Source organism: Thioclava sp. F36-7, from assembly GCF_002020075.1.
GTDB lineage: Bacteria > Pseudomonadota > Alphaproteobacteria > Rhodobacterales > Rhodobacteraceae > Thioclava > Thioclava sediminum.
The window spans coordinates 1-218,188 of sequence record NZ_MPZR01000002.1; the positions used below are offsets into that span (position 1 = coordinate 1).

Consider the following 218,188-nt stretch of genomic DNA (forward strand, 5'->3'; position numbering starts at 1 on the left):
AAGAATGGCACGCTTGCCGTCGCATGACTATTGCAAAGCGGACTTTGGTGCACATGCCGCGAATAAGCGCTTTGTCCCGCCTAGCTGACATCGCGCACCCGCCCGCTGCCAAAGAAAAAGGGGCCCAACCGGGCCCCTCCGTTCAATCCATTTGAGCGCCCTTTCAGGCCACTTTCTCCAGCACCGTATCGGGCGTCACACCCAGCGCGTGGCAGACGTCGCGGGTCAGGCCGGGGCGGTTGAGCGTGTAGAAATGCAGGTCTTCCACGCCGCCCTCGATCAGCTTGTCGCACAGTTCGGTGCACAGCGCGGTCGCCAGAAGATGCTCGCGCCCGTCGCGGATCGCGGCCTCGAAGGCTTCCTCGACCCATGCGGGGATGGAGGTGCCGCAGCTTTGCGCGAATTTCTTGGCACCTTTCCACGACTGGATCGGCAGGATGCCGGGGATGATCTTCGCGTCGATCCCTTCGCGCTCGCAGGCATCGCGGAAGCGGAAGAAGGTCTCGGGCTCGAAGAAGAACTGGGTGATCGCCGAGGTCGCACCCGCCTCGACCTTGCGCTTGAGCCAACGCACATCGGCCATATTGTCGGCGGCGTCGGGATGCGGCTCGGGATAGGCGCCCGCGCGGATCGTGAAGCGGCCATCCTCGGCCAGCGCCTCGATCAGCTCGACCGAAGAGGCGAAGCCCTCGGGATGCGGCGTGAAATGCTTGGCGCCCTGCGGCGGATCGCCCCGCAGCGCCACGATCTCGGTGACGCCGACCTCGGCATAGGCGTCCACGATCTCCATCGTCTCGGCCTTGGTCGCTTCCACGCAGGTCAGGTGGGCGGCGACATTGAGGCCGTAATTCTTGTGGATCGTGCCGACCGCCTCATGGGTCAGCTTGCGCGTCGTGCCACCCGCCCCGTAGGTCACGGAGGTGAACTCGGGTTTCAGCGGTGCCAGAACCTGCGCGGTTTCCCACAGCCGGAACGACGCATCGAGCGTCTTCGGCGGGAAAAATTCGAAGCTGACCTTGGGCGTCGTCATGGGAATCTGTCCTTTCGTTCGCTCTCTTGTGCCAGATCGGGCTTTGTGAGACAAACTCATAATCTTCAAAATCGTTATGAGTGTAACAACAAGATGCATCTCGAGTTCCGTCACCTGCGCACAATCAAGGCGATTCACGATGCCGGGGGGCTCGCGAAGGCAGCGGACGTGCTGCACATAACACAATCCGCGCTGTCGCACCAAATCAAAGGGCTGGAAGATCAGACCGGGGTGGAGCTGTTCGTTCGTCGCTCGAAGCCGCTGAAGCTGTCGGCGGCGGGGCAGAAGCTGCTGCGGCTGGCCGAACGCATCCTGCCCGAGATCGCCGCGACAGAGGCCGAGTTCGACGCGTTGCGGTCGGGTCGCGCGGGCCGTCTGCATATCGCGATCGAGTGCCATGCCTGTTTCGACTGGCTGTTCCCGGTATTGGAGCGCTTCCGCCATGCCTGGCCCGATATCGACGTGGATATCCGGCCCGGTCTGGCCTTCAACGCCTTGCCCGCGCTGAGCCGCGAAGAGGTCGATCTGGTGATCTCGTCGGATCCGGAGAAGATCGACGGCGTCACCTTCAACCCGCTTTTCGATTACGCGCCGACCTTCATCGCCGCCGCGAATTCGCCGCTGGCCGCGAAACCCTATATCGAGGCGCAGGATTTCGCGGATCAGACGCTGATCACCTATCCGATCGACCGGGGCCGCTCGGACATCTTCACGCAGCTGCTCACCCCCGCCCGGGTCGAACCGAAAGCCGTGCGGCAGGTGGAGCTGACCGCAGTGATCCTGATGCTGGTCGCCTCGAATCGCGGCGTGGCGGTGCTGCCCGACTGGGTGCTGCGCGAGGTGAAATACCAGCCCGACTACATCACCAAGCCAGTGACAGAACACGGGCTGACCAAGCGGCTTTATGCCGCGACGCGCTCCGAGGATGCGACGCAGCCCTTCATGGCGCATTTCCTGCGGCTTGCGCGCACCGAGCCGGTGAAGCTGCAACGCGCCTGAGCCTTCTTCTCGACCGAAATATCCCGGGGGGTGAGGCGGAAAATGGCAGCCTTCCAGTGGAAGGACGCCCCGCCGAACGCCCGGAGCGCAAGCGAAGGGCTGGCAGCGAGCGGGGCAGAGCCCCTCCTCAGTTTGCCTGACGCGCCAAAGGTCTTGGATTTTCCACGCAACCCCTGTAAGGCGACCGCTTGAAACGCGAAGGAGCCCAGAGATGCAAGGCAGCGCAAACCTCAACCTGATGATCAAGGCCGCCCGCAAGGCAGGCCGCTCGCTGGTCAAGGATTTCCGCGAGGTCGAGAACCTTCAGGTCTCCTCGAAGGGCCCGGGCGATTTCGTCTCGAAGGCCGACCGCGAATCCGAGAAGATCATCAAGGACGAGCTGCGCGGGGCGCGCCCCTCCTATGGCTGGATCGGCGAGGAAACCGGCGAAGAGGCGGGCGACGACCCGACGCGCCGCTGGATCGTCGACCCGCTCGACGGCACCACGAACTTCCTGCACGGCTTGCCGCATTGGGCGATCTCGATCGCGCTGGAGCATAAGGGCGAAATCATCGCAGCCGTGGTCTTCGACGCGGCGAAAGACGAGATGTATTTCGCCGAGAAGGGCCTCGGCGCTTTCATGAACGACACCCGTCTGCGGGTTTCGGGCCGTCACAAGATGATCGAATCGGTCTTCGCGACCGGCGTGCCCTTCGGTGGCAAATCGACGCTTCCGGCGACGCTGAAGGACCTTGCCAAGCTGATGCCGCAATGCGCGGGCGTCCGGCGCTGGGGCGCGGCCTCGCTCGATCTGGCCTATGTCGCGGCGGGTCGCTACGAAGGCTATTGGGAGCGCGGGCTGAACGCGTGGGACGTGGCTGCGGGCATGCTCCTCGTGAAGGAAGCGGGCGGTTTCGTGGAAGCCGTGCGCGAAGGTCGCGGCGTTCTCGAATCGGGCTCGGTGATCGCGTCGAATGCCGAAGTGTTCCCGGCTCTCACGAAAGCGCTTCGGTCAAACGACTGAGAAATCACTGAAATTTAGATGTGGCGGCGAAAGGCGGACGAAGGTTCACCTTTCGTTCATTCCGTTGTGCCAGCCTGATGCGGTTACCAGAAAGGGATGCCGCCATGGTTGGACAGGAATACGGAGCTACGTCGATCGCGCTTGAACAGCGTGCGTTGACTGCGCTGCACGGGCCGGGCGATTGCGCCGTCGACCGCGCGTTGGAAGAGTTGCGGCAGGCGGTCTCCGATCTCGCCTTTGCCGAGGCGGCCGACCTGATCGCGCGTCACCGGGTCTCGGTCTTGGACGAGATGATTTCGGGGTGCTTTGAGGATGCGGAGGCGGCCGAGCCGGACACGGCAGCGGCCCTGCGCGCAGCGGCCGAAGGGCTGCAGGAAGAGCGGGTGGCTCTGGCAGAGACATTGCCGCTCGAGCTTTCCCTGCGCGCCGATCAGCGCGATGCGGCCTGCGAGCGCATCCGCGCCGCACAACGCCGCCTGCGCAATATTTCTCAGATGCCCGATCATTTCGGCTGTGCCTGGGCGTGTAGCCGCGTCGGGGCAGGGCCGTGCGAGGACGCGGCAGATCAGATCCAGCAGGCGCTGCGTTTCGATGCGGAAGCCATCGCCGATATCGCCCGGCAGGAGGCGCGCGCCCGTCTCAGCGACGGCTTTGCGGCCTTGCCGGTCGCATCGCCTCTCTCGCCCCGTCGCGGCGGTGATACGGGGACCACGGCGGCACAGGTCGCCCGCCGCCTTGTCGAAGACGCGCGCCGGAGACTTTGCTGAGCCGTGATCCCGTCTTGATACGGCCCGCTAGGCCCTGCGTTGGAGACTATGCAGACCCGAAGATCGTGCTAGCCTGTTGCGGCGCAAAAGGCGCATCGGAAAGAGGGTCTGAAATGATTCAGGAATTCAAGGATTTCATCGCCAAGGGCAATGTCATGGACATGGCGGTTGGCATCATCATCGGCGCGGCCTTCACCGCGATCGTCACGTCGCTGGTCGGCGACATCATAAACCCGATCATCGGCCTGTTCACGGGCGGGGTCGACTTCACCAATAATTATGCCGTGCTCTCCGGCGAGGTTCCCGCAGGGGCAAGCCTCGAAGAGGCGCGCAAATCGGGTGCGTCGATCTTCGCCTATGGTGCCTTCGTGATGGCAGTGATCAACTTCCTCATCATTGCCTTCGTCGTCTTCATGCTGGTGAAAATGGTCAACCGCGTGAAGGCCGCGGCGGAGAAGCCCGACGATGTCGCGCCCGCGGTGGAAACCGGGCCGAGCCAGCTCGACGTGCTCCTCGAGATCCGCGACGCGCTTCGAAAGTGACGGCGCGGGACGCCTCAGGCAGACGTTGCCGGCAAATATGAGAACGGCCCGGGCAAAGCTCCGGGCCGTTTCGTTCGTGGGGCAGGGCGGCCCTTATTCGGCTGCGTGCTTCACCGCATCCGGCGCATCGAGCGGCAGGTCGAGCGCTTCGGCCACAGCCTTGTAAGTCACCTTGCCTGCATGGACATTGAGGCCCGCGGCCAGGTGGGGATCCTCGGCGCAGGCGCGTTCCCATCCCTTGTCGGCCAGCGCCAGCAGGAAGGGCTGCGTCGCGTTCGACAGGGCGAGGGTCGCGGTGCGCGCGACTGCGCCGGGCATATTGGCCACGCAGTAATGCATCACGCCTTCGACCTCGTAGATCGGGTCGTCATGGGTCGTGGGATGCGAGGTCTCGACGCAGCCGCCCTGATCGATCGCGACGTCGACGATCGCAGCGCCCGGCTTCATCGTCTTCAGCATCTCGCGGGTGACCAGTTTCGGAGCAGCGGCCCCGGGGATCAGCACCGCGCCAATCACCAGATCGGAGGCTGCGACCAGCGCCTCCGTCTCGGCTTTCGAGGCATAGGCGGTACGGAAGGTGCCGCCGAACGTGTCATCGAGATAGCGCAGACGCGGCAGCGACTTGTCGAGCACGGTCACGTCCGCGCCCATCCCGGCAGCTACGCGCGCGGCGTTGGTGCCCACGACGCCGCCGCCGATCACGACGACCTTCGCGGGCGAAACGCCCGGCACGCCGCCCATCAGCACACCGCGACCGCCATTGGCTTTCTGCAGCGTCCAGGCGCCCATCTGCGGGGCGAGGCGACCCGCCACTTCGGACATCGGCGCGAGCAGCGGCAGGGTGCCGTCCTTCGCAGTGACCGTCTCGTAGGCGATGCAGGTCGCGCCCGATTTCATCAGGTCATGCGTCTGCGCCGGGTCTGCGGCCAGATGCAGATAGGTGAAGAGAAGCTGGCCCTCGCGCAGCATCGCGCGCTCGGAGGCCTGCGGCTCTTTCACTTTCACGATCATCTCGGCCTGGGCGAACACATCCGCCGCATCGCCGAGGATTTTCGCGCCGGCCGCCTCGTAATCGCTGTCGGTGAAGCCCGCGCCCTGACCTGCCCCGGTCTCGACCAGCACCTCGTGGCCATGGGCGACCGCCTCTTGTGCCGCAGCCGGGGTCAGCCCGACGCGGAATTCCTGCGCCTTGATCTCGCGCACCGTTCCGATTTTCATCGCGTGTCCTCCTCCAAAAAATGGAAACGTCCTGCCCCCAGTATGCGCTCCGTCACAAGCAAGTGCTTTGCCAATTTGCCGGTTGTGGGCGGGGTGGGTCGCTCGTATCTTCGATGAAATACGCAAAGATCGGCAGGATATTGCATGAGCGACAAGCTGGACGCGACAGATCGTCGGCTGCTGGAGGTTTTGCAGCGGCAGGGGCGAATCTCCAATGCCGAGCTGAGCGAGCGGGTGAACCTGTCGGCCTCGGCCTGCCACCGTCGGGTGCAGCGGCTGGAGGAGGAGGGCTACATCCGCGATTACGTCGCCCTGCTGAACCCGCGCAAGCTGGGGCGGACCACGACGGTCTATGTCGAGATCAAGCTGTCGAGTCAGGCCGATGAGGTTCTGGACGCGTTCGAGAAGGGCGTGCAGCAGGTGCCGGAAGTGCTCGAATGTCACCTGATGGCGGGGGCTGCGGATTACCTGCTGAAAGTGGTGGCCGCCGATGCCGAGGACTTCGCGCGGCTGCACCGGGCGAAGCTCGCCAACATTCCGGGCGTGGCGCAGATCCAGTCGAGCTTTTCGCTCAAATGCGTGGTCTCGACCACGGCGATGCCGGTTTAAGCGCGCCAGAAGCGCGGCAGGAACACGACGAGGATCGCGAGCATCCCGATCCGGCCCAGCAGCATCGCGAGCGTCAGCAGCCAGGTCGCGGCATCGCTGAAATCGATCATGGTGCCGGTGCGATCGGTCAGCGGGCCGACCCCGTAGCCGATATTGCCAAGCGCCCCCCATGTCGCGAAGAGCGCCGAGACGAAATCGGCCCCGGTCATCGAGATCCCGACCGAGACCAGGCCGAGCGTCAGCATGTAGCCGGTGAAGTAGAGGATCAGGGAGGAGAGCACGTCCTCCTCCAGCAGCTTGTCGCCGAGGCGCGGTTGCAGGACTCGGTGCGGCATCTGAAGACGGCGCACGGCGGCGCGGATCACCGCGCCGAGCGCCTGCCAGCGGAAGACCGACAGCGCGCCGGAACTGGACCCGGTGCAGCCGCCGATCAGTCCGACCCAATAGGCCAGCACCATCGCGAAGCTCCCCCAATTCGCGACATTGGCGGTGCCGAAGCCGGTGCCGGTCATGATCGAGGACAGGTTGAAGGCGGCGGAGCGGAAGGTGGGTTCGATCCCGTCGGGCGCGTGAGTGTAGAGCCAGATCAGGAGCGCCGCGAGCGCTAGCGCGAACCAGCGCAGGAAGGCGTGGATTTGCGGGTCGTCCCAGAACGGGCGCAAGTCGCCCCGGCCAAGCTGGACATAGCGGATGAAGGGCAGGGCCGAGCCCAGCATGAAGATGACGCCTGCATATTGCGCACCCGGCGAGAAGCTCGCGAAGGAGCTGTCATGCGTGCCGAAGCCGCCCGTCGCGATTGTCGCCATCGCGTAGCAGATCGCGTCGAACGAGCTCATGCCGGCGGCGGCATAGCTGATCGCGCAGGCCAGCGTCAGCGAGACATAGACCCAGAGCAGCGAGCGCGCGATGTTATGGGCGCGGGGCATGACCTTGCCCAGCGTGTCGAATCCTTCGGCCTGGAAATAGCGCATCCCGCCGATCCGCAGCACCGGCAGGAAGATCATCGCGACGAAGGCGATCCCGAGCCCGCCGAACCAGTTCAGCATCCCGCGCCACAGCACTACGCCGCGCGGCAGCGTGTCGAGATGTTCGAAGACGGTGTAGCCGGTGGTGGTGATGCCCGAGGCGGCCTCGAAATAGGCGTTGGTCCATGTCGCGTGCGGCGCACCTTCGATGAAGGGCAGGGCTGCGAAGATCGGCAGACCGAGCCAGATCGCCGCCGTGAGCAGATAAGCTTGCCGCGTGTTGAGCCCGTTCGCGCTTTTGGTTCGGGTCGCGAGCGAGAGAACCATCCCGATCAGCGCGGTCTCGACCGCTGCCTCGAGGAATTCCTGCCAGTTCGGATTGAGATCGCTGAAGTCCATGGCTGCCGGGAACAGCATGGTTGTCCCGAGGACTGTAAGGATCAGGCCGAAAAGATGCAGGACTGGCCGGATATCGGACATGTGAAAGCGGTTCCCGCCAGAACGAAGTGCTGGCGCTAGGGTAGGGGGCGCGGCGCTTTAGGCAAGATCAAAGCGGCGTCGGTTGCGCTTTCTTGCGAAGGTGTCTTCCAGAAACCAAAAACCCCCGCGGCCAAGCCTCGGGGGTCATCGGTGCGGGCAAGCCCGCCAGCATTTTCAGGCGCCTTTTCAGACGCGGAGCGGTGCGCTTAGAGCGCGCCTTCGCGCTGAGCCTTCTTACGTGCCAGTTTACGGGCACGGCGGACGGCTTCGGCTTTCTCGCGCGCTTTTTTGACCGAGGGTTTCTCGAAATGCTGCTTGAGCTTCATTTCGCGGAACACACCCTCGCGCTGAAGCTTTTTCTTCAGAGCACGGAGCGCCTGTTCGACGTTGTTGTCGCGAACGCTGACCTGCATGTGGTGTCACCACCTTCCTAAGTTAGAGTTGCAGTTGCTTGCAGGAGCGCTCCATATAGTCACCAAAAGGCGGTTTGTCTACCGCCAAAGCTGAGAGAGGAAACGCGATGAAAAACGACCATCTCGATATGGACCGAACGCGATCCGAGCTGTTGGCGGCGATCAAGCCGCATGTGCCTTTCGACGGCTGGTCCGAGCCTGCCTTCAAGCTCGCGGTCTCCGATCTGGGGCTCGATCCGGGGCTGGCGCGGGTCGTGTGTCCGCGCGGCGCCGTCGATCTGGCGGTGGCCTATCACCGCGAGGGCGATGCCGCGATGCTCAAGCGTCTGGAGGAGGCCGATCTGTCGGGGATGAAGTTCCGTGACCGGATCGCGACCGCCGTGCGCTTCCGTCTGGAAGAGGCCGATCCGGAGCTGGTGCGCCGCGGGGCCGCGATCTTCGCGCTGCCGCAGAATGCCACGACCGGCTCGAAGCTGATCTGGGAGACCTCGGACAAAATCTGGCGTGCGCTGGGCGACGTCAGCGAAGACTACAACTGGTACACCAAGCGGATGACCCTTTCCGGGGTCTATAGCTCGACCGTGCTCTACTGGATGGGCGATGAGAGCGAGGGCAAGGGCGACACCTGGGCCTTCCTCGATCGTCGCATCGAGGATGTGATGCAGTTCGAAAAGGTAAAGGGCGCGGCGATGAAGCTGCCTTTCCTGCCGAAGCTTCTCGGCGGCATCCGTGCGCCGAAAGGCACTGACGACATGCCGGGCCGGGAGGCGCATTGATGAAACCTGTCGAGATGCCGACCGAGATGCGCTGCGTCGAGATTTCCGAACATGGCGCGCCGGAGGTTCTGAAGGAAGTCACCCGTGCCGTGCCGGTCGCGGGTCATGGGGAGATTTTGATCGAGGTGGCCTATGCCGGGGTGAACCGCCCCGATGCGCTGCAACGCGCGGGCGCCTACAACCCGCCGCCCGGCGCGTCGGATCTGCCGGGGCTGGAATGCTCGGGACGGGTCGCGGCGATCGGGCCGGGCGTCACCGATTGGGACGTGGGCGACGCGGTCTGCGCGCTGCTGCCCGGTGGCGGTTACGCCGAGTATGTGACCTGTCCGGCCGAACATGCGCTGCCCGTGCCTGCGGGGCTTGACCTGAAATCGGCGGCCTGCCTGCCCGAGACCTGCTTCACCGTCTGGTCGACCATGGTGATGCACGGCGGCTTGCAGGCGGGCGAGCGCTTCTTGGTGCATGGCGGTTCTTCCGGGATCGGCACGACCGCGATCCAGATCGCGACGGCGCTGGGCGCGCGGGTCTTCACCACCGCAGGCAGCCCCGAGAAATGCGCGGTCTGCGAAGAGCTTGGCGCGACGGCGATCAACTACAAGACGGGCGATTTCGTCGATGTGCTGAAGGCCGAAGGCGGCGCGAACCTCGTGCTCGACATGGTGGGCGGCGACTATATCGCGCGCAATATCAAGGCGATGGCCAATGATGCGCGCCTCGTCTTCATCGCCTTCCTCGGCGGGCCCAAGGCCGAGATCAACTTCGCGCAGGTCATGGTGAAGCGTCTCACGATCACCGGGGCCACGCTGCGCCCGCAATCGGATGCGGCCAAGGCAGAGATTGCGCGGCAGTTGCGCGCCAATGTCTGGCCGATGATCAATTCGGGCAAGCTGCGCGTGATCCATGACAACACTTTCCCGCTGGCCGAGGCCGCAAAAGCCCATGAGCGGATGGAGACCAGCCAGCATATTGGCAAGATCGTGTTGGAAGTTGCGGGCGGCTGAACTTTCGTCACGCGTGCGCCGGGTGTATCATTGCGGCGCGCGCGAACCAACGAGGGGAGGCGGTCATGAGCGAAGGACGCTTTGAATTTCTGGATGGGTATCCGGCCGATGTGCTGGCATTCGAGGCTAAGGGCACGATCGGCGCGGAGGCTTACGAACAACACCTGATCCCGGCGGTGGAGGCCAAGATCGCCGCGGAGGGCAAGGTTAAGCTGCTCTATATCATCGGCGACGCATTCGACGGCTACACCGCGAAAGCGGCGTGGGACGACACCAAGCTGGGCCTGTCGCATCTGGGCGATTTCGCCGCGGTGGCGCTGGTCAGCGATGTCGACTGGATCCGTTGGGGCGTGCAGGCCTTCGCGCCGATGATCCCCGGCACGGTCAAGCTGTTCCACCTGAGCGAACTGGATCAGGCCAAGGCGTGGATTTGCGCGGCGGGCAAGGCTGAGGAAGACCACAGCCACGACGTCGCCGCGACGCATAAGCTGCCGACGCTGGAAGATCGCCAGCCGCCGCTCGAGGACTGATCCCTCAGCGCACCTTTTCCATCAGCGCATCCGACAGGCTGCAATCGCGGATCGTATCGGAGCCGCATTTGCGCGGCTCGAGATCCTTGGTCAGGCAGATGCGGGCCTCCTGAATGCGGCCCGATTTGCAGGTGATGGTGATCTCGTCGGCATCGAGGCCGGGATTGGCCTCCAGAAAGGCCTGCTCGACCACCTTTGCGGGCAGTCGCACGTCGCGATCGAGATTGGCCAACACCTCCGGGATTTCGATGCTCGCATAGGCTTCGCGTTCCAGCGCGAAATAGTCCGTGGCCGACAGGCCCGAGCAGCGCCCGTGTTTTTTCCACTCGTACCAGGCCAGTCCCGGCGCGCCGGTCAGATCCTCCATTGCGGCGGTCTGCTGGCGCGAGGGATCGCGATGCGGCGTGCGGCAAAAGCTGGGCCAGCCGCGCTCGTATTGCGGCCAAAGCCCGTGCAGCACGAAAGAATGATCGTGCTTCGGATCGCATTGCGGCGAGTTGCGCGCATCGCCCGTCAGCGCGCACCAGGTGGGCGACCAGCTGAGCGATAGGACGTAATAGTCGAAATCGCCCGCGCGCTCGCCTTCGGCATGGGCGGGCAGTACGGCGGTCGAAAGCGCAAGCAGGGCTGCGGCCAGAAGGCCCAAACGAGTCATTTTCTCTTTTCTCCCGACGCGCGATTGACTATATGAGGCGGCAATTCCCCTTCCAGAAATGGACCGCGGCAGGGAATTCCCGCGCCGCAGCCGATTTCTCGGCCCGGGAGAGATATGTAAAGGATGGCTGCAATGACGAACAAGCCCCTGATGGCAAAGGCCACCGCCGTGTGGCTGGTGGACAATACGACGCTCAGCTTCAAGCAGATCGCGGATTTCTGTGGCCTGCACGAACTCGAAGTGCAGGGCATCGCCGATGGTGACGTCGCAACCGGCGTGAAGGGCTTCGATCCGGTCGCCTCGAGCCAGCTCGATCAGGAAGAGATCGACAAGGCCGAGAAAGACCCGATGCACAAGCTCAAGCTGAAGTTCAACAAAGCTGCCGTCGGCGAGGACAAGCGTCGCGGCCCGCGCTACACGCCGCTGTCGAAGCGTCAGGACCGTCCGAACGCGATCCTGTGGCTGGTGAAATTCCACCCGGAGCTGGCCGATGCGCAGATCGCGCGTCTCGTCGGCACCACCAAGCCCACGATCCAGTCGATCCGCGAGCGCACGCACTGGAACATCCAGAACATGACCCCGATCGATCCGGTCGCGCTGGGTCTGTGCCGCCAGTCGGAACTGGATATCGAAGTGCAGAAGGCCGCGAAGAAAGCCGCTGCCGAAGGCGTGATGAGCGATGACGAGCGTCGCAAGCTGGTCTCGACCGAGCAGTCGCTGGGCATGCCCGACGAGCCGCGCCTGCCCTCCGGCATCGCCGGTCTGGAGAACTTCTCCTCTTCCGATCTCAAGCAGGAGACCGAGGAAGAGGACGACGCCGCGGATAACGCCGATTACTCGGACGCCGACAGCTTCTTCAACCTGCCCGAGGATGATGACGACGAGGATGAGGACGACAACCGCAAGTAAGTTGTCGCCATCGCGAAAGTTCAGGGCCGCTCCATAGGGGGCGGCCTTTTTCGTTGCGGTGCGACGCTTCGTGTCGTTGAGGCTTTAATGGGAACACGGGCGACGGATGAACCGCCGCCCGTGTCTCAAAGGTTGGTGTGAGTTGCCTGAGAACCGGCGATCTCCCACGACAGGCGCGGCTTACTGCTTCAGCACCACGGGTTGGAACGAGAACACGCCATCGGATTTCGGATCGACCGTCATCTCGACCCAGCTGTTGTCGCTGCTGCCGAAGACCTCGACGCGGGTGAAGTTCGCGGTGCTGCGGCTATCGGGCTGGAGCATGGGTTTGTCGACCTTGAAGTAATGCGAGTCGCCGTGGACCAGCAGGACCTGACCGTCGAAGTTATGCGTCTCCTCGACGAGGGTCTTGTAGAAATCGGTGAAGCCGTTCTTGTCGTCGAGCGTCGGCAGGAAGTCGTCTTCGTAGCCGCCGTCGCTCAGTTCGAACGGGAAGAAGATGTCGGCCTGAATGTCGATCAGGATGCCCGCGTCGTTATTCTCGCGCGCCTTCGCGAAGGACGCCTTGAGCCATTCCACGTTCTTCGGGTTGCGCGCCTCGTATTCCGCGGTCGCGGCATCGCAGTCGGCCTGCGTGCGGTCGGACTTCTTGGTGCATTGCTTGTCGGTCGCGACAAGGTTGTTGTTGCTGCCCGGCACGTTGAGGGCGACGAACATCACGTTGTTGCGCTCGAAACGGCTGTTCTCGCTGTAGGCTTCGCCCGGGGCGCCCTGACGTTCGACGTCGATCGGGTTCGAACCCTGCGACTTCGCGGCATCGAAGAAGGTCTTGCGCAGGTAAGAGAGCCGCTCGACCGGGTCGTAGCTGCCATTGTTGGTGCGGTGGCAGTCGACCCATTCATTGTCGCCGAGGGCGTAGAGCGTCGGCATGTCGAGGCGGTTGAAGATCGCCTGCACGTCCGCCCCGATCGCCTGATCGGTGCATTCGCTGCTGCCGCTCTTGGTGTCGCCGGCGAAGATCGTGAAGTCGAGGTCGTGATCGTTCATCGAGGCGACGGTCTGGTCGATCCAGTTCGCCTTCTCCTCGGGATCCTTGCTGTAGAATTCGTCGCCCCAGAGCGCGACCTTCAGAACGCCCGCATCGGAGGCGGATTGCGCATGGGCCGGAGCCACCAGCGCGGTCGAGAGAAGGGCAGCGGTGAGCGCTGCGGACAGCGTGAACGAACGGGAAAGGCGTGGCATTTATACCCCCAAAAGTGACTTGATGTGACGAAGGCCCTGAGGGCGAGGTGCCGCGTCGGACGGCGGGTCGTCGGCTCGGGGCTTCGGGCGTCATAATACCCCGGGCTGTGACAGCCCGCTGACGCCGGGGCGAAGGATTTGTGACGCAGGCCCCGTCGCCGCCGTCTGGACAGTCGTGGCGTCGGGCGCGATGCTCGCCGCGAAAAGAGGAGGAGCAGATGCCGGAATTCGCGAACTATCCAAGCCTGAAGGGCAAATCCGTGATCGTGACCGGGGGCGCCTCGGGGATCGGGGCGCTGATCGTCGAAGGCTTCGCCGCGCAGGGGGCGAAGGTCGGGTTTCTCGACCGCGATGCGGAGGGCAGCGCGGCGATCGCGAAACGGTTCGGCGTCGATTACGAGCTGTGCGACCTGCGCGACATTGCCGCGATGAAAGAGGCGCTGGGTCGGCTGCGCGAGAAGATCGGCCCGGCGGATGTGCTGGTGAACAATGCCGCGCGCGACGACCGCCACGACTGGCGCGAGATCGATGCCGAGTATTGGGACGAGCGCCAGCACACCAACCTGCGCCACATGTTCTTCGCGATCCAGACGGTTGCGCCGGACATGATCTCGAAAGGCGCGGGGTCGATCATCAATATGGGGTCGAATTCTTGGTGGGAGGCCGGCAGCGGCTTTCCGGCCTATGCGACGGCGAAAGCGGCGGTGCACGGGTTGACCCGCACGATGGCACGCGAATTGGGCGGGCATCGCATCCGGGTCAACACGGTCGTGCCGGGCTGGATCATGACGGATCGGCAGAAAACGCTCTGGGCCACGCCCGAGGCGCTGGAGGATCATCGTCGCAACCAATGCCTGCCCGATCTGATCCAGCCGGAATATGTCGCGCGGATGGTGCTGTTCCTCGCCTCGGACGATGCGGCGATGTGTACCGCGAACAACTACATGGTCGAGGCGGGCTCGATCTAATCGTGTTGCGGCGCGCTGCCGGGCGGCGCGTCGCTTTGCCCATTCTCCACCGGCCCGGTTTCTTCTGGCTCGATCTCGATCTGCGCCAGTTCAGCTTCGAGGAATTTCTCGAACGCGTCGAAATCCAGCGGCTCGAACTGACCGAATCCTTGGATCCATGTCGTGGCGGCGGACATCGCGAGCGGCTCCAGCTTGCACCATTTCACCCGGCCGCGTTTCTCCTGAGAGATCAGCCCGGCATTGGTCAGGATCGCGAGGTGCTTGGACACGGCCGCCAGCGACATCTCGAAGGGCTCGGCTACGTCGGTCACCGCCATGTCGTCTTCGAGCAACATCGTCAGGATCGTCCGCCGGGTCGGATCGGCGAGCGCGGCGAAGATCGCATCGAGAGATGGGGTGGGCGGCGGTAGCATCGCTCCTTGATGGGGCGCCCCGCGATAAACGTCAACCGATCGGTTGAATATACGATTGCTCGCATTTGCGTGAGCTTGGCGCGGCGCGAATTTGATGCCTATTTTCAAAATCGTTACGGATCAATGGGTTGTGGGGTGCTTTCAGGGGCCTATCCGGAATTGACTCAGGCGGGGGGCGCGGCTATCACGGCTGAGACCTGAGTGGGGGCCGAACCATGCCTGATCACCGCTCCGACGAGCCCGATCCCGAGCGCCTCGCAGCGCTTGAGAAGAAGCTTGCGGCAGTGAGGAAGACGCAAGAGCCGCCTCCGCAACGTGCCGATCATCATCTGTCCCAGGCGAATATGGCCTGGCGTATGGTGATCGAAATGGTTTCGGGGCTGGGGATCGGCTTCGGCATCGGATACGGGCTGGATGTGCTTATGGGCACGATGCCTTGGATGATGGTGCTGTTCACGCTTCTCGGGCTCGCGGCCGGGGTGAAGGTGATGCTTCGCTCGGCCAAGGAAATGAACGAAGAGCGTGCGGCCGACATGGCCGATGAAGAGGAAGACGACCGTGGCAACTCTTGAACAGGAAATGCGCAGTGAACTGACCTTTCACCCGATGGATCAGTTTATCGTTAAGCCCCTCTTCGGCGATGGCCCGGTTCACTGGTACACGCCGACCAATGCGACGCTGTGGATGGCGATCGCCGTTCTGGCGATCTTCTTCATGCTCGTGATCGGCACCCGCGGCCGCGCTGTGGTGCCCTCGCGCGCCCAGTCGATCGCGGAGCTGTCCTACGGCTTCATTCACAAGATGGTCGAAGACGTGGCGGGCAAGGACGCTCTGAAGTTCTTCCCCTATATCTTCACGGTCTTCCTGTTCATCGTCTTCTCGAACTTCCTCGGCCTGCTGCCGCGCGGCTTCACCACGACCTCGCATATCGCTGTGACCGGTCTGCTGGCGATCGCCGTGTTCGTTGCGGTGACCGTGATCGGTTTCGTCAAGAACGGCGCGGGCTTCCTGAGCCTGTTCTGGGTGGCCTCGGCGCCGCTGGCGCTGCGCCCGATCCTCGCGATCATCGAGATCATCTCCTACTTCGTGCGCCCCGTCAGCCACTCCATTCGTCTTGCGGGCAACATGATGGCTGGCCACGCGGTTATGAAAGTGTTCGCCGCCTTCGCGCCGCTGATCCTGTTCTCGGGCGTCGGCATCGCCGTCACCCCGCTGTCGATCCTCGCGATCACCGCGATGTACGGGCTCGAAGTTCTCGTGGCCTTCATTCAGGCCTATGTCTTCACGATCCTGACCTGCGTCTATCTGCGCGACGCGCTTCACCCGGCACACTGACCGGATAACGGATCGAACCAGTTCACCAAATTTCTGCCACTTCCAACCTCAAGGAGTTACGACAATGGAAGGCAATATCGTTCAAATGGGTGCTTACATCGGCGCTGGTCTGGCCTGCATGGGCATGGGCGGCTCGGCTATCGGTGTGGGCAACGTTGCCGGCAACTTCCTGTCGGGCGCACTGCGCAACCCCTCGGCGGCCGCTGGCCAGACCGCGACCCTCTTCATCGGCATCGCCTTCGCAGAAGCGCTCGGGATCTTCTCGTTCCTCGTCGCGCTGCTGCTGATGTTCGCCGTCTGATCCAGCACGCTTTTCCTTGAGGGCGGGTGGGCTCATTCGGAGCCCATCCCGTGACCCGCAAGGGGATTTGTGATCAGGGTCGAGGGACGACATGGCAAGCGAAACGCAAAATACAGCGCACGCAGCCGCTGATGCGGCCCAAGGCGCGGCACATGCCGCGCAAAAGGCCGGTATGCCGCAGCTCGACTTCTCGAGCTACCCGAACCAGATCTTCTGGCTCGTGGTCGCTCTGGTCGCGATCTACTGGCTGCTGACGCGCATCGCACTGCCCCGGATCGAGGCAGTTCTCGCCGATCGTCAGGGCACGATCGCGGGTGACATCGCCGCGGCCGAAGACTTCAAGCGCAAGGCCGAAGAGGCCGAAGCCGCTTACGAGAAGGCTCTGGCCGAAGCACGCGCTCAGGCGCAGAAGATCGCAGGCGAAACCAAGGCCGAGATCCAAAAGGACCTCGACGCGGCTATCGCCAAGGCAGATGCCGAGATCGCGGCACGCTCCGCGGAATCGGAAGCCCGCATCGCGGAAATCCGTGACGGCGCGCTTGCAGCGGTCGATCAGGTCGCCAAGGACACCGCCGGCGAGATCGTCGCGGCTCTGGGTGGCAATTCGGACGCATCGGCTGTCAACGCGGCTGTCGAACAACGGCTGAAAGGGTAAGACGATGAAGAAACTCTCGCTTCTCCTTCCGTTCGTGGCGGCACAGCCCGCCTTCGCAGCGACGGGCCCGTTCTTCTCGCTTTGGAACACGAACTTCATCGTGACCATCGCCTTCATCATCTTCGTGGGCATCGTGCTCTACGCGAAGGTGCCGGGCATGCTGGGCAAGATGCTCGACAAGCGCGCGACGAACATCCGCTCGGATCTCGACGAAGCGCGTAAGCTTCGTGACGAGGCGCAGGCGGTTCTGGCCAGCTACGAGCGCAAGTCGCGCGAAGTGCAGGGGCAGGCCGACCAGATCGTCGCCGCCGCCAAGCGTGACGCCGAAGCCGCTGCCGAGAAGGCCAAGGAAGACCTGAAGGTCTCGATCGAGCGCCGCCTGAAGGCCGCTGACGAGCAGATCGCCTCGGCCGAGGCGCAGGCTCTGAAAGAGGTCAAGGACCGCGCCGTGTCGGTTGCCGTGGCCGCCGCTGGTGACGTGCTCGCCAAGCAGCTGAGCGCGTCGGACCGTGCCGCGATGATCGACAGCTCGCTTTCGGAAGTCGAACAGCGCCTGAACTGATCTCCCCCTAACGGGTGACATTGAGAACCCCGGTCCGATGGGCCGGGGTTTTTCTTTGTCTTGGGCTCAGAAGTGATGTGGGCTCAGCGGTTATGTTCGAGACGTAAGCGCGCGGTGGCCTCGTTGCGCTCGGCCCGGCGCATCGCCGCCATCTCGACTTCGACGAATTCCATATGGGCCGCGATGGCCTTGCGCGCGGCAGAGGCATCGCGGCGCTGGATCGCCTCGTTGATCGCCCGGTGCTGGTCGAGCAGCTTGCTGCGCGTGCCGCGGTTCCGGAACATCATGGAGCGATTGTAGAACACGCCCTCGGCGAGCAGGTCGAACATCGCGCGCATCATGTGGATCATGATGACGTTGTGGCTCGCCTCGATGATCGCCATGTGGAACTGCGCATCGAGCTGCGCCTCCTGCGTGGGATTGCGCTTGGAATGGGCCGCTTCCATCTGCGAGAACAGCGTCTGGATTACCGCGAGATCGGTATCCGAGCCACATTGCGCCGCGCGTTCGGCGGCCAGCCCCTCCATGTCGCGGCGGAACGAGATGTAATCGAACAGCGCCTGATCGTTGCGCGCAAACAGCCGGATCAGGGCGGGCGAGAAGGCGGAATCGAGCACTTCGGCGACATAGATCCCGGCCCCGGCGCGTGTGGTCAGAAGACCCGACTCTTGCAGCTCCGCGACCGCTTCGCGCAGGCTCGGACGCGAGACGCCAAGGCGTTCGGACAGCTCTCGCTCGGAGGGGAGGCGCTCACCGGGGCGCAGAATGCCCTGCAGGATGAGCTGCTCGATCTGGCGCACGACAGCATTCGCGAGCTTCTCGGATTCGATCTTCTGAAATGGCATGCACCCCTCCATGTGGTAAAGATGTATGACCAGATCGGGTCGTCGGCAATGAAAAAAGGCCGGGTTTCCCCGGCCCTTTTCCCACTCTGACGAGCGATTTAGTTGTTCGGACGAATGATGAATTCGACCCGGCGGTTGGCCTGACGACCCTCGGGGGTCAGGTTGCTCGCGATAGGTTGATCCTCGCCGCGACCGGTCGGGATCACGCGGTAGCTCGGGACGCCGCCATTGATCAGGACATTGGCCACCGACTGCGCGCGCTGACGCGACAGGCGCATGTTGTAGGCCGCATCGCCGGTGTTGTCGGTATGGCCGACGACTTCGACGGTGGTGTCCGGATAGCGGTTGAGGCTGCCTGCGAGCGTGTACAGATCGCGCTGCAGATCGGGGCGCACGGCCGCGCTGTCGGTCGCGAAGAGCACGTCTTGCGGCATCGTCACGATCAGCTGGTTGCCCTGACGCACGACGCTGACGCCGTTGGTGGTCAGGTCGCGACGCAGTTCCTGCGCCTGACGGTCGAGCTGCGAACCGATCGCGCCGCCGATCACGCCGCCGACGATCGCGCCGGCTGCGGCTTTGGTCAGCTTTTCGTCGCCTTTGCTTTTCGCGCCGAGGGCGCCGCCGATCAGCGCACCGGTGATCGCACCGGCATTGCGGTTTGCGTTCGGGCTTTGGTCGGGGTTGTTCGCCCCGGTGTAGCCGCCCGGCACACAAGCGGTAAGCGCCATCGCAGCGGCGGCGCTCAGAAGAATGGTTTTGGTCTTGAGAACGGTGGTCATGTTCTGTCTCTGCCTTCTCTGGTCGCCCCATGTCTCGAGGCTTGCCGGAAGATACGCGTAAAATTCGCGCAGGTTCCATGCCCTTTTCGTGAAGCGCGGAAATCCGCGCATCATCTGGCGGTAGAAGCGGCGGAGGGACGCTCAATCGGCCTCTGCGCGGGCGCCTTCCCAGCCCAGAATCGCGCGTTTGACGCCCAGACCCCAGTGATAGCCGCCCAATCCGCCCGATTTGCGCAGGGCGCGGTGGCAGGGAATCAGGAAGGAGATCGGGTTGCGACCGACGGCGGTGCCCACGGCGCGCACGGCCTTGGGGTTGCCGATCGCCTCGGCGATGTCGGAATAGGTGGTGACCTGCCCCGAGGGGATCGAGAGCAGCGCCTCCCAGACCTTGATCTGGAAGGGCGCGCCGATCAGCGTCAGCTTCGCCTCGCCGTGGCGGCTGAACGCGGCCTCGACCCAAGGACGCAGCGGCTCGGGGTCTTCGGTGAAGCGGGCGTCCGGCCAGCGGCGGGCGAGATCGTCAAAGGTTTCGCGTTCGCCCATCTCGGCGGTGAAGCCCATGCCGCAGAGCCCCTGATCGGTGCCCATCGCGATCACCGGGCCAAAGGGGCTGTCGAACCGTCCCCAGCGGATCGTGACGCCTTCGCCGCCGCGGGCAAACGCCCCGGGCGTCATCGCCTCCCAGCGCAGCACCAGATCGTGCAACCGGCCCGTGCCGGACAGTCCCGATCGGTCGGCCACCTCGTCGAGCGGCAGGCGCTGGCTCAGCAACTCACGCACGAAGTCGAGCGTCAGATATTGCTGGTAGCGTTTCGGAGAGACCCCGACCCAGGCCGAAAACAGCCGCTGGAAATGCGCGGGGCTCATCGACAGCCGCGCCGAGATCGCTTCGAGCGTCAGCAATTCACCCGCCGCTTGTGCTGCGTCGATCTCGGCCAGCGCGCGGGCGATGACCTGATAGTGGTAGCTCTCGGCAATGTCGCTGTGGTCGTTCATCACGCACCTCTTGGTTCTCGTCGATCCTAGGGCGCGGGCGTCAGGCGCGCGACCCGAAAGCTGCGGTTTGCGCGCGGCCTTGCCCTTCGCGCGCGTGGCGGGCATTAGGAAAGCATGGCCAAGCAATTCGATTATGCCACGATGAAAGAGGTCTTCGCGCGGTTCGAAGCCTCGGAACCCCATCCCAAGGGGGAGCTCGAGCACGTCAACGCCTATACGCTGGTGGTGGCCGTGGCGCTGTCTGCGCAGGCGACCGATGCGGGGGTCAACAAGGCGACGCGGAAACTTTTCGCCGTGGCCGACACGCCCGAGAAGATGTTGGAGCTGGGTCTGGAAGGCGTGACCGAACATATCAAGACGATCGGTCTGTTCCGGCAGAAGGCGAAGAACGTCATCAAGCTGAGCCAGATCCTCGTCGATCAGTATAACGGTGAGGTGCCGTCCTCGCGTGCCGCGCTGCAATCGCTGCCGGGCGTGGGGCGCAAGACCGCGAATGTCGTGCTGAACATGTGGTTCGGCCATCCCGCGCAGGCGGTCGACACGCATATCTTCCGCGTCGGAAACCGCAGCGGCATCTGTCCGGGCAAGGATGTGGACGCGGTCGAGCGCGCCATCGAAGACAACGTGCCCGTCGAATACCAGCGCCACGCCCATCACTGGCTGATCCTGCACGGTCGCTATATCTGCGTGGCGCGCAAACCCAAATGTCAGGCCTGTCCGATCAAGGATCTGTGCCAGTTTGAGGAGAAAAACCTTTGAAACAGTATCAGGTCGTCGGCATCGGCAATGCCGTCGTGGACGTGATCGCGCAATGCGACGACAGCTTTCTCGAGCATATGGGCATCGAGAAAGGCATCATGCAGCTGATCGAGCGTGAACGCGGCGAGACGCTCTACGGTGCCATGAAAGAGCGCACGCAGGCGCCGGGTGGCTCGGTCGGCAACACGATCGCGGGGCTGGGCAATCTCGGGCTCACGACGGCCTTTATCGGCCGGGTGCGCGACGACACGCTGGGGCGTTTCTACGAGGCGGCTCTGCATGGCGAGGGCACGGATTTCCCGAACCCGCCGGTGAAGGATGGCGAGCTGCCGACCTCGCGCTCGATGATTTTCGTGACGCCGGACGGTGAGCGCTCGATGAACACCTATCTCGGGATCTCGGCGGAGGTCTCGACCGAGGATGTCAGCCTCGAAGTGGTGGAGAACACGCAGATCCTGTTCCTCGAAGGCTATCTCTTCGACAAGGATCACGGGAAGGCCGCGTTCCTGAAGGCGGCGCAGGGATGTCACCGTGGCGGCGGCAAGGCGGGGATCGCGCTGTCGGACCCGTTCTGCGTCGATCGTCACCGCGACGATTTCCGGCGTCTGGTACGCGACCAGATGGATTACGTGATCGGCAACCAGCACGAATGGGAATCGCTCTACCAGACCGATCTGGATGCGGCGCTGGAGCAAGCGGCTAAGGAATGCGAGCTGGTGGTCTGCACCCGCTCGGGCGACGACGTGATCCTGATCCGTGGTGAAGAGCGTGCGACGGTCCCGGTCAAGCGCGTCGTGCCGGTCGATGCGACGGGCGCGGGCGATCAGTTCGCGGCAGGCTTCCTCTACGGCTACGCGACGGGGCAGAGCCTCGAGACGGCGGGCAAGATGGGCTGCGCTGCGGCGGCCGAGGTGATCGGCCATTACGGCGCACGGCCCGAGATCGATGTGAAGGCGCTGTTTGCAGAGCGCGGCCTCATCTGAGCCTCTTAGGCGCGCCCATGCCTAGGGCGCGCCGCCAGACTTAGCGCATCAGCAGCATCGGCCCGAGCGGGCGACCTGCGAGAATGTGCAGGTGGTAATGCGGCACTTCCTGCACGCCATTCTCGCCCGCATTGGTGATGCCGCGATAACCCTCGCCGCCTTCGCCCGGGCTCGCGCCGGTCATCTTGCAGACCTCGGCCACGGTGCGGTGGAAATCGACGATTTCGGCATCGCTGGCTTCAGCGCAGAAATGATCGAGCGCGACATAGGCGCCTTTCGGAATCACCAGCACATGCTCGGGCGCTTTCGGGGCGATGTCGCGAAAGGCCAGCGTGTGCTCGGTCTCCAGAACGGTGTCGTTCGGGATCTCGCCGCGCAGGATCTTGGCGAAGATGTTCTGATCGTCATAGGTATAGGCCATGGCCTCTCTCCTCAGTCGCGGAAGATGTAGTCGAGTTCGGCCAATTCCTGCGCCATATCGGAAGGGATGTCGAGCGCATGGGCCAGCGCGCGGGCGTTGTCCTCGATCTCGCCACCCTCGCGCATGAGCGCGTAATTCTCGAACTCGGCATCGCGGAGCCGTTCGGACTCGTGGTGCAGATCGGCGCGGATCGTCGGCAGCATCTGCTCCACCACCTGCGGCGGCGTATGCTGCCCGGCAAGGCCGACGCGCTGCGCGTGCCCCTTGAGATAGTCGTCGGAGAACTGACACTCGATCTCGAGGATGCGGGTCTGGCATTTGTCGCGGGTGAAATCCTCGATCACGTCCAGTTCGGCGGGATCGACGCAGATCACCATGCGGTCGGCGTTCTCGTGGTCGAAGACCATCCGCATCAGCGCGCGGCGGTGACGGTTGCGCTTTTCCGGGCTGGTCTCGATGCCGCCGAGATCGGGCAGGGGGCCCATCTCGTTGAAGACGTAATCGAGCGCCGGGATCGAGGAGCGTTTGCGGAACTCGGCCACCAGCCGTTTCGCGACATGCCATTTCTTGCACAGGATCAGGGTCAGCGTGCGCTCGCGGCCCAAGGTCGCCTCCGCCTCCCAGAACCGCGGTGCGAAGCGACGGCCAATGCGGCCGCGCCCGGTGAGGAAGCGATGCAGCGCGCGGCCCTCGTTCGAGACGGCGAACTCGACGCCCTCGTGGGTCCACAACTCGCCCAGACGCTGCTTCAGTTCACGCGCCTCGGGGCTGATCTTGCGCGCGAAGAGGTAATCCTGCGCCAGAAGCAGATCGTAATGGTCGTTGTAGAAATTCGCGGGCATCCCGTAATCGGTGAACATCAGGAAGGTCAGCGTCCGGGTGCGGATCTCTGTCTCGGGGATCAGGTGATGGACGATGGTCTGAAAGAAGGTCTCGTCGGGGATCCAGGTCGTGCGGAAGAACCGCATCACATCGGGCCGCGCCTTGATGAAATCGAGCACCTGCTCCATCGTGCGCCTGCGCAGGCACCACCATTGCGAGCCGATCATCATCTGCAGATCGCCGGGCACCTCTCGCGACAGCTTCAGCTGCTTTTGCAGGTTGTAGGCGAGGTAGAACCGCTTGGGCTGATTGCGCTCGTTGAACCAGTGGCGATAGACCAGCCGGTCTTCCTTCATCCCCGTCTTGATCCAGCCCGACGAAAAGAAGTCGAAGCTTTCGATATAATCGACCTCTTCCGCATCGAGGAAGTTATGCGCGTATTCGGCCGATTTGATCTGCATGCAATCGCCCGAGAGCATGTAGAAATGCGTGGCGCGCGGGAAATCGGCGACGGCGGCTTTTACCGCCTCCAGGGTCGCGGCGACGAGGCTCCATTCGCCCCAGCCGCATTTGACGCGCTTTTTCGCGAAGGTGACATTGGGATTGGCATCGAGCGCGCTGCGCAGCTTGCGGTAATGTTCGGGCTTGGCGCGCGCGTCGAAATGGATCGCCACATAATCGCCCGTCTGCGTCAGCCGTTCCGCCTGCGCGATGATCCCATCGGGATCCTTATGGGTCAGAAGAATAAAGGCGATTCGGGCCATACGGGAAACGATGCGATGTCACTTGCTGGTATTATCCGACTTGTTAGCCGGAATGAGCGTTGAAAAGACAGGACTTCTTTGCTCTTTACTCGATATTTATTATGTCTGCGTTACCCGGTCACGGGTATGCGACCTTCTGGAGGGCTTTGAATGGGATTTCCCGGAACCTGGATGACCGAGAGCGAAAGCATGGTGTATCGCGTCGTGCCGAAATGCGCCTGCTCTTCCATCGGGCAGATCATGTTCTATTCCGATCACGGGAAATTCTTCGACGGCGACATCCACGATTCCAAGACCGGGCTGCATAAGTGGTCGCAGGACGAAAGCCAGACGCCGATCACCGATAACGTACTGGCGCATAAAAGCTATGCCTTCACCTGCGTGCGCAATCCCTATCAGCGCATCCTGTCGTCCTTCTTCGACAAGATCGCGGGCATCCAGCGCAACGGCAAACGCTATCGCGGCAAGCTGGTGCCGCAGCTGATCCAGAAATACGGGATCGAAGTCGGCTCGCCGGAGGACAATTTCGATTTCGATCAGGTCGCCTCGTTCCGCCGCTTCCTGCTGTTCGCGCGCGACACGATCCGCTGGCGCCGCCCGATGGAGCCGGACATTCACTGGTCAGCGATGTCGGGTCACATCTCGACCTTCATCGTCAATGGCGGGCGCTACGATAACATCTTCTTCACCGAGAAGTTCAACGAGGGGATGCAGTCGGTGCTCGACGCGGTCGAGACGCCGGTGAAGGTTGATCTGGCCAAGGTGCCGCGGTTCAACGAATCCGAAGGGCACGGGCCGAAGCGCGCGCATAAGGTGAGCGATTATTTCGATGACCTGTCGCGGCACCTAATCTGGGAAATCTACAAGAAGGATTTCCAGCTGTTCCAATACGATTTCGACGATCCGGACAACAAGATGCCGGTGGGCGAGGTCGATCTGGACGAGGTGCACGCCAAGCTGGGCGACTGATCACCAGCGTTTCAGCGCGTCCTCGTCTTCATCCTTCGCGGCGACCCAGGAGGTGCCCTCGGGGCCGTGTTCCTTCTTCCAGAAGGGCGCGCGGGATTTCAGGTAATCCATCAGGAACTCGGCGGCTTCAAACGCCGCGACGCGGTGGCGTGCGGCGGTGGCGACCATCATGATCTGCTCGCCCACGCCCAGCCGTCCGTGGCGGTGGATGACGGTCACGTCCGACAGGTTCCAGCGCTCGACCGCCTGATCCACGATACCCGCGATCGCGCGGTCGGTCATGCCGGGGTAATGCTCCAGCTCCAGCGCCTCCATCGTGCCGGTGTCGTCGCGCACGATTCCGGTGAAGCTGACGACGGCGCCCACATCCGCGCGGCCCGTGCCGAAATTGGCAAGCTCTGCGCCCAGATCGAAGGGCTCGGCCTGAACGGAGACTTTCATCTCAGCCCCCCGTCATCGGCGGGAAGAAAGCCACCTCGCGCACGCCAGCTAGGGGCGCATCGAACTCCGCCAGATCCTGATCGAGCGCGACGCGCAGGGCGGAAATGTCGGCAAAAGCCGCCTCGTAGCGCGGCTCGCGTGCCTTCAGCTCTTCGACGAGATCGGCCACGGTCTTGGCCTGCGTCTCGACCTTTTCGCGCGGAACGCCGATCCGCTCGCGGACCCAGGCGAAATAGAGCACGTCAATCATGGCTCGGCTCCTTCAGATAGGGCAGGGCCTTGCGGAAATAGTCCCAGCCGGTGATCGCGGTCAGAACGGCGGCGATCCAGATCAGCGCGAGGCCGACATGGGTCGCGAAATCGGCAGGCGTGGCGCCCAAGCGGATATCGCCTTCACCGGCGCGCGGGGCCTGACCCTGTTCGAGATAGGCGAGCCCGGTGCCGAGGAACAGCACGGCGATCGCCACCATCTGCGCGGTGGTCTTCCATTTGGCGAGCTTCGTGACCCGCAGCCGCCCGGCATCCGCGCCGAGGAATTCGCGCAGCCCCGAGACGAAGACTTCGCGGAACAGGATCACGGTGGCGGGCAGGATCAGCCACGGGTTCATGCCCGAATAGCCGGTCAGCACCACCAGCGCGATCACCACCATCGCCTTGTCGGCGATCGGATCGAGCATCGCGCCGAAGCGGCTCTCCTGTTTCCACGCCCGTGCGAGGTAGCCATCGAACCAGTCGGTGACCGCCGCGCTGATGAACAGCGCAAGCGCGAGCCAGTCGGCCCAGGGGCGAGAAAAATAAAGGAACAAGACCGCCACACCGGGGGCAGCCAAGAGCCTGAGCACGGTCAGGATATTGGGAAGGGTCCATTTCATGGGAGGCAACCTAGCTGCGTGGTTCGCAAAGCGGAAGAGGGCGCGTTAACGGGTCGCGGGATCGCGATATGCATGCACCGTCCCATTGCGGTCGGTAACGCGCCAGTCTCCGGGGCCGTCGCCCGGTGTGAAGTGGTCCGAGGTGATCGGGACCTTGCCGTGGCCGCCGGGGATATCGAGCACGTAGCGGGGCAGCATCGTCCCCGAGCAGCGGCGGCGCAGCTCGGCCATCAGCGCGCGCCCTTCCGCGATGGTGGTGCGGAAATGCGAGGTGCCGCGCGCGAGGTCGCAATGGTGCAGGTAATAAGGTTTGACGCGCAGCTTGGTGAGGGCGCGGAACAGTACCTCCAGCGCGTCGGCACTCGCGTTGACGCCCCGCAGCAGCACGGTTTGCGACAGCATCGGGATGCCGCGATCCACCAGCCGCGCGATGGCATCGCGGGCGGCGGGCGTCAGTTCCTGCGCGTGGTTGGTGTGCAGCACGATCCAGGCGGTCGGGGCGGCGCGCAGGAGGGCGCAAAGCTGTTCGGTGATCCGCTCGGGGGCGACGACCGGCACGCGGGTATGCAGCCGGATCTGGTCGATGTGCTGGATCGCGGAGAGGCACTCCAGCACCGCGCCAAGCCTGCGCGTCGAGAGCGTCAGCGGATCGCCTCCGGTCAGGATCACCTCGCGAATGGCCGGGGTCGCCGCGATATAATCGAGCGCCTGCGTCAATTGGTCTTCCGGCAGCGGCCCGGTTTCGCCCACCGTCTCGCGGCGGAAGCAGAAGCGGCAATAGACGTCGCAGGTCTTCGTGATGTGCAGGATCACCCGGTCGGGATAGCGATGCGTCAGCCCCGGAGCGGGGGAGTGCGCGTCGTCGCCGATCGGATCTTCGAGCTCTTCGGGACGGGTGAGCAGTTCGCCAGCGGAGGGCACGAATTGCGCGGCCACCGGATCGGTCGGATCGGCAATCGCCTCGCGCATCTCGGGTGTGACGCGGATGCGGAATTCCTCGGCCACCCGCTCCAGATCTGCGCGCGCTTCCGTGGAGGTTAGCCCGTCGCGTTCGAGATCGGCCACGCGGGTCAGCGCGCGGGGGTGGCGGCTGTGATCGGTCATCTCAGCCCTTCTCGTTGAAGAAATTGTGGATCGTCTCGGCCATCGCCTCGGAGATACCGTCGACCTCCATAAGATCGATTGGTGCCGCGCGGCTGACCGCCTTGGCGGAGCCGAAATGCGCGAGCAGCGCGCGCTTGCGGGCCGCCCCGATGCCCGGGACCTCATCCAGCGGGTTCGCCATCTGCGCCTTGGCGCGTTTCGCGCGGTGGGTGCCGATGGCCCAGCGGTGCGCCTCGTCGCGCAGGCGCTGGATGTAATAAAGAACCGGCGATTGCCGGGGCAGGGCGATGGGGCGCTGACCCGTGCGGTGGAATTCTTCCTTGCCGTGGTCGCGGTCCACGCCTTTCGCGACACCGACCATTGCGACGTCGCTCACGCCCATCTCGTCCATGATCTCGCGCACCGCCGAGACCTGCCCGGCGCCCCCGTCGATCAGCAGCAGATCAGGCCACGCCTCGGATTTCCGCTCTGGGTCTTCCTTCAGCAAACGGGTGAAGCGGCGCGTCAGCACCTCCTTCATCATCCCGAAATCGTCGCCCGGCGTCAGGTCCGCGTTCTTGATGTTGAACTTGCGATACTGGCTTTTGATGAAGCCCTCAGGCCCCGCGACGATCATCCCGCCCACGGCATGCGCGCCCTGAATGTGCGAGTTGTCGTAGACCTCGATCCGCTGTGGCGGCTTCTCCAGCCCGAAGGCCTCGGCGACGCCCGCCAGCAGTTTCGCCTGCGCAGCACTTTCGGACATCTTCCGACCGAGGCTCTCGCGGGCATTGCGCGCGGCATTCTCGACCAGCTCGGCCTTTTCGCCCCGCTGCGGGACCGTGATCTCGACCTTGCGCTCGGCGCGTTCGGAGAGGAATTCGCTCACCAGTTCCTCATCCTCGACCGGGTGCGACAGCAGGATCAGCTTCGGCGGCGGGCGGTTCGTGTAGAACTGCGCGATGAAGGCCTGCAGGATTTCAGGCGCCTCGGCGCCGGAGCCGGTCTTGGGATAGAAGTCGTGATTTCCCCAGCTCTGGTTCGCGCGGATGAAGAAGACCTGCACGCAGGCCTGCCCGCCCTCCTGATGGAGCGCGATGACGTCGGCCTCGGCGGTGCTGCGCGGGTTGATCCCCTGGCTTTGCTGCACGTTGGTCAGCGCCTTGATCCGGTCGCGGAGCGCGGCGGCGCGCTCGAATTCCATATCGTCGGAGGCTTGCTGCATCTGCTCCGCCAGCTCGCGCTGGATCGTGGTGGACTTGCCTTGCAGGAACCGCTTCGCGTCGTCGACCAGCGCTGCGTAATCCTCCTCGGAGATCTTGCCGACGCAGGGGCCCGAGCAGCGCTTGATCTGATATTGCAGGCAGGGGCGCGTGCGGGTCTCGAACATCGAGTCCGAGCAGTTGCGCAGCAGGAAGACCCGCTCCAGCTGGTTGAGCGTGCGGTTCACCGCGCTCGCGCTCGCGAAGGGACCGAAGTAATGGCCCTTCTCTTTGCGCGCGCCGCGATGCTTCTTGATCATCGGATAGGGGTGGTCCGTCGCGATCAGGATATTGGGGAAGCTTTTGTCGTCCCGCGCGAGCACGTTGTAGCGCGGCTTGAGCTGCTTGATCAGGTTCTGCTCGAGCAGCAGCGCCTCGGTCTCGGTCCGCGTCGTGAGGAACATCATCGAGGCGGTCTCATGGATCATCCGGGCGATCCGCGCCGAGTGTCCCGAGGGGCGTGCATAGTTCGAAACGCGCGCCTTCAGGTTGCGCGCCTTGCCGACATAGAGCACCTCGCCCTTCGCGTTCAGCATCCGATAGACGCCGGGCGATCCGTCGAGACGCTTGAGGTAATCCGCGATCAGCGCATGGCCCGTCATCCCGTGTTGCGGGCGCGTGGCCGCCGGGGGATCGAGGGCGTCGTTGCTGTTTACATCGTCATTCATGAGCAGGCTTCGATTCTCCCCTCTGGCTGCAACCTCGCGAAGACGTTTTCAAGGAAAAACATGTCCACGAAATCTGGGGATAACTCTGTTGGCAAACATGTGGGACCGTGGGTTCCGACCTTAATATAAGGGTTGATAGAGTGTTTGCTCATTTTTTGAGCAAGTTACGAGTGCTTTGATTTCATTGAGAAATTTTTCGCAAACTCGCCAAGCTATTGAAAGGATTACTACTTTTGTGACGGTACTGTTACAAGCCGTCGCGCAGTGCACAACTTTGGCCTGCGATTCGTTTTCAGGCTCATTCCGGACCTAATACATCGGGGGTCCGCCAGCCCAAATGTTGGCCTCCATCGACGCAGAGCAACTGACCTGTGACGGCCGGTGCGTCCATGAAATATCCCAGCGCCGCGACGATATCTGCGGGGTCTGCGCCGCGTTCGAGGATCGTCGCCGCGCGCTGCCGGTTGAAGTGGTCTTCAGACTGGCGCGCGCCTTGCAGGGTCGGGCCGGGGCCGATCGCGTTCACACGTATGGCGGGAGCCAGCGCCTGCGCACTCGTCTGCGTGAGGGTCCACAGACCCATCTTCGCGAGCGTGTAGGTCATGAATTCCGGCGTCAGCTTGCGCATCCGCTGGTCGACCATGTTGATCACCAGCGCGCGGGCCTTGGGCTCCGCGCCCGAGCGGTCGGCTTCCGGGGCCTGCGCCGCGAAATGCTGGATCAGCACGAAGGGTGCGCGCAGGTTCGACCCGATATGCCGGTCCCAGCTTTCGCGCGTGGCCGAGCGGATCGTGTCGTATTCGAAGATCGAGGCGTTATTGATCAGCAGATCGAGCGGCCCGTCGAGCAGTTGCGCCGCGCGGGGCACCAGTTCCGCCGTCGCGGCCTCGTCCAGCAGATCGGCCTGCACGATCTCGGCGCGCACGCCTTTCGAACGGGCCTCCGCCGCTGTTGCCTCCGCGTCCTCTGCGGAGCCGTGATAATGGATTGCGACGTCCACGCCGCGCTCGGCCAGATAAAGCGCCATCGCGCGTCCCAGCCGTTTCGCGCCACCTGTCACCAATGCTCGTTTCATGCGCTGCCTCCAATGAAGAGGGCCACCATATAGGCCAGGTACGCGGCGGTGAAAGCGATGCCGATGCCGCGGGTGATCACGCGGTTGCCGAAGATGAAGGGGGCAAGCGCGATCGAGGCCGCGGCCATCACCCAAAGGTCGACATGCAGCATCTGGCTCGGCACCGGAATGTCGCCGAACAGGCCCGCGACGCCGATGATGCAGAGCAGGTTGAAGATGTTCGAGCCCACGACATTGCCGAGCGCGAGGTCCGACCGGCCCTTCATCGCCGCGGTGATCGAGGTCGCCAGTTCCGGCAGCGAGGTGCCGAGCGCGACCAACGTCAGGCCGATCACCGCATCCGAGACGCCCATCGCGCTTGCGATCTCGGAGGCCCCGCTGACCAGCCAGCTCGCCCCCAGAGGCAGCCCGATGAGCCCCGCGAGAACATAGAGCCCGATGCGCCAGAGCGGCATTTTCGGATCGACGCTTTCGACCTCTTCATCGGCTTCGGTCTCGGGACCGGCGCCCGCGCCGCGATTGGCGCGATGGGCGCGCGCCTCGCGAATCTGCCGGAACAGGATGATGCCAAGCGCGAAGAGCAGGAGCAGCGCCTGCGCCCAGCCGATCGGGCCCATAAAGCAGACGAGGATGAAGAGGATCGTCGCGCCCATCATCAGCACGAAGCTCTCGCGCGTGTCGTGCAGATCGGTGCGGATCGCGGAGATCATCGCGGGCAGGCCCAGCACCAGAAGGATATTGGCGATGTTCGAGCCCACGACATTGCCGAGCGCCATGCTGGGTGCCTTGTCGAGCACGGCGGCGACCGAGACCATCAGCTCGGGTGCGGAGGTGCCGAAGGCCACCACGGTGAGCCCGACGATCAGTGCAGGAATGCCAAGGCGCAGCGACATCGCCACTGCGCCTTTCACCAGCAGGTCACCCGCCACGACCAGCAGCACCAGCCCGGCAATGATCTCGCCGAAATCCCAGATCATTTACGGCGCTCCGTCGTCTTCGCACTCTTGCTATTGGAGGTCGTCTTGCAGGGGCAGGGGCCCCGGCCGATTTTCGGACGTCCGCAGTCGGGGCAACGGGCCGATAGCCTGCCGGGTCCGCGCGGGCCCTTGAGTTTCGGCATCCGCAGTTTGCCGAACATGGCGAGCACCGCCATGACGACGAGGAAGAGTGTCATGCCCTTGATGAGCATCCGGTTACAGCCCGTAGCGCGCCCAGAGCGCGCGTTCCTCGGCGGTATCGATCAGAGCGCCTGCGGTGGCCGCAGCCATCTCGCCCCCGATCTGCGCGCCGAAGCGCCGGAAGATCGAGCGTTTGGGCGCGTAAGGCACGATGCGGGTCTTCTCGCCATAGATCTCTTTCAGCTTCGGCACCGCATGGCCGAGCCCGTCGATCAGCCCGGTATTCTCGGCCAGCGCCTGCCGCCCGGTCCAGATGTCGCCGGTGAAGAGGTCGCGATCCTCGGGCAGTTTCGCGCCGCGCCGGGACTGCACATGCTCCTTGAACGAGACATGCATGTCGTCGAGCAGCTTGTTGAGCCGCGCGACGTCTTCGTCCTTCTCGGGGCGGAACGGGTCCATGAAACTTTTAGAGCCGCCTGCCGTATGAACGCGGCGCTGGATGCCGTGGCGGTTAATGAACTCGTCGAGGCCGAAGCCTGCCGAGATCACCCCGATCGAGCCCACGACCGAAGTCGGATCGGCCCAGATCTGGTCTGCGGCGCAGGCGAGCCAGTAACCACCCGAGGCTGCGACGTCTTCGACGAAGGCATGGACTGGAATGTCTTTTTCATCCGCAAGCCTGCGGATGCGTCCCGCGATCAGCGCCGATTGCACGGGCGATCCGCCGGGCGAATTGATCAGCAGAGCGACCGCGGCCGGTTTGCCGCGCGCGAAGGCGCGCTCGATGATCGGGGCCATGGCGGCATCCGACAGGCCGGGCGCACCGGGGCGCGAGACGCCGATGGCGCCGTGCAAACGGATAACCGCGACGAAGGGCGATTTCTTGACGAAAGGGAGGCGTTGGATCAGGCTCATGTGAGGGATGTAGAGGCTCACCCCTGCCCGCGCAAGCGCAGCGATGACGGTTCCTGTCCGCGCCTGTTCGCGATTGAACCAGTCGTGACTTGCTGGCCGGGGCATGCTCGCCCCATCATCGGGGCCGGGAGGATGGATATGACCGAAGACGACAGGCTCGCCGCGATTCTGGCGGATCATGCGGGGCGCGAAGGTGCGCTGCTGCCCATTCTTCACGATGTGCAGGCCGCGTTTGGCTGCGTGCCCGCCGATTGCTACCAGCCGATTGCCGATGCGCAGCGTCTGAGCCGGGCCGAGGTGGCGGGCGTCGTCTCCTTCTATCACGACTTCCGCGATGCGCCCGCGGGCAAGCATGTGATCAAGCTGTGCCGCGCCGAGGCGTGCCAGTCGATGGGCGGGACCGAGATGATCGCGCGGCTGGAGCGGGCGCTGGGCATGAAAGTCGGGGAAACGAAGGGCGATGTGACCCTTGAGGCGGTCTATTGCCTCGGGCTCTGTGCCTGCGCGCCCGCCGCGATGGTGGGCGATCAACTGGTCGGGCGGGCGACGCCCGAGCGGATCGAGGCTCTGGTCGCGGAGGTCTCGGCATGAAGATCTGGGTTCCCTGCGATGCCGCCGCCGTAGCCTGTGGGGCCGATGAGGTCGCCGCCGCTCTCGCGTCGGCGGCGGGACTGCGTGGCGAAGAGGTCGAGATCGTCCGCAACGGCACGCGCGGAATGATCTGGCTGGAGCCGCTGGTCGAGATCGAGCGCGACGGTGTGCGCCACGGCTTCGGCCCGATGGAGCCCGAGGACGTGCCTGCGCTGTTCGAAGGTGGCGATCACCCGAAGGCGCTCGGCCCCATCGAGGAAATCCCCTTCTTCGCAAAACAGACCCGTCTGACCTTCGCGCGCTGCGGGCGCACCGATCCGCTCTCGCTGGCCGATTACGAGGCGGATGAGGGCTGGCAGGGTCTCAAACGCGCGCTGGAACTGGGCGGTGCGCAGACCATCGAAGAGGTCACCACCTCGGGTCTGCGTGGTCGTGGCGGCGCGGGCTTCCCGACGGGTATCAAGTGGAAGACCGTCGCCGGGGCCGAGGCGCCGCAGAAATACATCGTGTGCAACGCGGATGAGGGCGATAGCGGCTCCTTCGCCGACCGGATGTTGATGGAGGGCGATCCCTACTGCCTGATCGAGGGCATGGCGATTGCCGGGCTCGCAGTCGGCGCGACCAAGGGCTTCATCTACGTGCGCTCGGAATATCCCCACGCGATCCGCACGCTGAACGCGGCGATTGCCGCTGCGAAGGGCGCGGGCATCATCGGCGACAGCCTGATGGGGCAGGGACCGGCCTTCGATCTCGAAGTCCGCGTCGGCGCGGGCGCCTATATCTGCGGCGAGGAAACGTCGCTTCTCAATTCGCTCGAAGGCAAGCGCGGCATGGTCCGCGCCAAGCCGCCGTTGCCCGCGCTCGAAGGGGCGTTCGGCAAGCCTACCGTGGTGAACAACGTGCTCTCGCTCGCGGCGGTGCCGTGGATCTTGGTCCATGGTGGCGCAGCCTATGCGGAGTTCGGGCTGGGTCGCTCGCGCGGGACGATCCCGATCCAGATCGCGGGCAATGTCAAACATGGCGGGCTGTTCGAGACCGGCTTCGGGATGTCGCTCGGCACGCTGGTCAACGAGATCGGCGGCGGGACCGCCTCGGGGCGTCCGTTCAAGGCGGTACAGGTCGGCGGGCCGCTGGGTGCCTATCACGGGCCGGACGATTTCGATCTGCCGGTCTGCTACGAAGCCTTTGCCGATCAGGGCGGGCTGGTGGGCCATGCCGGCTTCGTGGTGCATGACGACAGCGCCGACATGCTCGCGCTCGCCCGCTACGCGATGGAGTTCTGCGCCATCGAGAGCTGCGGGAAATGCACGCCCTGCCGGATCGGCGCGGTGCGCGGCATCGAGACGCTCGACCGCGTGGCGGCGGGCGACCCGGCGGCGATCGAGTTGCTGCACGAGCTATGCGAAGTGATGGAGAAGGGCTCGCTCTGCGCGATGGGGGGCTTCACGCCTTACCCGGTGCGCTCGGCGATCCGGCTTTTCCCGCAAGAATTCTCGCTCTCACAGGAGGCTGCGGAATGAAGGATTTCATCATCCCCGACGGAGTGCACGGGCCGAAACTCTCCGATATGGGCACGCCTGAAAAATCGGGCCCGCCTGTGACGCTGGTGATCGACGGCATGGATGTGAGCGTGCCCGAGGGCACCTCCGTGATGCGCGCCGCCGCCGAAGCCGGGATCACCGTGCCGAAGCTGTGTGCGACCGATATGCTGGATGCCTACGGCTCGTGCCGCCTGTGCGTGGTCGAGATCGAAGGGATGCGCGGCACGCCCGCGTCCTGCACCACCCCCGTGCGCGAAGGCATGGTCGTGAAGACCCAGACCGATCAGCTGGCGCGGCTGCGGCGCGGCGTGATGGAGCTTTATATCTCCGATCACCCGCTGGACTGCCTGACCTGCGCGGCGAATGGCGATTGCGAATTGCAGGACATGGCGGGGGCCGTGGGCCTGCGCGACGTGCGCTATGCGCCGGGCCAGAACCATGTCGAGACGCGCGCGGCGGAAGGGGCCAATCCGCTCTATATCCCGCGCGACGCCTCCAATCCGTATTTCTTCTACGACCCTTCGAAATGCATCGTCTGCATGCGCTGCGTGCGCGCCTGCGAAGAGGTGCAGGGCACTTTCGCGCTGACCGTGGACGGGCGCGGCTTCGACGCCCGCATCTCGACCGGGACGGAGGATTTTCTGAACTCCGATTGCGTCAGCTGCGGTGCCTGCGTGCAGGCCTGCCCGACCGCGACCCTGCAGGAGAAGACCGTCGACGAGATCGGCGTGCCGGAGCATTCGGTGGTCACGACCTGCGCCTATTGCGGCGTGGGTTGCTCCTTCGAGGCGCAGATGCGTGGCGACCAGCTGGTGCGCATGGTGCCGTGGAAAGAGGGCAAGGCGAACCGCGGCCATAGCTGCGTGAAGGGCCGTTTCGCCTGGGGTTATGCCAACCACGGCGACCGCATCCTGAACCCGATGATCCGCGACAGCATCACCGATGCGTGGCGCGAAGTGTCGTGGGAAGAGGCGCTGGAGTTTGCCGCGAACGGCATCAAGCGTGCGCAGGCCAAACACGGCAAGGATTCCGTCGGCGTCATCACCTCCTCGCGCTGCACGAACGAGGAAACCTTCCTCGTGCAGAAACTCGCCCGCGCGGTGATGGGGACGAACAACACCGACACCTGTGCCCGCGTCTGCCATTCGCCGACCGGCTACGGGCTGAAGCAGACCTTCGGGACCTCGGCTGGCACGCAGGATTTCGACTCTGTGGAGCAGGTGGATTGCGCCGTCGTGATCGGGGCGAACCCGACCGACGGGCACCCGGTCTTCGGCTCGCGGCTGCGCAAGCGGCTGCGGCAGGGGGCGAAGCTGATCGTGGTCGACCCGCGCCGGATCGACCTGCTGGAAACCCCGCATATGGGCGAGGGGCATCACCTGCCGCTGCGTCCGGGCACCAATGTCGCGGTGCTGACCGCGATGGCCCATGTGATCGTGACGGAAGGGCTGTTCGACGAGGCGTTCATCCGCGAGCGCTGCGATTGGGACGAATGGACGGACTATGCCGAATTCGCCGCCGATCCGGCCCATTCGCCGGAAGCCGTCGAAGAGTTGACAGGTGTCGCGCCCGAGGCGCTGCGTCAGGCCGCGCGCACCTATGCCGCCGCGCCCAACGGGGCAATCTATTACGGGCTGGGCGTGACCGAGCATAGTCAGGGCTCGACCACCGTGATTGCGATTGCCAACCTCGCGATGATGACCGGCAATATCGGGCGACCCGGTGTGGGCGTGAACCCGCTGCGCGGCCAGAACAACGTGCAGGGCTCCTGCGACATGGGGTCGTTCCCGCATGAACTGCCGGGCTACCGCCATGTGTCGGACGATACCGCGCGCCACGGGTTCGAGGTGGAATGGGGCGTCACGCTCGACCCCGAGCCTGGGCTGCGCATCCCCAACATGCTCGACGCCGCCGTCGCGGGGGATTTCAAGGCGATCTACATTCAGGGCGAAGACATCCTGCAATCCGATCCCGATACTCATCACGTGGCCGCGGGCCTCGCGGCGATGGACTGCGTGATCGTGCATGACCTGTTCCTGAACGAGACCGCGCGCTACGCCCATGTCTTCCTGCCGGGCTCGACCTTCCTCGAGAAGGATGGGACCTTCACCAATGCCGAGCGCCGGATCAATCCGGTGCGCAAGGTGATGGCACCCAAGGCCGGGCTGGCCGATTGGGAGGCGACGCAGGCGCTGGCCAATGCGCTGGGCGCGGGGTGGAGCTATACCCACCCGTCCGAGATCATGGACGAGATCGCGCGTACGACGCCGGCCTTCGCGGGCGTCACCTACGATCTGATCGACCAGATGGGTTCGGTGCAGTGGCCCTGTGATGACACGCACCCGCAAGGCTCGCCGGTGATGCATGAGGATGGCTTCGTGCGTGGCTCGGGGCGTTTCATCCGCACCGCCTATGTCGCGACCGAGGAACGCACCGGGCCGCGCTTCCCGCTGCTGCTGACGACGGGGCGCATCCTGTCGCAATATAACGTGGGCGCGCAGACGCGGCGGACCGAGAACTCCGTCTGGCATGCCGAGGACCGGCTCGAAATCCATCCGCATGACGCCGAGACTCGCGGTATCCGCGACGGCGATTGGGTGCGTCTGGCGAGCCGGGCGGGCGAGACGAGCCTGCGCGCGACGATCACGGATCGGGTCTCTCCCGGCGTCGTCTACACGACCTTCCACCACCCCGACACGCAGGCGAATGTCGTGACCACCGACAATTCCGACTGGGCGACGAACTGCCCGGAATACAAGGTGACGGCGGTGCAGGTGGGGCTGTCGAACGGGCCCTCGGACTGGCAGGAGCTTTACACGGCGCAGACCAAGCTGACCCGCCGCGTCGAGGCGGCTGAATGACAGCGACCGATTGGGACATGCCCAGCGGCGCGGTGCAGCGCCTCGCCGAGGAAGTGCCGGTGGCGCTGTCCTTCGACGGGGTGACGCAGGCGGTGATGATGGCCAGTCCCGCCGATCTGGAGGATTTCGCACTGGGCTTTGCGCTCTCCGAAGGGCTGATCGCGGACGCGTCCGAGATCACCCGGCAGGAGGTGGAAGTGACCGAGGCCGGGATCGAGGCGCGCAACTGGCTGGCCGCGCCTGCGGGCGCGCGCTTTGCCGAACGCCGCCGCGCCACGATGGGGCCGGTGGGCTGCGGGCTCTGCGGGATCGAGCAGTTGGAAGAGGCGCGGCGCAAGCTTCCGCCGGTCGCACCGCCGCGTTTCACGATGACGCCGGAGCAGGCCACGGAGGCGCTCGAGACCCTGCGCGACCACCAGCCGCTGCAGGACGAGACCCGCGCCGCCCATGCGTCGAGCTTCTGGCAGCCGGGCAAGGGGATCGTGCTGACGCGCGAGGATGTCGGGCGGCACAACGCGCTCGACAAGCTGATCGGGGCGTTGATCCGGCAAGGGATCGACCCGGCGAGCGGCGCACTGGTGATGACCTCGCGGCTCTCGGTCGATCTGATCCAGAAGGTGGCGACGCTACGTATCCCGGTGATCGTCGGCCCCTCCGCCCCGACCGCGCTTGCGGTGAGCGAGGCACGGGACGCGGGCCTTACCGTTATCGCACGCGCAGGCCGAGGCCTCGCGCTTTACACCGCGCCGCAGGAGGCCACCGCATGAAGCCTGAGAAACTCGCCGGGATGGCCAATCAGATCGCACAGTTCTTCGAGAGCCAGCCCGGCGATCAGGCGCATGCCGTCGCCGATCACATCAATGCCAATTGGGCGCCCACGATGCGCGACACGTTCCTCGCGGCGGCCGACAAGCTGGACCTGCATCCGCTGGTGAAGGCGGCCCTGCCGGAGATCCGCGCCCCTCAGCGGGGCTGATCGCCGGGCTTCACGACCGGCGCGAAGGAGAGGGTGAAGTTTTTCCCGTCCGCGAAGGGGTAGGGGCCCGCGAGTTGCTGCACCTCTCCGGTCGTCCAGTCGGGATGATCGGGGTAAGTGGCGCGCAGAAGGTCCGCGCCGGTTGCCGCATTCGTGCCGTCCCAGATCACGAAGGCCGGGCCGTCGGGCAGAGGTTTCGTAAAGTCCGAACTGGCATTCAGCACCGTCATTCGGGGCGCGCGATAGAGGATATTCGCGCCTTCCCATTGCGGCGCGATCAGGGTCGCATCCGCGCCAACGGCGGCCACCAGCTGCGGCACCAGCGTCTCGAAGGGGGCGGCATTGCGGCTCTTGCCCTGGAAGAAATGGATCGGCAGCGCGATCATCACCAGCGCGAGCAGCACCGCATAGACCTGCTGCAGCCGCCGCAACCCGGTCGCGCTGAGCCGGGGCAGGAGCCAAAGGCCAAGCGCGGGGCCTGCGAGGAACAGCAGCGGTTGCAGCCAGCGATCCTTGATCTGCCCCGCTCCGACCGCAAGCGCACCGATCAGCAGCAGTACAAGCCCGATCACCATCACGCGCAGCATCAGCCGCAACAGCCGTTGCGGAGCTTCGGGTTTTCTCTCCCGGTAGCGCCAGTAGAGCAGCCCGCCGACCAGCAGCGGCAAAGCGAGGAAATTCAGAACACCCTGACCGGTTGCAAGAACCGGACCGACAAGCCGCGCGCCCAGTGAGACGTCTTCGGCGGCGTCGAATTTCTTTGCCGAGGCGAAGGCGATCTCGGGATGGTTCAGGATCCAGACATAGGGCGGCAGCGCGATTGCGGCGGCGATCAGCAGCGACAGAAACAGGCGGCGATCACGGAAGGACGCGCGGAACTCGGGAAAACCGATCAGCGCGAGGGTCGTCGAGATCGGCAGCAGCACAAAGTTGTATTTCGACAGCAGCCCCAAGCCCAGCACCAGTCCGAGCGTCACGAAGCCCGCGAGGCTGGGGCGGCGCGCGATCCACCAGATCGTCGCGAAGCATAACGCCGCCGAAAAGGTCGCAAGCACCGAATGGGTCAGGGCGCGCTGGCTCTCCCATGCGATCTGCGGCAGCAGCATGAGGCCCAGCGTCGCGACCCATGCCCGCCGCGGATCGAGCCGCGTGCGCATCAGCCCGTAGCAGGTCAGGACGGTGCCGCAGAGCAGGGTGTTTTTCAAAAGCGCGAGGCCGAACATCGTCGGCCCGGTCACCATGAAGACCAGATGTTGCAGCCATGCGAAGAGCGGCAATTGCGGGCCGTAGCCCCACGCGAAGCTGCGCGCATCGAAGATCATCTGCGCATCGTCGAGCCCGAGCGCGCCGCCCAAGGCAGTGCGGTACAAAGTCTGGAGGACGAAATAGGCGACGATGCTCAGGGGCCAGATCGCATCGGGAAGGGCGCGGCCTGCGGCTCGGGGCATCGGGTCGGCGCTCATGCGGGTGTGCCTGTGGGGACGCGCATCACGGGAAGGGTCTGGAGCATGGCGCACCTATTGGCTGGCAGGATTGCCGCGCATGGCGGACAGAGAGGGCGATACCACTTTCGACAGGTGGGCCAAAGCGTGAGATGTCTGAGTTTCGCCGGGCGTGGCCACGATGCCGCGCCCTCGGTGAGCGCGGCGATGGCTCAGGCCTCTTTCGAGCGCTCGATATAGGCGCGCAGTTCCTCGGCCTCGTGCCGGGCGTCTCGCAGACCATCCATCGCCGCGCGCAGTTCCGCCTCGGTCTGGCTGAGCTGATTGGCCAGTTCCGCCTCGCGCTGCTCGACATAGACGAGCGCCTGATCGCGGGTCTCTTCGGCTTCATGCAACGCCTGCGCCATCTGCTCCAGCTCGCCCATATCGGCTTGGCTCACGCGGGTGAGGCGGTGGATCAACCAGCTCGCGAACCAGCCGAGAGCGAAAGCCACGAAAAGGATGATCGCTGTGGCGATGATGAATTCGGTTCTGTTCATATGACGTCCCTTCAGCCCTTCGACAGGTCCTCCGGCCGGGATTGCGGGCGCGGCGTTTGATCGCCGGGCGTCTCGACCGGAATTTCTTCTTCTTGCGGGGTGTTTTCCCCCGGTTCTGCGGCGGTGTCCCCATCGCCGTTTTCGCTTTGCGCGCCGTCCTCGGTGGCGGGCGCACCGTCGTCGGTCACGGCGCCGTTCCAATGCGGCTCGCCGTCTTCTGCGGCGCCTGTCGCATCTGCGGTGGCATCGGGCAGCGCGTCGTCGCCCACCGGTGCCTCGTCCAGCAGCACAAACTCGATCCGACGGTTCTTCTCGCGGCCTGCCTCGGTGTCGTTCGAGGCGATCGGTTGCGCTTCGCCGTAACCTTTCGCTTCCAGATTGCCGATCAGCACGCCACGGTCCAGAAGCCCGCGGATCACCGCCTGCGCCCGTTGTTGCGACAGCTGCAGGTTCATTTCCTCGCGGCCCTGATTGTCGGTGTAGCCGGCGACTTCCATCTTGAAGTCCGTGCAGTTCTTCATCGATTTCGCCAAAGCGTCGAGCGCGTCCAGGCTTTCCGAAGCGACCTGCGCCGAACCCGGATCGAAATCGACCTTCTTCTTCTGCAGCGTCTCGTTGAGGCGCGCCACGCATTCCTTGCCGGTGGGCAGGGCCAGCTGCTCATCGAGGCGCTTGTCGTATTTCACGCTAAGGTCGATCTGCGCGTCTTCGCCAAGCTGGCTCGTGAGGATGCGCGAGATCGTGTCGGAAGCCTGCGGATCGCCCGAGATGCCGCTGACCGAGATGCCGTCGCGGGTCACGGTGACCTTGCCGTCATGGAGCACCGACAGCGCGTCGAGCGCGGCCAGCGTGCGCACCGGCCAACCGGCGGGAAGCTCCTTGTCGACGCGGGTCGCGCCGTGGACATTTCCGTGGCCGAGCTTGGCGCGGGCGTAGCTTTCGATGGTCTGACGTTCGCGCGCATCGGTCACGCGGCCCTTGAGCTCGACATGCCCGTCGCCATCGCGGGTCGCGGTGAAGCTGGCCTCGGCGGCTTTCGCATCGGGGGCCGGTTCGCGCTTGGCCTTGAGCGAGAACACTCCAGGCAAGTTCGATTCCAGCTCGCCCACGACATCGTCGAACTTCTGCTGATCGACGGTCGAGGGGGCATCGAGTGCGATATCGGCATCGGAGAAGGTCACCGAACCCGCGCCGAGATCGCCGACCGCCTTGATCGCCATCTGCGCGGCCTTGGACCAATCAGGCGACGGGGTGCCCATGCCGATGGTGCAGGTCAGCGTGCCTTTCGCGCCTGTCGCGCGGGCGGCGGTCAGGATGCGGTCGCGCGCGCGCTCGTTGTCGGCAGAGCAGGCGTCGAAATGCGGACCTTCCTCCTCGTCGATGAGGAAGCGCAGGGTGAAGGGGGTGATCACGGGGCGCGGCGCGGAGATGTCGAAGCTGAGCTTGAGATCGGTGGGGCGGCGGCGTGCGAGCGACGTCTCCACCCGGCCTTTTTCGGAGGGGCTGTCGGTGATCGCCTGCACCGAGACCTTGCCGGCGGTGACCGAAATCTTAGAGCGCGGCAGCGTCTCGATCGTGGTCATCGCGAACTGCATCGCCTTGTCCCAGCCGCCGGGCACCGGGTAGTCGGCGCTCTCCAGCATGTCGGTGACGCCATCCTCGCCCGCGACTTTCGAGAGCTTCTCGACGATCGCATCGCGGTCGACCGAAGCGGGCACCAGCCCGATCAGCGAGATGCCGTTCTCGTTGCGCAGCATCTCCAGCGAGAAGGCGGGGGGCGTGATCGGCTTGGTGATCTGCGTGTCGGTATTGTCGACGACCCGCGAGCTGTCGACGTATTTGTCGACCTCGGAAACCGCGCGGAAGCGCTCGGCCTCGGTCGGGGCGGTTCCGGAGAGGAGGACTTGCAGTCCGTCGGTATGGATCCGCATCCAGCCGTAGCCTTGCGCCTCCATCGCGACGCGCACTTCTTGTTTCGTGGATTTCTCGACAACGGTCGCAGCGCCGCCCGCAATGACTGCGGACACGACGAGTGCGAGGACAAAGGCGGCGATCGTCAACAAGGTGGCGCGGCTGCGCATCGGTCTCAGGCCCTCCCCCGGGGAATCTTTATCCCGTTTCCTTAAGGCGCAGGGGCGCGGGGATCAATCGAAACGCCGTTACACGATTGCGCCAACGGCGAGAAACAGCGCAGCGATGAGGCCCGTATCGCGGTTCGCGCGGAACAGTTTCAGGCAGGTGTCCGGGTCGTCGATATCGAGCTGGCGCATCTGCCAGAGCATGTGCCAACCCATCGCCCAGGGCGCGAGCAGCGAGATCGCGAGGCGCAGCGGCGGCGCGCCGGGCAGCAGCGCACCCATCACCGCGATGGTCATCAGCGCGACGGAAGTCATTAGGAAACCGCCGAGCCATTTCGCGCTATCATCCCCAAAGAGCCGCGCGGTGGATTTCACCCCGATGAGCGCATCGTCTTCCTTGTCCTGATGCGCATAGATCGTGTCGTAGAATAGCGTCCAGGCCATGCCCGCGAAATAGAGCACGACGGGCGGCCAGCTCAGGCTGCCGGTATGCGCGACCCACAAAAGCAGCGCGCCCCAGTTAAACGCGATCCCGAGGAAGATCTGCGGCCACCAGGTGAAGCGCTTGGCGAAAGGATAGATCGCGACCGGACCCAGCGAGACGATCCCGAGAATGATTGCGGGCGTGTTGAAGGTCAGCAGGATCGCAAAGGAGATCAGCGACTGGATCACCGCCCAGGCCAGCGCCTGTTTCGTCGAGACCTGCCCCGAGGGGATCGGCCGCGACCGGGTGCGCGCCACGCCTGCGTCGATGTCGCGGTCGGTGATGTCGTTCCATGTGCAGCCCGCGCCGCGCATCAGGAAAGCCCCGATGGAAGCGCCGACGGCAAGCCACAGGTCCCACCAGATGAAGCCGCCCGTCGAGGATGCCGCCAGCGCGATCGACCAGTAGCAGGGCAGCAGCAGCAGCCATGTCCCGATCGGTCGGTCGGCGCGGCTGAGCCGCAGATAGGGCCGCGTCCATGCCGGAGCCAGCCGGTCGACCCAGTTGCCGCGATAGGCATCCGCGACCGTGCCGTTCGCGTCGTTCGGGGTCTCGCCCTTGCTCGCGTTTGCCGCCTCTGGCGTTTCGGTTTTTCCGCTCATACAGTCCGCCTCATGGAACGTGCCAAGATCAGGCTCTGTGTAGAGCACCCGTTGGGCGCGGGGCAAGCCGTGCCTCTGACACAGGACGAAGCGCATTACCTCTTTGCGGTAATGCGGCTGGCCGTGGGCGCCCGTGTCGCGCTGTTCAACGGGCGCGATGGCGAGTGGACGGCTGAGGTCGTCGAGGCCCACAAGAAGCGCGGTATTCTGGCCTGTGTCGAACAGGCCGCGCCGCAGCTCGCGCCGCCCGATCTCTGGCTGATCTTCGCGCCGATCAAGAAAGAGCGCACCGATTTCATCGTCGAGAAAGCGACCGAGCTGGGCTGCGCCAAGGTGTTGCCGGTGCAGACCGAGTTCACCAATTCCGCGCGCATCCGGCAGGACCGCTTGCAGGCCCATGCCAAGGAAGCGGCGGAGCAATGTCTGGGCACCTATGTGCCCCCGGTCGAGGATTTGCAGGGGCTAAAGAAGCTGCTGGATGGCTGGGATCCGAGCCGTCGCATCCTCTGGGCCGACGAGGCTTTGGTTGGGCCCGCAGAGACGCTCGCGGGGTTGCAGCCCGGCCCTTGGGCGATCCTGATCGGTCCCGAAGGCGGGTTCTCGGAGGCCGAGCGCGAGATGCTCCGTGCCCGCGATTTCGTCACTCCGGTCAGCCTTGGTCCGCGCATTCTGCGCGCCGATACGGCGGTCTGCGCGGCGATCACATTGTGGCAATCGGCGCTGGGAGACTGGCGGTGATCCGTCCCGAGGTCGCAGAAGGCTTCAAGCGCTGGGGCGAGGTGATCGCCGCGGGCGTCGTCGTGGCGTTCGGTGCGTGGCTGATCTGGCTCGGCGGATTGATCCTGATGCCGCTGGGACTGGTCGCGGTGGCGCTCGGGCTTGGCTGGGCGCTGATCGGCTGGCGTCGGTTGCGCTTTGCGCGTGAAACAAATGCGCCGGGTCTGGTCGAGATCGACGAGGGCCGTATCTCCTACTTCGCGGCCAGCCGGGCGCGCGCCATTGCAGGGCCGGGCAGCAATGTCTCGGCCCTCGGGATGGGCGGCGAATTGCCGCTGCGCGAACTGGCGGAAATCCGACTGCTGACGCTGCAGGGCCAGCAATATTGGCGGCTGCGCAGCCTCTCGGGCGAGGCGCTTCTGATCCCGCTCGACGCGGCGGGGGCGGATGCGCTCTACGACGCTTTCGCGAGCCTGCCGGGGATCGATATGGGGAAGATTTCCAGCGCGCTTGACCAAAAGACTGCCGCACAGAGCCTCTGGACCCGCAAACAGGTTTCACGCTTGACTTGAGCCAACCCCCGCGCCACCTGTGGCGCTCCATAAAGCGACGCGAGAAAAGACATGTCCATTCCGCAGCAGGGCGGTGGCCCGATCGAGCGCTTCGAGCAACTGGCTGAATATCTGGCCGAAGGTGAGAAGCCGCGCGACGACTGGCGCATCGGCACCGAGCATGAAAAATTCGGCTATTGCGCGGACAAGCAGTTGCCGCTGCCCTATGACGGCCCGCGGTCGATCAAGGCGATGCTGGAAGGTCTGCGCGACCGCTTCGGCTGGAAGCCGGTGGAAGAGCAGGGCAAGATCATCGGGCTGGAACTGAACGGCGCGAATGTCAGCCTCGAGCCGGGCGGTCAGTTGGAACTGTCGGGCGCGCCGCTCGAGACGATCCACCAGACCTGCGACGAGGTGAACGAGCATCTGCGCGAAGTGCAGTCGGTCGCCGACGATATCGGTGTGAAGTTCATCGGTCTGGGCGCGGCCCCGATCTGGACGCAGGACCAGATGCACATGATGCCCAAGGGGCGCTACCGGCTGATGACCGATTACATGGGCCGCGTGGGCGAGCTGGGCACGCAGATGATGTATCGCACCTGCACCGTGCAGGTGAATCTCGACTTCGGTTCGGAAGCCGACATGGTGCAGAAGATGCGCGTGGCGCTGGCGCTGCAGCCGGTTGCGACCGCTCTCTTCGCCAATTCGCCCTTCCTCGATGGCAAGCCCAACGGCATGAAATCGTGGCGCAGCCATATCTGGCAGAACCTCGACGATGCGCGCACGGGCATGCTGCCCTTCATGTTCGAAGAGGGTGCGGGCTACGAGGCTTACGTGAACTACGTCCTCGATGTGCCGATGTATTTCGTCTATCGCGACGGCAAATATATCGACGCGCTGGGCCAGTCCTTCCGCGACTTCCTGAAGGGCGAGCTGCCCGCGCTACCCGGCGAGAAGCCGACGCTGAGCGACTGGGCCGATCACCTGACCACCGTCTTCCCCGAAGCGCGCGCGAAGAAATTCATCGAGATGCGCGGTGCCGATGGCGGGCCGTGGCGGCGTCTGTGTGCGCTGCCCGCGCTCTGGGTCGGTCTGCTTTACGACCAGACAGCGCTGGATGCGGCATGGGATCTGGTGAAAGGCTTCGATCACGAGACCCGCGAAGGTCTGCGCCGCGCGGCGGCGGTCGATGCGCTGCAGGGCGAGTTCAATGGTGTGAAGCTGCATGACCTCGCACGCGAGACGGTGGCGATCGCGAAATCCGGTCTGGCGGCGCGGGCGAAGCCCGGCGCGGGCGGGATGATCCCCGACGAGACCCATTTCCTCAATGCGCTGGAAGAGAGCGTCGAGACAGGCCGGGTGCCTGCCGACGAGCTTCTCGAGAAGTATCACGGCGAGTGGAATGGCGATCTGAGCAAGATCTACGCCGAATACAGCTACTGAGCAGAGGGCAGGGCGGTCTGCCGCCCCGCCGTTCCCCTCACCGCGACCCCAGCCGCTCGCGCACCCATTGAGGGACCAGCACGCTCGCCGGGCCCTGGCGCGATGTGTCGAACATCTCGCTGCCTGCCGAGCGGTCGAGGTTCAGTTCCAGCGTCTCCACCCCGCACATCGCGGCGTCCTGCACGAAGCCTGCCGCCGGGTAGACATTGCCGCTGGTGCCGATCGAAACGAAGAGGTCCGCGGCTTCCAGCTCACGGATGATCCGATCCATCTGATAGGGCATCTCGTTGAACCAGACGATGTCGGGCCGCGTGGCCTTGCGCCCGCAGCCGGGGCAGGTGTCTCGCGGCTGCATTGCCTCGGGCGCGGGCCAGCGATGGTCGCAGGCGTGGCACAGCGCGCCGAAGAGCGAGCCGTGCATGTGGATCACGTTCTGAGACCCGGCGCGCTCGTGCAGGTCATCGACATTCTGCGTCACCACCAGAACCTCGTGGCCCGGATCGGCCTCCAGCTCGGCCAGCGCGAGATGGGCGGGGTTCGGCTGGGCCGTCCGCGCTGCTGCCCGGCGCGCGTTGTAGAAGCGATGCACCAGCGCGGGGTCGCGCGCGAAGCCCTCGGGCGTTGCCACGTCCATGATGCGGTGTTCTTCCCACAGGCCGTCGCTTGCGCGAAACGTGCGGGTGCCGCTTTCGGCAGAAATTCCCGCGCCCGTCAGAATCACGACCTTGGCCATCGCTGCGCCCTCCGTTATCACTTCACCCTATGCGTATCCTCTTTCTCTGCCTTGGCAACATCTGCCGCTCGCCCGCCGCCGAAGCGGTGACCCGTCACAAGGCCGCCGCAGCGGGGCTCGATATCGAGTTCGACAGTGCAGGCACCGGCACCTGGCATCTGGGCGAGCCGCCCTACGATCCGATGATCGCGGCGGCGGAAGCGCGCGGCTACGACATGCGCAGCCTGCGCGCACGGCAAATCCAGCCCGCCGATTACGACGGGTTCGATGTGATCCTGGCGATGGATGAGAATAACCTGCGCGATGCGCTTGACGGGGCGCCGCGCGAGATGCGCGCTCAGGTGCAGATGTTCATCGACGGGCCGGACGGGCCGCGCGATGTGCCCGATCCTTATTTCACCCGCAATTTCGATGGAGCCCTCGATCTGATCGAGGCGGGCGCGGATCAACTGATTGCCGACCTGCTGGCCGATGAGGAAGAAAAGCGGCGCGGGCAGTAGACCGCGCGCCGCCGATCAAGCGCTTACTTGCAGAAGCCTTCCGCCGTCGCGGCGAAATTCTTGTAGCGGTCCCAGAAGTCCGAATCCGACTGGCGGTCGGACATGCGCACTTCCTGCGCGCGGTCGGGATCGTGGAAGAAGCTGGCGGCGCGGCGCTGGTCGCGATGGCTCAACGTCATGTCCGCGACTTGCTGGATGCAGCCGCAGGTGCCGGGATTGCTGGCGCGGCCCGCTTTCTGACACGCGTTGTCGATCGGCCCGGCCGAAGCCATCGAAGCAAGCGCCATGGCGCCCGAGAATGCACAGAGTCCGAGTGTGGTCTTGAAAATCATCTACTGCCCCTTTGTCGTTGCGGCCGGCATGTGTTTGCCGATCCTGCCTGCTCATTTGTCCGCGATTCTAACTCAAATTCAAAAAGCGGGCAACAAAACAGGCAGAATTCCGCCGGTTCGGGGCAGGGGAGGGAACCCGTTTTCTAGCCGTCGCGTTGCGCACGCACGGGCCCACTACATCTGGATGGCGTCCGCTCTCCAGATCACTCTTCGACCGGGGTAGCCTCGTAGCCTGCGCCTTTTAGAGCGCTGATCACGGTGGATTCGGGCAGCCCTTCCACCTCGACCTCGCGGTCTTCCAGATAGACATCGGCCTTGCCGCCGACCTCTTCGATCGCAGCTTCGACCGAGGCTTTGCAGTGCCCGCAGGTCATGTTCGGAACGGAATAGATCATCTTGCGTCTCCCGTGTTTCGTGTCTCAGGGATATGTCGGACGCGACCGGGCCGAGGTCAATGGCAGATGGCGTTCAATCCCTCTTCCCGGCCCGCTTTTTCCCCTGTATACGCGCGCCCATGACTGATCTTGATCGCATCCGCAATTTCTCCATCGTGGCGCATATCGACCACGGTAAATCCACGCTCGCCGACCGGCTGATTCAGCTGACCGGTACCGTGGCCGAACGCGATATGAAGGACCAACTCCTCGACGCGATGGATATCGAGCGAGAGCGCGGCATCACGATCAAGGCCAACTCGGTGCGGATCGACTATCCCGCCAAGGACGGCAAAACCTATGTGCTGAACCTGATCGACACCCCCGGCCACGTCGACTTCGCCTATGAAGTCTCGCGCTCGATGCAGGCGGTCGAAGGCTCGCTGCTGGTCGTCGATGCCTCGCAAGGCGTCGAGGCGCAGACGCTGGCCAATGTCTATCAGGCGATCGACGCGGACCACGAGATCGTCCCGGTCCTGAACAAGATCGACCTGCCCGCGGCAGAGCCCGAGCGCGTGAAGGAGCAGATCGAGGACGTGATCGGGATCGACGCCTCGGACGCCGTCGAGATTTCCGCGAAGACTGGTCTGGGTATCCCGGACGTTCTGGAAGCCATCGTGCAGCGTCTACCCGCCCCGCAGGGCGACCGCGACGCGCCGCTCAAAGCGATGCTCGTGGATTCGTGGTATGACCCCTATCTGGGGGTCGTCGTTCTGATCCGCGTCATGGATGGCGTGATCAAGAAGGGCGACCAGATCAAGATGATGAAGACGGGGGCGACGTATAAGCTCGACCGTCTCGCCGTTCTGAAACCCGCAATGGTCAATATCGACGAGCTGGGCCCCGGCGAAATCGGCGTCTTCACCGCTTCGATCAAGCAGGTGCGCGACACGAAGGTTGGCGACACGATCACCCACGAGAAGAAGCCCTGCGCCAAGGCGCTGCCGGGCTTCAAACCCTCGATTCCGGTGGTGTTCTGCGGCCTCTTCCCGGTCGATGCGAACGATTTCGAGGCGCTGCGCGACGCGATCGAGAAACTGCAGCTGAATGATGCGAGCTTCTCGGCCGAGATGGAAACTTCGGCAGCGCTCGGCTTCGGCTTCCGTTGCGGCTTCCTTGGGCTGTTGCACCTCGAAGTGGTGCGCGACCGTCTGGAGCGGGAATACGATCTGGATCTGATCACCACCGCGCCCTCGGTCGTGTTCAAGATCCACATGAAGGACGGGGAGGTGATCGAGCTTCACAACCCCGCCGACATGCCCGACCTGACCTATGTCGACCATATCGAGGAGCCGCGCATCAAGGCGACGATCCTCGTGCCGGACGAATATCTGGGCGATGTGCTCAAGCTCTGTCAGGACCGCCGCGGCATCCAGCAGGACCTGACCTATGTCGGTGGCCGCGCGATGGTGGTCTATGACCTGCCGCTTGCCGAGGTCGTGTTCGACTTCTACGACCGCCTGAAATCGGTCACCAAGGGCTATGCCAGCTTCGATTACCAGATCACCGAATATCGCGAGGACTACCTCGTGAAGATGTCGATTCTGGTGAATGACGAGCCGGTCGACGCGCTCTCGATCATGGTCCACCGCGACCGCGCCGAGGCCCGCGGCCGCGCGATGTGCGAAAAGCTGAAAGACCTGATTCCGCGCCACATGTTCAAGATCCCGATCCAAGCCGCCATCGGTGGCCGCGTGATCGCGCGCGAGACGCTGTCTGCGATGCGCAAGGACGTGACCGCGAAATGTTATGGCGGCGACGCGAGCCGGAAGAAGAAGCTGCTGGAAAAGCAGAAGGCCGGTAAGAAGAAGATGCGCCAGTTCGGGAAGGTCGAAATCCCGCAGAGCGCGTTTATTGCGGCGCTGAAGATGGATGAGTGAAGGGCGTGAAGTCGATCTTCACCCCAGCTTCCATTAACATTTTTCTAGATGCCTCCATTGAGGCATAGAATCTCTTCTCGGAATCTGGCTGTCGATAGGTAACCAGTCGGATGAGGCCACTTTGAATAATGGCGCGCGCGCAATCGGCGCACGGAAAAAGTGTCGTATATATTGTGCAGCCTGCGGTCGCGGTGCCGACGTTCGCGGCGTTGTAAATCGCGTTTCGTTCTGCGTGTTCGATCCAGAGGTATTTCTCGCCGCTTTCTTGAGCAAAAAGTATCGCCGGATCATGTGCTATCCGCCGAGGAAAACCATTGTATCCGGTTGAAATAATTGCATTCGATGGATTGACAATCACGGCGCCGACTTTGCGACTTGGGTCTTCGCTCCAACTTGAAATGTTTTGCGCTATCTCAATGAAGCGGGTATCCCACTTGCGCATCGCATCAAGTTTTTTTTTCGTTAATGTCATTTGAGGCGCCACCGATGTTGATCGTCGAAAAGCGGATACATGACCGCAAACTTGTCACTCCACAAGTCAGCAATGACCTAAAGAACTCAACCCTAGATTTGAAGGTGGGAGAGATCTTTCCCCATGGGAATGGTAAGGCATTCGTAGGTTCCAACCCCGAAAGTTTTTTACTTGAGGCAGGTCACATGGTTACGGTGATGAGTGCGCAGAGACTCACCCTTCCAAGCAACGTGACCGGGATCGCCACGCTGGTTACAAGCTTAACAAGTGAAGGAATCTTATGCTTAAATGTTGGTGTGGTTGATCCGGGTTACAGCGGCCACCTGAGCGCAACGCTTGTGAACTTTTCTTCTTCGGCTCACAAAATTCGCAGGAATGATCGACTGTTTCGTGTCGTGTTTATTGAGCACGAAGAAATTGAAAATCTTCAAGAGAACAACGTTGGCAAGAATGAATATCGAGCGAAGCTGAAAGCCAACACGCAGCAGTGCTTTCCCGAAACGTTTATGAATACCGAAGAAATCGTCCAACTAGCTCGAAAGAATGCGTGGGAAGTTGTTAAGGCGTCATTGCTAAACAATTGGTTTCCTTTGCTTCTATCCGCACTCGCGCTCTTGTTCACTGTCCTGCAGTACGTCTCCAGTGACTAACGGCTTTCCACTCGATATCTCTGCGACCTCGTGTAGTCCCTGCGCCGGAACTCGCTGCGGCACCCTCACGTTCTCCTCCCAGACCTATTTCAGGAGGAAACGACATGACCGACCAAGCCAAGATCGAGAAAGATTTCTGGGATGCGCTCGCATCGGATCGCACCGTGATGCTGGCGCGAGCGGGCGTCGAGACGGCAGCGCCACGCCCGATGACGGCGATCGTCGAGGAGAAGCCTGGCCCCGTCTGGTTCTTCACCGCGCGCGACACGGAATTGATGGATGGGCTCGCGCCCGGTGCGGGGGCGATGTTCACCTTCGCGGATAAGGGCCACAAGGTTTTCGCGACCGTCACGGGGCGTCTGACCGAACATACCGACCCCGAGTCCGTGGAGCGGCTTTGGAACCCCTTCATCGGCGCCTGGTATGAGGGCAAGGACGACCCCAAACTGGTGCTGCTGCGCTTCGATCCGGATCAGGCCGAGATCTGGGACAGCGGCAACGCGCTGGTCGCGGGCGCGAAGATCCTGCTGTCGTCGGACCCGGGCGAGTCGATGAAGGACCGTGTCGCTCATGTGAATTACTGAGCCGGGCGCGTCCCTGACGTTAGAGGTAAGAAAAAGGCCCCGGAAATCTCCGGGGCCTTTGACTTTTTCGCTTAGCTATCAGGCTTGGAATTTAGCGCGCCTGACGCGCTTCGCCCGCGATCGTGTTGCCTGCAACGGACAGGTCCTGACCTGCGCCTTGCACGGTGTTGCAGGCCGCGAGGCCCAGAAGGATCACGGTCATTGCCGCCATTTGAACCGATTTCGTCATCTCTTACGCTCTCCTATTAAGCCATCACCGGCCAACGTACGAAAAAATTTACGGTTCCGTGGAACTGGAGGCAAGGAGCGGCGTTTTGCCCTCGAACACATAAGGGAGAGCCCGAATGAAGAAGCCTCTGCGCTTATTCCTCGCCGCCCTCTCGGCCCTCGTCGTGACCTGGGTCGTGGTGATCGCAGCTCTGACTTTCGGCTTTGTCGGATGGCAGGAATTCGCGTTCGCCGTGATCGTCGGGATTGTCTTGGGAATTCCCGCAGGTCTCTGGACCGAGCGGCGCATAAAAAGGAATGACCCGTTCTGGCCGCCCCGCCAGGCATGATCCCTGTCAGAACGGTCTTGCGGCCCCTGCTTTGTCCCTCGCGGGGGCCGCACACTCCGCCCGAGCTGGTTAACTTCTTGTTAATTAAGCTCTGAAAGGCTCCGGGTTGTCCCTCCCCGGAGCCTTTCAATGTCTAAAGCCCCGTTTTTCCTTGTCCTTTGCCTCCTCGCAGCCTGCGCCTCCCCAGCGCCGCAGTTTCTCGGCGCGTCGCGGCATGACCTCACGCTCGACGGCATCGACTTCGTCGTCTTCCTCAAGGGAGACCGGGCGGAGGTGGTGCGCATGGGCTATCTACGCCGGGCAGAGCGGGGGCGCGTGCCGCCCCTGATGATCCGCGCGGCAGAGCAGGTTTCGGGCTGCACGGTGGCGGGACCGGCGGGAGGGCTCTACCGATCGCCCTCGCTGCCCGGCGATACGGGGGAGGCGCGCTTCCAGCTCGATTGCTGATGCGACGCCCTGCCGCAGCGGCGACCGCGCGGACTTGATGCGGATCAAGGTCACATCCGCGTGATCGGAGTCAGTCTGACCACCGAAATGCGCCGCTCAATGGAGATCAGACATGCGCCTCTTCGGTATCATCTACGCCCTCGTCGGACCGACCCTCGCGGGTATCCTCATCACTGCCGCGCTGACGATGAACATGTTCACGACCAACGCGATGATCGTCTCCGCGGTAATCGGGTTCCTCGTCGCCGTGCCCGTTGCATGGTATATCGCCAAAATGATCCGCGAAAACGCCTGACGGCGCGGCGCGGCACAGGCGTCGGGAAAATCCCAACTTCGTGAAGGGCGGAACCTCTGCGCCTTCGCCGCGCTAGTCCGGCGAGGCGCGGCGGCGTTTCGTCAATTCAAAGAGGTAATATGTCCTACGCTCCCGGCTATTCGAAAACCCAGATTTGGCTCCACTGGGCCGTCGTCCTGCTGCTCATCGTCCAGTATCTGTTCAATGACGCGATGGGCCATACCTTCCACGATCTGATGGAGAGCGGATCGGCTGACGCCGGTGTCCTGACCTATGGCCACATCGTCTTGGGTGTCGCGGTGCTCGTGCTTGCGATCTGGCGTCTGATACTGCGCGCGAGCCACGGCGCACCCGAGCCGCCGGAGAACGATCCCGCCATTTTCCGGCGCGGCGCGGCCGCAGTCCACTGGCTGCTCTACGCGCTGCTGTTCCTTATCCCGATTGCGGGGCTCGTGGCCTATTACGGGCAGCTGGAATGGGCGGCCGAGACTCACTCGATCCTGACCACGGTGTTGCTGTGGCTGGCCGGGCTGCATGTGGCAGCCGCGCTCTATCACCAATACGTCAAGCGCGATCACCTGATCCGTCGGATGATGAAGCCGGGGGCGTGATCGAAGCGGCGCGGTTTCCTCAGCTCGTCGAGTCGAGGAAACGCGCCACGTCCGCTTCGAACTCGCGGGGCTTCTCGGCATGCAGCCAGTGCCCGGCGTTGTCGATTTCCTCGAAACGCGCCTGCGGGAAGAAACCGCAGATACGGTCGTGCATTTCGGGCCGCACGTAATGCGAGTCCGCGCCCGACAGGAATAGCGTCGGGCCGTCGTACTGCTTGCCCTCCAGCGCCTCGGGCCAGCCGAGGATGTCGTCCATATTCGCCTTCAATGCGGCAAGGTTGAACTTCCAGCGCGGCGGGCCGTCGCGCAGAACCAGTGATTGCAGCAGGAAGGCGCGGGTGCCCGGATCGAAGACCTGCTCTCCCAGCCGCTCATCCGCGGCGGAGCGCGAGGTGAGGTCGGCGATATCCATCCCCTGCATCGCCTCGATCAGCGCGCTGTGGTTGTCGCCATGATCATAGTTCTCGGGCGCGATATCCGCGACGATGAGATGCGCCACGAGTTGCGGTCGCGTCAGGGCGAGCGTCATCGCCGCCTTGCCGCCCATCGAATGGCCCAGCACATCCGCGACCCCGCCATTCGCCTCGATCACCTCGGCGATATCGCCTGCCATCGCCTGATAGCTGTGATCGTCGTCCCAGAAGCTGTCGCCGTGATTGCGCATATCGAGTGCGATGACGGGGCGGTCCGCGCTCAGCCGCTTGGCAATCGCGTTCCAGTTCCGGGCCGATCCGAAAAGACCGGGCGCGATGATCAGCGGTCGCGCGCCGGGATTGCTGTCGGAGGTGTAGGGGGTCGTGTTCAACATGGCGCCTAAGCTAGATCGCCTCCCGGGGCGCTTCCAGAGCGGATGCGAAAAAATCTGCGTCCATGCGCGCAGTTGCGCTGATCTCGCGCGGCGGGTAGCGTCCGGTGCGGAATTGCTGAACGCTGCGTAAGGGAGAGGGCCGGATGGGGCCGGAGAAGATCAATCAGATGGCGGGGCAGGTCTCAAGGCTTCTGGCGCAGCGGCTGGGCGCGAAGGGGCCGACGCTCGAGGCGCGGGTCGCCTCGCGGGCCCGGGCGCTGCCGCGCAAGGTGCGTAAGGCGGCGCTGGTGCTGGTCGATGCCGAGCGCAAAGCGCACGCGCCCAAAATCGCCCGGCAATTGGATGCCCGCAGGGTGGAGGGCGCCTTCGCGACCTGTCGCGATTACCTCGAACCGCTGGGCGCGGCGGAGCGGCTGCGCGCCGCGGCGCTTGGCCTCGCCAGTTCGATCGCCGTGATTGTGGTGATCGTGGGCGGCGCCTTGCTGGCCGCGATGGTCTGGACCGGAGCGATCTGATCGCCCCCCCCCAGACGTGAAAAAGGCCCCCGGATCGCGGGGGCCTTCAATTCAATCTCGGAACCGGATCACAGTTCGGGGTAGATCGGGAAGCCGCTGAGCAGGGTCGCGACCTTGGCTTTCACGGCCTCTTCGACCTCGCCATTGCCCTCTTCGCCATTCGCGGCGAGCCCGTCGACCACTTCGACGATCAGGCGCGCGATCTCGCGGAACTCTTCCTCGCCGAAGCCACGGGTGGTGCCCGCCGGGGTGCCCAGACGGATGCCCGAGGTGACCATCGGCTTTTCCGGGTCGAACGGGATGCCGTTCTTGTTGCAGGTGATATGCGCGCGGCCCAGAGCCTTCTCGGTCGCGTTGCCCTTCACGCCTTTCGGACGCAGGTCGACCAGCATCACGTGGGTGTCGGTGCCACCGGTGACGATGTCGAGGCCACCTTTCATCAGCTCGTCCGCTAGCGCCTGAGCGTTCTTCACGACCTGCTCGGCATAGCCCTTGAACTCGGGGCGCAGCGCCTCGCCGAAGGCCACGGCCTTGCCGGCGATGACATGCATCAGCGGACCGCCCTGGATGCCCGGGAAGATCGCCGAGTTCACCTTCTTCGCAATCTCCTCGTTATTGGTGAGGATCATGCCGCCGCGCGGACCGCGCAGGGTCTTGTGCGTCGTGGTGGTCGCGACATCGGCATAGGGGAAGGGCGAGGGGTGCTGACCACCGGCCACGAGACCGGCGAAGTGGGCCATGTCGACCATCAGATACGCGCCGATCTCATCCGCGATCTCGCGGAACTTGGCGAAGTCGATCTGACGCGGAATGGCCGAGCCGCCCGCGATGATCAGCTTCGGCTTGTGTGCGAGCGCCAGTTCGCGGACCTGATCGTAGTCCAGCAGGCTGTCTTGCTTGCGCACGCCGTATTGCACCGCGTTGAACCACTTGCCCGACTGGTTCGGCTTGGCGCCGTGGGTCAGGTGGCCGCCCGCATCGAGGCTCATGCCGAGAATGGTGTCGCCCGGCTTCACGAGCGCGGTGAACACGCCCTGGTTCGCCTGCGAGCCCGAGTTCGGCTGGACGTTGGCGAATTCGCAGCCAAAGAGTTCCTTGGCGCGGTCGATCGCGAGGTTCTCCGCGACGTCGACATATTGGCAGCCGCCATAGTAGCGCTTGCCCGGGTACCCTTCGGCGTATTTGTTCGTCATCACCGAACCCTGCGCCTCCATCACCGCCTTCGAGACGATGTTTTCCGAGGCGATCAGTTCGATCTCGTCGCGCTGGCGACCGAGTTCATCGGTGATCGACTTGAAGAGTTCGGGGTCACGGCTGGAGAGGCTTTCGGTGAAGAAGCCCGCATCGCGTTGGTCTTTCATGGCCATTCCTCGCAAAGATCCGGTCGCCGACCGTTTAGCGCAGATTTCACAGGGCTGAAAGCAGACAAACGACCAAATCGGTCATTTCCGCGCCGGATTGACGCTTGTCTTTCGTCCAAGCCCTTGCAACACCTTGGACAAGCAGGAGGACCGCGCGGTGGCGAACCAGTATACCCATATCCATTTCGCGGCCTCCCACGCCGAGACGGCGCAGGCGGCGCAGGCCGATCTGGTCGCGCGCTACGGGCAGGTGCCGCGCTATGCGGCCGATGTGATCGTGGCGCTTGGCGGTGACGGGTTCATGCTGCAGTGCCTGCACGAGGGCACGGGGCTGCCGGTTTACGGGATGAACCGCGGCTCGGTCGGCTTCCTGATGAACGACTATGTCGCCGACGATCTGCCGGCGCGGCTCGAGGCGGCGGAGCAGGCGGTGATCAATCCGCTGTCGATGAAGGCCGAGACCCAGGACGGGATGCTGCATGAGGCGCTCGCCATCAACGAGGTCTCGCTGCTGCGCGCAGGCCCGCAGGCGGCGAAGCTGAAGATCTCGATCAACGACAAAGTGCGGATGGAGGAGCTGGTCTGCGACGGCGCGATCGTCTCCACCCCCGCCGGATCGACCGCCTATAACTTCTCCGCCCACGGGCCGATCCTGCCGATCGGCTCGGACGTGCTGGCGCTGACCGGGATCGCGAGCTTCCGGCCGCGGCGGTGGCAGGGCGCGATCCTGCCATCCTCAGCACTGGTGCGTTTCGATATTCTCGAGCCCGACAAGCGCCCGGTCATGGCCGATGCGGACAGCCGCTCGGTCAAGCCGGTCAAATGGGTCGAGGTGCGCTCCGAGCCGGAGATCGAGCATTGCATCCTCTTCGACCCCGGTCACGGGCTCGAAGAGCGGTTGATGCGCGAACAGTTCGCCTGAAGCTCAGCCCTTCGACAGCCACGCGTCGCGCTTGCGATAGATCGTAGAGGGCGCGACCCCCAGTTCCAGCGCAGCGCGCGGGATCGATCCGTCATGCCGGGTGATCGCAGCCTCTATCGCCGCACGTTCGATCTCGGCCAGGGTGCGGTCCGCGAAAGGATCGACCGCCGGGGCGGTGGTGGGCGCGGCACGGCTCGTCGTCGGATCGAATTCCGGCAGCATATGAGCGCGCAGCACCGGCCCGTCATGCATCACGATCGCCGCGCGGATGACGTTCATCAGCTGGCGGACGTTGCCGGGCCACGGCCGGTCCTCCAAGCGGGTGATGGCCTCAGGTTCGATCTCGCTGAAGTCGCGCTGCTCCTCGGAGGCGAACCGCTCCAGCGCCATCCGCGCCAGAGGGCCGATATCCTCGCGGTGCATCCGCAGCGGCGGCATCTCGATCGTGAGCACCATCAGCCGGTAATAGAGGTCCTCACGGAGCACAGCGTTTTGCAGCATGACGCTAGGCGAGCTCTTGGCCGCGCAGACGATCCGCACATTGACATCGACCGGTTGGCTGGCGCCGAGCGGTTTGACTTGGCCGCTCTGCAGGAACCGCAGCAGCTTGATCTGCGCGGTGGGAGAGAGTTCGCAGATATTGTCGAGCAGAAGCGTGCCACCATCGGCGGCGAGGAGAGCGCCGTCCTTGTCCTCCAAAGCGCCCGGGAAGGCTCCGCGGTTATGGCCGAAGAGTTCGCTGTCGACGCGTTCGGCGGCCAGTGCGCCGCAATCGAGCGCAATGAAAGGTCCATCGGCGCGGGGGCTCGTGGCGTGAACCGCCTGGGCGCAAAGCTCCTTCCCGGTGCCGCTCTCGCCCCAGATATAGACAGGCGCGGTCGAGCGGGCGGCAGCTCGGGTCCGGGCGTAGAGCGCCCGCATCTGCGGCGCGTTGCCGACGAAGTCCCCGACCGTCTCCTCGCTGGCGCTCGCGTCGTCGAAGTCCGAACGCAGCGACAGGCTGCGCGCGCTCTCAATGGCGCTTCTGAGGCGAGGTTCGTCGATCGGTTTGACGAGGAAGTCGATCGCGCCCTCCTGCATCGCCCGCACCGCGCGATCGATCGAGCGGTCGGCAGTGACCGCGATGATCGCCGCATAGGGGCGCAGGGCCAGCATTTCGGCGATCAGCGTGTCGCCGTCGCGATCGGGCAGCATCAGGTCCAACAGCACCATGCGGATCGGGTTGTCGCGGAAGATGCGCATCCCTTCCTCGGCGCTTGCCGCGAGATGGGTGATGAAGCCAGCGCTGCGCAGATAGGCGTCGTAGATCGCGCGTAGCGACCCGACATCTTCGATCAATAGAAAATGCTCGGTCTCGGTGTCGACGCTGTTCCGCCCGTTTCGACTGAGGCCGTATTGCGGACTATCCGTCTTGGAGCTGGTATCCCTGTCCGGGGTGGTCGTATCGGAGTCACTAGTTCTCATGCTGTAAATCAGTCTTCGCGTTCAAATTATTTCGGGTGGTGGCTATCAGCCGGTCGATAAAAATGAGGGCGACCCGGCCAAGATCTTGAATATCTTCATAAGTCCCATGTCGGGTTGCACTGTCAAGCGCGCGTGCATGCCGCGAGAGGGGGTGATCACCCGCCACTCCGGCCACCGCACTGAGCTTATGGCTCAGCAATTGCAGGGCGCAGAGGTCGAAAGGGGGCAGTGCGAGCGACAGCCCGTGACGTACCGTCTCGAGATCGGCGATCAGTTCCTGTCCGAGCCCCGCTGGCAATGCCTTCTCGGCCAGACGCAGATGGGCGAGCAAACCGCGCGGCGGCGTAGTTACGCGTGGCACGGTCGTCATGCAACCAGCCTCTTCCAAGGCGCGCAGGATCGGCTGCAGGCCCAGCACCGGCTTGATCAGGCAGGCATCGGCCGCGCCTTTCTCGACGTCGCGATAGCCGCTGCACTGGATGATCGGCAGGTCCGCCCAAGGCAGGCCGGAGCGGCGAATGCTGGCGATCACTTCGGGGCCGCGGCAGCCGGGCATCTCGACATCCAGCACCGCGAGGTCGAAGCGTTCGGCCTTCAGTTGCGCGGCCGCACTGTCGCCACGACGCAGCCCGGTCACCTGCGCGCCCATCGCGCTAAGGAACTGCTCAAGCACGGCGCGGCTCATCTCGCTGTCATCGGCGACGAGCACGTTCCACCCGCTCAGATCGGGCAGGGGGGCATCGCGCACCGTGGAGCCGATATCGACGGGATGGGCCGGGAGCGAGACACGGATTTCGGCCCCGCCTTCGGGCGCGTTGGCGAGGTCTATCTTGCCGCCGGCCTCTGCAACCAGCGCGTGACAGATCGCGAGGCCCAGACCTTGCCCCTCGGGGTTGCGGAACGTGGCGGGCTCGCTGCGCTGCCCGGCACAGGCGGGCGCGCGCAGACGTTCCTCTGGGAAGCCATCGCCCTCGTCGCGCACGGTCAGCAGCAGTCCCTCGGCCGGGTCGAAGTCGAGCGACAGATGGATCGTGCCGCGCTGGGCATAGCATAGCGCGTTGCGCATCAGATTGGCGAAGATGCGGATGAGCGGCACGCGATCGATCGCCAGAACGGGCGGCAGATCGGGGGCCATGTGGATCGCGAGCGACATGCCCCGAACATGGGCCGCGCTTGTCCAGCGGCGGCGCACCCGTTCAAGCGCATCGGCAATGACCAAATGCGGCGGGGCGGGGCTTGAATCGGACGCGTCGGAAAGCTCGCTTGCCGCTTCATGGCTCGACGCGGCGGGCGCAGTTTTCTTCGCTCCGTCCAGATCGAGAAGCTGTGCCAGATCGCTCGCCGCTTCGCGCGCGCGCTCCAATTGTCCATGCGTGCTTTGCCCGCCCGGATCGGCGAGCGCCGCATCCAGACCGCACATCACATCTGCAAGCGCGGCGCGCAGATCGTGCTGCCATAAAGGACCGAGATCGCATCGCAACGATGCGAATGGCTCCTGCGCAGCGGGATCGGGCAACTTTCGGTTCGTCAAAATAACCCCTCGATGGATGGTTCCGGGGTACGGTTCTCAAATTAACCTTCGATAGCATAAACAATAGCATAAAGCCGCACCCATTGTGGATGCGGCTTCTTAACTCGGGCGTAAACTTTTGATGTGGTGCCTATCTGCGTCGCTCAAAATGAGTGCGCTTATGATAAGCTCGGCTTATTTCTTCGGATAGCCAAGCCCCTTAAGCGCCTCGGTGATTTCGTCGAGGATTGCCGGGTCGTCGATCGTCGCGGGCATTTTCCAGTCCTGCCCATCCGCGATCTTCACCATTGTGGCCCGCAAGATCTTGCCCGAGCGGGTCTTCGGCAGGCGGTCCACCACGGTGGCGAGCTTGAAGGCCGCGACCGGGCCGATCTGTTCGCGCACGCGGCTCACGCATTCCTTGACCACCTCGCCATGCGGGCGGTTGCAGCCCGAATTGAGGCACAGGAAGCCCATCGGCGTCTGCCCCTTCAGGTCGTCAGCCACACCGATCACCGCGCATTCGGCGACGTCGCTATGCCCGGCAAGCACCTCTTCCATCGCCCCGGTCGAGAGGCGGTGACCCGCGACGTTGATGACGTCATCGGTGCGCGCCATGATGTAGAGATAGCCGTCCTCGTCGACATAGCCCGCGTCGCCCGTCTCGTAATAGCCGGGGAATTGCTCGAGGTAGCTTTTCTTGAAGCGCGCCTCGGCGTTCCACAGCGTCGGCAGCGTGCCCGGAGGCAGCGGCAGCTTGATCGCGATGGCGCCAAGCTGGCCCGCCTCGACCGGGTGGCCGCCCTCGTCGAGCACCTGAATGTCGTAGCCCGGCATCGGCACCGAGGGGCTGCCTACCTTGGTCGGCAGCTCTTCGATCCCGATCGGGTTCGCGGCGATGGCCCAGCCGGTCTCGGTCTGCCACCAGTGGTCGACCACCGGCACGCCGAGATGTTTCTGCGCCCATTCGACGGTCGCGGGATCGGCCCGCTCGCCTGCGAGGAACAGCGCCTGCAGATCGTGCAGCGCGTAGCGCTTGATCCATTCACCATTCGGGTCTTCGCGCTTGATCGCGCGCAGCGCGGTGGGGGCGGTGAAGAAGCTCTTGATGCGGTTGTTCTGAATGATCCGCCAGAACACGCCCGGATGCGGGGTGCCGATCGGCTTGCCCTCGAACACCACCGTGGTCGCGCCCGCGATCAGCGGGCCGTAGCAGATGTAGGAGTGGCCCACGACCCAGCCGACATCGGACGCCGCCCAGAAGCGGTCGCCCGCCTCGATATTGTAGATGTTTTTCATCGACCATTGCAGCGCGACGAGATGGCCGCCGGTATGGCGCACGACGCCCTTGGGCTGGCCGGTCGTGCCGGAGGTGTAGAGGATGTAGACCGGGTGGTTGCCCTCGACCGGAACGCACTCCGCGGGCTTCACGCCATATTGGAAGCCGTGCCACGAGAAGTCGCGCCCCTCGATCAGCTTCGCCACTTCCTGTTCGCGCTGGAAGATGACGCAGAACTCCGGCTTGTGCTCGGCCTGTTCGATGGCCTCGTCCAGAAGCGGTTTGTAATGCACGGTGCGCCCCGGCTCGAGGCCGCAGCTTGCCGCGATGATCGCTTTGGGGGTGCAGTCGTCGATCCGCACCGCGAGCTCGTGCGCCGCGAAGCCGCCGAACACGACCGAATGGACCGCGCCGATCCGGGCGCAGGCGAGCATCGCTTCCAGCGCCTCGGGGATCATCGGCATGTAGATGATGACGCGGTCGCCCTTTTCGACGCCGCGCATCTTCAGCGCGCCGGCGAGCGAGGCCACACGGGTCTGCAGTTCCTTGTAGGTGATGCCCTTGGTCGAGTGGGTGATCGGGCTTTCATGCATGATCGCGATCTGATCGCCGCGCCCTTGCTCGACATGGCGGTCGACCGCGTTCCAGCAGGTGTTGACCATCCCGTCCGAGAACCACTCGTAGAGCGGGGCGTTTCCGTCAAACAGGGCCTTCGAGGGCTTCTCGTCCCAGTCGATCTTCTCGGCGGCGTCCATCCAGAATTTCTCGGGATCGGCCTGCCAGGCGGAATAGACCTCTTTGTAGCCCATGCGAACATCTCCTCCTCAGGAATTTGGAGATGTGTTACGAAGCGCAACGCGTTGGCGCAAGAATGTTACCGCGCACAATAGGGTGCGACGCGAAAAAATTTGCAGAAAGCGCGAAAAAACGCCCGCAAACTTTTGCAAACTGCGGGCGAGTATTCAGCTTCTTTGCAGCCCGGGAGGGGTTTGCAAATTTCGCAGGTGCACGCGACTCAGCTGTAGTGTGCGACCGGCGTGCCCGCGATGGCTGACATGTTCAGCAACCCGCGCGAAGTGATCGAGGGCGTCACGATATGCGCCTTGTTGCCCATCCCCATCAGGATCGGCCCGACTTCGAGGCCGCCTGCTTTCATCTTGAGAATGTTGCGCACGCCCGAGGCCGCGTCGGTATTGGCGAAGACCAGCACGTTCGCCGCCCCCTCGAAGCGCGAATTCGGCATCAGCCGGGCGCGGGTCTCGGGATCGAGGGCCGCATCGACATGCATCTCGCCCTCGAAGTCGAAATTGACCTCACGCTGGATCAGCAGGTTCATCGCGGCGCGCATCCGCTCGCCCGAGTCGCTGTCGAGATTGCCGAACTGGCTATGCGAGCACAGCGCGATCTTCGGCTTCAGGCCGAAGCGCGAGACGTGGCGCGCGGCGCCGCAGACCGTCTCCATGATCTGCTCGGGCGTGGGCGCGTGATGGACATGGGTGTCGGCCACGAAAAGCGGGCCGTCTTCGAGGATCATCAGGCTCAGCGCGCCTTGGGCATGCAGCCCGTCGCGGGCGAGGATTTCGCGCACGTATTTCAGGTGCCAGAGATATTGCCCGAACGTGCCGCAGATCATCGAATCCGCTTCCTCGCGATGGACCATGACCCCGGCGATGGCGGTGGAGTTGGTGCGCATGATCGCGCGCGCCAGATCGGGGGTGACGCCGCGCCGGGCCATCAGCTCGTGATAGGTGCCCCAGTAGTCGCGATAGCGCGGGTCGTTTTCCGGGTTCACGATCTCGACCGCGCCCAGATCGAGCGGCAGCCCCGCCCGTTCGCAGCGCATCTCGATCACGTCGGGACGACCGATCAGGATCGGCGTGTCGGTGGTCTCTTCGATCATCGCGTTGGCGGCGCGCAGCACGCGCTCATCCTCGCCCTCGGCGAAGACGATACGACGTCTTGCGGTCGCGGCGGCATCGAAGACCGGGCGCATCAGCAGCGCGGATTTGAACACTGAGCCGTCGAGCTGAACCTTGTAGCTGTCGAGATTTTCCAGCGGGCGGGTCGCCACGCCGGTCTCCATCGCGGCTTTCGCCACGGCAGAGGCGACGATGCCGATCAGCCGCGGATCGAAGGGCTTCGGGATCAGGTAATCCGCCCCGAAGGTGAGCTTCTCGCCGCGATAGGCGGCAGCGGCCTCGGCGGAGGTCGTTTGCCGCGCGAGCTTGGCGATCCCCTCGACGCAGGCGATCTGCATCTCGTCATTGATCGTGGTCGCGCCCACGTCCAGTGCGCCCCGGAAGATGAAGGGGAAGCACAGCACGTTGTTGACCTGGTTCGGGAAATCGCTGCGCCCGGTCGCGATGATCGCATCGGGTGCGACCTCGCGGGCCACGTCGGGCAGGATTTCCGGGTTCGGGTTCGCCAGCGCGAAGATGATCGGCTGCTTGGCCATCTTCTGCACCATCTCGGGCTTCAGCACGCCGGGGCCGGAGAGGCCGAGGAACATATCCGCGCCCTCGATCACCTCGTCGAGCGTGCGAAGATCGCTGTCCTGCGCATAGTCCGCCTTTTGCGGCGTCATGTCAGCTTCGCGGCCCTTGTAGACCAGCCCTTCGATGTCGCAGAGCCAGACATTCTCGCGCTTCACGCCCAGCTTCAGCAGCATGTTGAGGCAGGCGATGCCCGCCGCGCCGCCGCCGGTCGAGACGATCTTGATGTCCTCGAAGTTTTTCTTCGCGATGCGCAGCGCGTTGGTCGCTGCGGCCCCCACCACGATCGCAGTGCCGTGCTGGTCGTCGTGGAAGACCGGGATATTCATCTTCTCGCGGCAGATTTTCTCCACGATGAAGCAGTCGGGGGCCTTGATGTCTTCGAGGTTGATCGCGCCGAAGGAGGGCTCGAGCGCGCAGACGATCTCAGCGAGCTTCTCGGGGTCGTTCTCGGCGACTTCGATATCGAAACAGTCGATATCGGCGAATTTCTTGAACAGAACCGCCTTGCCTTCCATCACCGGCTTCGCGGCGAGCGGGCCGATATTGCCAAGGCCCAGCACGGCCGAGCCGTTGGTGACGACGGCGACCAGATTGCCCCGCGCGGTGTAGTCGCGTGCGGTGTCGGGATCTTCCTTGATCGCAAGGCTGGCCTCCGCCACGCCGGGGGAATAGGCGCGGGCCAGATCGCGCCCGTTGGCGAGCGGCTTCGTCGCGCGGATTTCCAGTTTTCCGGGTTTCGGCTTGGCGTGATAGTCCAGTGCCGACTGACGCAGGTTGTCCTGACGCAGCTCTTCCATGAGATCCTCCCGAAACTGGTTTAGCGCTAAACTAATTTTTCGCGCGCGACTCTCCCGTCGTTCTAGATAGCACGAAGGGGGTGATTGCAACCCCTCCGAATTACGTTGCGGCATGAACTCCACGCGAGGCGGCGGGGTGGCGCGAGGTGAGCGCTTGCATCCGACGCAGGCGCGGCGCAGGATCGGGAGAACTCAACCGGCTGGACAAATTTTACGCTCCGGCCATGGCCCGGAGACCGCCGATGTCGTTGCTCGATTCTGCCCGTCAGGTGCGTGAAAACGCCTATGCGCCCTATTCGAAATTCAAGGTCGGTGCGGCGGTGCGCGGGGCGTCCGGCACCATCTATAGCGGCGTGAATGTCGAAAACGTGGCCTATCCCGAAGGCACCTGTGCCGAGGCTGGCGCGATCGCCGCGATGGTGGCGGCAGGCGAGACCGAGATCACCGAGGTCGCCGTGATCGCCGACAGCCCGACACCCGTGCCGCCCTGTGGCGGCTGCCGTCAGAAGCTGGCGGAATTCGCGCGCCACGACACGCCGGTGACACTGGCCACGACCGAGGGCGAGCGGCTCGACACGACGGTGGGCGATCTGCTGCCCGGTCGCTTCGACATGAGCCATATGGAAAACACCTGATGGACGCCCGCAGCATTATCCAATCGGTGCGCGACGGCAAAAGCCTGAGCGCAGATCAAGCCCAATGGTTCGCGCGCGGTCTGGCCGATGGCTCGGTCTCGGACGCGCAGGCGGGGGCCTTCGCGATGGCCGTTCTGCTTAAAGGCATCGGCACCGAGGGGCGCGTCGCGCTGACGCAAGCGATGCGCGATTCCGGCGAGGTTCTGCGCTGGGACATGCCCGGCCCGGTCATCGACAAACATTCGACCGGCGGGGTGGGGGATTCCGTCTCGCTGCTGCTTGCGCCCGCGCTGGCAGCCTGTGGCTGCTACGTTCCGATGATCTCGGGGCGGGGTCTGGGCCATACCGGCGGCACGCTCGACAAGATGGAAGCGATCCCCGGCTATGATGCCACCCCCGGCATCGGCGCTTTGCGCAAGGTGGTGGGCGAGGTCGGCTGCGCCATCGTCGGTGCGACGGGCGAGATTGCCCCCGCCGACAAGCGGCTCTACGGGATTCGCGACATCTCCGGCACGGTTGAGAGCATCGATCTGATCACCGCGTCTATCCTGTCGAAGAAGCTCGCCGCCGGGCTGGAAGGGCTGATCCTCGACGTGAAGGTCGGCTCGGGCGCGTTCATGGCGCGGCCCGAGGATGCGAAGGCGCTCGCGCAGAGCCTTGTCGCCACCGCGAACGGTGCGGGCTGCAAGACCTCGGCGCTGATCACCGACATGGACCAGCCGCTGGGCCATTCGGCGGGCAATGCGTTGGAAGTGATCGAAGTGATGGAGACGCTGACCGGCACTGGCGTGAACGAGGCACTGTGGGACGTGACCGCGGCGCTGGGCGGCGAGGCGCTGGTGCTCGCGGGGTTGGCCAAGGACGCGGTCGAGGGCACGGCACGGATCGACGAGGTGCTCAGCAACGGGCGCGCGGTCGAGGTGTTCGGCAAGATGATCGCAGCTTTGGGCGGCCCGAGCGATTTCGTCGAACGCTTCCCCGACCGTCTGCCGTCGGCCCCGGTGATCCGGGCGGTGGAGGCCCCGCGTGCGGGCTTCGTCAGCCGCATCGACACCCGCGCGGTGGGCGAGGCGGTGGTGCATCTGGGCGGCGGCCGTCTGGTCGGCACCGACAAGATCAACCCCTCGGTCGGTCTGTGGGAGATCGTGGCTCTGGGCGAGAACATGGCCGCGGGCGAGCCGCTGGTGACGATCCATGCCGCGAATGACCGCGACGCCGATGCCGCCGAAGCCGCCCTGCTGGCCGCGATCGAATTGAGCGACGAGGCCCCCGAAGAGCCGCCCCTGATCCACGAACGGATCGGCCCGGAGGATGTGCAATGAGCCGTGCCTTTCTGATCGTGATGGACAGCGTCGGGATCGGCGGCGCGCCCGATGCGGATCGTTTCTTCAACGACGGCGCGCCGGATACGGGCGCGAATACCGTGGGGCATATCGCGCAGGCCTGTGCGGATGGGCGCGCTGAGGAAGGCCGTTCCGGTCCGCTGAATATGCCGACGCTGGCCGGTCTGGGTCTGGGCGCGGGCGTGAAGCTCGCCTCGGGCGAGGAGGCGCCGGGGCTGATGGTCGAACCTGTCGGGCTCTGGGGCGCGGCCACCGAGATCTCTCCCGGCAAGGACACGCCCTCGGGGCACTGGGAGCTGGCCGGTGTGCCGGTGCCGTGGGAATGGCATTATTTCCCCGATCAGAAGAACAGCTTCCCGCCCGATCTGGTCGCCAAAGCCTGCGAAATCGCGGGCACGGACGGCATTCTGGGCAATTGCCACGCCTCGGGCACCAATATCATCGAAGACTTGGGCGACGAGCATATCCGCACCGGCTGGCCGATCTGCTACACCTCCGCCGATAGCGTGTTCCAGATCGCAGCCCATGAGGAGCATTTCGGCCTCGACCGCCTTCTGAAGCTCTGCGAGGGACTCGCGCCGACGCTGCATGCGATGAAGGTGGGGCGCGTGATCGCGCGGCCGTTCATCGGCGAGAACGGGCAGTTCACCCGCACGCCGAACCGCCGCGACTATGCAATCCCGGCACCGTCGCCGACGCTGCTGGACTGGGCCTATGATGCGGGCCGCGTGACCCATGCGATCGGCAAGATCGGGGATATTTTCTCGCATCGCGGCATCACCCATCTGCACAAGGGCAAGGGCGATGCCGATCTGGCCGATCACCTGATCCGGCTGGCGGATGAGGCCGAGGACGGCTCGCTCACCTTCGCCAATTTCGTGGAATTCGACAGCCTCTACGGCCATCGGCGCGACATCTCGGGCTATGCCCGCGCGCTGGAATGGTTCGATACGGTGGCGGCGAAATTTCTCGACCGTCTGCAACCGGGCGATCTGGCGATCTTCACCGCCGATCACGGCAACGATCCAAGCTGGCGCGGCACCGATCACACCCGCGAACGCGTGCCGGTTCTGGGCGCGGGCCCCGGTATCGGGTCGCGCAGCGTGGGCAATGTGGGCTATGTGGATCTCGCGGCTTCGCTCGCCACGCATCTGAACATTCCGGCGCAAGGGCCGGGCAAAAGCTTTCTGTGAGGGACAACACAATGAGTGACCATCTGACCGTCGTCAAACATCCGCTGGTGCAGCACAAACTGACCCTGATGCGCGAGAAGGACACGTCGACCGCGTCCTTCCGTCGTCTGCTGCGCGAGATCAGCCTGCTGCTGGCCTATGAGATCACCTCGGAGCTTGAACTGACCTCGAAGAATATCGAGACGCCGCTTCAGGAGATGGACGCGCCGATCCTCGCAGGCAAGAAACTCGCGCTGGTCTCGATCCTGCGGGCGGGCAACGGTCTGCTGGATGGCGTGCTGGAGCTGATCCCGGCGGCGCGCGTGGGCTTCGTCGGCCTCTACCGCGACCCCGAGACGCTGAAGCCGGTCGAATACTATTGCAAGCTGCCGAGCGAGCTCGAAGATCGTCTGACCATCGTGGTCGATCCGATGCTGGCCACCGGCAATTCCTCGGTCGCGGCAATCGACCTGATCAAGGAAAAGGGCGCGAAGAATATCCGCTTCATGTGCCTGTTGGCTGCCCCCGAAGGCGTCGCGCGCATGAAAGAGGCGCATCCGGATGTGCCGATCGTGACTGCAGCCCTTGATGAGCGGCTCGACGATCACGCCTATATCGTGCCGGGTCTGGGCGATGCGGGCGACCGGATGTTCGGCACGAAGTAAGGCCAACACCCTTTACTCAAAGGCAAACCCGTCTATCCTCCCCTTGGAAACATCAGGGGGTGGATATGCGACTGAAAGCAGGAGCGGCGGCCGGTCTGGGCGCGATTCTCACGCTGGGGCTGGGAGGCTTCGCATCGGAGTCGCAGGCGCAGCAATATGTGCCCGCCGAAATGCCCCCGGCGAGCTATACCGATCCGCAATATGTCGACAGTCAGGGCTGCGTGTTCGTGCGCGCGGATTATGGCGGGGCCGTGCGCTGGGTGCCGCAGATGAATAGCGACCGCGGTATCGTCTGCGGCCATACGCCCAGCTTGGCGGCTACCGTGCCGGTTGCGTCGGTAACCGTGGCTCCGAACCCTGCGTCCCGGGCCACTGCCGCGATGCGCACGCCCTATTCGCCGACCCCGACCTCTCCACCTGTGCCGCGCGATCCGTCGCGCGTGTCTCACAGCGTGAGCGTCGGTGGGCTTGCCCCGGTGGTGACCCGCGCGCCCAAGCCGCAGAACGGCTGGACGAATGCCTTCGACGACGGGCGGCTGAACCCCTATCGCGGTCCGCGCACTGTCCAGGGCAACGCACAGATGCGCGCGCGCTGGACCGAGGAGACGCCGATGCAGCTTCGCCCCACCGCGACGCCGGATCAGGTCTATGTCGAGGGTTCTCATCCGCCGGTGCCGAAGTCCCGGATCGTGGTGGTTCCGACCGTCACCGTGTCGAGCAAATCGGTCGCGCCGGTCGGCTCGAACGGCAAGCAATATGTGCAGGTCGGCAGCTTCGGCAATGTCGCGAATGTCGCCGCTGCAACGAAGCGTCTGCAGGCGCTGGGACTGCCGGTCGCGACCTCCAAGACGCAGGAGCTGACGGTGGTCTATGCCGGGCCGTTTTACGATACCGCGAAGCTGAAGTCGGCGCTGGCCTCGGCGCGGCGGGCGGGCTTCCCGGATGCGCTCGTGCGCTGACGCGGCGTGAAATTTCGGGAGAGATCAAACGGCCCTTCGGGGCCGTTTTTCATTGCGCCGAGCAGATGTCCTGCAGCGCCACCCATTGCGCATCTTCCAGAACCGGCTTCGGCGCAGGCTGGCCCTTGAACGGGTCGGCCTCGACCAGGCCCAGCACCGACTCTCCGGTCGGGTCGAGCGCGTAGGCATAGGGCGTCGCGCTGACCCCGGCGTCGCGGAAGGCGCGCAGCAGCGTGTCGCCATCGGCCCGCGCCGGGGGGTGCTGCAGCAGGTCCTGCGCATATTCGGCAAGCCCGCTCTCGGGCAGGTCGCCCGTCGTCAGCAGCCGCAGCGCTGCCGCGGGGCCCAGACGGTCGAGCATCCGATGCAACGGGCGCCCTCCGGCGGCGCTGTTCTGCGCGGCGATGATGTAGCCCGCGACGACCTCGGGCGTGTCGGGCCCGTCGATCGTGTCGCGTCCGACGACCGTCATCCCGCCCGGCAGCAGCCGCGCCCCTTCGAGCGCCTGCGGCAGGACCGCGATGACCGATTGTCCGGGCAGCCGCTCCGCCAGCGCGGAGAGGGCGCGATCGCCGCCGGGGCTGTGACAGGCCGAGCCGGTCATCTTCACCATCTCGGAGAGCAGCTTGCGGCCGATCTCGACGCGTTTGGCCTGGGGGGCGACGCGCGCGGCATGATCGACCAGCGCCGAGGGCAGCCAGAACAGCGCCACGGCGCCGACTGCCAGCAGCACCGCCCCGATGAGCACACCGCGCAGCCGCCCCGGGTGCGGGCGCTTTGCCGCGATGATCGCATGGACCTTCTCGATCGCGGCGATCATCGTCTCGTCTTCGATCTCGAGCTCTTCGCCCGGCTCCTCGGAAGGGGCGAAGATCGCGGGGCGTTTGCCGGGATTGCGGCGATGCATGGCAGGCAGCGACCAATGCGCGAGCGCCGTGCCGGAGCGCGCCTCCGACAGCACAAGCGTCGCGTCGCCCAGCGAGAGGATCACCTCGCGGCGCTGCGCGTCCGCATCGGGACGCCATATACCGATCGCCTCGAGGCGTTCATATTCGGAGAGGGCGGTCATGCGGGCCCGTTTCTGCTCTTGTTTGTCAAGAGGATAGCCGATCCTGCCGGGGGGTCAATCAAACAGCCCTGCCTGTAACGTAAACCGCCCCGCGCGGAAAGCCGAGCGGGGCGAGATGGGTCGCGATTCAGATTTAAGCGCGCGGAAAGCGAAGGGCCGCCCGCGCGATCGTCCGTCAGGGCCGCAGATAGGCGTAGCCATCACGTTGCAGGTCGACGAGATAGGCCGCGCCGGAGGGAACGATTTCCGCCTCTTCGACCATCGGAGGCTCCTTCCCGAGCTTCTTGGTCATCGCCGCGAGCGTATTGGCGCAGGCGCGGAAATGGATCGGCTGACCCAGCATCGCCATTTCCTCGACGCGGGCTTTCACCGGCGAGGTGTCGGCGCGCAGCATGTTGAGCCCCGGCCCGTAGGTGACCATTTCGATCTGGACCTCTTCGCCTTTGTCTTTGTAATATTTGATCATGTTGAGCGCGTTGTTCAGCGCCATGTTCATCACTTGCGGATCGGCGCTGTTGACCTGAATGGCGATTTTCTCATTCGCCATAGCGGGCAATGCCCAAACCATCGCCGCGAGCGCAAGCCCGAGGCGGAGTCCTCCCTTTACCATCGTGATCTCCCTTTCACTTCATGGACGACCAGCGTCAACGTGCCGCACCTGAAAAGCAAGTGGTTGCACGGACTGCTCCCGAAATTTCACGGCCTCGTGATGCGAGGGGGCGCTTCTTGGCTGAAGAACAGACGCCCGTGATGCCTGCGCGGGGCGATTGACCGCGCGCAGGCGAGTGTCTATCTGCTGCCTTGCGCGGATGGCTGGATGGCCGCGAGTTCCCGTAGCCCCGTGAATGCGGGTAGCCGGGGGCCCGAGGAAAGTCCGGACTCCATGAAGCAACGGTGCCGGGTAACGCCCGGGCGGGGAAACCCGACGGAAAGCGCCACAGAAAACAAACCGCCTCGGTTTCGGCCGGGGTCAGGGTGAAACGGTGGGGTAAGAGCCCACCGCGGGACTGGTAACAGGACCGGCACGGCAAGCCCCACCGGGAGCAACGCCGAATAGGGATCGCGCGCTGCGCCGCTTGCGGTGACGGCAGGGGAGCTTCGCCCCGAGCGGTCCGGGTTGGCAGCTAGACCCTGTGAGCAATCGCAGGGCGAGAGGAATGGTCATCCATGGGGGTGCAAGCCCCCGGGACAAAATCCGGCTTACAGGCCATCCGCGCAAATTCCTCTTTCGCTTCAAGATCGAGGGCAAGGAACAAGCCCCCGCCCGCACGGGTTCCCGCCACTGCGGCACAGTGAGCGCGCATTGAAGCACAGGCCTCTCCATGATCGTGACTTGCGTTTCGCATCGAATTGGCCACGCTCGACGCAAAGGCGCAAACAGCCGAGACCAACTAGGGGAGAGAGATTGCCATGGGCTATACGATCGACAAGGTGATGACCGGGGCATTCGACGAGGTCGAGGCGAAAGTGCGCGAGGCGCTGGCCGAGGCGGGCTTCGGCGTGCTGACCGAGATCAATGTGTCCGCCACGATGAAGGCCAAGCTCGACAAGGACATGCCGCGCTACAAGATCCTCGGCGCCTGCAACCCGAAGCTTGCCTATGAGGCGATCGGTGTCGCGCCGCGGATCGGGGCGATGCTGCCCTGTAACGTGGTGCTGCGCGAGGTGGAGGACGGGATCGAAGTCTGCGCCGTCGATCCCGTGGCCTCGATGCTTGCGGTCGAGAATGACGACCTCACCGAAGTCGCGAGCCAGGTGCGCCAGATGCTCGCCGATGTGGTGGCCAAGCTGTAAATTGCGTGAGTTTTTTCTAGCCAAGCGCGTCCCTGCGCGCGAAGCTGTCGCAACAGGAATCCGCATTTCGGGGGAATGATATGAGCTTCGTGAAGACATTGGCCACGCTCGCGGTAGGCTTCGCCGCCGCCAAGGGCGTGGAGCGTTTCAACAAGATGGGCGGCCTCGACGGCATGAAGGACGCGCTCGGCAAAGCGGGCGAGCCCGGCGGTATGGGCGACCAGATGGGCGAGTGGGCCGAGAGGATGGGCATGCCCGGCGGCAAGGAGACCGTGCGCGGTCTCTTCGGCCAGTTCGGCTCTCAGGCAGCCTCCGCGACGGCGGCGACCGAGGCGGGGCTTGGCGCGCTGATTGGCGCCATGACCGGCGCTGCGAAAACGGGTGCGGGCAATATCTCGGAGATGCTTGGCGCCGTGACCTCCGGCACGCCGGTCAACGCGATGATGGAAGATCAGGCCAAGCTGATGATCCGCGCGATGATCCAGGCCTCGAAGGCCGATGGCGAGATCGACGAGACCGAGCGCCAGACCATCCTCGATCACCTGTCCGACGCCTCCGACGAAGAGATCGCCTTCGTGAAATCCGAACTCGACGGTCCGATCGACATCACCGCTCTGGCCAATGCCACCTCGGATCACATGAAGTCGCAGGTCTATTCGTCTGCGCTTCTGCCGATCACCGTCGATACCGAGGCGGAGAAACAATATCTGGCGAATCTGGCCGCGGCGCTGGGCCTCGAGACGGAGAAAGTCGCCCAGATTCACGAGACGATGGGCAAGCCGCTGATCTGAGCGGAAAGGGCGTCACCGCTTTCTGAGCCGCGGGCGAAGAATTTTCAGCCTGCGGCCCGGTTTGCCGGTTGACTCCGCATCGCGCATCGCTAAAAGGCGGGCTTCAAGGATTCCGCGGGTGCGTAGTTTTTTCGATGCCCGGAGCTAGGAGATAAACAATGGCGAAGCCGACGACGATCAAGATCCGTCTGAACTCGACGGCGGGCACCGGGCACTTCTATGTGACCAAGAAGAACGCCCGCACCATGACCGAAAAAATGACCGTGAACAAATACGATCCGGTCGTGCGCAAGCACGTCGAATACAAGGAAGGCAAGATCAAGTAAGATCGCCTGACCTTGACGGTTAGAAGGCCGTGCCTCCGGGCACGGCCTTTTTCTTTGTCGGTTGTGAGGCCCCTATGCCCGGATCAGCCGCGAAGCGGCCCGGGCCGCGCCCGACCTCCCCCGGGGAGGGCGCATTGGCGATGTCGTCGCGGGTATAGGTGTCCTGCGGGCTTGCGAGATTAAGCACCCAGCCACAGGCGGAGCAAAGCGCCCACCCGAGGTCGGGCGTGGCCCTCTGGAGGCCTAGGGCGGAGTTAGTGGGCGTCCCCGGCGGCATTGCTTGCGCAATCCGCGTTCGCCGCTTCGGTGGCTCCACTGGGGCCCCCGATCTACGCTTTCAGCAATCGCGCCCCGGCGCCTCCACGGTCGGCGCGTTCGCCGCTGAGGGCTTCCACTGGAAGCCCTCCGAGGCGCGGCTCACCCCACCAGCCACAAGGACAGGTAAAGCGCGGCGAGCCCGCTGAGAATCGCCCACAGCGTGTTGCGCGTCGCGATCCCCACCCCCAGCGTCGCGAAGGCCGCGATCATCCGTGCAGGGTCGGTCTCACCGCCCGTGGCCGCAGGCCACAGCACCAGCGGCGCCACCAGCCCGGGCAGAACCGCGACCGGCGTGTAGCGCAGGTAGCGCAGCGCCCATTCCGGCAATTGTCGGTCGCCGAGGAAGCCCATGAAAGAGAAACGCAGGAAGAACGTGCCGATCCCCAGCGCAATGATGATTCCCCAGATCAGGGCGTCCGAATACCCGTTCATTCCCGCACCGCCTTTCTGCGCGCGACCCATAGCTCGACCTGCGCGCCCGTCACCATCGCTGCGACCGCGGCGATCATCAGCCCCACGCCCGAAGGCAGGAAGCTCAGCGCCAGCGCACCCACGACCGAGACCGCCGCCGCTGCGACATGAGCGAGCGTGCGCAGGGCAGGTCCAATCATCGCGAGGAAGGTGATCGGTACCGCGAAATCGAGTGCGAATTCCGGCGGGATTTTCGCCCCCACCAGCGCGCCGAGCAGCGTCGCCACATACCAGTTCGGGCAGATCGGCGTGCAGACGCCCGCGTAATAGGCCAGCTTCTCGGCGCGGCTCATCGCTGGCTCGGCCTCGTATTCATTGGCCGCCATCGCATAGGACTGATCGACCATGAAATAGGCCACCAGCGCCTTCTGCCATGTCTTCGCCTTGCCGAAATGCGGCGTCAGCGCCGCCGAATACATGGCCATGCGCAGGTTGACAGCAAGCGAGGCCGCGAGGATCAGCAGGACCGGCGCGTGATCGCCCATCAACTGCAGCGCGGTGAATTGCGCAGCGCCCGCGATGACCATCACCGAGAAGCCCATGACCTGCGCCAGATCGAGCCCCGCACTGGTCGCCGCCACCCCGAACAACAGCCCGAAGGGCATGATTACCAGAAGGAACGGCAGGCCATGCCGAAATCCGCGCCAATAGGCGGCTCGGATCGCGCCTTTCGGGGTCGTCCCGTTCGCGGTCATGTCCGACATGATGCTTGTCTCCCGTTCTCAGTTGCGGGACAGATAGGGAAGGATGCGGGCAAAGGCAAAGCGCGCGATTGTATTGGAGGCAATCATCTTGACCGCTGGCGAAGATGTCGGGCCGCGTGTGGTCGCGGTGATCCTTGCGGGCGGGCAGGGGCGGCGCATGGGCGGCGTCGACAAGGCGACGGTGATGCTCGCCGGGCGTCCGCTATTCGCCCATGTCGCAGCCCGGATCGGCCCGCAGGTGGCCAGACTCGCGATCTCCGCCAATGGCGCGGCGCTGCGATTCGCCCCGATCCCTGTGCTGCCCGATCCGCCCCAGCGGCGCGGCGAGGGGCCTTTGGCGGGGCTCCTGAGCGCGCTCGACTGGGCGGCAGCGCAGGGCGCGCAGAGGCTGCTCTGCGTGCCGGTCGATACGCCCTTTCTACCCCACGATCTGGTCGCGCGACTAAGCGCCCCCGGCTCTGCTGCCTATGCCGCATCGGGTGGCCGCGATCATCCAAGCGTGGCGCTGTGCCCGGTCGACGACCGCGCGCGCATCGCAGAGCTGTTCGCCTCGGGCGAGCGGCGCTTGCGCGCGGCCTTCCCGGATGCGGCGCGGGTGGAATTCGAGGGCAGCCCCGACCCGTTCACCAATCTCAACACGCCCGAGGATCTCGCCGCGGCGGCCGCGCATCTGGCGGAGGCGACACGGTGACTCAGGTGTCGATCCGGCACGGGCTCGCACGCGAGCATCGCACGGCGGCTGCGGGGCTCTACTGGCAGGCCTTCGGCGGCAAGCTGGGGCGGGTGATGGGCCCCGAGCCGCGCGCCCTGGGCTTCATCGCCGACGTGATCGATCCCAGCCACGCGCTCTCGGCGCTCGATGGCAACGGCACTCTTGTCGGGGTGGTCGGGTTTCGCACCCATCGCGGCTCTTTCGTCGGCGGAAGCTGGTCCGATCTGCGCAGCCATTACGGGCGCAGCGGCGGGCTCTGGCGTGGCGCCTGCCTGCATCTTCTCGCGCATGACCTGCCCGCGGGCGGGATGATGGTCGACGGGATCGCGGTGCGCCCCGAGCTGCGCGGGGCGGGCATCGGGCGCGCGCTGATCGAGGCGCTGTCCCATGAGGCGCGCAGGCGCGGCTATGCGGCGCTCTGCCTCGACGTAATCGACGAGAACCTGCGCGCACGCGCCCTGTACCAGCGGCTGGGCTTCGAGGTCACGGGGCGGCGCACGTCACGGCTGACGCGGCTGGTCTTTGACTTCCGGTCGGTGCAACTGATGCGCCGCGCGCTGTGAAGCCTCTGCCTCCGCTGCTCCCATTCGTATTGGCAAAAATATCCCGGGGGTGAGGGCGAAGCCCGAGGGGGCTGGCCCCCTCAGTCGAAACTTCCGGTGACGCGCCCCAGCAGCATGAAGGCGCGCGCGGTGCGGGTCTCGGCCATCTCGGCGATGTCCTGATCCGACGCGTTCTTTTCGAACTCCGCGAAGGTGCGGTCGAACTGGCGCAGGAAATGATGCGCCACGTCGCGGAAGATCGTGTCGCCGCGCATCCGCCCCGCGCTGAGCGCCAGCGACGAGCGGTCGCGGATGCCGCCCAAACTGGTGATCTCGCGGCCACGCTCGCCTTGGGCAAAGCGGCGCCACAGCTCGGGCCGGGCGCGGTCGGGTTTGAGGTCGTCCATGTAGATGCCGTCCTGCGCGAGCAGATTCAGCACGTCCTGCGCCGAGCGCAGCAGCTTCGCCGTGGACCGGTCTTCGAGCGCACGGCGCAGCGCGCGGAAGCCTTCCGTGTCGTCGGGCGAATCCGGGAAGTTCAGCGCGCGGACGAAATCGGCGACCGAGAGCGGCGCGCGCAACTCCTCGGCAGGGGTGCCGAGCGCCAGCATCGGTTCGCTGTCATCGGGCCGCGGCGGGGGCGGGGCCACCAGCGCCGCCTTACGATCGACCGAAGGCTGGCTCGCCTGCACGTCGCGGCGCGAGGCGAAGGTCGCGATGGTGGTTTCGGCCTGCCGGGCGACGGCGGCGATCTCGTCGAGCTTCTTCTCGACATTCTGATCGGTGCGCAGCGCCTGCTGATTGAGCCAGGCCGTGCGCATCGCCTCGATGGATTGCTTGAGGGCGGCGGTCTCGGCGCGCATCTCGCGGGTGGCGCGGGCTGTTACGGCCGCGACCCAGATCATAACGATCGGCACCGCCATCCCGACGACGAGGCTGACGGTGGCGAACAGCGATGCGGCGCGCGCGATCCCCGGGGCGAAGAACCAGAAGGCCACGACCATGAAGACCCACAGGAGGCTCAGCCCCAGCGCGATCCATTCCGGCGCGCCGGGATATCGCGTCTTGAGGCGTGGACGACCGGCAGGCGATTGCGGTCCGCCGGGCATGGCGAACCGGTCCTTGTCCTGCTCTGCGGGTCCTTCCATTCAGGCTCTCCGTCAGTGGCGCGCGGTCAGATGCTCACCGCGCAGGGGACGACCGCGTCAGGCGAAAACGATCTTGAGGATTTCGTAAGCCTTGTCGCCACCCGGCGTGCGAACCTCGACCGAGTCGCCCTCGTCCTTGCCGATCAGCGCACGCGCCAGCGGCGATTTCATGTTGAGCTTGCCCTTCTCCAGATCGGCCTCGGGCTCGCCGACGATCTGGTAGGTCTTCTCTTCGTCGGTGTCCTCGTCGACGATGGTGACGGTCGCGCCGAATTTCACAGCGCCCGTCATCTTCGACGGGTCGATCACCTCGGCCCGGCCCAGAAGCCCTTCGAGCTCCTTGATCCGGCCTTCGATAAAGCCCTGCTTCTCGCGTGCCGAATGGTATTCGGCATTCTCCGAGAGGTCGCCCAATTCCCGCGCTTCCGCGATCGCAGCAATGATCGCGGGCCGCTCTTCGGACTTGAGCTTTTTCAATTCTGTATTGAGCGCGTCGAAACCCGCGCGCGTCATAGGTTGTTTGTCCATGGAAGGCTCCCGAATTCGGAACTGTCCCCAATTCAGGGCATCTAAATCTTCTCTGCCCCCCGGAAGTCAAGTGGACAGCGCGATTTTCGCGGCGAATTGCCGATCTCCTCAGTCTGGGAAGGGATTGTAATTTGGCGCAAGATTGTTGCGCGGCATCGCAGCGTAACAATTGCCTCGTTACGCGAGGTAGGCTAGGCAGGACGCCAGCTAGGACGACCAGCAAGGGGTTCGACAGACATGACCGACGTGACGCGCGAGTCGATGGAATATGATGTGGTGATCGTGGGCGCGGGGCCTGCAGGGCTTTCGGCGGCGATCCGTCTCAAGCAGATCGACCCGGAGCTCGAGGTCGTCGTGCTCGAGAAGGGCTCGGAAGTGGGCGCGCATATCCTGTCGGGCGCGGTGCTCGACACCAGCGGGTTGGATCGGCTGATCCCCGACTGGAAGGACAAGGGCGCGCCGATCACTGTGCCGGTCAAGAAAGACAATTTCTACATGCTGGGCGAGGCCGGGGCGATGCGCATCCCGAACTGGCCGATGCCGCCGCTGATGTCGAACCACGGCAAATACATCGTCTCGATGGGCAATGTCTGCCGCTGGATGGCCGAGCAGGCCGAAGGTCTGGGCGTCGAGATCTTCCCCGGTATGGCCGCCTCGGAAATCGTTTGGGACGGTGACCGCGTCGCCGGTGTCGTCGCGGGCGAATTCGGCAAGAACCCCGATGGCACGGAAGGCCCGGGCTACGAGCCGGGTATGGAGCTGCGCGGCAAATACGTGATGATTGCCGAGGGCGTGCGCGGCTCGCTCGCCAAGGTGATGATGGAGAAGCACAACCTCTCCGACGGTCACTGCCCGCAGAAATTCGGCCTCGGCATGAAGGAAATCTGGGAGATCGACCCGGAGAAGCACCGCGAAGGCACCGTGACCCACACGATGGGCTGGCCGCTGGGCGGTAACGCTGGCGGCGGGTCGTTCATCTACCACCTCGAGAACAATCAGGTCTATGTCGGATTCGTGGTGCACCTGAATTACGAGAACCCGCATCTCTATCCCTACATGGAATTTCAGCGCTTCAAGCATCACCCGATGGTCGCGGAACTGCTCGAAGGCGGCAAGCGCGTGGCTTACGGCGCGCGGGCGATCTCGGAAGGCGGCTGGCAGTCTATCCCGAAACTGACCGTGCCGGGGGCGGTACTGCTGGGCTGTTCGGCGGGGCTCGTGAACGTGCCGCGCATCAAGGGCAACCACAACGCGATGCTGTCGGGCATCGCGGCGGCGGAAGCTGCGGCAGAGGCGATCAAAGGTGGTCGCGCGGGCGATGAACTGACCGAATACGAGGCCGATCTGCGTTCGGGTCCGATCGCAAACGACCTCAAGAAGGTCCGCAACGTGAAGCCGATGTGGTCGAAATGGGGGATGATCCCCTCGCTGATCTTCGGTGGGCTCGACATGTGGACCAACGACCTCTTCGGCTTCTCGCTGTTCGGCACGCTCAAGCATGGCAAATCGGATGCGAAAGCGACCGGCGAGGCGAAGAACTTCAAGCCGATCGACTACCCCAAACCCGATGGCAAGCTGAGCTTCGACCGCCTGACCAATGTCAGCTTCTCGAACACCAACCATGAAGAGAGCCAGCCCTGCCACCTGAAGCTGAAGGATCCGTCGATCCCGATCTCGGTGAACCTGCCGAAATATGACGAGCCCGCGCAGCGCTACTGCCCGGCAGGCGTCTACGAGGTGGTCGGCGAGGGCGACGACGCAAAGTTCCAGATCAACTTCCAGAACTGCGTCCATTGCAAGACCTGCGACATCAAGGACCCGAGCCAGAACATCAACTGGACCACCCCTCAGGGCGGCGACGGGCCGAACTACCCGAACATGTGATCGCGAAGGGGGCCTGAGGGCCCCTTTTTCGTTTTCCCCCTCTCTTTGTGCCCATCACAACGCCGTGTCTGCGCAGGCGGCTTCCCGCGTGCGGTGGTACGGCTCATTGTAATGCCCGCATCGCGCCGTTACGCTCGATTTCAACCCGAATGAGAGGACCGTTTCGTGTCGAGTTTGAAGACCCCGCTGCGCCTTGCGCTCTTCGCCCTCTTGATGGGCTCCACCGCGCCTATGCCCCTGCTGGCACAGGATGCGCCCAAGGCGGGCAGTGCCGAAGATGCGGCGCAGGCCGCCGATGACGCCGCCGCGAAAGGCGATGCCGCCGACACCGCGAATGACCCGAGCCCGGCAGAGGCGGGGGCTTATCTCGCCGCGCGCATCGCGTCGCAGCAGTTCGATTTCGCCGAGGCCGCGCATTACTACCGTCAGCTGATGGCCAGCGGCGACACCAGCGGCGCGACCGCGGAAGCGACGCTCGTCTCCGAGATTGCGATCGCCGATTTCGACCGCGCCACGCCGCTTGCGCAGCAGATGGTGGAGGCCGGGACCGGCAGCCAGATCGCGGCGCTCACCGCGTTGGCGGCCGATGCGCATGACAAGAACTGGACCGGGGCGCTCGCGCTTCTCGACAGCGGCGCCGATCCCGGGCCGCTCGTGGGCGGTCTGACCAAGGCTTGGGCGTTGGCGGGCGACGGCAAGATGTCCGACGCCTCCGCGGCCTTCGACGAAGTCGGCAAGCAGCAGGGCCTCGCCGCCTTCGCGGGCTTCCACAAGGCGCTCGCGCTGGCGCTGGTCGGCGATTACGAAGGCGCCGATGCGATCCTGAGCGGCGAACACGGCGAGAAGATCACCTCGACCCGCCGCGGCGTGCTGGCCCATGTCGAAGTGCTCTCGCAGCTCGAGAAGAACAAAGAGGCGCTGAAGCTGATCGAGGATCGCTTCGGCAAGGATCTCGACCCGCAGCTGAAGGACATTCGCACCAAGCTGGAGGCGGGCGACACGCTGCCCTTCGACGTCGTGCGCAACGCGTCCGACGGCGTGGCGGAGGTCTATTACTCGGTCGCACAGGCGCTGATCGGGGATGCGCCCGACACGTTCACGCTGGTGCATTCGCGGCTGGCAAACATGATCCGGCCCGACATGGATGATGCGACGCTGCTGACCGCGTCGATGCTCGACCAGCAGGGCCAATACGATCTGGCCATCGAAGCCTATGCCGACATCAAGCCCGACAGCCCGATCTACCACGCCGCCGAGATCGGGCGCGCGGAATCGATGGTGCGCGCGGGTCGCAACGATGCCGCGATCGAAGTGCTCGAGAACCTGTCGCGGAGCCGTCCCAAGCTCGTGGGCGTCTGGACCGCGCTCGGCGACACGCTGCGCCGCGAGAGCCGCTTTGCCGAGGCCGCGAAAGCCTATGACAAGGCGATCGACCTGCTCGGCCAGCCCGAGCCGAAGGACTGGTTCGTCTGGTATTCGCGCGCCATCGCGCAGGAACGCTCGGGCAATTGGGACGAGGCCGAGAAGGGCTTCCGCGAGGCGCTGCGCCTCTCGCCCGATCAGCCCTCGGTGCTGAACTATCTGGGCTATTCCTACGTGGACAAGGGCGAGAATCTCGACGAGGCGCTCGACATGATCCGCAAGGCCGCCGCCGAGCGTCCCGATGCCGGCTTCATCATCGACAGCCTCGGCTGGGCGCTGTTCAAGCTTGGCCATTATCAGGAGGCGGCCGAGAAGATGGAGCGCGCCGTGGAGCTCGAGCCGCGCGATCCGCTGCTCAACGACCACCTGGGCGATGTGCTCTGGGCCGTGGGCCGTCAGCGCGAGGCGAAATTCCAGTGGCGCCGCGCGTTGTCCTTCGCGACCGACGATGCGGAGACCACCGAGGAGCTCGATCCCGACGCGATCCGCCGCAAGATCGAGGTGGGTCTGGACCAGCTGCGCAAGGAGCAGGGTCTGCCGCCGCTCGAGGATAAGGGCCCGAGCAAGGATACTGCTCAGGCTGCCCCCGAAACTCCCGCGAGCGATGCGAATAATTGACGCCTTCGCGCCAGCGAAGATCAACCTGACGCTCCATGTCATCGGCCAGCGGGCTGATGGCTATCACCTGCTCGACAGCCTCGTGGCCTTCGGGCCGATGGGCGACCGGCTGGTGCTGCGCGAGAGTGACACGCTGTCGCTCAGCGTCGCGGGGCCCGAGGCTGCGGGCGTGCCCGCCGACCCGTCGAACCTCGTGCTGAAGGCCGCGTCCCTCCTGTCGCGCCCGACAGGGCAGGGAGCCGAGATCCATCTCGACAAACATCTGCCGCCCGCCTCGGGCATCGGCGGAGGATCGTCAGACGCGGCGGCTGCGCTGCGCGGGCTGGCTGCGCTTTGGGGCCAGCCGCTTCCGGCAGAGACCGCGCAGCTTGGGGCAGACGTGCCGATGTGCCTGACGCCGCGTCCGCAGCGCGTGCGCGGTATCGGCGAGACGCTCGACCCCGTGCCGCTGCCGCCGCTGCCCGCGCTACTGGTCAACCCGCGCGTCGAGGTGCCGACGCCTGCGATCTTCAAAGGGCTCGATTCGAAGGACAATCCCCCGATGCCGGAGGCGCTTCCGACCTTCAGCGGCGCGCCCGATTGCATTGACTGGCTCGCGACCCAGCGCAATGATCTGCAAGCCCCCGCCATCGCCTCCGCCCCGGTGATCGGGGAGGTTCTGGACGCTCTCATGATGCTGCCCGGCTGCCGCCTCGCGCGCATGTCGGGCTCGGGGGCCACCTGTTTCGCGCTGTTCGAGACGCTGGACGGGGCGCAGGCCGCCGAGGCGATGCTGGCCCAACGTCGCCCCGACTGGTGGCGCGCCTCGGGCATGCTCGGCGATCAGATGCAAAAGGCGCAGCCTCAAAGCCGCGCCTCTTCCTCTTGACCTAAATATCCCCGGGGGAGCCCGCAGGGCGGGGGGCAGAGCCCCCCTCAGCGCAGCCGCGCCACCACGTAATCCGCCAGATCGTCCAGCATCTGCCGCAACTCGCTCTCGGGCAGCACCTTGAGCCGCTCGCGCCCGCGATCGGCCCATTCAAGGGCAGCGGCGCGGGTCTCTTCCAGCGCGCCGGTCGCGTGCAGCAGCTCCATCGCATGCTCCAGATCGCCGTCGCGCTGGTCGCCCTTGTCGATGGTGCGGGTCCAGAAGGCGCGGGCGTCCGCGTCGGCCTTGGTCAGCGCCTTGATCAGCGGCAGGGTCAGCTTGCGCTCGCGGAAATCGTCACCCACGTTCTTGCCCATCGTCTTGGCATCGCTGAGATAATCCAGCAGATCGTCGACCACCTGGAACGCGATCCCGAGGCTTTCGCCGTAATCGTGCAGCGCGGCGATCTGGTCCTCCGGCGCACCGGCCAGAACCGCGCCCGCCTCGGTCGCCGCCGAGAACAGCGCCGCGGTCTTGCCGCGCACCACCTTGTAATAGGTGTCCTCGGTCGTGTTCAGGTCTTCCGCGGCCGAGAGCTGCAGCACCTCGCCCTCGGTGATGACGGCGGAGGCGTTCGACAGGATCGACAGAACCCGCAGGTTGTCGGTGTCGGTCATCAGCTGGAACGACCGCGCAAAGAGGTAATCACCAACGAGCACGCTCGACTTGTTGTCCCAGAGCAGGTTCGCGGTCGGGCGGCCCCGGCGCTGCTTGCTCTCGTCGACCACGTCGTCATGCAGCAGCGTCGCGGTATGGATGAACTCGACCGCCGCCGCGAGGTTGTGATGCAGATTGCCCTCGTAGCCGCAGAGCCGCGCCGCTGCGACGGTCAGCATCGGCCGCAGCCGTTTGCCGCCCGCGCCGACCAGATGCGCGGTCACTTCGGGGATGCGCGGCGCGTTTTCCGAGGCCATGCGCTCGGCGATCAGCGCATCCACCGCCGCCATGTCGCTGGCCAAGGCTTCCGCGAGCCGGTCATGCGGTTTCGCCGTGTTGTCGGGCTTGTCGTCGAGGCTCATGTTCATCCCTTCGCTCTGCCTCATCTCGACAGCCCTCGCAAGGGGCCGTAAGTGAGGGATATGAAAGAGCTACTGCGCAGCACGGACCCGGTGAAACTGGCCATGGCGACCGCCCTTCTCGAGGGCGAGGGTATAAGCACGTTTCAACTCGACGTCCATACGAGCGTGCTGGAAGGCTCGCTCGGAATCCTTCCGCGCCGCCTGATGGTGCGCGACAGCGACATGTTCATGGCGCAGGCGGTTCTGCGCGATAATGAGATAAAATCGGATTGACGCCCATGGATCGGTTCGGGCCCGAGGATCTGACAGTCGATGGCTTTCTCGGCGGGCGGTTGCGCATCGCCCAGCCGCGCGCGGGCTACCGCGCGGCGATGGACCCGGTCCTGCTCGCGGCGGCCTGTCCGGCGCAGGCGGGCCAGTCGGTTCTGGAACTCGGCTGCGGGGCCGGGGTGGCGAGCCTGTGCCTTGGCTGGCGGATGTCGGGGCTTGCACAAAGCGGGGTGGAACTGCAGCCCGCCTATGCCGATCTGGCCCGGCGCAACGCGGCGGAGAACGGGATCGCGCTCGAGGTTATCGAAGGCGATCTGGCGCAGATGCCCGCCGATCTGCGCGCGCGCAGCTTCGATCACGTCATCGCCAACCCGCCCTATTTCGGGCCCGAGGATGGCACGCCCGCCGCCGATCCCGGCCGTGAGCGTGCCCAGCGCGAGGCGACGCCGATCAGCGCATGGCTCGACGCGGGACTGCGGCGGCTCAAGCCCGAGGGGCGGATCACGCTGATCCAGCAGGCCGACCGTCTGGCGGACCTGTTGGCGGGGCTGCATGAGCGGACCGGCGCGATCACCGTTCTACCGATTGCGCCCCGGGTCGGCCGCGCAGCGCGGCGGGTGATCGTCACAGCGCGCAAAGGTGCGCGGACCCCGCTGCAGCTTCTTGCGCCGCTGATCTTGCACTCGGCGCCGATGCATTCACGCGATGCAGAGGATTTGACGGAAATTGCGCGCGAAATCCTGCGCGAAGGTCAAAAATTGCCGATTCCGCGTTAACGCTTTCGCAAGATTTCGCGAAAATGCTGGGGATAACCCGTCGCTATACGACATTTCCGTGACACGACTCAAAACCTGTGCTGCAATCGACGGGCTGACAACTGGAGAGGAGACTGCCATGTCGCTTGGTTCGCATATCACCGAACTTCGCAAAAAACATGAGGCTCTGTCGATGGAGGTCGAGCGCGCTTCGCGCAGACCCGGCATCGACGATCTCGAAATCGCTCAGATGAAAAGGCAAAAACTTAGGCTGAAAGAGGAAATCCACCGCCTCGAAACGGCCTGAGGGCCCTCCCACGAGTTTAATCGGGCCGTCCTTTGGGGCGGCCCGTGTCGTTTGAGGGGCCTGTTAGCGCGCGGCGACTCAGGCCGAACCCTTCCGCGGTATTTCCTGCCCGGTCATATCCGGCGGCGGGGGCGCGGCGCGCCGACGCCGACCGCCCAGCGCCGCCAGCCCGGCGCCCCCGGCGATCATAGCCGCCGCTATCAGCAGGGTAGGCCGCGCGTCCGCAATCCCGACTGCGACCAACACCAGAGTCGAGACCAGAGGGGCCGCGTAGGAGGCGGTCCCCAGAAGCTGGATGTCGCCGCGCTTCACGCCAAGATCCCATGTGTAGAAGGCAAGCCCGACCGGCCCCAACCCCAAGCCGATCACCGAGGCCCAGCCGATCGCGCCCTGCGGCCAGATCGTCGGCTCCAGCGCCAGATGGGCGACGGCCGACAGGGCCGCGCTCGCCAGACAGTAGACCGCGACTGCCGCCGTCGGCACCGCACCGAAGCGCCGCGACAGCAGCGAATAGCTCGACCATGTCAGCGCGCAAATCAACGCCAGCCCATAGCCGGGCAGCGCCGCGGGATCGGCGGAAATCCCGCCCCCGAGGATCAGCGCCGCGCCCGCGAAGGCGAGCATCGCCCCCGCGACATGCCAAAGTGTCAGCCGCTCGCCCGGCAGCAACCCGGAAAACAGCACGATCAGCAACGGCCAAAGATAGGCGATCAGTCCTGCCTCGGCCGGGGGCGCGAGGCGCAGCGCCGAGAAATAGAGGAAATGATAGCCGAACAGCCCCGCGGTCCCTGCGAGATAGACCTTCCACGACACGTGCCGCAGCTGCCCCAGCGCACCGGTCGCCACCAGCCAGATCACGCCCACCGCGCCGCCCAAAGCGAAACACAGCGCGTTCAGCATCAGGGGTGGCACCGGGGCCGATCCCACGGTGAACAGCGCCAGAAGCGCCCACAGCAATACCGCTGTGAACCCGATCGAAGTGGCCTTGCCGCGTGTCATGCTGTCCCCGCCAAAACTAAAGAGGCCCGCAAAATGCGGGCCCCCGTCGAGAATGCCAAGAGGCGAAATCAGATGAAGTACTGACCGCCATTCGCGGTGATCGTCGAGCCGGTGATGAAGCCCGCATCGTCGGAGGCGAGGAACACCACGCAGCGCGCGATTTCTTCGGGCTCGCCCAGACGCCCGACCGGGATCTGGCCGATGATCGACTCGCGCACCTTCTCCGGCACCGCCATGACCATCTCGGTCGCGATATAGCCGGGGCAGATCGCGTTGACCGTGATGCCTGCGCGCGCGCCTTCCTGCGCCAGCGCCTTGGTGAAGCCCAGATCGCCCGCCTTCGCCGCCGAGTAGTTCGCCTGAGCGAACTGACCCTTCTGGCCGTTGATCGAGGAGATGTTCACGACCCGGCCGAACTTGCGCTCGCGCATCTTCGTCCAGAGCGGGTGGGTCATGTTGAAGATGCCGCTGAGATTGGTGTCGATCACCTGGTTCCACTGCTCGCGGGTCATCTTGTGGAAGGGCGCGTCGCGGGTAATGCCCGCGTTGTTCACCAGAACGTCGATCGGGCCGACTTCGGATTCGATCTGCTCGATCCCCGCCGCGCAGGCGTCGTAATCGGCGACCGACCATTTGTAGGTCTTGATTCCCGTCTCCTCGGTGAACTTGGCCGCAGCCTCGTCATTGCCGGCATAGTTCGCGACGACCGTGTAGCCCGCCGCCTGCAGCGCCTTCGAGATCGCCGCGCCAATGCCGCGCGATCCGCCGGTGACCAATGCAACTCTCGCCATGATTCCTCCTCCAAATGGAATGCCCTTGAAATGCTGTTACCGAAAATGACAAGAGCGCGCAACAAAGTTGCGCGCTCTTTTTGCAGATGCAGCATTTTTTTGCCGTTAGAGGCCTTCAATGCACATTGCGACGCCCATACCGCCACCGATGCAGAGCGTGGCGAGGCCTTTTTTCGCGCCCTGACGCTTCATCTCGAACAGAAGGGTGTTGAGGATTCGCGCGCCGCTGGCGCCGATCGGGTGGCCGATGGCGATGGCGCCGCCATTGACGTTCACCTTGCTGACGTCCCAACCCATGTCCTTGTTCACCGCGCAGGCCTGAGCCGCGAAGGCTTCGTTGGCTTCGATCAGGTCGAGATCGGAGGCTTTCCAGCCCGCCTTCTCAAGCGCCTTGCGCGAGGACGGGATCGGGCCGCAGCCCATGATCGATGGGTCGAGCCCGGCGGTCGCATAGGAGGCGATGCGTGCCAGCGGCGTGAGCCCGCGCTTCTCGGCCTCTTCCTCCGACATCAGCAGCACCGCGGCCGCACCGTCATTGATGCCGCTGGCGTTGCCCGCGGTCACCGAGCCGTCCTTGGCGAAGGCCGGGCGCAGCTTTTGCATGTTCTCGATCGTCGCGCCGTGGCGGATATATTCGTCCTGATCCACGACCGTGTCGCCCTTGCGCGTCTTAACGGTGAAGGCGGCGATCTCGTCGGCAAACTTGCCGGCCTTCTGCGCGGCCTCGGCCTTGTTTTGCGACGCCAGCGCGAATTCGTCCTGCATCTCGCGCGAAATCTGCCACTGGGTCGCGACATTCTCGGCGGTCTGGCCCATGTGATAGCCGTTGAACGCGTCCCACAGACCGTCCTTGATCATCGAGTCGATCATCTTCATGTCGCCCATCTTCTGACCCGCGCGCAGATGCGCGACATGGGGGCTGAGCGACATGCTTTCCTGGCCGCCCGCAACCACGATATCGGCATCGCCGCACATGATGTGCTGGGCGCCGAGCGCAACCGTGCGCAGGCCCGAGCCGCAGACCTGGTTGATCGACCAGGCGGCGCTTTCGATCGGCAGGCCCGCGTTGATATGGGCTTGGCGGGCGGGGTTCTGGCCCTGGCCCGCGGTCAGCACCTGACCGAGGATCGTCTCGGACACATCGGACTTCTCGATCCCGGCGCGGGCGACGACGGCCTCGATCACGGCGGCGCCGAGGTCATGTGCGGGCGTATTGGCAAACGCGCCCAAAAACGAGCCGACGGGCGTACGCGCGGCCGAGACGATGACGACATTGGTCATGGGATCCTCCTCATCACTTAAGCGGGCGCGACAGCGCGTCCGTTCTGCTGCTGCGCAGCATGGCGGAAGGGAACGAGAGGTCAAGCTTAATCCCGTCGCTCTGGAAATTGTTAACGCAACTTTATTGCGCTCTGGCTGGGGTCATGCACGTCTCCGTCGCGGTTCGTGAGACTGGCTCCACGGGGGGTGGATCGTCGGCGCGCCGAAGTAATAGCCCTGCATGCAATCGACGCCGAGGCTTGCCACATATTCGGCATCCTCCAGCGACTCTACCGCTTCGGCGATCGTGAACATCTCGAAATGGCGCGCCACGTCGAGCAGCGATTTCGTCAACGCCTGATTGTCCGGATCGTGCGAGATGCCGCGGATGAACTGCCCATCGACCTTGATGATGTCGAAGTAGAAATCTCGCAGATAGCGGAAAGACGTGTAACCCGCCCCGAAATCGTCGAGCGCGAAACTGACGCCGCGCGCCTGCAAATCCTCCATGAAGACGCTGACCAGTTCGGGAATTTCCATCGCCGAGCTTTCGGTAATCTCCAGTATGAGACGCTCGCCGGCGGTCTCATCGACCGCGAGGCCGCGATTGAGAACCTTGGTCCAGGGCGCATAGCCGATCGAGCGCGCCGACATATTGATCGCCAGGCGCAGATCCGGCTGCCCAAGAAGCGCTTTCAGACCCAGTTCGAGCGAGAGGCAATCGAGTTTCCGCCCGACCTCCGTACGTTCGATCGCGTTGATGAACTCCTTCGCGGGGATGATGCGCCCGCGATCGTCGAGAACCCGGATCAGGCCCTCGTAAAACGCGGGTCGGTCGGGGCGACAGGTCTGGATCACGGGCTGATAGGCCAGCATGACGTCTTGCCGGTCGATCGCCGCGCGCACCATGGCCAAGGCCTGCCGGCTTTGCTCGGCAGCCGCAAAGCTCAGCGGGCTATCTTCGTCACGATGCACCGGCATGGCCCTCGCGTCTCGATTCGTCATCTGCCCCTCCTTCGCCTTCGAGCCAAGTATCCGCGCAAGCGCCTAAGAAGGGGTAAAGACCGGGAAATAGGCCGGACACGTGGTTAACGGGAAATTCGCATCTGGCGTTAAGTCGATGGTAACCGGCAGGTGCCTAGGGTGGACCTTGATGCAACAGAATGGGCGATGACGAAAATGGGGCAGCCGGCACTGCGCGGCACCAACGAGGTGCCTTTCGCGCTGGAAGAATTGTTCTACTCGCGCACCGATACGCGTGGGGTGATCCAATCGGGCAACGAGATTTTTCGGCGCACCGCGGGGTTCGAGTGGTCCGAGATGATCGGGGCGCCGCATAAGATCGTGCGTCATCCCGATACGCCGCGGGCGGTGTTCAGGGTGCTCTGGGATGCGCTGAAAAAAGGCTATCCCATGGGCGCCTATGTGAAGAACAAGGCGAAAGGCGGCGGGTGGTATTGGGTCTTCGCGGTCGTCATGCCGATCGAGGGGGGCTACCTCTCGGTCCGGCTGAAACCGACGAGCGAGCTGTCCGATGAAATCCACCAGCTCTACCGTGATCTCTCTGCGCGCGAGCGGGCGGAGTCGCTCGACCCGGAGGAGAGTGCGACGCTGCTGCGTGATTTCGCGGAGCGTGGCGGCTATTCCAGCTACACCGCCTTCATGGCCTATGCGCTGGCGCTTGAGCTTACCGAACGGGATCGCCGCCTCAATCGAAATGCCGATGAGAATACGCGGATGCTGGCCGAATTGAACACCGCGATGGGCCGGCTCACGAAGGAGCAATTCGGACTTCTACGCAGTTTCGAAGCATTGCAATCCGTGCCGAACAACATGCGGATCGTCGCCTCGCGGCTAGAGCCGTCCGGGGGGCCGGTGTCCGCGATCTCGGAGAATTACAAAGCCTCGTCTGCTGTAATCTCGGAGCGGCTGCGCAAATTCGTTGCCGGTCGCGGCAATCTCTGTGGTCAGATGGCCTTTCAGGTCGCGCGCGCCGTGTTCCAACTGGGCTGCGCGCGCGTCCTCAACGAAATGAGCACCAATTTTATGGGCGAAGAGGCGCAGAATGATCAGCCCCGAGAGGAAGAACGCGCTTTGCTGCAGTCGCTCGTCACCAAAGGCACTGCCGATGCGAATGCCGCGATGCGTCAAGCGGCCGAACTCGCCGACGACATGATGAACCAGAGCCGAGACATTCGTCGCCAGCTGCTCGGGCTCGACACGATCCGCGTCCTTGGGCGCGTCGAGTGTGGGCGCATGCGGGATGCGAATGGCGGGCTCGCGGCTACGATCGACCAGCTCGACAGTTTCCATGACGATATCAAAGGGCGACTGGAGGCCATCCTGGCCCTGTCGGAAGAGATTGAACATTGGCTAGGGCGCTATCTGCGCGCGGGGAGAAGCGCGGCGTGAGTCTCGGCAGACCCGAGCGCAAAGGAAAACATTCGGCGTAGAACATGGCTCGCGGGGGCAGAGGCGTGGCTGGCAGTTCAGATGCAGCCCAGACGCCGGGCTCTGCAGAATGTTGCGACACGCGGACCGGGTTGCGCGGGATGCGATCGAAAATCGGGCCGCAACGGAAGACCGGTCCGGCGACAAAGCGCCTGCCGCCGCCACACCACCCTGCGCTTACTTCTCGTCGATCAGCGCCTCGATGACCTTCTTCGCCTCGGGCGAATCCCATTCCGCGCCGCCGATCATCCGGCCAACCTCATGGCCGTTCTTGTCGACCAGCACCGAGACCGGCAGTCCGAGAACGCCCATCGCGCGGGCGGCGAAATTGGCGTCGTCGTGGAAGCGGGGCAGGGCGTCGATGCCTTCCTTGTCGAAGAAGGCGGCCACTTTCTCGGGCGAGTTCGAACCGCCCGTGGCAATCGTCATCACCTGAAACCCATTCTCGCCGAACTCTTTTTGCAGTGCATTCAGCGAGGGCATTTCCTCGCGGCAGGGCGGGCACCACGTCGCCCAGAAATTGATCAGGACCACCTTGCCTTCGAAATCTTTCATCGAATGCTCGTCGCCGCTTTCGTCGGTCACCGTAAAGGGCGGCAGCGGCAGCGGTTCGTCATAGGTGACGAGGGATTCCATCTGCCCCGATTTCACCGCATCTAGATCCGCGGCCTGCGCAACATTTGCACCCAGCGCCAGCGCCGTATAAAGGACGAGAAACCGTAACATATAGCCTCCTAGCAAGGGCCTCAGACCATGACCGATCAGACCGACGAGAACAAGTCCTCCAACGCGATGTGGGGCGGGCGTTTCGCCGCGGGACCTGACGCGATCATGGAGGCGATCAACGCCTCGATCGGGTATGATCAGCGGCTCTACGCGCAGGATATCCGCGGCAGCCGGGCCCACGCCGTGATGCTCGCCGCGCAAGGCATCATTAGTGATAAGGACGCCGAGGCGATCGGAGAAGGTTTGCTCACGGTTTTGTCAGAAATCGAAGCGGGCGGTTTTCCCTTCTCGACCGCGCTCGAGGACATCCACATGAATGTCGAGGCGCGGCTGAAGGAGGTCATCGGCGAACCGGCGGGGCGGCTGCACACGGCGCGGTCGCGCAACGATCAGGTCGCGACCGATTTCCGCCTTTGGGTGCGCGAGCAGTGCGATGCCGCGATCACGGGGCTCGACACGTTGATCCGCGCTGCGCTGACACGCGCCGAGGACGGCGCCGATTGGGTCATGCCCGGCTTCACCCATCTGCAGACCGCGCAGCCGGTGACCTTCGGCCATCACATGATGGCCTATGTCGAGATGTTCGCGCGCGACAAATCCCGCTTTGAAGATGCGCGCAAACGGATGAACGAATGCCCGCTGGGGGCGGCGGCGCTTGCCGGCACCGGCTTCCCGATCGACCGCCATGCGACGGCCGAGGCGCTGGGCTTCGACCGGCCGATGGCGAACTCGCTCGACGCGGTGTCGGATCGCGATTTCGCGCTGGAATTCCTGTCGGCCTCGTCGATCTGCGCGGTCCACATGTCGCGCCTCGCCGAAGAGCTGGTGATCTGGTCCTCCGCGCAGTTCCGCTTCGTCGCGATGTCGGACAAGTGGTCGACGGGCTCTTCGATCATGCCGCAGAAGCGCAACCCGGACGCGGCCGAGCTGATCCGCGCCAAGATCGGGCGCATCCTCGGGGCCTCGGTCGCGCTGTTCACGGTGATGAAGGGGCTGCCGCTCGCCTATTCCAAGGATATGCAGGAAGACAAGGAACAGGTCTTCGACGCCGCCGACAACCTGATGCTCGCGCTTGCCGCGATGGCGGGGATGATCGGCGACATGACGGTGAACGCGGACAAGCTGGAGGCCGCGGCCTCGGGTGGGTTCTCCACCGCGACCGATCTGGCCGACTGGCTGGTGCGCGAGGCGGGGCTGCCCTTCCGCGACGCCCACCACGTCACCGGCTCGCTGGTGGCCATGGCTGAGGAAAAAGGCTGCGATCTACCCGATCTGAGCCTCGAACAGATGCAGTCGATCAACCCGGCGATCACCGAGAGCGTCTTCGACGTCCTCGGGGTTCACAACTCGGTCGCCTCGCGCCAGTCTTACGGCGGAACCGCGCCCGATCAGGTGCGCGCGCAGATCGCTCGCTGGAAGGAACGGCTTGGATGAAATTCGCGGCTCCGTTCGTGCTGATCGGTCTGCTTGGCGCCTGTGCCGCCGATCCGGAGCTGCACACACATGTCGGCATCAACCGTGACGGCATCAAAGTTTATCCCGCCGCGACGGCGCGCGTTGGCATCATGACCCTTTCGGTGACCCCATGACCAAGACCCTGACCCTCGCCCTGACGCTTCTTCTTTCGCTCGCCGCCTGCGGTGTCGACGGTCCGCCCGTCCCGCCGTCCGAGGCGGACAGCACGCAATCCCAGCAGGCTTCGGCCCAGTAATCGAGACCTCTCATGGATCATTTCCTCTATCGCGACGGCGTCCTTCATGCAGAGGATGTGCCGATCCCCGAGATCGCGGCCGCTGTCGGCACGCCTTTCTACGTCTATTCGACCGCCACGCTGGAGCGCCATTTCAAGCTGTTTGAAGAGGCGCTCGGCTGGACGGATCACCTGATCTGCTTCGCGATCAAATCGAACTCGAACCTCGCGGTCTTGAAGGTTCTGGGCGATCTGGCGGCTGGCATGGATGTGGTCTCGGGCGGCGAATATCGCCGGGCGCGGGCGGCTGGCGTGCCGGGCGACCGGGTGGTGTTCTCGGGCGTGGGCAAGACCCGCGAGGAGATCGCCTACGTTCTTGAGAACGGCATTCGTCAGTTCAATGTCGAATCCGAGCCCGAGCTGCTCGCGATATCCGAGATTGCCGCGTCTATGGGCGTCACCGCGCCGATCGCACTGCGGGTGAACCCGGATGTCGACGCGAAGACCCATGAGAAAATCGCGACCGGCAAATCCGAGAACAAGTTCGGCATTCCGATCGCCAAGTCCCGCGCGGTCTATGCCGAGGCCGCCAAGCTGCCCGGCATCGAGGTCGTGGGCATCGACGTGCATATCGGCTCGCAGCTGACCGATCTGGAGCCGTTCGAGGCGGCCTTCCTCAAGGTCCGCGAATTGACCGAGGCGCTGCGCGCAGACGGCCACGATATCCGCCGTCTCGACCTCGGCGGCGGTCTGGGCATTCCCTATGAGCGGTCGAATTCCGCCCCGCCTCTGCCCATCGAATACGGGCAGGTGATCCAGCGCACCGTGGGCGATCTGGGCTGCGAGATCGAGATCGAACCGGGCCGCCTGATTTCGGGCAATGCCGGGCTGCTGGTCTCCTCGGTGATCTGGCTGAAAGAGGGCGAGGGGCGCGATTTCCTCATTCTCGACGCGGCGATGAACGACCTCGTGCGGCCCTCGATGTATGGCGCCTATCACGACATCGTCCCGGTGATCGAAGCCGATCCGGGCACCGAATCCGCGCCTTTCGATATCGTCGGCCCGGTGTGCGAGACCGGCGACACTTTCGCAAAGGCGCGCAATCTGACGCCGCTCGGCCCGGGCGATCTGGTCGCCTTCCGTTCGGCGGGGGCTTACGGCGCGGTCATGTCGTCGGAATACAATTCGCGTCCGCTGATCCCCGAGGTTCTGGTCCGCGGCGGCGAATTCGCTCTCATTCGGGCAAGACCGAGCTTTGAGGAAATGCTCTCCCGCGATACCATCCCGGAGTGGCTCTGATCCGTAGGAAGGGAATCGGGGCCGACGGATAGGGAGAGTATGCCGGTCAGGAACTGGTTCAGCAAAGCTTCGCGCGACGCGGCGACGAAGGAGGACGGGCAGGCCGCTCTGGCCCCGCTCGCCCGGCCTATTGCGCTCACCCATGCCGGGATGATCGTCGAGCGGGGGCTGCGCGCGTTCTGGCCGCTTCTTTCGGTTCTTGCGTTGATCGCCACCGCCATCGCCTTCGCGCTGCCTGCCTATCTGGGGCCGGGCGGGCGTTGGTTTTGGTTGGTCGCGCTGATCGCGTCGCTCGTCGCGCTGGCATGGGGCGCATGGCGGATGCGCTGGCCGCGCCACACGGATGCGATTGCGCGGCTCGATGCGACGCTGCCGGGCCGCCCGCTTTCCGCGCTGACCGACGAGATGGCGCTTGGGCAGGACGATCCCGCCGCCCGCGCGCTTTGGATGGCGCATCTGCGGCGCATGGCCAAGGCCGCGCAGGCCGCCCGTGCGCCGCGCCCGAAACCCGATCTTGCCCGCCGCGATCCCTATGCGCTGCGTCTGACCGCGCTGACGGCCTTGGTCGTCGCGGTGATCTTCGGCGTGCCGCAGCGGCTTTTGCATCCGACCGAGGGGCTGCCGACGCCTGCGGGCTCTGCCGAGGCCGCGATGGGGCCAAGCTGGGAAGGCTGGGCCGCGCCGCCGCGCTATACCGGCAAGCCGGGGCTCTATCTGAACAAGGTCGAGGGCGACGAGCTGATCGTGCCCGAAGGCACCCGCTTCTCGATCCGGCTGTATGGCGCGTCCGGCGCGATTGGCTTTTCCGAGAGCGTCTCGAACCCGGCCGCGCTGCCGGAACAGGGTGCGGCGCAAACCGCCAGCGGCATCGAGACCCACGAATTCGAAGCGGTCCGCGACGGGCTTCTGGAGTTCAAAGGCCCCGCTGCGCGCCGCTTCAATGTGGTGGTGCGCCCCGACGAGGCGCCCTCTGTCGCGCTGGCCGGGACGCCGGATCGCCGCGCCGACGGCAAGCTGAGCCTGCCCTTCACCGCGCAGGACGATTACGCCGTGACCAAGGGCCATGCGGTGATCTCGCTCGATCTGGCGAAGGTCGATCGCCGCTACGGTTTGCAGATTCCGCCCGAGCCACGCGACGATCTGATCTATGATCTGCCGCTGCCGATCTCCGGCTCGCGGGCCGATTTCACCGAGAGCCTCGTCGAGGATGCCGCGAAGCATCCTTGGGCGAACCTGCCGGTGAAACTGACGCTCGATGTCGAGGACGGGCGCGGCCAGACCGGCACTTCCGGCACGCAGGAGATCATCCTGCCCGGCAAGCGCTTCTTCGATCCGCTCGCCTCCGCCTTGATCGAAGTGCGCCGCGATCTGCTGTGGTCGCGCGACAACCGCTCCTATGCCGATCAACTGCTGCGGGCGATCTCGAACCGGCACGAGGGCTTCATCAAGCGCGAGGAGGTCTACCTGATGATCCGCCTCGTGGTCGGGCGGCTCGACGATCCAGACCTGTCCCCCGAGGCCCGCGACGAGATCGCAGAGGCGCTGTGGAAAATGGCGGAGCTGGTCGAGGATGGCGGCCTCGCCGATGCGCTGGCCGCGATGCAGAAGGCGCAGGAAAAGCTCTCCGAGGCGATCCGCAACGGGGCCTCGAAAGATGAGATCGCCAAGCTCATGCAGGAGCTGAAAGAGGCGACCGACAATTACATCCGGATGCTTGCCGAGCGCTCGCAGCAGCAGGAACAGGGGCCGCAATTCGGTCAGCAGCAACAGCAGGGCCAACAGATCACCGGCGACCAGATCCAGCAGATGATGGACCAGATCCAGAAGCTGATGGAGGAAGGCCGGATGGCCGAGGCGCAGGAGCTGCTCGACCAGCTCGCGCGGATGATGGAGAACCTCAAGGTCCAGCAAGGGCAGGGTGGTCAGGGCGACATGCCCGGCGGTCAGGCGATGCGCGACATGCAGGACACGCTTCGCAAGCAGCAGGAGCTGTCCGACGATGCGTTCCGCGACCTGCAGGACCAGTTCATGACTCCGGAGGAGCGCCAGCAGCAGGCCGAGAACGGTCAGCAAGGTCAACAAGGTCAGCAAGGGCAACAGGGTCAGCAGCAAGGTCAGCAGGGTCAACAAGGCCAGCAGGGAGAGCAAGGCCAACAAGGTCAGGGCCAGCAGCCCGGCGACCAGCCCGGTCAGGGCCAAGGCCAGGACGGGCAAGCGCAGCGCGACGGTCAGGGGCAGGGCGATCAGCCCGGCATGAACGGCGGGCAGGGCGGTGTCGATGGTCAAAGCCTCGCGGATCGCCAGCGCGCATTGCGGCGCGAACTCGACCGCCAGCGCGGGCTGCTGCCGGGCTTCGGCAACGAGGCGGGCCAGCAGGCCGAGAAGCGTTTCGACGATGCCGGGCGCGCGATGGATCAGGCCGAGGAGGCCCTGCGCGAGGGGGACAATTCGGCGGCGATTGACCGTCAGGCCGACGCGATCGAGGCGCTGCGCGAAGGGATGCGCGCGTTGGGCGAGGCGATGCGCAACGAACAGGCGCGCCGCGATGGCCAGCAGCCCGGCCAGCAGGGCAATCAGCAGGCGGGCCAACCCGGACAGCAGGGTGGGCGCGAGATGCCGCGCGATCCGCTGGGTCGGGCGCAGGGCGAGGGCAACCAGCTTGGCACCGACCGTCAGATGCTCAACGGCGAAGATGTCTATCGCCGGGCGCAGGATCTGCTCGACGAGATCCGCCGCCGCTCGGCCGATCGTCTGCGCCCCGAGGAAGAGCTGGACTACCTCAAGCGGCTGCTCGACCAGTTCTCGAACGCGGGCTGACGCCGCGCGCCCATAAGTTCAACTTATGCGCGGCGGCAGATTATTAGGAAAACTTATTCGGTGAAGCCGTCCGAGGTCGCCTCGGGCGAGAGGCGATGCGTCAGGATCTGCAACTGGTCGTCGAGCCAGATGCGCCCCTCGTCCACCGCCACGACATATTGCGTCAGCGGCGATTTGAGCGCCGGGACCTTCGCGGCGATGTCCGGCGCGAAGGCATAGAGCAGCGCCAGTATCGCGGTGATCGCCATCACGAAGATGAAGCCGCGGCTGAAGCCCGAGCGGCGGCGGCGCGCCATCTCCGGCGAGAATTCGGCCACGCTGTCGCCCTCGCGATCCGAGGTCGCGGTGAGGGTCGAATTAATCTCGTCGATGTCGGGCAGCCGTTCGCGTCCGCGGATCGCGCGCATGTCTTCGTCGTCCTCGCCGAGCAGGTCGGCCACGCGATCCTCTTCGGACTCGTTGAGATCGGAAAAGTCCTGCGCAGTTTTGCGGCGGCGCGCCAGATCTGCGGCGGCGGCCTCGGCGGCGCGTTCCGCATCTTCGCTGGTCTCGCGCTCTTCGAGGTTCAATTCGTCTTGCGTCTCAAGCTCGCTCGAGCCTTCGGCGCGGCGCTGCGCGGCTTCGCGCTCGGCCTCTTCGCGCAAGATCGACAGCAGCCCGTCATCGAGCGGTTTGCGCGGGGTCGCGCCCACACGCGGGGCGGGGCCGAGGTCCGGCTCGTCCTCCTCATCGTCGTCGTCCTGATCCTCGGGCTCCGGCGTCGAGACCATCGCCGCAATGGCGGCATCCGTGTCGTCCGTGCTTTGCGTCGTCACGACTGGCTCAGGCTCGGGCAGGGGCGTTGCGGCCTCGGGCTCGGGTTGTTGTTCGGGTTCGGGAAGCGGCTCGGGCTCGGAAGTTTGCTCGGGTTCGGCGGGTTGCTCGGATTCGAAAACGGGCTCAGATTCGGCGGGCGTCTCCGCCGTCACCTCAGCCTCAGTTTCCTCGGATGCAGCCTCCGCCTCTGCCTCCATCTCGGCGTCGAGATCCCAACCTTCGGGCGGGGGTGCAGCGGTGGTGGTGTCGGGCTCGGCGGAGAGCATATCCTTGCTCGGCTGGAACCAGCCGTGCCCGCAATTGGAGCATTGCACATCCCGTCCGCCATCTGGGATGACAGCGTCATCCACTTCGTATTGCGCACCGCAATTGGGGCAAACCAACCGCATATTGTCCCATCCCTGCCCGTGTTGGCGTTTTGCCGTTCTGGCCAACCACTTTCTTATGTTGTAGCAAGCGCGGGCGGAATGTCCAAATGATTTGGGCCACTTAATTCGCGAAACGCGCACCAAATAAAGGGGCTGGCAGTGATCGAGCTGCAAAATGTGGCGATGAGCTATAGCGGGGCGGAGCTGTTAAGCGATATGTCCCTGACGCTTGCCCCAGGGTCATTCCATTTTCTGACCGGGCCGTCGGGGGCCGGGAAGACCACATTTCTCAAATTATGCTACGCGGAATTGCTGCCGACGGCGGGGCATTTGTCCTTGTTCGGCAAGGATGTGCGCGGGATGGACCGGGACGAAATCGCCGGGCTGCGCCAGCGTATCGGCGTCGTGCATCAGGACTGCCAGTTCCTCGACCACCTCTCGGTGGAAGAGAACGTGGCGCTGCCGATGACGGTCAATCGCCGCACGCCCGACATGACCCAGCTGCGCGAATTACTGGCCTGGGTCGGGCTGAAGCGGCAGGCGAACGCGCTGCCGCCGCAACTGTCGGGCGGTGAGCGGCAACGCGTCGCTCTGGCCCGCGCGGTCATCATGTCGCCCGATGTGATCCTCGCCGACGAGCCGACGGGCAACCTCGATTGGGAGATGTCGCTGCGGTTGCTGTCGCTGCTGGTCGAGCTGAACAAGATGGGCAAGACGGTGGTGATCGCGACCCACGATCTGAACCTGATCCGGCAGGCGAAGCCGCAGGTCTCGGCGCGGGTTCTGCGCATCGCGAAGCGCCATCTGCATACGGCGGGGGCCGATCTGTGAAGCTGACCTTGCTGACATTCGCCTCCGAGACGACCGGGCCGGATCGGGTCGTGCCGCCGACCGGGTTCACCGCGCGGCTGACGCTGTTCACCGCGGCCGCGATGGCCTTCCTTGCGGTCTTTGCGCTGGCGCTGTCGCTGGCGACGGGGCGGCTTGCGGATCGCTGGGCCGACAGCCTCGCGCGCTCGGCCACGATCCGCATCTCTGCCCCGCCCGAGCAGATGGATGCGCAGGTCGCCGCCGTGCAGGAGGTGCTGAAGACGACGCCGGGCGTCGCCTCGTCGCGGGTGATGGGCGATGACGAGATGAAGGGGCTGCTGAAGCCGTGGTTCGGTCCCGATCTGCCGGTGGATGCGCTGCCGCTGCCGAAGCTGATTGCAGTGACCGAGACCGGCGCGGGCGTCGATGCCGAGGGGCTGCGGCTGCGGCTGCAGGCCGAAGCGCCTGGCGCGATCTTCGACGACCATACCCGCTGGCGGCGTCCGCTGGTCGCGGCGGCGGAGCGTATCCGCACGCTGGGCTTGCTGTCGCTGCTGCTGATCTTCGGCGCGATGGCGGGGATGATCACGCTGGCCGCACAAGCCGCGCTGGCCGCCAACGGTCAGGTAATCGCGACGCTGCGGCTGGTGGGCGCGAAAGACGCCTTCATCGCGCGGGCCTTCGTTCGCCGCTTCACAACGCGCGGCCTGATCGGTGCGGTGGTGGGCACGGTGCTTGGGATGCTTGCGGTGGCGCTGCTGCCTTCGACCGAGGCTGCGGGCGGCTTCCTCACCGGTTTGGGCTTTTCCGGGGCCGCATGGCTCTGGCCATTGATCATTCCGCCGATCGCCGCGATCGTGGCCTTTGCCGCCACCCGCTTCGCCGCGCTGCGTATGCTCAGGAGACTTCGCTGATGTCCGACCCTTCGCGCCGCCCCGGAAAGGTCACGCCGCTGACCCATGTGATGACCGGGCTTTACTACGTTCACATCTCGATCGCGACGGTGCTGATCGGGGCCTGGGGCCTTGTGTTTCAGGTGCTGCCCAAGGGGCGGGCCGGTGTGCATCGCACCGCCGGTATCTGGACGCAGCATCTGCTGGATATGGCGCGGGTCTATCTGGGGCTGCGCTATGAGCTGCGCGGCACGCCGCCCGAGGGCGACTGCATCGTCGCGGCCAAGCATCAGAGCTTTTTCGACATTCTGATCCTCGCCAATCACCTGCCGCGCCGGGCTTTCGTGATGAAGAAGGCGCTGCTGAACGTGCCGGTGATGGGGTGGTTTGCGCATAAGGCGGGCTGCATTCCGATCGACCGCTCCAAGGGGTCGGAGGCGATGAAGGTGATGCTGGGCGCGGTCGAAGAGGCGCGCGCGACGCATGGGTTGGGGCAGCTGATCATCTATCCCGAGGGCACGCGCGTGCCGCCGGGCGAGAGGCGCCGCTACAAGCAGGGCGTGGGTGTCGTGGCCGAGGCCACGAAGCTGTCGGTGGTTCCCGCCGCGACCAATGCGGGCCTGTTCTGGAGCAAGCGCGGCTGGCCAATCCGGTCGGGCGTGGCGGTGACCGAGTTCCTGCCGGCGATCGAAGCTGCGGGCTCTGCGCCGCAGACGCTGGCGGCGGTCGAGGCGGTGGTCGAGCCGCGCTCGGATGCGCTGATGCTGGAGGCCGGGTTCGCGCTGCCGAAGCCCTGAGCGGGTGGCAGCGGAGGGAGCCTCCGGCGGGGATATTTCTGCCAAGTGGAAGAGGTTCCGCGGCGCTGCAAGTGGCATGCGCCGAACACGTTGGCGTGATCAACTCTCGCGCAGATCGGCGTCGAGGATTGGGTCGATCAGGCCGGGGAAGCGCGCCTCAAGGTCGTCCCGGCGCAGGGTGAGCAGGCGGCCGCGCCCGTTCGGGTTCGGTTCGTTCCGGATCACGCCGGATTCCCGCAAGACCTTGAGAATGTGAGATTTCGTCGACTTCGGGACATCCGCTGCCACGGCGCTGCAGGCCGCCGCTTCGAGCGGGCCGTCGCGCAGATTGCGGGCGATTTCGCGCCGCGCCGGGTCGCTGAGCGCGAAGAGCACCTGCGACAGTGACAGCGAGTCAGCGGGGGGATGCGGGAGTTCGGGGGGCGTGCTCATGGTTCGATAATACTTGAACCATGCGTCCTGTCGAGTATGTGGAGGTTCGACAATTTTCGAACCAATAGCATCAGGAGACAGCGATGACCGACGAGACGGATTCTGGCCCGAACGGCGCCTCTCCAAGTCTGCCGACGCGGAGCCGCGCAGGCTTCGCGCTGGCAATCACGGGGCTCGTTCTGATGTTGGCCGGTGCGAGCGCACCGTCGCCCTTCTACCCGGTCCTGCAGGCGCAGATCGGCTTTTCCTCGGCGATGATGACGGGGATCTTCGCGATCTATGCTGGGGCGCTTCTGGTGACCCTGCTGGTCTTCGGTCGGCTCTCCGATCATCTCGGGCGGCGGCCCATCCTGTCGGTGGGCTTCGTGCTGCTTGCACTTGGAATGCTCGAATTCCTCTGGGCGGATACGGCGATGGCGCTGCTGCTGGCGCGGGTGTTGCAGGGGATGGCGAGCGGTCTGCTGATTTCGACGCTGAGTGCGAGTTCGACTGATCATGAGCCGTCTGCGCGGCCCGGTCTCGCGGCGGTCTGGAACGCGGTGGCGCCCTTGGCGGGGCTGGCGGTCGGTGCGCTCGCGGGCGGGGCGTTGCTGGCTTACGCGCCTGCGCCGCGTCTGGTGACCTTCCTCGGGCTCGCGCTGATCTATGGCCTGTTGGCGGTGCTGGTATGGCTGCCGCCGGAGACCGCGCCGCGCCATGAGGGGATGCTGGCCTCGCTGCGCCCGCAGGTCTCTGTGCCGCCCCATATCCGTACGGCCTTCCGGCGCGGTGCGCCTGCGGTACTGGCGGGGTGGGGAACTGGCTCGCTGTTCCTGTCGCTGGGGGCGCCGATCGTGGCGCAGGTCTTCGAGGTTCACACCGCGCTGGCGCAGGGCGCGATCGTGGCGCTGCTATCGGGGACCGGAGCGGCCTCGTGCTATGCGACGCGGAATCTGGCCCCGCGCCGTATCGCGCTTCTGGGGACGGACGGGCTGGTGCTGGGCACGGTGTTGTCGCTCGCGGCGCTCACGACGGGGAGTTTCGCGCTCTATCTCGCGAGCGTCTTCATTGCGGGGATCGGTTTCGGCACCTGCTTTGCGGGGGTGTTGCGTTCGCTCGCGCCGCTGGCCGCACCGGATGAGCGTGGCGGGCTGTTCGCGGCGCTGTTCACGCTGGCTTACTCGGCCTTCGGGGTCCCTGCGGTGCTGGCAGGTCTGGCGGTGCCGGAGCTGGGGCTGCGGCTGACCACCGAGATCTACGGCGCGGTCATCATCGCGCTTGCACTGGGGGCGGGGTTGATGCGCAGGCAGGCGGAGCCGGCGTGAGGCCGGGACCGGTTATCGCGTTTCGGGAGGGGGCTTCGGTTTAGGCCGAAAGCCCCTTCGTGCCCATGTCGAGGAACTTCTTGCGCCGTGCCTTGATCAGATCGGCGGGCTTCTTGCCCTCCAGCTCTGCCAGCATCAGCGAGATTTCCGAGCCGACAGAGGCGATGGTCGCCGTGGCGTCGCGCTGTGCGCCGCCCATCGGTTCGGAGATGATGCGATCGATCACGCCGAGCTTCTTGAGGTCCTGCGCGGTCAGGCGCAGCGCCTCGGCGGCTTCGCGCATCTTCTCGGAATCCTTCCACAGGATCGAGGCGCAGCCTTCGGGCGAGATCACCGAATAGACGGAATGTTCCAGCATCGCGACGCGGTCGCCGGTGGCGAAGGCCACGGCACCGCCCGATCCGCCTTCGCCGATGATGACCGAGATCAGCGGCACGCCGATCTGCAGGCATTTCTCGGTCGAGCGGGCGATGGCCTCGGACTGGCCGCGCTCTTCCGCGCCCTTGCCGGGATAGGCGCCGGGGGTGTCGATCAGAGCGACGACCGGCAGGCCGAAGCGGGCGGCCATGTCCATCAGACGGATCGCCTTGCGATAGCCCTCGGGGCGGGCCATGCCGAAGTTGCGCTCGATGCGGCTTGCGGTGTCGTTGCCCTTCTCATGGCCGATCACCATCACCGGCTTGTCGCCGAGACGTGCGAGGCCGCCCATCACCGCGTGATCGTCGGCGAAGTTGCGATCGCCCGCGAGCGGCGTGTACTCGGTGAAGAGCTGGTCGATATAGTCCTTGCAATGCGGACGGTCGGGATGACGCGCGACCTGACATTTGCGCCAGGGCGACAGGTCTTTGTAGAGGTCGCGCAGCATCGCCTCGGCCTTCTTGTCGAGGGCTGACGCTTCCTTGTCGACATCCATCTCTTCGTTTTGCCGGGCCAGCGCGCGCAGCTCTTCGGCTTTGCCTTCGATCTCTGCCAGCGGCTTTTCGAATTCGAGATAGGTCATGGATCACTCCGCATCCGGAAACTCGCGCCCTTAATGTCTTCAACGCTCGGGAATTGCAACTGGGTGGCGCATGGCGGGCGCGTCGTGATCGCGGGAGCGGCGGCGGCTTGCCTCATAGGCGCGGCGGATGGGAGGTGATAGACTACTTGAGGAAACGCGCGCTTTAACCGGATGAGGGTTAATTTGGCGTATGAAGTCGAGATCAAAGAGATGCCAGCGGTGCGGCTTGCCGGGCTGGCACATAAAGGGCCTTACCCGTCGGTCGGCCCGGTCTTTCAGAAACTTGTTTCGCTGATCCCCGAGCCGTCCTGGGCGGAAGTCGAGCACGCGGCGATGATCGGGCATGACAATCCGCGCAAAGTGCCGGCGGAGGAGCTGCGCTCTCATGCCTGTTTTGCGGTGGGCGAGGGGTTCGTGATCTTCCCGCCGCTTGCGGAGATTCGCTATCCGGCCGGGAAATACGCGGTGGTGACGGTGAAGGGGCCCTATGAGCAACTGCCCGAAGCGTATCGCTGGCTGGACGAGGACTGGTTCCCGGCGTCGGGCATGGAGCATCGCGATCTCGTGGCCTACGAGGTCTATCTCAACGATCCGATGAACACGAAGCCGGAAGATTTGCTGACGGAGATCCGCTTGCCGCTGAAGGGCTAAGGCCTGCGGAGCTGTCATCGGGCCGTCGCACAGCGCGGCTAGATGGCGTTTGCGTGGGATTCCCCGGCGCTAGAAAAACGGAAACGCCCCGGCCGTAAGCCAGGGCGCTCCTTTTCCCTCATGCGGCCGGGCCTCCCCTCCCAACCGCTCCGGGATTCGATAACTATATCGCGATTCGTTCGCGCGCGGCTTAATCTTTAATCATTTCGGCTTGTCTTACAATCACTTCGGCTTGTTTGATTGATGCAATGTCGACGAGACGGCCTTTGTAGACGGTCGCACCCTCGCCGCGTGCCTTGGCCTCTTCCATCGCCGCAAGGATTTCACGGGCCTCGGTCACAGCCTCATCAGACGGCGTAAAGACTTCATTTGCAAGGGAAATCTGCTTGGGGTGAATGGCCCATTTGCCCACCATGCCAAGCGTCGCCGAGCGCAGCGCCTGCGCGCGGAAGCCGTCATCGTCGGAGAAATCGCCGAACGGGCCATCGACCGGCAAAATGCCGTGAGTGCGGCAGGCGGCGACGATCGCGGCCTGCGCCCAGTGCCACGGGTCGGACCAATGCTTCTCGCCGTTGCGCAGCATGTAGTAGTTTTCCTGCGTCCCGCCGATGCCGGTGGTCTGCATGCCCATCGAGGCGGCGAAGTCGGCGGCACCGAGGCTCATCGCCTGCAGGCGCGGAGAAGATGCAGCGATTTCCTCAACATGCGCGAGACCGGCGGCGCTTTCGATGATGACTTCGAGCGAGATTTTCTTCGTGCGGCCCTTCGCGGTTTCGATCGCCGTGACCAGCGCGTCGACCGCATAGACATCCGCCGCGCAGCCGACTTTCGGGATCATGATCTGGTCGATGCGCTCGGAGCCTTCTTCGAGCAGTTCGACCACGTCGCGGTACCAATAGGGCGTGTCGAGGCCGTTGATGCGGACCGAGAGGTATTTGTTGCCCCAGTCGATCTCGTGGCTGGCCTGAATGATGTTGCGCCGCGCCTGCGCCTTGTCATTGGGCGCGACCGAATCTTCGAGGTCGAGGTTGATCACATCGGCGGCGGAGGCAGCCATCTTCGGGAAGAGCTTGGTGTTCGAGCCGGGGCCGAAAAGCTGGCAGCGGTTCGGACGGGCAGGGGGCGTGGGTTGAACGCGGAAGCTCATGAAGCGGCCTTTCGCAAGGAAGTTACGTTTTGGGTTGCGGATTGGGTATATTGTTGCGCGGCCTCTTGCAAGGCGATTTTGCAGGCGCAGAATCAGGGCCGCGCTGCAGCATTGCTGGCATCCGAAAATCCGGGTGATGCACGAAATTGCGGCGAGTTGGCGCTTTTGCCGAAGGATCTTCCGTTTTGCCGGAAATGTTGCACGGAAATCCCCAAGAAATTTTTGCGCCGCGTCCTAATATCATCAACAAACAAGACAAAACACAGACCACAGGGAGACACGCATGTCGCTGATCGACACCCCTTATCTACTGTTTCTGGGCGATGCCCCCGATCCCTTGTCCGCGAAAGTCGCGCAGGGGATCAAAGACTGGCGGCCCGAATATGCCGTCGGCCAGTACCGGATGGAGGGATGCCAGGCCGACATGGGCATCCCCGATCTCGATATCAAAGAAGCCATCGCACAAGGCTGCAAGACGCTGGTGATCGGCGTCGCAAACCGTGGCGGCCTGATCTCGCAGGGCTGGAAGAAAGTGCTGATCGAGGCGCTGGAAGAAGGTCTCGACCTTGCCTCGGGCCTGCACAACCTGCTGCGCGACGAGCCCGATCTGGTCGCGGTGGCGAAGGCCTGCGGGCGTCAGCTGCATGACGTGCGCATCCCCTCGGTGAAATATCCGATCGCGAATGGCGAGAAGCGCACCGGCAAGCGCTGCCTTGCCGTGGGCACCGATTGCTCGGCGGGCAAGATGTATACCGCGCTTTGCATGGAGCGCGAGATGCGCGAGCGCGACATGAAGGCCACGTTCCGCGCGACTGGCCAGACCGGCATTCTGATCACCGGCGACGGCGTGCCGCTCGATGCTGTGATCGCGGATTTCATGGCCGGCTCGATCGAATACCTCACGCCCGATAACGATCCCGACCATTGGGACCTGATCGAGGGGCAGGGCAGCCTGTTCCACGTCTCCTATTCGGGTGTGACGATGGCGCTGATCCATGGCGGTCAGCCCGACGCGCTGATCCTCGCCCATGAGCCGACGCGCACGCATATGCGCGGGCTGCCCGGCTACAAACTGCCCTCGCTGCAGGAGCTGAGCGATATGGCGCTGGCGCTGGCGAAGGTCGCCAATCCCGCCTGCCAGGTGGTCGGCATCTCGGTGAACACCCAGAAGATGGGTGAAGACGAGGCGAAGGCCTATCTCGCGAAGGTCGAAGAAGAAATGGGCCTGCCCACGACCGATCCGTTCCGCTTCGGTGCTGGCAAGCTGGTGGACGCGCTCGCCGCGATCTGATTGTCTCGCTTGTGACCCCTGCCGGATGCCTCCGGCGGGGATATTTGCACCAAGTCGAAGGGGGCGCGGATGATCCGGGTGAGTCATGATACGTTCAAGCTGGCGCAGGTCTTTACCATCGCGCGCGGCTCGCGCACCGAGGCGCATGTGCTGAGCGTGACGCTGGAGCGCGAGGGCGTGACGGGGCGGGGCGAATGCGTGCCCTATGCGCGGTACGGCGAAAGCCTCGACAGCGTTACCGCGCAGATCGAGAGCCTGCCGCAAGGGATTTCCCGCGCCGAGCTGCAAGAGACGCTGCCCGCCGGGGCTGCGCGCAACGCGGTCGATTGCGCTTTGTGGGATTGGGAAGCCAAGAAGAAGGGCGTTCCGGTCTGGGAGCTTGCCGGGTTGGACAAGCCCGTGAGCCAGACCACGGCCTATACGCTGTCGCTGGACGAACCCGAGAAGATGCGCGCGGCGGCCGCCGAGCATGCGCATCGCCCGTTGCTGAAGATCAAGCTCGGCACGCCCGAAGACATGCCGCGTCTGCGCGCGGTACGCGAAGGGGCGCCGGAGGCGAAGATCATCGTCGATGCGAATGAAGGCTGGGAGATCGAGACTTTCCTCGACATTCAGGCCGAGCTGAAGAAGCTGGGCGTGGCGCTGGTCGAGCAACCCTTGCCTGCGGCGGGGGACGAGGCGCTGTCGGATATCCAGCGGCTGGTGCCGATCTGCGCCGATGAGAGCTGCCATACGCGCGACGGGCTTACCGATCTGCGTGGCAAATACGACGTCATCAACATCAAGCTGGACAAGACCGGCGGGCTGACCGAGGCCTTGCGGCTGCGCGATCTCGCGCGCGCCGAGGGGTTCGGCGTGATGGTCGGCTGCATGGTGGGCTCGTCGCTCGCGATGGCGCCGGCGATGCTGGTCGCGCAGGGGGCCGATTACGTCGATCTTGACGGCCCGCTGCTTCTGGCCGAAGACCGCGATGTGCCGCTGCGTTACAAGGGCAGCGTGGTGGAGCCGCCGGAGCCGGAGCTCTGGGGCTGAGTTTTCAAGGAGCAAGAATATGAGCCGGATCGTCTATCTCAACGGAGAGTATATTCCCGAGGAAGAGGCCAAGGTCTCCATCTTCGACCGTGGTTTCGTGATGGGCGATGCGGTCTATGAGGTGACTTCCGTTCTGGGCGGCAAGATCCTCGAATTCGAAGGTCACATGAACCGGCTCGGTCGCTCGCTGGCGGAGCTGGAGATGACCTGCGATCTGACCCGAGACGAATGGATCGAGATTCACCGCGAGCTGGTCAAGCGTAACGATCTCGACGAAGGGATGATCTACCTTCAGGTGTCGCGCGGGAATGCGGGCGATCGCGATTTCCACTACCCGCCGGAGGGCACGCCCCCGACCGTGGTGCTGTATACCCAGGCGAAGCCGAACCTCGCCGACGATCCGAAGGCGAAACAGGGCATCAAGGTGATCTCGCTGCCCGACCTGCGCTGGCATCGCCGCGACATCAAGACGGTGCAGCTGCTCTATCCGTCGATGGCGAAGATGGCGGCCGAGAAGGCGGGCAAGAACGATGCGTGGTTCGTGGAAGATGGCTTCGTGACCGAAGGCTCGTCGAACAACGTCTATATCGTGAAGGGCAACAAGATCATCACGCGGCATCTGAGCCACGACATTCTGCACGGGATCACCCGCGCCTCGCTGCTGAAATATGCCGCCGAGAGCCAGATGGAGATCGAGGAGCGTCCCTTCACCATCGAAGAGGCTCAGGGTGCGGATGAAGCTTTCTTCACGTCGGCCTCGGCCTTCGTGATGCCGGTGGTGGAGATCGACGGCGAGGCGGTGGGCGAGGGCGCGGTTGGCCCGGTGGCTATGCGTCTGCGCGAGATCTATCTCGACGAGAGCCGCAAGGCCGCGATCTGATCCGCGCCTAGGCGCAACATCCTGAACTTAAAAAAGAAAAGACCCCGGCCAGCCCAACCGGGGTCTTTTCCTGTCATGCGGGCGGTGTCTCTCAGGCCGCCGCATGAGCGCGGAATTGGAAGGCATCTGGCGCGATTTGCTCGGGCGCGATGCCTGTGATGACCAGTTCGGCCTGACCTTCGATCACGACGAGCGTGCCTTCGGCGCAGGTGCGGAAGGTGATGTCGTCGCGGCGCGGCGCAGAGCCGGTGAAATCGAGGGCGATGGCGTCGCCCGGTTCGAACCCGTTTATGCGCGGCAGCGGCTCGGGGCCTGCGGCGGGTGCAGGTGCCGGAGCGTGTGCGCGGGTCTCGGCCTGTTGGTTCGGATGCGCCAGCAGCGCTTCGATGCGCATCATCACGGCGGCATCGAGGTCGTTCGCGTCCTCGGCCGAAGCGCCGAGCGCCTCTTTCGGCGAAGAGACCTGCGCGGGCGCAGCGGTCATCGTGGCGGCCTCCGCTCCGGTGTCGGCGGCGGCGCGAACCTGGCGCTGGCGCGGCAGCCCCTCGGCCCAGCCGAGAAGGCATAACGCGATGGTGGTGGCGATGAACAAGGCGAGCATGGTTTCTCCTGATCTTGCCTTGATCGTCGCGACATTTTGTCGGCTGCGCAAAAGTTTTGTGAGGCCGAAACCGCCCCATTGTTCAGGGGGCGTTAACCATCAGAGAGAATGACGAGGATTAGTATCGCGATCGGATATGGTCGCGTTTTTGGGGCTTTACCGAAACGGAAGGAGGCCGCGCGATCGGCGGCCTCTCGGCACGATTCGAGAACGGGTCAGGCGTAGACTGGCTGACCGTAGTTGAGTCCGTCGGTGGCATAGATCGCGCCGCCCGCCGCCTTGAGCGCGGCATATTCGACATCCTTGAGCGTCGCGACCTGCTGGCCATTGATCGACACGATGGAGTCGCTGCCGCTTTGCGAGACGGTGAAGTCGGACACGTTGTCGAGGTCGTCCACCTCGATGCCCAGAAATTCGCCGAGCGCGCCGGGGGCCGGGGTCGGGTCGAGCTGTCCGAAATCGGTCACGGTTACCGGCGCGTCGCCCTCGGTCCAATCGACCCCGAACCAGTCCGAGCCGGTGCCGCCGGTCATCGTGTCGCCGTCGTCGCCATTGAGGTAGTCGTTATTCGCCCCGCCATCGAGCAGGTCGGGCGCGCCGTCCAGATCGCTGGCATAGAGTTCGTCATCGCCATAGCCGCCATAGAGGGCGTTCGACCCTTCCGGATCCATGAGGTAATCGGCACCGAGATTGCCGCGCAGCGTGTCGTCGCCCTGGCTGCCGGTGATCGAGTCGTTGCCCGCGCCCGCGTCTATATAGTCGTTGCCCGAGCCGCCAACCGCGCCGAAGACGCCGGACGCTTCGAAGGCGTCGAGGAAGTCGCCAAGGCTCGTCGCCTGATCCATCGCCTGCTGGCCCTCGGGCGAGAGGTCGCCGCCGTCATTGCCATCGCCGAGATAGATGTCGTCGTCGCCTGCGAGCCCCATAACGGTGTCGGTCCCATCGGTGCCGCGAATGGTGTCGTCGCCCGACGTGCCTTCGGTCAGCTGATCGGGCTCGGAGATGTCGATCTCCTCGCCCGCGCCGGTGCCCTCTTCATCAGGACGAGCCGCCTCCTCGTCGTCATGGTCACCTTTATGATCGCCGCCACCGTCGAGGCTGGCCCCGACAAGGAGCGCCATCGGCAGGAAGGCGAGAAGAAGAGCCGCGAGCATCGGTGATATCCCCCTGAAATCAGGGAAAATATCCGCGACACTCACGAAAGCGTCAATAGAATGTGATCAAAATGTGGCGGGAGCAACGTCGTTTGGAAGCAATCCCTCGCCCCGCGCGGTCACTGTTGCCAATTACAGCCCGCTCTGCGCCAGAACCCGCGTCAGAATCGGCGTCAGACGGTCGGCCCATGCGGCTTGCTGCTCGGGCGTCGCGATCAGGTCGTTGCGCAGCTCGATCAGCACATTCGGGCGGCCATCCGCCAGCGCGTGGCGATCGATCGAGTCGCCTTCCAGATGGCCCAGATAGGGTTGGTTGTCGCCGACGCAGAGATCGCCCTCGGCTTCGAGCGCCGCGATCATCTCATAGGCGAGGCGCGGATCGGCCGGGGCATGCAGGATGCCGACATCCCACGGCCGGGGCGGTCGCCCGCGCAGGCGCGGTGTAAAGGAGTGAACCGCGCAGATCACCGTATCGTCGCGCCGCGCCGCGAGCCGGGCATATTCCGCATGATAGGGGCGATAGAGCCGGTCCAGCCGCCGCTCGACCTCTGCCGCGTCGGCATGGCGGTTCGCGGGGATGATCGTGCCGTCGTAAAGCTTCATCACCAGCGTCGGGTCGTCCTCGCCCCGGTTCGGGTCGATCACCAGTCGAGAGAAGTCGCTCGCGATCATCGGCGAGTCGAGCCGCTCCGCCAGTGCCTCGGACAGCCCCAGCGCGCCCACGTCATAGGCGATGTGGCGCGCCATATCCTCGGCCTCGATGCCCAGATCGCCACCACCCACCCAATCGGGCACGGTGTTGCGCGCATGATCGCACGTGACCAGCCAGCGTCCGGGCCGTGCCTCTCCAGTGATCGAAAGGGGCTGTTTTTCGTTCATAGTCTCTTCACGCTTGCTCGATATGGCTCAGATAACGGGAAAGATTGCGCCACGCCAGTTGCGGCCCGCGACAAATTGCGCCATACGCTTACTTGGCCCACGAAATGACATCAATTTGAACGGAAAACGAGGACGCATGAGACGCCTTCGCAACGTGAAGATCGTGGCTACGCTGGGCCCTTCTTCCTCGGACTATGACAGCATCAAAGCTCTGTTCGTCGCAGGCGCGGACGTGTTCCGCCTGAACATGAGCCATGGCAGCCACGAAGAGCATCGCGCTCGGCACGCCATCATCCGCCAACTCGAAGCCGAATTCGGCCGCCCGATCGCGATACTCGCGGATCTTCAAGGCCCGAAACTGCGCGTCGGCACCTTCGCCGCGCATGGGGCGGAGCTGGAGGATGGCGACAAGTTCCGCTTCGATCTCGACGAGACGCCCGGCGCCACGCATCGTGTGTGCCTGCCGCATCCCGAGATCTTCCAGGCGCTCGAGCCGGGCTCGGAACTGCTGGTCAATGACGGCAAGATCCGTCTGGTGGTCGACGACTGCGGCGACGATTTCGCGAATTGCACCGTCACCGTGGGTGGCACGATCTCGGACCGCAAGGGCGTGAACGTCCCCGACGTGGTGCTGCCGCTGGCCGCGCTGTCGGAGAAGGACCGCAAGGATCTGGAATTCGCCTGCGAGATGGGTGTCGACTGGCTCGCGCTGAGCTTCGTGCAGCGTCCCGAGGACGTCGAAGAGGCGCGCGAGCTGGCCAAGGGCCGCGCGGCGATCCTGTCGAAGATCGAGAAGCCCTCTGCGGTGCGCAGCTTCGACGAGATTCTTCAGGCTTCGGACGGGATCATGGTCGCCCGCGGCGATCTGGGCGTGGAGCTGCCTGTTCAGGCCGTGCCGCCGATCCAGAAGCAGCTGATCCGCAAATGCCGCACCTGGGCGAAGCCCGTGATCGTGGCGACGCAGATGCTGGAATCGATGATCGAGAGCCCGATGCCGACCCGCGCAGAGGTCTCCGACGTCGCGACCGCGATCTACGAGGGCGCCGATGCGGTCATGCTGAGCGCGGAATCCGCGGCGGGTAACTACCCGGTCGAAGCGGTCGAGACGATGAACAACGTCGCGATCTCGGTCGAGAAGGACCCGACCTACCGTGAAGTGATCGAGGCCTCGCGCCATGCGGCCCGTCAGACCGTCGCCGACGGGATCGTGGCCGCCGCGCGCGAGATCGCCGAGACCACCGACATCGCGGCGATCTGCGCCTATACGCAATCGGGCAAGACGATCGCGCTCATCGCGCGGGAGCGTCCGCGGGTGCCGATCATCGCGCTTTCGCCGATCGAGGCGACGCTGCGCCGGGTCTCGCTGACCTGGGGCGTGCATGCGGTGCCGTGCGGCGAGCTGGAGCGGTTCAAGCAGGCCGTCGTCAACGCCGCCCGCGCGGCGCGCGATTTCGGTTTTGCCGACGAGACGCAGCAGATCGTCGTCACCGCAGGCGTGCCGTTCAACGTGCAGGGCACCACGAACATCCTGCGCGTCGCGCCCTGTGATGAGCGATTGATTTACCGCACTGACCCTGAGTAACCTTTCCCGAGAGGGTTGGTGACAAGGGCGCAGGCGATGGATCTTTCTTCGGTAGATGCCGATCTCCTGCTGACGATCGGGCTGGCGATCGCGATCATCGCGATCCCGGCTGCGATCTCCGCCTTCTCCGACAGCCGCCCGCCGCGGGCGGCGACGGTCGGGATCCTGGTGGCGGGGGCGCTGATCCTGCTGGCTTTCTACGCCCGGCCGGGGGGCTACACGCTCAAGACGGTGCCAGACGCGGTGGCGCGCGTGTTGGCTCGCGTGGTCAATTACTAGCGTCCCCCTCCGGGGTATGGTCGTTCCGGATTTTTCCCTTGCCAAACTGACCTGCGGCGTCTAACAGGCCCACTCTGAACCCGCGCGGCCGGCCGAAGTGGCATGCCGAGTCGCGCTTCCACACCCTGCAAAGGAGCTGTAAATGCCCAAGATGAAGACGAAATCCGCTGCCAAGAAGCGGTTCAAGTTCACCGCGACCGGCAAGGTCAAGGTGGGTCCGGCCGGCAAGCGTCACGGCATGATCAAACGCTCGACGAAATTCATCCGCGAAACCTCGGGCACCATGGTGCTCTGCGAGGCGGATACGAAGATCGTCAAGAAATACATGCCCTACAACCGCTGAACTCGGGAGACTTGAACAATGGCACGCGTCAAATCCGGTAAGGTCACCCACGCCGCGCACAAGAAAGTGCTCAAGAAGGCGAAAGGGTATTATTCCTCGCGCTCGCGCAACTTCCGCACTGCGACCCAGGCGGTCGACAAGGCGAACCAATACGCGACCCGCGACCGTAAAGCCCGTAAGCGTAATTTCCGCGCGCTCTGGATCCAGCGTATCAACGCCGCCGTGCGCGCCGTCGATGCCGATCTGAGCTACTCGAAGTTCATCTTCGGCCTCAACCAGGCTGGCATCGAAGTGGACCGCAAGGTTCTCGCCGATCTCGCCGTGCACGAGCCCGAAGCCTTCGGCGCGATCGTCGAGCAGGCGAAAGCCGCCGCCGCCGCGTAATCGGCTGACGATAGAATTCGGGAAGGGCCGCTCCATCTGGGGCGGCCTTTTTCGTTTCGGGTGGCTGGCCTGCCGGGGAGGGGGCTCTGTCCCCACTCGTTTCACGAGCCCCCCGGGATATTTCCACCAAGAGGAAGAAAAAACGCCCGGCTCGGGCCCATCGTCGGGCAGCTGACCGGGCGCTTCTCCTCGAGCGGTCATCGGCGTCCCCGCCTGTACCGCGTCTCCGAGACAATCCGATTCTGGTTAAGGATGTTTTGCGCTTCTTCTCGAGGGAAATATCCCGGGGGAGGCCGCAAGGCCGGGGGCAGCGCCCCCATCCGCCCTTTGCCTGCAAGCGCGAGGTTGCAAAGGCGCGCCGGCGCGGCTAACCCGTGGGCCAAGCAAATTCCCGGGGAATGATATGCAAGAGCTTCGCGATAAATACCTGAGCGCCGTGGCCGATGTGACCGACGAGGCCGCGCTGGAAGAGATCCGTCTGGCTGCCTTGGGCAAGAAGGGCGAGATCAGCCTGAAGATGCGTGAGCTGGGCAAGATGACCCCGGAGGAGCGCCAGACCACGGGCAAGGCGCTCAATGTCCTGAAAGACGAGATCGACGCGGCGCTGCGCGCGAAGAAGGCGGCGCTGGCAGATGCGGCGCTCGATGCGCGGTTGCGCGAGGAATGGCTCGACGTGACGCTGCCGGGCCGTCCGCGGCGGCAAGGCACGATCCACCCGGTCTCTCAGGTGATGGACGAGGTCACCGCGATCTTCGCCGATATGGGCTTTGCCGTGGCCGAAGGCCCGCAGATCGAGGACGACTGGCACAATTTCGACGCGCTCAACATCGCGCCCGAACACCCCGCGCGGCAGGAGCATGACACGTTCTTCATGCATCGCGACGAGGGCGACAATCGTCCGCCGCATGTGCTGCGTACCCATACTTCGCCGGTACAGATCCGCGCGATGCTGGAGCAGGGCGCGCCGATCCGCGTGATTGCGCCGGGCCGCGTCTACCGCATGGACATGGACCAGACCCACACGCCGATGTTCCATCAGGTCGAGGGTCTGGCGATCGGCAAGGACATCTCGATGGCGAACCTGAAATGGGTGCTGGAGGAGTTCTGCAAGGCCTTCTTCGAGGTGGACGGCGTCGAGCTGCGCTTCCGCGCCTCGCATTTCCCCTTCACGGAGCCGTCCGCCGAGGTCGATATCCGCTGCTCGTGGGAGGGCGGCAGCCTGAAGATCGGTGAGGGCGACGACTGGATGGAGATTCTCGGCTCGGGGATGGTGCATCCGAAAGTGCTCGAGTCCGCCGGGATCGACCCGAACGAATGGCAGGGCTTCGCCTTCGGCATCGGGATCGACCGCCTCGCGATGCTGAAATACGGCATCCCCGACCTGCGGGCCTTCTTCGAGAGCGACCTGCGCTGGCTGAAGCACTATGGGTTCAGCGCGCTGGATCTGCCGACGGTGGCTGGTGGGTTGAGCCGGTGATGCAATGGCTTTCTTCAGCCGCGGTTGTTGGTCTGTTCGTCGGGACCGTTTTTTACGCGTGGCAAAGAAAGCTTGAGCATGATTTCCAATTCCGTAAAGAAAAGCGTGAATTGTATCGAGCTCTGATAACTCAAATTATCGCTCTTCGCGATGAAGTGGTGGGCGATCGCGAGCTATTCTTCCGTGAGTTACGTCGCCTTCAAGGCCGGGCGTATGAGACCCGACTAGTTGCCGGAAACGGGCTTTTTGATCGTGTCATGTTAGTTCGTGAATCACTCGTTGATGCCCGGTTGTATTTTGATGGGGAGGGGTACGAGGAAGGTGATATTCTTCGCGAAGAAAGTAAGCTCCATAGGCAAATTAACGATTTTTCGGATAAGTTCGATGCACTAGTTCGCGCTATGGATGCTGACTTACGTGATACCGTAGAATTCCTTCCTCGTTTCGATAGTTTTGGGGAGTCGAATAAAAAAGTCTGAAGCCCCCATGCCCACCCCCATCACCTTCACCTTCGGCGACAGTCGCGCGCTCTGCGATCAGCTCCTCGCCCTGATCCGCCAGGGCAAGAAGACCGCCACCTGCGGTGCGCTCACCTATTTCACCGAAGGGGGCGAGGATATGCCGGTGGTGGGGCGGCGCGACATTGCGCTCGACTGGGATGGCAACCCCGCTGTTATGATCGAGACCGTCGAGGTCACGATCCGGCGGTTTTGCGATGTCGATGAAGACTTCGCGCTGGCCGAGGGGGAGGACGAGACGCTGGAGGGCTGGCGGCAGGGTCATCAGGCCTATTTCGAGCGTAACGGAGGTTTTACCCCCGAGATGGAACTCGTTTGCGAACGGTTTCGCTTGGTAAAGGATTATCAAGGAGAACCCGATGGCCCAGAAGAAACGCCTCTTCGACACCCCGAAGCATGAACAAAGCCCCGAGCAGCGCCGCTTCGTCGCCCTCACGGAGATCGCCTATACGGTGGTTGATTTCGGCGCGGCCTTCTGTTTCGTCATCGGCTCGATCTTCTTCTTCTACGAGAGCCTGATGATCCCCGGCACGTGGTTGTTCCTGATCGGGTCGCTCCTTTTCGCCGCAAAACCCTCGATCCGGCTTTGGCGGGAGTTGAAACTCCTTGAGATGGGGGATTACAAGGACCTCGCGCAGCGCAAGCAATCCTGAGGGAAGTCCGATGAAATTCACCCTGTCCTGGCTCAAGGATCATCTCGAGACCGAGGCCACCGTCGATCAGATCGCCGAGGCGCTCACCGATTTGGGTCTGGAAGTCGAGGAGGTCATCGATCCGGCGGCGAAGCTGGAGACGTTTACGCTCGCCAAGGTGCAGTCCGCCGAGCAGCACCCCGACGCCGATCGTCTGCGGGTCTGCATGGTCGAGACGGATGAGGGTGTGACGCAGATCGTCTGCGGTGCGCCGAATGCGCGGGCCGGGATCACGGTCGTGCTGGCCAAGCCCGGTGACTATGTGCCCGGCATCGACGTGACGCTGTCGGTGGGCAATATCCGCGGGGTGGAGAGCCACGGGATGATGGCCTCCGAGCGCGAGCTGGAGCTGTCGGACGAGCATAACGGGATCATCGAATTGCCGTCGGGCGAGGTGGGGCAGAAGTTCACCGACTGGCTGGCCGAGAACCGTCCCGAGGCGGTCGATCCGGTGATCGAGATCGCAATTACGCCGAATAGGCCGGACGCGCTTGGCGTGCGCGGGATTGCGCGCGATCTGGCGGCGCGGGGTCTGGGCAAGCTCAAGCCGCTCGACGTGCCGAAGGTCGAGGCTGCGTTCGACGCTCCGATTTCGGTGACGATCGACCCGGTGCTGAAGGACAAGGGCTGCCCGCTATTTGCTGGCCGCGTGATCCGCGGTGTGAAGAACGGGCCGTCGCCTGAGTGGCTGCAAAAGCGGCTCAAGGCGATCGGTCTGCGCCCGATCTCGACGCTGGTCGATATCACCAACTACTTCACCTATGACCTGAACCGGCCGCTCCACGTCTTCGACATGAAGAAGGTGGCGGGCAATCTGGTGATCAAACCGGCCGAGGGCGGCGAGGAGTTCCTCGCGCTCGACGAGAAGACCTATACCGTGCGCGCAGGCGACATGGTGATCTGCGACGACAAGGGCGTCGAGAGCCTTGCCGGGATCATGGGTGGCGAGGAGTCCGGCGCGGATGAGGACACGGTCGATGTGTTCCTCGAGAGCGCCTATTGGGACCCGATCACCATCGCGGCGACCGGTCGAGCGCTGAAGATCAATTCGGATGCGCGGTATCGGTTCGAGCGCGGTGTCGATCCGGCCTTCACGCTGCCGGGGCTCGATCTGGCGGCGAAGATGATCGTCGATCTCTGCGGTGGCGAAGTGTCGGACGTGGTGATGGACGGCGCGGTGCCGGATGTCAGCCGCGCTTACAAGCTGGACCCGGCGCGGGTGATCTCGCTCGTCGGCATGGATATTCCCGAGGCCACGCAGCGCGAGACGCTGGAGGCGCTTGGCTTCACGCTCGACGGCGACATGGCGACGCCCCCGACCTGGCGCCCCGATGTGCTGGGTTCGGCCGATCTTGTCGAGGAAGTGGCGCGCATCGCCTCGCTGACGAAGCTCGAGGGTAAGCCGATGGGCCGCGAGACGACCGGCGTGCCGGACGCGATCCTGACGCCGATGCAGCAGCGCGAGCGGATGGCGCGGCGCACGACGGCGGCTTTGGGCTACAATGAATGCGTGACCTACAGCTTCATCGACGAGGCCTCGGCCAAGCTGTTCGGCGGTGGCGCGGATGCGACGAAGCTGGAGAACCCGATCAGCTCGGAGATGACGCATATGCGCCCCGATCTGCTGCCGGGTCTCTTGCAGGCGGCCGCCCGCAATCAGGCGCGCGGTCTGAACGATCTGGCGCTGTTCGAGGTGGGCCCTGCGTTCAACGGCGGCGAGCCGGGCGAGCAGGTTCTGCAGGCGACCGGGCTTCTGGTCGGTCACTCCGCGCCGCGCGATCCCTTCGGCTCGCGCCGTCCGGTGGACCTTTATGATGCGAAGGCCGATTCCGAGGCCGTGCTGGCCGCGGTCGGCGCTCCGGCGCGCGCGCAGATCAACCGCAAGCTGGACGCGTGGTGGCATCCGGGTCGCGCGGGCAATGTGGCGCTTGGTCCGAACCTGCTGGCGACCTTTGGCGAAGTGCATCCCAAGGTGCTGCGCGAACTGGGCGTGAAGGGCCCGGCGGTCGCCTTCACGATCCGTCTGGCAAACATCCCCTTCCCGAAGAAGAAGGGCGCGACCCGGCCCGCGCTGCAGATTTCCGACTTGCAGGCGGTCGAGCGCGATTTCGCCTTCGTCGTGGATGCGAATGTCGAGGCGCTGACCGCTGTGAACGCGGCGATGGGCGCCGACAAGAAGCTGATCGAGAGCGTCAATGTCTTCGACCAGTTCACCGGCGCGAAGGCCGAGGAGCAGATGGGCGCGGGCAAGAAGTCGATCGCGCTGACGGTGCGGATGCAGCCCGCCGACAAGACGCTGACCGATGCCGAGATCGAGGCGGTGAGCAAGAAGATCGTCGAGAAGGTGAGCAAAGCCACCGGCGGCACGTTGCGCAGCTAAGGTTGTCCTCGAGAGAGTTTGGAACGCCCGGTCGGAGAGACCGGGCGTTTTCTTTTGCGTGCAGCGGAGGGCGGTCGGGCGCTGCCCGGGCCGCTGACGCGGCTGATCCGGGCATTCAACTCCAGCCGTTCTCACCCGAGGCTCGGGCGCGTCCCTGACCCGTCCGACCCAGCGTAATCCTTCCCTATCTTCCGAAACCCGTTAGGCTTTTCGCGAACGAGGGAAGGAGGAGCCCTTGCGTTTCGATTATCTCATTCTGGGCGGCGGCTCGGCGGGGTCGGTGCTGGCGGCGCGGCTGTCGCAGGACCCGACCGTGACTGTCTGTCTTGTCGAGGCGGGCCGCGAGGCGCGCGACATCTTCGTGCGTGCGCCTGCGCTGGTCGCCGCGATGGTGGCGGGGCGGCCGCCGATCCACAACTGGGCGCTGCGCACCGTGCCGCAGCCGGGGTTGAACGGGCGGCGCGGGTTCCAGCCGCGGGGCCGGGGGCTGGGCGGGTCGTCGGCGATCAACGCGATGCTCTATGCGCGCGGCCAGCCCGAGGATTACGACGGCTGGGCCGAGGCGGGCGCCGAGGGCTGGGACTGGGAGACCGTGAAGCCGTGGTTCCTCGCCTCCGAGCGCAATGCCCGCGGGGCGTCGGACTGGCATGGCGCGGCAGGGCCGTTGCAGGTCGGCGATCAGCGTCGCCCGCGGGCGATCAGCCGCGCTTTCATTGAGGCCTGCGAAGCCGTGCAATGCCCGCCGAACGAGGATTTCAACGGGCCACGACAGGAAGGGGCGGGGCTCTATCAGGTCACGCAGTTTTGGGACGGTCCGCGCAAGGGCGAGCGCTGTTCTGCGGCGGCGGCCTATCTGCATCCCGTGATGGCGCGGCCCAATCTGACCGTGCTGACCCGCGCGCGGGCCGAGAAGATCGAGATCGCGGACGGGCGCGCGACGGGGGCAATCGTCCGGCAAGGCCGCAAGCGGATGAAGATCGAAGCGGCGCGCGAGGTGATCGTCTCGGCGGGGGCGTTCGGCTCGCCGCAGCTGCTGATGCTCTCAGGGATCGGGCCTGCGGATCATCTGCGCGAGGTCGGGATCGAACCGCGTCTCGATCTGCCGGGCGTAGGCGCAAACCTTCAGGATCATCTGGATTACGTCATCAGCTACACCTCGCCCCGGCCCGATGTGGTGGGGCTGAACCCGCGCGGGCTGATGCGGCTGGCACGGGCGGCGGGCGCGTGGCGCAAGCATGGCGAGGGGTTGTTCGCCTCGCCCATGGCCGAGGGTGGGGCCTTCCTGCGGAGCGATCCGAGCCTCACCCGGCCCGATCTGCAGATCCATTTCGTCGTGGGCATCGTCGATCAGCATATGCGCAAGCCGCATCTGGCCGATGGCTGGTCGGCTCATATCTGCCCGCTGCGGCCTCAGTCACGCGGCACGCTGCGACTGGCCTCGAGCGATCCGCGCGCGGCGCCCTTGATCGATCCCGAATACCTCTCCGATCCGCGCGATGCAGAGCTGCTGCTGAAAGGCGCGCGGCTTCTGGACCGGATCGCCGAGGCAGAGCCGCTTCGCCCGTGGCGGGGGCGCAGGCTCTATCCGCATGACGGGACGGATGAAGGGCTGATGGCCGACATCCGGGCACGGGCGGATACGATCTACCATCCGGTCGGCACCTGCGCGATGGGGCAGGGCGACATGTCGGTGGTCGATCCTCAGCTGCGGGTGTGCGGGATCGACGGGCTGCGCGTTGTCGATGCCTCGGTGATGCCGCGGCTGATTTCGGGCAATACCAACGCGCCGACGATCATGATCGCGGAGCGCGCCGCCGCGTTCATTCGAAAGGATCAGTCGGCGCGATCGGTCGGGTGATTGACGCCGTCATTCCACGGCACCGGGTCCAGATCGCGCGGGTTCACCCCTTCCAGACAGGCGGCATTCACGCCGTATTGCTCCGGGTTCGAGCGGCGCTGGTGATGGGTGTAGATGCCGCAGGTTTTGCAGAAGTAATGCTTCGCGGTCATCGTGCCGAATTGGTAGAGCGTCAGGTTATCCTCGCCCTTCACGATGCGGATGCCAGAGAGCGGCGCCGAGACCGCCACCGCGCCGCGCCGACGGCAAAAAGAGCAGTCGCAGCGCCGCTTGGTGTTGAGCCCGTCGGAGAGTGTCACCTCCATCTCCACCGCGCCGCAATGGCAGGTCAGGCGGTGGGGCGATTGAATCTCGGGCAGCATCAGCGTCTCCGTGTGACTGTGGGGATATTGGTCTGGCGCTCGCGCGCCTCGGGGAAGGGCGGGTGGCCATGGGTGAGCCGCCAGAAGAGCGGCCCGCCAAGGCGATACCACAGCGGCAGCGTCAGAAGCGCGCCCGCCACGAAGCCTCCGATATGGGCCATATGTGCCACCCCGCCTGCCTTGCCGGAGGTCAGCTCGTTGAATAGCTGGATCGCGAACCACAGGCCCAGCACCAGCCAAGCAGGCGTGGCCCAGATCTTGAAGAAGACGAGGAAGTAGAACAGCACGTCGATCCGGGCTTTGGGATAGAGCAGCAGATAGCCCCCCATCACGCCTGCAATCGCCCCTGAGGCCCCGACCATCGGCACGGTCGCATCGGGGTTTGCGGCGATCTGTGCGAAGGCGGCGGCCAGCCCGCAGGCGAGATAGAAGATCAGGAAGAGAACGCGCCCCATCCGGTCTTCGAGATTGTCGCCGAAGACCCAGAGAAACAGCATGTTGCCCGCCAGATGCAGGATGCCCGCATGCAGGAACATGTGGGTGAAAAGCCCGTGCCACGCGACGCCATGGGTCACCGCGGCAGGCCAGAGCGCGTTGTCGAGCCAGAGTTCGCGCATATCGCCGCCCCAGGGCGCGGTGAAGACATAGACCACGATGTTGATCGCGATCAGGGTCCATGTGACCCACGGGGTGCTGTAAGAGGGGTTGTGATCGCGGATCGGGAACATTGCCCGAGAGGGCCACGCCCCGCACCGCCGGTCAAGGCGCTTATTGCGTGGCTTCGATCACCGTGTCGCCCTGCGAGATCAGCTCCAGCCGATCCTGCGACAGTTTCACCGTATCGACGCGGGCCATGGCCGAGTGGAAGGCCTTCTCGACACCCATCGCGGGCTCGGGGCACATCATGCGCGTTCCGGCCAGCTCGCCGACGCGCACCCGACCGTCCTTTTCCGAGATCCGGCCGTTATAGTGATTGCAGCCCGCCTTGCCCGCGATCAGGCCCTTTTCGGGATGGGTCAGGGTGACCTCGACGCCGTCGGGGATGGGCTTGCCGTCGATCGACACCACTTCCCAGATCGCGTTCGGCGCAATCGCCTCGAGAGGGTCGCCCGGCTCCGACTGGCATCCTGCCACAAGCCCCAAGGCCAGCAGCGGGCCGATCACGATCGCACGCATTTTCGCATCCCTCCTGGTCTCACGCGCCTTGCTTAGACCTTGAGAATGGGCTGTGCCATTCACGCCCCCGTGAGCGGCTGTCGGAAAGTTGCGACATCGGCGCGCATCCTCCTTGGCCCGAAGGCCGTATATCTCTATGCTCTCGCCCCGCGACAGGAGGAGTCCCATGATCAATGAACTCGGGCATTTTGCCCTGATTCTCGCCTTTGCGGTGGCCATCGTGCAGGCCATCGTGCCCATCGTCGGCGCGCAAAAAGGCTGGCGCGGCTGGATGGCGGTCGGCGAACCCGCAGCGACAGCGCAGTTTTTGCTCATCGCGGTGAGCTTTGCGGCGCTGACCCACGCCTTCGTCGTGTCGGACTTCTCGCTGAAGCTGGTCTGGGCGAATTCCCATACCGACAAGCCGATGCTCTACAAGATCACCGGCGTCTGGGGGAATCACGAAGGCTCGATGCTTCTGTGGGTGTTGATCCTGTCGCTGTTCGGGGCGGCGGCGGCCGTGTTCGGTGGCGCCTTGCCGCCGCGGCTGCGCGCCCGCGTGCTGAGCGTTCAGGCCTGGATCGGCGTGGCCTTCCTCGGCTTCATCATCTTCACCTCCAACCCGTTCCTGCGTCTCGCGGAGCCGCCGTTCAACGGCGAGGGGATGAACCCGCTCCTGCAGGATCCGGGTTTGGCTTTCCACCCGCCCTTCCTCTATCTCGGCTATGTCGGTCTCTCGATGTCGTTCTCCTTCGCGGTGGCGGCGCTGATCGAGGGGCGGGTCGACGCGACCTGGGCGCGCTGGGTGCGGCCGTGGACGCTGGCGGCCTGGATCTTCCTGACCATCGGCATCGCGCTGGGCTCGTGGTGGGCCTATTACGAGCTTGGCTGGGGCGGTTTCTGGTTCTGGGACCCGGTGGAGAACGCCTCCTTCATGCCGTGGCTTCTGGCCGCCGCGCTGTTGCACTCGGCCATCGTGGTCGAGAAGCGCGAGGCGCTGAAGTCGTGGACCATCCTTCTGTCGATCATGGCGTTCGGTTTCTCGCTGATCGGCACCTTTATCGTGCGTTCGGGCGTGATCACCTCGGTGCATAGCTTCGCCTCCGACCCGCAGCGCGGCATCTTCATCCTCGGCATTCTCGCGCTCTTCGTGGGCGGGGCGCTGACGCTCTATGCATTCCGAGCGACCTCGATGCAGGCCAAGGGCGTATTCTCGATGCTGTCGCGGGAAACCGCGCTGGTGATCAACAACATCCTGCTGGCCGTCGCGGCGCTCGTGGTCTTCGTAGGCACGGTCTGGCCGCTGGTCGCGGAGATGTTCTTTGGCCGCAAGCTGTCGGTCGGCGCGCCGTTCTTCGATCAGGCTTTCACCCCGTTCATGGTGATCCTCGCCCTGATCCTGCCGGTCGGCGCGATGATGCCGTGGAAACGCGCGCGCCTTGGCCGCGTGGTGAAGCCGCTGATCCCGGCCTTCGTGCTGGCGCTGGCCGTGGGCGGCCTCGCCTGGGCTGTCGAGAGCGGCAATTCGCTGCTCGCGCTCGTCGCGGTGTTCCTGGGCAGCTGGCTTGTCTTCGGGGCCATGACCGAGCTGTGGCAGCGTTCGGCGCGTAATTTTGGACGCCTCAAGCGCCTGCCGCGCGCCGATTGGGGCAAGGCCACCGCGCATGCGGGTCTGGGTGTCACCTTCATCGGCATCGGTCTTCTGACCGCGGGCCAGATAGAGGATATCCGCGTCGCCAAGCTCGGCGAGCCCTTCACCGTGGACGGCTACCAGATCACGCTTCAGAAGGTCGAACAGGTCAAAGGTCCGAACTACACCTCCTCCACCGGCACGATGACGGTCGAGAAGGACGGTAAGCTGATCGGCACCATGCATCCCGAGAAGCGCGTCTATCCGGTGCAGCGGATGCCGACGACCGAAGCCGCGATCCACACCACGCCGCTGGGCGATATCTACCTCGTGCTCGGCGATCCGCAGGATCAGGGCGGCTACGCGGTGCGCACCTATATCAAGCCCTTCGCGGACTGGATCTGGGCGGGCGCGATCATCATGGCGTTGGGCGGGCTGCTGAGCCTGTCGGATCGTCGCTACCGTGTGGCAGCGGGGGCGCGCAAATCGCGTGCCGCCCCGTCGCAAGCGTCTCCGGCGGAGTAAACGATGCTCAGGAAAACCTTCTTTGCCTTGGCATTGATGCTTTCGGCGCTCCTCTCGATCGGGCCTGCGCTTGCGGTGCAGCCCGACGAGATCCTGAAGGACCCGGCGCTGGAGGCGCGGGCGCGCGAAATCTCCAGGGTGCTGCGCTGCCCGGTCTGTCAGGGCGAGAATATCGACGACTCCAATGCCGAGGTGTCGCGGGATCTGCGGCTGCTGGTGCGCGAGCGTTTGCAGGCAGGCGACACCAATAGCCAGGTGATCGACTACATCACTGCCCGCTATGGCGAGTATGTCCTGTTCGAGCCGGAGAAGCGCGGGGCGAACCTGCTGCTATGGTATCTCGGCCCGGGGGCTTTGATCGTCGCGCTGATCGGCGGGTTCTTCTATGTTCGTTCGCGCCGCACCGCATCCGAGGGTCCGGCTCAGCCCGATCTCTCCGAGGACGAACGCAAGCGGCTTAATGAGCTGATGGGCGAGTAGGGGGCTTTCCTGCCCTCGCTCGAGCCTTCCATCCAGACGGAAAAGCAGGGCGCGCGGCGGCCCGTGGGGTGGCGCATCGCGACCTTAGACGGCAGGCGCTTTATGCCAGCCACGCCCCTCCATCGAATGAACGTCGCGCGCGGTTACCAATGCGTCAGCCCGTCGGGACGGGCCGGCGCGCGCCCTGCGCCTTCGGCGCGCTCCGGGCGCAGGCGCTCTTCAGGCGTCTGAAAATGAAAGAAGCGCCGGGTAAGCCCGCCGCTTCTCTATTCTCGCCCTGATCTCTCGGGGGCAGCGCTTACTCGATCCCGCCGAGGCACATGTATTTCAGCTCGGTGAAATCCTCGATCCCGTATTTCGAGCCTTCGCGGCCGACACCCGATTGCTTGATGCCCCCGAACGGGGCGACCTCGGTCGAGATCAGCCCAGTGTTCACACCGACGATCCCGGTCTCCATCGCTTCGGCCACACGCCAGACGCGGGCGAGGTCGTTGGCGTAGAAATAGCCCGCCAGCCCGAATTCGGTCGCGTTGGCCATCTCGATCGCCTCGGCCTCGGTCTCGAAGCGGATCAGCGGAGCGAGCGGCCCGAAGGTCTCCTCGCGCGCGACCCGCATCTGCTGCGTCACGCCGGTCAGCAGCGTCGGCTCGAAGAAGGTGCGCCCGAGGTTCGAGCGATGCCCGCCCGCAGCCACCTGCGCGCCCTTTTCGGTCGCGTCCGAGATATGCGCTTCGACCTTGGCCAGCGCGTCCGCGTTGATCAGCGGCCCGGTGGTCACGCCCGGCTCGAAGCCGTTGCCTGGCTGCAGGGTCGCAAGCCGCGCGGTCAGCTTCTCGGCGAAGGCGTCATAGACCCCGGCCTGCACGTAGATCCGGTTCGCGCAGACGCAGGTCTGCCCGTTATTGCGGAACTTCGCGATCATCGCGCCTTCGACCGCCGCATCGAGATCGGCATCGTCGAAGACGAGGAAGGGCGCGTTGCCGCCCAGTTCTAGGCTGATCTTCTTCACCGTCTCCGCCCCTTGGCGCATCAGGATCTTGCCCACGCGGGTCGAGCCCGTGAAGGTGATCTTGGCGACCTTGGGGTTGGCGCAGAGCTCTTCGCCCATGCCCGCCGCATCGACGCCGGGGATGATGTTGAAGACACCCGCCGGGATGCCCGCGCGCTCGGCCAGCACGGCCATCGCGAGGGCCGAGAGCGGCGTCAGTTCGGAGGGACGCCCGACGAAGGTGCAGCCCGCCGCCAGCGCCGGGGCCAGCTTGCGCGCGATCATCGCGTTGGGGAAGTTCCACGGCGTGATCGAGCCCACCACGCCCACGGGCTGGCGGATCACGAGGATGCGCTTGTCGCGCTGGTGGCCGGGGATCACGTCGCCATAGACGCGCTTGGCCTCTTCGGCGAACCATTCGAGGAAGCTTGCGCCGTAGGCGATCTCGCCCTTGGCCTCGGCCAGCGGCTTGCCCATCTCGGCGGTCAGGATCGCGGCGAGGTCGTCCTGATTTTCCATCATCAGGTCGTGGAAGCGGCGCAGGTAGCCCGCGCGCTCCTTGCCGGTGAGCGCGGCCCAGTCCGGTTTCGCGGCATGGGCGGCCTCGATCGCGGCGCGGGTGGCGTCCACGTCGAGATCGGCCACCTCGGCGACGGTCTCGCCGGTCGCAGGATCCTGCACGGCGAAGCGCTTCGCGCCCTCGATCCACTCGCCGTTCACATAGGCGCGGGTCTCCAGCAGGCTCGGGTCGTTCAGCTTGAGCATATCAGCCCTCCTTCGCGGCGGTCATCGCCTCTTCGAGGATGTCGAGCGCCTTGGCCATCTGGTCGTCGGGGATAGTGATCGGCGCGAGGAAGCGGATCACGTTGCCATAGACGCCGCAGGTCAGCAGCAGCAGGCCGCGGTTGAGCGCTTCGACACGGATGCGCTGGGTCAGCGCTGCATCGGGCTTGCCGTCCGACATCAGCTCGACCGCGACCATGAAGCCGGGGCCGCGGATCTCGGCGATCTCTGGCATGTTGGCGCGGATGGCTTCCAGACGCTGTTTGAGACGCGAGCCGAGCTCGTTGGCGCGGGCGCAGAGGTCTTCCTCCTCGATCACGTCGAGCACCGCGTTCCCGGCAGCGATTCCCAGCGGGTTGCCGCCATAGGTGCCGCCCAGACCGCCCGGGTTCGCCGCGTCCATGATTTCGGCGCGACCGGTCACCGCCGCGATCGGAAGACCGCCGCCCAGACCTTTCGCCATCGTGGTGACGTCGGCCGCCACGTCGTAGGCGTCCATGGCGAACAGCGTTCCGGTGCGCGCGAAGCCGGTCTGCACCTCGTCGGCGATCATCACGATGCCATGCTCGTCGCAGAAGGCGCGCAGGCGCTTGACGAAATCATGCGGCGCCGAGTTGAAGCCGCCTTCGCCCTGCACGGGCTCGAAGATCACTGCGGCGAGGCGCGTGGGGTCGAGATCGGTTTTGAACAGGCTCTCCATCGCGGCGAAGCTGTCGTCGGTCGACACGCCATGCAGCGCGTTCGGGAAGGGGACGTGGAACACGTCGGGCATCATTGCGCCGAAGCCCGCCTTGTAGGGCGCGACCTTGCCGGTGAGCGTCATCGTCATGAAGGTCCGGCCGTGGAAGCCGCCGCTGAAGGCGATGACCGCGTTGCGGCCCGTGTAGGCGCGGGCGATCTTGATCGCGTTCTCGACGGATTCAGCTCCGGTGGTGACGAAGATCGACTTCTTGTCGAAATCGCCCGGCACCTTTTCGTTGAGCCGCTCGGCGAGGCGCACATAGGGCTCGTAGGGCATCACCTGATGGCAGGTATGGGTGAAGGCGTCGAGCTGGGCTTTCACCGCCTCGATGACTTTCGGGTGGCGGTGGCCGGTGTTCACCACCGCGATCCCGGCGGCGAAATCGATCAGTTCGCGACCATCGGCATCGGTGACGGTGGCGTTCTCGGCGGAGACGGCGAAGTTTTGGGTCTGCACACCCACGCCCCGGGCAAGGGCGGCGGCGCGGCGGGTTTCGAGGTCGGCATTGCTGGACATGGGCACTCCTCAGGGGCTGGAGAATCACGGAATGATGTGACGCTAGTGTTTAACGGATAACTGTGCAATGTTTAGTTTGTTAAACGCATGGCGAAGGTGCGCGTGCTGGAAATCCGCCCGGCCGCACTCTAGAACAGGCACAGGACAGGAGGCTTGCGGTGAGCGAATTCGACGTGGGCGGACGGCTTCGGGCGATCCGCGAGGACAAGGGATTGTCGCAGCGCGAGCTGGCGCAGCGGTCGGGCGTGACCAACGGGCTGGTCTCGCTGATCGAGCGTAACAAAACCTCGCCCTCGATCACCTCGCTGCGCAAGATCCTCGAAATTCTCGAGACGACGCTGGCGGAGTTCTTCGACAGCGACACGCCCGCCGAGCCCGGCAAGTTCGTCTTCCGGCATTCCGAGCTTACCGAGATCAACCCGGGCCGGATCTACCGCTCGGGCGGTGCGGCGCTCGATGCGCTCTCGCTCAAGCGGGCGGGCAAGTCGGGGCAGACCAACATTCTGCTGCTCTACGAGACCTATGAGCCCGGCGCCGATACCGGGGCGGAGGCCTATGCCCATGAGGGCGAGGAGGGCGGTTTCGTTATCGAGGGCGAGTTGTTGCTGACGGTCGGCGAGACCACCGAGTTGCTGCGCGCGGGCGATGCCTACCTGTTCGACAGCCGCCTGCCGCACCGGTTCCGGAACGTGGCCAAGGCGCGTTGCGTGGTGGTCTCGGCCGCGACCCCGCCGACTTTCTGAGCGGTGCTCTCAGTAATAGGTCCGCTCTGTCAGATCGCTCTCGGCCATCATTTTTTCGCAGGCCGCGAGGAAGGCGGCTTCCGCGCTCGACTGCTTTCGCTGCCGATTGGTGAGCAGGTAGATATTCACCATCGGCAACCCGTCATAGGGCGGCAACTGGCGTAGCCGACCCGACTCGACGTCGCGATGCGCGACGTGCAGCGGCAGCGCCCCGATGCCGATGCCGGCCACGATCATCCGGCGCAGTTCGTGCAGGTTCGACGACACCCCGCGCCAGCTCGGGGCGAGTTTGGCCCGCGCACGCAGCAGCGAAACCGGGTGAAGCGGGCCGTCCTCGGTCTCGGTCTGGAACGACACCGAGGTCTCGCCTTCGATCTCGGCGAGGGTGATGTCCTCGCGGTCGAAAAGGGGATGGCGCGTGCCGCAGAACAATCCGAAATACTCGCGGTAGAGCACCTGCGCGCGGAGGTTCTCGGGCGTCTTGTGAAGCAGGCAAATCCCCAGGCTCGCCCGATTCTGTTGCACCCGGTTCACCACTTCCTCGCTCTCGGCCACCGTCATCGAGAAGGTCACCTTCGAATGTTCGGTGGCGAAATCATGCAGCACTGCGTCGTAGTGATCCGAGATCACATGCGAGGTCGTCGTGATCGCGATATGGCCGCGCAGCTCCTCCGCGCCGGTCTCCAGCAGGGAAGGGATTTGCGACACCGCGCCGAAGATCTGGGCGCATTCCTGATAGAGCAGGTTGCCCGCCCTAGTGACTTTGAATTCATTGGGTTTTCGGATGATCAGCTCGTGGCCGGTGCGTTCCTCCAGCCGCTTGAGCGCGGCCGAAATCGTGGGCTGTTTGAGCCCCAGAAGATAGGCCGCCCGGGAGATGCCCCGCTGCTCCACCACCACCATGAAAGTGCGCAGAAGGTTCCAGTCGAGATGCCAAGGGAAACGTTGTTCGTAGGGCTTGACCATAGCCTAGATCTATATTGAAGATTTCTATTATTTATTTGCGCAATGGCGGTCGCCATGCAAGCGTTTCCGTCAACGAGGCTCTGGAAGGGGCGCTCGCCGTGGCGGGACGCGCCGGAAACAAGGCCGCCCGCAGTCATGACCAACAGGAGAAATCCATGACCAACCGCAGAACCGTTCTCAAAACCATCCTCGGGGCTGGCTCGCTCGCAGCGACCGGCATTTCGCTGCCCAGCCTCGCCGCGGCTGACGAGCTGGAGAGCCTCAAGGACAAGGGCGTGATCCGGATCGCCATGTCGGGCGCCTACCCGCCCTTCAACTTCATCAACGATTCGAACGAGGTCGTGGGCTTCGACCCGGCTATCGGCGAGGAGATCGCCAAGCGCATGGGGCTGAAGACCGAGATCGTGACGACCGCGTGGGACGGGATCATCGGCGGTCTGCTGGCCAACAAATACGACGCCATCGTCGGCTCGATGTCGATTACGCCCGAGCGCGAGAAGGTCGTCGATTTCGTCGGTCCGTATTACACGACAAAGCGCGCGATCTTCGTGCTGCCCGACAGTCCGATCAAGTCCGTCGCCGATCTGAAGGACGTCACCGTCGGCGTGACGCTGGGCGAGACGCACGAAGAGTGGGCGCGTGAGCAAGGCTATGACGTGAAGACCTACAAAGGTCTGCCCGAGCTGATCCTCGAGCTTCAGAACGGTCGTGTCGACGCGATCATCAACGACTCGATCGCGGCGATCCTCGCGATGAAGAAGAACGATTACAAATACCGCATTCTCGACGATCTGAAGACCGACGCGATCGGTGCGGGCATCGCTATCCGCAAGGGCAATCCCGAGCTGAAAGACGCGATGCAGAAGGCGCTCGATTCCATGATGGAAGACGGCACCTACGAGAAAATCGCGATGAAGTGGATCGGCGCTGACATCCGCTGATCGGCGCGATCCAAGGAATGGTGGGCAGTCCGTCGTCTGACGGCTGCCCCGCCACACCCCAAACTTCGATGGATTCCCGAAAGGACACCGAACGGATGACCGCCGACTATGGAAAGCTGACTTGGGAGCAGGTCCGTGACGCGGATAAGGATCGTGTGGTGATCCTGAATGTTTCTGCAACGGAAGATCACGGGCCGCATATGCCGCTCGATACCGATACGGTTCTGGGAATGGCGGTGGCCAATGGTGTTGCCGACGCCGCGCCCGACGAAGTTTTCGTCATGCCCGCGATCCCCTATGGCTTCAACGAGCATCACAAGGACTTTCCGGGGGTCATCTGGATTCAGCCGGAGACGCTGATCAATTTCGTTTGCGACGTGACCGAGTCCCTCGCGCATCACGGCTTCCGCCGGATCCTGCTGCTGAACTCGCACGGGTCGAACCACCCGATCCTCGATCTCGCGGCGCGCAAGACGGTCATCCGCACCGGCATCATCTGTGTCTCGGCGTCCTACTGGAACTTGTGCAGCGACCGAATTCAGGACCTGCGCAAATCCGAGGTGGGCGGCATTGCCCATGCCGGAGAATTCGAAGCTGCGATGTGCAAGCATCTGCACCCCGAGCTTGTCGATCTCGACAAGGCCGAGTGTCAGAACCTGCACGATCCCGACACCAAATTCTTCAATCTCGATTTGGCGGCCGGTGGTGGCAAGGCGATGCTTATGCGCTGGTGGTCCTCTGTGTCACCCGACGGCACGATGGGGGATCCAACTGTCGCCGATGCCGAGACTGGCAAGGCGTTCCTGGAAGCGGCGATCGAAGAGACGACAGCGCTCGTGCGCGAGATACGCGCGCTGCCCATCCTGTCCCGCCGCGATCATCATTAAGGGGAATGCCGTGGATATCGAACTAATCCTCAAGGTCTATCCGTACTTCCTGAAAGCCGCCGTGATCACGGTCGAACTGTCGGTTCTGACCATCGTGCTGGGGCTCATCTGCGGCGCACTTGGCGCAGCGTCCCGGCTTTCGCGCTTTGCCATCCTGCGCTTCATCGGGGCGGCCTATGTCAGCTTCTTTCGTGGCACTCCCGCGCTGATCCAGCTGTTCCTGCTCTATTTCGGCGGCCCGCAGATCGGCATCCAGCTCGATGCCTTTCAGGCCGGTGTGATCGGGCTGGGCGTCAATATCGGGGCCTACATGACCGAGACGATGCGCGGCGCGATCGTCGCGGTCGACCGGGGCCAGACCGAGGCCGCGCGCACGCTGGGCCTGTCGAAGGCGCAGGCGTTCCGCAAGGTGACACTACCGCAGGCGCTGCGCCTGATGATCCGCCCGCTCGGCGTGAACATCAACGCGCAGATCAAGGGTACGGCGCTCGTCTCCGCGATCTCGGTGGTGGAGCTGACCTACACCGCGCAACGCTACATCGGTTCGACCTACAAGCCGTTCGAGATGTTTTTCCTCGCGGGGGTTCTCTACCTCATCATCATCACCGCGGTGGGTAAGGGCGTGTCGTTCCTCGACCGCAAGGTGCGCATCCAATGAGCCGCGCATCCGCCCCCCTTTCCCGCCCGCAAGAGAAGGAGTGAGCCATGGGTCTCGATTTCTCCGTCATCCCGCCTTTCTACGGCACGCTCTTGCTGGGTGTCCTGTGGACCATCGCCATTACCGCCGCCTCGGCCCTGCTGAGCTTCTTCGGAGGTATCCTGCTCGCGGTGATCGCGCTTTATGCGCCTGCCATCATCCGCCTGCCGGTACGCTTCATCGCCTGGCTCTTCATGGGTACGCCGCTGCTGCTGCAACTCTTCTTGATTTATTTCGGGCTGGTGCAGATCGGCATCGACCTTCCGGCCTTCGTGGCAGGTGTGATCGGTCTGGGCTTCCACTTCGCCGTCTATAACTCCGAGCTGATCCAGACTGCGATGCTGGCGGTGGACAAGGGTCAGATGGAGGCCGCACGGACGCTGGGCCTGTCGCGCAGACAGGCGCTCGTCAAGGTCGTCGTGCCGCAGGCGGTGCGCGACGTGCTGCCGCCCATCGGCAACAACATGATCGCGCTGCTGAAAGACTCGGCGCTGGTCTCGGTGATCGGGGTGTCTGAGCTGACGCTCTCGGCGCAGCGCGCCATCGGCCAGACCTACCGCGCCTTCGAGTTCTACGCGGCCGCTGCCGTCCTCTACTACATCATCAATCTCGGCATGGAGGCGGTGATCCGCTGGTTCGAGAACCGCAACCGCCTCTATCGCTGATCCGGGAGATATCGACATGACAGAGACAAAATCCTTCGTCGAGATCCGTCACGCCCAGAAATCCTACGGCACGCTGGAAGTGCTCAAGGACATCTCGCTCAACGTGGAGCGTGGCCAGATCGTCGCGATCATCGGGCCCTCGGGCTCGGGGAAATCCACGCTGCTGCGCGCCATCAACGATCTCGACCCGCTCACCGGCGGCGAGGTCTGGCTCGACGGGGTGCAGGTGAATAAGTCCCTGCCGCACAACCAGTATGAGAAGCACATCAACCAGATGCGTCAGGACATCGGCATGGTGTTCCAGCACTTTAACCTATTCCCGCATCTCAGCGTTCGGGACAACGTGACGATGGCGCCGAAGCTGCTGAAGAAGATCTCCGACAAAGAGGCCAACAAGCTCGCCGAAGAGCAGCTCGATCACGTCGGCATGCTGGAGCGGATCGACTATTACCCGGCGCAGCTTTCGGGCGGTCAGAAGCAGCGTGTGGCGATTGCCCGTGCGCTGGCGATGAAGCCGAAGCTGATGCTGTTCGACGAAGCCACCTCGGCGCTCGATCCCGAGCTGGTGGAAGAGGTGAACCTGGTCATGAAGAAGCTCGCGCAAGAGCACATGACCATGATCATCGTCACCCACGAGATGGATTTCGCCGCCTCGGTCTGCGACCGCGTGCTGTTCATGGACAAGGGCGTCGTGGTCGAGGAGGGCCCGCCCGAGCAGGTCTTCAAGAACCCGACCCAGGAACGGACCCGGAATTTCCTGCGCAAACATCTCGAAGGTGCAAAATGACGACTGAAAAGTCTCACCTGTTCTACCAGTCGCGCCAGCCGCGGCCTTTCCTCGAACGCTCCGAGGGAATCTACCACTACGACGAGAACGGGAAACGCTATATCGACGGTTCCTCGGGGGCGATGGTCTCCAATATCGGCCATTCCAATCCGCGCGTGCTGGAGAAGATGAAGGCGCAGATGGACCGTTCGACCTTCGGCTACCGGCTGCATTTCCGCACGCACCCCTCCGAGGATCTCGCCGCACGGGTCGCCGCGCGGATGCCCGAAGGGCTCGACAAGGTGTTCTTCGTCTCCGGCGGTTCCGAGGCCGTCGAGACCGCGATCAAGCTCGCGCGGCAATATGCGGTCACGCAGGGCGAGGAGAGCCGTTACAAGGTGATCTCGCGGCTGCCCTCCTATCACGGTGCGACGATGGGTTCGCTGAGCGTCACCGGCAGCCCGCTCTTCACCGGGAAATTCGCGCCGATGTTCACGGAGATGCCGAAAGTTCCGGCGCCGACCTGCTACCTCGACCGCGACAATCTCACCGAGGAAGAACGCGGCATCAAATATGCTGAGATGCTGCGCGAGAAGATCGAGGCCGAGGGCCCCGAGACGGTGCTCGCCTTCCTGATGGAGCCGGTGGGCGGGGCCTCGACCGGCGCGCTCGTGGCGCCCGACAGCTATTACACCCGCGTGGCCGAGATCTGCCGCGAATACGGCATCCTGCTGATCTATGACGAGGTGATGACCGGGGCCGGGCGCACCGGCAAGTTCCTCGCGGCCGAGCATTGGGGGATCACTCCCGACATCGTCGCGCTCTCGAAAGGGTTCGGGGCGGGCTACGCGCCGCTGGGCGCGGTGGTCGCACGCAACGACATGGTCGAGGCGCTGCTCGACGCGGGCGGCTTCCTGCACGGCTTCACCTATGCGGGCAACCCGCTGGCCTGCGCGGCGGGTCTCGCGGTGCTCGACGAGATGGAAGAACACGACCTGATCGGCAATGCCGAGCGGATGGGCGATGTTCTCAAGGCACGGCTGACCGGGCTGATGGACCGCTATCCCTTCATCGGCGATGTGCGCGGCAAGGGCTTGCTGCTGGCCTTCGAACTGGTCTCGGACCGCGACACGATGGAGGTTCTGCCGAAGGAGTGGAACGCCCATACCGAGCTGGTCGAACTGGCCTATGAGCGCGGTCTCATCATCTATTCGCGGCGCACGCGGGGCGGTTACGAGGGCGACCATTTCCTCGTCTGCCCGCCGCTGATCGTGACCGAGGCGCAGATCGACGAGATCATGGCGATCCTCATCGACGCGCTCGACGCCTTCGCCGCCAATCACGACCTGCCGGTGGTCGAGGAGGTCAGCGCATGAAGCTGCCCGACAAATCCATCGCGATGGAAGAGGTGGTCGCGCAGATCCCCGACGGCGCCACGGTGCTTGTGGGCGGCTTCGGCGTGCCCGGTACCCCCTTCGCGCTGCTGCGCGAGCTGGCCCGTCAGGGGCAGCGCGACCTCGTGCTGGTCAAGAACGACGCCAACGAGGCGGGCATGGGGATCGACCACCTGATCGCGGGCGGTCAGGTGCGCAAGCTGATCGTCACCCATCTCGGACTCAACGCCAACGCCATCGCGGCGATGAACGAGGGCCGGATGGAGGTCGAGTTCTGCGCGCAGGGCATCCTCGCCGAGCGCATCCGTGCCGGGGGCGCGGGGCTTGGCGCGATACTCACCGATATCGGCATCGACACCGAATTGGCGCAGGGCAAGCAGGTGGTCGAGATGAATGGCCGCCCAATGCTGGTCGAACCGGCTCTGCGTGGCGATGTGGCGCTGGTCCATGCCGCGCGCGCCGATTGCTTCGGCAACCTCGCCTATGCCGCCACCGCGCGCAATTTCAACCCGCTCATGGCGATGGCCGCGACCCGCGTGATCGCCGAGACCGAAGAGCTTCTGCCGCTGGGCGGGATCGACCCGGACGCGGCCGAGAGCCCCGGCGCCTTCATCGACCACGTCGTGAAACTCGACGAGATTTCCGAGGAGTATGGCATTGTCAGACGCTAGATCCCGCATGGTGGCCCGTGCCGCGCGCGAAATCGCGCCCGGCATGGTCGTGAACCTGGGCATCGGCCTGCCCACCAAGGTGGTCAACCATCTGCCCGCCGACTTCCCCGTCTGCCTGCATTCGGAAAACGGGCTGACCGGGATCGGGCCGACGCTGCCGCCCGAGCGCGCGGACCGGAACCTGATCGACGCGGGCGGGGCCTATGTCTCGACGATCCCCGGCTCGGCCTTTTTCGACAGCGCGGTGAGCTTCGCGCTGGTGCGCTCCGGGCGGCTCGATTTGACGCTGTTGGGCGCCTTCGAGGTCGCGCAGAACGGCGATCTGGCGAACTGGAAGATCCCGGGCAAGTTCTCCCCCGGCGCAGGCGGCGCGATCGAACTGGCGCAGAAAGCGCGCCGCGTCGTCGTGATGACCACCCATTGCGACCGCAAGGGCAACCCGAAGCTGCTCGAGACCTGCTCGCTGCCGCTGACCGCGAAGGGGCGCGTGGCGCGGATCTATACCGACATGGCGGTCGTGGACGTGACCGCGCAGGGCTTCGCGCTGGTCGAACTGGCCGAGGGCATTTCCGAGACGGAGATCCGCGAGGCGACCGGCGCGCCCCTTGCACTGCCGCAAGGCGACATTCCCAGATTCTGAGGCACCACATGGATACCGAGCTGAAAACCCGCATCCTCTCGGCGGTCGATGCCGCATTCGACGACGAGACCGCGTTTCTCTCCGAGCTGACCGCGCACCCGTCCACCCGTGGGCAGGAGCAGAGCGCGCAGGACTTCGTGGCCGCCGCCCTCGATGAGCGCGGCTACGAGGTGGACCGCTGGCAGATCGACGTCGACAAGATCCGCGACATGCCGGGCTTCTCGCCCGTGATGGGCGATTACGAGGACGCGGTGAACGTGGTGGCCACCCATCGCAGCCAATCGCGCAAGGGGCGCTCGCTGATCCTCAACGGTCATATCGACGTGGTGCCTGCGGGCCCGCTGGACATGTGGGACGCGCCGCCCTTCGAGCCGCATGTCGCCGATGGCTGGCTTTACGGGCGCGGTGCGGGCGACATGAAGGCGGGGCTGGTGTCGAACCTCTTCGCGCTCGATGCGCTGCGCAAGGCGGGCTTCGCCCCCAGCGCGGATGTGTTCTTTCAATCCGTCGTGGAAGAGGAATGCACCGGCAACGGCGCGCTGGCCTGCCTTGAGCGGGGCTACCGCGCCGACGCCGCGCTGATCCCCGAACCGTTCGAGGAAAAGCTGGTCGGCGCACAGCTCGGCGTGGTCTGGGCACAGGTGCACCTGAAAGGTCTGCCCACGCATGTGGCCTATGCTGGCACCGGCGCCAATGCGATCGAGGCCGCGATCCCGCTGATCGAGGCGCTGCACGGGCTGGAAGAACGCTGGAATGCACCGGGCTGTCGGCACGGTGATTTCGGCCATGTCCATCACCCGATCAACCTCAATATTGGCAAGATTCAGGGCGGCGACTGGGCGTCCTCTGTCCCGGCCTGGTGCATCTTCGACATGCGCATCGCGATCTATCCGGGCCAAGATATTGCCGCCGCGCGCGCCGAGATCACCGAGACCATCATGGATGCCGCGCGCTCCAACGCCTTCCTGAAGAACTCGCTGCCCGAGATCGTCTGGCACGGCTTCATGGCCGAGGGCTACGCGCTTTCCGACGACCACTCCGCCACCGCGAAGGCGGCGATCGGTGCTCTCGAAGGCGCGCATCGCAGCGTCAACGAGAGCGATCTCGACCGCGTGGCGATCACCGCGACCACCGATGCCCGCTTCTTCGGGCTCTATGCCGACACGCCCGCGCTGGTCTACGGGCCGCGCGCCGAGGCGATCCACGGCTTCAACGAGCGCGTCGAGCTGGAAAGCATCCGTCGCATCACCCAGAGCACCGCCCTGTTCATCGCGGACTGGTGCGGACTCGAAACCATCTGAGGATTCCCATGCGCGACGCTGTCATCGTCTCCACCGCCCGCACGCCGATCGGCAAGGCCTATCGCGGGGCGTTCAACAATCTCGAAGGTCCGGCGCTGGCCGCCCATGCCGTGCGCGCGGCCGTTTCCCGAGCCGGGCTCGAAGGCGGCGAGATCGCCGATGCGATCTTCGGCTCCGCCCTCACGCAGGGCTCCACAGGCGTCAACGTGGCGCGCCATATCGCGCAGGCTTCGGGCCTGCCCGACTCCGTGGCGGGCGTCACGCTGGACCGTCAATGCGCCTCGGGGCTCAACGCGATCGCGGCGGCTGCCCATGGCGTGATGACGGGCGAGATGGACGTGGCGCTTGCGGGCGGGCTCGACTCGATCTCGCTGGTGCAGAACGAACATTGGAACGGCTATCGCTATCGCAGCCCCGGTGTGCCCGACGCCTATTACATGTCGATGATCGAGACGGCGGAGGTCGTGGCGGAACGCTATGGCGTGACCCGCGAAGCGCAGGACATCTACGCGTTGCAAAGCCAGATGCGCACCGCCGCCGCGCAGGAGGCGGGCCGCTTCGATGCCGAGATCGTGCCGGTCGAGGCGGTGAAGCTGGTGAAAGACAAGGCCACGGGCGACGTCTCGGAACAGTCGGTGCGGCTCGAGCGCGACGAGTGCAACCGTCCGCAGACCACGCTGGAGGGGCTTCAAGGGCTCAAGCCGGTTCTGGGCTCCGACAAATGCGTGACCGCAGGCAATGCGAGCCAGCTCTCCGACGGTGCATCCGCCTGCGTGGTGATGTCCGCAGAGGAAGCCGCGCGGCGCGGGCTGGAGCCGCTGTGCGCGTTCCGGGGCATGGCAGTTGCGGGCTGTGCGCCCGACGAGATGGGCATCGGCCCGGTCTTCGCGATCCCGCGTCTGCTGGAGCGCGCGGGGCTTTCCATCGACGATATCGACCTGTGGGAGATCAACGAGGCCTTCGCCTCGCAGCTCCTCTATTGCCGCGACCGGCTGGGCATTCCCGACGACAAGCTCAACGTCAATGGCGGCGCGATCTCGATTGGCCATCCCTATGGCATGTCGGGCGCGCGCATGGCGGGCCATATCCTGCTGGAAGGCAAACGTCGCGGCGCGCGCTATGGCGTCGTGTCGATGTGCATCGGCGGCGGGCAGGGGGCTGCGGGCCTGTTTGAGATCTTCTGAAGAAAACGAGGCGGGCGTCCTTCGTGACGCCCCGTTCCGCTTTCCCTTCGCGTGACCCGCGTTATCGTGGGCGCGCGACAAAGAGGGAGGCGCGTTTTCCAGATGGTGTTCAAGGTTATCCGGTACGAGGTCGAAGAGCAGGTCGCGGTGATCACGCTCAATCGGCCCGATGTGATGAACGCGCTCAACGCGCAGATGCGCGCGGAAATCCTCGAGGCGGTGAAACGCGCCGAGGAAGAGGCACGCGTGATCGTGCTGACCGGTGCGGGCCGGGCCTTCTGCTCGGGGCAGGATCTGGGCGATGGCGTCTCGGCGGCGGGGCTCGATCTGGAGCGGGTGCTGCGCGACGAATACGAGCCGATGCTCAAGGCGATCTACGAGAGCCCGCTGCCGGTAGTCTCCGCAGTGAACGGGCCTGCGGCAGGGGCGGGGGCGAATATCGCACTGGCTGCGGATGTGGTGATCGCGTCCGAAGCGGCGAGCTTCATTCAGGCCTTCACGCGGATCGGACTGATGCCGGATGCGGGCGGCACCTATTGGCTGCCGCGTCAGGTGGGCTTTGCCCGCGCGATGGGCATGGCGCTGTTCGCCGACAAGATCTCGGCGCGGCAGGCGGCCGATTGGGGCATGATCTGGGAAGCGATCGCGGAGGTCGATTTCGACCATCACTGGCGCGCCCGCGCGGCGCATTTGGCCAATGGCCCGACGGCGGCCTATCGCGCCGTGAAGCGCTCGCTGCGCGAGGGCTACAGCAACGATCTGTCGACCCAGTTGGAACTGGAAGCGGAGCTTCAGGGCGGCCTCGGCCAGAGCCATGATTTCCGCGAAGGCGTGACCGCGTTCCTCGAGAAGCGCGCGCCGAAATTCGAGGGGCGCTGAGCGCCTCGCGGCCTTGCCAAGTCGCCGCGCCCGCGCTAGCCAGAGCGCGCTGCGGGCGTGGCGAAATGGTAGACGCACGGGACTTAAAATCCCTTGGGCATTGCCCGTGCCGGTTCGAGTCCGGCCGCCCGTAGCCTTTTCGGCGAAAATGTGAGCTATCGTGAGGCCGTCCGGGCATGGGCGTGCCGCAGGCTTGGCCAATCGAGGCTTGCCCGCAATGCCCCCGCCGCCTAAACCCGTCGTCAAGCAAGGGGGAATTCATGGCTCGCAGACCGACGGGACCGGCCGATGACCGGCCGAAGACGAAGAAGATCGGCGCGCTCAAGGGGCTCGGCCCCTTTATCGCACCTTACAAGGGACTTGCCTTCGGAGCGTTGCTGGCGCTGATCGCCACCGCCTCGATCTCGCTGATCCTGCCGCTCGCGGTGCGCCGCGTGGTGGACGGGTTCCAGAAGGGCGCGGCGCTGCTCGATCAGTATTTCTTCGCGGCTCTGGTCATCGCCGGGCTGCTCGCGCTCGGGACGGGCCTGCGTTACTACCTCGTCACGCGCTTTGGCGAACGGGTCGTGGCCGATATCCGCAAGGCGGTGTTCGACCGGGTGATCTCGATGAGCCCCGCCTTCTTCGAGCGCATCCTGACCGGCGAGATCATCAGCCGCATCACCACCGACACGACGCTGATCCTCTCGGTGATCGGGTCCTCCGTCTCGGTGGCGCTGCGCAACGTGCTGATCCTGATCGGCGGGTTGATCATGTTGATGTTCACCTCGGCCAAGCTGACCGGGCTGGTGCTGCTGGTGGTGCCGGTGGTCGTGGTTCCCATCGTGGTTCTGGGCCGCCGCCTGCGGGTGCTGGGCCGCGAGAACCAGGACTGGATCGCGAATTCGTCGGGCTCGGCCTCGGAGTCGCTTCTGGCGGCTCAGACCGTGCAGGCCTTTACCCATGAGGCGATCACCCGCGAGAAATTCTCCGACGTCACCGAGAAAGCTTACCAGTCCGCCAAGAAGCGGATCGGCACGCGCGCGGTGATGACCGTGATCGTGATCTTCCTCGTCTTCGCAGGCGTCGTCGGCGTGCTGTGGATCGGCGCGCGCGACGTGCGCGGCGGCGAGATGAGCGTGGGCGAGCTGGTGCAATTCGTGATCTACGCGGTGATGGTGGCGGGCTCTGTCGGCGCGCTGTCGGAAATCTGGTCCGAATTGCAGCGAGCCGCAGGCGCGACCGAGCGTCTCGTGGAGCTGCTGCAAAGCGAGGACTCGGTGAAAGACCCCGAGCATCCGGTGCCGCTGCCGATGCCCGCAACCGGCGCGATCCGGTTCGAGGATGTGAGCTTCCATTACCCGTCGCGGCCGCAGGCCTCCGCGCTCGATCATGTCGATCTCGACATCGCGCCGGGCGAGACCGTGGCGCTGGTCGGGCCTTCGGGCGCGGGCAAGACGACCGTCGTGCAGTTGATCCAGCGGTTCTGGGATCCCGAGACCGGCAAGGTAACGATCGACGGCTACGACCTGCGCGACATGGCGCGGCACGATTTCCGTCAGGCGATCGCGCTGGTGCCGCAGGACCCGGTCGTCTTCGCCGCTTCGGCGCGCGAAAACATCCGCTTCGGTCGTCCCGATGCGAGCGATCGCGAAGTCGAAGAAGCGGCCCGCGCGGCCCATGCCTATGACTTTCTCGAAGCGTTGCCAGAAGGGTTCGATACCTATGTCGGCGAGCGCGGCGTGATGCTCTCGGGCGGTCAGAAACAGCGTATCGCGATTGCGCGGGCGATCCTGCGCGACGCGCCGATCCTACTGCTGGACGAGGCGACCTCGGCGCTGGACGCAGCCTCCGAACGCGAAGTGCAGGCGGCCGTCGATCAGCTGGCCAAGACCCGCACCACGGTGATCGTGGCGCACCGTCTGGCCACCGTGAAGAAGGCCGACCGGATCGTCGTCTTCGAGGACGGCAAGATCGTCGCGCAGGGTACGCATGACAGCCTCGTCTCCGAGGGCGGTCTCTATGCCGAACTCGCGAGGCTGCAATTCACCGAAGGGGCGTGACGGGGCGTTCGCGCCTTTGCACCTTGAACCCGGACGCTTGTTTCCCCACGTCAGAATTTGCGTGACGTGACGTTTTGGCGGTGGCGTAACTCTTGCCGTGGCGGGCGCTTTTGCCGCATCCTGCGCATGGCCCGTCAGTGGAGGAACGCGGCGGCCGCTGGAGGAGACTAATGCAGAAATTCGCGACAGTTGCCGACCGTGATGCGGTCGAGGCCGAGAAACCCTGGGAGGCGCGCAACCGCCCCGAAACGCTTTACGGCTTTCTGAGCGAGACCGCCAAGGCCCATGGCGATCGTCCGGCCCTGTCATTCCAGATCATGTCCGGCCCGACCGATAAGGCGGAGACGCTGAGCTGGTCGCAACTGCACGGCAAGGTCACGCAGGCCGCGAACCTGCTGCGCCATCTGGGCGTGGGGCCGACCGACACGGTGGCCTATCTGCTGCCGAACTCGCTCGAGACCGCGACGGTGCTTCTGGCAGGTGCTACAGCCGGGATTGTGAACCCGATCAACCCGCTTCTGGATGCCGAGCAGATCGGCGCGATCCTGCGCGAGACCAAGGCGAAGGTTCTGGTGACGCTGAAGGCGTTCCCGAAGACCGACGTGGCGCAGAAGGCGGCTGAAGCCGTGCGCCTTGCGCCCAATGTCGAGGCCGTGCTGGAGGTCGATCTCAATCGCTACCTCTCGCCGCCGAAAAGCTGGATCGTGCCCTTCATTCGCCCCAAGACCGAGGTGAAGCACAACGCGAAGGTGATGAGCTTCAACGGCGAAGCCAGCAAGATGCCCGGCGACCGGCTGATGTTCGACGATCCCAACGAGGATCGCGTCGCGGCCTACTTCCACACCGGCGGCACGACGGGCATGCCGAAGGTCGCGCAGCACAAATATTCCGGCATGATCTATAACGGCTGGCTCGGCGGGCGGCTCTTGTTCAAGCAAGACGACGTGATGATGTGCCCGCTGCCGCTGTTCCATGTCTTCGCGGCCTATCCGATCCTGATGTCGGCCATCGCGAGCGGCGCGCATGTCATCTTCCCGACCCCTGCGGGCTATCGCGGGGAGGGCGTGTTCGACAATTTCTGGAAGCTGATCGAGCGCTGGCAGGTGACCTTCCTGATCACCGTGCCGACCGCTGTGTCCGCGATGGTGCAGCGCAAGGTCGATGCCGATATCTCCTCGCTGCGGATCGCGCTCTCGGGCTCGGCCCCGCTGCCGATCGAGCTTTATAACCGCTTCAAGGCCGCGACCGGGGTCGAGATCGCGGAGGGCTACGGCCTGACAGAGGCGACCTGTCTGGTGTCGGTCAACCCGGTGGACGGGATGAAGAAGGTGGGCTCGGTCGGAATTCCGATGCCCTACACCCATGTGCGCATTCTCAAGAAGCGCAACGGCACGTTCGATGAATGCGCGCGCGACGAGGTTGGCGAGATCTGCGTCGCCAATCCGGGTGTCTTCGAAGGCTCGACCTATACCGAGCCGGACAAGAACCACGACCTGTTCGCCGAGGAGCGTTTCCTGCGTACCGGCGATCTGGGCCGTATCGACGAGGACGGCTATCTCTGGATCACGGGCCGCGCGAAGGACCTGATCATCCGCGGCGGGCACAATCTCGACCCGGCGGAGATCGAGGACGCGCTGCTGAGCCACCCGGCGGTGGCCTTCGCGGGAGCGATCGGTCAGCCCGACAGTTTCGCGGGCGAGCTGCCCTGCGCCTATGTCGAGCTGGTGGCCGACGCCGAGGTGACCAACGAGGAGCTGATGGAGCATGCGCGCGCCAATATCCACGAGCGCGCCGCGGTCCCCAAACATCTCGAGGTGATGGACGAGCTGCCGAAGACGGCGGTGGGCAAGATCTTCAAGCCCGACCTGCGCAAGAAGGCGATCATCCGGGTGCTCAATGCCGAGCTGGAGACGGCGGGCATCAAGGCGCATGTCATCTCGGTCACCGAGGACAAGAAGCGCGGTCTGGTGGCGCATCTGGCGACCACGGGAGACTGCGATCAGGATGCGCTGGCCCATAAGCTGGGCGAGTTCACCGTGCCGTGGGATTGGGCCCGGTAACCTCCCTCTCGCATCGCTAGCAACAATCGCGCCGCCCTCCGGGGCGGCGTTTCGATTGTGGAAACATCATGGCGGCCCATCGTGAAATTGCCCCGGTGGAGCCCCAGTGCGTCCCGATTCCGATGGTTAATGAAAGGTAACGAAGTCGTCCCCGCATCAAGAACGGGGCGACGCCATCGAGATCGAGCGTGTCATGTTGTTACCGATTGCCAGTTTTGCGAAACGCTGTCTCGCCCTTGTGGTGGCGAGCGTCCTTTATGCCTCCGCCGCGCAGGCGGTGACGGTCGATCTGATCACCAACGGGGATTTCGAGACCGGCGATCTGTCGGGCTGGAATTCGACCAGCTCTTCCTATGCAGAGGACTTCCAGATCAATAACGGGCGGTTCAATCCGCGCGGGCCGACGCGCCGCGTGGATCCGATCTCGGGCAGTTACGACGTGATGAACGAGCAAACCGGCTACGGGATTTCGACCCTGACGCAGTTCTTCACGGTCCCCGATCGGGTGATCAGCGCAAGTTTCAACTTCACCTATCAGCTCGTGAACCACTACGCGTCGGGCTTCGACGATCCCAATCAGCAGTTCCGCGTGAGCCTGATCGACGATGCGGGCGCGGTGATCTCGCAGATTTTCTCGACCCAGCCGGGCGACGCGGCGGTCCAGGGCGCGACGCCGCTGAGCTACGATCTGACCAGTTATCTGCAGGCGGGTGTGGGGTCGACGCTGGGCATCCAGTTCGATGTCGAGACGAGCTATTACTATATGAACGCCTCGCTCGACGACATTGCGATGATGGTGGAGACGCCCGCAACGGTGCCGCTTCCCGCCTCGGTCTGGATGATGCTGGCGGGGCTAGGGCTTTTCGTAGCGCTTGGCTGGTCGCGCAAAGCCCGTAATGGCGTGGATATCGCAAACTGCGACGGTCCTGTCGCGGCGTAAGAGGCCGTGAAAGCGTCCCGACAACGCCACTGACATATCCTCAGCCCGCCACGTAAGCGCCTCAATTGGCCGGAAATCTCGAAGGGTGACGCCAAAACGGCGTCGATACAAAGGAGACACGAAATGCGCTGTCTGGCTGCCCTTTTTCGCCTCTTCAAGCGCCGCGAGGATCGGATTGACCTGCGGATGAAAGAACTCGGCTCGATGCCCGCACCGTGCCGCAGACGCGTATCGCCTTTCGCTGAGATGCCGAAGCCTCAGTAAAAGCACGCGCTTTAGTCAGCTACCCGTACCAGTACGAAACGCCCGAGGGTCATTCCCAGCGGGCGTTTGTTTGTCTCAAGGGGCCTGTCGCGGCCTATGAGGGGCTCAGAAGTCGACCGCGACGCCGGGCAGGTCCAGCTCCTTCATCAGGTCGCGCACTTCCTGACGGGCTGCCACGTTGGAGATGTTGAGGCTCTCGACGCCGAGATCCTTGAGGTCCAGAAGCGTCAGCCCACGCGGGAACAGCTCGCGGAAGATCACCCGCTCGGAGAAGCCGGGCGAGACGCGGAAGCCGATACGCTTCGAGAGCTGCTCCAGCGCCGCGCCCACCTTGCGCTTGTTGTGCATTTGCTGGGCGCCCACGCGGTTGCGCAGCACGATCCAGTCGATCGGCTTCAACCCCGCCTTCGCGCGCAGCTGCCGCGCCGACCAGACCATCTCGGAATAGATCGAGGGGCCGATCACCTTCGACGTCACCGGGTCGATCCGCGCCAACAGGTCGAAATCGATGAAACTGTCATTGAGCGGCGTGACCAGCGTATCGGCCAGCGAATGCGCGACCTGAGACAGCCGCGTATGCGAGCCGGGGCAGTCGATCAGGATGAAGTCGCAGGACGGCTCCATCTCGGCCACGGCGGTCGACAGGCGATGGTCATAGGGGTTCTCGCCCGGGCCCAGCGTCGAGGCGTCCACTTCGGGCAGTTCGCGATAATCGGGGCAGGGCAGGTCGAGCCCCTCGCGATCCATATAGGCCAGCCGGTTCTCGACATAGCGCCCGAAACTGCGCTGCCGCAGATCGAGATCGAGCGCCCCCACTTTCCAACCCATCCGCGCCAAGGCGGTCGCCACATGCATCGAGGTGGTGGACTTCCCCGACCCACCCTTTTCGTTGCCCATCACGATGATATGCGCCAAGTCCCATCCCCGCTTTGTCTTGTGTCTTGTCCCTTACTAGACACTATAGATGGCAATCGGGAACTGGGGAAGGTGGCGCGCAAGGGGCGAGGTGAGATGGGGCTGGGGTGTGTGGTTTTGGTTGGGGTTTAGCTGGTTTTCTCGTTGAAACCATCCAAGGCAACACGCAACCGAGCAAAGGCTTTTTGCTTTTGAAGCAAATCTTCAGCGTTTTGGCGGCGGTCTTCTTCAAACATATAAGTCACTATGAACATGGTTTCGCTGAAAGAAACCTCTTGATTTAGTTCATTCCAGAATTCGCGAGGAAACTTTTCATGAATTCTCTTTAAGTCAATAGCTTCAATTTTGTAGCCGAACTCATGCGCGACCTTGTTCCTTAGAGAGTTTATTTGCTTAATCACTTCTGTGATCATCGGAGGGCAAGCGCCAAGCGCGAGAAGCAAGTCGAGCTTTTTCTCAAGCCCCCAGCGTTCGAACTTCAAGGCAGCTGAGTTCTCTAAGTTTTGTATGAGAAATGCGGACGCGACTTGGTTCAGGAGAAGATGAGTATTGAGCAGTTGTGTCAACTTGCTCTTATGTCGAAGAGAGCGTTTGAAGGATTGCTCGTCGTAAATAGGTTGATGCGCAATTTTCTTGATAGCTTTATCAGAGGCAGAGACCAATTTGGCTTTCTCTGATAAGTCATTAGCGCGTAAAGTTTCGGTAACCCAGTTTTTCATTTATTTATGTTCTCTGAAAGCCAGTTTAGGCTTTCAGAGAACAGGTCGCAAAATAATTTGTCCAGCCTTACCGGCTGAACTTCTTATACTTCACCCGCTTCGGCTCGACGGCATCCGGACCCAGACGGCGGATCTTGTCTTCCTCGTAATCCTCGAAGTTGCCCTCGAAGAATTCCACATGGGCGTCGCCCTCGAAGGCGAGGATGTGGGTGCAGAGGCGGTCGAGGAAGAAGCGGTCGTGCGAGATGATGATCGCGTTGCCGGCGAAGTCTTCGATCGCGGCTTCCAGTGCCTGCAGGGTTTCGACGTCCAGATCGTTCGTCGGTTCGTCGAGCAGCAGCACGTTGCCGCCTTCTTTCAGCAGTTTGGCCATGTGGACGCGGTTGCGCTCACCACCCGAGAGGAGACCCACCTTCTTCTGCTGGTCGCCGCCCTTGAAGTTGAACGCGCCGCAATAGGCACGGCTGTTGACCTGCGCGTCGCCCAGCTCGATCAACTCGGCCCCGCCGGAGATTTCCTCCCAGACGGTCTTGTTCGCATCCAGCGCGTCGCGCGACTGGTCGACATAGGCCAGCTTGACCGTGTCGCCCACGGTGATCTCGCCGGTGTCCGGCTTGTCCTGACCGGTGATCATGCGGAACAGCGTGGATTTACCGGCACCGTTCGGACCGATCACGCCGACGATGGCGCCCGGCGGGATCGAGAAGGACAGGTTCTCGATCAGTTGCTTGTCGCCGTAATGTTTCGAGATGCCCTCGACCTCGATCACCTTGCCGCCCAGACGCGGGCCGTTCGGGATGATGATCTGGGCCTTGCCGACGCGCTCGCGCTCGGACTGGTCCGCCATCTTCTCATAGGCCGAGATACGCGCTTTGGACTTCGCCTGACGCGCCTTGGCTCCGGCCCGGATCCACTGAAGTTCCTTCTCGAGGACCTTCTGCTTGGCCTTGTCCTCGCGGGCTTCCTGCTCGAGGCGCTTGGCTTTCTGCTCCAGCCATGCGGAGTAGTTGCCCTCATAGGGGATGCCGCGGCCGCGCTCGAGTTCGAGGATCCACGAAGTGATGTCGTCGAGGAAGTAACGGTCGTGCGTGACGCAGAGGATCGTGCCCTTGTACTCGATCAGGTGCTTTTGCAGCCAGGCGATGGTTTCCGCGTCGAGGTGGTTGGTCGGTTCGTCGAGCAGCAGCATGTCGGGCGCTTCCAAGAGCAGCTTGCACAGCGCGACCCGGCGGCGCTCACCGCCCGAAAGGGTTTCGACATCGGCCTCGTCGGGCGGGCAGCGCAGGGCTTCCATCGCGACGTCGACCTGGCTGTCCAGATCCCACAGGTTTTCCGAGTCGATCTCGTCCTGCAACTGGGCCATCTCCTCGGCGGTCTCGTCCGAGTAGTTCATCGCCAGCTCGTTGAAACGCTCCAGCTTGGCCTTCTTGGCGGCCACGCCTTCCATGACGTTGCCGCGCACGTTCAGCGCCGGGTCCAGATCGGGCTCCTGCGGGAGGTAGCCGACTTTCGCGCCTTTCGCGGCCCAGGCCTCGCCCGAGAAGTCCTTGTCGATTCCCGCCATGATGCGCAGCAGCGTGGATTTACCCGCGCCGTTGACGCCGACGACGCCGATCTTCACGCCGGGAAGGAAATTCAGGCGGATGTTTTCGAAGCATTTCTTGCCACCCGGATAGGTCTTCGAGACACCATCCATGTGATAGACATATTGATAGGACGCCATGGTCGACCTCGTTTGGAATAAGGGGTTTGGGCGCCTTCTATGCGGAAAGCCGGCATAGGGAAAGGGGGCGTGGCGGGGGCCTACGGGCGAGCCTGCCGCTTCTGTCGTTTAACTGTCATTTTTCAACGTGCACAAATGCGCAGAACTGTGTGTGAAAAGGATGGTTTTCTGCGAATGCGAACGGTCCTAAATCCCACTCATCGCCGAGGGCACAGACGCTTCCCCCTGTCGCTTCGCTCTCGGTGAGAAGCACAACACGCGTATTCGTATAGGAGAGTAACAATGAAAACGCTGATCACGACTTCGGTCCTCGCCCTCGCCCTGAGCACCTCGCTGGCCGCTGCCGGCGGTGACGGCTACGGCTCCATCGCACCGTCGATGTCGCAAAGCTCCTCGGCCAGCAAAGGCTCGGCTGTTGGTGAAGTGACCCCCGGCAAAGCGCAGATCGCAGCCCAACTCGGTCTGAACCCGGCTGAATACACCACCGCTGAACTGTTCCGCATCCAGAACGCTCTGCGTAACGGTAACCGCGAAGAGGCAAAATTCGTCATCAACCACACCAACCGTCAGCCGGTTGACGTGGCGCCGCAGCCCGTGATGGGCCGTGACGCGTAAGATCGACGCAGTCTTCTGACCGAAAACGGCCCCCTCTGGGGGCCGTTTCTATGTCCGGGCTATCGTACCCATTTCTTTCGAGAAAATAGATTTCCTTTTGTATTCCAGTCACTTCACGGAATCCGGATTGGATGAGAGTTCCCTGTGTATATGTGTTTGAGTGAACACGGGGCGGGGCCAAAACGGCCTTTTGTGCGATGATTGGGCTCATATGTCGGGGTCATCGGCGCCAGATGGTGCCGCTGGAAATCAACCTGCTGATGAAAGGATTTCATCATGACCCGCAATCTTCTGACCACTGCCATCACGGCGCTTGCCCTTGCTGCCGGCTCCGCCGGGATCGCCTCGGCCGCCACGACCCAAGTCGGGGCCGACAATGGTACGGATCTGGGTGTCATCGCCCCTTCGATGACGCCGCAACCCCAAGCGTCGTCGATGGTCGTCAACGCCACTAATCAAGGCAAGACCCAGATCGCGGCGCAGCTGCAAACCTTCCCCGGCCTGAACAATGTCGATCCCACGCAATATTCGGTGGGTGAGTTGCAGAAGATGTTGCACGCGGCCCGTAACGGCGATGTCGCCAAGCTCGCCTATTACCGCAGCCACGCGGACCGGCAGCTGGGCGGTCCCGGCCTTGGTGAGACCACGCCGGGCAAGACCCAGATGGCCGAGCAGCTTGGGCTCAACCCCGATGATTACACCGTGGCCCAGCTCCAGCGCATCCAACATGACGTGCAGCGCGGACGTTACGGCGACGCCAATTACATCGTGACCCAAGGCGCCTCGTCGCAGCCCGCGATGATGCTGTTCGCGCCCAGCGCCCAATGAGCTGATATGAGCTGTCTCCACGAAAAGGGCGGTCCTCCGGGGCCGCCTTTTTCATGCGCTTTGACAGGGCGTTCAAAGCCTGTATCCCTGAGCGAAGACGATGGGAGAGACGATGCTCAAGACGCTGCACCATTACTACGAGGAGGATTCCCGCCGCGCCCATGCGTTTCGCTACGCGCTTCTGGCCTTCGACCTTGCCACGATCCTCTTCGTCATCGTCACCTCCTTCTTCCCGCACACGGTCACGATTGAAGTCATCGATGCGGTGATCGGCGTCGTGATCGTGGCGGATTTTCTCGCCCGCTACGCGATCTCAGGCGAGAAGGTCCGCTTTTGGACCCGTGCGGCGACATGGGCCGACATCATTGCGATCGGGTCGTTCCTCGCGCCGATCGCGGGTGAGGGGCTGGGCTTCTTGCGGATCCTGCGGACGTTGCGATTGCTGCATACCTATCAGCTCATGGCGCGGCTGCGTCATGACTTCAAATTCTTCCGCCATCATCAGGAAATCATCATCGCCGCGATCAATCTGGGCGTGTTCCTCTTCGTGATGACGGGGTTGATCTATGCCACGCAGGTTCGGATCAATCCGCAGATTTCGAACTATGCCGACGCGCTCTATTTCACCGTGACCACGCTGACGACGACGGGGTTCGGGGATATCACGCCCAAGGGCGAATGGGGGCGGATGATCTCGGTCGCCATCATGATCTTCGGCGTCACGCTATTCTTGCGGCTCGCGCAGGTGCTGTTCCGGCCCACGAAGGTACGCCATGAGTGCCCGACCTGCGGGCTGAGCCTGCACGACGCCGATGCGATCCACTGCAAACATTGCGGCGAGGTGATCCACATCGACACCGAAGGGCTGACCTGAGCTTCAGCAGGGCTTCGCGAGCACCATCACATACCACGGGCCCTTGCCATCGCGCTGGGGCACGACTGCCACGCCGATATGGGTGACCCCACGCAGCAGGATATTGCGACGATGGCCGGGCGAATGCATCCAGGCGTCGAACACCTCGCCCGGATCGCGCTGGCCCATCGCGACATTCTCGGCGATCAGGCAGGCGCGGAAGCCAGCCTTCGCCGCCCGCCTGAGCGGGGTCGATCCGTCCGAGCCCTTGTGATCGAAGAAGCCGCGCCGGGCCATGTCGCAGCCTTGCGTTGCTGCGGCCTGCGTCAATTGCGGATCCATCGCGAGCGCGTTCAGCCCCTGAGCTTGCCGCTGTTGCGAAGTCGCCTGCGCAATCTCGCGACCTTGGGCGGCATCGATGGCGCATTCGCCAGCTTGCGCCGCGAGGGGCAGCAGGCCGAGAAGCAATGCGAGCAGCGCGAGTGTGCGGATCAAACGAGCCTTCCCCAGAGATCGTATTCCGAGGCCTCATCGACCTCGACCGTCACGATATCACCGGGGCTGAGATTCTCGAAATCCTCATCGATGAACAGGTTGCCGTCGATCTCGGGCGCGTCTGCCTTGGTGCGGCAGGTGGCGCCTTCGGCATCGACCGCATCGACGATGACCTGTTGCACCGAGCCGACCTTGGCTTGCAGCTTCGCCTCGGAAATCGCCTGCGCCTTCTCCATGAAGCGGTTCCAACGATCCTGTTTCACCTCGTCAGGCACGTGATCGGGCAGGGTGTTGGAGCGCGCGCCCTCGACGTTTTCATATTGGAAGCAGCCGACGCGGTCGAGCTGCGCCTCGTCCATCCAGTCGAGCAGATATTGGAACTCGTCCTCGGTCTCGCCGGGATAGCCCACGATGAAGGTCGAGCGCAGCGTGATATCCGGGCAGGCCGCGCGCCACGCCGCGATCTCGTCGAGCGTCTTGGCCGAGGCCGCGGGCCGCGCCATCCGCTTGAGCACATCCGGGTGGGCGTGCTGGAACGGAATATCCAGATAAGGCAGAACGCCGCCGCCATTCTCCTGCGCCTCCGCCATCAGCGGGATCAGGTTGCGCACATGCGGGTAGGGGTAGACGTAATGCAGCCGCACCCAAGCGCCGAGCGAGCCCAGATCCCGCGCGAGATCGGTGATATGCGCGCGGTGGCCCCGCTCCTCCGCGTGTTTGATATCGACGCCGTAAGCGGACGTGTCCTGCGAGATCACCAGCAATTCGCGCACGCCCGCGCTGACCAGTTTCTCGGCCTCGCGCACGATCGCATGGGCCGGGCGGCTGACGAGGCGGCCGCGCATGTCGGGGATGATGCAGAACTTGCACTTGTGGTTACAGCCCTCGGAAATCTTCAGGTAGCTGTAATGGCGCGGCGTCAGCTTCACGCCGGCGGCGGGCAGAAGATCGACGAAGGGATCGGGATCGGGCGGCACGGCGGCATGGACCGCGTCCAGCACCTGCTCGTATTGATGCGGGCCGGTCACGGCGAGCACGGAAGGGTGCGTGCCGGTGATGTATTCGGGCTCTGCGCCCAGACAGCCGGTCACGATGACCCGGCCGTTTTCATTCAGCGCCTCGCCGATGGCCTCGAGGCTTTCCGCCTTGGCGCTGTCGAGAAACCCGCAGGTATTCACGATCACCGCATCCGCGCCCGCGTAATCGGGCGAGATCGCGTAGCCCTCGGCGCGCAGCCGCGTCAGGATGCGTTCGCTGTCGACCAGTGCCTTGGGGCAGCCAAGCGAGACCATCCCGATCAGCGGCTGACCGGGGCGGGGGGCATCCGAGATGCGCGCGCGGGGCGCGAGATCGGGACGCAGGTTCGGAGGGTTTGTGCTCATGGCGCGCGATATAGCCCTTGCAGAGCGTTCCGAAAAGCCCCCCGCGCTATGAGCGGCATTCGTGATGGATTGGGCTGCATTTCGGCCCTACTCGCGCCGGACGAGAAAACGCTTGCCAGATCAGGTATATTTAAAGTTGAATATTTGAAGCTGTTTTCGAAACGGCACAGCCGAAGCGTGGTCGGGAAGGGAGAGCCTGCCTGCGCGACAAACCGGCTCAGAGGGAGGAAACTTATGAAGAAGTTTGAATTACCCCGTTTTGCGGGGCTGGTTTCGCTGTGCCTCGCGTTGGGCGTTCCGGGCGTCGCCAGCGCGACCGAGGGCTACTTCGCCCTTGCCTACGGACCCGCGCAGCGCGGCGTCGGCGGGGCCGGGGTGGCTTATTCGGTCGACCCGATGTCAGCGGCGATCAACCCCGCGAATATCGCCGATATCGGCCACGCGATGACCTTCGGGCTCGAGGCGTTCTCGCCGCGGAGGGGGTTCGACTCGACTGGAGCCTATCCGTTGCCTGACGGTGGGGCGGAGTCGGGGCACGACTGGTTCGCGATCCCGAATTTCGGCTATAACCGCCCGCTGGAAGGCGGCGGCGCGCTGAATGTCATGGTCTATGGCAATGGCGGGATGAATACGAGCTATCCCGATGTTGCGAACCCGAACTGCGGGCCAATGTCTCCGAGCACCTCCGGCATCTTCTGCGATGGCAAGGCGGGCGTCGATCTGATGCAGCTCTTCGTTTCGGTCGGCTACGGGCGCAAGGACGGAAATTTCAGCTGGGGTATCGCGCCGACATTCGCTGTGCAGCGCTTTGCGGCGCGTGGTCTGTCGATGTTCGATAACCCTATGTTCTCCGAGCCACCGCCGGGGAACCTCTCGAACAACGGCTACGATATCTCCACTGGGTTCGGCCTGCGCGCCGGTCTGAAATACGAGATTTCGCCGCAGGTCACGGTAGGCGTCGCGGGGCAGACTCGCTTCAAGATGACGAAATTCGACAAATATGCCGGGCTTTTCGAGGATGGCGGCAGTTTCGACATTCCCGCCTCGATCAGCGCGGGCGTCACCTTCAAGCCGCGCAGCGATCTGGCGCTGATGCTGGACTACCAGCGGATCTTCTACAGCAATATCGCTGCGGTCGGGAACTCCAATACCAACGGGCTTTTCGGGGCCAAGGGCGGCGCGGGCTTTGGCTGGGACGATGTGGATGTCTTCCGGATCGGCGCGGAGTGGCAGCAGACGCCGGACATGACGTGGCGCGCGGGTTATGCCTACGCGACGAACCCGATCGGCAAGGAGGACGTGATGCTGGGCGTGCTCGCCCCCGGTGTGGTCGAGCATCATTTCAGCTTCGGCGGGGCGAAGAAGCTCAACGAGCGCGACACGTTCGATTTCGCGATCAACTACGTTGCGCCGCATAAGGTCAAAGGGCCGGGCATGTTCGGCGGCGATATCGAATTGGACATGCATCAGTTCTCGGCCTCGGTGGGCTGGACCCGGCGGTTCTGACCCTCGGCCATCAACCAAAGAAAAAGGGCGCCTCGCGGGGCGCCCTTCGTCATTCGTATCGCGGTTGCCTCAACGGCGACGGTCGCGGCGCGAGCTCATCGGCTGGAAAGCGACGCCGACATGGGCTTCGCAATAGGGTTTGCCGGATTGGCTCGGAAGGCCGCAGAACCAGAATTCCTCGGTCGCGGGGTCGCCGATCGGCCATTTGCAGGTGCGCTCGGTCAGCTCCATCAGGCCAAGCTTCTTGGCGTGTTTCTCGACCTCACCGACCTTGGCCAGCGCGGCCGGGTCGATCTCGTTGGCGGAGGGCTGCGGCGGAAGCGGCTGACCGGCGGGGATGATCGCCTTGCGCGCCGGCGAGACCGCGGGCGTTGCAGCCTGTGCGGGCGCGGGGCTTGCCGGTTTCGCGGCGGGCTTGGGCTCGGGCGCCTCGGCTGCGGGCTGCGCGGCGGGCTTCTCGGCCTTCGCCTCGACCTTCTCGGGCTTGGCTTTCGGCTCGGGTTTCGCGGGCTCTGCTGCGCCGCCGGTGCGGTTCGACAGGCCGAGGCGATGCACCTTGCCGATCACCGCGTTGCGCGTCACACCGCCCAGCTCTTTCGCGATCTGGCTGGCCGACTGGCCTTCGGTCCACATCTTCTTGAGCAATTCGACGCGTTCATCGGTCCAGGACATGGGCATCCTTCCTTGGTTTCCTGCAAGTCCGTCTTGCAGGCCATTCCAGTTTCAATCCCTATTTTAGCGGGAGAGCGCAGAGATACAATCGCGAGGCCCGCTTTTCAAGGCCCGCGAGGACGTCCGGAGCAGTGCGCAAGCGGGAAACCAGCTGTGCGCGGGCTACGTTGAGATGCGGGCCGCGAGCGTGTAGGGAGCGGGCAACAACGGGAGTATCAGGATGTACGAGATCGGTGTGCGCCGTTTTGGCGCGGTGAACTGGATGGGCCTGCGGATGCTGGGGTGGCGCGAGATTCGCCGCTTTCTCGCGGTCTGGCAGCAGACGGTGCTGGCGCCGCTGATCACCGCCGGTCTGTTCCTGACCGTCTTCGCGCTGGCCTTCGGGCGCAACCGCGCCGACGTTCTGGGTGTCGATTTCCTGCATTTCATCGCGCCGGGCATCCTGATGATGACGGTGATCCAGAACGCTTTTGCCAACACATCTAGCTCGATCGTGATCGCGAAGGTGCAGGGCAATATCGTCGACACGCTGATGCCGCCGCTTGCGCCGTGGGAAATCCTCGTGGGGTATCTGACCGGCGCGGTGGCGCGGGCGCTGATCGTGGCCGTGGTGATCTGGCTCGGGCTGTTCGCGGTGCTGGGGCAGGGGATCGCGCATCCGTTCTGGGCGATTGCGGCTGTCGTGCTGGGGGCAGCGTTTCTTGGCGGTCTGGGCATTCTGGCGGCCGTCTTCGCCGACAAGTTCGACCAGATGGCGGCGATCACCAACTTCATCATCACGCCGCTGTCGTTCCTGTCGGGCACGTTCTATTCGGCCAAGGCGCTGCCGCCGGCCTTCCAGATCCTGACCCATTACAACCCGGTCTTCTACCTGATCGACATGGCCCGCTTCGGGTTCCTGGGCGTGTCAGACGCCTCGCCGTGGCACGGATTGGCCGTGATCTGCGCCGCGCTGGTCGTGGTTCTGGGGCTCGGCTGGTACTGGCTGCGCATCGGCTATCGCATGAAGCCCTAAGCCGCGCTTAAGCGGCGCGTGGCCGTTCAGGCCGAATGCGCGCCGCCCGCGAGGCCCTTCACGAAGTCCAGCACCTCCGCCACCGGCTTGCCTTCGGCGATCTCTTTCACGATGGCCGAGCCCACGACGCAGCCATCGGCCACGCCTGCAATGGTTTTGGCAGCCTCGGGGGTGGTGATGCCGAACCCCACGATCACCGGCAGATCGGTCTTCGCCTTGATCCGGGCGACTTCCGGACCGACCTCGGTCGCCTGCGCGGCCTGAGAGCCGGTAATCCCCGTCACCGAGACGTAATAGACGAAGCCCGAGGTGTTCTGCAGAACCTTCGGCAGACGCTTGTCATCGGTCGTCGGCGTCGCGAGGCGGATGAAGTTGATCCCGGCAGCCTGCGCGGGGATGCAAAGCTCGACATCTTCCTCGGGCGGCAGGTCGACCACGATCAGCCCGTCGATCCCGGCAGCCTTCGCGTCTTCGAGGAAGCGATCGACGCCGCGCGAATAGATCGGGTTGTAATAGCCCATCAGCACGATCGGCGTGGTGTCGTCGGTCTTGCGGAACTCCGCCGCCATATCGAGCGTCTTCTGCAGCGTTTGCCCACCGTCGAGCGCGCGCTGGCCCGCCAGCTGGATCGTCGGGCCGTCGGCCATCGGATCGGTGAAGGGCACGCCCAGCTCGATGATATCGACGCCTGCCGCCGGCAGCCCCTTCATCACCTCGAGCGAGGTTTCCAGATCCGGGTCGCCCGCCATGATGTAGGAGACGAAGGCTTTCTTGCCCTCTTCCTTGAGGCTGGCGAATTTGGCGTCGATGCGAGTCATGGCGTCCCTCCGGCTGGTCCCGAAGCGGTTTGCGCGAAGAGGGCGGGAAAATCAATGCCTCGCGCGCGGTCTAGTGTTGTAGCGACGTCCCAGACGGCCCGCGCCTACATCTTTGCCGGACCGTTGATCATCCACGCCGTTCCGAAACGGTCGCGCAGCATTCCGAACCCGTCGGCCCAGAACGTGTCGTCGAAGGGCATCATGACCTCCTCGGCCCCGTCCATCAGCCGCTCGAAGATCGCCTTCGCGGCCTCCCGGCTCTCCGAGACATGCGAGATCGAGACCGAGCTTTGCGGGCGATCGCGCCCCTCGGGCCAGTCCGAGGCCATCAGCGCGCCATCGCCGAGTTTGATCAGCGCATGCATGATCCGCGCCTTGCCTGCCTCGCTCATGCCTTCGCTGGCCTCGGGCATGTCGCCATAGCGCATGAGGAAGGGCGGCTCGGTGCCGAAGAGTTCGGCATAGAAGCGCATCGCCTCTTCGCAGTTTCCTTGAAAGTGGATGTAGGGTTCGAAACTCATCGCGGTCACCTCCCTGAACAAGAAGGCCAGCCTATCACGATTCCGGCCCTCGCGCGCGCTTGCACCGGGGGCGGCCAATGAATAAGAAGCGCGCAGCCACAAACAGGAGGGCGAAATGGGTTTCAAGATGGGTATCGTGGGTCTGCCGAACGTGGGCAAATCCACCCTCTTCAACGCGCTGACCAAAACGGCGGCCGCGCAGGCGGCGAATTTCCCCTTCTGCACGATCGAGCCGAATGTCGGCGAAGTTGCCGTTCCCGATGAGCGGATCGACACGCTGGCCCAGATCGCAGGCTCGAAAGAGATCATCCCGACCCGCATGACCTTCGTCGATATCGCGGGCCTCGTGAAAGGCGCCTCGAAAGGGGAGGGCCTCGGCAACCAGTTCCTCGCCAATATCCGCGAAGTTGATGCCATCGCCCATGTGCTGCGCTGCTTTGAAGATGGCGACGTGACCCATGTGGAGGGCCGCGTCGATCCGGTGGCCGATGCCGAGACCATCGAGACCGAGCTGATGATCGCCGATCTCGAAAGCCTCGAGAAGCGTATCGCGAACCTCGCCCGCAAGGTGAAATCCGGTGACAAGGAAGCGAAAGAGGCAATGCGCCTTCTGGATCAGGCGAAAGAGGCTCTGGAAGCTGGTCGCCCCGCGCGCACCGTCGAAGTCTCCGAGGACGACCGCAAGGCGTGGAACATGCTGCAGCTGCTGACCGCCAAGCCGGTTCTCTATGTCTGCAATGTCGAGGAAGGCTCCGCCGCAACCGGCAACTCGAAATCCGAGGCCGTGGCGAAGATGGCCGCCGAGCAGGGCGCGGGCACCGTGGTGATCTCGGCCAAGATCGAAGAGGAAATTTCGCAGCTCGACGCCGAAGAAGCCGAGATGTTCCTCGAAGAGATGGGTCTGGAAGAGGCCGGTCTCGACCGGCTGATCCGCGCGGGCTACGACCTTCTGGGCCTGCAGACCTATTTCACAGTCGGCCCGAAAGAGGCCCGCGCCTGGACGATCCGCAAGGGCACGCTGGCCCCGGCGGCGGCGGGCGTCATCCACGGCGATTTCGAACGCGGCTTCATCCGCGCCGAGACCGTCTCCTACGATGACTACGTCGCCAACAAGGGCGAAGCGGGCGCGAAAGAGGCGGGCAAGTTCCGCGTCGAGGGCAAGACCTACGAAGTGAAGGACGGCGACGTCCTGCACTTCCTGTTCAACGCGTGAACCTCGGCTGGGGGCGTTACTTCTTCGCCCCCGCCTTGACCTCCGTGATCGCGTCGGCATCCACCATCTGCCACGGCATTCCCGCATTGCGGTAGAGCCGCTTGGCCTTGTCGGGATAGTCGCCCACGTCATGGGTTAGGCGCTGCCCGACCACGAGCAGCCGCAACATCTCCGTCCCGGTATTCTCGACCGTATGGGCCGCGCCGCCCGCGCGGTAGCCGATGAAATCGCCCGGCCCGATCGCGTGACGCTCTTCGCCGATCCGCGCGGTCGCCTCCCCGCTGAGGACGAAGATCGCCTCGTCCTCGTGGTGGTGGCGGTGAAACTCGGTGGTCTCGCAGCCGGGCTCCACTTCGATGATATGCACCCCGATCCCGGTCAGCCCCGTCGCATCGCCAAGGCTCTTGTTGATCCGCCGCGCGTTCGGGTTGAGGAAATGCGTCTTGGCCAACCCTTCCATCGCCGCGATCTCATCGGCCCGGATCAGATACCGGTCTTCGCTCATCGCGCCCCTCCTTCTCCTTGATCCAAATATCCCCGCCGGAGGCTTCCGCAGTCTCAGCCAGCGATCCGGGCCAGGATAGCAGAGACATCGCTGCCCGCCATCGCCCCCGTGGTCCGGCCTGCCTCGCCCGCGAGTCGGGTCGCGACGAAGGCGTCGCTCACCGCCGCAGGTGCATGTCGGATCAACAGCGATGCGGTCAGGAGCAGCGCGAGCCGTTCCGCGAACCAGCGCGCCTCGGCCTCGGGCGGGAGCGCAGGCCAGCGGGCGAGGTGATCGGCCAGCGCCGCGTCATAGCGCGGATCCGAGCCGCGCGCTGCGTACAGCTCGGTGCGCAGCATCTCCGCCGCCAGTGGTTCTTTCGCCAGCGTACGCAGGATGTCGAGGCAAATCACATTGCCCGAGCCTTCCCAGATGCCGTTCAGCGGGGCCTCGCGATAGAGCATCGGCATCGGCGTGTCCTCGACGTAACCGATGCCGCCCAGCACCTCCATCGCCTCATAGGTCACGACGGGGCAGCGCTTGTTGCCGTAGTATTTCGCCAGCGCCACGCCGATCCGGGCGAAGGCGCGATCTTCGGGGCGGGCGCTGTCGAAGGCCTCCGCCACCCGCATCCCCAGCGTCAGCGCGCCTTCCCAATCCAGCGTCAGATCGGCCAGCACCGCGCGCATCAGCGGCTGGTCGATCAGGCGGCGCTGAAAGGCGGAGCGATGCGTCGCCCAGTGATGCGCCTCGGAGATCGCGGCGCGCATCAGCCCCGCAGGCGCGAGCGCGGTGTCGAGCCGGGTGTGATGCACCATCTCGATGATCGTGGCGACGCCCCGGCCTTCCTCGCCCAGAAGATGCGCCACCGCGCCCTCATATTCGATCTCGGAGGACGCGTTGGAGCGATTGCCCAGCTTGTCCTTCAGCCGCTGGATGCGGATCGCGTTGCGCTCGCCTTCCAGCCATCGCGGAACGAGGAAGCAACTGAGCCCCTTGTCGGTCTGCGCCAGCGTCAGGAAGCCGTCCGACATCGGCGCAGAGCAGAACCACTTGTGCCCGGTCAGCCGCCAATGCCCGTCCGCCGGCTCGGCCCGCGTGGTGTTCGCGCGCACGTCCGAGCCGCCCTGCTTCTCGGTCATCGCCATGCCAAGCGTCGCGCCGGTCTTCTCGCCCACCGGCAGCACGCGCGGATCGTAGCTGCGCGCGGTCAGTTTCGGGCGCCAGAGTGCGGCGATCTCGGGCGTGGCGTCGAGTGCGGGCACGGCGGCATAAGTCATCGTCATCGGGCAGCAACTGCCGGGCTCGATCTGGCTCGCGAGATAGACCATCGCGGCATGGGTGGCATGGCCGCCATTCGCGCCTTCCCACGGCAGCGCGGCATAGCCCGCGCCGATCCCGGCCTCCATGAAGCGATGATAGGCGGGATGAAAGCGCACCTCGTCGAGCCGCCGCCCGCCCATATCGAACAGGCGCAGCTCCGGCAGGTGGCGGTTCGCGTCGCGGCCCGCCTCGCGCATCTCCGTGGTGCCGAGCGTCTGGCCGTAATCCGACAGCGCCTCGATCTGACCGTCCGCCCGCGCCACGGCCTCGCGCAGCGGTGCGTCCGTGGCGTAGAGATCGACGTCGCCACGTGCGGGCGGCTGGTTCTCGACGCGGTGGGTTGGCAGATCGGCGCGGGGATCGGGTGTGGTCATGGTCGGCTCCTCCTGATCCGGATGGTAGGCTTGCGCCGTAGAACATGCGAGCGAAACGCGGCGGCAGGGCTTTTCTCGCGGCCGCCGCCGCCTAGATCAGGCCCGAAAGGGAGACCCATCATGAGCAACTGGCAGAAATCCGACGAGGCGATCGCGAAGCTCACCCCCGAGCAATACCGCGTCACCCAGCAGAACGGCACCGAGCGGCCCTTCACCGGCGAATATGACAACCACGCCGCCAAGGGCATCTATGTCGACGTGGTCTCGGGCGAGCCGCTTTTCGCCTCCTCGACCAAATACAACGCGGGCTGCGGCTGGCCGTCCTTCACCAAACCGCTGATCGACGATCATGTCGTAGAGTTGACCGATACCAGCCACGGCATGACCCGCGTCGAAGTGCGCTCGAAAAACGGCGACAGCCATCTGGGCCACGTCTTCCCCGACGGCCCGCGCGATCAGGGCGGTCTGCGCTATTGCATCAACTCCGCCTCGCTGCGCTTCGTGCCTTACGAGGAGATGGAGGCCGAGGGCTACGGCGACTACATGGACCGGGTCGAGTAAGCACGACGTCAAACGAAGCACCGGGTCAGGGGCCTTTACCTTCCCGCGGCCCGGTGGCAGGGTCCGCGCAACATCATATGACAAAGGGGGCGCGGGCATGCGCAAGCTGGAACTTGGTCAAAGCGGGATCATGGTGTCCGAGATTTGTCTCGGGACGATGACCTGGGGCAGCCAGAACACCGAGGCCGAGGGCCATGACCAGATCGATTTCGCGCTCGACCGCGGGGTCAATTTCCTCGACACGGCCGAGATGTACCCGGTGAACCCGGTGAAGGCCGAGACGATGGGCCGGACGGAGCAGATCGTGGGCACTTATCTGGCCAAACGCGGCAAGCGCGACGATCTGGTGGTGGCCACCAAGATCACCGGCGAGGGCTCGAATGCGATCGAAGGCGGCCCCGAGATCAGCCCGACCCGGATCCGCCAAGCGGTGACGGATTCGCTGACCCGGCTGCAGACGGATTACATCGACCTCTACCAGTTCCACTGGCCCAATCGCGGCTCCTATCACTTCCGCAAGACGTGGCGCTTCGATCCGTCGAAGCAGCCTTCGAAGCAGGAAGTGCTCGACGATATGAGCGCCTGTCTTGAGACGCTCGAAGATCTGCGTAAAGAGGGCAAGATCCGCGAATTCGGCCTGTCGAACGAGAGCGCCTGGGGCACGGCGCAATGGCTGGCGCTGGCCGAGGCGGGCAAAGGGCCGCGCGTCGAGTCGATCCAGAACGAATATTCGCTGATGTGCCGCTACTACGACCTCGATCTGGGGGAGTTGGGGCAACAGGAGAAAGTGACGCTGCTGGCTTATTCTCCGCTCGCCGCCGGTATCCTGACGGGCAAATATTCGGGCGACGTGATCCCCGACAACACCCGGCGGTCGCTGGTCAACAATCTCGGTGGGCGCGCCAATCCGCGCGCTTTCGAGATCGCTGACCGGTATGTCGCGCTGGCCAAGGAGTTCGATCTTCACCCGGTGACGATGGCGATTGCCTGGGTGATGAGCCGTCCCTTCCCGGTGATCCCGATCGTCGGCGCGACCTCGGTTGACCAGCTCAAGCCGAACCTCGACGCCGAAGGGGTAGAACTGCCGAAGGAGCTGCTCGACAAGATCGCCGAGCTCCACAAGCATTACCCGATGCCCTACTGATGCGCGGGGCGCCGATCCTTCTGTGTGCAGCGCTCGCCTTGGCGGGCTGTAATCCCTTCGGCTCCACGGACGAGGGCGACACGGCAGAGCAATTGCCGCTGGTCGGGCAGGAGAAGATCGATGCCGGGAAATTCGAATGCGTCGCGCGGGGCGGCAACTGGGTCGCGCGCGGCGGGGCGTTCATCTGTGTGAAGATAACCTCCGATAGCGGCAAGAGCTGTCAGGCGGGCAGCGAGTGCGAGGGCGAATGCCTCGCGCGCTCGAAGACCTGCGCGCCGGTGACGCCCCTTCTGGGGTGCAATGAGGTGATGAGCGAGGCGGGCTACCCGATGCAACTATGCGTGCAATGAGCCGGGCGAAGATCGCCGCGCTGGGCGGGATGCTCGCGCTGACCCTCGCGGGCTGTGCGCCCCAGCCGGAGACCGCGTCGCTGCGCAAACCGGGCGCGCTGATTTCTTCGGCGTCGCTGTTCGATCCGCAGCGCTTCGGTGGCGAATGGCATGTCGTCGAGAGCGGCATTTCGGGCTGTTCGGGCACGCAGAACTGGGCGTGGGACGGCAAGAGCGCTTACCGGCTGCGCGGCACGAATTGCGCGATCACGCCCGACGCCGTCGACGAGACCGTGACGCTGACCGGGCCGGGCGGGCGACTGCTGGCGAAGGACGCGTTCGGCGGCGAGCCGATCTGGGTGCTCTGGGTCGATTTCGATTATCGGGTTGCGGTGCTTGGCACACCTTCGGGCCGCTGGGGGATGATCCTGTCGCGGCAGGCCTCGCCACGGCCCGATCTGATCAAGGCGGCGCGCGATGTCATGGATTTCAACGGCTATGACATGACGCAGGTCGGTAAGTGACCGACGCGCCGGTGCATCTCTGGGTCTGGGTGACGCTGTTCGCCGCGGCCGTTCAGACCATTCGCTTCATGCTGCAAAAGCTGCTGGCGGGGGCGCAGCTCTCGGTGGGCGGCGCGACGTTTTCACGCTTTCTGTTTGGCTTCCCGCTCGCGGCTGCGACGGCGCTGGGCTTTCTGGCCGCGACCGGCACGCCCTGGCCGCATCTGAGCGGCCCCTTCTGGGGCTTCGTCATCGCGGGCGGGGCGGCGCAGGTGGCGGCGACCTTCCTGACGGTGGCGCTGTTCGGCTTGCGCAATTTCGCGGTGGGCGTGGCCTTTACCAAGACCGAGACGGTGCAGGTCGCGCTGTTCTCCGCGATCATCCTTGGCGAATTCGTGGGCCCTATCGGCTGGATCGGGATCGCGATCGGACTGGCGGGGGTGCTGTTCCTGACCAAACCGCCCGAAGGCGGCTTCAACCCGCGTGCGGCGCTTTACGGCGTCGGGGCGGGGGCGCTGTTCGGCCTCTCGTCGATCTTCTATCGCGGCGCGACGCTGGAGCTGGAGCCGCTCGACTTCTTCGCCCGCGCCATCGTCGCGCTGGCCTGCGCGACCTTCGCGCAATCGCTCGGCATGGGGCTGTATCTGCGGCTGCGCGAGCCGGGCGAGTTGACCCGCGTGTTCGGCGCGTGGCGGCGCACGGTGCTGGTGGGGATCACCGGCGTTCTGGGCTCGGCGGGCTGGTTCACCGCGTTCTCGCTGCAAAACGCGGCCTTCGTGCGCGCGCTGGGCCAAGTGGAGATCGTCTTCACGCTGCTCGCCTCGGCGCTGGTCTTCCACGAGCGGCTGCACAAGCGCGAAGGGGCGGGCATCGCGCTCGTCGTGGTCTCGCTGATCGTGATCGTGCTGGCGGGACGTTAAAGCCCGATCCGCCGGAACTCCGAACGCGGCCCACGATTGTCGAAGAACGGCACCGAATGCGGCGTGCCAAGCGCGTGTTTGGTGGTGACGAGGGCGGCGATTTCGGCCAAAACCACTTCGGTGATGAAGGGCAAGTTGAGCGCACGCGCCTCGGGCAGGGGCACCCAATGCAGATGCGAAAGCTCGTCGCAGGCGCGCGAGAAATCGTCGAGATCGCCCTGGATCGCGCCCGCATCGATCAGGAAGAACCGCGCATCGAAGCGGCGCGGGCGGCCCGGCGGCGTGATCGCGCGGAACACGAAATGCAGATTGGCCGCCGAGGGCAGAAAGCCCAGATCGGCGAAGCCCTGCCAATCGGTGGGCACCGCGCCGGGCCAGCTGGTTTTCTCGCCCAGCACCAGCCCGGTCTCTTCCCACAGCTCACGCAGAGCGGCGGCGGCCAGCGCCCCGCCGATCCCTGCGGGCGCATCGGCCTCGAGCCGCGCGTGATCGGGCGCGGGCAGGGGAGAGGCGAAGGGCACCTCCCAATCTGTGGCGTCGAGCGCGCCGCCCGGAAAGACGTATTTCGACGGCATGAAGGCGGCTCCAGCGCCACGCTGGCCCATCAGCACGCTCGGCACCGCATCGGCGTCACGGCGCAGGACGATCACGCTGGCCGCGTCGCGTAGCGCGGTTTTGTCGACCGGAGGGCTCGTGTCAGTCATGGACGATTTCGCCTTCGCCAAAACCGTGCATCCGGCGCGACCACTGGATGCCCACCAGCATTCCCTTCATCAGCGGCAAAAGCACTGCCGAGAGCACCATCGAGCCGATGCCGAAAATCCAGATCATCTCCCACGGGCCGGGGCGGAAAGCGATGAAGTAGGCCGCCATCATCGGAATCGCGAGATGGCCGACGATCAGGATCGTCAGATAGGCCGGGCCGTCATCGGCGCGCTGATGCGAGAGGTCCTCGCCGCAGGACGGGCAGGCATCACGCACCTTGAGATAACTGTGCAAAATCCGGCCCTTGCCGCAAGCCGGGCAGCGGCAGCGCAGGCCCCGCCCGATCGAGCGGCCCAGCGGGCGGTCATCGTGATACTCGTCTTGCGACTGCATTGCGCTCTCCCTTGTGGCGGTCTCTCTCCGCCCGTTCGCAGGGCAGTATGGCGGCAGCCGGGGCGGATGGAAAGTCCGGCGGGTCTATCACGGATGCGTGAGTTTGGCGACGGAATGCTGCGCATGCGCCGTTTGGACAAATATCGACGGCGCGAGACGTGCCGTGGCAGCGAGAACAGGAGTTTCGAATGAAAGTCATGAACAGGCAGACCCTCGTCGCGGCAATCCTCGCAGGCAGCGCGATTACCCTCGCGATGCCGGTTGTGGCGCAGAACCAGAACGGCAGCCAGATGCAGGGGCAGCAGGTCATGCCCGGGAACGGGCCGGGGAATGGGGCAGGCAACGGCCCGGCCAATGGGATGGGCCAGAACATGCAGCCCGGCGCGATGGGCGATCAGGACGGGCGCGGCTTCGGCTTCGACATCAGCCGTTTCGACACCAATGGCGACGGTCAGGTGACGATGGACGAAATCCAGGCCAAGCGGGCCGCCGACGCCGAGGCGCTCGACGCCAATGGCGATGGGATGATTTCGCAGGAGGAGCTCGTCAATTCCGAGATGGCCAAGGTGAAAGCCCGCATCGAAGCCCGCGTGAAAGCGCGCTTCGCCGCGCAGGACAGCAATGGCGATGGCGAGCTGTCGGCCGCCGAATTGATGGCGCATCCGATGCCGACGCGCATGTTCGACCGGATGGATCGCAACAATGACGGGGCGATCAGTGCCGACGAGATGCAGATGGCGAAACGCTTCATGCAGCGGATGAGCGACCGCCGCGACCATGGACGGATGGGCAAAGGCGATTACCACGGCCATGACCGCATGGGCAAAGGGGATCGCCATGGCCATGACCGTATGGGGTGGAACGGCGACCGCGACGGCTACGGGCGGATGATGCAAGGCGATGGCCCGATGGGTCAGGGTCCGATGGGGCAGGGGCCGAACGGCCAAGGCCCGCAGGGCACGCCGCCGATGCAGCCGGGCGCCGGGGCTGGCCAAGGTCAAGGTCCGGGCAATGGACCCGCGGATGGCTCGGGCCGCTCCACGAACTGAGTTTCGAGCAGTGAAAAAAGCCGGGGCGCGGAAAAGCGCCCCGGCTGCATGTCAAATTGCATGCGCAGTGAAAGCAGGCTAGGCCTTTGACGGAATGACGATGGCACTGGATGCGATGAACGAGGCTTCGGACGAGGCTCTGCTGGAGCTTTACGCGCAGGGCGACCCGGCGGCGGCGCGGGCGTTGACGCTGCGCTTCGGGCCCTTGGCCTACCGGCTCGCCTATCGCTATCTGCGCGATGCGGCCGAGGCCGAGGACGTCGCGCAAGAAGGGCTCTTGCGGCTCTGGAAGATCGCGCCGGAGTGGCGCGCCGGCGAGGCGAAGGTCTCGACTTGGCTTTACCGGGTGGTGGCCAACCTCGCGACGGACCGGCTGCGCAAGCGCCGCGGCGTGGGGTTGGACGAGGCGCCAGAGGTGGCCGATGACCGCGCGAGCGCGCTGGACGAGTTGATCGCGCGCGACCGTTTGGCAGCGCTGGAAGCGGCGCTGGAGCAATTGCCGGAACGGCAGCGGATTGCGGTGACACTGCGACATATCGACGGTTTGTCCAATCCCGAGATCGCTGCCGCGATGGAAACTGGCGTCGAGGCCGTAGAAAGTCTGACAGCGCGTGGAAAACGCGCTTTGAGCAAGCTGCTTCGGGGGCAGCGAGAGAAATTGGGGTTTGGCGATGACTGACAAACGCATGGATCGCGAGACGGACGCGTTCGACGACGCGGCGCTGGAGCAGCTGTTCAGCGAGGCGCGCGCGGCGGGCGGGCCCGAGGCCGAGGCGGGGTTCCTCGCCCGGGTTCTGGCCGATGCGGAAGCGGAGCAAGCTGGCTTCGCGCGTCCCGGCCCCGCTGGAGCGTCCGACAAGCCTGACGTCTTGGCCGGTATCTGGGACGCGCTTCGCGGCGCGTTCGGCGGCTGGGCTCCGATGGGCGGTCTGGTCACGGCCGCTCTGGCCGGGGTCTGGATCGGCTTCGTGGGGGCCGACGAGATCGGCGCGCTCAGCCCGTTTTACGCCAGCAGCACGACCGAAAGCCTCGGCACGGTCAACCTGCTACCCGAGGGCGACACCTTCGCCTTCGCCGATGAAGGAGGGTTCTGATGGCGGCTGCCGAGACGCGAAATGGCCGGGGATTGCGCTGGGCGCTGATAGGGTCGGCGGTGCTGAACCTGCTTTTGCTGGGGTTTTTCATCGGCGGCTGGATCGCGCATGAGCGGCATCCGCCGCGCCCGGTCGTGGGCGATGTCAGCCTCGGCGCGTTCACCGGGGCGCTGAGCCCGGAAGATCGTGATGCGCTGCGCAAGGCGGCGCAGGCGCGCGGCTCGGAGTTCCGCGATATGCGGCGGCAGGCGCGCAGCGACATGACGGCGCTGATCGCTGCGATCGACGCGGAGCCCTGGGATCGTGCGCAGGTGGCCGAGCTGCTTGAGCGACACAAGGCGCGGACGGTGCAGCGGGTCGATATCGGCGAGCAACTGATCCTCGACCGGCTCGACGCGATGAGCGCCGAGTCGCGGCACAGCTTTGCCGAGCGTCTGCGCGAGGGCGCGGCGCGGTTCGACAAACGCAAGAAGGACCGCGAGGACACCCCAAAGCCCAAGCCGTGAGGTCAGGTTGGCGGGCCCCCCAAGAGGGCGCGACCGTTTGCCGTTTGTAAGTTCGCTAACCCTCAGTCTCATCACCTGCCCGAGCGCGGCGTGACCCTTCTATTTCGGGTCAGGCCGCGTTTGTGTGCTGGGCGAGGGACACTTGGTTTCGACCGCTTCCCTTGGCGCAGAGAAGCGCCGCATCCGCCTCGTCGATAAGATGCTGAGGATCGTCATGGCGCGTGCCGCCGAAGGCGAGGCCAATCGAAATGGTGACCTGCGTCATTTGTCCGTCGGGCAGCGTGATCTTGCTCTGCGCGATTTCGTGCCGGAGCCGTTCCGAGATCCGGCAACCCTCGACCAGAGAACTGTCGGGCAGCGCCACGAGAAACTCCTCGCCGCCGATGCGACCGATGAGATCGACGTCGCGCAGGCTTTGGCGCAGATGGCGGGCGATACTCGCTAGCACCTCGTCACCCGCGCCGTGGCCATAGGTGTCGTTCACTGATTTGAAACGGTCGAGGTCGAGCAGCATCACCGCATAGCCATGGCCCGTGCGGCGCGCGCGCTCGGACATGCGCGACAGATGCGCGTTCACGTAGCGACGATTGTGCAGCCCGGTCAGCGGATCGACCAGCGCAAGACGCAGGCCTTCATCGACCGACAGACGCAACTGATCCGAAAGGCGTTTGCGGCGCAGCTGCGCGCCGATCCGGAGTGCGGCTTCCTGCGCTGCAAGCGGGGTGGACATCTCGGCGGGCAACAGATCATCCGCGCCCAGATCGAGCGCGCTGGCTTGCGTCTCGCGCGCGTCGGGCGGGCTGGCGATCAGGATCGCCGCATGGCGCGTTTCGGGATGCGAGCGCAATTCCGACATCAGCCGGAGACCATCGCCGCGCTGCGCGAGGTCTGCGCCGATCACGAATAGATCGGGGGCGCGACGCGTGGCGTCGTCGCCGCAGGGCTGATCGTAACTGGTCAGCAGGATCCGATTGGTCGTCAGCAGGGGCGCGAGCGCGGATTTCCAGCGCAGCCCCTCGGCCGGGTTGGGCGCGATCAGAGCGATCCGCGCGAGAGGGACGAAGTCGCTCGCCGCCTCTGCGAAGCCGAGTTCCCGGCAGGTCTGCTCGCGCAGCGCCGAATCCTCGTCGCCGACATGGGCGCGGATCAGGCTGCGCAGCCGGGCGAGTAGCACCAGTTCGTCGAAGGGTTTGGCCAGCACCTCGTTCGCCCCGGCCTGCAGCAGCGTCACGCGCAGCTCCGGCGTGTCGCGCCCCGTCATCGCGATGATCGGGATGCGCCGGGTCCGCGGGTTCGCCCGCAGCCGGGCGATGAGGCCCTCTCCGGTCATGTCGGGCAAGGTGACGTCGAGCAGGATCAGCCCGGGCCGTTGCGCGGCCGCGAGGGCGAGCGCCTCCGCCGCGCTTGCGGCTTGTAGTGTGTTGTAGCGCGCGCCGGTCAGCTTCGCCTTGAGCACGATGCGATTGGTCGCCACATCATCCACGATGAGGATCGATCCCGGCATATAACGCTACTCCTTCAACCTCCGGCGCGGTGCGGCTTGCATCGGGCGGTTCCCGACTGCGCCAGCTTCTCATCGCGCCTTTTCTTGACCTTAGCGGTCGATAGGTTAACAAAGCGTTTCCCCCCGGCAGAGAAGGACCCGTCATGCGGCAAGAAAACGCTCATACGCTCGCGTTGCAGACCCTCGGCTGGCTTGCTGGTCGCGAAGATCTGATCGGCGCGTTCCTCGCCAATTCCGGGGCGAGCGTGGACGATTTGCGGGCGCAGGCGAGCGATCCGGACTTCCTTGCAGGGGTTCTCGACCATGTCCTGCAGGACGATCAGGTGGTGCTGGATTGCGCGCAGGACCTTGGTGTGCAGCCCGAGGCGCTGATGCAGGCGCGCGCGGTTCTCGGGCGCGGCGATCTGCGCCACTGGACCTAACGCGCAGCTTTAGGCAATCTGCCCGCAAAGGGAGGCAGATCGCAGATGGCAGGCGGCAAGATACGGGCGGTGCTGTTCGACAAGGACGGTACGCTTTTCGACTTCGACGCGACATGGGGCGCGTGGGCGAAGCTGCAGATCGAGGCGTTGGCGAAGGATGCCGAGCAGGCCGCCAGGCTTGCCGCGGCGATCGGGTTCGATCTCGATCGGATAGAATTCGAACCGCACTCGCCGGTGATCGCGGGCACGGTTCGGGAGGCGGCGGAACTGCTGTTGCCGCATCTTCCGGGACGGTCGCTCGACGATCTGGTGCTCGAACTGGAGCAGGCGGCGCATGACGTGCCACTGGTGGAGCCGGTGCCGCTTGCAGCGCTTCTGTCCGATCTGCGCGGACGCGGATTGCAGCTGGGCATTTGCACGAACGATGCCGAGTCCTCTGCGCGGGCGCATGCCGCGCAGGCGGGCATTACCGATCTTTTCGACCGGATTATCGGCTATGACAGCGGGCACGGAGCGAAACCCACGGCGCGCCCGCTTCTGGCCTTCGCGGATTCGCTGGGGCTGGACCCGGCCGAGGTCGTGATGGTCGGCGACAGCCAGCATGACCTGCACGCGGCGCGTGCGGCGGGCATGATTGCGATCGGCGTGTTGAGCGGACCGGCGGAGCGGGCCGATCTGGCCCCGCTCGCCGATGCGGTGCTCGATCATATCGGGGGGCTTCCCGACTGGCTCGCACAGCGCGCGGGCTAGCAAGGCGCGTCAGACGCGCGGGAGCCTCGCGCAAGACAGGAGAGGGACGCATGCAACTACGTTTGCAACATATTCTGCTTGGGCTGCTGGCGGGCATGTTCTTCTGGGCGCTCGATAACCAGTTGCAGCAACGGCTTCCGATTGACGCGCACGGACAATTCGGCGTGTCGGTTCTGGGCACGGTGTTCTTCGCGACCGCGCTTGCGATGCTGGGCGAGATCGGCTGGCGCAGGGCATTCGGCGCGGCGGCGCTGATTGCGGTTCCGGTCGCGTTGCTCGGATGGTGGGCGTCGCTTGGCTATGCCCCGAGCGAGACGCTGGCGGGCTACATGCCTTACGAGCTGCTCGCGCTTTCGGTTCTGGCGATGCTGCCGATGCCCTTCGCGATGGCCGTGGCGCAGGGCGGCGGGCGCGCCTGGAACGACTATCCGGCGCTGTTCCTGCATGCCTGGAATATCGTGGTGCGCTATGCCGCCGCGTGTATTTTCCTCGGGATGGTCTGGCTCGTGCTGTACCTCTCGGCGCGCCTGCTCGAGAGTGTGGACCTCGATTTCCTGCGCCAGCTTCTGCGGGAGAAGCTGTTCGCCTTTGCGGTCTCGGGCGGCATTCTCGGGCTGGGACTGGCGGTGGTGACCGAGTTGGAGGAGATGATCTCTCCGACCCTGATCCTGCGGCTTCTGAGGCTGTTGCTGCCGCCGGTTCTGCTGGTCGCGGTGATCTTCGTGGCCGGGTTCATTGCGCGCCGGGGGGAGGTCTCGCTGATCGGGTTCTCGCAGATCGAGACGCTGCTGGCGATGGCCGCGGCGGCAGTGACGCTGATCTCGATCGGTATTGAGCGCGACGATGAAAGTGCCGTCCGTGCGCGGGTCTTGCGCCTGTCGGCTCAAGGCTTGGCGCTGGTGCTGCCCGTGCTGGTCGGGGCGGCGGCCTGGACCGGATGGCAAAGCGTCACCGCGCAAGGCTGGACCCCGGGACGCGTGGCGCAGGCGGTGCTGATCGTGCTTCTGGCGGGCTATGCGCTGGGATATGCCGGGTCGGTGCTGCTGGGGCGCGGCTGGATGGTGCGTCTGCGGCGGATCAATATCGCCATGGCGGGAGTCCTGCTTCTTGCCGCGCTGGCATGGCTGACGCCGGTGCTGGACGCGAACGGGGTGGCTGCGCGCTCGCAACTGGCGCTGTATCGCGAGGGGCGCATCACGGCAGGCGCTTTGCCGCTCTACGCTTTGAAGAACCACTGGGGGCTTGCCGGACAGGCGGCCGTTGCGGAGTTGGAAACGCAAGCCGGTGATGATCGCGCGCTCGCAACGGCCTTGGCGCGTTTGAGCCCGTCTGCGGATGGGGCGGAAGGTGCCAGCGCCGCGCGCGCTCAACTGCGCCGGGATCTCGTGCTGCCCCCCGGAGCGAAAGCGCCCGAGGATGCGCTGCTCGATGCGATCCGCGCGCGCGCGCCCGAGGTTGCGGCGGGGCTTTGCGCCTCGGCCGAGGGGGCGGCGGCGAATTGCGCCTTGATCGAGGCCGATTTCCTGTCGGATGTGCCCGGCGACGAGGCGATGGTGCTGCTGCATCTGCCCGACCGCGATGCGATCTACGTGCTGCGGCAGTCGAATGGCGCGTGGGATTCGATCGGTTGGGGCAGCGTCGTCGATGCGCAGGGCGAGCCGCGCTTCCGCGTCGATCTGGCCCCTGTCATCGCCGCGATCAAACGCGGTGAGATGCAGCTGGCTCCGAGCGGGATCATGGCGCTTGAGGCCGGTGGGCTGCGTCTTTTGCCGCTGTCGCGCTGAGCCAGGCGAGTTTGGAGCTTTGTTAACTTCTGATCGCTAGCGTGGCGGTCAGGAGGACACATGCTCGGCTTGATCAACCGCTCTATCGAGACGTTTCTGAGCGACACCCACGGGGCGGCGCTCTGTGCGCGTGTGCGGCGGCGCGCGGATTTGCCGGGCGAGAGCTATGAGCCCCTGCTGCAATATGACGATGCGCAGACCTTGCGGCTGATCGATGCCGCCTGCGACGAGTTGGGGCGGGCGCGATCCGAGCTTCTGGAAGACCTTGGGGCGCATCTGTGCAGCCGTGAAGCGGTGCGCCGCCTGTTGCGTTACGGTGGCTGCGATTATCGCGGTTTTCTGAACTCGCTCAACGAGTTGAACGATCGCGCGCGCATGGCGCTGCCCGATCTCAAGCTGCCGAACTTGCATCTGGTCGCAACCCGGCGGGGGCAGTTCCGTCTGCGTGTCGCCGCGGATCTGCCGGGCTGGGGGGCGGTGCTGGCGGGGATCCTGCGCGCGATGGCGGATGACTATGGCAGCCTCGCGCTGATCGAGGTGCCGCCGCGTGTCGCCGGGCGCGATCTGCGCGATCCCGACCCGATGGCGGAGACCGTGACGATCCAACTGCTCGACGCCACCCATGCCGAGGCGCGCCAGTTCGCCCTCGCGCGCATGATTGGTGAGGTGTGATGAGCGTGCCGGGCGAGAACACTGTCACGAGACTGGCCGCCCAGCCTCCACCTGATCGGGGCGCGCAAGCCAATTGGCTGACGCTGTTGACCGGGCTTTTGCCGATGTTTCTCTGGCTCGACGAGCGGGCCTGCATCCTCGGGGTCGGGCGCACGTTGCGCAAGGTTCTGGGGATGCCGGAAGCCCAGATCGTCGGCGCGCCGTTCTCGCGGTTTTTCTCGGTCGCGCGGCGCGGCGGGGCGGTGCGAATGTGCCCGAAGGAATTGCGCTCAAGTTGCGGTGCTATTGATTGCGATCGCCAGATCGGGCGCTGCGTGCGCTCCCTCGGGGCCATGACGGCGGAGGAGATGCTGCATGTCACCCTTCGCATGCGCCCACAGGTAAGCCTGCGTGGCGCGCTGGTGAGCCACACGGGTCCACCAGTTCAGGGGCGCGCGCCGACGCAGGCGGGGGGCGATATGCTCCTTAATTTCAGCTTCGGTATTCACCTGCGCGAACTTGTGGCGGAATTCGACCTGACCGAACATGATTTCTCCGCCGCCGATCTTGCGATGGAAATGCTCTATCTGCAGGAAGCGAAATCGCTCGTGCTGGAAGAGTTGCGGGCCCTGACCGGGCGGCTCGATCAGGCGCGCAAAGCGGCGGAGGATCAGGCTCTGAGCGACCCGTTGACGAAACTCGCCAACCGCCGGGCCATGGCGCAGGCGCTTGCGCGGGCCGTCGACCACGCGACGAACGGGCTGGCGAATTTCGCTTTGCTGCAGGTCGACCTCGATCACTTCAAGACGATCAATGACACACAAGGCCATGCGGCGGGGGATTTCGTGTTGCAACTGGTGGCGCGCAACCTGTGCGAAAGCGTTCGTGGAGGTGATCTGGTCGCGCGCATGGGTGGCGATGAGTTCCTCGTTCTCTTACGTGGCGATCCGAGCCGCGCGGAGATCGGCGCGCTTGCCGCGCGCATTATCGAACAGCTCGAAGCGCCGAAATGGTTTCGGGGGCAGGAATGTCTGGTGTCCGGATCGCTCGGCGCTGTGTCGTCGCGCGACTACGAGAGCCTCGAGATCGAGGCGCTGCAGAATGATGTCGACAGGGCGACCTATGCCGCGAAAACTGCAGGGCGCGGATGTCTTCGTTTCGGGTCCGGGCCTGTCGAAAACGTCGAGGATGGGCCGGCGACGTCACCCGGCGCTGCGCCTTAGGCGCACAAACGCTCTTTTCCTGACCGGTCGCCTTCGGGTAAGGGCTGCGCATGAGACAAGGTTTCCCCTATGCCCGCGCCGGACAGCGCATCGGTCTTCTGGGCGGGTCGTTTGATCCGGCGCATGAAGGTCACGTCCTGATCACGCGTGAGGCGCTGCGCCGCTTCAATCTTGATCGGGTTTGGTGGATCGTGAGCCCCGGCAACCCGCTCAAGGCGCATGGGCCCGCGCCGCTCGATCAGCGGATCGCGAGTGCGCGGGCTAGCCTTGGGGGCGATCCGCGCGTCGTGGTGACCGACCTCGAAGCGCGACTCGGCACGCGTTACACGGCCGACACGATAACGCGGCTGCGTGCGCTCTATCCCGGCGTGGATTTCGCGTGGCTGATGGGGGCCGATAACCTCGTGCAATTCGACCGCTGGGATCATTGGCGCACGATCATGGAGAGCGTGCCGGTCGGTGTGCTGGCGCGTCCGGGCTGGCGGATGCCGGGGCGCTGGGCGCGCGCGGCGCGCATTTATGCGGGGGCCGAATTGCCCGCGGTCGCCTCGCAGCGCCTCCTCGACGGACCGGCGCCGCGCTGGTGCTTCGTCAACATTCCGATGTCGTCTCTTTCCTCCACGGAAATTCGCGAGAAAGGCGGCTGGCGGGCATCGACACCCGCTTGAAGACGGTGCGGGGCGCGCTACGCTCGGATTGACGCCGAGGGAGGAATCGCCATGCCGCTATCGATATCGCGCCGCTTTGCACTGCTGGGTGGCGCCGCGCTTTTCGCCACTCCGAAAACGGGCTTCGGCCAGACGGTCGCGGCAGCCGAATTGGTCCGGATGGCCGGGCTCAGCGGCGATGTGGGCTATGTCGTCGCGGACCTGAAGAGCGGCCAGATCCTCGAACAGCGCAATGCAGGCCAAGCGATGCCGCCCGCCTCCGCGCTCAAGTCGATCACCTCGCTCTATGCGATGGAGCAACTGGGCGGCGATTTCCGTTTTGGCACGCAGTTGATCGCGACCGGCCCGATCTCTGGCGGGCGCATTCAGGGGGATCTGATCCTCGCGGGCGGGGGCGATCCGACGCTGACGACCGACGATCTGAACGCGATGGCGAAGTCGCTGGCGGCGAAGGGCGTGCAGGGCGTCACGGGGCGTTTCCTGACTTGGGCCGGGGCGCTGCCCTACAAGAACGAGATTGCGAACGATCAGCCGATCTTCGCGGGCTACAACCCGTCGATCTCCGGGCTGATGCTGAACTTCAATCGCGTGCATTTCCAGTGGCGCCGCTCCGGTGGGGGCTGGGCGCTGAGCATGGATGCGCGCGGGCGCGACGTGCAGCCGCAGGCCTATACCGCGAAGGCGTCGATCGCGAAACGCTCCTCGCCCACTTTTACCTATTCCGACCGCGGCGGGGTCGAGCATTGGACGGTCGCCTCGGCGGCCTTGGGACGTGGTGGGAGCCGGTGGTTGCCGGTGCGCCATCCGGCGGCCTATGCGGGCGACGTGTTTCAGACATTGGCCCGCGCGCAGGGCACACCGCTGCCCGCGCCGGAAGAGGTCCGCAACCTGCCCGGCGGTACGGTTCTGGTGAGCCATGGCAGCGATCCGCTGGTGCCGGTGCTGCGCGCGATGATGAAATATTCGACCAATATCACCGCCGAGGCGGTGGGCATGACGGTCAGCAAGCGGCTGGGCGCGGGGAACTCCCTGAAGCAGTCGGGACAGACGATGACCCAGTGGCTGCAGCAACGCACGGGCGCGCGCTCGGCCCGGTTCACCGACCATTCCGGGCTGCGGGCCGATGCCGAGCTTTCGCCGCAGGACATGGTGGCGGCGCTGCGCAATCTTGGTGCGCCGATGGGGCTGCGCAGTTTGATGAAGCCATTCAAGCTGCGGGATGCGACGGGCAAGAACATGCCGGCCCAGCCATTCCGCGTCGATGCCAAGACCGGGACGCTGAATTTCGTCTCGACTTTGGCGGGCTATATGACCGCGCCGGATGGCACCGAGCTTGTCTTCGCGATCTTCACCGCCGATCTAAACCGGCGTCGTCGTGCGGGCTCGGCGCCGCGCCCGCCGGGGCAGGTCCAATGGGTGCGGGCGTCGAAAATCCTGCAGAGCCAGTTGTTGGAGCGTTGGGCCGGGATTTACGGCTGAGGGGTCGCTCCGCCCGGACGGCGGGGCGGTCGTCAGGTTTTCTCGCTGGGGCTCTATCGTCCGATCAGAGCGTGACGTGGCGCACTTTTGCGCCCCATTCGATGGCGACGGCGTGCAGCCGGTCGATCGCCAACTCGCCGCGAATCTCTTCCAGGAGGCGCAGTTCGGTCTGACGGATCGTGCCATCTGCGGCAGCCACGTCGCAGGCCAGCGCATAAGCGGTTTCGAAAAGATGCTCGGGCAGCGCGTCGCGGATCAGGCCGAACAGCGCCTCGAGCCCGTCTTCCTCTCCGAACAGCGTGAAGACCGAGCGGGAGACCCGCGAGACGCGGTCGAAATCGTAGCCCGCGAAGATCGGCATGTGGTTCACTATCCGCTCGATTGCGACGAGTTCGGAGGTCGGCACGTCCTCATCGGCGGCGGAAATCGCGACCATCACGGCGACGAGCGCGTCTTGGGGCGAAAGCGAGGCGAGAACGTCGGGCACGTGGGAGCTCCTTGATAGTGTTCGAGTGCTAATTATTGACTGTCCCCGTCCGCTTCAATAGGTCAGGCGCGACTGGGCGCACGGGGCGCCTTCATGAGGTATGCAATGACGAGCTTGCGTGACGCTGCGATGAAATCCAAGGCCTGGCCCTTCGAGGAAGCTCGCCGGGTGCTCAAGCGTTACGAGAAACGGGACCCGGAAAAGGGTTACGTCCTGTTCGAGACGGGCTACGGTCCCTCGGGTCTGCCGCATATCGGCACGTTTGGCGAAGTTGCGCGCACGACGATGATCCGTCGCGCTTTCGAGCTGATCTCGGATATCCCGACGAAGCTTTTGTGCTTCTCGGACGATATGGACGGGATGCGGAAAGTGCCGAGCAACGTGCCCAATCAGGACATGCTGCGTCAGCATGAGCAGAAGCCGCTGACCTCGGTGCCCGATCCGTTCGGCGAGTTCGACAGCTTCGGCAACCACAACAACGCGATGCTGCGCCGTTTCCTCGATACGTTCGGGTTCGAGTATGAATTCGCGAGCGCGACCGATTACTACAAGTCGGGTCGGTTCGACGAGATGCTGATCAAATCGGCTTACGAATACGATCAGATCATGGAAATCATGCTGAAGTCGCTGCGCGAAGAGCGTCAGCAGACCTATTCGTGCTTCCTGCCGATCCATCCCGAGACGGGCCGCGTGCTCTATGTCCCGATGAAGGAGGTCAATGCGCGCGACGGCACCGTGACCTTCGACGACGAGGACGGGCGCGAATGGACGCTGCCGGTCACGGGCGGCAATGTGAAGCTGCAGTGGAAACCCGATTTCGGGATGCGTTGGGCCGCGCTCGGCGTCGATTTCGAGATGTATGGCAAGGACCACTCGACCAACACGCCGATCTATGACGGCATCTGCCGCGTGCTCGGTGGGCGTGCGCCGGAGCATTTCACCTACGAGCTGTTCCTCGACGCGAATGGCGAGAAGATTTCGAAGTCGAAGGGCAATGGCCTGTCGATCGACGAGTGGCTGACCTATGCGGCGACGGAATCCTTGAGCTACTTCATGTATCTCAAGCCGAAGACCGCGAAGCGGATGCATTTCGACGTGATCCCGAAGGCGGTGGACGAATATCACCAGCAGCTGCGCGCCTATCCCGATCAGCCGATCGAGCAGCAGGTGAACAACCCGGTCTGGCACATCCACGGCGGCAACCCGCCCGAGAGCCGGATGGTGGTGCCTTTCGCGATGCTGTTGAACCTCGCGAGCGTCGCGGGCGCGACCGAGAAGGAAGGGCTGTGGGGCTTCATCAAGCGCTACGCGCCCGAGGCGAGCCCGGAAGGCAATCCCGATCTCGATCAGGCGGCAGGCTTCGCGCTGAAGTATTTCGAGGATTTCGTGAAACCCACGCTGGTCTTCCGCGCGCCCGACGCGTCCGAACGTGCCGCGCTGGAAGATCTGGCCAAGGCGCTGAAATCGGAAGAGGCGGCGCTCGATCAGATCGCGCGCAAGAACGCGGCGGCAGGCAATGAAGAGCCACTGCCGGAGGCCGATTTCCACAGCGACGAGTTCCTGCAGTCGGTCGTTTTCGCGGTCGGTAAGAACCACGAGTTCGCGAACCTGCGCGACTGGTTCAAGGCGCTCTACGAGGTGCTGCTGGGCCAGAGCCAAGGGCCGCGTTTCGGCGGATTCATCGCGCTTTATGGTGTCGATGAAACGGTTGCCCTGATCGAGCGGGCGCTGGCGGGCGAACTGGTCGACTAAGCTTTCCAGAGATCGAACCAAGCCCCCCAGCGGTCGCAAAGCGGCTCGGGGGGCTCGGCGAATATCCTGGCGCCGAGGGTGAAGGCTTCGGCCTCCAGTCGGGCGGATTCGGCGCGGATCAGTGCAAGCAAAGCCTCGGCCCTTTCGGGGTCGAGATGCTGAGGCACCTTCGTCTCGAGCACATGCAGATCGTGATGGTCGCCGATCAATTCTCCCAAAGTGTCGAGCGCGTCTTCACGGGGATGCAGCATCTCGGGCCAGATCGGGGCGAGCAGTCGCGTGTGATACCAGTGCTGCTTCACCCGCGTCCGCCAATGGTGCAGGTCTAAGCCAGCCCTAGATTTCTGCGCGGTTTTCAGACGCTTTCGGCAATCTTTCAACGTTGCGTGCAATCCGGCCTCATAGGCAGGCCAACCCTTTTCGGTGACCTCCCAATCCTTTGCGCGTTTGCGGATTTCCGTGACGCGTTTCGCGAATGTCGAGATGTCGCCTTCCTTTGGGGGCGGGGTCGCGGGCAGCGCGTCGAGCATGGCGCGGGCGGCAGACGCACCGTCGAGATCAGGCCCCTCGCGCCCGAGCCGGATAAGCGAGGCGCGCATCACCTCGTCGTCGCGCAGGCTGGAAATGCCGCGGGCGGCTTCGACCAAGGCGTCGTTCTCCTTGTGGAAATCGGAGAAATGCGGCGCGAAGAGGCGGATCAGGCCGCGGGTCTTCTTGATCGCTTTGCGAAGGGAGTGAACCGACGGGTCGGGCTTGTCGGCCAGTTTAACGGCTGTCCCAAGCTCGCTGCGCGCGATGCGGCGCAGGGCTTTCGTCGGGGTCTTGTCGTCGGGGGATATGGCGTAAACCATCTGCGGCTCCTCTTGGCTGCTCACCCGATGTGGCGCGAGGATATGTCAGGCGCATGACGCTGTCACCTGCGAAGCGGGAGGGGCAGCGGGAGCGCAGGCCGTGACCGGAGGCTGCGAACGGCCCTCTCAGGTCTTCTTTAACCTTTCCTTCTAGCTCTGTTCGGGCCGAAGCGCGGGCGCTTTCGGTCGGTCCCGGCGCGCAATTGGCATGGCAAGGGGCGCGCGGGTGGGAACATGGACAAGAGGATTGCAGATGAACGTCGCGATTACCGAAGGGCTGGTGCTGACCCCGCCCGCATTCGCCGAAGGGCTGGATCAATGGTCGAGCGAGGATGGCACGCCGGGCTCCACGACCTATGAGAGCACGGGCAATGCCGTGCTGGTTCCAGCGGATGCGGATTTCGGCGGTTGTCTGGAGATGCTCAAGACCCAGACAGTGCAGAAACTGCGCTACATGGGCGACACGCCGATCCTGCCGGGCACCTATCTGCGCATCCGGGCGCGGGTGAAGGCGGTGAGCGGCAACCTGCCGGGGGTGCGCGTCGCGGGCTATGCGGTGACGGGATCGGGTGCCCATGTGAGCGGCGTGGTCGAGGTCGGCCCGACGGTCGCGCTGCAAAGCTATGGCGCGGTGGTCGAGGTCTCGGCGATCGTCGGGACCGGCTCGCGCGACGGTGTCGATATGCCGTGGGGGCTGGATGCGGTCTACGGGTATTTCGGGCTGGACCTGACCGGCGCGAATGGCGGCGTGGTGCGCATCGACGATATCGAGATCGAGGATGTGACCGAGGCTTTCCTGCGTGACCTGATGGGCTGGGTGGATGTGCGCGATTACGGCGCGGTGGGCGACGGGACGACCGACAATGTCGCGGCGTTCAACGCGGCCGATCAGGCGGCGAACGGGCGCAAGGTTTTCGTCTCGGAGGGGGTGTATTACCTGGGCCGCACGATTTCGATCTCGTCGCCGGTCGAGTTCGTGGGCACGCTGGTGATGCCGGTCGCAGCGAAACTGGCGCTGATGTCGTCCTTCGACTTTCCGACCTATGCGGCGGCGTTCGGCGATGAGTCGGCGGGGTTCAAGAAGGCGCTACAGGCGCTGTTCGGCTATACGGATCACAACGTGCTGGACCTGAAAGGGCGCCGCGTCGAGGTGACCGAGCCGATCCGCATCGAGGAGATCGCGCCGGACCTTACGAGCTTTTCCAACCGCCGGGTTCTGCAGAACGGGCAGATCAACGTGATCGCGGGCTCTGCCTGGGACGATGAGGTGGTGACGTCGCTGGCGAGCTATTCGGTGAGCCAGTCGATGCAGCTGACTTCGGTCGCCAATATCGCGAACATCCCGGTGGGCGCGCGGATCACCGGCACTGGAGTCGGGCGCGAGGTCTATGTGAAGTCGAAGAATATCGGCGCGCAGACCCTGTATCTTTCGCAGCCGCTTTATGGCGGGTCGGGTACGCGGACCTACACGTTTACGCGCCACCAATATGTGCTGGATTTCTCGGGGATGGAGAAGCTCGACCGGTTCAACATCGCCAATGTGGAATTCCTCTGCAATGGCGCGGCGAGCTGCATCATGCTGGCGCCGGATGGGCAGATGTTCCAGATCCGCGACAGCTATGTGGTGCGGCCCAAGGATCGCGCGATCACCTCGATCGGGCGGGGGTGTCAGGATCTGCTGATCGATGGCTGTCAGTTCCTGTCGGACGAGATGCTGGTGCCCGCGCAGGATCGAAAGTCGATGGTGCTCAACGTCAATGCCAATGACAGCAAGATCCGCGACTCGCGCTTCGTGCGTTTCGGGACGAGTTTCGTGCTGAATGGCTCGGGGCACCTGATCGTCGGCAATCACTGGTTTCAGGGCGATGAGGAAAGCAATGGCGTGCGCGTGGCGGGACTGGTTTTCACCCAGACCAATGTGCAGTCGGCGGTGACCGGCAATTACATCGACAACTCGATGATCGAATGGACGAATGAGCATGACGCCGAACCGGATTTCGCGAGTGAATACAGCTTTGGCGGGCTGACGGTGACGGGCAATACCTGCGTGTGCATCAACGTCGCGCCGTGGTTCACGTGGCTCTCGATCAAGCCCTATGGGCCGGGGCATTTCATCCAAGGGCTGAGCGTGACGAACAACGTGTTCAAGTCGCTCAACGGCAGTGTCGACCGGATCGAGAAGATCGACACGAGCTTCGCGGATATCGACCGCTCGCGGGTGCGCAACGTGGTCTTCGAGGCGAATATGTTCAACGCGATCAATGACATCTCGCAGAACCCGGTGATGGTCGAGGCGAACCAGTCCACGGCGCAATCGGTCTGGACGGTGGATGCGAGCGAATACCTGCCCTTCGGGGGGTGGGCGCGCAATGTGCAGAGTCTGATCGCCGAGGGCATGGTGCGCGACAGCGCGGGGGCGCGGATCGAGGCGATGCCCTATGTCGCGGTGGAGCAGGGCGCGGCCAAGAACCAGATTGCGGTGAACTGGCCGGAGGCGGCGAAGGGGCGGCTGCAGGTCACGCTGCGGATGGACAACCCGATCTGACGGGATGCAAGGGCGGGGCCGATCCGGGCCGGGGCGGGCGGATCGGCAAGGCGGCGCGTAGGGCGAAAGTCCTGCGCGCTGTTTTTATGTCAGGTCTGCGGGCGTCAGACGAAAGGCGCGGCCGAAGCCGCCGTTGAGAGCCGCCGAGGTCGCGCGGAGATCGAAGAAGAAGAAATCGGGCAGGTCGATATAGAGCTTCGATTTCGGATGATCGGAGAGCCAGCGGTCTCGCATCGCCGGGAAGGCGGGGGCGTCGCGGTGGATGGCATGCGCATCGAGCTGCAGCGAGAGGCGGGGATGGGTGAGGGGGTCGCCTTTTGCGCCAGGCTCGCCCAGCAGCAACCCGGCCCGACGGTCCCGGAGCAGGGCTGTCGTGTGCGCTGCGAGGCTGGAAACGAAGGTTAACAGCTCCCCTTGCGGGCCGGGGCCGAGGGCGACGCGTGTCACGACCGGCGCGCCCGTATCCGGGTCGAGCGTGCCAAGCGCGCCGAACCGGGCTTCGCGGATCAGGGTTTGCGCCAAGGCGCGGGCCTCGGAGTCGGTTGGGCGGATCGGACTGATCGGCGGCGTCTGCTGCGGCATGGGAGGCTCCTTCAAGGCGGCGCGATGGTAGGGCGCGGGCCTGCGGGCGACAATCGTCGAAGTTATCCACAGGATGCCGTTACGGCAGGTCGCGAGCCGAATCATTCTGAGCGTCCGATTCGTCTCGTCGCAGCCGCGGCATGATTTTAACCGTGCGGTCGATTTTCAAATTCAGTCGGGTCCGAGCGGAAACGCTACAGGCAAGCACTTGAATTGGCTCGCCTATTTTCTGCCTCATTTCCGTGCATTTACAGCGTTAGCGCAATCGGTGTCAAAAAATTTACAGAAATATGTAGCGTATAAAGGGGGTTACATGAATCTTAACCTTTGAGTTACAGTGGCGCGGGGTAGAGGGCCTGCACTATCACGCGGGCGACATGCGGACACGCCGTGCCGCAATGCGAAATTGCTGGGAGGAAGCTCATGACTGCACAAGACAAGGTGACTCAGGTTCCAGAGGTCAAAGAGGTCCCGCCGGGCTTCGAGAACGCCCATGCCGACGCCGCGAAATATCGCGAGATGTATCAGGAATCGATCACCGATCCGGAGAAGTTCTGGGGCCGCGAGGGCAAGCGCCTCGACTGGATCACGCCGTATACCAAGGTGAAGAACACCGATTTCACCTTCGGCCATGTCGATATCAAATGGTTCGAGGACGGCGTGCTGAACGCCAGCGTGAACTGTATCGACCGTCACCTCGCCACGCGTGGCGACCAGACCGCGATCATCTTCGAGCCCGACGATCCGGAAACCCCGGCGCAGCACATCACCTATAAGGAGCTGTCCGAGAAGGTGAACCGCTTCGCCAACGTGCTTTCGAGCCAGGGCGTGATGCGCGGCGACCGCGTCGTGATCTATCTGCCGATGATCCCGGAAGCGGCTTACGCGATGCTCGCCTGTGCGCGTATCGGCGCGATCCACTCGATCGTCTTCGCGGGCTTCTCGCCCGACGCGCTGGCCAACCGTGTCAACGACTCGGGCGCCAAGGTCGTCATCACCGCCGACACCGCCCCGCGCGGTGGCCGTCGCACGCCGCTCAAGGCGAATGCCGACGCGGCGCTGCTGCATTGCTCGGACAAGGTGCGCTGCCTCGTCGTGAAGCACACCGGCGACCAGACCTCGTGGATCGACGGTCGCGATGTCGACGTGAAGGCGATGATGGAGAACGTCTCGCCCGAATGTCCGCCGCGTCCGATGAATGCGGAAGATCCGCTGTTCATCCTTTACACTTCGGGCTCGACCGGCAAGCCGAAGGGCGTCGTGCATACGACCGGCGGCTATCTCGTCTATGCGGCGATGACGATGCAATACACGTTCGACTACCACGATGGCGACGTGTTCTGGTGCACCGCCGATGTTGGCTGGGTCACCGGCCACAGCTACATCGTCTACGGGCCGCTCGCGAATGGCGCGACCACGATCATGTTCGAAGGCGTGCCGACCTATCCGGATGCGGGTCGCTTCTGGGCCGTGTGCGAAAAGCACAAGGTCAACCAGTTCTACACCGCGCCCACCGCGATCCGCTCGCTGATGGGCCAAGGGCCGGAATGGGTCGAGAAATACGATCTGTCCGATCTCAAGGTGCTGGGTTCGGTCGGTGAGCCGATCAACCCCGAAGCCTGGGCCTGGTACGACAAGTACGTCGGAAAGGGCAAATGCCCGATCGTCGACACGTTCTGGCAGACCGAGACCGGCGGCCACATGCTGACCCCGCTTCCGGGGGCGACGCCCACGAAGCCCGGCTCGGCGACCCGTCCGTTCTTCGGCGTGAAGCCGGTCGTGCTCGACCCGCAGACAGCGGTGAAGCAGGACGAGACCGAGACCGAAGGCGTGCTGTGCATCTCGGACAGCTGGCCGGGCCAGATGCGCACCATCTGGGGCGACCACGAGCGTTTCCAGGAGACCTATTTCAGCCAGTACAAGGGCTATTACTTCACCGGTGACGGCTGCCGCCGCGACAGCGACGGGTACTACTGGATCACCGGCCGCGTCGATGACGTGATCAACGTCTCGGGTCACCGCATGGGCACGGCGGAAGTCGAATCCGCGCTGGTCGCGCATCAGGCCGTGGCAGAGGCTGCCGTGGTCGGCTACCCGCACGAGCTGAAGGGGCAGGGCATCTACGCCTATGTCACGCTGATGAACGATGTCGAACCCTCCGACGAGCTGCGCAAGGAGCTCGAGAAGTGGGTCCGCACCGAGATCGGTCCGATCGCCAAGCCCGATATCATCCAATGGGCGCCGGGCCTGCCGAAGACCCGTTCGGGCAAGATCATGCGCCGCATCCTGCGCAAGATCGCCGAGAACGATTTCGGCAGCCTTGGTGACACCTCGACGCTGGCCGATCCGTCGGTCGTCGATGATCTGATTGAAAATCGCGGGAACAAATGATGTCGGATAGCACGACCATGACGCAGACCAAGCCTGCCGTTCTGATCCTTCTCGGCCCTCCGGGTGCGGGCAAGGGCACGCAGGCGCGGATGCTCGAAGAGACCTTCGGCCTCGTGCAGCTCTCGACGGGCGATCTTCTGCGGGCCGCGGTGTCTCAGGGCACCGAGGCCGGTCTCGCCGCGAAAGCGGTGATGGAGGAGGGCGGTCTCGTCTCGGACGAGATCGTTCTGGCGATCCTGCAAGATCGCATGGCTGAACCGGATGTTGCGAAAGGGGTGATCCTCGACGGGTTCCCGCGCACCGCCGGTCAGGCTGCGGCGCTCGACGGTCTTCTGGAGGAGAATGGCCAGTCGGTGACCGCAGCGATCAGTCTGGAGGTCGATGACGAGGCGATGATCGCCCGCGTCGCCGGCCGCTACACCTGCGCCAAATGCGGCGAAGGCTATCACGACGAGTTCAAACAGCCCGAAGTTGCGGGTGTTTGCGACAAATGCGGCGGCACGGAATTCAAACGCCGGGCCGACGACAATGCCGAGACGGCGCGCGCGAGGCTGGAGGCCTACCACGCGCAAACGGCACCGCTGATCGCCCATTACAAGGCGCTCGGTGTTCTCGAGGAAATCGACGCGATGGGCTCCATCGACGAGATCGCCTCGGGCCTTGGGTCGATCGTAAAGCGCGTCTCGGCCTGAATTTTGGGGAGGGGCGGGCCCATGAGGGGCCCGTCTGGAGAGAAACTAAAGGGAGTTAGTCTCATGGCGGACAAATCCTCGTCCAACGCCTATTGGAAGGCGAATATCCGGACCATCCAGATTTCTCTGGTGATCTGGTTCATCGTGTCCTTCGGCTTCGGCATCCTGCTGCGCCCGATGCTGGCAGGCATCAAAATTGGTGGCACTGATCTTGGCTTCTGGTTCGCCCAGCAAGGTTCGATCCTCGTGTTCCTGGTGCTCATCTTCACCTATGCGTGGCGGATGAACAAACTGGACCGCGAGCACGGCGTCGAAGAATAATCTCAGGGAGGAGAGAGGGACATGGATCAGTTTACCCTCAACCTGCTGGTGGTCGGCGCGACTTTCGTGCTCTACATCGGCATCGCGATCTGGGCCCGTGCGGGTTCCACGTCGGAATTCTACGCCGCGGGTCGCGGCGTTCACCCGGTCGTCAACGGTATGGCTACGGGCGCTGACTGGATGTCGGCCGCGTCGTTCATCTCGATGGCTGGCCTCATCGCCTTCGGCGGCTATGACACCTCGACCTATCTGATGGGTTGGACCGGTGGCTACGTGCTTCTGGCCATGCTGCTTGCGCCCTATCTGCGCAAGTTCGGCAAGTTCACCGTGCCGGAGTTCATCGGCGACCGTTTCTATTCGCAAACCGCGCGCACCGTGGCCGTTATCTGCCTTATCGTTGCGTCGATCACCTACGTTATCGGTCAGATGACCGGCGTGGGCGTTGCGTTCTCGCGCTTCCTCGAAGTGGACAACACCACCGGCCTGTTCATCGGCGCGGCGATCGTGTTCCTCTACGCGGTTCTGGGCGGCATGAAGGGCATCACCTACACGCAGGTGGCTCAGTACGTCGTGCTGATCATCGCCTACACCATCCCGGCGATCTTCATCTCGCTGCAGCTGACCGGCAACCCGATCCCGGGTCTTGGCCTGTTCTCGAACGACGTCAACACCGGCGCGCCGATCCTGTCGACGCTGAACGACACCGTCGAGGCTCTGGGCTTCGCGTCCTACACCGGCCAGCATGACACCACGCTGAACATGTTCCTGTTCACCATGACGCTGATGATCGGTACCGCCGGTCTGCCCCACGTCATCGTGCGCTTCTTCACCGTTCCGAAGGTCGCCGACGCGCGTTCCTCGGCGGGTTGGGCGCTGGTGTTCATCGCGCTTCTCTACCTGACCGCTCCGGCTGTGGGTGCAATGGCGCGTCTGAACCTCGTTTCGACCTTCTACCCGAATGGCGTGACCGAGCCGGCCGTGGAAATGACCGCGATCGAGAACGACCAGAACCTCGCTTGGGTGCGTAACTGGGCCCAGACCGGTCTTCTGTCCTTCGACGACAAGAACGGCGACGGCCGCATCGAGTACAATGCGAGCGACGCAAACGAACTGACCGTGAACCGCGACATCATCACGCTCGCCAACCCCGAGATCGCCAACCTGCCGGGTTGGGTGATCGCGCTGGTGGCGGCCGGTGGTCTGGCTGCGGCTCTGTCGACGGCGGCTGGTCTTCTGATGGCGATCTCGTCGGCGGTCTCGCACGACCTGATCAAGTCGCAGATCAATCCGGGCATCTCGGAAAAAGGCGAGCTTCTGGCCGCCCGTATCTCGATGGCCGTGGCGATCGTCGTGGCGACCTATCTGGGTCTGAACCCGCCCGGCTTCGCGGCACAGACGGTGGCTCTGGCCTTCGGTCTGGCAGCGTCGTCGATCTTCCCGGCACTGATGATGGGCATCTTCACTAAGCGCATCAACAACACCGGTGCGGTTGCAGGTATGCTCACGGGTCTCGCGACCACGCTGATCTACATCTTCCTGCACAAGGGCTGGTTCTTCATCCCGGACACCAACACGTTCACGGATGCGAACCCGATGATCCTCTCGATCAAGTCGACCTCCTTCGGGGTGATCGGCGCGGTCTTGAACTTCATCGTGGCCTATGTCGTGTCGAACGCGACCAAGGAGACCCCGGAAGATATCCAGGAGCTCGTCGAGTCGATCCGCGTGCCGAAAGGCGCCGGTGCGGCAGTCGACCACTAAGACAGCGGCGCGGGACGGGGTTCGCCTCGTCCCGACCTCTGAAGCTTCGGCAGGCGCCCCTCGGGGCGCCGCCACCACCCAAAGGAAAAGATCATGGCCGCCGATCTGACCCCGATCCTCGCATTTCTCGAAGGCGTCCACCCTTACGACAATCTGTCGCGCAACGAGCTGGAGCACGTCGCCAGTTCCTTCCGCCGCAGAGAATTGCCCGCGGGCGAGACCGTCTATTCCTACCGCGAGCCGCTCAAGGGCATCTACCTGATCAAGCGCGGAGCGGTCGAAGTGACCGATCAGAACGGGGCGCTGGTCTCGATCCTCGGCGCACGCAACACCTTTGGCGAGCGCGGGCTGATGCGCGACGGGCTGGCCGCGACCACCGCGCGCACCACCGCCGAGACCGTGCTGCTGGAGCTGCCGGTCGAAGAGTTCCGCGAGCTGTCGCAAAACGCCCCCGCCTTCGCGCGCTTCTTCAACCGGGTGCGCGGTGGCGAGACCCGCACCAATTCGATCGCGACGATGAAGATCGCCGATCTTCTGGCGCAGGAGCCGATGGGCTGCGCGCCCGAGACCACCGTGACCGAGGCTGCGCGGCAGATGCGCGATGCGCATATTTCCTCGCTCGGCGTGACCGATCCCGAGGGCGGGCTCGTTGGCATCGTCACGGTCCGCGATCTGTCGAACAAGGTTCTGGCCGAAGGCCGCGCGCCCGATACGCTCGTGGGCGAGGTGATGACCCCCGATCCGGTGACGCTGACCCCCGAGGGGCTGGGCACGGACCTTCTGCATGTCATGCTGGAAAAGCGCGTCGGCCACCTGCCGATCACCGATCGCGGGCGCTTCGTGGGCATGATCACCCAGACCGATCTGACCCGCTTTCAGGCGGTCAGCTCGGCCGTGCTGATCCGCGATGTGGCGGGCGCCGAGACCGTGCCGGAGATGGCCGCCGTCACCGCGCGCATCCCGCAGCTTCTGGTGCAGCTCGTGGGCGGGCATCACGCGCATGAGGTCATCACCCGGCTGATCACCGATATCGCCGATGCGGTCACGCGCCGCCTGCTGAAGATGGCCGAGGAGGCGCTGGGGCCGCCGCCGGTGCCCTATCTGTGGCTGGCCTGCGGCTCGCAGGGGCGGCAGGAGCAGACCGGGGTGTCCGATCAGGACAATTGCCTGATCCTCGACGACGCCGTGACCGAGGCGGATATGGAATATTTCCGCCAGCTCGCGAAGATCGTCTCGGACGGGCTGGATGCCTGCGGCTACGTCTATTGCCCGGGCGACATGATGGCGACGAACCCGCGCTGGTGTCAGCCGGTCCGCGTCTGGCGCGACTATTTCCGCGGCTGGATCGCCAAGCCCAACCCCGAGGCGCAGATGCTCGCCTCGGTGATGTTCGATCTGCGCGCGATCGGCGGCAACGGGGCGGGGCTGTTCCAGCAGTTGCAGGAAGAGACGCTGGCGAAGGCGTCGAAGAACTCGATCTTCGTGGCCCATATGATCGCCAACAGCCTCAAGCATCATCCGCCGCTCGGCCTGATCCGGGGCTTCGCCACGATCCGCTCGGGCGAGCATCGCAACCATATCGACATGAAGCATAACGGCGTGGTCCCGGTGACCGATCTGGCCCGCGTCTATGCGCTTCAGGGGCGCCTGCCCGAAGTGAACACCCGCGCCCGTCTGATCGAGGCCGAACATGCCGGCGTGCTGAGCCATTCCGGCGCGCGCGATCTGGTCGAGGCCTATGACCTGATCGCGTCGATGCGGCTGGAGAACCAGGCGCATTTGGCCCGTTCGGGGCGCAAACCTGACAATTATCTCGCACCGTCGGACCTGTCCGATTTCGAACGCTCCCACTTGCGGGATGCGTTCGTCGTGGTGCGCACCATGCAATCGGCCGCCGGACATGGCAAAGGCGCGATGAGCTGAGGAGAGCTTATGACGAACGATTACATCTCGACCCTTGCTGCCGGCGCGCTTGCCGCTCTCGTGGTCTTCCTGCTCTCTCATCTGAGCAAGAAGTTCCGCGGCGAGAAGCTGCCGAAATGGGTGATGCCCGCAGCGGTCGGGGCGGCGCTTATCGGCTACACGGTCTGGAGCGAATATTCGTGGTATCCCAAGATGCGCGCGGACATGCCCGACACGGTCGTGGTGCTGCAGAAGATCGACGAAAGCGTCGGCTGGCGGCCCTGGACCTATCTGGTGCCGATGGTCACTCGCTTCATGGCGGTCGATGCGGGCAAGGTGGAGCATCCGGTGGCGGGCAAGCCGGAGCTGGCCGAGACCGATCTGCTGCTGATCGGGCGCTGGCAGAATTTGCAGACGGTGCCGACGGTCTATGACTGCAAGACCGACAGCCGCGCCGATCTGGTGAACGGGGCCACGCTGACGAAAGACGGAGAGCTGTCGGGCGGCGGCTGGCTGAAACTCACGCCCGACGACCCGGGGCTGAAAGCGGTATGCGCAGGAGGATGAGACCATGCCGGGGGGGAGGAAACATCGCGTCCTGATCGTGGAGGATGAGGACAATATCGCCATCGCGCTCGACTATCTGATGAGCCGCGAGGGGTTCGAGCATGACCGGATCGATACCGGGCGCGGCGCGCTGGAGAAAATCCGCGAGACCCGCCCCGATCTGGTGCTCCTTGACGTGATGCTGCCCGAGGTCTCGGGCTACGAGATCTGCGAGGGCGTGCGCGCCGACAAGGGCCTCGGCGATGTGAAGATCCTGATGATGACCGCCCGCGGCTCCGCGATGGAGCGCCGCAAGGGCCTCGCGCTCGGTGCAGACGGTTTCATCGCCAAACCCTTCGAGCTGCGCGAATTGCGCGAGGAGGTCCACCGCATCCTCGACGGGGAGACGGCCTGATGGATCTCACCCGGCTTTCCCTGCGCACCCGGGTGTTTCTGTTCTTCGCCGCCTTGGCGCTCGGCAATCTGGTGGCGCTGGTGGCGGGATTGTGGTTCGGCTTCACCCGGCTTGGCGACCCTGAGCTTCTGAATGCGATGGTGATCGGCGGCGCGGTTGCGGGCTTCGTGATCCTCGGGCTGATCGCCTGGATCTGGTTTCTGTTCGACGAGAACGTGGCCAAGCCGATCGAGCGGCTCTCGGGGATGCTGCGCGCCCGCACCACGGCCGAAATCGAGGGCGAGATGGATGCCGATATCGCGCGTTATCTGGGCGATCTGGCCCCCGCCGCGGCCTCGGTCACGCGTCACTTGTCGGAAACCCGTAACGCCCTGACCGAAGCCGTGCAGCGCGAGACAACGCGGCTCGCGCAGGAGAAGGAGCGGCTCGAGGCGCTCTTGTCGGATGTGCCGGTGGGTGTGCTGCTCTGCACCGCCGATCATCAGCTGGCCTTCTATAATGGGCAGGCGGTGGAGCTCTTGGGTTCGGCCCATGCGCCGGGGCTGGATCGGCGCGTCTTCGACTATCTCAACCAGCCACCCATCGCCCATGCCTATGACCGGCTTCTGGCGACGGAAGATCCCGACGCCGCCTCCGACCTGCTCTGTTCGACGAAGGCGGAGGGCCGGGTGCTCGCCGCCCGGATGCGGCTCCTGTCAGAGGGCGAGGATCACCATCTGAGCGCGCGCCCGGGCTATGTGCTGACGCTGCGCGATGTCTCGGGCGATATGGCCTCTCATGCGCAGCGCGAGCAGTTGATGGACGAGCTGTTCGACCGCATCCGCCGCCCTGCCGCAGCCCTACAATCGCTGATCGGTGTGCTGACCGCCGATGACGGCCCCGCGCCGGGCCCCGAGCGCGACCGCGTCCGTGAGGCCGCCAATTCCGAGGCGCATCACCTCTCCGCCGCGATCCACGAATTCTTCGAGCGCCACGAGGCGAACCGCGCCGATTGGTGGCCGCTCGCGATGATCCGCGCCTCCGATCTGGGGCAGGCGGTGGCCGCGCGGGTGACCGCCGAGGGCGGGGCGATCCTGCCGGTCACCGCGGGGCTGATGCTACGCTGCGAGGGCTTCGAGATGGTGGCCCTGCTGGCGGGGCTGGTGCGCCGCCTAACCGACCGGCGCGATTTCCGGCTGGAGATCACCGAGGACGGCCCCGGTGCACTGATCGCGCTGGAATGGGAAGGCGCGCCGGTCCCGATCTCCGAGCTGGAGCGTTGGCTCGATCAGCCGCTCGATGTCGGGCTGGAGGACGTCACCGGGCATCGCGTGCTGACCACCCATGCCGCCGAAATCTGGCCCGAGAAGCTGGGCGACACGCGTGCGCGGCTCTGCATCCCGCTGCGCGAGGCGCGCCATGTCACCAAGCGCCCGAAGCCGGTGCCGCGCGCGGTGGTCTATGATTTCGACCTGCTCGCGCGCGAGCGCGTGGCCGAAATCGCCGACACGCCGCTGACCGATCTGACTTATGTCGTCTTCGACACCGAGACCACGGGGCTGCTGCCCACCGAGGGCGACGAGATCGTGCAGATCGCCGCCGTGCGTATCGTTAACGGGCGGCGGATCGATACCGAGGTGTTCGACACGCTCGTCGATCCCAAGCGCCCGATCCCGCCCGGCTCGACCGAGGTGCACGGCATCTCGAACGCGATGGTCGAAGGGGCGCCCGACATTGCCAAGGTGGGTCGCGATTTCCACCGCTTTGCCGAGGGGGCGGTGCTGATCGCGCATAACGCGCCCTTCGACATGGAATTCCTGCATCGCAAGGAGGTGGCGATCGGCGAACGGTTCGATCACCCGATCCTCGACACGGTGCTGCTGTCGGCGGTGGTGTTCGGGCAATCCGAGAGCCACACGCTCGACGCGCTGACCCATCGCCTCGGCATCACCATCCCCGAGGAAGCGCGCCACACCGCGATCGGCGATACGGTCGCGACGGCGGATGCCTTCCTGAAGATGCTCCCGGCGCTGCAGGCGCGGGGCTTGCGGACCTTCGGCGAATTGGTGGCCGAGCTACGCAAACACGGGCGGCTGATCAAGGATCTGAACGGGTAGGGGGCGCTGCCCCCCCGTCGCCGTAGGGCGACAAGACTTTAGGGAGAGGGGGCTCTGCCCCCATCTCCTCCGGAGATTCCCCCGGGATATTTTGGCCAAGGCGAAGCGGCTGTTTTGCTTCTCCTTGATTGAAATATCCCGGGGTGAATTCGGCGGAGCCGCAGAGGGGCAGCGCCCCTGATTTCAGAGAATTTCGAGAACCGTCTCCGGAGGTCGACCGATGCGGGCCGCCGTGTCCGTCAGCACGAGCGGGCGTTCGATCAGCTTCGGATTGGCGCTCAGCGCCGAGAGGATTTCATTCTCATCGGCGTCTTTCGGTAGGTCGGTGTCCTTCCAGCGGATCATCGCGGCGGCGGGCTGGCCTAGTTTCATCAGCGCGTCCTGCAGTTCGGCCATGGTCGGCGGCGCTTTCTGGTAGTCGCGGACCTGCGGAGTGATCCCGCGCGCTTCAAGCAGTTTCAGCGTCTCGCGCGATTTCGAGCAGCGCGGATTGTGCCAGATCGTTACAGCCATTTGTCCCTCCCGGTGCCGGTTGCCTCGGAAAGGCTGGCGAAGCCGTCGCGTTCCAGAAGCGCGTCGAGGCCGCGCGCGATATCGGCGGCGAGCGAGAGGCCCGCGAAGACCATCGCGGTATAGAGTTGTACGGCGGAGGCGCCTGCGCGGATTTTCTCGTAGGCCTGCTCGGCAGAGCCCACGCCGCCTACGCCGATCAGCGGCAGCGCGCCCGCGGTATGTTGCGAAAGCTGCGCCAGAACGCGGGTCGATTTCTCGAACAAAGGCGCGCCGGAGAGGCCGCCCTGATCGGAGGGGTTCGGCGAGGTCAGCCCCTCGCGCGAAAGCGTCGTATTGGTGGCGATGATCCCGTCGATCCCGCTTTCCAGCGCGACCTCGGCGATTTCGGCCAGTTCCTCGGCGCTCAGATCGGGGGCGATTTTCAGGAAGACGGGGATGCGCCGCGCTAGGGAGTCGCGGGTCTCGATCACGCCAGCCAGCAGCGCCGACAGCGCGGCTTTGCCCTGCAGGTCGCGCAGCTTCTCGGTGTTGGGCGAGGAGACGTTAACCGTCGCGAAATCGAGATGCGGCCCGGCATGGGCCAGCACGGTCGCGAAATCCTGCGCGCGGTCGGCGGCATCCTTGTTAGCCCCGAGATTGAGCCCCACCGGAATGCCCTGCGGACGCTTTGCCAGCCGCTCGGTGATCGGCTCCATGCCCTGATTGTTGAAGCCGAAACGATTGATCGCGGCGCGGTCGGCGGGCAGACGCCAGAGGCGGGGCGGCAGGTTGCCTTCCTGCGGGCGGGGCGTCGCGGCGCCGACTTCGATGAAGCCGAAGCCTGCGCGCATCAGTTGCGGCACGGCCTCGGCGTTCTTGTCGAAGCCTGCGGCGAGGCCCACCGGGTTCAGCAGCGACATCCCCGCCAGATCGGTCTTCAGCCGGGGCGAGGTGATCGGGCCGGGCAGGGGCGCGAGCCCCATCCGCAATGCGCGCAGCGACAGCCCATGCGCCTTTTCCGGGTCGATCTTGTGAAAAACCGCGAGGCCCGCGCGCTCGATCAGAGTGGTCACGACATTTCCTTCGGGAAGATATGGCCCGCAGCGCCGAGGGGCAGGGCGTGGTCCCAGACGACTTCGCTGAGATTCAGCGGGCGGTAGAGATGCGGGAAGAGCTGATCGCGGCGCGAGGGTTCCCATTTCAGATCGGCACCCATCGCGGAGGAGTCGAAGGCGACAAGCACCAGATCGGATTCGCCCGCGAAATGTTTCGCAGCCGTTTCGACGACCTGATCGGCGGTGGAGAAATGGATATAGCCGTCCGCGAGGTCGACCGGCGCGCCGAGTGTGTGCCCGGCTTCGCGAAATGCATCCCATTCGGGGCGGCGGAGGATTTTGTAAATCAACATGGCTTTCCCTTGCCCGAAAACGCGCCGTCCGGTCAAGCGTGGGGCTTGCGCAGGACGCGTGGGGGCATAGCTTTGTGCCATGTGCGGACGTATGGCCAACACTCTTCCCGTCGATGCGATGGCGCGTCTGTTCAAGGCGGTGCCGGGCAATGACGTGCCAGATGGCGAGCGGTTCAATATCTGCCCGACCCAGAGCCTGCCGGTCTGCGTCTCCGGCGAGGGTCAGCGGCAGTTGCGGGCGATGCGCTGGGGTTTCATCCCGCATTGGTACAAGACGCCGACGGACGGGCCTTTGCTGATCAATGCGCGGTCCGAGACCGTGGCGGAGAAACCTGCCTTCCGAGAAGCGATCCGGTCGCGGCGCTGCCTGATCCCGGCGGACGGGTTTTACGAATGGCATCGCGAGGGGGAGGCGAAGCTGCCTTTCTATGTCTCGCGCAAGGACGGTGCGCCGATGGTGTTCGGCGGGCTCTGGCAGGACTGGGAGAAGGGCGGCGAGTTGCTGACCACCTGCGCCATCGTGACCTTGCCGGCGGGGCCGACCCTCGCCCCGATCCATCACCGCGAGCCGCTGGTTCTCGAGCAAGCCGATTGGGCAAAATGGCTGGGCGAGGAAGGCCATGGCGCGGCGACCCTGATGCAGCCGAGGCCCGAGGGCATCCTGCAGGCGTGGCGCGTGGGGCAGGAGGTCAATTCGAACCGCGCCTCGGGGCCGGGTTTGCGCGAACCTCTTGCGGATCGCGCTTGAACGGCGCGGCGTGGACCGCTAAGGAGAGGCCAGAGCGCGGGTGTAGCTCAATGGTAGAGCCGCAGCCTTCCAAGCTGAAGACGTGGGTTCGATTCCCATCACCCGCTCCATCTCCCCCGGATCACTGCGATAGGCGTCTTTGACACAGAAAAACCGCCCGAGGGACGATCGGGCGGTTTCGGACGTTCGGGATCTGTGGGTGGCGCAGTGTTGCGCTCATTTGGTCAGGATCAGCTTGCCCGCCTTGGTGATGCGCAGCGTATAGACCTGACCGTCCAGCACGATATGGGCGAGGTTGCCCTTGCCGGTCAGCACCTCTGCGTCATGGACGGGCAGGGCGTTGGCGAAGCTTTCATTGATGCTCATCTGCGGCCTCCCTCGATCCGGTCGAGCGTCGCTTCGAGCGCGCTCTGGCCCGGGGGGAAGCCACTGCACAGCGCCTCGACGATGTCGCGCAGGCTCAGCGGCGGATCGATATCAACATGCGTGTCGGCCCGGTATCGGGGGCCGGGGGAAGAGGGGCGTTTCATCTCCGGTCTCCATCTCGCGAAAGCGGCTCGTCGGGGATCGACTGGCTGATGGGAATAACCTGAGTGAAATGATCGGAATTGTAAAGGCGATTCTTTTACTAAGGAATTGCACAGGTCACTCTGCGCCCGCGCAGACATAATTCGGGAACCATCCGGGATCAGTTGGAAGGGCGGATCAGAACCACTGGCCGGGTTCGATGAGGCCCAGATCCATGAGTTGCTGGCTCGACCAGTTGAAGCGTTCGGAATTGACCCAGGTGAAACTGTGCACGTCATAGGTCGACCCGGGATTGAACTTCAGCGCTTTCGCGACCCGGAACGAGGCGGTGGCGCAGGTCAGGTTATGGTGCCACGGGCAGGAATAGGTGTTGTATTCCTCGTCGTTGAACGTGTGGTCGGGGCGCAGCCTCAGGCCGGACTTGGCGCGGAACAGGGCGATCCGGTCGATCTTGCGGCGCTGGGCGGGGACATGCTCCTCGAAGCGCCAGCGCAGCCCGCCGTAGAAATCCAGCTGCCGCTCTTTCGGATGGTCGTGGTTCTCGGGATCGAGCCGGGCCAGCGCGTAATAGCCCGCCTTGTCGAACATTGCGTTCTCGGTATCGACGCCGTTCGGATGCGCCTCCAGATCGCCGGTATAGAGGTCGATCACATAGCTCAGCATCGAGGCGCGGCGCTCTTCGGTATGAAAGCTTAGAACCTCACCGATCGAGCGGCTCTCGCAGAAGGGGAAGAACAGGTATTCCGCGTTGAAGCAGTAATAGAGCCAGGTTCCGGCGGGCGCAGCGGCGATGATCGGGTTGATCGCAAGGGGGGCTGCGTCGCGACGGTTCAGCTCGAAATCGATGCGGTAGATTTTCGTCGGGCTGTCGGCGCCGAGATCATCGGGCAGGTCCATCGCGGCATGGCCCAGAACCAGCAGCACCGGAAACCCGAGGTCGACATGGTGGCGGATCGTGCTCTCCAGCTCGACCCCGTCCTCGGCTAGGATCACGCCGACCGGGCCTTTGGACAGCGCCGCGCTCTGGCGGGTGAGAAAATCGATCAGCGAGGAATATTTCATGCCCGATGCAGCCCTTTCGCGGGGTCTTCGGGCGCAGGATCGGGGAAGGCCCGCATGAAATCAAGCCTTTACGGCCCACGCCATGCGCGACCTTGCGGGAAAGGGTGATTTGGCTGTATCAGGCCCGCTGGAAAGACGCGCGAGGATTGGCATGAGCGACGCTCCGAAAAAGCTGCATATCAAAACCTATGGCTGTCAGATGAACGTCTATGACAGCGAGCGCATGGCCGAGGCCATGGGCGCCAAGGGCTATGAGCTGACCGACGATGTGGGCGCGGCGGATATGGTGCTGCTCAACACCTGCCATATCCGCGAGAAGGCGGCCGAGAAGGTCTATTCCGATCTGGGGCGCCTGCGTCCGTTCAAGGAGGCCAAGCCCGACCTGAAGATCGGTGTCGCGGGCTGTGTCGCGCAGGCCGAGGGCGACGAGATCCTGCGGCGCTCGGATCTGGTGGATCTGGTCGTCGGCTCGCAAAGCTATCACAAGCTGCCCGAACTGGTCGCGCGGACCGATAATGGCGCGCGCCCCGTCGAGACCGAGTTTCCGCTGGAAGACAAGTTCGACCATCTGCCCGCGCGGCCCGTGCAGGCGCGCCCGACCGCGTTCCTGACGGTGCAGGAGGGCTGCGACAAGTTCTGCGCCTTCTGCGTGGTGCCCTATACGCGCGGGGCGGAGGTTTCACGCCCGGCGGACAAGATCCTGCGTGAGGCGCAGGCGCTGGTGGAGAAAGGCGTGCGCGAGATCACGCTGCTGGGTCAGAACGTCAACGCCTATCACGGCGAGGGTGAGGGCGGTGACTGGTCGCTCGCGCGGCTGGCCCGGTCGCTCGCCAAGATCGATGGGCTGGAGCGTATCCGCTACACCACCTCGCACCCGAACGACATGGAAGACGATCTGATCGCGGCCCATGGCGACGAGCCGAAGCTGATGCCCTATCTGCATCTGCCGGTGCAATCGGGCTCGGACAAGATCCTCAAGGCGATGAACCGCAAGCATACGGCGGAGAGCTATATCCGCCTGATCGAGCGTATCCGCGCCGCGCGCCCCGACATCGTGATCTCGGGCGATTTCATCGTGGGCTTCCCCGGCGAGACCGATCAGGATTTCGAGGACACGATGGCGCTGATCCGCGAGGTCAATTACGGCATGGCCTATTCGTTCAAATACTCGCCGCGCCCGGGCACGCCCGCGGCGGGCGCGAAGGGCGCGGTGCCGGCCGAGGTCGCCGATGCGCGGCTGCAAGAGCTTCAGGCGCTTCTGACCTCGCAACAGCGGGCCTGTCAGGAGAGCATGATCGGGCGCGAAGTGAACGTGCTTTTTGAGAAGCCCGGTCGTCTGGACGGCCAGTGGGTCGGCAAATCCGATTACCTGCAGGCGGTCCATGTTTCGGGCGAGGGGCTTGGCCCCGGCGTTCTGGCGAAGGTGCGGATCACCGGCACGGCGCCGAATTCGCTGGCGGGCGAGTTGATCTGAGTTCTCATCGCATTGACGTCATAAATGAAAAGGGCCGCGTGATCCGCGGCCCTTTTTTGATTAGATACCCTGAACGATCAGTTCGGGCCAGGCGGGTCGTTTGCGATCGCTTTCAGAAGCTCTCTACGCAGACCTTCCGGGTTGCCCACGAGGCTCTCGTTCTTGCAGATCTGGGTCGCGAGGCCGTTCGCATCGCCGTAATCGTAGCCGAAAGCCACCAGATCATCGACGAAGCTGCCCTGCGGGTGATCCCAGATCGTCTCGCGCCACGGGCCGCGGAAGCAGTCGATATGAATCTGTTGCTTGCGGGTCGGTCCGCAGACGGTCTGGTTGTTGACGTGATCGCGCCCGACCGGGCCGGTGTAGCAGCTCGTACCGGCCTGTGCGGCGCCAGCGAACGCCATACCGGTGAGCAACGCGGCGGCGGTGATTGCAATGGTCTTCATCTCTCGAGACTCTCCTGATCGGGCAGCGGAATAACATGCGGCGCTCAAGATCCCTCCGACCCGAGCGCCGTCAGGGTGCAGTTTGCCCTGAATAAACCTAAATTGGCGAGAGATTGTCGATATTTGCCGGGTTTGTGAGAACAATAGCCAAAAAAGATAGCGGGTGTTCCGATTGTTGCGACAGTGCTCGCGCTAGGGTTGTGGGGCCTTTGGCTTTTGCAGCTTGTTTCTGAGCCCCGAAGGTCCTTTTTCACAGCCAGCGATTCGGGAGTCATGACGCGGCGCGGCGAAGAGGTGGCGTCCTCGGTCAGCATATCGTCACGCATCCCCTTGCGAAACCAGTTTTGCCTAATAAATAGGCAATGCCGCCAAGCGGAACCGCGCCTGCGTTTTTTGGTTTCAGTTTGATGAAATTTGCTGCCGCGCCTAGGAGGGCGGGAAACCAGTGCTTGCGTGAATCCCCCGAGGCAGGCACCATATCTTTACCAAACCAGCTAAGGAGACTCTGTATTTGGGCTTCAGCGCGATCACACCCCCGCCTCGCTCTCAGGATGCTCACGAGACGCTTCTTGAGTTCCCCAACAACCGGCTGCTGATCGATCTTTGCGGTGAATTCGACCGCAATCTGGCCCAGATAGAGCACAAGCTGCAGGTTCACATCCTTCGGCGTGGCAACCAACTGGCCGTGGTGGGCGAGCCCGAAGCGCAATCGCAAGCCGCCGCCGTGCTGCATCAGCTGTATCAACGCCTTGAACAGAACAAGCCGATTGACGCCGAAGAGGTCGATGCGGCGCTGCGCATGGCCGATCTGGGCGGCACCGGGACCACGGTCGACGAGCAGCTCGAAATGTTCGAGGCGGGCAAGTTCGAGATCCGCACCCGCAAGAAGCAGGTCGAGCCGCGCACCGAGGCGCAGAAAGCCTATGTGAAGCATCTCTTCGAGCACGAGCTGGCCTTCGGAATCGGGCCTGCGGGCACCGGCAAGACCTATCTCGCGGTGGCCGTGGGTGTGACCATGCTGATCGGTGGTCATGTCGACAAGATCATCCTGTCGCGTCCGGCCGTCGAGGCGGGCGAGCGTCTTGGCTTCCTGCCCGGCGACATGAAGGACAAGGTCGATCCCTATATGCAGCCGCTCTATGACGCGCTGAACGACTTCCTGCCGGCCAAGCAGCTCGCAAAACTGCTGGAGGAGAAGCGGATCGAGATCGCACCGCTCGCCTTCATGCGCGGCCGCACGCTGTCGAACGCCTTCGTGGTTCTGGACGAAGCACAGAACGCCTCGACCATGCAGATGAAGATGTTCCTGACCCGTCTTGGTCAAGGCTCGCGGATGGTGATCACCGGCGACCGCTCTCAGGTGGACCTGCCGCGCGGGATGCCCTCGGGGCTGCAGGATGCAGAGCGTATCCTCGGCCATGTCGAGGGGATCAGCTTCAACTACTTCACCGCGAAAGACGTGGTGCGTCACCCGATGGTCGCGAAGATCATCGACGCCTACGACAAGGCGGAAGGCGAGTAAGGCCGCGAGGCTTTAGCGAAGGGCTTTCAATCTGCCCGCGCCTCGGCGCGGGCATTTTGGTTTTTGGTGATGTGTCTGGAAGTCTGACAGAGGGACGCGCCCGAGCCTTGGTTGGGCGCTTTGTAGCGTGGGTGGCTTGGCGCTTTATCTCGCAAGCCCGAACGACATTCGTGCCCGCGACGACATCGCCAATGCGCCCTCCCGGGGGGAGGGGTGAGGCGGGACAAAGCGGCCTTCCAGTGGAAGGCCGACCCGACGAACGCGCGAGGTTTTGCCGAGCGCCGGACGGGCGCGGCCCGAGGCTGGTCGCTCCGAGCGGGTCTCCAACGAAAAACGCCCGGCCATTCGGACCGGGTGTTTTCAAATTCCATCGCGAAGAGTTCAGCTCTCGGACTTGCCTTCGAGCGCCTCGATGCGGGCTTTCAGCGCCTCGTTTTCCTCGCGCGCTTTTTGTGCCATCGCACGAACCGCATCGAACTCCTCGCGGGTGACGAGGTCGCGGTCGGCCAGCCAGCGGTCCATCCAGCTTTTCATCGCCGTCTCGGCCTCGTCCTTCGCGCCTTGGGCCACACCCATCGCGTTGGTCATCAGCTTGGACATTTCGTCGAACATCTTGTTGGGCGGCTGCATCGGCATCCCCTTGCGGTCAATTTTTGCTTCCCTGTCTATATGGGCCGCGACGGTCCCGCTGGCAAGGTTGACTTCCCGGCCCGTGCAGGGCTTTCTCGCGGCGATTTCTGACAGGAGACCGCCTTGCTGCCTCTCGCCATTCCCTTCCCCGATTTCGATCCGGTCGCCATCACGATCCCCGGTCTCGGCCTGCCGATCCGCTGGTATGCGCTCGCCTACATCGCCGGGCTGATCGCGGGCTGGCAGATCATCGTGGCGCTGATGAAGCGCGATACGCTCTGGCCCGAGAACCGCGCGCCGATGGAGCACGGCAAGGTCGAGGACCTGCTGACGGCGGTGATCATCGGCGTGGTGCTGGGCGGGCGGCTTGGCTTCATCCTGTTCTATGAGCCCGCGTGGTATCTGGCCCATCCGCTCGACATCGTGAAGGTCTGGCAGGGCGGCATGTCCTTCCACGGTGGTTTCTTGGGTACCTTGCTCGCGGGGTGGTGGTTCGCGCGCCGCCATAACGTGCCCAAGCTGCAACTGGCCGACGCGATGGCGCTGGTCGCGCCGATCGGGTTGTTCCTCGGGCGGATCGCGAATTTCATCAAGCCGGAGCTTTGGGGGCGGCCCACGGACGTGCCGTGGGGCGTGATCTTCCCCGGTGAACTGGCGCAGACCTGTCTCGGGATCGCGGGGCAGGTGGACGGTGCCTGCGCGCGCCATCCCTCGCAGCTCTACGAGGCGGGGCTGGAGGGGCTGCTGCTGGGCCTGATCCTCTGGAGCATGGTGTGGTTCGGTCGCTCGCTGAAACGCCCGGGGCTGAGCCTCGGCGTGTTCCTGATGGGCTATGGTGCCGCGCGTGCCTTTGTCGAGCTGTTCCGGCAGGGCGATCCGCAATTCGTGACCCTCGGCAATCCCTACGGCCACGTGATCCGCTTCACCGATGGCTGGGGGCTGACGATGGGGCAGGTGCTGTCGCTGCCGATGATCGCGGTGGGGCTGTATTTCGTGATCCGCGCGTTGCGCGCGCCGAAAGCCTCGTGACCCCGCTGGGCGACATCCTTGCCGCGCAGATCGCGGCAGAAGGGCCGATGCGGCTCGACCGTTATATGAGCGCCTGCCTGCTGCATCCCGAGCATGGCTATTACGCGACCCGCGATCCGTTCGGGCGGGCTGGCGATTTCATCACCGCGCCGGAGATTTCCCAGATGTTCGGCGAGATGCTGGGCCTGTGTCTGGCGCAGGCGTGGCTCGATCAGGGTCGGCCCGCGCCCTTCGTGCTGGCCGAGGCCGGGCCGGGGCGTGGCACGCTGATGGCCGATATGCTGCGCGCGATGAAGGCGGTGCCGGGGATGATGGAGGCCGCGCAGGTTCATCTGATCGAAGCCTCGCCGACCTTGCGCGAGATCCAGCGCGAGGCGCTCGCGCCGCATCACGTCACGTGGCACGAGACGATCGACGGCCTGCCCGAGAGGCCGATTTTTTTCGTTGCGAACGAGTTTCTCGACGCGTTGCCGATCCGGCAGTTCCAGCGGGACGGCGACGGCTGGGCCGAGCGGCAGGTGGGGCTGTCCGACGACGGCAATCTGACGCCCGGCCTCGCGCCGCCGTCGCGTCTCGAGGCGTTGGAGCCGCGCATGGCCGACACCGTGCCGGGCGATGTGGTCGAGACCTGCGCAGCCGCGGTGAACTTCACCGAGACGCTAGCGGCGCGGATTGCAAACCAAGGCGGCGCGGCGCTGCTGATCGACTATGGCAACTGGCATTCCAAGGGCGACACGTTTCAGGCGCTGAAGGGCCATGAACCCGTCGATCCTTTCGCGGAGCCCGGCGAGGCGGACCTGACCGCCCATGTCGATTTCGAGCCTCTCGCGCAGGCCGCACAAGACGCGGGAGCCGCCGTCTCGGGCATGACCGCTCAGGGCGTTCTGCTGGAGCGGCTCGGCATCACGGCACGTGCGCAGCGCCTCGCGGAAGCGTTATCGGGGGCCGCGCGCGAGACCCATATCGCCGCGCATCGCCGCTTGACCCACCCCGAGGAAATGGGTCACCTGTTCCAAGCTCTGGCCCTCGTCGCACCTGCTGCGCCGCTGCCGCCGGGGTTCGATCCGAAGACCGTCTGAGCTATTGAGGAACGCGATGTCGACGATGCTCGAAATTCTGACCTCACCCGCCTTGGGAACCGTGAAGCACGGGTTCTTCACGCGCAAAGGCGGGGCCTCCTCGGGTATTTTCGCAGGGCTCAACTGCGGTCCCGGCTCGTCGGATCAAAGCGAGGCGGTGCGCACCAACCGCGCTCGGGCCGCCGATGCGATGGGCGTGGAGCTGAACGCGCTGCAAGGCGTCAATCAGGTGCATTCGCCCGATGTCGCGGTGATCGAGGAGATCACCGATCCGCCGCCGCGCGCCGATGCCGCTGTCACCAAGGTGCCGGGCATCGCGATCTCGATCCTGACCGCCGATTGCCAGCCGGTGCTGTTCTCCGACCCGAAAGCGGGCGTTATCGGTGCGGCCCATGCAGGCTGGCGCGGCGCGATGGAGGGGGTGTTGGAGAACACGCTCGACGCGATGGAGCGTTTGGGCGCGCATCGCGAGAACATCACCGCGGTGATCGGGCCGTGCATCTCGGTCCATTCCTACGAGGTCGGCGAAGACTTCATGGAGCAGTTCCTGATGGAGGACATGGACTACAGCCGGTTCTTCTCGCCCGGGCCCTCGGGAAAGCCGCATTTCGACCTGCCTAGCTTCTCGCTGCACAGGCTGCGCGAGGCAGGCGTCGGCGAGGCGGAATGGATGCGCCGCTGCACCTATCAGGAACCCGAGCGCTTCTATTCCTATCGCCGCACGACCCATGCGGGCGAGGCCGATTACGGGCGTCTGCTCTCGGCGATCCGGCTCTGATCCGGGTGCGCGGGCGGCGCGCTGCGCGCTGCGCGGGGCCGACAGGGTCGCTGAAACAATCGACCCTGCCGCATTCCTTCGTTTCCTTGCTCGAAAAAATCCAACTCCCGCCCCATGCTGGCCCCATTGCGTGGGCAGAACAGTCCCGAACCGGATCGAAAACGATCTCGTGACGAGGGGACAAAGACATGAACAAAACTCAACCGACCCGCCGCTGGATGAAAGCCGCCGTGGCCTCCGCTCGCGACTGCGACACGCGGATGCCCTGGGCCCGCAAGGCGCGCCCTTCGCAGACCGGCCGTCCTGTGGCGTCCGCTCCGCGCCAGGTCAGCGCAGCACAGTGACCTCCCTTCTCGCGCGGCGATCGTAATTGGTCATGCTGATCGCAATGCGAGACCTGGCCGGGCGCTGCCACGCCCGGCCATTTTCATCACCCGTCTCCAGTGTCTCTGGGGGCGGGTGATTCGCTTTGAATGTGGTGAGACTGTGGCCGTTTGTGCGCGGTCGGGAAACGTGCCGTTAGGGCAGGGGCTGACTGCTCGGCGATCGCGAGACAATCGCGTCAATAATTTGACGGCCTCGCACGTTTTAGCCATGTTGTGAGCGTCTCTCTGCAACCGGTGGGGGCCGATGCAGCCGTGAGAAGACCGAAAGGCCTATCGCATGAATCTACCCCACCGGACGGCAGCTGCCGCGCTACGTCCCACCGAAACCGAACCGCCTCTGCCGCGCCCTTTGCGTGCGAGTCCGAATGCGCCGAAACGCGCCCTGCGCGCCTCTGCGATGACCCGCCGCTATGCCGCGTGGTGGCTCGAGGCGAACGGCTTCATCGAAGAAACATCCCGCGTCGCCCCGGCGATCCCGCTGTTCGAAGAGGCATTCTCCGCCTTGGCGCGCGGTGCCGTGATCGCGACCGAGGAAGGCCCGGTGTCGGTTGAGGATCTGGTGCCCGGGATGCGGGTTCTGACCGCCGATGAGCGCGTCGAGACGATTACCTGGAAAGGCTCGATGACGATGTTCCCGGCCGCGAAGGACGTAGCCGCGCGGATGATCCGCGTGACCGCCGAAGCCTTCGGACATGGCCGCCCGTCGCAGGATCTGGTGCTGGGTCCGCATGCGCGGATCTGCCTGCGCGATGCCCGGCTGCGCGGGCGTCTGGGCATCGAGGCGGCCTATGCGCCGATCGCGGCCTTCGTCGATGGGGTGAGCGTCATCGAGGTCACGCCGATCTCGCCAGTCTCCGCCTATCATCTGGTGCTCGAGCAGCACGGCTCGCTCAAGGTTGGCGGCATGGAGGTCGAGAGTTTCCATCCGGGCGAAGGCTTCGAGCGGATGATTGACCCGCGGATGGCCGAGCTGTTTCTCGCGCTGTTTCCGCAGATGGACAAGCTGCGCGAGTTCGGCCCGCTCGCCGCGCCGCGGCTGACCCGGTTCGAGGTCGAAGAAATGCTAATCTGATCGGGGCCTTCAGGGGTAAAGGTTCCGGTTGGAGTTGACAGTGCTTGTGGGGAGCCGGTCACGGAAACGCCGCGCGTTGAGAACGTCGCGCGGCGTTTTTTCGTTTTCAGAACGGGGCGGGAGGATTACTCCTCCATCGCCTCCAGCTCGTCGATGAAGCCTTCGATCATCGACAGGCCCTTGTCCCAGAAGGCCGGGTCGGACGCGTCGAGGCCGAAGGGCGCGAGCAGTTCCTTGTGGTGCATCGAGCCACCCGCTTCCAGCATCGCGAAATACTTGTCCTGGAAGCCCTCGGGCGCGGCCTCATAGGCGGCGTAGAGCGCGTTCACCAGACCGTCGCCGAAGGCGTAGGCATAGACGTAGAAGGGCGAGTGGACGAAGTGCGGGATGTAGGACCAGAAGGTCTCATAGCCGTCCATGAACTCGAATGCCGGGCCAAGGCTCTCGCCCTGCACCGACATCCACAACGCGTTGATATCCTCGGGCGTCAGCTCCCCTTCGGCGCGGGCTGCATGCAGCTTGCACTCGAAATCGTAGAAGGCGATCTGGCGGACGACCGTGTTGATCATGTCCTCGACCTTGCCGGCCAGAAGCGTCTTGCGCTCTTCCTTGGTTTTCGCGGCAGCCAGCAGCTTGCGGAAGGTCAGCATCTCGCCGAAGACAGAGGCCGTCTCGGCCAGCGTTAGCGGCGTGTTGGCCAGCATCTCGCCCTGTTTCGCGGCCAGCACCTGGTGGACGCCGTGGCCCAGCTCATGCGCCAGCGTCATCACGTCGCGCGGTTTGCCGAGGTAGTTGAGCATCACGTAGGGATGAACGGTCGTCACCGTCGGATGCGCGAAGGCGCCCGGCGCTTTGCCCGGTTTCACGCCCGCATCGATCCAGCCTTTGTCAAAGAAGGGCTGCGCGATATCGGCCATGCGCGGATCGAAGCCGGAATAGGCGTCCAGCACGGTGTCCTTCGCCTCGTCCCACATGATGTCGCGTGGGGCCTCGGTGGGCAGCGGCGCGTTGCGGTCCCAGACCTGCAGCTTGTCGAGGCCGAGCCATTTCGCCTTCAGCTTGTAGTAGCGATGCGACAAGCGCGGATAGGCCGCGACCACGGCGTCGCGCAGCGCCTGCACGACTTCCGGCTCCACGTCGTTCGACAGGTGGCGGCCGGTCTGCGGCGTCGGCATCTTGCGCCAGCGATCCTCGATTTCCTTTTCCTTCGCCAGCGTATTGTGGATGCGCGAGAAGGTGCGGATGTTCTCGCCGAACACATTCGCCAGCTCTTTCGCCGCCGCTTCGCGTTTTTCGCGGTTGTGGTCGGAGAGAAGGGTGGTGGTGGCCTCAAGGCTCAGCTTTTCGCCCTGCACCTCGAATTCCAGCGCGGCGGTGGTCTCGTCGAAGAGGCGGTTCCACGCGGCGGCGCCCACGACCGATTGGTCGTGGAGGAATTTCTCCAGCTCGTCGGAGAGCTGATAGGGCTTCATCGCGCGCATCCGGTCAAACACCGGCTTGTAGCGGGCGACCTTCGAATCGGCGAAGACGGCCTCGTAGGTCTCGTCCGGGATGCGGTTGAATTCGAGGCTGAAGAAGACGAGCGGCGTGGTGTAGGTGGTGATCTTGTCCTGCGCGTCGGACAGCAGCTTCACCCGCGCCGGGTCAGTCGTGTTCTGGTAATAGCGCAGCCCCGTATAGGACATCACGCGGCCCGCTTTCTCGTCGATCTCCTCGTAGCGCTTGATGCACTCTGCCATGCCCGCCGCATCGAGATCGGCCAGCTTGCCTTCGTAATCGGCGGCAAACTCGGCGCAGGCTTTTTCCAGCCACGCCATGTCCTTGGTCAGTTCCGGCGCGTCGGGTGCGGGGTAGAGATCGCTCAGATCCCATTCGGGCAGATCGCCGAACGCCCCTGCATTTGAATTCGCATCGAAAACGGGGCGGCGGGGTGTGAGCGTCATGGGTTTCCTCGTGTCTGATCGGTTGCTTTCCAGATAGGGGCAGGGGCGCCGCCCTGACAAGGGCGCGGGGCCGCTCGGTGCTGCACAATTTTTCAGCAGATGCTATGAAATGAACTTTCCCCGAGCATGGCGCGTTGCATAACATTGGCCATCGCCTTTTACTCGCGGGGTACAGGGCCTAGACATAAATAAAAGACTAGGGGGACTTAACCGGCGCGATGACAGAGTATTTCAACGAGATGTTCGACGGCGGCCAAGTGCGTCAGCCCTATAGTGGACTCGACGGCTGGATGCGCGAAATGCCGTCCGAGTTGCGCGCGATGAAGCAAGCCGAGGCGGAGGCGCTGTTTCGCAGGATCGGCATCACTTTTGCCGTCTATGGCGAGGGCGGCGATCCGGACCGTCTGATTCCCTTCGACATGTTTCCGCGCGTCTTTACCCAACCCGAATGGCGCAAGCTGGAGCGTGGCATCAAGCAGCGCGCCCGGGCGCTGAATGCCTTTCTGCTCGACGTCTACGGGCGTGGCGAGATCGTGCGGGCGGGGCGAATCCCGGCGCGGCTGGTCTATCAGAACGACGCTTACGAACGCGCGGTTTCGGGCTTTATCCCGCCGCGGGGGATTTACTCGCATATCGTTGGGGTCGATCTGGTGCGCACCGAACCCGATCAGTTCTATGTCCTCGAAGATAACTGCCGTACCCCGTCGGGCGTCTCCTACATGCTGGAGAATCGCGAGATCATGATGCGGATGTTCCCGCAGCTGTTCCGCGAGAACCGGATCGAGCCGGTGGACGGCTATTCGGACGCGCTGCGCCGCACCTTGGCCTCGGTTGCGCCGGCGAAATGCGACGGCGAGCCGACGGTCGCGATCCTCACTCCGGGGCATTTCAACTCGGCTTATTACGAGCATTCCTTCCTCGCCGATCTGATGGGCGTCGAACTGGTCGAAGGCCCGGATCTGTTCTGCGAAGGCGGCTTCTGCTGGATGCGCACGACGGAAGGCCCGAAGAAGCTCGACGTGATCTATCGCCGGATCGACGACGCATTCCTCGACCCGCTCTGCTTCCGCCCGGATTCGATGCTGGGCATTCCGGGGCTGATGGATGTCTACCGCTCGGGCGGCGTTTCGATCTGCTCGGCACCGGGGGCGGGCGTGGCCGACGACAAGGCGATCTACACCTTCGTGCCGGAAATGGTGCGCTTCTATCTGGGCGAAGAGCCGCTTCTGGAAAACGTGCCGACCTGGCAATGCGCTAAGAAGGACGACTGCAAATACGTTCTCGAAAACCTTTCCGAACTGGTGGTGAAAGAGGTCCATGGCTCGGGCGGTTACGGGATGCTCGTCGGGCCGAAATCGACCAAGGAGCAGATCGAGAATTTCCGCCACAAGATCGAGGACAACCCCGAGAACTACATCGCCCAGCCGACGCTGGCGCTGTCGACCACGCCGACCTTCGTGGAAGAGGGCGTCGCCCCGCGTCACGTCGATCTGCGGCCCTATTGCCTTGTCGGCGAGAAGGTCGAGCTGGTGCCCGGCGGGCTGACCCGCGTCGCGCTGACCGAGGGGTCGCTCGTCGTGAACTCCTCGCAGGGCGGGGGCGTGAAAGACACCTGGGTTTTGGCGGAGTGATCGGATGCTGAGTAGAACCGCTGAAAACCTGTTCTGGGTCGCGCGCTACATGGAGCGCGCGGAGACGATGGCACGGCTTCTGGAGGTCGGCGCGCGGATCGCGTTGACGCCCTCGACCGGGCATGGCTACCGCTCGGAATGGGAGAGCCTGCTGCAAGCCTCGGGTACCGCCGACGGCTTCTCCGAGAAATACGGCGACCCGGTGCAGCGCAATATAGAGAGCTACCTGTTCTTCGATCGCGACAACCCGTCCTCGGTCGTGTCCTGCATCGAACGGGCAAGGGAAAACGCCCGCATCGTGCGCACGGCGATCACCGGTCAGGTCTGGGATACGCTCAACACCGCGTTTCAGGAAATCCGCCAGATCGAGCGTCAGCCGCGTTCGGAATGGGAGATTACCGAGCTCTGCGAATGGGTGGCCCGGCAATCGGCGCTGCTACGCGGCGCGATGGACGGCACAATGCTGCGCAATGACGGGTTCTTCTTCATGAATCTCGGCTATGCGCTGGAGCGGGCGGACAACACTGCGCGTCTGATCGACGTGAAATACTTCGTGCTTCTGCCTTCGGTGGAGATGGTGGGCTCGGGGCTCGACAATTACCAGTGGCAGGTACTGCTGCGCGCGCTGCAATCCTACCGGGCCTTCCACTGGGCCTATGGCGGCGAGTTGACGGCATCGAAGATCATGCATTTCCTGATCCTCAATCCGGCCAGCCCGCGCTCGCTGATTTCGGCCACGCGCAAGGCGATGCACCATCTCGACAATCTCGAAAGCTTCTACGAGGTCGAGCCGGGCACCGGCCTGCCGCAGATGCGCGCCAAGGCGATCATGACCGAGCTGAACCAGACGCAGGTCGCCGAAATTATCGACGAAGGCCTGCATGAGTTCCTCACCCGCTTCATCGGCGAGGTCGGGCAGCTTACCGCGCTCGTTCAGCAAACCTACCTGTCGGGAGATGCGCGATGATCCTCACCGTCAACCATGTCACCACCTATGATTATGACGCGCCGATGGGCGCTGCGGTGCAATCTTTGCGCATGTTCCCCTCGCGCTTCGAGGGCCAGCGTGTGATCGAATGGGACGTCTCGGTCGAAGGCGGTCTCCGGGGTGGGTCGTTCCGCGACGGCGCGGGCGACCGCATCGAGGGCTGGTCGATCCGTCCGCCGGTCGACGAGGTCGCGATCACCGTGAAGGGGCAGGTCGAGACCTTCGATACCTCGGGCGTGCTGCGCGGCCATCGCGAGCTGGTGCATCCGATGGCCTACCTGCGCGAGACCGTCGCGACCTGGATCGACGACAGTCTGGCGGCGCTGGCGGAAGAGGCCGTTGCAGGGGCCACGGAAGATCTCAACCGGGCGCATCGTCTGAGCGCTGCGATCTCCGAGGCGATCGAGTACAAGCCGGGGGCCACCCATTCCCACACCACCGCCGCCGAGGCGCTGGCGCAGGGGGAGGGGGTCTGTCAGGACCACGCCCACGCGCTGGTCGCCGTCGCCCGCTGTGTCGATCTGCCCGCGCGCTATGTCTCGGGCTACCTGTTCGCGACCGATGACGGCACGCCGCACGAGGCCGCGCATGCCTGGGGCGAGATCTGGGTCGCAGGGATCGGCTGGATCGGGTTCGACCCGGCGAACAAATGTTGCCCCGATGAGCGCTACATCCGCCTCGGCTCCGGTCTCGATGCGCGCGAAGCCGCGCCGATCCGTGGCATTACCCAAGGCTCGGGTGAGGAGCGACTGCACGTCACAGTTGCCTTGGACCAAGTCCAGCAATAGATTGCGCGCTTGTCAGGGATCAGGGAACGAACATGACCTATTGCGTAGGCCTCTTGCTGAACGAGGGGATGGTGCTGCTGTCGGACACGCGGACCAACGGCGGGCTCGACAACATCGCGACCTATCGCAAGATGTTCACCTTCGAGGAACCCGGCGAGCGGGTCATCGCGATCATGACCGCGGGCTCGCTCTCGGTGACGCAAACGACGCTGGCGCGGTTGCGCGAAGCGGCTGATGCGAGCGACGCGACGGGCGACAGCTCGATCATGGAAGCGCCGACGATGCTGAAAGTGGCCGAGATTATCGGCAACACGATGGCGGGTGTGCGCAAGGACATCACGAGCCGGATGGACGCCGAGCGGGTCTCGACCTCGGCCTCGATGATCGTCGCGGGCCAGCGCGCGGGCGGCGAGATGCGGATGTTCCTGATCTACCCGGAAGGCAACTTCATCGAGGCGACCGAGGACACGCCCTTCCTGCAGATCGGCGAGCATAAATACGGCAAGCCGATCCTTGATCGCGTGGTGCGCCCCGAGACCAACCTGATCGACGCTCAGAAGGCGGTGCTTCTGTCGATGGATTCGACGCTGCGCTCGAATCTCTCGGTGGGGATGCCGCTCGATCTGGCGGTGATCAAGAAGGACGATTGCCGAATTTCCAGTCAGCGCCGCATCGAGGCGGGCGACAGCGATTTCGCGGAAATGTCGGAAGCCTGGTCGAACGCGCTGCGCGACAGCTTTACGCAGATTCAGCTTTGACCGGTTCGCGGGCTTCCAGCCCGCCCGCTGCGTCGAACAGCGCGGCGCAGCCGTCGTAGAAGCGTTTCCGCGTCGCGGGGACTTCCATCATCAATTCGTGCTCGGCGCCGGGGATCACGTCCAGCTTGCCCTTCGGCCAGCGTCCCATCCGCTCATGGACCGCGGGCGTGTGCACGATCTTCTCCACGCCGCCCAGGCCGCAATAGCAGGGCAGGTCGGGGGAAGGCAGCGCCGCCAGCGCCTCGCATTCTAGCAGACTCTCGGCAACCCAGTGGATCGTCGGGCCGGCCAGCGTCAGTTCGGGATGTTTCGCGGCCTGCTCGACCAGCCAGGCCCACATCTCGGGGTCGCGGGTCAGGCGGTTCGCCTCGAAACTGTCTCGGTAGACATAGGTGGTGCCGTTCATGCCGGGCGGATAGTTGTTCGCAAGGAAACCTTCGCCCAGCAGGTTCGCCAGCACGATCCGGAACGGGTGCAGCAGGGCCGAGGTGGCGATCCCCCACATCGGCGCAGAGAAGGCGACCGCGTTGAAGCGATGGTGTTCGTGCATCACCGCGCGCAGCGCGATCGCGCCGCCCATCGAGTGACCCACGATGTAATAGGGTTGCGGCAGGTCCAGCTCGTCCGCGGCGGCGATCACCGCGTGCAGATCCCACTGGTAATCCTGCAAGCCGCCGACATGGCCCTTTTCGGGCGCGTCAGGCAAAAGCCGGTCGGCCAAGCCTTGCCCGCGCCAGTCGATGGCGAGCATGGCATAGCCCCGGGCCGCGAATTCCGCGGCCGCAGGGCCGTATTTCTCGACATATTCGGTGCGTCCGCATCCCAAAAAGACCGTTCCGCGTGGTTGGGGCGGGGCTGGCCAGTGTGCGAAACGTATCCGCACACCATCTTCCGCCGTCAGCCAGTAGGCCGCGCCCCCCTCGGGGCCGCGCGCGATCTCTTCGAAAAGCGGTGCGCGTTCCATCAGGCGAGCGCCGCACCCAGCTGCATGGCGAGGCCCATCGAGCCGTCGACCGAAAGCTTGCCGGACATGAAGGCCGCGGTGGGGTTCACGTCGCCGTTGAGCATGCCTTCGAAAGTTTCGCGGTCGGCGGTCAGAACCACTTCTGCGTCGTCGTCGCCTTCGCGCACGCCGTTCTCGTCGGCGATGATCGAGCCTTCGTCCTCGATCACGAATTTTGCAGTCGAAGAAAACCCATCGGGCAGTTTTGCCCGCAGCGCCTCAACGGCCTTGTCGATAACCTCGCTCATCGCGTCCTCCAATTTTGATGGCCGGGCTCTCGCATTCTCCGGCAATTGCATTACAGTCATGATTTATGTGGCAGCGATTTGACAGATACAAATGTGTCGTCACGGCATTTTGCTTTTCGGCGATGCTGGGAACAATGGCGGCATTCCCCGCCAGCGCCGAAACCGCGGGGCTCGAGCCGTATTTCAAAGAGTTGGCCGATCCGAACGATCCGGGCTGGTCGCGGGCCGAGGCGGACATCCGCAGGGCGTGGTCGCGCTCGGGGTCTGCGGCGATGGATTTGCTGTTCAAGCGCGGCGAGGACGCACTGGACGCGGGCGACACCGAGGCCGCGATCGAGCATTTCACGGCGCTGACCGATCATGCCCCCGATTTTGCCGCTGGCTGGAACGGCCGGGCCACGGCCTATTTCATGGCCGGGCTATACGGGCCCTCGGCCGTGGATATCGCGCACACCCTGAAGCTGGAGCCGCGTCACTGGGGCGCGCTTGCCGGGCTGGGCGCGATCCTCGAAGAGATGGGGGACAACAAGCGTGCGCTTGAGGCCTATCAGAAGTCTTTTGCCTTGAATCCGCATCAACAGGATGTGAAAGACGCCATTGCGCGCCTCGACGAGGCGCATCAGGGCACGGCTCTCTAAGGGCCGGAACGGAGCTGCGATGCAAGGCGGGCGGATCACGGCCGTTCTGGGGCCGACCAATACCGGCAAAACCCATTACGCAATCGAGAGGATGCTGGCGCATCGGACCGGCGTCATTGGGCTGCCGCTGCGGCTGCTCGCGCGCGAGGTCTATGACCGGATCGTCGCGCAGCGTGGACCTTCGGTCGTGGCGCTGGTCACCGGCGAAGAGCGCATCGTGCCCGAGCGCACGCAATACTGGGTCTGCACGGTCGAGGCGATGCCGACGGGGATCGGTGCGGATTTCCTGGCCATCGACGAAATCCAGCTGTGTGGCGATCCCGAGCGCGGTCATGTCTTCACCGACCGGCTGCTGCATGCGCGCGGGCTGCACGAGACGCTGTTCCTCGGCTCCGAGACGATGCGGGGGGCGATCGCCGCCTTGGTGCCGAAGGTGCAGTTCACGCGGCGCGAGCGGTTTTCCGAGCTGACCTATTCCGGCTCGAAGAAAATCTCCCGGATGAAACCGCGCTCGGCCATCGTCGGGTTTTCGGTCGAGAATACCTATGCGATCGCGGAACTGATCCGCCGCCAGAAGGGCGGCTGCGCGGTGGTGATGGGGGCGCTCTCGCCTCGCACCCGCAACGCGCAGGTCGAGATGTATCAAAATGGCGACGTGGATTATCTTGTCGCCACCGATGCAATCGGGATGGGGCTCAACCTCGATATCGACCATGTCGCGTTTTCGGCCACGTCGAAATTCGATGGGCGGCGGATGCGTCCGCTCTTCCCCCATGAGCTGGCACAGATCGCGGGCCGGGCAGGGCGCCACACCACTGACGGCACGTTCGGCGTGACGGGCGAGGCGCGCCCGCTGCAGCCCGAGGTGATCGAAGCTGTCGAGAACCACCGTTTCGCGCCGCTGCAACGGCTGCAATGGCGTAACGGTCGGCTCGAATTCGGCACCGTGGACCGGCTGATCCAGTCGCTCGACGCGCGGCCTGAGGGCGAATGGCTCACCAAGGGGCGCGAGGCCGACGATGCGCGCGCGCTGAAGGTGCTGGCTGACGATCCGGCGATCCGCGACCGCATCACCAGCCCAAAGGATGTGCAACTCCTCTGGGATGTCTGCCGAATCCCCGATTTTCGTTCGATTTCCGAGGCCGAACATGCAACGCTTCTGGCGCGCATCTTCGAGTTCCTGCAATCGGGCAAGGGCGTGCCCTCGGACTGGCTTGCACGTCAGATCGAGCGTATCGACAGGACGGGCGGCGATATCGACACGCTCTCGCGTCGTCTCGCCTTCATCCGCACATGGACCTATGTTGCGCAACGCAAAGGGTGGGTCGATGATGAAAGCCATTGGCGCGAGGCGACCCGCGCTGTAGAAGACCGCCTGTCGGACGCGCTGCATGGCGCGCTGACGCAAAGATTTGTGGACCGGCGCACCTCTGTGTTGATGCGCCGGCTCAAGCAGAAGGAGACCCTCGTGGCCGAGGTGAACGACAAGGGCGAAGTGACGGTTGAAGGCGAATTCGCGGGCCGTTTGGAAGGATTCCGGTTCAAGCAGGACGAGACCGGCTCGCCCGACGAGGCGAAGATGCTTGCCCGCGCGGCCTACGAGGCGCTTGCGCCCGAGTTCAGCCTGCGCGCGGACCGCTTCTACAACGCCCCCGATACGGAGATGGATTTCACCGAGCAGGGCGGCCTGATGTGGGGCGATACCGCTGTCGGCAAGCTGGTGAAGGGGCCCGATCTGCTGAAGCCGACCGTGCAGGCTTTCGTCGATGACGAGGCGGGCGCGGATGTGGCTGAGAAGGTCACGCGCCGTCTGCAGCATTTCATCGACCGCAAGGTCGCAGCCCTGTTCGAGCCGCTTCTGGCGATGAGCCGTGACGAAGAACTGACGGGTCTCGCCCGTGGCTTCGCGTTCCGCATGGTGGAATCGCTGGGCATCATCCCGCGCGAGCAGGTCGCCGCCGAGGTGAAGGATCTCGATCAGGACGCGCGCGGCAGCCTGCGCAAGCACGGTGTGCGCTTCGGCCAGTACACGATCTTCATGCCCGCGCTTCTCAAGCCCGCGCCGACGCGGCTGCGCCTCGTGCTGGCCTCGCTGTGGTCGGGCGCGGATGAATTCCCCGAAAGCCCGCCTCCGGGCCTCGTGACGATCCCGAATATCGACGCGTTCGATGCCGAGACCTACCGCCTGTCGGGCTACCGTCCCTCGGGCGCGCGGGCGATCCGCATCGACATGCTCGAACGTCTCGCGGATCTTCTGCGCACGCAGGACAGCCGCGGCGGGTTCGAAGCCAATCCGGACATGCTCTCGATCACCGGCATGACGCTGGACCAGTTCGCCGATCTGATGGGCGGCATGGGCTACAAGGCCGAGAAAGGCGAGCGCGCGAAGGTGAAAGCCGCCGATCTCGAGAAGGCCGAAGAGCAAGCCGGTGCCGAGGCGCTCAAGGCCGAGCAGGCCGACGAGGCGAAAGCCGAGGCTGGCGGCGGCGAGCAGCCTGCCGAGACCCATCCCGAGGCGGAGGCTGCGGCCGAGGCCGGCGGCGACATGGTGGCAGCCGGTGACGTGGCCAGCGACGAGGTCGAGGTGTTCTACACCTTCACCTGGGCGCCGCGTCCGCGTGGCAACCGTCCGCCGCGCCGCGAACAGGGGCAGGGCGGCAAGCCCGGTGGCGAACGTGGCGAGCGCAAGGGCGGCGGCAAGCCGCATGGCAAGCGCGACGGTCACAAGGGCAAGAAGGGTGGCAAGCCGCAAGGCGCGCGCAACTTCGAGGCCCGTCCGCCGAAGAAGGACAAGCCGGTCGATCCGGACAACCCCTTCGCGGTTCTGGCTGCCCTCAAGGACAAGAAGTAACGACTCGCCATGGCTGACGCGCCCGAGCGCATCCGCATCGACAAATGGCTCTGGCAGGCGCGGTTCTGTAAGACCCGCGGCCTCGCGCAGGAGCTGGTGCAGGGTGGCAAGACGCGAGTCAACGGTCAGCGCATCGACAAACCCGGCCGAGCGATCGGGCCGGGCGATGTGCTGACGCTCAGACTTGGCAAAGGGCAGGACGCGCGGATCTGCGTTTTGCGGGTGCTGGACTGCGGCACCCGGCGCGGTCCGGCGGTCGAGGCGCAGACGCTTTACGCATTGCTCGAACCGGAAGGCTAAGCTGTGCGGAATGCCGCAGCGAAAAGCTCGGGCTCTCTCTTGAAAGAGGGGGCATCCCCCGCTAGGACGGGTCAGGAAGCTGTTCAATCGGGGTTTCACCAATGACCTACGTCGTCATCGATAACTGCATCAACTGCAAATATACCGACTGCGTCGAGGTCTGCCCGGTGGATTGCTTCTACGAGGGGGAGAACACGTTGGTGATCCATCCTGACGAATGCATCGATTGCGGCGTCTGCGAGCCGGAATGCCCCGCCGATGCGATCCGTCCGGATACCGAGCCGGGAATGGAATCCTGGGTCGAACTCAACCGGAAATATTCCGAACTCTGGCCGGTGATCACCCAGAAGAAAGATCCGATGCCGGATGCCGAGAAACATGACGGCGAGAGTGGCAAGCTCGAGAAGTATTTCTCCGAGGCGCCCGGCGAAGGCGACTGACGGGTCGGTGATTCTGACCAATTTGCCCGATTCTGAGCGAATTGGGGCGGTTTACGCTGCGGCAAAGTGTCAAAATGCGCCGTATAACCCACTGAAATCGTGTGATATTACACATGCGCGACAGTAATGCGCTTTGAAATGCACGCGTTTTTTGCTATATTACTGTTACAAAATGAGTTCGACCCCACCTTTTGCGTCGCCTGCTCGCCCGCAAAAGAGATCTCGTGACTGACTGACGAACGCGGAGCTATTCAGCCCCGTGGGCGTCGTATGCTCGCTGGATACCGGGGTTCGTGACCGGCTGCAAGGAAACGAACCGCATGACCAAGACCAAGAAGACCGAATTCCGCCCCAATGATTTCGTCGTCTACCCGGCGCATGGCGTGGGGAAAATCATGTCCATCGAAGAACAGGAAATCGCCGGGCTCAAGCTCGAGCTTTTCGTGATCTCCTTCGAGAAGGACAAGATGACCCTGCGTGTGCCGACGCACAAGGCGACCGAAGTCGGGATGCGCAGCCTCTCCTCGCCTGACATGGTGACCAAAGCGCTTGAGACCCTCAAGGGCAAGGCGAAGGTCAAGCGGGCGATGTGGTCGCGCCGCGCGCAGGAATACGAACAGAAGATCAACTCGGGCGATCTGCTCGCGATCGCTGAAGTGGTGCGCGACCTGCACCGCAGCGACGATCAGCGCGAGCAGTCCTACTCGGAGCGTCAGCTCTATGAAGCTGCACTCGAGCGCCTGACCCGCGAAGTCGCCGCCGTTTCGGGCACCGACGAAGAGCGTGCCGCGAAAACCGTCGACGAGGTTCTGGTCGGCCGCGCCGCCTGATCCCGACACTAGCGGAACTTTTCCAACGCGAGGCTTGCGAGCCTCGCGTTTTTTCATATGCGCAGGGCAGGGGAGGCTCAGGCTTCGGGGCCGGTCTTCTCGCTGCCCGGTGCCTCGCGGTCGCTCTCGTCGCGCTCGCCGCGGCGGCGGAACTGCTCCATCATCGCGGCTTCCAGCTCGGCGTTGAGCTCCTTCGTGCGCGCGATGTAATCGGGATTCTGCTCGACCGGGACGCCCGGCTTCCAGACCTGCGCCAGATCGCGCACCGCGGCCCGGTCGAGCTTGAAGAAAAGCTTCTCCAGTTCGGACGCCTCGAAGGCCGAGAGCCCTGCATTCTCCAGCACATAGCGTCCGGCGCGCAGCGAGCTGTCGAACATCTCGCGCACGATGTCATTCGCGCCCGCCCGATACAGGTCGAACACATGCGTCCGGTCGCGGGCACGCGCGACGATATGCAGATCGGGCCGGATCCGGCGCGCGTAGGCGACCAGTTTCGTGGTGTTCTCGCGCCCGTCCAGAGCCACCACCAGCACACGCGCCTGATTGATCCCGGCAGCTGCGAGCAGATCGGGCCGCGTCGGGTCGCCGAAATAGCCCTTGAAGCCGAAGGTCCGCATCAGCTGGATCGTCTTGAGATCGGCGTCCAGAACCGTCGTGCGCATTCCCGACATCGTCACCAGCCGGTTCACCACCTGACCGAAGCGGCCCACGCCCGCGATGATGATCGGCTGCTGCTCGTCGATCGCGTCCGGGTCCGGGCCGGGAGGCTTGCGCAGCCGCAACCCGATCTGCTCGTGCAGGATGAACAGCAAGGGCGTGATCAGCATCGACAGCGCA

The 218,188-nt window shown here is 64.6% G+C and carries 231 protein-coding genes, 2 tRNA genes and 1 other RNA gene (1 of these 234 cut by a window edge); 145 read left to right on the plus strand and 89 right to left on the minus strand.

Annotated elements, in window-relative coordinates:
- Positions 1–163: 163 nt before the first annotated feature.
- On the minus strand, positions 164–1,030 hold the full coding sequence (gene metF / locus BMI89_RS02805; protein WP_078549102.1) for a methylenetetrahydrofolate reductase [NAD(P)H]: 867 nt from the start codon (positions 1,028–1,030) through the stop codon (positions 164–166).
- A 93-nt stretch (positions 1,031–1,123) separates the two neighbouring features.
- Between metF and BMI89_RS02810 the strand changes: the two genes are divergently transcribed.
- The 4 genes from BMI89_RS02810 (at position 1,124) to mscL (ending at position 4,341) form a co-directional block, all read left to right on the plus strand.
- Positions 1,124–2,029, plus strand: coding sequence for a LysR family transcriptional regulator (locus tag BMI89_RS02810; RefSeq protein WP_075773886.1), 906 nt, complete (start codon positions 1,124–1,126; stop codon positions 2,027–2,029).
- 211 nt (positions 2,030–2,240) lie between these two features.
- Positions 2,241–3,032 carry an inositol monophosphatase family protein gene (locus tag BMI89_RS02815; RefSeq protein ID WP_078569772.1) on the plus strand — a complete coding sequence of 264 codons (792 nt, stop codon included), beginning with the start codon at positions 2,241–2,243 and terminating at the stop codon, positions 3,030–3,032.
- 104 nt (positions 3,033–3,136) lie between these two features.
- Positions 3,137–3,799, plus strand: a complete 663-nt coding sequence (locus BMI89_RS02820) for a hypothetical protein (RefSeq protein WP_078569773.1) — start codon at positions 3,137–3,139, stop codon at positions 3,797–3,799.
- Positions 3,800–3,912: 113 nt separating this feature from the next.
- A complete protein-coding gene (mscL, locus tag BMI89_RS02825) occupies positions 3,913–4,341 on the plus strand; it encodes a large conductance mechanosensitive channel protein MscL (RefSeq protein WP_078569774.1) in 429 nt (142 codons plus the stop codon).
- A 93-nt stretch (positions 4,342–4,434) separates the two neighbouring features.
- Here the strand turns inward: mscL and ald are convergent, their stop codons facing one another.
- Complete coding sequence (gene ald, locus BMI89_RS02830) at positions 4,435–5,559, minus strand: alanine dehydrogenase (protein WP_078522450.1); 1,125 nt, start codon at positions 5,557–5,559, stop codon at positions 4,435–4,437.
- A 144-nt stretch (positions 5,560–5,703) separates the two neighbouring features.
- On the opposite strand from ald, the gene BMI89_RS02835 reads away from it, so the two are divergent.
- Complete coding sequence (locus BMI89_RS02835; protein ID WP_078569775.1) at positions 5,704–6,168, plus strand: Lrp/AsnC family transcriptional regulator; 465 nt, start codon at positions 5,704–5,706, stop codon at positions 6,166–6,168.
- Here BMI89_RS02835 and BMI89_RS02840 read toward each other — a convergent pair.
- Positions 6,165–7,613, minus strand: a complete 1,449-nt coding sequence (locus BMI89_RS02840; RefSeq protein WP_078569776.1) for a TrkH family potassium uptake protein — start codon at positions 7,611–7,613, stop codon at positions 6,165–6,167. The genes BMI89_RS02835 and BMI89_RS02840 overlap by 4 nt on opposite strands.
- 206 nt (positions 7,614–7,819) lie before the next feature.
- Complete coding sequence (rpsU, locus tag BMI89_RS02845) at positions 7,820–8,026, minus strand: 30S ribosomal protein S21 (RefSeq protein WP_011748553.1); 207 nt, start codon at positions 8,024–8,026, stop codon at positions 7,820–7,822.
- Between the two features lie 107 nt (positions 8,027–8,133).
- On the opposite strand from rpsU, the gene BMI89_RS02850 reads away from it, so the two are divergent.
- From BMI89_RS02850 to BMI89_RS02860, 3 genes are all read left to right on the plus strand, one after another.
- Positions 8,134–8,802 carry a COQ9 family protein gene (locus BMI89_RS02850; RefSeq protein WP_078569777.1) on the plus strand — a complete coding sequence of 223 codons (669 nt, stop codon included), beginning with the start codon at positions 8,134–8,136 and terminating at the stop codon, positions 8,800–8,802.
- A gap of 14 nt (positions 8,803–8,816) precedes the next feature.
- The gene (locus tag BMI89_RS02855; protein WP_078570158.1) at positions 8,817–9,803 is read left to right on the plus strand and encodes an NAD(P)H-quinone oxidoreductase; all 987 of its coding nucleotides are present in this window, start codon (positions 8,817–8,819) and stop codon (positions 9,801–9,803) included.
- Positions 9,804–9,868: 65 nt separating this feature from the next.
- Positions 9,869–10,333, plus strand: a complete 465-nt coding sequence (locus BMI89_RS02860; RefSeq protein WP_078569778.1) for an STAS/SEC14 domain-containing protein — start codon at positions 9,869–9,871, stop codon at positions 10,331–10,333.
- Positions 10,334–10,337: 4 nt separating this feature from the next.
- Here BMI89_RS02860 and BMI89_RS02865 read toward each other — a convergent pair whose 3' ends face one another.
- Entirely contained in the window at positions 10,338–10,988 is a 651-nt protein-coding gene (locus BMI89_RS02865; RefSeq protein ID WP_078569779.1) for a ribonuclease T2, read from the minus strand.
- 132 nt (positions 10,989–11,120) lie between these two features.
- Here BMI89_RS02865 and BMI89_RS02870 point away from each other — a divergent pair, with 132 nt between their 5' ends.
- Entirely contained in the window at positions 11,121–11,897 is a 777-nt protein-coding gene (locus tag BMI89_RS02870; protein WP_078522456.1) for a cell cycle transcriptional regulator TrcR, read from the plus strand.
- Between the two features lie 180 nt (positions 11,898–12,077).
- On the opposite strand, the gene BMI89_RS02875 is transcribed toward BMI89_RS02870, so the two are convergent.
- Positions 12,078–13,139, minus strand: coding sequence for a hypothetical protein (locus tag BMI89_RS02875; RefSeq protein ID WP_078569780.1), 1,062 nt, complete (start codon positions 13,137–13,139; stop codon positions 12,078–12,080).
- A gap of 218 nt (positions 13,140–13,357) precedes the next feature.
- On the opposite strand from BMI89_RS02875, the gene BMI89_RS02880 reads away from it, so the two are divergent.
- Positions 13,358–14,107, plus strand: coding sequence for an SDR family oxidoreductase (locus tag BMI89_RS02880; RefSeq protein ID WP_078549087.1), 750 nt, complete (start codon positions 13,358–13,360; stop codon positions 14,105–14,107).
- Here BMI89_RS02880 and BMI89_RS02885 read toward each other — a convergent pair.
- A complete protein-coding gene (locus tag BMI89_RS02885; protein WP_078569781.1) occupies positions 14,104–14,520 on the minus strand; it encodes a metalloregulator ArsR/SmtB family transcription factor in 417 nt (138 codons plus the stop codon). The genes BMI89_RS02880 and BMI89_RS02885 overlap by 4 nt on opposite strands.
- Positions 14,521–14,735: 215 nt before the next feature.
- Between BMI89_RS02885 and BMI89_RS02890 the strand changes: the two genes are divergently transcribed.
- The 5 genes from BMI89_RS02890 (at position 14,736) to BMI89_RS02910 (ending at position 17,373) form a co-directional block, all read left to right on the plus strand.
- Positions 14,736–15,092, plus strand: a complete 357-nt coding sequence (locus BMI89_RS02890) for an AtpZ/AtpI family protein (protein WP_078522460.1) — start codon at positions 14,736–14,738, stop codon at positions 15,090–15,092.
- A gap of 7 nt (positions 15,093–15,099) precedes the next feature.
- A complete protein-coding gene (locus BMI89_RS02895; RefSeq protein ID WP_093476999.1) occupies positions 15,100–15,855 on the plus strand; it encodes a F0F1 ATP synthase subunit A in 756 nt (251 codons plus the stop codon).
- A 64-nt stretch (positions 15,856–15,919) separates the two neighbouring features.
- Positions 15,920–16,156, plus strand: a complete 237-nt coding sequence (locus BMI89_RS02900) for a F0F1 ATP synthase subunit C (RefSeq protein WP_038144344.1) — start codon at positions 15,920–15,922, stop codon at positions 16,154–16,156.
- A 91-nt stretch (positions 16,157–16,247) separates the two neighbouring features.
- Positions 16,248–16,811, plus strand: a complete 564-nt coding sequence (locus BMI89_RS02905; RefSeq protein WP_078569782.1) for a F0F1 ATP synthase subunit B' — start codon at positions 16,248–16,250, stop codon at positions 16,809–16,811.
- A 4-nt stretch (positions 16,812–16,815) separates the two neighbouring features.
- Positions 16,816–17,373 carry a F0F1 ATP synthase subunit B gene (locus BMI89_RS02910; RefSeq protein WP_078522463.1) on the plus strand — a complete coding sequence of 186 codons (558 nt, stop codon included), beginning with the start codon at positions 16,816–16,818 and terminating at the stop codon, positions 17,371–17,373.
- Between the two features lie 83 nt (positions 17,374–17,456).
- On the opposite strand, the gene BMI89_RS02915 is transcribed toward BMI89_RS02910, so the two are convergent.
- The 3 genes from BMI89_RS02915 to BMI89_RS02925 form a co-directional block, all read right to left on the minus strand.
- The gene (locus BMI89_RS02915) at positions 17,457–18,218 is read right to left on the minus strand and encodes an FCD domain-containing protein (protein WP_078522464.1); all 762 of its coding nucleotides are present in this window, start codon (positions 18,216–18,218) and stop codon (positions 17,457–17,459) included.
- A 98-nt stretch (positions 18,219–18,316) separates the two neighbouring features.
- Positions 18,317–18,997, minus strand: coding sequence for an OmpA family protein (locus tag BMI89_RS02920; protein ID WP_075773903.1), 681 nt, complete (start codon positions 18,995–18,997; stop codon positions 18,317–18,319).
- Positions 18,998–19,138: 141 nt separating this feature from the next.
- Positions 19,139–19,993, minus strand: a complete 855-nt coding sequence (locus tag BMI89_RS02925) for a methylated-DNA--[protein]-cysteine S-methyltransferase (protein WP_078569783.1) — start codon at positions 19,991–19,993, stop codon at positions 19,139–19,141.
- 114 nt (positions 19,994–20,107) lie between these two features.
- Between BMI89_RS02925 and nth the strand changes: the two genes are divergently transcribed.
- Both nth and BMI89_RS02935 read left to right on the plus strand, forming a co-directional pair.
- Positions 20,108–20,752: an endonuclease III gene (nth, locus tag BMI89_RS02930; protein WP_075773905.1), complete on the plus strand. Its 645-nt coding sequence runs from the start codon at positions 20,108–20,110 to the stop codon at positions 20,750–20,752.
- Positions 20,749–21,735, plus strand: a complete 987-nt coding sequence (locus BMI89_RS02935) for an adenosine kinase (protein ID WP_078569784.1) — start codon at positions 20,749–20,751, stop codon at positions 21,733–21,735. The genes nth and BMI89_RS02935 overlap by 4 nt, the downstream gene beginning before the upstream one ends.
- A 40-nt stretch (positions 21,736–21,775) precedes the next feature.
- Here the strand turns inward: BMI89_RS02935 and BMI89_RS02940 are convergent, their stop codons facing one another.
- On the minus strand, positions 21,776–22,156 hold the full coding sequence (locus BMI89_RS02940; RefSeq protein WP_075773907.1) for an HIT domain-containing protein: 381 nt from the start codon (positions 22,154–22,156) through the stop codon (positions 21,776–21,778).
- 11 nt (positions 22,157–22,167) lie between these two features.
- Entirely contained in the window at positions 22,168–23,742 is a 1,575-nt protein-coding gene (locus tag BMI89_RS02945; RefSeq protein WP_078569785.1) for a DUF5928 domain-containing protein, read from the minus strand.
- Positions 23,743–23,892: 150 nt separating this feature from the next.
- On the opposite strand from BMI89_RS02945, the gene BMI89_RS02950 reads away from it, so the two are divergent.
- Positions 23,893–24,711, plus strand: a complete 819-nt coding sequence (locus tag BMI89_RS02950; protein WP_078569786.1) for a sulfotransferase family protein — start codon at positions 23,893–23,895, stop codon at positions 24,709–24,711.
- Here the strand turns inward: BMI89_RS02950 and BMI89_RS02955 are convergent, their stop codons facing one another.
- From BMI89_RS02955 to BMI89_RS02995, 9 genes are all read right to left on the minus strand, one after another.
- On the minus strand, positions 24,712–25,152 hold the full coding sequence (locus BMI89_RS02955; protein WP_078569787.1) for a molybdenum cofactor biosynthesis protein MoaE: 441 nt from the start codon (positions 25,150–25,152) through the stop codon (positions 24,712–24,714).
- A 1-nt stretch (position 25,153) separates the two neighbouring features.
- Positions 25,154–25,402, minus strand: a complete 249-nt coding sequence (moaD, locus tag BMI89_RS02960; protein ID WP_143593803.1) for a molybdopterin converting factor subunit 1 — start codon at positions 25,400–25,402, stop codon at positions 25,154–25,156.
- Positions 25,395–26,024, minus strand: a complete 630-nt coding sequence (gene pgsA, locus BMI89_RS02965) for a CDP-diacylglycerol--glycerol-3-phosphate 3-phosphatidyltransferase (protein WP_078542255.1) — start codon at positions 26,022–26,024, stop codon at positions 25,395–25,397. Before pgsA ends, moaD begins: the two co-directional genes overlap by 8 nt.
- Before the next feature lie 45 nt (positions 26,025–26,069).
- Positions 26,070–27,128 carry a lysine-2,3-aminomutase-like protein gene (locus tag BMI89_RS02970; RefSeq protein ID WP_078569788.1) on the minus strand — a complete coding sequence of 353 codons (1,059 nt, stop codon included), beginning with the start codon at positions 27,126–27,128 and terminating at the stop codon, positions 26,070–26,072.
- A gap of 1 nt (position 27,129) precedes the next feature.
- Positions 27,130–28,971, minus strand: a complete 1,842-nt coding sequence (uvrC, locus tag BMI89_RS02975) for an excinuclease ABC subunit UvrC (RefSeq protein ID WP_093477087.1) — start codon at positions 28,969–28,971, stop codon at positions 27,130–27,132.
- A gap of 364 nt (positions 28,972–29,335) precedes the next feature.
- The gene (locus tag BMI89_RS02980; protein WP_078569790.1) at positions 29,336–30,112 is read right to left on the minus strand and encodes an SDR family oxidoreductase; all 777 of its coding nucleotides are present in this window, start codon (positions 30,110–30,112) and stop codon (positions 29,336–29,338) included.
- Positions 30,109–31,089 (minus strand): calcium/sodium antiporter, encoded by a 981-nt coding sequence (locus BMI89_RS02985; protein WP_078569791.1) that lies wholly within the window; start codon positions 31,087–31,089, stop codon positions 30,109–30,111. Before BMI89_RS02985 ends, BMI89_RS02980 begins: the two co-directional genes overlap by 4 nt.
- Positions 31,086–31,301, minus strand: a complete 216-nt coding sequence (locus BMI89_RS21055) for a hypothetical protein (RefSeq protein WP_078522476.1) — start codon at positions 31,299–31,301, stop codon at positions 31,086–31,088. The genes BMI89_RS02985 and BMI89_RS21055 overlap by 4 nt, the downstream gene beginning before the upstream one ends.
- A gap of 4 nt (positions 31,302–31,305) precedes the next feature.
- The gene (locus tag BMI89_RS02995) at positions 31,306–32,139 is read right to left on the minus strand and encodes a S49 family peptidase (RefSeq protein ID WP_348638850.1); all 834 of its coding nucleotides are present in this window, start codon (positions 32,137–32,139) and stop codon (positions 31,306–31,308) included.
- A 144-nt stretch (positions 32,140–32,283) separates the two neighbouring features.
- On the opposite strand from BMI89_RS02995, the gene BMI89_RS03000 reads away from it, so the two are divergent.
- The 5 genes from BMI89_RS03000 to BMI89_RS03020 are packed head-to-tail and all read left to right on the plus strand — an operon-like array spanning position 32,284 to position 38,114.
- On the plus strand, positions 32,284–32,736 hold the full coding sequence (locus tag BMI89_RS03000; protein WP_078569793.1) for a formate dehydrogenase subunit gamma: 453 nt from the start codon (positions 32,284–32,286) through the stop codon (positions 32,734–32,736).
- The gene (locus tag BMI89_RS03005) at positions 32,733–34,256 is read left to right on the plus strand and encodes a formate dehydrogenase beta subunit (RefSeq protein WP_078569794.1); all 1,524 of its coding nucleotides are present in this window, start codon (positions 32,733–32,735) and stop codon (positions 34,254–34,256) included. The genes BMI89_RS03000 and BMI89_RS03005 overlap by 4 nt, the downstream gene beginning before the upstream one ends.
- A complete protein-coding gene (gene fdhF / locus BMI89_RS03010; RefSeq protein ID WP_078569795.1) occupies positions 34,253–37,138 on the plus strand; it encodes a formate dehydrogenase subunit alpha in 2,886 nt (961 codons plus the stop codon). Before BMI89_RS03005 ends, fdhF begins: the two co-directional genes overlap by 4 nt.
- Positions 37,135–37,905, plus strand: a complete 771-nt coding sequence (gene fdhD / locus BMI89_RS03015) for a formate dehydrogenase accessory sulfurtransferase FdhD (RefSeq protein ID WP_078569796.1) — start codon at positions 37,135–37,137, stop codon at positions 37,903–37,905. Before fdhF ends, fdhD begins: the two co-directional genes overlap by 4 nt.
- Entirely contained in the window at positions 37,902–38,114 is a 213-nt protein-coding gene (locus BMI89_RS03020) for a formate dehydrogenase subunit delta (protein WP_078569797.1), read from the plus strand. Before fdhD ends, BMI89_RS03020 begins: the two co-directional genes overlap by 4 nt.
- On the opposite strand, the gene BMI89_RS03025 is transcribed toward BMI89_RS03020, so the two are convergent.
- From BMI89_RS03025 to ubiA, 4 genes are all read right to left on the minus strand, one after another.
- A complete protein-coding gene (locus BMI89_RS03025; protein ID WP_078569798.1) occupies positions 38,102–39,577 on the minus strand; it encodes a glycosyltransferase family 39 protein in 1,476 nt (491 codons plus the stop codon). The two genes, BMI89_RS03020 and BMI89_RS03025, sit on opposite strands and share 13 nt — an antisense overlap.
- Before the next feature lie 191 nt (positions 39,578–39,768).
- Entirely contained in the window at positions 39,769–40,095 is a 327-nt protein-coding gene (locus BMI89_RS03030) for a hypothetical protein (protein WP_078522484.1), read from the minus strand.
- Between the two features lie 11 nt (positions 40,096–40,106).
- Positions 40,107–42,176 (minus strand): OmpA family protein, encoded by a 2,070-nt coding sequence (locus BMI89_RS03035; RefSeq protein WP_078569799.1) that lies wholly within the window; start codon positions 42,174–42,176, stop codon positions 40,107–40,109.
- 78 nt (positions 42,177–42,254) lie between these two features.
- The gene (ubiA, locus tag BMI89_RS03040) at positions 42,255–43,259 is read right to left on the minus strand and encodes a 4-hydroxybenzoate octaprenyltransferase (RefSeq protein ID WP_078569800.1); all 1,005 of its coding nucleotides are present in this window, start codon (positions 43,257–43,259) and stop codon (positions 42,255–42,257) included.
- A gap of 12 nt (positions 43,260–43,271) precedes the next feature.
- Between ubiA and BMI89_RS03045 the strand changes: the two genes are divergently transcribed.
- Genes BMI89_RS03045 through BMI89_RS03055 form a run of 3 tightly spaced genes read left to right on the plus strand, consistent with a single transcriptional unit; the run spans position 43,272 to position 45,970 of the window.
- Complete coding sequence (locus BMI89_RS03045) at positions 43,272–43,997, plus strand: 16S rRNA (uracil(1498)-N(3))-methyltransferase (protein ID WP_078569801.1); 726 nt, start codon at positions 43,272–43,274, stop codon at positions 43,995–43,997.
- On the plus strand, positions 43,994–44,548 hold the full coding sequence (locus tag BMI89_RS03050; protein WP_078569802.1) for a hypothetical protein: 555 nt from the start codon (positions 43,994–43,996) through the stop codon (positions 44,546–44,548). The genes BMI89_RS03045 and BMI89_RS03050 overlap by 4 nt, the downstream gene beginning before the upstream one ends.
- A 51-nt stretch (positions 44,549–44,599) precedes the next feature.
- Positions 44,600–45,970 (plus strand): glutamate--cysteine ligase, encoded by a 1,371-nt coding sequence (locus BMI89_RS03055; RefSeq protein ID WP_078522489.1) that lies wholly within the window; start codon positions 44,600–44,602, stop codon positions 45,968–45,970.
- Positions 45,971–46,007: 37 nt separating this feature from the next.
- On the opposite strand, the gene BMI89_RS03060 is transcribed toward BMI89_RS03055, so the two are convergent.
- On the minus strand, positions 46,008–46,703 hold the full coding sequence (locus BMI89_RS03060) for an NAD-dependent deacylase (RefSeq protein ID WP_078569803.1): 696 nt from the start codon (positions 46,701–46,703) through the stop codon (positions 46,008–46,010).
- Positions 46,704–46,732: 29 nt separating this feature from the next.
- On the opposite strand from BMI89_RS03060, the gene BMI89_RS03065 reads away from it, so the two are divergent.
- Positions 46,733–47,203: a low molecular weight protein-tyrosine-phosphatase gene (locus tag BMI89_RS03065; protein ID WP_078569804.1), complete on the plus strand. Its 471-nt coding sequence runs from the start codon at positions 46,733–46,735 to the stop codon at positions 47,201–47,203.
- 23 nt (positions 47,204–47,226) lie between these two features.
- Here BMI89_RS03065 and BMI89_RS03070 read toward each other — a convergent pair whose 3' ends face one another.
- Positions 47,227–47,535 (minus strand): hypothetical protein, encoded by a 309-nt coding sequence (locus BMI89_RS03070; protein WP_078522492.1) that lies wholly within the window; start codon positions 47,533–47,535, stop codon positions 47,227–47,229.
- Between the two features lie 203 nt (positions 47,536–47,738).
- Positions 47,739–47,930, minus strand: a complete 192-nt coding sequence (locus BMI89_RS03075; protein WP_075773932.1) for a heavy metal-associated domain-containing protein — start codon at positions 47,928–47,930, stop codon at positions 47,739–47,741.
- 119 nt (positions 47,931–48,049) lie between these two features.
- On the opposite strand from BMI89_RS03075, the gene lepA reads away from it, so the two are divergent.
- Positions 48,050–49,849, plus strand: a complete 1,800-nt coding sequence (gene lepA / locus BMI89_RS03080) for a translation elongation factor 4 (RefSeq protein WP_078522493.1) — start codon at positions 48,050–48,052, stop codon at positions 49,847–49,849.
- Here the strand turns inward: lepA and BMI89_RS03085 are convergent.
- On the minus strand, positions 49,821–50,321 hold the full coding sequence (locus tag BMI89_RS03085) for a dCMP deaminase family protein (RefSeq protein WP_210402137.1): 501 nt from the start codon (positions 50,319–50,321) through the stop codon (positions 49,821–49,823). The genes lepA and BMI89_RS03085 overlap by 29 nt on opposite strands.
- A 14-nt stretch (positions 50,322–50,335) precedes the next feature.
- Between BMI89_RS03085 and BMI89_RS03090 the strand changes: the two genes are divergently transcribed.
- Together BMI89_RS03090 and BMI89_RS03095 are read left to right on the plus strand one after the other, a co-directional pair.
- On the plus strand, positions 50,336–50,971 hold the full coding sequence (locus tag BMI89_RS03090; protein WP_168176766.1) for a hypothetical protein: 636 nt from the start codon (positions 50,336–50,338) through the stop codon (positions 50,969–50,971).
- 104 nt (positions 50,972–51,075) lie between these two features.
- Positions 51,076–51,555: a pyridoxamine 5'-phosphate oxidase family protein gene (locus BMI89_RS03095; RefSeq protein ID WP_078569807.1), complete on the plus strand. Its 480-nt coding sequence runs from the start codon at positions 51,076–51,078 to the stop codon at positions 51,553–51,555.
- Between the two features lie 91 nt (positions 51,556–51,646).
- Here the strand turns inward: BMI89_RS03095 and BMI89_RS20545 are convergent, their stop codons facing one another.
- Positions 51,647–51,784, minus strand: a complete 138-nt coding sequence (locus BMI89_RS20545; RefSeq protein WP_108722389.1) for an entericidin A/B family lipoprotein — start codon at positions 51,782–51,784, stop codon at positions 51,647–51,649.
- 115 nt (positions 51,785–51,899) lie between these two features.
- Here BMI89_RS20545 and BMI89_RS03100 point away from each other — a divergent pair, with 115 nt between their 5' ends.
- The 4 genes from BMI89_RS03100 to BMI89_RS03115 all read left to right on the plus strand — a co-directional run bounded on the left by BMI89_RS03100 (position 51,900) and on the right by BMI89_RS03115 (position 53,465).
- Positions 51,900–52,112: a hypothetical protein gene (locus BMI89_RS03100; protein WP_078569808.1), complete on the plus strand. Its 213-nt coding sequence runs from the start codon at positions 51,900–51,902 to the stop codon at positions 52,110–52,112.
- Positions 52,113–52,241: 129 nt separating this feature from the next.
- Positions 52,242–52,559, plus strand: a complete 318-nt coding sequence (locus tag BMI89_RS03105) for a hypothetical protein (protein WP_078569809.1) — start codon at positions 52,242–52,244, stop codon at positions 52,557–52,559.
- A 112-nt stretch (positions 52,560–52,671) separates the two neighbouring features.
- Entirely contained in the window at positions 52,672–52,854 is a 183-nt protein-coding gene (locus tag BMI89_RS03110; protein ID WP_078522498.1) for a hypothetical protein, read from the plus strand.
- Between the two features lie 119 nt (positions 52,855–52,973).
- Entirely contained in the window at positions 52,974–53,465 is a 492-nt protein-coding gene (locus tag BMI89_RS03115; protein ID WP_078569810.1) for a cytochrome b/b6 domain-containing protein, read from the plus strand.
- A gap of 19 nt (positions 53,466–53,484) precedes the next feature.
- Here the strand turns inward: BMI89_RS03115 and BMI89_RS03120 are convergent, their stop codons facing one another.
- Positions 53,485–54,273: an alpha/beta fold hydrolase gene (locus BMI89_RS03120; protein WP_078569811.1), complete on the minus strand. Its 789-nt coding sequence runs from the start codon at positions 54,271–54,273 to the stop codon at positions 53,485–53,487.
- A 143-nt stretch (positions 54,274–54,416) separates the two neighbouring features.
- Between BMI89_RS03120 and BMI89_RS03125 the strand changes: the two genes are divergently transcribed.
- Entirely contained in the window at positions 54,417–54,788 is a 372-nt protein-coding gene (locus BMI89_RS03125; protein ID WP_078542231.1) for a hypothetical protein, read from the plus strand.
- A 68-nt stretch (positions 54,789–54,856) separates the two neighbouring features.
- Here BMI89_RS03125 and glyA read toward each other — a convergent pair whose 3' ends face one another.
- Positions 54,857–56,149 (minus strand): serine hydroxymethyltransferase, encoded by a 1,293-nt coding sequence (glyA, locus tag BMI89_RS03130; protein WP_078569812.1) that lies wholly within the window; start codon positions 56,147–56,149, stop codon positions 54,857–54,859.
- A gap of 157 nt (positions 56,150–56,306) precedes the next feature.
- Between glyA and BMI89_RS03135 the strand changes: the two genes are divergently transcribed.
- Positions 56,307–57,071, plus strand: a complete 765-nt coding sequence (locus tag BMI89_RS03135) for an NAD kinase (RefSeq protein ID WP_244176601.1) — start codon at positions 56,307–56,309, stop codon at positions 57,069–57,071.
- Positions 57,072–57,074: 3 nt separating this feature from the next.
- Here the strand turns inward: BMI89_RS03135 and BMI89_RS03140 are convergent, their stop codons facing one another.
- The 4 genes from BMI89_RS03140 to BMI89_RS03155 all read right to left on the minus strand — a co-directional run bounded on the left by BMI89_RS03140 (position 57,075) and on the right by BMI89_RS03155 (position 64,616).
- Positions 57,075–58,535: a sigma-54 dependent transcriptional regulator gene (locus tag BMI89_RS03140; RefSeq protein WP_078569813.1), complete on the minus strand. Its 1,461-nt coding sequence runs from the start codon at positions 58,533–58,535 to the stop codon at positions 57,075–57,077.
- Positions 58,525–60,015, minus strand: a complete 1,491-nt coding sequence (locus BMI89_RS03145) for an ATP-binding protein (protein WP_078569814.1) — start codon at positions 60,013–60,015, stop codon at positions 58,525–58,527. Before BMI89_RS03145 ends, BMI89_RS03140 begins: the two co-directional genes overlap by 11 nt.
- A 225-nt stretch (positions 60,016–60,240) precedes the next feature.
- The gene (locus BMI89_RS03150) at positions 60,241–62,133 is read right to left on the minus strand and encodes a propionyl-CoA synthetase (protein ID WP_078569815.1); all 1,893 of its coding nucleotides are present in this window, start codon (positions 62,131–62,133) and stop codon (positions 60,241–60,243) included.
- A 206-nt stretch (positions 62,134–62,339) separates the two neighbouring features.
- Entirely contained in the window at positions 62,340–64,616 is a 2,277-nt protein-coding gene (locus BMI89_RS03155; protein ID WP_078569816.1) for an NADP-dependent malic enzyme, read from the minus strand.
- 242 nt (positions 64,617–64,858) lie between these two features.
- Between BMI89_RS03155 and BMI89_RS03160 the strand changes: the two genes are divergently transcribed.
- From BMI89_RS03160 to BMI89_RS03180, 5 genes are all read left to right on the plus strand, one after another.
- On the plus strand, positions 64,859–65,251 hold the full coding sequence (locus BMI89_RS03160) for a cytidine deaminase (RefSeq protein WP_075773944.1): 393 nt from the start codon (positions 64,859–64,861) through the stop codon (positions 65,249–65,251).
- Positions 65,251–66,573, plus strand: a complete 1,323-nt coding sequence (locus BMI89_RS03165) for a thymidine phosphorylase (protein WP_078569817.1) — start codon at positions 65,251–65,253, stop codon at positions 66,571–66,573. Before BMI89_RS03160 ends, BMI89_RS03165 begins: the two co-directional genes overlap by 1 nt.
- Positions 66,570–67,787 carry a phosphopentomutase gene (locus BMI89_RS03170; RefSeq protein WP_078569818.1) on the plus strand — a complete coding sequence of 406 codons (1,218 nt, stop codon included), beginning with the start codon at positions 66,570–66,572 and terminating at the stop codon, positions 67,785–67,787. Before BMI89_RS03165 ends, BMI89_RS03170 begins: the two co-directional genes overlap by 4 nt.
- 11 nt (positions 67,788–67,798) lie before the next feature.
- Positions 67,799–68,431, plus strand: a complete 633-nt coding sequence (gene upp, locus BMI89_RS03175) for a uracil phosphoribosyltransferase (protein ID WP_078522510.1) — start codon at positions 67,799–67,801, stop codon at positions 68,429–68,431.
- A 65-nt stretch (positions 68,432–68,496) separates the two neighbouring features.
- Complete coding sequence (locus BMI89_RS03180) at positions 68,497–69,390, plus strand: SPOR domain-containing protein (RefSeq protein WP_078569819.1); 894 nt, start codon at positions 68,497–68,499, stop codon at positions 69,388–69,390.
- Positions 69,391–69,439: 49 nt separating this feature from the next.
- Here the strand turns inward: BMI89_RS03180 and BMI89_RS03185 are convergent, their stop codons facing one another.
- Together BMI89_RS03185 and BMI89_RS03190 are read right to left on the minus strand one after the other, a co-directional pair.
- Positions 69,440–70,459 (minus strand): hypothetical protein, encoded by a 1,020-nt coding sequence (locus BMI89_RS03185; protein WP_078569820.1) that lies wholly within the window; start codon positions 70,457–70,459, stop codon positions 69,440–69,442.
- A 175-nt stretch (positions 70,460–70,634) separates the two neighbouring features.
- Entirely contained in the window at positions 70,635–71,069 is a 435-nt protein-coding gene (locus BMI89_RS03190) for a DsrE family protein (protein ID WP_078542219.1), read from the minus strand.
- A gap of 195 nt (positions 71,070–71,264) precedes the next feature.
- Here BMI89_RS03190 and rnpB point away from each other — a divergent pair.
- The 4 genes from rnpB (at position 71,265) to rpmG (ending at position 73,370) form a co-directional block, all read left to right on the plus strand.
- An RNA gene (rnpB, locus tag BMI89_RS03195) (RNase P RNA component class A) lies at positions 71,265–71,678 on the plus strand.
- Between the two features lie 191 nt (positions 71,679–71,869).
- Positions 71,870–72,253 carry a DUF302 domain-containing protein gene (locus tag BMI89_RS03200; protein ID WP_078548995.1) on the plus strand — a complete coding sequence of 128 codons (384 nt, stop codon included), beginning with the start codon at positions 71,870–71,872 and terminating at the stop codon, positions 72,251–72,253.
- An 80-nt stretch (positions 72,254–72,333) separates the two neighbouring features.
- On the plus strand, positions 72,334–73,044 hold the full coding sequence (locus BMI89_RS03205; RefSeq protein WP_078569821.1) for a tellurite resistance TerB family protein: 711 nt from the start codon (positions 72,334–72,336) through the stop codon (positions 73,042–73,044).
- A 158-nt stretch (positions 73,045–73,202) separates the two neighbouring features.
- Entirely contained in the window at positions 73,203–73,370 is a 168-nt protein-coding gene (gene rpmG, locus BMI89_RS03210; protein WP_011750518.1) for a 50S ribosomal protein L33, read from the plus strand.
- Positions 73,371–73,787: 417 nt separating this feature from the next.
- Here rpmG and BMI89_RS03220 read toward each other — a convergent pair whose 3' ends face one another.
- Both BMI89_RS03220 and BMI89_RS03225 read right to left on the minus strand, forming a co-directional pair.
- Positions 73,788–74,120, minus strand: a complete 333-nt coding sequence (locus BMI89_RS03220) for an AzlD domain-containing protein (protein ID WP_078548989.1) — start codon at positions 74,118–74,120, stop codon at positions 73,788–73,790.
- A complete protein-coding gene (locus BMI89_RS03225) occupies positions 74,117–74,854 on the minus strand; it encodes an AzlC family ABC transporter permease (RefSeq protein WP_078570160.1) in 738 nt (245 codons plus the stop codon). Before BMI89_RS03225 ends, BMI89_RS03220 begins: the two co-directional genes overlap by 4 nt.
- Positions 74,855–74,951: 97 nt before the next feature.
- On the opposite strand from BMI89_RS03225, the gene mobA reads away from it, so the two are divergent.
- Positions 74,952–75,554 carry a molybdenum cofactor guanylyltransferase MobA gene (gene mobA, locus BMI89_RS03230; protein ID WP_281478193.1) on the plus strand — a complete coding sequence of 201 codons (603 nt, stop codon included), beginning with the start codon at positions 74,952–74,954 and terminating at the stop codon, positions 75,552–75,554.
- Positions 75,551–76,138, plus strand: a complete 588-nt coding sequence (locus BMI89_RS03235; RefSeq protein ID WP_246831873.1) for a GNAT family N-acetyltransferase — start codon at positions 75,551–75,553, stop codon at positions 76,136–76,138. Before mobA ends, BMI89_RS03235 begins: the two co-directional genes overlap by 4 nt.
- A gap of 80 nt (positions 76,139–76,218) precedes the next feature.
- On the opposite strand, the gene BMI89_RS03240 is transcribed toward BMI89_RS03235, so the two are convergent.
- Both BMI89_RS03240 and greA read right to left on the minus strand, forming a co-directional pair.
- Positions 76,219–77,265 (minus strand): hypothetical protein, encoded by a 1,047-nt coding sequence (locus tag BMI89_RS03240; RefSeq protein WP_246831959.1) that lies wholly within the window; start codon positions 77,263–77,265, stop codon positions 76,219–76,221.
- A gap of 57 nt (positions 77,266–77,322) precedes the next feature.
- The gene (greA, locus tag BMI89_RS03245; RefSeq protein WP_078548983.1) at positions 77,323–77,793 is read right to left on the minus strand and encodes a transcription elongation factor GreA; all 471 of its coding nucleotides are present in this window, start codon (positions 77,791–77,793) and stop codon (positions 77,323–77,325) included.
- Positions 77,794–78,030: 237 nt separating this feature from the next.
- On the opposite strand from greA, the gene BMI89_RS03250 reads away from it, so the two are divergent.
- The 3 genes from BMI89_RS03250 to BMI89_RS03260 all read left to right on the plus strand — a co-directional run bounded on the left by BMI89_RS03250 (position 78,031) and on the right by BMI89_RS03260 (position 82,585).
- Entirely contained in the window at positions 78,031–79,677 is a 1,647-nt protein-coding gene (locus BMI89_RS03250) for an electron transfer flavoprotein-ubiquinone oxidoreductase (RefSeq protein ID WP_078569824.1), read from the plus strand.
- Positions 79,678–79,842: 165 nt separating this feature from the next.
- Positions 79,843–81,717, plus strand: a complete 1,875-nt coding sequence (locus tag BMI89_RS03255; protein ID WP_143593805.1) for a tetratricopeptide repeat protein — start codon at positions 79,843–79,845, stop codon at positions 81,715–81,717.
- Complete coding sequence (locus tag BMI89_RS03260; RefSeq protein ID WP_078569825.1) at positions 81,704–82,585, plus strand: 4-(cytidine 5'-diphospho)-2-C-methyl-D-erythritol kinase; 882 nt, start codon at positions 81,704–81,706, stop codon at positions 82,583–82,585. The genes BMI89_RS03255 and BMI89_RS03260 overlap by 14 nt, the downstream gene beginning before the upstream one ends.
- Before the next feature lie 47 nt (positions 82,586–82,632).
- Here the strand turns inward: BMI89_RS03260 and BMI89_RS03265 are convergent, their stop codons facing one another.
- Positions 82,633–83,667: a polyprenyl synthetase family protein gene (locus BMI89_RS03265; RefSeq protein WP_246831960.1), complete on the minus strand. Its 1,035-nt coding sequence runs from the start codon at positions 83,665–83,667 to the stop codon at positions 82,633–82,635.
- Positions 83,668–83,703: 36 nt separating this feature from the next.
- Between BMI89_RS03265 and BMI89_RS03270 the strand changes: the two genes are divergently transcribed.
- The 3 genes from BMI89_RS03270 (at position 83,704) to BMI89_RS03280 (ending at position 84,975) form a co-directional block, all read left to right on the plus strand.
- The gene (locus BMI89_RS03270) at positions 83,704–83,916 is read left to right on the plus strand and encodes a DUF2007 domain-containing protein (RefSeq protein ID WP_075773958.1); all 213 of its coding nucleotides are present in this window, start codon (positions 83,704–83,706) and stop codon (positions 83,914–83,916) included.
- A gap of 5 nt (positions 83,917–83,921) precedes the next feature.
- Complete coding sequence (locus tag BMI89_RS03275) at positions 83,922–84,689, plus strand: methyltransferase (RefSeq protein WP_078569826.1); 768 nt, start codon at positions 83,922–83,924, stop codon at positions 84,687–84,689.
- Between the two features lie 118 nt (positions 84,690–84,807).
- Entirely contained in the window at positions 84,808–84,975 is a 168-nt protein-coding gene (locus tag BMI89_RS03280) for a YdcH family protein (protein ID WP_078522525.1), read from the plus strand.
- A 78-nt stretch (positions 84,976–85,053) separates the two neighbouring features.
- Here BMI89_RS03280 and BMI89_RS03285 read toward each other — a convergent pair whose 3' ends face one another.
- From BMI89_RS03285 to BMI89_RS03300, 4 genes are all read right to left on the minus strand, one after another.
- Entirely contained in the window at positions 85,054–85,974 is a 921-nt protein-coding gene (locus BMI89_RS03285) for an EamA family transporter (protein WP_078569827.1), read from the minus strand.
- Positions 85,975–86,042: 68 nt separating this feature from the next.
- A complete protein-coding gene (locus BMI89_RS03290; protein ID WP_078569828.1) occupies positions 86,043–86,765 on the minus strand; it encodes a beta-ketoacyl-ACP reductase in 723 nt (240 codons plus the stop codon).
- A 105-nt stretch (positions 86,766–86,870) separates the two neighbouring features.
- Positions 86,871–88,046 (minus strand): acetyl-CoA C-acetyltransferase, encoded by a 1,176-nt coding sequence (locus BMI89_RS03295; protein ID WP_078522528.1) that lies wholly within the window; start codon positions 88,044–88,046, stop codon positions 86,871–86,873.
- A 141-nt stretch (positions 88,047–88,187) separates the two neighbouring features.
- Positions 88,188–89,030: an EAL domain-containing protein gene (locus tag BMI89_RS03300; RefSeq protein ID WP_078569829.1), complete on the minus strand. Its 843-nt coding sequence runs from the start codon at positions 89,028–89,030 to the stop codon at positions 88,188–88,190.
- A 174-nt stretch (positions 89,031–89,204) separates the two neighbouring features.
- Between BMI89_RS03300 and BMI89_RS03305 the strand changes: the two genes are divergently transcribed.
- On the plus strand, positions 89,205–90,437 hold the full coding sequence (locus tag BMI89_RS03305) for a PAS domain-containing protein (RefSeq protein WP_246831961.1): 1,233 nt from the start codon (positions 89,205–89,207) through the stop codon (positions 90,435–90,437).
- Between the two features lie 216 nt (positions 90,438–90,653).
- Here the strand turns inward: BMI89_RS03305 and BMI89_RS03310 are convergent, their stop codons facing one another.
- Positions 90,654–91,202: a TlpA disulfide reductase family protein gene (locus tag BMI89_RS03310; protein ID WP_078569831.1), complete on the minus strand. Its 549-nt coding sequence runs from the start codon at positions 91,200–91,202 to the stop codon at positions 90,654–90,656.
- A 27-nt stretch (positions 91,203–91,229) separates the two neighbouring features.
- Here BMI89_RS03310 and argH point away from each other — a divergent pair, with 27 nt between their 5' ends.
- The 5 genes from argH to BMI89_RS03325 are packed head-to-tail and all read left to right on the plus strand — an operon-like array spanning position 91,230 to position 97,008.
- Entirely contained in the window at positions 91,230–92,636 is a 1,407-nt protein-coding gene (gene argH, locus BMI89_RS03315; protein ID WP_078569832.1) for an argininosuccinate lyase, read from the plus strand.
- The gene (locus BMI89_RS20800) at positions 92,633–92,791 is read left to right on the plus strand and encodes a hypothetical protein (RefSeq protein WP_158522131.1); all 159 of its coding nucleotides are present in this window, start codon (positions 92,633–92,635) and stop codon (positions 92,789–92,791) included. The genes argH and BMI89_RS20800 overlap by 4 nt, the downstream gene beginning before the upstream one ends.
- A complete protein-coding gene (locus tag BMI89_RS20550) occupies positions 92,788–92,913 on the plus strand; it encodes an argininosuccinate lyase (RefSeq protein WP_143593806.1) in 126 nt (41 codons plus the stop codon). The genes BMI89_RS20800 and BMI89_RS20550 overlap by 4 nt, the downstream gene beginning before the upstream one ends.
- Before the next feature lie 12 nt (positions 92,914–92,925).
- On the plus strand, positions 92,926–94,191 hold the full coding sequence (gene lysA / locus BMI89_RS03320) for a diaminopimelate decarboxylase (protein ID WP_078569833.1): 1,266 nt from the start codon (positions 92,926–92,928) through the stop codon (positions 94,189–94,191).
- Positions 94,192–94,230: 39 nt separating this feature from the next.
- Positions 94,231–97,008 (plus strand): DUF4175 domain-containing protein, encoded by a 2,778-nt coding sequence (locus BMI89_RS03325; protein ID WP_078569834.1) that lies wholly within the window; start codon positions 94,231–94,233, stop codon positions 97,006–97,008.
- A 53-nt stretch (positions 97,009–97,061) separates the two neighbouring features.
- On the opposite strand, the gene BMI89_RS03330 is transcribed toward BMI89_RS03325, so the two are convergent.
- On the minus strand, positions 97,062–98,213 hold the full coding sequence (locus BMI89_RS03330) for a zinc-ribbon domain-containing protein (RefSeq protein ID WP_078569835.1): 1,152 nt from the start codon (positions 98,211–98,213) through the stop codon (positions 97,062–97,064).
- A 138-nt stretch (positions 98,214–98,351) separates the two neighbouring features.
- On the opposite strand from BMI89_RS03330, the gene BMI89_RS03335 reads away from it, so the two are divergent.
- Genes BMI89_RS03335 through BMI89_RS03345 form a run of 3 tightly spaced genes read left to right on the plus strand, consistent with a single transcriptional unit; the run spans position 98,352 to position 100,692 of the window.
- Complete coding sequence (locus BMI89_RS03335) at positions 98,352–99,023, plus strand: ATP-binding cassette domain-containing protein (RefSeq protein ID WP_078569836.1); 672 nt, start codon at positions 98,352–98,354, stop codon at positions 99,021–99,023.
- Positions 99,020–99,916 (plus strand): FtsX-like permease family protein, encoded by an 897-nt coding sequence (locus tag BMI89_RS03340; RefSeq protein WP_078569837.1) that lies wholly within the window; start codon positions 99,020–99,022, stop codon positions 99,914–99,916. The genes BMI89_RS03335 and BMI89_RS03340 overlap by 4 nt, the downstream gene beginning before the upstream one ends.
- The gene (locus BMI89_RS03345; RefSeq protein WP_078569838.1) at positions 99,916–100,692 is read left to right on the plus strand and encodes a 1-acyl-sn-glycerol-3-phosphate acyltransferase; all 777 of its coding nucleotides are present in this window, start codon (positions 99,916–99,918) and stop codon (positions 100,690–100,692) included. Before BMI89_RS03340 ends, BMI89_RS03345 begins: the two co-directional genes overlap by 1 nt.
- A gap of 99 nt (positions 100,693–100,791) precedes the next feature.
- Here BMI89_RS03345 and BMI89_RS03350 read toward each other — a convergent pair whose 3' ends face one another.
- The gene (locus tag BMI89_RS03350) at positions 100,792–101,124 is read right to left on the minus strand and encodes a helix-turn-helix transcriptional regulator (RefSeq protein ID WP_078569839.1); all 333 of its coding nucleotides are present in this window, start codon (positions 101,122–101,124) and stop codon (positions 100,792–100,794) included.
- 83 nt (positions 101,125–101,207) lie between these two features.
- Between BMI89_RS03350 and BMI89_RS03355 the strand changes: the two genes are divergently transcribed.
- The gene (locus BMI89_RS03355) at positions 101,208–102,428 is read left to right on the plus strand and encodes an MFS transporter (protein WP_078569840.1); all 1,221 of its coding nucleotides are present in this window, start codon (positions 101,208–101,210) and stop codon (positions 102,426–102,428) included.
- A gap of 40 nt (positions 102,429–102,468) precedes the next feature.
- On the opposite strand, the gene BMI89_RS03360 is transcribed toward BMI89_RS03355, so the two are convergent.
- Positions 102,469–103,428 (minus strand): acetyl-CoA carboxylase carboxyltransferase subunit alpha, encoded by a 960-nt coding sequence (locus tag BMI89_RS03360; RefSeq protein WP_078569841.1) that lies wholly within the window; start codon positions 103,426–103,428, stop codon positions 102,469–102,471.
- A 183-nt stretch (positions 103,429–103,611) separates the two neighbouring features.
- On the opposite strand from BMI89_RS03360, the gene BMI89_RS03365 reads away from it, so the two are divergent.
- Positions 103,612–104,079 carry a GyrI-like domain-containing protein gene (locus BMI89_RS03365; protein ID WP_165756995.1) on the plus strand — a complete coding sequence of 156 codons (468 nt, stop codon included), beginning with the start codon at positions 103,612–103,614 and terminating at the stop codon, positions 104,077–104,079.
- A 190-nt stretch (positions 104,080–104,269) separates the two neighbouring features.
- On the opposite strand, the gene BMI89_RS03370 is transcribed toward BMI89_RS03365, so the two are convergent.
- Positions 104,270–105,226, minus strand: a complete 957-nt coding sequence (locus BMI89_RS03370; protein ID WP_078569842.1) for an L-malyl-CoA/beta-methylmalyl-CoA lyase — start codon at positions 105,224–105,226, stop codon at positions 104,270–104,272.
- A 289-nt stretch (positions 105,227–105,515) separates the two neighbouring features.
- On the opposite strand from BMI89_RS03370, the gene dgcN reads away from it, so the two are divergent.
- From dgcN to BMI89_RS03385, 3 genes are all read left to right on the plus strand, one after another.
- Entirely contained in the window at positions 105,516–106,517 is a 1,002-nt protein-coding gene (gene dgcN / locus BMI89_RS03375) for an N-acetyltransferase DgcN (RefSeq protein WP_078570163.1), read from the plus strand.
- Between the two features lie 69 nt (positions 106,518–106,586).
- Complete coding sequence (dgcA, locus tag BMI89_RS03380) at positions 106,587–107,549, plus strand: N-acetyl-D-Glu racemase DgcA (protein ID WP_078569843.1); 963 nt, start codon at positions 106,587–106,589, stop codon at positions 107,547–107,549.
- A gap of 19 nt (positions 107,550–107,568) precedes the next feature.
- Positions 107,569–108,429 (plus strand): D-amino-acid transaminase, encoded by an 861-nt coding sequence (locus BMI89_RS03385; protein WP_078569844.1) that lies wholly within the window; start codon positions 107,569–107,571, stop codon positions 108,427–108,429.
- Between the two features lie 91 nt (positions 108,430–108,520).
- Here BMI89_RS03385 and BMI89_RS03390 read toward each other — a convergent pair whose 3' ends face one another.
- The 3 genes from BMI89_RS03390 to BMI89_RS03400 form a co-directional block, all read right to left on the minus strand.
- The gene (locus BMI89_RS03390) at positions 108,521–109,030 is read right to left on the minus strand and encodes a hypothetical protein (RefSeq protein ID WP_078548915.1); all 510 of its coding nucleotides are present in this window, start codon (positions 109,028–109,030) and stop codon (positions 108,521–108,523) included.
- A gap of 215 nt (positions 109,031–109,245) precedes the next feature.
- Positions 109,246–110,184, minus strand: a complete 939-nt coding sequence (locus BMI89_RS03395) for a calcium-binding protein (RefSeq protein ID WP_078569845.1) — start codon at positions 110,182–110,184, stop codon at positions 109,246–109,248.
- Between the two features lie 132 nt (positions 110,185–110,316).
- Positions 110,317–111,063 carry an N-formylglutamate amidohydrolase gene (locus tag BMI89_RS03400; protein ID WP_078569846.1) on the minus strand — a complete coding sequence of 249 codons (747 nt, stop codon included), beginning with the start codon at positions 111,061–111,063 and terminating at the stop codon, positions 110,317–110,319.
- A gap of 136 nt (positions 111,064–111,199) precedes the next feature.
- Here BMI89_RS03400 and pyk point away from each other — a divergent pair, with 136 nt between their 5' ends.
- From pyk to BMI89_RS03450, 10 genes are all read left to right on the plus strand, one after another.
- Positions 111,200–112,645 carry a pyruvate kinase gene (gene pyk, locus BMI89_RS03405; RefSeq protein ID WP_078548906.1) on the plus strand — a complete coding sequence of 482 codons (1,446 nt, stop codon included), beginning with the start codon at positions 111,200–111,202 and terminating at the stop codon, positions 112,643–112,645.
- A 36-nt stretch (positions 112,646–112,681) separates the two neighbouring features.
- Positions 112,682–112,924, plus strand: a complete 243-nt coding sequence (locus BMI89_RS03410) for a hypothetical protein (RefSeq protein WP_078548903.1) — start codon at positions 112,682–112,684, stop codon at positions 112,922–112,924.
- Positions 112,925–113,066: 142 nt separating this feature from the next.
- A complete protein-coding gene (gene rpmI, locus BMI89_RS03415) occupies positions 113,067–113,267 on the plus strand; it encodes a 50S ribosomal protein L35 (protein WP_078542184.1) in 201 nt (66 codons plus the stop codon).
- 18 nt (positions 113,268–113,285) lie between these two features.
- The gene (gene rplT / locus BMI89_RS03420; RefSeq protein ID WP_078522551.1) at positions 113,286–113,651 is read left to right on the plus strand and encodes a 50S ribosomal protein L20; all 366 of its coding nucleotides are present in this window, start codon (positions 113,286–113,288) and stop codon (positions 113,649–113,651) included.
- Between the two features lie 403 nt (positions 113,652–114,054).
- Positions 114,055–115,128, plus strand: coding sequence for a phenylalanine--tRNA ligase subunit alpha (gene pheS / locus BMI89_RS03425; RefSeq protein ID WP_078522552.1), 1,074 nt, complete (start codon positions 114,055–114,057; stop codon positions 115,126–115,128).
- The gene (locus tag BMI89_RS03430; protein WP_078569847.1) at positions 115,128–115,607 is read left to right on the plus strand and encodes a hypothetical protein; all 480 of its coding nucleotides are present in this window, start codon (positions 115,128–115,130) and stop codon (positions 115,605–115,607) included. Before pheS ends, BMI89_RS03430 begins: the two co-directional genes overlap by 1 nt.
- Before the next feature lie 7 nt (positions 115,608–115,614).
- A complete protein-coding gene (locus BMI89_RS03435) occupies positions 115,615–116,046 on the plus strand; it encodes an ASCH domain-containing protein (protein ID WP_078569848.1) in 432 nt (143 codons plus the stop codon).
- On the plus strand, positions 116,006–116,299 hold the full coding sequence (locus tag BMI89_RS03440) for a YrhK family protein (RefSeq protein ID WP_078522554.1): 294 nt from the start codon (positions 116,006–116,008) through the stop codon (positions 116,297–116,299). The genes BMI89_RS03435 and BMI89_RS03440 overlap by 41 nt, the downstream gene beginning before the upstream one ends.
- A gap of 10 nt (positions 116,300–116,309) precedes the next feature.
- Entirely contained in the window at positions 116,310–118,718 is a 2,409-nt protein-coding gene (gene pheT, locus BMI89_RS03445; RefSeq protein ID WP_078569849.1) for a phenylalanine--tRNA ligase subunit beta, read from the plus strand.
- 235 nt (positions 118,719–118,953) lie between these two features.
- Positions 118,954–120,576, plus strand: coding sequence for a GMC family oxidoreductase N-terminal domain-containing protein (locus BMI89_RS03450; RefSeq protein ID WP_078569850.1), 1,623 nt, complete (start codon positions 118,954–118,956; stop codon positions 120,574–120,576).
- Here BMI89_RS03450 and BMI89_RS03455 read toward each other — a convergent pair.
- Genes BMI89_RS03455 through BMI89_RS20805 form a run of 3 tightly spaced genes read right to left on the minus strand, consistent with a single transcriptional unit; the run spans position 120,552 to position 122,114 of the window.
- Positions 120,552–120,938: a GFA family protein gene (locus BMI89_RS03455; RefSeq protein WP_078569851.1), complete on the minus strand. Its 387-nt coding sequence runs from the start codon at positions 120,936–120,938 to the stop codon at positions 120,552–120,554. The two genes, BMI89_RS03450 and BMI89_RS03455, sit on opposite strands and share 25 nt — an antisense overlap.
- Complete coding sequence (locus tag BMI89_RS03460) at positions 120,938–121,666, minus strand: rhomboid family intramembrane serine protease (protein WP_078569852.1); 729 nt, start codon at positions 121,664–121,666, stop codon at positions 120,938–120,940. Before BMI89_RS03460 ends, BMI89_RS03455 begins: the two co-directional genes overlap by 1 nt.
- A gap of 40 nt (positions 121,667–121,706) precedes the next feature.
- Positions 121,707–122,114, minus strand: a complete 408-nt coding sequence (locus BMI89_RS20805) for an META domain-containing protein (protein ID WP_168173873.1) — start codon at positions 122,112–122,114, stop codon at positions 121,707–121,709.
- A 166-nt stretch (positions 122,115–122,280) separates the two neighbouring features.
- On the opposite strand from BMI89_RS20805, the gene BMI89_RS03470 reads away from it, so the two are divergent.
- Both BMI89_RS03470 and BMI89_RS03475 read left to right on the plus strand, forming a co-directional pair.
- Positions 122,281–124,248, plus strand: a complete 1,968-nt coding sequence (locus tag BMI89_RS03470; protein WP_078569853.1) for a heme lyase CcmF/NrfE family subunit — start codon at positions 122,281–122,283, stop codon at positions 124,246–124,248.
- A gap of 3 nt (positions 124,249–124,251) precedes the next feature.
- The gene (locus tag BMI89_RS03475) at positions 124,252–124,728 is read left to right on the plus strand and encodes a cytochrome c-type biogenesis protein (RefSeq protein ID WP_078569854.1); all 477 of its coding nucleotides are present in this window, start codon (positions 124,252–124,254) and stop codon (positions 124,726–124,728) included.
- 298 nt (positions 124,729–125,026) lie between these two features.
- Here the strand turns inward: BMI89_RS03475 and BMI89_RS03480 are convergent, their stop codons facing one another.
- Positions 125,027–126,481: an NAD-dependent succinate-semialdehyde dehydrogenase gene (locus tag BMI89_RS03480; RefSeq protein WP_078569855.1), complete on the minus strand. Its 1,455-nt coding sequence runs from the start codon at positions 126,479–126,481 to the stop codon at positions 125,027–125,029.
- Position 126,482: 1 nt separating this feature from the next.
- The gene (locus tag BMI89_RS03485) at positions 126,483–127,757 is read right to left on the minus strand and encodes a 4-aminobutyrate--2-oxoglutarate transaminase (RefSeq protein WP_078569856.1); all 1,275 of its coding nucleotides are present in this window, start codon (positions 127,755–127,757) and stop codon (positions 126,483–126,485) included.
- 158 nt (positions 127,758–127,915) lie between these two features.
- Between BMI89_RS03485 and BMI89_RS03490 the strand changes: the two genes are divergently transcribed.
- Complete coding sequence (locus BMI89_RS03490) at positions 127,916–128,500, plus strand: cupin domain-containing protein (RefSeq protein WP_078569857.1); 585 nt, start codon at positions 127,916–127,918, stop codon at positions 128,498–128,500.
- Positions 128,501–128,509: 9 nt separating this feature from the next.
- On the opposite strand, the gene BMI89_RS03495 is transcribed toward BMI89_RS03490, so the two are convergent.
- The gene (locus BMI89_RS03495; RefSeq protein ID WP_078569858.1) at positions 128,510–129,466 is read right to left on the minus strand and encodes a LysR family transcriptional regulator; all 957 of its coding nucleotides are present in this window, start codon (positions 129,464–129,466) and stop codon (positions 128,510–128,512) included.
- Positions 129,467–129,621: 155 nt separating this feature from the next.
- Here BMI89_RS03495 and BMI89_RS03500 point away from each other — a divergent pair, with 155 nt between their 5' ends.
- The 15 genes from BMI89_RS03500 (at position 129,622) to BMI89_RS03570 (ending at position 144,533) form a co-directional block, all read left to right on the plus strand.
- Complete coding sequence (locus tag BMI89_RS03500) at positions 129,622–130,407, plus strand: ABC transporter substrate-binding protein (protein WP_078522566.1); 786 nt, start codon at positions 129,622–129,624, stop codon at positions 130,405–130,407.
- Positions 130,408–130,502: 95 nt separating this feature from the next.
- On the plus strand, positions 130,503–131,294 hold the full coding sequence (locus BMI89_RS03505) for a creatininase family protein (protein WP_168176767.1): 792 nt from the start codon (positions 130,503–130,505) through the stop codon (positions 131,292–131,294).
- A gap of 10 nt (positions 131,295–131,304) precedes the next feature.
- On the plus strand, positions 131,305–131,952 hold the full coding sequence (locus BMI89_RS03510; RefSeq protein ID WP_078522568.1) for an amino acid ABC transporter permease: 648 nt from the start codon (positions 131,305–131,307) through the stop codon (positions 131,950–131,952).
- Positions 131,953–131,999: 47 nt separating this feature from the next.
- Positions 132,000–132,656 carry an amino acid ABC transporter permease gene (locus BMI89_RS03515; protein ID WP_078522569.1) on the plus strand — a complete coding sequence of 219 codons (657 nt, stop codon included), beginning with the start codon at positions 132,000–132,002 and terminating at the stop codon, positions 132,654–132,656.
- A gap of 16 nt (positions 132,657–132,672) precedes the next feature.
- On the plus strand, positions 132,673–133,443 hold the full coding sequence (locus tag BMI89_RS03520) for an amino acid ABC transporter ATP-binding protein (protein ID WP_078542169.1): 771 nt from the start codon (positions 132,673–132,675) through the stop codon (positions 133,441–133,443).
- Positions 133,440–134,798, plus strand: coding sequence for an aspartate aminotransferase family protein (locus tag BMI89_RS03525; protein ID WP_078569860.1), 1,359 nt, complete (start codon positions 133,440–133,442; stop codon positions 134,796–134,798). Before BMI89_RS03520 ends, BMI89_RS03525 begins: the two co-directional genes overlap by 4 nt.
- Positions 134,795–135,487, plus strand: a complete 693-nt coding sequence (locus BMI89_RS03530) for a CoA transferase subunit A (RefSeq protein ID WP_078542167.1) — start codon at positions 134,795–134,797, stop codon at positions 135,485–135,487. Before BMI89_RS03525 ends, BMI89_RS03530 begins: the two co-directional genes overlap by 4 nt.
- Entirely contained in the window at positions 135,474–136,127 is a 654-nt protein-coding gene (locus tag BMI89_RS03535) for a 3-oxoacid CoA-transferase subunit B (protein WP_232621648.1), read from the plus strand. The genes BMI89_RS03530 and BMI89_RS03535 overlap by 14 nt, the downstream gene beginning before the upstream one ends.
- 8 nt (positions 136,128–136,135) lie before the next feature.
- Positions 136,136–137,428, plus strand: coding sequence for an ArgE/DapE family deacylase (locus tag BMI89_RS03540; RefSeq protein ID WP_078569861.1), 1,293 nt, complete (start codon positions 136,136–136,138; stop codon positions 137,426–137,428).
- Between the two features lie 8 nt (positions 137,429–137,436).
- Entirely contained in the window at positions 137,437–138,612 is a 1,176-nt protein-coding gene (locus tag BMI89_RS03545; protein WP_078569862.1) for an acetyl-CoA C-acyltransferase, read from the plus strand.
- A gap of 102 nt (positions 138,613–138,714) precedes the next feature.
- Entirely contained in the window at positions 138,715–139,491 is a 777-nt protein-coding gene (locus BMI89_RS03550) for an enoyl-CoA hydratase-related protein (RefSeq protein ID WP_078569863.1), read from the plus strand.
- Positions 139,492–139,542: 51 nt separating this feature from the next.
- Positions 139,543–139,624, plus strand: a tRNA-Leu gene (locus BMI89_RS03555).
- A gap of 127 nt (positions 139,625–139,751) precedes the next feature.
- Positions 139,752–141,533, plus strand: a complete 1,782-nt coding sequence (locus BMI89_RS03560; RefSeq protein WP_078569864.1) for an ABC transporter transmembrane domain-containing protein — start codon at positions 139,752–139,754, stop codon at positions 141,531–141,533.
- A 170-nt stretch (positions 141,534–141,703) separates the two neighbouring features.
- A complete protein-coding gene (locus BMI89_RS03565; RefSeq protein ID WP_078569865.1) occupies positions 141,704–143,593 on the plus strand; it encodes an acyl-CoA synthetase in 1,890 nt (629 codons plus the stop codon).
- Positions 143,594–143,786: 193 nt separating this feature from the next.
- On the plus strand, positions 143,787–144,533 hold the full coding sequence (locus BMI89_RS03570) for a VPLPA-CTERM sorting domain-containing protein (RefSeq protein ID WP_143593808.1): 747 nt from the start codon (positions 143,787–143,789) through the stop codon (positions 144,531–144,533).
- 369 nt (positions 144,534–144,902) lie between these two features.
- Here the strand turns inward: BMI89_RS03570 and BMI89_RS03575 are convergent, their stop codons facing one another.
- The 3 genes from BMI89_RS03575 to ettA form a co-directional block, all read right to left on the minus strand.
- Positions 144,903–145,712: a division plane positioning ATPase MipZ gene (locus BMI89_RS03575; RefSeq protein WP_078522580.1), complete on the minus strand. Its 810-nt coding sequence runs from the start codon at positions 145,710–145,712 to the stop codon at positions 144,903–144,905.
- Between the two features lie 128 nt (positions 145,713–145,840).
- Positions 145,841–146,431, minus strand: coding sequence for a hypothetical protein (locus BMI89_RS03580; RefSeq protein WP_078569867.1), 591 nt, complete (start codon positions 146,429–146,431; stop codon positions 145,841–145,843).
- Between the two features lie 67 nt (positions 146,432–146,498).
- Positions 146,499–148,154 (minus strand): energy-dependent translational throttle protein EttA, encoded by a 1,656-nt coding sequence (gene ettA / locus BMI89_RS03585; protein WP_078569868.1) that lies wholly within the window; start codon positions 148,152–148,154, stop codon positions 146,499–146,501.
- A gap of 282 nt (positions 148,155–148,436) precedes the next feature.
- Between ettA and BMI89_RS03590 the strand changes: the two genes are divergently transcribed.
- The 3 genes from BMI89_RS03590 (at position 148,437) to BMI89_RS03600 (ending at position 150,471) form a co-directional block, all read left to right on the plus strand.
- Positions 148,437–148,769, plus strand: coding sequence for a hypothetical protein (locus tag BMI89_RS03590; RefSeq protein ID WP_078569869.1), 333 nt, complete (start codon positions 148,437–148,439; stop codon positions 148,767–148,769).
- Positions 148,770–149,045: 276 nt separating this feature from the next.
- Positions 149,046–149,597: a hypothetical protein gene (locus tag BMI89_RS03595; protein WP_078569870.1), complete on the plus strand. Its 552-nt coding sequence runs from the start codon at positions 149,046–149,048 to the stop codon at positions 149,595–149,597.
- Positions 149,598–149,709: 112 nt separating this feature from the next.
- The gene (locus BMI89_RS03600) at positions 149,710–150,471 is read left to right on the plus strand and encodes an ion channel (RefSeq protein ID WP_078542387.1); all 762 of its coding nucleotides are present in this window, start codon (positions 149,710–149,712) and stop codon (positions 150,469–150,471) included.
- 3 nt (positions 150,472–150,474) lie between these two features.
- On the opposite strand, the gene BMI89_RS03605 is transcribed toward BMI89_RS03600, so the two are convergent.
- Complete coding sequence (locus BMI89_RS03605; RefSeq protein ID WP_078569871.1) at positions 150,475–150,945, minus strand: CAP domain-containing protein; 471 nt, start codon at positions 150,943–150,945, stop codon at positions 150,475–150,477.
- Positions 150,942–152,327: a 30S ribosomal protein S12 methylthiotransferase RimO gene (rimO, locus tag BMI89_RS03610; RefSeq protein ID WP_078548796.1), complete on the minus strand. Its 1,386-nt coding sequence runs from the start codon at positions 152,325–152,327 to the stop codon at positions 150,942–150,944. The genes BMI89_RS03605 and rimO overlap by 4 nt, the downstream gene beginning before the upstream one ends.
- 234 nt (positions 152,328–152,561) lie before the next feature.
- Between rimO and BMI89_RS03615 the strand changes: the two genes are divergently transcribed.
- On the plus strand, positions 152,562–153,833 hold the full coding sequence (locus BMI89_RS03615; RefSeq protein ID WP_078569872.1) for an outer membrane protein transport protein: 1,272 nt from the start codon (positions 152,562–152,564) through the stop codon (positions 153,831–153,833).
- 69 nt (positions 153,834–153,902) lie between these two features.
- Here the strand turns inward: BMI89_RS03615 and BMI89_RS03620 are convergent, their stop codons facing one another.
- Positions 153,903–154,505 carry a GcrA family cell cycle regulator gene (locus BMI89_RS03620; protein WP_078522589.1) on the minus strand — a complete coding sequence of 201 codons (603 nt, stop codon included), beginning with the start codon at positions 154,503–154,505 and terminating at the stop codon, positions 153,903–153,905.
- Positions 154,506–154,725: 220 nt separating this feature from the next.
- Between BMI89_RS03620 and BMI89_RS03625 the strand changes: the two genes are divergently transcribed.
- Entirely contained in the window at positions 154,726–155,520 is a 795-nt protein-coding gene (locus BMI89_RS03625; RefSeq protein WP_078548792.1) for an ABC transporter permease, read from the plus strand.
- A gap of 26 nt (positions 155,521–155,546) precedes the next feature.
- Here BMI89_RS03625 and trpA read toward each other — a convergent pair whose 3' ends face one another.
- Together trpA and BMI89_RS03635 are read right to left on the minus strand one after the other, a co-directional pair.
- Positions 155,547–156,338, minus strand: coding sequence for a tryptophan synthase subunit alpha (gene trpA / locus BMI89_RS03630; protein ID WP_078522591.1), 792 nt, complete (start codon positions 156,336–156,338; stop codon positions 155,547–155,549).
- 104 nt (positions 156,339–156,442) lie between these two features.
- Positions 156,443–156,859, minus strand: a complete 417-nt coding sequence (locus BMI89_RS03635; protein WP_078569873.1) for a VOC family protein — start codon at positions 156,857–156,859, stop codon at positions 156,443–156,445.
- Between the two features lie 115 nt (positions 156,860–156,974).
- Between BMI89_RS03635 and ychF the strand changes: the two genes are divergently transcribed.
- Positions 156,975–158,072 carry a redox-regulated ATPase YchF gene (gene ychF, locus BMI89_RS03640; RefSeq protein ID WP_078569874.1) on the plus strand — a complete coding sequence of 366 codons (1,098 nt, stop codon included), beginning with the start codon at positions 156,975–156,977 and terminating at the stop codon, positions 158,070–158,072.
- A 16-nt stretch (positions 158,073–158,088) separates the two neighbouring features.
- Here ychF and BMI89_RS03645 read toward each other — a convergent pair whose 3' ends face one another.
- Positions 158,089–158,577: a cupin domain-containing protein gene (locus tag BMI89_RS03645; protein WP_078569875.1), complete on the minus strand. Its 489-nt coding sequence runs from the start codon at positions 158,575–158,577 to the stop codon at positions 158,089–158,091.
- A gap of 53 nt (positions 158,578–158,630) precedes the next feature.
- Positions 158,631–160,253 (minus strand): acyl-CoA dehydrogenase family protein, encoded by a 1,623-nt coding sequence (locus BMI89_RS03650; protein WP_078569876.1) that lies wholly within the window; start codon positions 160,251–160,253, stop codon positions 158,631–158,633.
- A gap of 120 nt (positions 160,254–160,373) precedes the next feature.
- On the opposite strand from BMI89_RS03650, the gene msrB reads away from it, so the two are divergent.
- The 5 genes from msrB to BMI89_RS03675 all read left to right on the plus strand — a co-directional run bounded on the left by msrB (position 160,374) and on the right by BMI89_RS03675 (position 163,710).
- Positions 160,374–160,814 (plus strand): peptide-methionine (R)-S-oxide reductase MsrB, encoded by a 441-nt coding sequence (gene msrB, locus BMI89_RS03655; protein ID WP_078542149.1) that lies wholly within the window; start codon positions 160,374–160,376, stop codon positions 160,812–160,814.
- Between the two features lie 97 nt (positions 160,815–160,911).
- Positions 160,912–161,958, plus strand: a complete 1,047-nt coding sequence (locus tag BMI89_RS03660) for an aldo/keto reductase (protein ID WP_078569877.1) — start codon at positions 160,912–160,914, stop codon at positions 161,956–161,958.
- Positions 161,958–162,308 (plus strand): hypothetical protein, encoded by a 351-nt coding sequence (locus tag BMI89_RS03665; RefSeq protein WP_078569878.1) that lies wholly within the window; start codon positions 161,958–161,960, stop codon positions 162,306–162,308. Before BMI89_RS03660 ends, BMI89_RS03665 begins: the two co-directional genes overlap by 1 nt.
- Positions 162,296–162,811 (plus strand): lipocalin family protein, encoded by a 516-nt coding sequence (locus BMI89_RS03670; RefSeq protein ID WP_143593809.1) that lies wholly within the window; start codon positions 162,296–162,298, stop codon positions 162,809–162,811. Before BMI89_RS03665 ends, BMI89_RS03670 begins: the two co-directional genes overlap by 13 nt.
- On the plus strand, positions 162,808–163,710 hold the full coding sequence (locus BMI89_RS03675; RefSeq protein ID WP_246831962.1) for a DMT family transporter: 903 nt from the start codon (positions 162,808–162,810) through the stop codon (positions 163,708–163,710). The genes BMI89_RS03670 and BMI89_RS03675 overlap by 4 nt, the downstream gene beginning before the upstream one ends.
- On the opposite strand, the gene BMI89_RS03680 is transcribed toward BMI89_RS03675, so the two are convergent.
- Positions 163,707–164,414: an NUDIX hydrolase gene (locus BMI89_RS03680; RefSeq protein WP_078569880.1), complete on the minus strand. Its 708-nt coding sequence runs from the start codon at positions 164,412–164,414 to the stop codon at positions 163,707–163,709. The two genes, BMI89_RS03675 and BMI89_RS03680, sit on opposite strands and share 4 nt — an antisense overlap.
- Complete coding sequence (locus BMI89_RS03685; RefSeq protein ID WP_078569881.1) at positions 164,407–164,808, minus strand: DUF983 domain-containing protein; 402 nt, start codon at positions 164,806–164,808, stop codon at positions 164,407–164,409. The genes BMI89_RS03680 and BMI89_RS03685 overlap by 8 nt, the downstream gene beginning before the upstream one ends.
- A 188-nt stretch (positions 164,809–164,996) precedes the next feature.
- On the opposite strand from BMI89_RS03685, the gene BMI89_RS03690 reads away from it, so the two are divergent.
- The 4 genes from BMI89_RS03690 to BMI89_RS03705 all read left to right on the plus strand — a co-directional run bounded on the left by BMI89_RS03690 (position 164,997) and on the right by BMI89_RS03705 (position 167,457).
- A complete protein-coding gene (locus BMI89_RS03690; protein WP_078569882.1) occupies positions 164,997–165,857 on the plus strand; it encodes an EF-hand domain-containing protein in 861 nt (286 codons plus the stop codon).
- A gap of 94 nt (positions 165,858–165,951) precedes the next feature.
- Complete coding sequence (locus BMI89_RS03695; RefSeq protein ID WP_078569883.1) at positions 165,952–166,536, plus strand: RNA polymerase sigma factor; 585 nt, start codon at positions 165,952–165,954, stop codon at positions 166,534–166,536.
- The gene (locus BMI89_RS03700) at positions 166,529–166,951 is read left to right on the plus strand and encodes a hypothetical protein (RefSeq protein WP_078569884.1); all 423 of its coding nucleotides are present in this window, start codon (positions 166,529–166,531) and stop codon (positions 166,949–166,951) included. Before BMI89_RS03695 ends, BMI89_RS03700 begins: the two co-directional genes overlap by 8 nt.
- Positions 166,951–167,457: a periplasmic heavy metal sensor gene (locus BMI89_RS03705; protein ID WP_078522605.1), complete on the plus strand. Its 507-nt coding sequence runs from the start codon at positions 166,951–166,953 to the stop codon at positions 167,455–167,457. The genes BMI89_RS03700 and BMI89_RS03705 overlap by 1 nt, the downstream gene beginning before the upstream one ends.
- Positions 167,458–167,566: 109 nt before the next feature.
- Here the strand turns inward: BMI89_RS03705 and BMI89_RS03710 are convergent, their stop codons facing one another.
- The gene (locus tag BMI89_RS03710) at positions 167,567–168,961 is read right to left on the minus strand and encodes a diguanylate cyclase (RefSeq protein ID WP_078569885.1); all 1,395 of its coding nucleotides are present in this window, start codon (positions 168,959–168,961) and stop codon (positions 167,567–167,569) included.
- 143 nt (positions 168,962–169,104) lie between these two features.
- Between BMI89_RS03710 and BMI89_RS03715 the strand changes: the two genes are divergently transcribed.
- The 7 genes from BMI89_RS03715 to dacB are packed head-to-tail and all read left to right on the plus strand — an operon-like array spanning position 169,105 to position 175,938.
- Positions 169,105–169,383: a DUF3572 domain-containing protein gene (locus BMI89_RS03715; RefSeq protein WP_078542139.1), complete on the plus strand. Its 279-nt coding sequence runs from the start codon at positions 169,105–169,107 to the stop codon at positions 169,381–169,383.
- Positions 169,384–169,428: 45 nt separating this feature from the next.
- Positions 169,429–170,133: an HAD family hydrolase gene (locus BMI89_RS03720; protein ID WP_078569886.1), complete on the plus strand. Its 705-nt coding sequence runs from the start codon at positions 169,429–169,431 to the stop codon at positions 170,131–170,133.
- Positions 170,134–170,183: 50 nt separating this feature from the next.
- Positions 170,184–171,917: a DUF4153 domain-containing protein gene (locus BMI89_RS03725; protein ID WP_078569887.1), complete on the plus strand. Its 1,734-nt coding sequence runs from the start codon at positions 170,184–170,186 to the stop codon at positions 171,915–171,917.
- 60 nt (positions 171,918–171,977) lie between these two features.
- Positions 171,978–172,589, plus strand: a complete 612-nt coding sequence (locus tag BMI89_RS03730) for a heme NO-binding domain-containing protein (RefSeq protein WP_078569888.1) — start codon at positions 171,978–171,980, stop codon at positions 172,587–172,589.
- Complete coding sequence (locus BMI89_RS03735; protein WP_078569889.1) at positions 172,589–173,791, plus strand: GGDEF domain-containing protein; 1,203 nt, start codon at positions 172,589–172,591, stop codon at positions 173,789–173,791. The genes BMI89_RS03730 and BMI89_RS03735 overlap by 1 nt, the downstream gene beginning before the upstream one ends.
- A 50-nt stretch (positions 173,792–173,841) precedes the next feature.
- Positions 173,842–174,459, plus strand: coding sequence for a nicotinate-nucleotide adenylyltransferase (locus BMI89_RS03740; protein ID WP_078522612.1), 618 nt, complete (start codon positions 173,842–173,844; stop codon positions 174,457–174,459).
- Positions 174,460–174,510: 51 nt separating this feature from the next.
- Complete coding sequence (gene dacB, locus BMI89_RS03745) at positions 174,511–175,938, plus strand: D-alanyl-D-alanine carboxypeptidase/D-alanyl-D-alanine-endopeptidase (protein ID WP_078569890.1); 1,428 nt, start codon at positions 174,511–174,513, stop codon at positions 175,936–175,938.
- A gap of 64 nt (positions 175,939–176,002) precedes the next feature.
- Here dacB and BMI89_RS03750 read toward each other — a convergent pair whose 3' ends face one another.
- Positions 176,003–176,425, minus strand: coding sequence for a tellurite resistance TerB family protein (locus tag BMI89_RS03750; RefSeq protein ID WP_078569891.1), 423 nt, complete (start codon positions 176,423–176,425; stop codon positions 176,003–176,005).
- A 105-nt stretch (positions 176,426–176,530) separates the two neighbouring features.
- Between BMI89_RS03750 and BMI89_RS03755 the strand changes: the two genes are divergently transcribed.
- The gene (locus BMI89_RS03755) at positions 176,531–178,177 is read left to right on the plus strand and encodes a lysine--tRNA ligase (RefSeq protein ID WP_078569892.1); all 1,647 of its coding nucleotides are present in this window, start codon (positions 176,531–176,533) and stop codon (positions 178,175–178,177) included.
- Here BMI89_RS03755 and BMI89_RS03760 read toward each other — a convergent pair.
- Positions 178,174–179,028, minus strand: coding sequence for a CHAD domain-containing protein (locus tag BMI89_RS03760; RefSeq protein ID WP_078569893.1), 855 nt, complete (start codon positions 179,026–179,028; stop codon positions 178,174–178,176). The two genes, BMI89_RS03755 and BMI89_RS03760, sit on opposite strands and share 4 nt — an antisense overlap.
- A 253-nt stretch (positions 179,029–179,281) precedes the next feature.
- Between BMI89_RS03760 and BMI89_RS03765 the strand changes: the two genes are divergently transcribed.
- The gene (locus BMI89_RS03765) at positions 179,282–181,573 is read left to right on the plus strand and encodes a glycosyl hydrolase family 28-related protein (protein WP_078569894.1); all 2,292 of its coding nucleotides are present in this window, start codon (positions 179,282–179,284) and stop codon (positions 181,571–181,573) included.
- 84 nt (positions 181,574–181,657) lie between these two features.
- On the opposite strand, the gene BMI89_RS03770 is transcribed toward BMI89_RS03765, so the two are convergent.
- A complete protein-coding gene (locus tag BMI89_RS03770; protein ID WP_348638847.1) occupies positions 181,658–182,260 on the minus strand; it encodes a pyridoxamine 5'-phosphate oxidase family protein in 603 nt (200 codons plus the stop codon).
- A gap of 318 nt (positions 182,261–182,578) precedes the next feature.
- Between BMI89_RS03770 and acs the strand changes: the two genes are divergently transcribed.
- The 8 genes from acs to BMI89_RS03810 all read left to right on the plus strand — a co-directional run bounded on the left by acs (position 182,579) and on the right by BMI89_RS03810 (position 192,279).
- Entirely contained in the window at positions 182,579–184,546 is a 1,968-nt protein-coding gene (acs, locus tag BMI89_RS03775) for an acetate--CoA ligase (protein ID WP_078569896.1), read from the plus strand.
- Positions 184,543–185,238: an adenylate kinase gene (locus BMI89_RS03780; RefSeq protein WP_078522620.1), complete on the plus strand. Its 696-nt coding sequence runs from the start codon at positions 184,543–184,545 to the stop codon at positions 185,236–185,238. The genes acs and BMI89_RS03780 overlap by 4 nt, the downstream gene beginning before the upstream one ends.
- A 63-nt stretch (positions 185,239–185,301) precedes the next feature.
- A complete protein-coding gene (locus BMI89_RS03785; RefSeq protein ID WP_075774060.1) occupies positions 185,302–185,559 on the plus strand; it encodes a DUF4212 domain-containing protein in 258 nt (85 codons plus the stop codon).
- Between the two features lie 21 nt (positions 185,560–185,580).
- Positions 185,581–187,320 carry a sodium:solute symporter family protein gene (locus BMI89_RS03790; RefSeq protein WP_078542129.1) on the plus strand — a complete coding sequence of 580 codons (1,740 nt, stop codon included), beginning with the start codon at positions 185,581–185,583 and terminating at the stop codon, positions 187,318–187,320.
- A 93-nt stretch (positions 187,321–187,413) separates the two neighbouring features.
- Complete coding sequence (locus tag BMI89_RS03795) at positions 187,414–189,243, plus strand: DUF294 nucleotidyltransferase-like domain-containing protein (protein ID WP_078569897.1); 1,830 nt, start codon at positions 187,414–187,416, stop codon at positions 189,241–189,243.
- Positions 189,244–189,252: 9 nt separating this feature from the next.
- A complete protein-coding gene (locus tag BMI89_RS03800; RefSeq protein ID WP_078548720.1) occupies positions 189,253–189,789 on the plus strand; it encodes a hypothetical protein in 537 nt (178 codons plus the stop codon).
- Positions 189,790–189,793: 4 nt separating this feature from the next.
- Positions 189,794–190,183 (plus strand): response regulator, encoded by a 390-nt coding sequence (locus tag BMI89_RS03805; protein WP_078522624.1) that lies wholly within the window; start codon positions 189,794–189,796, stop codon positions 190,181–190,183.
- Complete coding sequence (locus BMI89_RS03810; RefSeq protein WP_078569898.1) at positions 190,183–192,279, plus strand: exonuclease domain-containing protein; 2,097 nt, start codon at positions 190,183–190,185, stop codon at positions 192,277–192,279. Before BMI89_RS03805 ends, BMI89_RS03810 begins: the two co-directional genes overlap by 1 nt.
- 183 nt (positions 192,280–192,462) lie before the next feature.
- Here BMI89_RS03810 and arsC read toward each other — a convergent pair whose 3' ends face one another.
- From arsC to BMI89_RS03825, 3 genes are read right to left on the minus strand one after another with little or no spacing between them, the layout of a single operon-like run.
- Positions 192,463–192,792 carry an arsenate reductase (glutaredoxin) gene (arsC, locus tag BMI89_RS03815; protein ID WP_078569899.1) on the minus strand — a complete coding sequence of 110 codons (330 nt, stop codon included), beginning with the start codon at positions 192,790–192,792 and terminating at the stop codon, positions 192,463–192,465.
- Complete coding sequence (locus BMI89_RS03820) at positions 192,783–193,835, minus strand: quinone-dependent dihydroorotate dehydrogenase (protein ID WP_078570166.1); 1,053 nt, start codon at positions 193,833–193,835, stop codon at positions 192,783–192,785. Before BMI89_RS03820 ends, arsC begins: the two co-directional genes overlap by 10 nt.
- Before the next feature lie 5 nt (positions 193,836–193,840).
- Positions 193,841–194,179, minus strand: coding sequence for a DUF952 domain-containing protein (locus BMI89_RS03825; protein WP_078569900.1), 339 nt, complete (start codon positions 194,177–194,179; stop codon positions 193,841–193,843).
- A 79-nt stretch (positions 194,180–194,258) separates the two neighbouring features.
- Here BMI89_RS03825 and BMI89_RS03830 point away from each other — a divergent pair, with 79 nt between their 5' ends.
- Together BMI89_RS03830 and BMI89_RS03835 are read left to right on the plus strand one after the other, a co-directional pair.
- On the plus strand, positions 194,259–194,927 hold the full coding sequence (locus BMI89_RS03830; RefSeq protein ID WP_078569901.1) for an SOS response-associated peptidase: 669 nt from the start codon (positions 194,259–194,261) through the stop codon (positions 194,925–194,927).
- A gap of 36 nt (positions 194,928–194,963) precedes the next feature.
- A tRNA-Gly gene (locus BMI89_RS03835) sits at positions 194,964–195,037 on the plus strand.
- A gap of 106 nt (positions 195,038–195,143) precedes the next feature.
- Here the strand turns inward: BMI89_RS03835 and BMI89_RS03840 are convergent.
- The 3 genes from BMI89_RS03840 to BMI89_RS03845 form a co-directional block, all read right to left on the minus strand.
- Positions 195,144–195,293: a hemin uptake protein HemP gene (locus BMI89_RS03840; protein WP_075774069.1), complete on the minus strand. Its 150-nt coding sequence runs from the start codon at positions 195,291–195,293 to the stop codon at positions 195,144–195,146.
- Complete coding sequence (locus BMI89_RS20810; RefSeq protein ID WP_158522126.1) at positions 195,290–195,457, minus strand: hypothetical protein; 168 nt, start codon at positions 195,455–195,457, stop codon at positions 195,290–195,292. The genes BMI89_RS03840 and BMI89_RS20810 overlap by 4 nt, the downstream gene beginning before the upstream one ends.
- A gap of 175 nt (positions 195,458–195,632) precedes the next feature.
- Positions 195,633–196,517: a hypothetical protein gene (locus tag BMI89_RS03845; RefSeq protein WP_078569902.1), complete on the minus strand. Its 885-nt coding sequence runs from the start codon at positions 196,515–196,517 to the stop codon at positions 195,633–195,635.
- 151 nt (positions 196,518–196,668) lie between these two features.
- Here BMI89_RS03845 and miaB point away from each other — a divergent pair, with 151 nt between their 5' ends.
- On the plus strand, positions 196,669–197,991 hold the full coding sequence (gene miaB / locus BMI89_RS03850; protein ID WP_078569903.1) for a tRNA (N6-isopentenyl adenosine(37)-C2)-methylthiotransferase MiaB: 1,323 nt from the start codon (positions 196,669–196,671) through the stop codon (positions 197,989–197,991).
- Positions 197,992–198,068: 77 nt separating this feature from the next.
- Here miaB and BMI89_RS03855 read toward each other — a convergent pair whose 3' ends face one another.
- Positions 198,069–198,437 (minus strand): hypothetical protein, encoded by a 369-nt coding sequence (locus BMI89_RS03855; protein ID WP_078542121.1) that lies wholly within the window; start codon positions 198,435–198,437, stop codon positions 198,069–198,071.
- A gap of 511 nt (positions 198,438–198,948) precedes the next feature.
- Between BMI89_RS03855 and BMI89_RS03860 the strand changes: the two genes are divergently transcribed.
- Positions 198,949–199,959, plus strand: coding sequence for a PhoH family protein (locus tag BMI89_RS03860; RefSeq protein ID WP_078548700.1), 1,011 nt, complete (start codon positions 198,949–198,951; stop codon positions 199,957–199,959).
- 381 nt (positions 199,960–200,340) lie between these two features.
- Here BMI89_RS03860 and BMI89_RS03865 read toward each other — a convergent pair whose 3' ends face one another.
- Positions 200,341–200,589 carry an accessory factor UbiK family protein gene (locus tag BMI89_RS03865; protein ID WP_078520603.1) on the minus strand — a complete coding sequence of 83 codons (249 nt, stop codon included), beginning with the start codon at positions 200,587–200,589 and terminating at the stop codon, positions 200,341–200,343.
- A 123-nt stretch (positions 200,590–200,712) separates the two neighbouring features.
- Between BMI89_RS03865 and lgt the strand changes: the two genes are divergently transcribed.
- The 5 genes from lgt to BMI89_RS03885 all read left to right on the plus strand — a co-directional run bounded on the left by lgt (position 200,713) and on the right by BMI89_RS03885 (position 204,933).
- Positions 200,713–201,618: a prolipoprotein diacylglyceryl transferase gene (gene lgt / locus BMI89_RS03870; RefSeq protein ID WP_078569904.1), complete on the plus strand. Its 906-nt coding sequence runs from the start codon at positions 200,713–200,715 to the stop codon at positions 201,616–201,618.
- Positions 201,615–202,697 (plus strand): SAM-dependent methyltransferase, encoded by a 1,083-nt coding sequence (locus BMI89_RS03875; protein WP_078569905.1) that lies wholly within the window; start codon positions 201,615–201,617, stop codon positions 202,695–202,697. The genes lgt and BMI89_RS03875 overlap by 4 nt, the downstream gene beginning before the upstream one ends.
- A 25-nt stretch (positions 202,698–202,722) precedes the next feature.
- The gene (gene pgeF / locus BMI89_RS03880) at positions 202,723–203,475 is read left to right on the plus strand and encodes a peptidoglycan editing factor PgeF (protein ID WP_078520602.1); all 753 of its coding nucleotides are present in this window, start codon (positions 202,723–202,725) and stop codon (positions 203,473–203,475) included.
- Positions 203,476–203,663: 188 nt separating this feature from the next.
- Complete coding sequence (locus tag BMI89_RS20815) at positions 203,664–203,819, plus strand: hypothetical protein (RefSeq protein WP_168176768.1); 156 nt, start codon at positions 203,664–203,666, stop codon at positions 203,817–203,819.
- A 439-nt stretch (positions 203,820–204,258) separates the two neighbouring features.
- Positions 204,259–204,933, plus strand: a complete 675-nt coding sequence (locus tag BMI89_RS03885) for a Hint domain-containing protein (protein WP_168174748.1) — start codon at positions 204,259–204,261, stop codon at positions 204,931–204,933.
- Positions 204,934–205,058: 125 nt separating this feature from the next.
- Here the strand turns inward: BMI89_RS03885 and BMI89_RS03890 are convergent, their stop codons facing one another.
- Positions 205,059–206,876: a M3 family oligoendopeptidase gene (locus tag BMI89_RS03890; RefSeq protein WP_078569907.1), complete on the minus strand. Its 1,818-nt coding sequence runs from the start codon at positions 206,874–206,876 to the stop codon at positions 205,059–205,061.
- A 218-nt stretch (positions 206,877–207,094) separates the two neighbouring features.
- On the opposite strand from BMI89_RS03890, the gene BMI89_RS03895 reads away from it, so the two are divergent.
- Genes BMI89_RS03895 through BMI89_RS03910 form a run of 4 tightly spaced genes read left to right on the plus strand, consistent with a single transcriptional unit; the run spans position 207,095 to position 211,041 of the window.
- Entirely contained in the window at positions 207,095–208,507 is a 1,413-nt protein-coding gene (locus BMI89_RS03895) for a circularly permuted type 2 ATP-grasp protein (protein ID WP_078569908.1), read from the plus strand.
- Positions 208,508–208,511: 4 nt separating this feature from the next.
- The gene (locus tag BMI89_RS03900) at positions 208,512–209,474 is read left to right on the plus strand and encodes an alpha-E domain-containing protein (protein ID WP_078520529.1); all 963 of its coding nucleotides are present in this window, start codon (positions 208,512–208,514) and stop codon (positions 209,472–209,474) included.
- Positions 209,471–210,283 carry a transglutaminase family protein gene (locus BMI89_RS03905; protein ID WP_078569909.1) on the plus strand — a complete coding sequence of 271 codons (813 nt, stop codon included), beginning with the start codon at positions 209,471–209,473 and terminating at the stop codon, positions 210,281–210,283. Before BMI89_RS03900 ends, BMI89_RS03905 begins: the two co-directional genes overlap by 4 nt.
- A 32-nt stretch (positions 210,284–210,315) precedes the next feature.
- Positions 210,316–211,041, plus strand: coding sequence for a peptidase (locus BMI89_RS03910; protein ID WP_078548680.1), 726 nt, complete (start codon positions 210,316–210,318; stop codon positions 211,039–211,041).
- On the opposite strand, the gene BMI89_RS03915 is transcribed toward BMI89_RS03910, so the two are convergent.
- Both BMI89_RS03915 and BMI89_RS03920 read right to left on the minus strand, forming a co-directional pair.
- Complete coding sequence (locus BMI89_RS03915; protein WP_078569910.1) at positions 211,022–212,005, minus strand: alpha/beta hydrolase; 984 nt, start codon at positions 212,003–212,005, stop codon at positions 211,022–211,024. The two genes, BMI89_RS03910 and BMI89_RS03915, sit on opposite strands and share 20 nt — an antisense overlap.
- Complete coding sequence (locus tag BMI89_RS03920; protein ID WP_078542112.1) at positions 212,005–212,292, minus strand: SCP2 sterol-binding domain-containing protein; 288 nt, start codon at positions 212,290–212,292, stop codon at positions 212,005–212,007. Before BMI89_RS03920 ends, BMI89_RS03915 begins: the two co-directional genes overlap by 1 nt.
- A gap of 134 nt (positions 212,293–212,426) precedes the next feature.
- Here BMI89_RS03920 and BMI89_RS03925 point away from each other — a divergent pair, with 134 nt between their 5' ends.
- The 5 genes from BMI89_RS03925 to BMI89_RS03945 all read left to right on the plus strand — a co-directional run bounded on the left by BMI89_RS03925 (position 212,427) and on the right by BMI89_RS03945 (position 217,351).
- The gene (locus tag BMI89_RS03925; protein ID WP_246831963.1) at positions 212,427–212,930 is read left to right on the plus strand and encodes a tetratricopeptide repeat protein; all 504 of its coding nucleotides are present in this window, start codon (positions 212,427–212,429) and stop codon (positions 212,928–212,930) included.
- A gap of 19 nt (positions 212,931–212,949) precedes the next feature.
- A complete protein-coding gene (locus BMI89_RS03930; protein WP_078569912.1) occupies positions 212,950–215,781 on the plus strand; it encodes a helicase-related protein in 2,832 nt (943 codons plus the stop codon).
- A 9-nt stretch (positions 215,782–215,790) separates the two neighbouring features.
- Positions 215,791–216,081 carry an RNA-binding S4 domain-containing protein gene (locus BMI89_RS03935; protein WP_078569913.1) on the plus strand — a complete coding sequence of 97 codons (291 nt, stop codon included), beginning with the start codon at positions 215,791–215,793 and terminating at the stop codon, positions 216,079–216,081.
- A gap of 101 nt (positions 216,082–216,182) precedes the next feature.
- Complete coding sequence (gene fdxA, locus BMI89_RS03940; RefSeq protein ID WP_078520521.1) at positions 216,183–216,521, plus strand: ferredoxin FdxA; 339 nt, start codon at positions 216,183–216,185, stop codon at positions 216,519–216,521.
- A gap of 320 nt (positions 216,522–216,841) precedes the next feature.
- A complete protein-coding gene (locus tag BMI89_RS03945) occupies positions 216,842–217,351 on the plus strand; it encodes a CarD family transcriptional regulator (RefSeq protein WP_075774088.1) in 510 nt (169 codons plus the stop codon).
- Positions 217,352–217,428: 77 nt separating this feature from the next.
- On the opposite strand, the gene BMI89_RS03950 is transcribed toward BMI89_RS03945, so the two are convergent.
- Positions 217,429–218,188, minus strand: partial view of a monovalent cation:proton antiporter-2 (CPA2) family protein gene (locus BMI89_RS03950; RefSeq protein WP_078520520.1) — the end only. The gene runs 1,133 nt beyond the window's last position; only the last 760 of its 1,893 coding nucleotides appear in the window; its start codon lies off the right edge, out of view; the stop codon is at positions 217,429–217,431.

Excerpts from the sequence above, each read along its gene's own strand:
- BMI89_RS03475 (WP_078569854.1), top strand. The coding sequence starts at position 124,252 with ATGCTCAGGAAAACCTTCTTTGCCTTGGCATTGATGCTTTCGGCGCTC.
- BMI89_RS03180 (WP_078569819.1), top strand. The coding sequence starts at position 68,497 with ATGCGACTGAAAGCAGGAGCGGCGGCCGGTCTGGGCGCGATTCTCACG.
- BMI89_RS03915 (WP_078569910.1), bottom strand. The coding sequence starts at position 212,005 with ATGGAACGCGCACCGCTTTTCGAAGAGATCGCGCGCGGCCCCGAGGGG.
- BMI89_RS03185 (WP_078569820.1), bottom strand. The coding sequence starts at position 70,459 with ATGACCGCCCTCTCCGAATATGAACGCCTCGAGGCGATCGGTATATGG.
- BMI89_RS03595 (WP_078569870.1), top strand. The coding sequence starts at position 149,046 with ATGACCCGCAATCTTCTGACCACTGCCATCACGGCGCTTGCCCTTGCT.
- upp (WP_078522510.1), top strand. The coding sequence starts at position 67,799 with ATGAGTGACCATCTGACCGTCGTCAAACATCCGCTGGTGCAGCACAAA.
- BMI89_RS03810 (WP_078569898.1), top strand. The coding sequence starts at position 190,183 with ATGGATCTCACCCGGCTTTCCCTGCGCACCCGGGTGTTTCTGTTCTTC.
- BMI89_RS03455 (WP_078569851.1), bottom strand. The coding sequence starts at position 120,938 with ATGCTGCCCGAGATTCAATCGCCCCACCGCCTGACCTGCCATTGCGGC.
- BMI89_RS03345 (WP_078569838.1), top strand. The coding sequence starts at position 99,916 with ATGTCCGACCCTTCGCGCCGCCCCGGAAAGGTCACGCCGCTGACCCAT.
- BMI89_RS03670 (WP_143593809.1), top strand. The coding sequence starts at position 162,296 with ATGCGTGCAATGAGCCGGGCGAAGATCGCCGCGCTGGGCGGGATGCTC.
- BMI89_RS03240 (WP_246831959.1), bottom strand. The coding sequence starts at position 77,265 with ATGGAAGGACCCGCAGAGCAGGACAAGGACCGGTTCGCCATGCCCGGC.
- BMI89_RS03795 (WP_078569897.1), top strand. The coding sequence starts at position 187,414 with ATGGCCGCCGATCTGACCCCGATCCTCGCATTTCTCGAAGGCGTCCAC.
- BMI89_RS03945 (WP_075774088.1), top strand. The coding sequence starts at position 216,842 with ATGACCAAGACCAAGAAGACCGAATTCCGCCCCAATGATTTCGTCGTC.
- BMI89_RS03310 (WP_078569831.1), bottom strand. The coding sequence starts at position 91,202 with ATGTTACGGTTTCTCGTCCTTTATACGGCGCTGGCGCTGGGTGCAAAT.
- BMI89_RS03110 (WP_078522498.1), top strand. The coding sequence starts at position 52,672 with ATGCGCCTCTTCGGTATCATCTACGCCCTCGTCGGACCGACCCTCGCG.
- BMI89_RS03085 (WP_210402137.1), bottom strand. The coding sequence starts at position 50,321 with ATGACATTAACGAAAAAAAAACTTGATGCGATGCGCAAGTGGGATACC.
- rplT (WP_078522551.1), top strand. The coding sequence starts at position 113,286 with ATGGCACGCGTCAAATCCGGTAAGGTCACCCACGCCGCGCACAAGAAA.
- moaD (WP_143593803.1), bottom strand. The coding sequence starts at position 25,402 with ATGATTGACGTGCTCTATTTCGCCTGGGTCCGCGAGCGGATCGGCGTT.
- BMI89_RS03895 (WP_078569908.1), top strand. The coding sequence starts at position 207,095 with ATGACAGAGTATTTCAACGAGATGTTCGACGGCGGCCAAGTGCGTCAG.
- BMI89_RS03910 (WP_078548680.1), top strand. The coding sequence starts at position 210,316 with ATGACCTATTGCGTAGGCCTCTTGCTGAACGAGGGGATGGTGCTGCTG.
- BMI89_RS02815 (WP_078569772.1), top strand. The coding sequence starts at position 2,241 with ATGCAAGGCAGCGCAAACCTCAACCTGATGATCAAGGCCGCCCGCAAG.
- BMI89_RS03265 (WP_246831960.1), bottom strand. The coding sequence starts at position 83,667 with ATGAGGCAGAGCGAAGGGATGAACATGAGCCTCGACGACAAGCCCGAC.
- BMI89_RS03045 (WP_078569801.1), top strand. The coding sequence starts at position 43,272 with ATGGAACGTGCCAAGATCAGGCTCTGTGTAGAGCACCCGTTGGGCGCG.
- BMI89_RS02950 (WP_078569786.1), top strand. The coding sequence starts at position 23,893 with ATGGGATTTCCCGGAACCTGGATGACCGAGAGCGAAAGCATGGTGTAT.
- BMI89_RS02890 (WP_078522460.1), top strand. The coding sequence starts at position 14,736 with ATGCCTGATCACCGCTCCGACGAGCCCGATCCCGAGCGCCTCGCAGCG.
- BMI89_RS03500 (WP_078522566.1), top strand. The coding sequence starts at position 129,622 with ATGACCAACCGCAGAACCGTTCTCAAAACCATCCTCGGGGCTGGCTCG.
- BMI89_RS03615 (WP_078569872.1), top strand. The coding sequence starts at position 152,562 with ATGAAGAAGTTTGAATTACCCCGTTTTGCGGGGCTGGTTTCGCTGTGC.
- BMI89_RS03035 (WP_078569799.1), bottom strand. The coding sequence starts at position 42,176 with ATGCGCAGCCGCGCCACCTTGTTGACGATCGCCGCCTTTGTCCTCGCA.
- miaB (WP_078569903.1), top strand. The coding sequence starts at position 196,669 with ATGAGCGACGCTCCGAAAAAGCTGCATATCAAAACCTATGGCTGTCAG.
- BMI89_RS02860 (WP_078569778.1), top strand. The coding sequence starts at position 9,869 with ATGAGCGAAGGACGCTTTGAATTTCTGGATGGGTATCCGGCCGATGTG.
- BMI89_RS03115 (WP_078569810.1), top strand. The coding sequence starts at position 52,974 with ATGTCCTACGCTCCCGGCTATTCGAAAACCCAGATTTGGCTCCACTGG.
- BMI89_RS03505 (WP_168176767.1), top strand. The coding sequence starts at position 130,503 with ATGACCGCCGACTATGGAAAGCTGACTTGGGAGCAGGTCCGTGACGCG.
- BMI89_RS02850 (WP_078569777.1), top strand. The coding sequence starts at position 8,134 with ATGAAAAACGACCATCTCGATATGGACCGAACGCGATCCGAGCTGTTG.
- BMI89_RS03170 (WP_078569818.1), top strand. The coding sequence starts at position 66,570 with ATGAGCCGTGCCTTTCTGATCGTGATGGACAGCGTCGGGATCGGCGGC.
- BMI89_RS03075 (WP_075773932.1), bottom strand. The coding sequence starts at position 47,930 with ATGATCTATTCCGTTCCGAACATGACCTGCGGGCACTGCAAAGCCTCG.
- BMI89_RS03520 (WP_078542169.1), top strand. The coding sequence starts at position 132,673 with ATGACAGAGACAAAATCCTTCGTCGAGATCCGTCACGCCCAGAAATCC.
- BMI89_RS03680 (WP_078569880.1), bottom strand. The coding sequence starts at position 164,414 with ATGACTGACACGAGCCCTCCGGTCGACAAAACCGCGCTACGCGACGCG.
- BMI89_RS02985 (WP_078569791.1), bottom strand. The coding sequence starts at position 31,089 with ATGATCTGGGATTTCGGCGAGATCATTGCCGGGCTGGTGCTGCTGGTC.
- BMI89_RS03480 (WP_078569855.1), bottom strand. The coding sequence starts at position 126,481 with ATGCTCAAGCTGAACGACCCGAGCCTGCTGGAGACCCGCGCCTATGTG.
- BMI89_RS03220 (WP_078548989.1), bottom strand. The coding sequence starts at position 74,120 with ATGAACGGGTATTCGGACGCCCTGATCTGGGGAATCATCATTGCGCTG.
- BMI89_RS03590 (WP_078569869.1), top strand. The coding sequence starts at position 148,437 with ATGAAAACGCTGATCACGACTTCGGTCCTCGCCCTCGCCCTGAGCACC.
- BMI89_RS03100 (WP_078569808.1), top strand. The coding sequence starts at position 51,900 with ATGAAGAAGCCTCTGCGCTTATTCCTCGCCGCCCTCTCGGCCCTCGTC.
- BMI89_RS02880 (WP_078549087.1), top strand. The coding sequence starts at position 13,358 with ATGCCGGAATTCGCGAACTATCCAAGCCTGAAGGGCAAATCCGTGATC.
- BMI89_RS03200 (WP_078548995.1), top strand. The coding sequence starts at position 71,870 with ATGGGCTATACGATCGACAAGGTGATGACCGGGGCATTCGACGAGGTC.
- BMI89_RS20815 (WP_168176768.1), top strand. The coding sequence starts at position 203,664 with ATGAACAAAACTCAACCGACCCGCCGCTGGATGAAAGCCGCCGTGGCC.
- BMI89_RS02940 (WP_075773907.1), bottom strand. The coding sequence starts at position 22,156 with ATGGCCTATACCTATGACGATCAGAACATCTTCGCCAAGATCCTGCGC.
- BMI89_RS03250 (WP_078569824.1), top strand. The coding sequence starts at position 78,031 with ATGACCGACGTGACGCGCGAGTCGATGGAATATGATGTGGTGATCGTG.
- BMI89_RS03355 (WP_078569840.1), top strand. The coding sequence starts at position 101,208 with ATGACCGACGAGACGGATTCTGGCCCGAACGGCGCCTCTCCAAGTCTG.
- BMI89_RS03350 (WP_078569839.1), bottom strand. The coding sequence starts at position 101,124 with ATGAGCACGCCCCCCGAACTCCCGCATCCCCCCGCTGACTCGCTGTCA.
- BMI89_RS03600 (WP_078542387.1), top strand. The coding sequence starts at position 149,710 with ATGCTCAAGACGCTGCACCATTACTACGAGGAGGATTCCCGCCGCGCC.
- BMI89_RS03560 (WP_078569864.1), top strand. The coding sequence starts at position 139,752 with ATGGCTCGCAGACCGACGGGACCGGCCGATGACCGGCCGAAGACGAAG.
- BMI89_RS03695 (WP_078569883.1), top strand. The coding sequence starts at position 165,952 with ATGACGATGGCACTGGATGCGATGAACGAGGCTTCGGACGAGGCTCTG.
- trpA (WP_078522591.1), bottom strand. The coding sequence starts at position 156,338 with ATGACTCGCATCGACGCCAAATTCGCCAGCCTCAAGGAAGAGGGCAAG.
- BMI89_RS03515 (WP_078522569.1), top strand. The coding sequence starts at position 132,000 with ATGGGTCTCGATTTCTCCGTCATCCCGCCTTTCTACGGCACGCTCTTG.
- BMI89_RS03360 (WP_078569841.1), bottom strand. The coding sequence starts at position 103,428 with ATGACCTATCTCGAATTCGAAAAGCCGCTGGCAGAGATCGAAGGCAAA.
- BMI89_RS03660 (WP_078569877.1), top strand. The coding sequence starts at position 160,912 with ATGCGCAAGCTGGAACTTGGTCAAAGCGGGATCATGGTGTCCGAGATT.
- argH (WP_078569832.1), top strand. The coding sequence starts at position 91,230 with ATGACCGATCAGACCGACGAGAACAAGTCCTCCAACGCGATGTGGGGC.
- BMI89_RS03285 (WP_078569827.1), bottom strand. The coding sequence starts at position 85,974 with ATGACACGCGGCAAGGCCACTTCGATCGGGTTCACAGCGGTATTGCTG.
- BMI89_RS02980 (WP_078569790.1), bottom strand. The coding sequence starts at position 30,112 with ATGAAACGAGCATTGGTGACAGGTGGCGCGAAACGGCTGGGACGCGCG.
- BMI89_RS03905 (WP_078569909.1), top strand. The coding sequence starts at position 209,471 with ATGATCCTCACCGTCAACCATGTCACCACCTATGATTATGACGCGCCG.
- acs (WP_078569896.1), top strand. The coding sequence starts at position 182,579 with ATGACTGCACAAGACAAGGTGACTCAGGTTCCAGAGGTCAAAGAGGTC.
- BMI89_RS03890 (WP_078569907.1), bottom strand. The coding sequence starts at position 206,876 with ATGACGCTCACACCCCGCCGCCCCGTTTTCGATGCGAATTCAAATGCA.
- BMI89_RS03790 (WP_078542129.1), top strand. The coding sequence starts at position 185,581 with ATGGATCAGTTTACCCTCAACCTGCTGGTGGTCGGCGCGACTTTCGTG.
- BMI89_RS03280 (WP_078522525.1), top strand. The coding sequence starts at position 84,808 with ATGTCGCTTGGTTCGCATATCACCGAACTTCGCAAAAAACATGAGGCT.
- BMI89_RS20800 (WP_158522131.1), top strand. The coding sequence starts at position 92,633 with ATGAAATTCGCGGCTCCGTTCGTGCTGATCGGTCTGCTTGGCGCCTGT.
- BMI89_RS03620 (WP_078522589.1), bottom strand. The coding sequence starts at position 154,505 with ATGTCCTGGACCGATGAACGCGTCGAATTGCTCAAGAAGATGTGGACC.
- BMI89_RS02865 (WP_078569779.1), bottom strand. The coding sequence starts at position 10,988 with ATGACTCGTTTGGGCCTTCTGGCCGCAGCCCTGCTTGCGCTTTCGACC.
- BMI89_RS02855 (WP_078570158.1), top strand. The coding sequence starts at position 8,817 with ATGCCGACCGAGATGCGCTGCGTCGAGATTTCCGAACATGGCGCGCCG.
- BMI89_RS03925 (WP_246831963.1), top strand. The coding sequence starts at position 212,427 with ATGGCGGCATTCCCCGCCAGCGCCGAAACCGCGGGGCTCGAGCCGTAT.
- BMI89_RS03830 (WP_078569901.1), top strand. The coding sequence starts at position 194,259 with ATGTGCGGACGTATGGCCAACACTCTTCCCGTCGATGCGATGGCGCGT.
- nth (WP_075773905.1), top strand. The coding sequence starts at position 20,108 with ATGGCCAAGCAATTCGATTATGCCACGATGAAAGAGGTCTTCGCGCGG.
- BMI89_RS03525 (WP_078569860.1), top strand. The coding sequence starts at position 133,440 with ATGACGACTGAAAAGTCTCACCTGTTCTACCAGTCGCGCCAGCCGCGG.
- BMI89_RS03395 (WP_078569845.1), bottom strand. The coding sequence starts at position 110,184 with ATGCTCGCGGCTCTTCTTCTCGCCTTCCTGCCGATGGCGCTCCTTGTC.
- BMI89_RS03055 (WP_078522489.1), top strand. The coding sequence starts at position 44,600 with ATGTCCATTCCGCAGCAGGGCGGTGGCCCGATCGAGCGCTTCGAGCAA.
- BMI89_RS20805 (WP_168173873.1), bottom strand. The coding sequence starts at position 122,114 with ATGCGTGCGATCGTGATCGGCCCGCTGCTGGCCTTGGGGCTTGTGGCA.
- BMI89_RS03685 (WP_078569881.1), bottom strand. The coding sequence starts at position 164,808 with ATGCAGTCGCAAGACGAGTATCACGATGACCGCCCGCTGGGCCGCTCG.
- BMI89_RS03005 (WP_078569794.1), top strand. The coding sequence starts at position 32,733 with ATGAAGATCTGGGTTCCCTGCGATGCCGCCGCCGTAGCCTGTGGGGCC.
- BMI89_RS03845 (WP_078569902.1), bottom strand. The coding sequence starts at position 196,517 with ATGAAATATTCCTCGCTGATCGATTTTCTCACCCGCCAGAGCGCGGCG.
- BMI89_RS03665 (WP_078569878.1), top strand. The coding sequence starts at position 161,958 with ATGCGCGGGGCGCCGATCCTTCTGTGTGCAGCGCTCGCCTTGGCGGGC.
- BMI89_RS03785 (WP_075774060.1), top strand. The coding sequence starts at position 185,302 with ATGGCGGACAAATCCTCGTCCAACGCCTATTGGAAGGCGAATATCCGG.
- BMI89_RS03720 (WP_078569886.1), top strand. The coding sequence starts at position 169,429 with ATGGCAGGCGGCAAGATACGGGCGGTGCTGTTCGACAAGGACGGTACG.
- BMI89_RS03755 (WP_078569892.1), top strand. The coding sequence starts at position 176,531 with ATGACGAGCTTGCGTGACGCTGCGATGAAATCCAAGGCCTGGCCCTTC.
- lepA (WP_078522493.1), top strand. The coding sequence starts at position 48,050 with ATGACTGATCTTGATCGCATCCGCAATTTCTCCATCGTGGCGCATATC.
- BMI89_RS03725 (WP_078569887.1), top strand. The coding sequence starts at position 170,184 with ATGCAACTACGTTTGCAACATATTCTGCTTGGGCTGCTGGCGGGCATG.
- pgsA (WP_078542255.1), bottom strand. The coding sequence starts at position 26,024 with ATGAAATGGACCCTTCCCAATATCCTGACCGTGCTCAGGCTCTTGGCT.
- BMI89_RS03090 (WP_168176766.1), top strand. The coding sequence starts at position 50,336 with ATGTTGATCGTCGAAAAGCGGATACATGACCGCAAACTTGTCACTCCA.
- BMI89_RS03390 (WP_078548915.1), bottom strand. The coding sequence starts at position 109,030 with ATGCTCGCCTTGTTCATCGCCACCACCATCGCGTTATGCCTTCTCGGC.
- BMI89_RS03930 (WP_078569912.1), top strand. The coding sequence starts at position 212,950 with ATGCAAGGCGGGCGGATCACGGCCGTTCTGGGGCCGACCAATACCGGC.
- BMI89_RS03225 (WP_078570160.1), bottom strand. The coding sequence starts at position 74,854 with ATGACCGCGAACGGGACGACCCCGAAAGGCGCGATCCGAGCCGCCTAT.
- arsC (WP_078569899.1), bottom strand. The coding sequence starts at position 192,792 with ATGGCTGTAACGATCTGGCACAATCCGCGCTGCTCGAAATCGCGCGAG.
- BMI89_RS03460 (WP_078569852.1), bottom strand. The coding sequence starts at position 121,666 with ATGTTCCCGATCCGCGATCACAACCCCTCTTACAGCACCCCGTGGGTC.
- msrB (WP_078542149.1), top strand. The coding sequence starts at position 160,374 with ATGAGCAACTGGCAGAAATCCGACGAGGCGATCGCGAAGCTCACCCCC.
- BMI89_RS03205 (WP_078569821.1), top strand. The coding sequence starts at position 72,334 with ATGAGCTTCGTGAAGACATTGGCCACGCTCGCGGTAGGCTTCGCCGCC.
- BMI89_RS02955 (WP_078569787.1), bottom strand. The coding sequence starts at position 25,152 with ATGAAAGTCTCCGTTCAGGCCGAGCCCTTCGATCTGGGCGCAGAGCTT.
- ald (WP_078522450.1), bottom strand. The coding sequence starts at position 5,559 with ATGAAAATCGGAACGGTGCGCGAGATCAAGGCGCAGGAATTCCGCGTC.
- BMI89_RS03545 (WP_078569862.1), top strand. The coding sequence starts at position 137,437 with ATGCGCGACGCTGTCATCGTCTCCACCGCCCGCACGCCGATCGGCAAG.
- BMI89_RS02920 (WP_075773903.1), bottom strand. The coding sequence starts at position 18,997 with ATGACCACCGTTCTCAAGACCAAAACCATTCTTCTGAGCGCCGCCGCT.
- BMI89_RS03625 (WP_078548792.1), top strand. The coding sequence starts at position 154,726 with ATGTACGAGATCGGTGTGCGCCGTTTTGGCGCGGTGAACTGGATGGGC.
- BMI89_RS03740 (WP_078522612.1), top strand. The coding sequence starts at position 173,842 with ATGAGACAAGGTTTCCCCTATGCCCGCGCCGGACAGCGCATCGGTCTT.
- BMI89_RS03530 (WP_078542167.1), top strand. The coding sequence starts at position 134,795 with ATGAAGCTGCCCGACAAATCCATCGCGATGGAAGAGGTGGTCGCGCAG.
- BMI89_RS03020 (WP_078569797.1), top strand. The coding sequence starts at position 37,902 with ATGAAGCCTGAGAAACTCGCCGGGATGGCCAATCAGATCGCACAGTTC.
- BMI89_RS03030 (WP_078522484.1), bottom strand. The coding sequence starts at position 40,095 with ATGAACAGAACCGAATTCATCATCGCCACAGCGATCATCCTTTTCGTG.
- BMI89_RS03710 (WP_078569885.1), bottom strand. The coding sequence starts at position 168,961 with ATGCCGGGATCGATCCTCATCGTGGATGATGTGGCGACCAATCGCATC.
- BMI89_RS03095 (WP_078569807.1), top strand. The coding sequence starts at position 51,076 with ATGACCGACCAAGCCAAGATCGAGAAAGATTTCTGGGATGCGCTCGCA.
- BMI89_RS03470 (WP_078569853.1), top strand. The coding sequence starts at position 122,281 with ATGATCAATGAACTCGGGCATTTTGCCCTGATTCTCGCCTTTGCGGTG.
- BMI89_RS02970 (WP_078569788.1), bottom strand. The coding sequence starts at position 27,128 with ATGACCGATCACAGCCGCCACCCCCGCGCGCTGACCCGCGTGGCCGAT.
- BMI89_RS03780 (WP_078522620.1), top strand. The coding sequence starts at position 184,543 with ATGATGTCGGATAGCACGACCATGACGCAGACCAAGCCTGCCGTTCTG.
- BMI89_RS02875 (WP_078569780.1), bottom strand. The coding sequence starts at position 13,139 with ATGCCACGCCTTTCCCGTTCGTTCACGCTGTCCGCAGCGCTCACCGCT.
- BMI89_RS02945 (WP_078569785.1), bottom strand. The coding sequence starts at position 23,742 with ATGGCCCGAATCGCCTTTATTCTTCTGACCCATAAGGATCCCGATGGG.
- BMI89_RS03840 (WP_075774069.1), bottom strand. The coding sequence starts at position 195,293 with ATGAGCATCAATGAAAGCTTCGCCAACGCCCTGCCCGTCCATGACGCA.
- dacB (WP_078569890.1), top strand. The coding sequence starts at position 174,511 with ATGCCGCTATCGATATCGCGCCGCTTTGCACTGCTGGGTGGCGCCGCG.
- BMI89_RS03260 (WP_078569825.1), top strand. The coding sequence starts at position 81,704 with ATGCGAATAATTGACGCCTTCGCGCCAGCGAAGATCAACCTGACGCTC.
- BMI89_RS02900 (WP_038144344.1), top strand. The coding sequence starts at position 15,920 with ATGGAAGGCAATATCGTTCAAATGGGTGCTTACATCGGCGCTGGTCTG.
- BMI89_RS03900 (WP_078520529.1), top strand. The coding sequence starts at position 208,512 with ATGCTGAGTAGAACCGCTGAAAACCTGTTCTGGGTCGCGCGCTACATG.
- BMI89_RS03690 (WP_078569882.1), top strand. The coding sequence starts at position 164,997 with ATGAAAGTCATGAACAGGCAGACCCTCGTCGCGGCAATCCTCGCAGGC.
- ychF (WP_078569874.1), top strand. The coding sequence starts at position 156,975 with ATGGGTTTCAAGATGGGTATCGTGGGTCTGCCGAACGTGGGCAAATCC.
- BMI89_RS03330 (WP_078569835.1), bottom strand. The coding sequence starts at position 98,213 with ATGCGGTTGGTTTGCCCCAATTGCGGTGCGCAATACGAAGTGGATGAC.
- BMI89_RS03290 (WP_078569828.1), bottom strand. The coding sequence starts at position 86,765 with ATGGCGAGAGTTGCATTGGTCACCGGCGGATCGCGCGGCATTGGCGCG.
- BMI89_RS03370 (WP_078569842.1), bottom strand. The coding sequence starts at position 105,226 with ATGAGCTTCCGCGTTCAACCCACGCCCCCTGCCCGTCCGAACCGCTGC.
- BMI89_RS20550 (WP_143593806.1), top strand. The coding sequence starts at position 92,788 with ATGACCAAGACCCTGACCCTCGCCCTGACGCTTCTTCTTTCGCTCGCC.
- BMI89_RS03070 (WP_078522492.1), bottom strand. The coding sequence starts at position 47,535 with ATGATTTTCAAGACCACACTCGGACTCTGTGCATTCTCGGGCGCCATG.
- BMI89_RS03060 (WP_078569803.1), bottom strand. The coding sequence starts at position 46,703 with ATGGCCAAGGTCGTGATTCTGACGGGCGCGGGAATTTCTGCCGAAAGC.
- BMI89_RS02885 (WP_078569781.1), bottom strand. The coding sequence starts at position 14,520 with ATGCTACCGCCGCCCACCCCATCTCTCGATGCGATCTTCGCCGCGCTC.
- BMI89_RS03920 (WP_078542112.1), bottom strand. The coding sequence starts at position 212,292 with ATGAGCGAGGTTATCGACAAGGCCGTTGAGGCGCTGCGGGCAAAACTG.
- BMI89_RS03700 (WP_078569884.1), top strand. The coding sequence starts at position 166,529 with ATGACTGACAAACGCATGGATCGCGAGACGGACGCGTTCGACGACGCG.
- pheT (WP_078569849.1), top strand. The coding sequence starts at position 116,310 with ATGAAATTCACCCTGTCCTGGCTCAAGGATCATCTCGAGACCGAGGCC.
- fdxA (WP_078520521.1), top strand. The coding sequence starts at position 216,183 with ATGACCTACGTCGTCATCGATAACTGCATCAACTGCAAATATACCGAC.
- BMI89_RS02840 (WP_078569776.1), bottom strand. The coding sequence starts at position 7,613 with ATGTCCGATATCCGGCCAGTCCTGCATCTTTTCGGCCTGATCCTTACA.
- BMI89_RS02870 (WP_078522456.1), top strand. The coding sequence starts at position 11,121 with ATGACGAACAAGCCCCTGATGGCAAAGGCCACCGCCGTGTGGCTGGTG.
- BMI89_RS03825 (WP_078569900.1), bottom strand. The coding sequence starts at position 194,179 with ATGTTGATTTACAAAATCCTCCGCCGCCCCGAATGGGATGCATTTCGC.
- BMI89_RS02810 (WP_075773886.1), top strand. The coding sequence starts at position 1,124 with ATGCATCTCGAGTTCCGTCACCTGCGCACAATCAAGGCGATTCACGAT.
- BMI89_RS03805 (WP_078522624.1), top strand. The coding sequence starts at position 189,794 with ATGCCGGGGGGGAGGAAACATCGCGTCCTGATCGTGGAGGATGAGGAC.
- BMI89_RS03570 (WP_143593808.1), top strand. The coding sequence starts at position 143,787 with ATGTTGTTACCGATTGCCAGTTTTGCGAAACGCTGTCTCGCCCTTGTG.
- BMI89_RS03105 (WP_078569809.1), top strand. The coding sequence starts at position 52,242 with ATGTCTAAAGCCCCGTTTTTCCTTGTCCTTTGCCTCCTCGCAGCCTGC.
- BMI89_RS02910 (WP_078522463.1), top strand. The coding sequence starts at position 16,816 with ATGAAGAAACTCTCGCTTCTCCTTCCGTTCGTGGCGGCACAGCCCGCC.
- fdhD (WP_078569796.1), top strand. The coding sequence starts at position 37,135 with ATGACAGCGACCGATTGGGACATGCCCAGCGGCGCGGTGCAGCGCCTC.
- ubiA (WP_078569800.1), bottom strand. The coding sequence starts at position 43,259 with ATGAGCGGAAAAACCGAAACGCCAGAGGCGGCAAACGCGAGCAAGGGC.
- dgcA (WP_078569843.1), top strand. The coding sequence starts at position 106,587 with ATGATCCGGGTGAGTCATGATACGTTCAAGCTGGCGCAGGTCTTTACC.
- BMI89_RS03275 (WP_078569826.1), top strand. The coding sequence starts at position 83,922 with ATGGATCGGTTCGGGCCCGAGGATCTGACAGTCGATGGCTTTCTCGGC.
- BMI89_RS02895 (WP_093476999.1), top strand. The coding sequence starts at position 15,100 with ATGCGCAGTGAACTGACCTTTCACCCGATGGATCAGTTTATCGTTAAG.
- BMI89_RS02820 (WP_078569773.1), top strand. The coding sequence starts at position 3,137 with ATGGTTGGACAGGAATACGGAGCTACGTCGATCGCGCTTGAACAGCGT.
- pyk (WP_078548906.1), top strand. The coding sequence starts at position 111,200 with ATGAGACGCCTTCGCAACGTGAAGATCGTGGCTACGCTGGGCCCTTCT.
- BMI89_RS03410 (WP_078548903.1), top strand. The coding sequence starts at position 112,682 with ATGGATCTTTCTTCGGTAGATGCCGATCTCCTGCTGACGATCGGGCTG.
- rpsU (WP_011748553.1), bottom strand. The coding sequence starts at position 8,026 with ATGCAGGTCAGCGTTCGCGACAACAACGTCGAACAGGCGCTCCGTGCT.
- BMI89_RS20545 (WP_108722389.1), bottom strand. The coding sequence starts at position 51,784 with ATGACGAAATCGGTTCAAATGGCGGCAATGACCGTGATCCTTCTGGGC.
- ettA (WP_078569868.1), bottom strand. The coding sequence starts at position 148,154 with ATGGCGTCCTATCAATATGTCTATCACATGGATGGTGTCTCGAAGACC.
- BMI89_RS03295 (WP_078522528.1), bottom strand. The coding sequence starts at position 88,046 with ATGACCAATGTCGTCATCGTCTCGGCCGCGCGTACGCCCGTCGGCTCG.
- BMI89_RS03650 (WP_078569876.1), bottom strand. The coding sequence starts at position 160,253 with ATGACCACACCCGATCCCCGCGCCGATCTGCCAACCCACCGCGTCGAG.
- BMI89_RS03305 (WP_246831961.1), top strand. The coding sequence starts at position 89,205 with ATGGGGCAGCCGGCACTGCGCGGCACCAACGAGGTGCCTTTCGCGCTG.
- BMI89_RS02915 (WP_078522464.1), bottom strand. The coding sequence starts at position 18,218 with ATGCCATTTCAGAAGATCGAATCCGAGAAGCTCGCGAATGCTGTCGTG.
- BMI89_RS03550 (WP_078569863.1), top strand. The coding sequence starts at position 138,715 with ATGGTGTTCAAGGTTATCCGGTACGAGGTCGAAGAGCAGGTCGCGGTG.
- BMI89_RS21055 (WP_078522476.1), bottom strand. The coding sequence starts at position 31,301 with ATGCTCATCAAGGGCATGACACTCTTCCTCGTCGTCATGGCGGTGCTC.
- BMI89_RS02835 (WP_078569775.1), top strand. The coding sequence starts at position 5,704 with ATGAGCGACAAGCTGGACGCGACAGATCGTCGGCTGCTGGAGGTTTTG.
- BMI89_RS03565 (WP_078569865.1), top strand. The coding sequence starts at position 141,704 with ATGCAGAAATTCGCGACAGTTGCCGACCGTGATGCGGTCGAGGCCGAG.
- pheS (WP_078522552.1), top strand. The coding sequence starts at position 114,055 with ATGCAAGAGCTTCGCGATAAATACCTGAGCGCCGTGGCCGATGTGACC.
- BMI89_RS03435 (WP_078569848.1), top strand. The coding sequence starts at position 115,615 with ATGCCCACCCCCATCACCTTCACCTTCGGCGACAGTCGCGCGCTCTGC.
- BMI89_RS03765 (WP_078569894.1), top strand. The coding sequence starts at position 179,282 with ATGAACGTCGCGATTACCGAAGGGCTGGTGCTGACCCCGCCCGCATTC.
- lysA (WP_078569833.1), top strand. The coding sequence starts at position 92,926 with ATGGATCATTTCCTCTATCGCGACGGCGTCCTTCATGCAGAGGATGTG.
- BMI89_RS03865 (WP_078520603.1), bottom strand. The coding sequence starts at position 200,589 with ATGCAGCCGCCCAACAAGATGTTCGACGAAATGTCCAAGCTGATGACC.
- BMI89_RS03065 (WP_078569804.1), top strand. The coding sequence starts at position 46,733 with ATGCGTATCCTCTTTCTCTGCCTTGGCAACATCTGCCGCTCGCCCGCC.
- rimO (WP_078548796.1), bottom strand. The coding sequence starts at position 152,327 with ATGAGCACAAACCCTCCGAACCTGCGTCCCGATCTCGCGCCCCGCGCG.
- BMI89_RS03855 (WP_078542121.1), bottom strand. The coding sequence starts at position 198,437 with ATGAAGACCATTGCAATCACCGCCGCCGCGTTGCTCACCGGTATGGCG.
- fdhF (WP_078569795.1), top strand. The coding sequence starts at position 34,253 with ATGAAGGATTTCATCATCCCCGACGGAGTGCACGGGCCGAAACTCTCC.
- BMI89_RS03760 (WP_078569893.1), bottom strand. The coding sequence starts at position 179,028 with ATGGTTTACGCCATATCCCCCGACGACAAGACCCCGACGAAAGCCCTG.
- glyA (WP_078569812.1), bottom strand. The coding sequence starts at position 56,149 with ATGAAAGACCAACGCGATGCGGGCTTCTTCACCGAAAGCCTCTCCAGC.
- BMI89_RS03140 (WP_078569813.1), bottom strand. The coding sequence starts at position 58,535 with ATGAGAACTAGTGACTCCGATACGACCACCCCGGACAGGGATACCAGC.
- BMI89_RS03580 (WP_078569867.1), bottom strand. The coding sequence starts at position 146,431 with ATGAAAAACTGGGTTACCGAAACTTTACGCGCTAATGACTTATCAGAG.
- BMI89_RS03705 (WP_078522605.1), top strand. The coding sequence starts at position 166,951 with ATGGCGGCTGCCGAGACGCGAAATGGCCGGGGATTGCGCTGGGCGCTG.
- BMI89_RS03430 (WP_078569847.1), top strand. The coding sequence starts at position 115,128 with ATGCAATGGCTTTCTTCAGCCGCGGTTGTTGGTCTGTTCGTCGGGACC.
- BMI89_RS03645 (WP_078569875.1), bottom strand. The coding sequence starts at position 158,577 with ATGAGCGAAGACCGGTATCTGATCCGGGCCGATGAGATCGCGGCGATG.
- BMI89_RS03730 (WP_078569888.1), top strand. The coding sequence starts at position 171,978 with ATGCTCGGCTTGATCAACCGCTCTATCGAGACGTTTCTGAGCGACACC.
- BMI89_RS03495 (WP_078569858.1), bottom strand. The coding sequence starts at position 129,466 with ATGGTCAAGCCCTACGAACAACGTTTCCCTTGGCATCTCGACTGGAAC.
- pgeF (WP_078520602.1), top strand. The coding sequence starts at position 202,723 with ATGCTCGAAATTCTGACCTCACCCGCCTTGGGAACCGTGAAGCACGGG.
- BMI89_RS03160 (WP_075773944.1), top strand. The coding sequence starts at position 64,859 with ATGTCGTTGCTCGATTCTGCCCGTCAGGTGCGTGAAAACGCCTATGCG.
- BMI89_RS03150 (WP_078569815.1), bottom strand. The coding sequence starts at position 62,133 with ATGGGCTACAAAGAGGTCTATTCCGCCTGGCAGGCCGATCCCGAGAAA.
- rpmG (WP_011750518.1), top strand. The coding sequence starts at position 73,203 with ATGGCGAAGCCGACGACGATCAAGATCCGTCTGAACTCGACGGCGGGC.
- BMI89_RS03325 (WP_078569834.1), top strand. The coding sequence starts at position 94,231 with ATGCCGGTCAGGAACTGGTTCAGCAAAGCTTCGCGCGACGCGGCGACG.
- BMI89_RS03440 (WP_078522554.1), top strand. The coding sequence starts at position 116,006 with ATGGCCCAGAAGAAACGCCTCTTCGACACCCCGAAGCATGAACAAAGC.
- BMI89_RS03485 (WP_078569856.1), bottom strand. The coding sequence starts at position 127,757 with ATGTCCAGCAATGCCGACCTCGAAACCCGCCGCGCCGCCGCCCTTGCC.
- BMI89_RS03120 (WP_078569811.1), bottom strand. The coding sequence starts at position 54,273 with ATGTTGAACACGACCCCCTACACCTCCGACAGCAATCCCGGCGCGCGA.
- BMI89_RS03165 (WP_078569817.1), top strand. The coding sequence starts at position 65,251 with ATGGACGCCCGCAGCATTATCCAATCGGTGCGCGACGGCAAAAGCCTG.
- metF (WP_078549102.1), bottom strand. The coding sequence starts at position 1,030 with ATGACGACGCCCAAGGTCAGCTTCGAATTTTTCCCGCCGAAGACGCTC.
- mscL (WP_078569774.1), top strand. The coding sequence starts at position 3,913 with ATGATTCAGGAATTCAAGGATTTCATCGCCAAGGGCAATGTCATGGAC.
- BMI89_RS03025 (WP_078569798.1), bottom strand. The coding sequence starts at position 39,577 with ATGAGCGCCGACCCGATGCCCCGAGCCGCAGGCCGCGCCCTTCCCGAT.
- BMI89_RS03540 (WP_078569861.1), top strand. The coding sequence starts at position 136,136 with ATGGATACCGAGCTGAAAACCCGCATCCTCTCGGCGGTCGATGCCGCA.
- BMI89_RS03300 (WP_078569829.1), bottom strand. The coding sequence starts at position 89,030 with ATGACGAATCGAGACGCGAGGGCCATGCCGGTGCATCGTGACGAAGAT.
- BMI89_RS03270 (WP_075773958.1), top strand. The coding sequence starts at position 83,704 with ATGAAAGAGCTACTGCGCAGCACGGACCCGGTGAAACTGGCCATGGCG.
- uvrC (WP_093477087.1), bottom strand. The coding sequence starts at position 28,971 with ATGACGGGCCATGCGCTGATCGCGGATTACCTCAAGCGTCTCGACGGA.
- BMI89_RS03000 (WP_078569793.1), top strand. The coding sequence starts at position 32,284 with ATGACCGAAGACGACAGGCTCGCCGCGATTCTGGCGGATCATGCGGGG.
- BMI89_RS03800 (WP_078548720.1), top strand. The coding sequence starts at position 189,253 with ATGACGAACGATTACATCTCGACCCTTGCTGCCGGCGCGCTTGCCGCT.
- BMI89_RS02905 (WP_078569782.1), top strand. The coding sequence starts at position 16,248 with ATGGCAAGCGAAACGCAAAATACAGCGCACGCAGCCGCTGATGCGGCC.
- BMI89_RS02925 (WP_078569783.1), bottom strand. The coding sequence starts at position 19,993 with ATGAACGACCACAGCGACATTGCCGAGAGCTACCACTATCAGGTCATC.
- BMI89_RS03635 (WP_078569873.1), bottom strand. The coding sequence starts at position 156,859 with ATGAGTTTCGAACCCTACATCCACTTTCAAGGAAACTGCGAAGAGGCG.
- BMI89_RS03125 (WP_078542231.1), top strand. The coding sequence starts at position 54,417 with ATGGGGCCGGAGAAGATCAATCAGATGGCGGGGCAGGTCTCAAGGCTT.
- BMI89_RS03735 (WP_078569889.1), top strand. The coding sequence starts at position 172,589 with ATGAGCGTGCCGGGCGAGAACACTGTCACGAGACTGGCCGCCCAGCCT.
- BMI89_RS03400 (WP_078569846.1), bottom strand. The coding sequence starts at position 111,063 with ATGAACGAAAAACAGCCCCTTTCGATCACTGGAGAGGCACGGCCCGGA.
- BMI89_RS03715 (WP_078542139.1), top strand. The coding sequence starts at position 169,105 with ATGCGGCAAGAAAACGCTCATACGCTCGCGTTGCAGACCCTCGGCTGG.
- BMI89_RS03935 (WP_078569913.1), top strand. The coding sequence starts at position 215,791 with ATGGCTGACGCGCCCGAGCGCATCCGCATCGACAAATGGCTCTGGCAG.
- BMI89_RS03770 (WP_348638847.1), bottom strand. The coding sequence starts at position 182,260 with ATGATTCGGCTCGCGACCTGCCGTAACGGCATCCTGTGGATAACTTCG.
- BMI89_RS20810 (WP_158522126.1), bottom strand. The coding sequence starts at position 195,457 with ATGAAACGCCCCTCTTCCCCCGGCCCCCGATACCGGGCCGACACGCAT.
- BMI89_RS03885 (WP_168174748.1), top strand. The coding sequence starts at position 204,259 with ATGACCCGCCGCTATGCCGCGTGGTGGCTCGAGGCGAACGGCTTCATC.
- BMI89_RS03385 (WP_078569844.1), top strand. The coding sequence starts at position 107,569 with ATGAGCCGGATCGTCTATCTCAACGGAGAGTATATTCCCGAGGAAGAG.
- BMI89_RS03155 (WP_078569816.1), bottom strand. The coding sequence starts at position 64,616 with ATGGAAGAGCTGCGTCAGGACAACCTGCGTCAGTCGGCACTGGACTAT.
- BMI89_RS03190 (WP_078542219.1), bottom strand. The coding sequence starts at position 71,069 with ATGGTAAAGGGAGGACTCCGCCTCGGGCTTGCGCTCGCGGCGATGGTT.
- greA (WP_078548983.1), bottom strand. The coding sequence starts at position 77,793 with ATGGACAAACAACCTATGACGCGCGCGGGTTTCGACGCGCTCAATACA.
- rpmI (WP_078542184.1), top strand. The coding sequence starts at position 113,067 with ATGCCCAAGATGAAGACGAAATCCGCTGCCAAGAAGCGGTTCAAGTTC.